This is a genomic window from Thalassobacillus sp. CUG 92003 (genome assembly GCF_013618635.1).
Classification (GTDB): Bacteria; Bacillota; Bacilli; order Bacillales; family Halobacillaceae; genus CUG-92003.
This window is the reverse complement of the sequence record NZ_JABLSJ010000001.1, coordinates 1-230,686: the sequence shown is the minus strand read 5'-3', so window position 1 is coordinate 230,686 and position 230,686 is coordinate 1. Positions and strand designations below refer to the sequence as shown.

The window sequence follows — 230,686 nt, the reverse complement described above, 5'->3', positions numbered from 1 at the left end:
CCCCCATGGGAAGTTACTTTTCTCTCGGCTCTAGTAACTTATATTAGTTCACAGTATATAGGGCTAGCCATGAACCTGTCAACTCCCCCCTCAAAAAGGGGCTCACTCTCGCAGTCTATAAACCGGCAATCTTTCATTTTCCCGTTGCATTCTATATAATGACCATAGAAATCCAACTAAATGAGGAGATAATCATGAGAGAAACCGTCATCCAGACCCTGGAACAAAACCCGGTCATTGCCGCCGTAAAAGACAACGATGGTTTGGAAGAAGCCATTCAAACCGAATGCACCATCATCTTCATCCTGAATAGCAACATCATCAACGTCGGCAAAATCGTCGACCGCATTAAAGCAGCCGGCAAATTCGCTTTCGTCCACGTCGACCTGCTGGAAGGAACCTCTAACCAGGAAATCGCCCTGGAATTCTTAAAAGAAAGCACCAACGCCGACGGCATCATCAGCACAAAAGCCCAAATGGTCCACGCCGCCCGGAACTACGGCTTCTACACCATCCACCGCTTTTTCGTCGTCGACTCCTTCTCCTTCCACAGCATCGACAAACAAATCGCCAACTCCAACCCCCACTTCATCGAAATCCTGCCCGGCGGCATGTCCAAAGCCATCGGCTGGGTCAAAGATAAAATCGACACCCCCATCATCGCAAGCGGCCTCGTCTGCGAAAAAGACGACGTCGTCACCGCCCTCCAGGCTGGTGCGGTCGCCATATCCTCCACGAACAACGAAGTCTGGTATATGTAAATGCTTGTTAAATCCCACCTCGGTGGGATTTTTCCTTTTGATGAGGGTTTGGTGGACTGTATTTGAGGCGGGAGGGATTATAAATGGTTTGGGTTGGCTCGTAACTAGGGTGGGGAATGTAAATGTGTTGATTTGGCCGGAAAAATTTAAGTAGTGGCGTGGTGAGGCTGTGCGGTGGCTCGGTGCTGAGCGGTTTCGGCATGAATGTTTCGTAGATTGGCATGTAAACAGGCTTGCTGGCTGCTGCTGGATTATATCTGCTCTGATTGGGCTTGTATTCAGGTGATGTTGGCTCGTATTCTCACCAGTTTCGCCTGTAATGCTTTAGTTCGAAGGCCAAGTGTCAGGTCCTGGCTTGATACACTCCCGGGTTGGCTTATATTTGGTACAGATTGGCTTGAAAGCGCATCGTTTTAGCCCGTAAATATGCTCAGGATTATTAACATCCGAATTTGGCATGAAAAATCCAGCTATTGGCGCGGTCATGCTGGAAAGTGGCTTGGTGATGCTCTCATTCGGCATGAATGTCTCCTAAACCGGCACATAACAGATGGCTCAACCTGCTGCTAGCTTAAACTCTCTCTGATTGGGCTTGTATTCAGGTGATGTTGGCTCGTATTCTCACCAGTTTCGCCTGTAATGCTCTAGTGCGAAAGCCAAGTGTGAGTGCCGGGATTGATCCGCTCCCGGGTTGGCTTGTATTTAATACAGATTGGCTTATAAAGCTCTATTTTGGGCTCGTAGTTATGGCGGGGCTCGGAGCATGTGTGGTTGTGGCAGGAACTTGCTAGTCGATCAACCAATAATAAACGGAAGAACCCCCGCCAAATAGTCAATACCAGAGAACAACGAGTGAAAGGGCAAACCAAATAGATCCCCAATACGTATTTTTCTTTTGAAATTGGATGAAATAAAAAAGTCCCCACCATATATAAGAAGTCATTATTGAGAAATCAATTCCGGCAAACGAAACTTGACTCATCGCATTTCCAAACCAGGCAAAAAAATTAAATACTGTCATAAGAATTAGAACGATTATGTTGAGAATATGAAACAACCTGCGTCTCATTCTTGTCCCCCAATGTATTTTAACTATGTTATTATCAAAACCATATTAAACCTTATCATACATTTATTTACATAACGAACCTTGAATTGGAGAACTTTAACGAAAGGGGATCTTTAAAAGTGAAAAGTCATTTTATAAGGGTTGTTCTCGCTCTGTCAGTCGTTAATATCATAATTGGATTACTGGTCGGTCAAATTCCATGGGTTGCCTTAGCAGGTAGCATAGTTGGATTTAGCATTGCGGAACTCATAAGAAACAGAAAAATAAACAAGGGCGAAACGGTGGATGTGTCGAATATGTAGCTGCAATAAGTATGCTAAACATAGATTATTTAATCATCTATGTGGTCGCGATTTTTTTTATTTTAATTACAGGGGGGACAATCGTGAAAAAAAGATAGGTTGTCCTCCTACCTTTCAGATATCGATAATGTGGCAGCCTAAATCCCCTGTTCATTCACTTCACACATAGGCAAGTGTCACAACCCTCCCTCTCCATCATAAGATGAATTGGTAATTCTTTTCATGAGATGGAGATGAATAGTTATGGTTAACTCATACATGAACGGTCCTGGCCCAGTTGCAGAGTACTTTTTTGATCTCAACACGAACCGATTGTTCACGCGGAACGCAGACAACTATATTAATCGACTGGGAAGGGACAATTTAAATACGCTCGGCAATACGTCATTGCTGGATATTTACTTAAGCCAGGGGCATGTGGTCGAACCCCATTACCATCAAAATGCTTCAGAGCTGGTGTACTGTATAAGCGGATCGGCTGTAGTTTCTTTTATTAATCCGTTCACCAACGAAGTAACCAATATCCCAATCACGCCCGGCGAAGTGGCGAACATTCCGCAGGGCTGGTGGCACTGGGAAGAAGCAAGCCAAAACAATACGCACTTGCTCGCCATTTTCGACGCCCCTTATCCTGAATACATCTTCGGTTCTGACCTGCTGACTAAAACGCCAGTCGAAGTGTTTGCTCATACGTATTGCATAAATCCTGAAAAATTCCAAGAAGCTATCGCCCCGTTGCATGATCAGACCATTATTATCGGTCCGACCGAGGAATGTGCCGCCTCCCAGACGATGGGCCAGCACATGAACATGCAGCATCCTAATGCTTCCCAAAGGTATTACCAGCATCAAAATCATGCTTACTATTACCCGTATTACTATCCTTATTGATAAAAGGCGCCGCTCAGGCGCCTTTTTCGTTGAGACACGTTGTTTGAATGTGCATAATTTCACCTCAAACTTTGAAGAATCTGCTCCCAACATGGGCGGTCGACGCCTGTTTGGGCGATTCTTACCCCAACTTGGGCGGTTTTTCCTCTACTTGGGCGATTGCATGCCACGCTTGGGCGGTTCTGCTCCCGACTTGGGCGATCGGCTCCGGCTTGGGCGATTTCACCTCTACCTTGGGCGATTCTCACCCCAGCTTGGGCGGTTTTTCCTCTACTTGGGCGATTGGACTAGATTTGGGCGATCCTGCTCCTCACCTATAGCTTAGACTCATCTTCAGAATCATCTATCTTCACTGCTTTACCTGTTTTAGCAGATTCATAGAACCCATTGATAATTTTTTGTATGACCACGCCTTGCTCAGGGGTGCTGATCGGTGCTTCACCAGTGAGACAGCCATTCACAAAGCTTTCTACCTCGAGCTCATGGTAGCCCTTCTTCGGTAAATAAGCAGGAGATACATCGATGAGGGCATCATGCTTTTCTTGATAGATTTTCAGTGGAAACACATCTGCTCCACCTTCATCTCCCATCAACGAAACGTTCATGACATCATCTTTTTCGACGTTCGCTGCAAAAGCTGTCTCCAGCATGATGGTGGCGCCATTTTTAAATCGAATCATGCCTCTGGCCATATCTTCGATTGAAAATGACTCCCAATCCCAATCTCCCATCAAGCCTACGCCTTTGCGGTTGCCAATTTTTTGATAGGTGGCACCGAAAACCGATTCTGGTTCGGGATAGTCCATCAGATAAAGGGCGGCATCGAGCATGTGAACGCCGATATCAATTAGTGGGCCGCCTCCTTGCAGATCTTTATTTGTGAAAACGCCCCAACCCGGTATTCCGCGTCTTCTGACTGCTCGAATGCTAGCTGCATAGATGCCACCCAGCTCACCAGCGTCGGTAAACCGTTTTAATGTTATCACTTCAGGGGCATACCGGAAATGGAAGCCATAGCTCAAGATTTTGTTGTGTTTTTTGGCTGCTTCGGCCATGGCGGTCGCTTCTGCTACATTCATGGCTGGCGGTTTCTCACAAAGAACATGGCAGCCTGCTTCCAATGCCGCAATAGCTGCATCGGCATGGAATTTATTCGGGGTGCAGACACTTACGGCGTCCAGGTCACAATCACGGAACATGGTTTTATAATCGGTGAAGGTATGTGGAACTGAAAACAGCTCCGCACATTCTTCCGCCGTTTTCTTAACAACGTCTGTTACGGCCACGATTTCAACTTTATCCTGATGTTTCACGTAATTCGGCAGATGGGCTCCTTGGGCGATACCGCCTCCCCCTATGATGCCTACTTTTAGTTTTTCAGTCATGTGTCCATTCCCCTTCCATCTGTTTCCTTGTGACTCTTTGTTCAGTTTCATGGGAGCGCTGGGCAGCCTCATTCATCCAGGTCAATTGCCGGGCGTCATTATAGTAAATGGATGAGTCCCCTCGCTTCAATATAGCGTCCACCCATTGTTCAAACGGCATGGGCTGTGCTTGTGGCAATTCTTCAGATAAAAGCCAACCTGCTTCGTCTACTTTTCTACTTTTCAACCTTACTTCATCATCTTCAATCATCAATGCTCCCTCAGTTCCATAGAGTTCCAATTGGAAAGGGCTGCTGGCTGAAGTAAAACCGGTTTCTATTACACCAAGTGCACCTGATTGATATTCAACAATCACGGCAGCTTGATCGTCTACGTCCCGGTCATAAAACGAGTTCAGTCTGGCCATGACAGCTTCCGGGGGTCCTGCAAGACGATTCAATAGATAAATAGGATGAGCGCCAAGGTCGATCAATGCACCCCCTCCAGTTTCATCCAAGTTGAAAAAATGACTAGGGAGCCACCCTTCAGGATGACTACTAGTAGGAACAGCTCCATTATGTGAAAGCCTGCATCTGATGGAGGTCAAATCTCCAAGCAAGCCTTTATCGATCACATCTTGAGCGTATAAGTAATAAGATTCTGTAAGCCTTGGCAAGGAGACCATCAATTCTACTTCTTGTTCTCGGACTGCATCCGCAATCCGGTCACACTCTCTGACAGAGAAGGCCAAGACTTTTTCGGTGAAAATATGTTTGCCGTTCTCCGCTGCTTGCAGCAGGATGTCCGTATGGTCACGGGTCGGCGTATCGACGATCACCCCGTCGATGGCGTCATCTTGCCAGATTGCTTCAAGGTCTTGTTCAAATGAGACGTTCAATTGTTCTGCCCACTGACGCCCCCGCTCTACATCCTCATCCCAGACGACCTTGATGGCCACTTCTGGATGATTTTCTGCCTGAGCGGCATAGTCGCCGGCATGGACATGCCATTTACTCAGCAATGCTACATTCAGCATGCCATCCCTCCTTTTTACTGTTGATGAATCCCAACTCCATTATAAGGGAGTTATCCGGCAAAATGGGTATTCAATCTCAAACACTGCATTGTTTGAGATGTTTTAGATCCTCTCTCAATTGAGCATACAGATAATGAAGAATAGATATTTTTATCTTGAAGCTTTGTTATCGGAATGTATACCTCTGTCGGCTGCATGTAAATCCACTATCCCGGCTCATAAATAACCTCAGGAATGTAAGTTCTTCGATTCAGCTTAAACACATCTAGTTTTGGCATGGTGATGAACTTAACTGGATCGGTGATGGTCTAATTTGGAAAGAATGTCTTCAATTTGGCATAAACCATAGCTAACAAGCGCGTCGGCATGAATATCGAGCTAACTGGATCGTAACCTGGTGAGTCCGACTCGGAAATCTAGCATAACGGAATGTAAATCAAAGAAAATGAGAATGATTTTTTATCTTGGCACGGTATTGTTGAAGCATGGCACGCATTTCGCTATTACTTGATCATAAATAGAAGGTTGCGGCATAATAGAAATTATTACCTAGAACTATATTGCTATTTATTTTCGTTTATTTTACAATTACTAGCAGGTGGTGAGGTTATTGTCATTTTGTCAACAGTTATTAATAGGAGTAATAGGGCTTTTAATATCCGTACTCATGGCTTATTTCATTTTTGATATCCTTCTCAAGTGAGGTTTTTATGTTTACGAATAAAAGAATTTTAATAGGAATAACGGTGGTCTTCGTATTAGCGTTTGCAACATACACTTATGGTCTAAAAAAGCAAAGCAACATCTATCACGAGTATATCGAAACGTATGTAGTTGAACATGCGTTCTTCACCTTCATCCGAGATTGGTCCCAATACAATCATGTTATTGATCAGGCCTTAGAAAAACAGCAGATCTCCCAAGAAGATTTAAAGATGCTGCATGCAACTTATTCAGAAACCTTAAATGACTTTATACAACTAAGTGATTTGGCTAATACGGTGATTAATGGGAATACAACAATGAACCTCGCGCTCCAGCACCTTAGTGATATCATGCTTACGTTTGAAAGTCTGGAAAAAGAGTTGGACGGGGCTGACAGCATGAATTTAGACCAAAAACAGGTGGAATTCCTCAAGAGTGTTAAAACGTTTAATACTGCATTAATCAATATTAATGACGAACACTCCGATGTAAGTGAGGAGGAATTATTGGACTTCGACGAGTCATATTGGATAGACTATCTTCAAAAATTAAATAATAAAACGCGTAAGCTTCGAATAATGAAAGCTTTATGATTAAAGAAACATACATAGCATAAAGGCGCCGTTCAGGAGTCTTTTATTATGTACAGTATAAAGGACCAGTTCACACGAAATACATGATGAAAAGACCCCTGACAAAAAAAACCTTACAGTCATATACTACTTGAATACATAACTTTTCCATCAATAATAGTTTTTGTAACCCCCATATCTTGATCCAAGATAACAAAATCCGCAAGAAAGCCGGGCTTTATTTTACCAATTTTGAGATCGGTCCCAGCAGCTTTAGCTGGTGTTTCTGTCGCCATAAAAACAGCCTCAGCCAGAGGAATATTACACTGAGAAATAGCATGTTTGACCCCTTCATTCAACGTAATGGCGCTGCCAGCTAATGAACCGTTTTTCAACCTGACTTCATTCCCTTTCCTCACCAATTCTTTGCCTCTTTCCAAGAACTCGCCGTCGGGAAATTGGTTATAGCCCGTGCAATCAGAAATGAGGGCGATGTTCTCTTTCCTTTTCATTTTGTACAATAGTTCAATCATTCGGGACTCTACATGCACACCATCTGTGATCAGTTCACATATCAGATTTTCAAAATATAAAGCAGCGGCGGCTGTTCCAGGTCTTCGATGATCCACAGGACTCATAGCATTAAAAGTGTGAGTCAGCTGGCTTAAACCATGTTCGATCGTCACTCTTATTTGTTCTATGCTTGCGTTAGTATGACCCGCTGACACCTGTATTCCCAGTGAAACGAGGTGTGGAATGATGGTAGGGTCTTTAACTTCTTCTGGGGCGATGGTCATTTTTGATATGATAGATTGATAGGGCTCAATTACGCTTATAACATCCGACCAGGTTAACGCACGTATAAGTTCCTTACGTTGGGCTCCGCTGTATTTTGGACTGAGCCAAGGGCCTTCTAGATGGACACCGAGAATTCTGGCACCTTCGGGATTTAAAGGGTTATACCTTGTAGCAGCTTGTAAAAATTCGTTGATATCAGGTAAGGAGGCAGTTCTGGAAGTAGCTAAACAGGAGGTGATTCCATATTTCGGCAGGTGGGTGGTAATATCCCGAAAAACACCTTTCCCCTCGTCCATAAAATCCATCCCATCTACTCCATGAAAATGTATATCAACGAATCCAGGGCAAATAAAACCATTTTTCACTTCTATCATAGGGGCTTCATGGTTCTGTCTCTTTACTCCGACTCCAGTTATTCTGCATCCATCGACTTCTATTATCTGGTCAGGCATCACTTTTCCATCCGTAATAATATTACCTTTTAAATAATACATGGATTCCCCCTTTCTATTCTTTTACTGCTAAATAACTTGCCCCAATCATGCTTGCATTATTGTTCAGCCTGGCACGTTGTACATCAATGGGTATAGAGGATTTATTTTTTAACGTATTTATAAATCCCTCCCACCACTGATCACCTGAATCTATGATCCCTCCGCCTATCACAATACGCTCTGGATCAAAGACATATTGAAGGTTTGTTATCCCCATCGATAAGTAATCTATAAAGTGATCGACTATTATTTTGCAGGAAGACTGATGCTTATATTGTTTAAATAACTCTTTAGGATGGTAGTGTTTTTCTGACAATAATTCATTTTCAGCTATTTTTCCTTCTAATGCCTTTCCGGAAGCATATGCCTCCCAACACCCTCTTCTCCCACAGCCACATAACAATCCATTTGGAATAATAGTCATATGACCGACTTCCCCACCATAACCATTTTTTCCTTGGACGAGTTCACCATTAAGAATGATTCCACTCCCAATCCCTGTTCCTAGCGTTACACAGATAAAGCTGTTCACCGATTGTGCAGCACCTATCTCCCCCTCAGCCCATGCTGCACAATTGGCATCGTTCCCGATAATTACCGGAACTTGAAAGGTTTCCTCTAAAATGGATTTAACTGGAACACCTTCTAAAACAGGCAGGTTAGCAGCTCGTTGGATCAAACCCTTTTCCATATCGACAATACCTGCAGAAGCTACCCCAATACCCTGAATATATTCCTTTTGCGCGACCTCTATTATTGCAGTGGTCAATTTTTTTATTACGTTTTCTTTAGGTGTTTCAATCGTTTTTTCTTTAACAAGATGTCCCCCTGATAGCAAACCTATCTTTATTTTTGTTCCTCCGATATCAACTCCAATTGTGAACATATCTTTCAACTCCTACTTGGCAGGTAATTTGGGCATCTATATTACCAAGTCCCCGATTTATCTTTACAGTTTTATTGTTTTTTTCTGCTCACTTGACTGATAAGCGGCTAAAGCCACCTCTAGAGATTTCAAGCCGTCATAACCCGTTATCGACGATTGCTTTTCTTTGACGCACTCGATGAAATCACGAATTAGACCAAAGTCCATATCATTTCCATAGAATTCATGGGTTAATGATTTCTCTCCACTAGTGAACAATCGAAGATGCTCTTTAAATGCATCGACTTTCACCGTTTGTTTCGTCCCGATCACCTCAATAGTGGCATCACCCCACACAGGATACTCAGTAAACCTGGACCAGCTGGAATCATGGGAGGCAATCACCCCTCCATCAAACACCAAGGTCATAATTCCAGCGTCATCGATGTCAATGTTATGAAAATATGAATCCACATACGCTTGTACAGAAGTTATTTCTTTCCCTAAATACCAGCGCATAATGTCAACCATATGTACGGTATGGTCCAACACTGCTCCGCCGCCAGACTGTACTGGATCAATAAACCAGCTACCAGGGTTCTGACCACGATTCGTTGTGCGGAAGGCGACAATTTCGCCCAATTCCCCATTGTCAATCAATTGTTTCAGTTGTTGAATTGGTGAACTGAAACGAACAGGAAATGCGATTTGTAATATAACATCGTTTTTATCACAAACGTGAATCATTTCTTTCGCGTCTTTTATGGTGGTGGCAATCGGCTTTTCACATAAGATGTGCTTTTGGGCTTCAGCTGCATTCAGCACCATCTCTTTATGACGTATGTTTTCACTGCAAACAATGACCGCATCCATTTCCTCTTTTAAAAAATCGGATTGTTCGGAAAAATGCTCTGTTTGATATTTCTTGGCAGCTTCTTTGCCCCGTACTTTATCGTCATCAAAGATGCCGACCAATTCGACATCCGACAATTTCATCAGCCCATCTGCGTAGCTATAAGCATGCATATGCGCGAAACTCATCATACCGATTTTCATGCCTCAGCACCTCCGTTTATGAGTTCCTTCAAAAATTCCAACTGAGCGGCCAACGCTGCATCCAGTTGATGTGAGCCAAACAAAATAGCATCGACGGAATAGGTAAGGGGCAACGAGGTGTGGTGTTTTGGGGTGATGGGTGTCATCTCTTCACTGTCGAACTCAATTATTCTCTTCATCCCGCTCCACTCCAGCTCTAAACGTTCCTGCCCAGAGAACGTATATTCCATGTGAGCCATTGTACCCTGCTTAAAAAGAATAGTAACAATCGTATGCTGCGGATTGACCTCTTTTTTAGAATGAATTACCTCGACATCTTCCGGTTTACCAAGAAGACTTGTCATGACAAACATATCTTCTATAATAATCGATTCCGTTTGATGTTGACCTACGTGCCTCCTAAAACGAAATACACCTTTGTTCTTACTTAAAAAGACTTCTTTTACTTTTTCGAAGAAAGGATAAAGCTCAAGATCGAAATACACGTGCACATTATCCTTCCCCCGATAATTTTCTGGAAGGCTCTCGTACGGGATATAAACGGTGGGAGTACCTGGTAGTTGATCGATTTTCTTGTTATCAGCAGATACTATGACTGTTTTATCCTTATCTTTATCTAATGCTTGTACATCGAGTACATTTAATAGTTCAACCTCACTAATAGTGGATTTAAAATCGATTTTCTCCAGATTGCTATAGATAACTTTCATCACACCACGCACCTCCTACATCAACAATCTCTGCAAACGATTTACCGCTTCTTCATTAGCTTCTTTGGCATCATCCATGCCTTCATATTCGATAGACAACCAGCCGTCATAGCCCTGTTTAATCAGGCCATTAACAATATAGAAAAGATCTACTTCGCCATCCCCGGGAATCGTCCCGTACAATTCCACTCCTTCTAACGACTTGAAACCATTAACCAATTCTTTCGATGTCTTCTTACGGAAATCTTTGAAATGAACGTGAATAATGTCTTGTTTCAACCGGTCAAAAGCTTCAGATGGTTTTTCATGAACCAATAAAAAATTCCCCGTATCGAATGTGGATTTTACAAAAGGACTGTTTACTTTCCGGATAATATCTTCCACTTGTTTACTTTTACCGGCAAGCAGGCCGTGGTTTTCAATGGCCAAATAGACTTTTTCTTGTTCAGCAAGAGTAGCACATTCCTTTAAACTTTCTACTATCCAACCTTGCCCCTCCTCATAGGTCAAATCACCGCTTAGATCGCCACAAAAAACACGGACAATATCAGTCCCTAACTGCTTGGCAACTCGGATACCATCTTTCACTTTTTCTACTTCTTCTGTTCTTTTTACACGGGAGTCCTTAACGAAATTATTGGTGACATCATAGGCAGATACTAGTAAATCATGCTTGTTTAAAGCTTCTTTGACTTGTGTTAGTTCAGCTTGCTTATTTTGTTTATCCTTCCAATAAATATCCAAGAGTTCAACTCCATCAAGTCCTATGCTGTCGGCATAAGCGATAAAATCAACAATATCCCACTTTTCTTCATTAATACTGGAAGCTAAGCTATACATGCTTACACTTATTTTCACCGGTATCCTCCTCAATTTTGATGTGCTTCATTATAAATGTCTCAATCAGTAAAATTCGTCGGGCCACTCCAGTTCAAAACCTGCTGCCCTCAGTTCACTTTGAAAATTTAACAATAACCTATCATCCTCCCGTACCACTTTCGGAGTTGTTTCATTTGCTAAACAAAAATACACCAGTTCTCCACACGCCTCTCCTACATTCCATTCTGTCGGATGCAGACGGTAACAGCCGTTGGTTATATGGGTAGTACCGATATTCTTGCAGCCAGCTAACACGTTTTCGATGTCTTTTGGGATCAGAGCACCTAATGGTATGTGAAATGGCAGTGCCTTGATATCCAAATAATTGCGCCCTGTCATACTGGGATGCAGATCAATACTGTAAGACCCAATTCCGACACGATCATGGTAGAGTTTCCCAGCATTTCCTTCATTAAAATCAGGGGAAACATCTTTTTCCGTGATACAATACTCTGCTTTAATACGCCGCGATTCTCTGATATAAGCACATTTGGCTAAACCATCCGCTGTATCGAATACATCATATCGCAGCTTCAACCCAGCATATCCCTTGCCTCCGTCAGACCGTGGGAGTTCTGTCTGCAGCCAATATAATAAGGAGAGACTCAACTGCTTTGCTCGATATACATGTTTTTCTTTTTCCTCTTCAGGTACCTCATAGATATTACCAAGAAAATAATCATTTTGCGGCCAATTCATTAACGTAATATCACCGGCTTGATGCGGAGTTTCATACAGCGCAGCATCAAACATCCGCCGGTATTCCCATAACGGGAATCTTTCTTTCTCGCGAAAGAGGGTATATGCCCGCTTTTCTTTAGTAATTGGATGGGGTGCATGCAAGCTCAGTAATTTATCTGGCCAAATATCCGGATGAAATTCCCGCCAGAAATCATACATTTCTGGCCTGTCTATCACATGGTTTTCTCCTTCTCGGTTTTCCATGGCCAAAACATAGGTAAACGCTTGGATATCGTCTGAATCAGCAACCTCCAACGCATGAGGTTCACCCGTGTCTGCTTGCGACTCTGCTCCTGTTACATATGCAATATCTGCAAGTGGTAATATATCACCTGTCTCTGTAGCATCAATGAAAAATGGTGCCTGAAGAACCTCTCCAGAATCCAAAACAATTTCTTGAACAGATTTTCCACTGCGCTTCACACGGTCAACACGTGTACAACGTTTAATAACGAGTTGGTTAGTCAAGGTAAAGGGCAGCAGCATTTCATTCAAAACGTGGAGCGTGACTCGAGGGTCGTGACAGATGTTGCTGACCAGACCACCTCCCGGGTTCAGCGGCTCGCTAGAATCATTCATCCGCATCGTCCGCTTATATATATCACGGACCTTATCCCGGTAATTCCTGTACCTTTTGGTCGAGCCAAACTCTTCTATCCATTGGTGTTCATCGGGTGGCACCCCCTGGGTAGTGACCTGCCCGCCCAACCATTCAGTTTCTTCCAGTAAAATGGCTCGAAGACCTTTAGAGCACGCAGAAAGAACTGCAGCACACCCGCCTAACCCACCGCCTATTACAACTATATCTGCATGTGTGGTACTCACCTACAAGTAAACCTCCTTCCCACTTTTTGCAGACTCATACACAGCATTTAACATTTTCATCAATTCGACTCCATCAGAGATAGGAGCAATATTCTCGGTGCCTTCTAAACAGCACTCCACGAAATGGTTGATTTCATTTTGAAAAGCTTGATAAAAATCAAATGTGAGGTTATCGATTTGGGGGGTCACATTTAAAATTGTGTTATTCTTCTCAGTCACTAAAGCAAGCTCAGGCTCGATTTCTGCTCCGCCCTTATCACCAAAGAGTTGCACGGACAATTCGTCCTTCAAAGCTTGCAATGTAAAACTTACATCGACTAATAAAGAGCTGCCATTTTCAAAGCGAATCAATGCATTCGTTAAGTCTTCAACATCATTGAGGGATGGATCATAATCGGCTGCTTGGTAGAATGATAGGTTTTTTATATGACTACGGTTTCCCAATTTGTTATAAGTATTACCGCTTACCGATACAGGACGCGGCCGATCCATCATATACCAACAGATATCAATCATATGGACGCCTAAGTCTATCAGTGGTCCGCCACCTGACTTGGATAGATCACTGAACCAGCCTCCAGGATTGCCAAGCCTCCGTAAACATGAGGCTTTCGCATAATAAATTTCCCCAAGCTCTCCTTGGTCTATGAAATCCTTTAATAATTTTGAATTATTTCCATGTCTTCTTACAAATCCAACCTGAACGGTCTTCCCCGATCGTTCTGCTGCTTCCTGTACAGTGAGCGCCTCCTCTACTGTAATACTAAGAGGCTTTTCCACTAAAACATGCTTACCGGCTTCAAGTGCTGCCACTGCAATTTCAGCGTGGGAATTGTTCCATGTACAAATGCTTACCGCATCGATCTCTCGGTTTTGCAAGAGATCGTGATAGTCCGTATATAACTGGCCAACCTGGTACTTTTCCCCTTTTTCTTTCAGTCGTTTTCCATCCAAATCACATAAGGCTGCCAATTCCACCTTGGCATTGGTCTGATAAGGTTCGATATGGAACTGGGCTATGGATCCTATTCCAATGACTCCAACTTTTAACATGATTAAATTAACTCCTTTCAAAGTTCAGCAATGCGTATATCTTTTTGAGTCTCCGAAGAGTCATAGATTCTTTACACCTTTATAGTATTCATACTCTAGTTCTTCCTCAGCTAATGGGTGTCACCCGAGTGTACGAGTATACACAGTCGATAAAATGCTGAAGTACTCTTATGGGAGTGGAGCTCTCCACATAATGGTCCATTAAAAGTTGATGATTTTGGTTAGTACAGTGGAATTTTTATCCTGTAATTCTTCATAAGCGGATGCCGCTTTTTCAAAATCTATTTCATTGTCTAAGAAAGGGAGGACGTTGATTCGTTTTTCACTTACCAACCGAAGATATTCTGCCACATTCCTTCCTTCTGTCCAGCGCACGAATCCATATGGGTAATCGGTGGCTTGTTTTTCGTAGATGTGGTCATATCGTCCAGCTCCCCCTGCTCTAGAAATGAGCACCTGAGCTTCTTTACGAAACATGGGGGCTCTTGGAAAATTCGGTTCAATGTCTCCGACGATGACTACCTTTCCTTTATCTCTAATCCAATGTAGGCTCTGATCGGTAAGCGGGGACTGGTTACCTCCTGCACAAAGCAAAACAGCGTCTGCCCCGTGTCCGCATGTGTTAGAGTGAATTTCTTTCTCTAAAGCTCCCCGCTCTGAAAAACTGCTAATATTGGTTTCCTTTTGGAGCATATCGACCCGCTGTTTATGGATATCATAGGCAATCACATTGTAAGCAGCAGCATCTGCGATTTTTGCAATCATTTGACCTAACAGGCCAAGCCCTGCTATGACAATGGTTTCTCCAAATTCAAGTTTCGCAACACGAAGCGCATGAATGGCGATTGCTCCGATACCAGCGAGTGCTGCTTCCTTAGGATTCACATTGTCGGGAACTTTGGAATACAACGTTTTTGGTACGAGTAGATATTCCGCGTGTTGGACATAAGGAGCACCATAACAGGCAACAAGGTCACCTTCCCCTACATCTTCGACATCATTCCCGCAGGCTTCAACCACTCCCATGGCACTGTATCCTAACGGTATTTTTTTATCCATGCTATTATCAATAATAGTCGCCTCTGTACCAGGAGAAATGATGGAATGCATGGTCTTGACAAGAACATACCCCGTTTTAATTTCAGGAACAGGCGTTTCCTCTATTGCAGCATGTTTATTGATTGCGAATACTTGTCTCATTACATCCTCACACTTTCTTGGTAGTTTTTAACCACTTATCCAAATTCGCTCGTACAAACTCATCATCATTTAAATGAGGATATTGCTCGTAGACACGATCGATTTCAGCAGATTGGGCAGGGCTCAATCGTTCTTTGTCATAAAGGCACCAATTCCCTTGCAAAATTCCCTGACGTGTAAGCACCTCGTTAATCCCTGCTATACAGCCTTGAAATTGATTGTTTGCATCGAAAAATGCTGCATTTGCGTCGGTAACATCTTGCCCAATAGTTAAAAGGTCACTCGGGATCGATTTTTGATCCTGAGCTTTCTTAACTTCTTTGAACTGTTCGACTGCTCGTCTGGTCCAGACCGACCAGTGACCTAGAAGCCCTCCTGCAAACTTCTTTTCTACAACTCCGCTTGCTGTCTGGATCTTAAATATTGTAAGCAGGTCATTGATAATATTGTCATCGTTACCTGTATACAGGGCAATTTCTTGGTTCCGTTGTGAAGAGGCAACTGCTCTTACTACATCAAGTGTAAGATAACGGTTGAAAGGAGCGATTTTGATAGCATGCACATTTAGAATTTCAGCAAACCTTTGCCAAAACTCATAGGATAGAACTCTCCCGCCCACTGACGGCTGTAAATAAAAACCGAAAACAGGTAGTATTTCTGCGACTTTCTCAGTGCGGTTGATAAGCTCATCTTCTGTTAAATCGTCAAGACCTCCCATACTCAATAGCCCAAGGTCATAACCGAGATCTTTGGCAAGTGTCGCTTCTTTAACCGCTTGCTGAACCGGACCGCAAACTCCAGCAATTTTAATGAAGGAACTTTCCTTACCAGCAGCTTTGATTTCTTCCATAGCTAATCGAAGTACTTGTTCAAACAAATTTATCTCTGGATCACGTATTTCAAATTGGGTTGTATGCACCCCCACCGCTACTCCTCCTGCTCCAGCCTCCATGTAATAACGGGTTAAAGCGCGCTGACCAGCTTCGTCAAGATTTTTTTCACTGGTTAAAGCTAATGGGTGTGCTGGAATAACGGTTCCCTGGTGCAACTTCTCTTTGATTACTGGATTCATCATTTAAAAAGCTCCTTCACGTTCTTGGAAGTGGGTGGGTTTGTTAAATGTCAAACCTTCGCTTTGTACCCAGACTGCGATCATGTTGATCATCTCCTGCACTGAGACTTTTGGGTAACCGAAAAAACGATGAGCTTTAGAAGCATTACTTAAAAGTGCCTTTGAATCTTCTTCGTTGATAAATAATGCTTTTTTGTTAAAACGTTTCGCAAATTCTTCCGCAACCCACCGGACCGATAATGTTTCAGGACCAGTAATATTTAGTATTTCCGGCGGGGAATCACAATGGAGCAAAGAACGCACAGCATATTCATTCGCATCACCTTGCCAGATGACGTTCACATTTCCCATCGTTAAGTCGATTGCTTCCCCTTCATTCACTTGTTTTGCTAATTCCAGTAATACGCCGTAGCGAAGATCAATAGCATAATTCAATCGGAACATGAGCATCGGGGTGTTGTTTTTGTGGGAAAAGTAAGTAAAGATACGCTCTCTTCCAAGACAAGATTGTGCATATTCACCGACAGGATTCACAGGCGTGTCTTCCGAGCAATTACTGCTGGAAATCCGCGTCAACGGATAAACATTTCCAGTGGAAAAAGAAACGATGCGAGAGTCCTTGAATTTTTCAGCAACTCTCCCTGGTAAATAAGTGTTCATGGCCCATGTAAAATGTTCGTTTCCTACGGTTCCGAACTTATTGCCCGCCATATAAATAACGTTTTTGACCTCTGGAAGAGAATGTAGTGCTTGATCATCAAGTAAATCAGCAGCAATCGTTTCCATTCCATATCCTTGCAGCTCTTTTTCCAAATTTCCTTTAGAGAATCGGGAAACGCCAATAACTCGTTTGTCGCTTCCTATTTCATCGAGTGCCCTCTTTATCATTCTCATCAACGTAGGGCCCATCTTCCCGCCAACACCTAAGACCATTATATCTCCATCCAGTTTTGCTAAATCTCGCTTCAACTCATTCGAGGGTCTTGTCATAAAATTTTCTAATTCTGATATCGTTTTCATTTCCTCACTCCTATTCATTGAAATTTTCCCTTCGGCTATTAATTTTTTTGAAATTTATAAAAATTGATTATCTATCATTCTAGAAACAGGGTTATTAAAAGACAAGTCTTAAAAGAGTCTTTATTACCGACTTCTGATTTCTTTTCGCAACCCTTTGTCAAGTGATAATATTTTGACAATTTAGAATTATCGGTATACTATTAACGAAGATATCATTTAGAGACATGTCTGGAATAAGTCTATTAATAGGAGATGATGAAATGAATTTCCCAAAAGTTGATAAAGGTACATCGGAAATCATAATCGGGGTCATTGGTCCAGATGCTTTAATCAATCAAATTAAGGAAACTCTAAAATCATTTCCAAACTTCACTCCAATTTTCTGTACGGTAACCCCCGCTACAGTGGTCACCGATGTTGCCAAGGAATTAATGGACGATGTAGATGTATTAATGTTCACGGAGTATCATTTATATTACTTGGCAAAGCAATTGTTAGATTTCTCCATTCCTGTCCACTATATTCCACTGATGGGTACAGGGCTCTACAGATCGTTATTTTTAATTAAGAATAACTATGAATGGAAGCAATTATCCATAGACACCATCGACGAAAAATATGTACAGCAGATCCTGTTTGAGCTAAATGAACAGTCTTACGATTACAATATATTCCATTCTGGTAATAGTCACGTCATGATAAGTGATATCATTGATTTTCACATGCAAAATCATACAGAAAATCAAGCCATTCCATTGACAGGTATCCAGGATGTTTCTAAAAAACTAATCGAAATGAACGTCCCTCATGAATGGGTGACACCAACTCACCAGGATATTACTGTTTCCTTAGAACGGGCCTTACTCGCCACTCGAACGCGACAAAATAAAGAATCCCAAATCGTCTTTGGTCTAATTGATATCGATCATTTTCAACAAGTTACTGAGAAATACCCTTCCGAACATGATGTCCAGCTGTTAAAGCTACAAATACAACAGATGCTGTTAGATTATATAAAACAGCTAGATGGTCACTTAATCAACCTCGGGGGTGAAGAATATTCCTTCATCACGACTCGCGGTATTTTCGAACGTGAAACAAGGGGTTATAAATTTATCCCGCTACTTCAGGATTCGAAAAGCAAAATAGGGATCACCTTAAGTATCGGTGTTGGGTTCGGCAGTTCTGCTGCAGAAGCTGGGAATCATGCTCGATTGGCACTTCGCCAGTCTAAAGGACTTGGAGGAAATGTCTGCTACATCGTCCGGGAAGACAGAAGTGTCCTCGGTCCTGTCGATATTACGACACACACCCAGTATGAGCGTTATGATTTATCCATCACCGATGCTCAGCTCTTGGATAAAGCAGGAAAAGCCGGTATGTCAGCAACTTATATGACCAAACTGATGGCTCGCGTTTCCCGCTATAAAAAATATGATTACACAGCTCAGGAACTTGCTTCTACACTTAAAATCACCGTTCGGAGCGCTCACCGCATATTGCTTAAATGGATGGATGCTGAATTGGTCGATATTATAGGTGAAGAAAAAGTAACACATAAAGGAAGACCCCGTCGGATCTATCGCCTTTCGTTCATCGTAGAAGAAGAGAAAGCAGAATAGGTGCTTACCGATGGAAAATGACATCACCCTTATTCCATTGTCTTCCTTTCTCAATGAGTATTTTGTTAAGGAAACGCATCCTATTTGAAATCAATCAGTAAAATCCTAGACATAATCCCGATGCTATTTTAAGCCGGACATTTGAATACCTTCTGTAAAATAGCGCTGGAAAAACAGGAATATGATAAACGTTGGAATAAAAGATATCGTCGATCCAGCCATTTCGATACCGAAATTACCTTCTTTACCAAGAAGGGAAGCGAGACCTACCGTAACCGGAAACATTTCTTCTTTCGTCATATAAATAAGAGGCTGGAATAAGTCATTCCAATTGGATATGAACGAAAATGTCCCGACAGTAGCAACTACTGGTACAGAAAGCGGTAAAATGACTCTAAAAAATACCTGGATATCATTGGCCCCATCCATACGCGCCGCTTCCTCCAGATCATTAGGAATGTTCTGCAAAAATTGCCGAACCAGGAAAACCCCCATGATGCCCCACAACTCTGGCACTATTAAGGACCAGTACGTGTTGATCCATCCGAAATCGGCAAACATTATATATTTTGGGATAATCAATAATTGTTGGGGAATCATGATGACTGCCATGAATATCCAGAAAATAATTTCTCTTCCTGGAAATTGCTTTTTTGCAAATATATAACCTAGTACTGCACATAGCAGCATTTGACTTCCGACAGGAACAATGGTGATGACTACGGAGTTGAATATCCACCGCAGGAACATTCCATCTTCAAAAATATTAATGTAGTTGACCAATGATGGTTCTTCCGGTATCCAAAATAACGGATCTACCTGGGCATACTGAACCTCTTTTAAAGAACCTAAAGCCATAATGATAAATGGCATTAAAAATACAAACGCTAGTAATGATAAAGCGATATACTTTAAAATTTTCTTTTGCACCAACATTCTCCCCTTTTCAGACACAATCAGACTTAATAAATAGCTGAGTCTTTACCTAAATATTTTCTCTGAATTAGTGAAATAGTCAGTATGATGAAAAACAATACATAGGATAGAACCGCAGCATAGCTTAAGTTTAGACTCGTAAACCCTTGCTCATATAGATAGTAGACAATTGTGGTGGTAGAATAATTTGGCCCCCCGCCTGTCAGCAAGAAGGTCGAGTCAAAAATTTGAAAAGAGCCGATTGTTGTGATGATCGCCACATAAAAATGAATTGGCTTCAATAAAGGGAAAGTAATCTGCCAGAATATCCTTATCTTGGAGGCCCCATCAATTCGAGCTGCTTCATATAACTGCTTCGGAATGGACTGCAAACCAGCAAAATAGTAAATCATCGTACTTCCACTCACTTTAAAGATACTTAACCCTGCAAGAACCATCAGTGCCTGGCCTGAATCAGCCAAAAACAGCTGTGTTTCTATTCCGAAAAATCCTAAGACGAAGTTGACCATACCTGCTTGCGTCCCATTGAACAACCATCCCCATAATCCTGCAATTATGACAAAAGATGTGACAACAGGAAGGAAAAATATCCCTTTAAATACATTTGAAAAGCGGACTCCGCTATTAATAATTAGAGCTAGTATTAAGCCCAAAGCCATTGTGGGAACGATATAGTAAATGGAAAATAACACCGTATTCCAAATAGCTTTCCAGGCAAGTTTATCGCTTAAAAATGCCGACCAATGCTTCAAACCGACAAATTCAGAAGTTCCAATAACATTCCAGTCCATAAATGTCAGGACAAAACTGAACCCAAAGGGAAAAATTTGAAATATAAGAAAGTGAATTAGCGCTGGAACCAAAAAAATGTAAACAATCGCATTTCGATTCCATTCCCTCTTCAAACGTTCCTTTACGGATAGATTACTTCTTTTTGTTATTCGCATCGTTAATTTCTCATCCAGTGTAATCACCTTATTTCGTAGGTAAATTAAGAACAGAGAACGCAGCTATCCCGTGAACACAGCCATCATTCTCTGTTTTTTTGTAGTATCAGTTATTGAGATCCGCTTCGATTGCTTCTGCAGCAGCATCAGCAGCTTCCTGAGGTGTTTTCTTTCCTTCCATCATCGTCTGGACTTCTGCCTGGATAGCAGGCATAATGTCGCGGCCGATAGGGTGTATAACACCGGGGAGCGCATACTGCGTATACTCGGCAAGCTGACCTATATATTCCTGATCATCGAAGATATCTTGTGCCGATTTCCGTGTCGGAATATATTGAGTCACTTTATTGAATTTACGCTGATTTTCTGTGTTCGTCATAGTCTTGACGAACTCCGCCGCTGCAGTCTTGTTATCACTATTGGAAGGGACAACGAACATTCCGGTAGTACCATAGGTTACTTTTTCCTCATTTTTGAGAGGTTCGCCAATAGCAAAATCAACGACATCCTTACTCAACAGATTCGATAATGTGATACCAGAACCAAGAGTCGCCATGATCTCTCCGTTATCCCAAAGAGCATTATGTTCCTTAGCAGTAATAGAATCCTCAGGAATTCGACCGTCTTCATACATGCTGTTAATAAATTCAAATGCCTTCACTGATTCTTGTGAGTTGATAAGCACTTCATCATCTTGGGTAATGATGTCACCGCCAGCCTGCCAAATCCATGGATAAATTGTACCGTTCATGGAACCTCCGCCAGGATAACTCATTGCATAGTAACCTTCATCTTTCGCTTTCTTAGACCACTCTTCAAACTCGTCCCAGGTCGTCGGCAAACTTTCTGGGTCTTCACCGATCGCCTTTACGATGTCCTTATTGTAAAAAAGTGTATATGCTTCTTGTAAGATAGGTAACCCATAAGTTTTATCCTGCCAAGTAGTAGAAACAAGAGATGTATCGACGAAGTCGTCCATATCCATATCTTCTAAGTATGGATCTAATTCAAGCAGCATTCCTTCATCCGCGTATTGCGGCATTTGATCAGGAATCGCATAAAAAACGTCGGGGCCGTTATTAGCAGCAAGTGCCGTCAAAATCTTCTGGTCCCTGTTGCTCCAAGGAATCTGCTCTAAATTGACATCTACTCCTTTCTCTTCTTCAAAAGATGTTACAACCTCATCCCACATGTCACTCTCTTCGTCGCTGCCATCCGTGAACGGATGCACCCATACGGTTATTTCACCAGAAACCTCACCATCTGCCGTTCCACCGGTTTCTTCGCCTGAGCTACATCCAACAATTACTAATAAGAACGCTAAGCCCAACAAATAATTAAACCTTTTCATCCATAAGAACCCCCTTTAAATTTTTTAAACCCTCCTAAAACCATTCCATTGACATCTGACTAACAGCTTGCCAACCACATGATGCATACCCATGTCCTATGTGTTGGAAGAGTGCTCTACTGCTGTCTATAGGGCGGATTGTTTTGGTCAGGCTTATATAGCCACCCCCACAAAAAATTCTAAATTATAGAAATTTTCTATAAGTTAATTCTTATGTTATTTGACTTCTCAACAATAGACAAGTCTCTTAAGTGTCTTTAAATAAGGTAATCACAAAGTCAAAATAAAGTAAGGGTTGCAAAAAGAAAGTGTTCTAACTTATAGTTTGATTTTAAGGGAGTGATTACGATGGAGGGCTGGGAGAAATTTAATAAAGCAGCATATTGGATGCTCAAAATTGCTTACATAAACCTACTATGGATTCTATTTACCTTCTTGGGGCTGGTAGTATTGGGTATCTTCCCTTCTACGATCGCCATGTTTACAATAATACGAGGATGGTTTAGGAAAGAAGAGGTTCCTATTTTTCATACATTCTGGAGAACATTCCGCCAAGAATTCTTAAAGGGAAATACCTTTGGATTGATCTTTATCCTAATTGGCTTTTTCTTATTTTATGACTACACGCTTCTTCATCTAAATGAAGGAAGCCTGCAGTATTTATATCCAGTGCTCATTTTCATTTCAATGGGCTATGTCATGACACTGTTATTCTTTTTTAGTGTGTATGTACATTTCAGACTTACATTCTTTCAATATATAAAGCAATCATTTCTGGTTGCTGCTGCTTCTCCAATTGAAACCATCTTTATTGCGGCTACTATAATACTGATGTATATTTTTGTGACTATTATTCCTGGCATCATTCCATTATTCACCGGAAGTGTTTTGGCAATTACTACGACCTGGCTCAGTAATCGCGCCTTCACAAAAATAGCAAGCAAACAATTAAATCACTATACAAAATGATGCTCGAAGAGGAGTTTAGCTGATTACGGCTAAACTCCTCTTTTTTATTACCTTCATGACTATTCCTGTGCCTATTTAACTATTAAATAAAGGTTATACCCTGTATAACTTATAGTCATTTTAAAGACCGACCTGGTTATATAACATGGCAGACAAGAGAAAACAATTTCAACTAGGGAGGTGAAGTCATGTAAGTATATTTACTAAATGTGCTGCACATTCCAACCAAAAATAGGAGGTAAACAATGTTAAAAAACAGATTATCAATGGCAAGTGGGTTCATTTTATTATGTCTGTTGTTAGTCATTCCGATGCTTTATTCACCTGATCTATCCAAGGCCCAGTCACCACCAGATTCACTTCCGGAATACTCTTCCCCTAAGGAAATTACTCAGCCATTAAACAGTTCACCTACCATTTATGACGGCGCAGCAGGAGTTGAAGATGGCAACGACGTTCTCTACACCACATCGAAAAGTGTGCCGGCTCAATTCAGCGTGATTGATTTAGAAACCAAAGAAGTGCTAAGAACATTACCTATGGAAGGCGCTAATGATTCTTGGCATCATGAAGTAGCTCCTGACGGCACAGTGTACGTAACAGGCGGCCGTTATCTTTGGGGCTATTCTCCCGATTCTAAAGAAATCAACCAACTGGCTCGTATCCCTGACAATTCATTATGGGCATTGACCGTTGACGAAAATAGCAACGCCTATATAGGTACCTACTCTACAGGTAGTGTCTTTAAATATGATAAGGAGACTGAGGATTTACATGATTATGGAAGGATGATTGGTGAATCCGACCAAGAATACGTTCGCTCTATCGGCTATAATGATGGCTTCATATACGCAGGTACCGCTCATGACAAAATTATGAGAGTTAATTTGGAAACAGGAGAAAAAAATGACATCGCCGGCGAATTGAATGAAACTGGAACGGTCTACGACCTGGATATTGTAGACGATCGTTATTTATTTGCCCGATACAAGGATTCGAAAGCCATGTATGTATACGACCTCCAAAAAAATGACTGGCTGGATGTTCAGCTAACCAATGTAGCCGGTCTTCATACCACCGATTCATTAAATGGAAACGTTTATTTTGTTGCAGATAATACCGTCAAATATTTGAATATGGAAACTTTAGAAATTACTGAGACCAGTATGGAATATTCCAGTGGTTTCAGAGGCGTTGACTGGGTAGAAATTGAAGGAGATGAGCAACTCCCCGGGAAAAGCTTGGTTACCGTTACCTTCAGTGGCAGTATCGTCTTTTTTAATATGGAAACGGAAGAAGTTGTAACCTATTCTTCAATTGTCCCACCGACACCAAATGTGACAAATGAAATATTCAGTTATTCGGAAGATAAAATGTACATCTCCGGCATGACAGGAGGGACGGGGGCCCTTTATAATCCGCAAACGGGTGATATGGAGTCTTTCAATATCGGCCAAGGAGATACGGTCCATGCTTTTGATAACAACGTCTATTTTGGGGTCTACCCTGCAGGCAAAGTACAAATGATTGACCCCGAAGCCAACCCTGCAGGTCCTGCAACTGATCTTTTCACCATAGGAAATGAACAGCAACGTCTCCATACTATGACAGACGGGGACGGTAAGCTATTTGTAGGAAGTATCCCGACCTATGGGAACCTGGGTGGAGCACTTACGGTTTATGATGGCGAAACACACGAAGTCTTCCGTAATGTAGTGGAAGATCAAAGCGTGAACGGCCTTGCATTCAAAGATGGCAAAGTTTATGGTTCCACTACTATTAATGGAGGTTTAGGAAGTACCCCGACTGCTGAAGAAGCAAAACTCTTCGTTTGGGACCCTGATACAGAACAAAAAACAAAAGAAGTCTCATTGAACATCGAGGGATTGAATAATCCGGAGCACATCGGTGATTTAACAAATGGGAAAAATGATGAGTACATCTGGGGCGGTTCTACTGGTTATATTTTTGCACTCGACCCTGAAACTCTCGAAGTGGTAAAGAGCGTTGAAGTGAATCCCGACCCGGCTATGAGTGCTTGGGATAATGTACATCTTGAGTGGTCAGATAATGGTTTTCTCTATGCGAATTCTGGTGGAAACTTATATGTCATAAATCCAGATACATTAGAATTTAAATACCTTACTAGAACCGTATCATTTGATATCGGTGAAGATGGTGATATTTACTTTTCTCCTTACAACAATCGTACCTTCTTATCCAAGATAGAAGTTATTGACTATGATTATACCTGGGAACCGCTGGATGTGGGCAATCCTAGCTTTGAAGAAGGATTTGAAGAATGGGTCTCGATGTTCGATACGGGTGAGGAATACAGATACGAAGTGACAACAGAAGAATCACACACCGGGAATCAAAGCCTGAAAGTTTACGACCAGACAAGAAACAATACAGTAGCTGTCCATAGTGATCCGATTCCAATTAAGCCTGGAAAAGAATATTTAAGTGAAGTTATGATGAATCTCACATCTGGGACTCCAAGTCTTCTCGTAAGAATTTATGATAAAGATGGCAATCAAGTGCAAAGTGAAGCAACGCAAGTGAAAACCGGATATGGCGAATGGCAGAAAGTTCAGCAAAAAATTCTTGCTCCTAGTGATGGCGATTACGCGCGTGTATTCGCGTTGAGTACGAATTACTCCTTAACCGAGGGCTACTTTGATGACTTTGCCCTTTATGAAAGAGTCCGAACATCAGAGCAGCTACAAGAGATCAGTTTGGATGTGGAAAACACAGAATTGACCCGGGGAGAATCTACGAACTACTCGGTAACCGGGACGCTAGGAAATGGTGAAGAAGTTCAGATTGATGAAGCTGACATCTTTTCTTCAGATGATGACGTTTTACTTGAATCAGACGGGAAACTTATCGCCAAGAATCCCGGTCAAGCGACAGTTCACGCGAAAGTAGAAGAGTATGGAAACACGTATGAATCATCTCCAATCGAAGTTCAGGTGGAGGTGACCCTTGAATCTCTTGAAAGTTATCTACAAACATCCTATGAAAAGGATAAAATACCGCACCCAATTTACAAAAAATCCTATAACCATTTGAAACAAGCCGTCCATCATTTAGAAAATGGCCGACCTGAACAATCTGACCACCAGCTTGAGGTAATGCAGCACCAGTTGAACAAATGGACTCCTGACAATGAGTTGGTTAAAGAAAACCTGTTGAATGATTTGGATTTCTATCTTTCCAAATAAAATTCTCACTTTCTAACCTAACAACCACAATATTGGCCCCTTTAGAGACAATGTCTCTAAAGGGGCCAATAAAGAGCTAAAAGAATAAGCAATTTCTATTAGAGAAGTAAATTGAAATGTGATGATTAGATGTTACTCATCTAGGAAAACGTGTATCTCATTTTCCTAACAAATTATGAAAGAAAGGACGGATCATTTGCGAAAAATCTATTACTTAATTCTATTGACCGTTTTGGTTACAGGTGTATCGGTGCTTTATGCTAATTCCTCCAAAGCAGATGAAAGTAATGTGAAAGAAATTGGAACAGCAATAAATGACGTATCCATACCTGGTGCTGCTTATGGGGAAGGCTCTAACGGTGAAGAGTGGGCTTATGCGGTGGCAGGAGGATCGCCAGCAGTATTCAATATTGTCAATGCCGAAACTGGTGAAAGTGTTGACAGTTTCGAATTAGAAGGAGCCGACAGTTCATGGGCGTTGACAGTAGATCCTGAAGGCAAGGTATATATTGGCAGCTATTCCAATGGCAACTTATATCGCTATACTCCTGGAGATGACAAAGTTGAAAACTTAGGAAAAGCTATATCTGGTGAATCGTACATTTGGAGAATAAGCTCCGATGAGCAGGGCCGAATCTATGGTGGAACCTACCCAAATGGAAAAGTGTTTCAATATGATCCTGAAACGGATGAGTTCCGAGATTATGGACAAATGTCAGATGGTCAGCAGTATGCAAGAAGTATTGATATATATAAAGACAAAGCATATGTAGGTATTGGAACTAATGGACCTAACTTAGTTGAACTGGACATTGAAACAGGTGAAAAAAGAGAGATTGAGCTACCAGAAAAATTTGATCACGAAACGAATGTGTACGATATGACGGTAGTCCGCGATAAATTATTTGCCCGGGTAACAGGCGTCAGTACTATTCTCGTATTTGATTTGAAGACAATGGAGATCATTGATGAAATTGAAAATGCAGATGGACTCGATGTCTCACCTGCAGGACCCAAAAACCTTGCGTTCCTCATTATAGACGGAGAACTACACTCCTATAATTTACAATCATTAGAGTTGACTCCGACAGGTTTTGATAACTTATTTTCAGCGCGTGGTTTAGGGTGGATCAACATTGGAGGCAAGGAATACCCAGGTAAAACATTGGTTGGTATAACGTGGAACGGGGACATCCGTCATTACAATCCCATTACTGGAAACCATAGGATTGTGCCAGGACAAATAGACGGGCAGCCTGTCGATATTCAGTCTCTGGCCCAAGGCCCAAACGGTAACATTTTTGTGGGCGGCTATTTTTCTGGAGGACTTGCAGAATATGATTACGAAAACGACCAACTGACAGAATATAAAGGAATGGGTCAGATTGAAGGAATGGCCACACATGGTGACACGTTATATATGGGGGTCTATACGGGTGCAGAACTATTTTCTTACGACCCGAATCAAGCCTATGAGTATGGCACAAACCCGGCTAAACATTTTGAGTTGAAAGATCAAGATCAAGACCGACCATTTGCACTAGTGTCAGCCGGAGATAAACTTGCAGTAGGAACCGTTCCTGATTACGGAAAGCTAGGCGGGGCTTTAACTATATTTGATCCTATGACAGAAGAATACGAGTTCCATAGAAATATAGTAGAAAACCAAAGCATTATCTCCCTGGAATATAAAGACGGCCTTGTTTATGGCGGTACTTCCGTATGGGGGGGATTAGGGATTCAGCCTTCGGAGGAAGAAGCCAAACTGTTTGTCTGGGACGTAGAAAATGGGCAAAAGGATTATGAAACGGTCCCCGTACCAGGAGAAAAAGCAATTTCTGCTTTAACTTTCGATGATGAAGGGTATTTGTGGGGACTGACGTCCGGTGTATTGTTTAAATATGACCCCGAACAAGGAGAGGTATTAGAAGAGAAAGAATTATATTCCCTTGATTGGGGCCAAGTCGGCCATCTGTGGCGTGGAGGTTTCTTGACTTATGATGAAGATGGCAACTTATATGGGCAAACACATGGGGAACTATTTAAAGTAGATCCGGATACATTAGAACACGAAACTCTAGTAGACGATGCATTATTATTTGCCGAAGATGGCGAAGGCAACTTTTATTTTGCACGAGACCACAAACTCTATAAATACGAAAGATAACTTGACGCCTAGTGATTTATTAATGTAGAAGTGAATTGAACTAAACGCAACGTAATCGGCAGCTCAGGAAGTATCAAATTCTTCGTAGCCTTTCCTTATTGCCAATTGGGTTTTGTATATTTATATGATAAGGAACCACAGTAAACTGCTCTTGTGGTTCCTTTTCTAGCGTTATTCCCCACAAAGCTCCATTCTTTTCCTGCATTTTTATATAATGCCGGCTGTACTCGGGCTAGCAGTATGGTTGGTGAAAATCCTTATGCTTCTTCGTCATTTTCTCCTTACTGGAATTAATAGTGCTATTCCTTCAACTTACTAAAACGTCACTGTTTAAGTTGGTCATCAAAATAAACCCATTCTTCATCTAATTCAAAGGTTCTGTTTTACTCCAACTGTGGTTTGGATAAATAAATGACAACACAGTCGCTCCAATAATACTTGGCAGTAAAATAAAGGCAAAGAAACGAAGTATGAAAATTCCGCTCACATCAAAATGTCCGTGACTAGCTCCTAAAATCTGTGTTGCAGTCATAATTGCAACATGGAATCCAATTGCAGCCCACACACTTCCCGAGATCGCCCTGAATACACCTAAAATTATTGCAAAACCAGGGATGAATTGCAGCTGTTCCGCAGAATACATGGCTCCTATAAAATAAGCAAATAAAGAGAACAATATAGCTTGTAAAATGATTGTTCCCCAATGAGGAAATAAGACATTTAAGTAACGATATATATACCCTCTAAAAATAAGCTCTTCGGGTAATGCTTCTATCAAAAATACAGTTATGAATAAAATCAAAATACTCAGTAATAAGTAATTTAAATCTGCCTGAACGTCTATTTCAACCCATCCAAGCATTAAACAAATAACTAAACCTATCGTTGCCGGCAGGGTCCAGAGAAAAAATCCGAGAATGAAAGAAACAAAATTTTTTCTTACAGTTGGTCGGCCGAGCTGGCTCCATGTAGTTTTATCGAATTTTAATGCCGCTTGTATAAGTATAAGAGTTAAAACAGTTGTAATGAGAGCCATTATGAAGTGATTAAGCTGGTCATATTCTTGCGCTATAAATGTATCACTAAGGTAAGCTATAAATTTCCAAATGATGACACCTAACATCAGCACTAAAATAATCCTTATCGCTATGGCTTTCAATGTAAAATTATTCTCGCTTTGCACGCTTTCTCTCCTCTTTTTCGAACATGTTATTTAAAACTCTCCTTTAAAATTATTATTCACTTCTAACATGACTTTCTTTTTAGGCTTATATTTGTTTCCTACTCTAATTATGAACGGTGTTCCTATGATTGTTGGTAACAACCAAAATAATAGTGCAGGCAGTTCATTCAACATAGGAATGTTCGGCACATTTACAACAATCGTTGCAGTGACGATCCCGATATAAGAGCCAAGCATCCCTCCTATATGAGTTCCTATCCAATTTTTCCACCTCTTTTTTGCAGCTAAGTAACCTAATAAAGCAAGCGCATAAGAAAAAATTCCAATATAAAAAAGATAAGCACTTTCTTCCCAATGGATAACTGACATAACAACCGCAGTTATAAACACTACAGCATAGAACCCATGATAGATTTCACCAGCCATTGTGTGTTTGCCTCGCTTTTTTCTAGAGGACATAGCGATTACACCGCTAACCAAGCAAATAAAGCCCGTTATGATATGCAAAATTAATAATAGATTAAACAAACAATCCCCCCATCCCATGTTAAACAGCCTACCCCATTATCATGCTGATTTCTTTAAATACGAGCCGCATTTAACTGTTAAGGCAGAGCTTGATAAAATGGCTTCACAAAGCATAATCCCTTCATCTCATTCAAATTATTTATAAACCTGACATGGATTCTGTGAATCAATTTAATGAAAGAACTGAAGTTTATAGAGTCGAACGTAGTTGTTGCATGACATTTAAATCGCTCATTTCGCACCACATTTCTGAGATCAATTCACCTTCAAACTTGACAATCATTATATCGGTTTCTTTGACGCGTTGGTCATTGGAGGGGACATCCTCCCATCCACCTTTGTACGTCATATAACCTTTGTAACGCACAGCTATCCTATTTCCGTCTTCTAAAAAATCGTTGATTGTCCATTCATCATTAATAAAAACGGTTCGGAACCAGTTCATGAAATCATTAATAAATTCGTCATGTCCATTAAAGTCACGACCGGGAACATGGCTGATAAAATCAGGCTTAGTAATGTTTTTTAATGTGGCCACGTCCCCTTTTGTGAATACGTCATTGAACCACTTTTCAACTACCGTTTTTTTATCCACGTGATCATCCTTTTTTGGTTTGTTACATCAATTACATTCAAGCTTTCGTTTTAAAATCAAATTTAATCTTATACTCCTCATCCAACGTCAAAGCCGTACTAAACGGTTTCTTGCCTTTAAATCCTTTCAAAACCCGCGTCCGCTTCTTCTCGCACAACGTTTTAATCATATTCTGCGTTAACGCCTTCCCTGCCAATCGTTTCGGAAAGGTCACGCTGCATCCTTTTTTGTATTCCGAACACGCGTAAAATTTATAGCGATCGATAATCGAGCCTGATGCACAGGCAGGACATTTTGCGATGGGTGTGTTCCACTTCGGTTTCTCTTCCGTGCTGAATGGACTCGGGGGTCTCTTGAAGCAGCTTTTCAATAAACTGGTTGGTCTGTTTGAGAAAAACCTGTTTAGAGCCTTCGCCATTGCCGATTTTCTTTAAATACGATTCCCATTTGGCTGTTAAGGACGGGCTTGATAACAGTGTGCCTTCAATGGCTTCGCACAGCATAATCCCTTTGTCTGTGACATAGACGTTATTCTTTTTCACTTCAATGTATTTCTGTGCCTTGATCGTTTCAATAATGCTGGAGCGGGTGGCTTCTGTTCCGAGGCCTTCGACTTCTTTTAAAATTTCCACGTCTTCTTCAGCGTCCATGAGCTTCCCGCACGTTTTCATCATGTTGATGAGCTGCCCTTCGGTGTAAGGCTTGGGCGGCTGCGTCATGCTCTCTTTAATATGCAGACGCGCGCCTACCTCTTCCCCCTTTTCAACATGGGGAAGAAAAGCGTCCTTCTCCTGGTTGGATGGGGCCTGTTGCGGAAACAGCTCCTTCCAGCCTTTTTTCACTTCTTTTCTGCCCGTGGATTTAAACGGGACGTCATGAACGTGGGTGAACATCACGGTCTCTTCATAGACGTAGCCGCCGTGGAACATGGCCAGCGTTGTCGCGACGACTTCATTGTAAATGTTGTATTCCTCACGGCTTAGGCCATTCAGCTTCTTCTCTGTCGGAACAGTTTTGGTCGGAATAATCGCATAGTGTTCCTGAACTTTACTTGCGTTGACGAACCGTTTATTTGGTTTTAATGACACCGGGGTGAACGAGACATTCAACACGTCCTGATAAGCCTTTACATTGTTCACGATATAAGTAAATTCACTTTCCGTTATAAAGTTGCAGTCAGTTCTGGGATAAGAGACGAGCCGCTTCTCGTAAAGCTTCTGCATCGTTTTCAGGACATGCGACGGCGTATATTTCCACCGCCGGTTCGCGACACTTTGCAAGGTGGAGAGGGAATGCAGTTTCGGTGACTTTTGGTATTTTGTCTTTTGGTCGACCTTTTGGACAATGCCGGTCATGTCTTCCTGTTCTTTCAGTCCATGCTTGTCCATCAGCTCCTGCACCTTCGCCTTATCCTTTTCCTTAATCTCAGCAAGGCCTTTATAAGCACCTGCTTCCGCTTGAAAAAGCCCTTCAATCTGATAGAAAGGCTCGGAGACGAAGTTTTCTATTTCTTTGTGCCGCTGATAAATCAAATAGACGGTTGGCGACTGCACGCGCCCAATTGATAGATAGCTAGAGAACCCTTTCTTCTGTAAAAGCAAGGTGAACAGTCGGCTGGCATTGATCCCAACCATCCAATCACTAATTTGCCGGGCTTTCGCCTCATCAAATAAACGCAAGTCCTTTTCGTTACTCTGCAAATGGTTAAACCCTTTGCGCACTTCATCCTTCTCAAGCGAATTAATCCACAGGCGCTGAATCGGCTTTCCTTTCACGCCGGTTAACCGGAGAATGCTATAAAAAATATTAGAGCCTTCCCGGTCCACGTCGGCGGCATTCACGATCACGTCCGCCTGCTGGAACAGCTTTTTGACCGCTTGAAACTGCTCCCATTTTCCTTTCGATACTTTTTCTAAGAATCGCTCAGGAACGATTGGCAGCTGATCCAACTTCCATCGCTTCCACTCCGGCTTATAATCATGCGGTTCTTTTAATTCGACGAGGTGGCCGACTCCCCATGTGATCGTTGCCCCATGCGGAAATGTCTCGTCGGGCTTTAATTGTATGTATGTTTTCGTTTTATTCTGGATTGTAAATGCCTCTGCATAAGCTTTTGCCTGAGAGGGTTTTTCGGCTAAGATGACTACGCGTGTCACGGTCTCTTCACTCCCTTCAATGAACTTTAAGATTACTATGGGAAGAAAAGGAAAGCAAGGGATATGTTACACTTGGATTACATTCGATCAACGTATAAAAATACTGAGAGGAGTGGCTGAGTATGTCAATGGAGCAAGGCGTATTTTCACTGTTAGTATGGGGGTTTTCAGCCTTTATGCTATGTGCCTTCATCACTGTGATTACGTTAAGGGTGAGGTATAAGCATAATAAAAGTGCTTACAACTTATTGATTGCGCATTTTGTTGTTTTTTCACTGGCAGGCATTGCGCTTTTAAATGCGATGACCGTTAATCCAACGACTTCAATGGCTTCAGAGGATGCTTCCATGCTGTTAAGTTCAGCAGGACTTTTGTGGGCTATTAGTATGGTTTGTTTATTGGCTGGCATGGTGAAATTTAATTCTGCAGAAAGATAATACTTAGCGTCAGCTCCCTATTGTACTAGTGAAAAGGCTAGTTTATTCTCCTTCAGCATTTTCAATCTGTGCTCTCAGCTTTAATATTTCCCGTTTAAATATCTGGTGCTCTTCATCATTTAAACCAAGCCCGCCATACCTCACCTTTTCATACAAATCGATCCGGTCGTGTTTTACCCCGATTCGGTGCAGCCATTCTCGAATGGATTCCCATGGATGTCTCCCCACACCTTTGCGAAAAGCCATCGTTTCTAACTGATATATTTGATATCGGACGTATTCGTCATTGCTATATTTTTTGTTAAAGAACCGCTTCGTCTGTTTGGGGGGTGGTGTTATGGCTTGAGCAGCGTCAACTTTGGCTGCTGCTTGTTCGACATGCCGCCCCGCTTGAATTTTTTTATTATGTAATATAACGGCTAGAACAGCCAGAGCCAAGACGATGCCTCCGATCCAGAACAATTCTGTGCTTATTCCAGCATTTTGGGTTGTGTCTGTGGCATTCTGTTCGGCGCTTTGATTCATCGGTTGAAAATGAACCGGAGGCATTTCAAGATCAACGTCTCGTTCTGCGTTCAGACTGATATCGTCTTCTGTTAGTCCAAAGGCAAATAAGATCGAACTCATCAACTGAATGACGATACGCCAAGCTCCTACCCACACAAACGAGATGACCTGATGGATATAAGGAAACAGGATCCATAGCAGCACGCTCACACTCAAGGTCCCGATTAAAAATTGGGTCCATACTTTTAAATCGATGACATAGAATCGTCGCGATTGTGCTATGAGCTGTTCTCCCCAATAGCTGGTTACATAGAATAAGATGCTGAGTATACCCATGGCGACTAGCGCTGCTTCATAGAAAAAATCAGGTCAAATAAAACGAGGGCCATCATGCTATTTAAAAAAGACAGTTCATGTTGATTGGGCTCCAAATCTTCCCCTTTAATCAATCGCCAATATGCAAATAATGAAAAGACGACAGCATAGGCCGTTGAAAATTCCAGCAGAACCATTGCTACAATGACAAGCGGGATATAAATCATCATAAGGATGTGGCTTTGAAAAACCAATCGTGCCGCTAGAAACAGAAGGAATGATACAGGCAGAAGGATCACATATTCTCAAAATAGCAGGGATTGCGTCAGAACCAGGAATGGTACGCTGGCAAAGTAAAAGAGAAATCCTTCATTGAAAAACTGAAACAGCCGTAACCGTTTATGCATCCGATCGCCCCCTCTCCTTAAAGGAAAGGCACAATGTACCCCATGTCCTCTCCCTCTTTCACGTGATACACACGTTGACGTTTGGAGATGTGTCTAAGATAGACGGCTGTCTGTTCATTGACTTCACCCATTACGATCATCGTATGATCACGCCTGCTTTGGCCGACATCATAAACAACCTTCGAAAAATCGAGAGGCAGACTTTTGCCATCCGTATAGGCGAATAACTCTAAGGCAGATTTCAGATCGACTTTCGCTTTGCCTGTACTTGCATGCCTCACATAAGGACCGCCGGCTTGTTGGATATTGATATGTACGTCAAACGGATAGCCTTGTTTGGCGGCATAATAGGATATATAGGTGGCTTGCGAGAAAATTCTTTCCAGCTTGTTTGAGACGTAGACATTACCTAGACGGCTCGTTTCACTTACATTAATCATAAACATAAGCTTGTTATTTTGCTGTTGTTCGTAGACTTTTGTTTGCAACGAATGGGTGCGCAACGACGCTTTCCAATGAATGTGGCGAACATCATCGGTCGGAAGATAGTCTCTGACGCCCTGAAGATTATAGACGTCTTTATGATAGGAATGCGGCGATCTTTCTTCCCCCGCTTCTCGTGTGAAGAATTTTTGTAACCCGCCTACTTCTAAAGGTTCCGGATAAATAATCACCTTCGTATGGTAGGTCCCTCTGTATTTTAAGAGCCTGTCCTGCATACCAAACACAGGGAAGGCATACCTCATTTCTCTGAAACGGGCCACTCCCCTCTCCTTCGCTACAAATGGAATAGTAATCGTCTGCTGACTGCGAGCGGGGAGCGGAACAGGTATGTGATAAAGATAGTGATCTTGACTTGTTTCAGTCTTTCCGTAGTGTTTTCCTTCTAATCGTTCGTGCATGGTAAACGAAAACCTTCCATTGACTAAAGGCAGAGAAGAAGGGTTCCTTAAGGTAAGTTGCAAATCGCTCTCCCCTCCTGTGAACAATCGAACAGTCCGAACAGGATTATCTAAATCAAACGTCGCCCCCATTTTATGGTCATAAAATCTCTTACTCACGAGAAAAACTAGCAATACAACCCCTAAGACAAAGAGGAGAGGACGATTCGTAATCAAACTCGCTGCGAAAATAAGGATGGTCAGCACCACAAGCAGTTCACCTTGACGCTCGAGCCAGATATTCCGTCTTGCCTCCCAATTCACTGGCCGTAACTCCCTAATTCCACAGGTACTTCCACATCTTGAATAATTTCAGCCGTTACGTCTTCATTCGTTTTGCGAATAGAACCTTCCATTGATAGAATCAAGCGATGCTCAAAAACATAATGAGCGAGTTCCTTAATGTCTTGAGGCGTTACATAAGAGCGCTCCTTCAATACGGCCGAAGCTTGCGCCGCCCTCATTAAGGCAAGAGCCGCTCTCGTGCTCACGCCTACTTCAACTTCCGGATGCTCTCGTGACGTGTGAGCTAAATCAATCAAGTAGTCTTTTAAAGGCTCTGCAACCGTGACATCCTTGACCTCCTCCTGCAAGGTTACGATTTCATATGAAGTAAGGAGGCTCGGCAAATCAAGCAGCGGATCGTGTGACTGGTAGGACGAGAGAATTTCTTTTTCATGACGTTTACCAGGATAGTCGAGTTTAATTTTAAAAAGGAATCGATCCAGTTGAGCCTCAGGCAAAGGGAAAGTTCCCTGATTATGTTCCACCGGATTTTGCGTGGCCATCACGATAAACGGGGCTGGAAGCGTTATCGTCTCACCATTAATCGTAATCTGGCGCTCTTCCATCACCTCAAGCAGACTCGATTGCGTCTTAGGCGTCGCACGATTTATTTCATCTGCCAGTAGAAAATTAGTCACCGCCGGCCCCATGCGCAATTCAAATTCCTGCCGTTTCGGATTGAAAAATTGAATGCCCGTAACATCACCAGGCAGTACATCAGGCGTAAACTGCACTCGGCTGAACTTGCCCGAGATCACATGAGCAAAGCTTTTGGCCAGTTTGGTTTTGCCTGAGCCTGGTACACTTTCAAACAAAACGTGGCCATTTGCTAAGAGAGCAATGAACAAGAGATGAATGACTTCGTCCTGGCCGATAATGACTTTTTTCAAGGCTTCTTGTGCGCGTTGAATGTTATGTAACATTGCTTGCATTAATATGCCACCTCTCACCTTGGCTTTCAGTTTAAACTTTTTTGAATCAAGCTTTAACCCTTCAAAATTACAGAGCAGAACGCGAATTTATACAAATTATGTAACTTTATATCCATATTTTACTATAAATGAAATATATTTTGTTGAAAAAACACTATTTTCTGATTTTTTAAAAATAAATAAGAGAATCTATTTTGCAGTTAAACCTCGAATGGAGTCACTGGGCAACTGCGCGACTCTATTGGGTAAAGGGGATCGTTTCTCACCTCTATCGAATGGGTTGGTGGGGAAGATGCGAGACTCCCGTGGGAGAAGGAGCCAGGCGAGATCCCACAGGGCTTTAGCCCGAGGAAGCTCGCCAGTCCCCCCACAGGAAAGCGAGTAGCTTCCCAACCAACCCAGACTCATCATACGGTAACGAACCCGAGTTATCTCGAAATCGAGTAGAATAAATACTTTACACAATAAAAAAGTGAAAACCCGAACAATAACCCAAATAAATAAAATAATGTTCACTTTTCACCTTGTCCCTCCCTCCACTTTTTGCTATAGTAGCAAGTATCCAATTACATATCGTACTCGTATATTCTCAATAATAAGGTTTGAGCGTCTCTACCTGGTTCCCAAAGAAAGAACTAGACTACGGGTTAAAGCTATACAGCTGGGCAAAGGTGCAGCTATTTTTAATGCTTTGACTTTTTGTAGTCTAAAAGGTAGACCATCTACTTTTTAGGCTTTTTTATTTCTCAAGAAACGCGGTACAGATACGTGATTGAAAACTACATCAAGGGAGCGCTACACATGAAACACATCTCCAGCATCGCATTCTTACTAATGATCACGTTATTCTTATCTTTCCTTACTGGATGTCAAAGTTCCTCAGAAAACGGAAAAGCCGCTGAAGACAATCAGCAGCAACCCATCATCATCCAAGGACCGATGCCCATTGAAGCTGAAAACTTCGCCTCTAAGCTTGAGGATGTCGAAGAAGAGAAGTCGGGCAACTTTGTATTTTATAAGGGTGACGTTAATGATTACCCGGTGATTGTGATGAAAACAGGAAAAGGGATGGAAAACACAGCAGCTGCTACGGCCCTCGCAATTGAAAAATTTGATCCTGAAGCCATCATCAACCAGGGGACCTCCGGCGGTCACGATCCGAACTTACATGTGTTTGATATTGTCCTGGGAAAAAGAACAGTCAACATCGGTTCCTTAAAAACCGGCGATAGAGATGACGGCGAAGGCATTGCCCCAACTGAATGGAAGCCCATGGACTTGATGGCATCGGAAGGAAGTGCCGGAGAGGACCCGGACGCGGAAAATATCCGCTACTTTAAAGGCGACCAGGATCTACTCGCTGCAGCTAACGCAGTCAAAGATACGCATGAAGAAGGAAAAGTCGTGGAAGGTACGATCGGCTCTGCCGATGTATGGAATAATGAAGTTGATCGCATCCAGTGGTTTCATGAGAACTACGGCACGTCCGTTGAAGAAATGGAAGGAGCTGCCGGCGCTCAAATTGCCAAAGCTTATGAGGTCCCTTATCTCGGCATTCGCACGCTTTCCAATAACAAAGTGAATGGTGGCGAGTATAATCCGGATACAGCAGCAGCGAATCAGGACTACGTCTATGAAGTCGTGAAACAGTATATTTCGACTCAAACACAATAAAGCGAACAAAGCGCAGCTCGTCAATGAGCTGCGCTTTTAATAAGGGGGTAGGTTAATCGAACTCTCTCCCTTCCCCATCAACCTTTACTATTCTACCTATTATTGCGCGATGCTAATAACTAAAGAAAATACTCACAAATAACATAACTGACGTTCTAGAAATTAAGCTATTTTTGACTTCGTTATAAAATTCCATCAAGTATTTCCAACAGTTAAAGAACGCTCATCGAAACTTCATTTTAGCTTCCATATTGTAAGGGTTTTAACCCTATTTATTTTCTATGATTTTCAAGTAACATACAACAGTTCGATTCAACCTTTATTCTCTCTACATTAGCAAAGCGTAAACTACTATCCACTTGAGAATACATCCATAAAATTATTAATTCTTTAGTATCAGATGCATTTACAAATCTGTGTGGAATTGAAGGTGGAATAAATGATGTGTCATATTCTCGAACAATCGTCCGTTCACCCTCAACATCACAATAAGCTTCTCCTTCTATAATAGTTACCGATTCTTCTACATTATGGACATGGCACGGGAGGCTTGCTCCTGGTTCAAAAGATGCTAAACCTACAACAAGAGTTTTTGTACCCATTTCCCTCAAAACCATATTGTAAAAAAATACTCCTTCATCCATCTGAAATGGTTCGGCTTCTTTATATTTGCTAATAAATGGCTCATACATCTTTCCTCACCCCCCCATATTTTCTAGAATTTATTTTTTAATAGTATTCACCCTTAGTAAGGTCATTCAAATGGTTGATTGCCTTTGTTAAAAATTCTTTGCTGCCGAAACTTCCTGACTTTAACACAATTAGCATTTCGTTCCCTATAGCCAACCCTGAAGGTAATCCGGTTTCAATTTCTTTCAAAACATAGTTTCCTTCTATTCCAAGTTTTCGACATATTGTTCCAGAAGTGTCTCCTCCAGCAATAACTAGCTTCCTTAATCCTGTCTGCTCTATGATTTGATAAGATGCCTCTGCTAACTTAGCAGAAACCAACTTGCTTATTGTTAAAGGATCAAGTCTATATTTCTCGACTCCTATATCCTTTGTTTGAGCTACTATGTCATCACTGCTGTCTGCCATTACGAGTAAATCATTTCCATTAAGTATGATGCTTTTCGCTTCTACCACTATTCTATCAATTTCCTTTTGAGCTTCTGTTTCGTTAAATACTTTTCTAGAATCAAAAATAATATTTGGCAGTTTATTCTCTATCAAAAATTTAGTTTGTTCTTTTGTTTGTGGCGTTAAACTTCCTGACACTACCAAAGTACCATTGCTGTCCTCAAAGTCTATTTTTCCTAAGATATTTTTCTCTTTTTTCTCCGGCCAAAATTTAGGTAGTTCTTCTGCAATTGCTGAACTCCCACAAATAACAGGAAAATCACTGATAGCCTCTGCTACGATGGACAAGTCCTCCTGATTTTCAGAGTCAATAATACAATAATTAAATCCATTTTTGGATTCGTTTATTGCTTTTTTTAAGGGTTCAACACCTTGCCGGACAACATCAATATTAATCAAAGATACCTTCCGCTCAGTTTGTTCCTGTAAAATATCTACCAAGTTTGATTTTTGCATGGGGTTTACAGGATCGCTAGAAAAACTGGAATTCTCCAGTAAATTTTTATATACATAATGGATTCCATCAATTGTTCGCCTCCCGTTTTTTGGAAACGCAAGGCTTATCACTGCAAATTCTTCCTCAAGAGCATCTAACATTGCATCAAATTCCTGACCTATATTTCCACGGAAAACGGAACAAGTTTTATTAAAATAGAGAGAACACCCCATTTCTTTAAGGTTCTTAGTAGCATTAAACACTTTCTCATAACTGAGTTCAGCGCGATCTAATCTACTATCAGTATCAATAATTAATACTTCTGAATCCATTGTCAGCAATGATTCTTCTTTGTAAGGCAATATTTTAACCGAGTATTCATTATTGCTAAACATAACGCCTATATCATTAGCTCCAGTTGTATCATCAGCAACTACACCTATCACTTACTTGCCCCCCTCAAAATAATAACTATTATTTTGATCGAAATTAATGTGCTAAATCAAATCTAAACCAGTTATTTCCTTTTGATCACTTTTCTCGGTTTATATAATGAATTTTCAAGAAAATCGTCTACTACATTATCAGAAATCTTTGTTAATTGAATCCCAGCCTTTTTCGATTCAACTATCATTTTGCAAGCCATTTCCAATGTTTCTAACCTCATCAATGCTTCAGTGATAGATTCATCAAATACCATCACTCCATGATTTTTCATCATTATCACATTGGCATTTAATGATTGTTCTGCTACAGCTTCACCAAGCTCTTGAGAACCCGGATGATAGTAATCAATATAAGCAACATCTTCTAAGTAATACATGGTCTCAACAAATAATTCAGACATAATGTTCAATTCATTACTGCAAGAAAAAAGGGTAGCATAAAAAGGGCTGGAGTGTAACACCGCTTTTACATCCTTACAATTTTTATATATACCGGAATGCATGGGGGTTTCCTTAGATGCTTTTCGATCTCCAAGTTTCTCGCCTGTATATACGTTAAATCGTACAAAATCATCTATTACCAAATTACTCAATTTCGTACCAGAAGCAGTAATAAGCATAAATTCATCGTTCTCTTTCACACTTATGTTTCCTGATGTACCCCAAGCTAATTGATTATCCGCTAAATATTTCCCGGTATTTACCAATTTTTTCCTTTTTAAATTTTCCATTGGTCGCCCCCCCTTTACACTCTGTTAGTTCATTAGTAAAATATTTCTTAGAAGTCTTAATCGGCTAAGTTCAGGTAAAAATATCTGAACCTGATAAGGCTAACGATAACTGCAAGCACTATTAGAAACATTCGAACTTTTTAAATTTCATTTACTTTCAGTCATTATTCACAGAAAACTCTTTTTCTCGAACCTTAACACCTAACATATCTTCATAGAAACAAATCATCGCTTGTTTATATTTATCACGGTGCCCATTCTGCATTGCTAGTTGATAAGTCTGCATTGTTCCACTTAGTGTTGGTAGTGGGATTTCATATTTCGTTAGTACTTCGTTCATACTTACCATATCTTTATATGCTTTATCTAACGAGAATCCATGCTCAAAATTTCCTTTTAACACTTTGGGAATTAATGTTTTGGATGCATTACTGGCACCAGTCGCCGTCATTAATATATCGCCTAATTTTTCTGGATCCAATCCGAGATTTACACCAACAGGCAATAACTCACTAAAACTTGCAACACAAATATTCAACGCACAGTTATTAATCATTTTCGTCAATTGGCCGCAACCTGATTCTCCCATATAAAGAACCTGTGTGCCCATCATATCTAACCAAGGTTTTACTACATTAAATACTTCCTCTTTACCACCGCACATGATGCTAAGAGTTCCATCCATACTCTTTTCATGTTGACCGGAAATGGGGCAATCAAGATAATTAACGCCTGCTTCTTCACAAATTCGAGCAATTTCTTGCGCGCCTAAGAAACTTATCGTGCTAAAGTCAACTATTGTTTGTCCTGGTTTTAAATTATGGAGCAAACCATTTTCACCAAAAAGGACACGTTTTACAACTTCAGTGTTTTGCAGGCAAAGAAAAATATAATCGCTATCCGTGGTATTTTGAATATCCGTTGTTGTTCTGAGGCCTTTTTCCTCGAACTGCTCTAGTGCGTCTGGATTTATATCACAAGCAAGGTATTCGAACTCCCCTTCTTGTTCACCTTTCGAAAGATTCAAAGCCATCCCCATTCCCATTACGCCTAAGCCAATATAACTTACCTTCATCATTTATTCCTCCCTAAAATTGGAATTGCTGAATTAAAACAAGAATTGAAAAAATCCAATTATCATATTCGATAATGTCATTATTCATCTAACTGTTTCTCCAATTAGCTTTGTCACTGCTTTTACTGCTTCTTTAGGACTTGTTAAAACTGGAATTCCTAGTTTTTCTGTTTCCTTTTCAGCAACAGATTGTGTAATCTGCGAAAGAACTAGCACCTCACACCCTCTGGCTTTTAATTCAGAGGCTGCAAGAAAGTTAAGATGATTATGTTTAGCTTCATCTCCTGCTTTTAATTCTGTCATTGCCTGTGGAATTATCTCTGTATCTACTTCAACTTCTTTACCAACATCTGTTGCAATGTTTTCTAGTTGAGCTTTTGTTAATGGGCCAGTTGGTGCGTTTGTTACCAAAACACCTATTTTTTCATAGTTATTTATTGCATTTTCTAACATAGGTTGATCGACCGCCATTATCGGGACAGTTATAAATGGTTTCACTACATCGACGATGGGTGTAAGCACTGTACATGCAACAATAATAGCATCAACTCCGGCATCTTGTGCGGTAAAAGTGATATTGGCGAAATCTCGATGTATTTTATCATCAATACCATCAATTTGATTCGCATAATATTGAAAATTTTCGTTAACAAAGTTTAAAACGGTTACATTTGGAGCTAATTCGTTAAACGCCGCATTCAGCGGCGGTACAGCATTGCATGTTGCATGAATAATTCCAATTTTCATTTTATTCCTCCTAAATATCTTATAACTCAGATGGTTTTTAAACTTTCGGACCAAGTCAATTTAGTCCACCATAGAAGTTTCAGCCAGTTCATACATTGCCAACTCACTATTTGCTTCCATATGGGATTTCATATACATTTCTGCACTGTAAGGATCTCTGTTCGCAATTGATTGAGAAATCATTTGATGGTAATGTACAGCTTTTTCAATCATCCCTGGTTTTTTCGTGTAGGCTCTCATCTGTGTTAACTCTTCTTGTAAGTTTTCATAAGCTTTTATAGAGTACTCATTGTGTGTTGCTTGAACAACTAGTTTATGAAAACGCATATCTTCACTATTCGTTACCTCGTTATTTGCGGCCATTTCAGTCATAATTTCAGCTGATTCTACTATTTTTTCAATCTCTTCCTTATACGCTTGCTTCGCTGCAATTGCTGCAAACGAAGGTTCAATGACGGCACGAAATTCTGTTAATTTTAGAAGTTTCATAAACGAGGATCTACTCACATTTGTAAATTGCATCGATTTATCATAACTTACAAATGTGCCTCTTCCTTGCTGAATTTTGACATACCCTTTATTTTCTAAAGTTCTGAAAACTTCACGGACTGTAGAATGACCTACGTTATACTGAGAAGCTAAATTTGTTATCGTTGGCAGTCTAGACCCCACTTCCCATTGTTCACTTTCAATCTTTTTAGTTATTTCATTAAACAGATTTTTGAATTGAATATTAGACATAATAACCTCCTGTAATTGTATCGATGAATTAACCATACATCATATGAATTTCACCGTCAATGGTACAGCTAATGTATGAGTTAAGACACCCTATCAACCAATTTATACACCCTACTATCTTGTAGCTACCAATATCCAAAACAAAAACTTAGGCTACTCATTTAGAGTCTTGCCTTAGCCTTTTATTGTACAACTGTATGAATTTGTCAAATAAAGGCGTTGATTGAAAAATTGAAATTAAAGCGATAAATAATAGTATCGCTGAAATAGGATTTTGAAGAAAAATCAGCCAACTTCCGTCTCCTATAAGTAACGATTGATGTAAGCTTGTATCTAACATCATTCCTAGAATCATCCCAACAACTAATGGTGCTACAGGAATATTTAATTTATCGATGAAGTATCCGACAATTCCAAACGCAAACATGATGAATACATCAACCATGCTATTATTTACTGCAAAAGTACCAATTACACATAACAGTACTATAATAGGTGCTAACACCTTGCCAGGTATCTTAGTCACACCTACTGCTAGCCTTGTGTAAAGAAGACCTAAAACAAACAAGAATATACTAGAAAATAAAACTGCCCAAAGTAAAGTATAAGTGACTTCAGCATGCTCAGTCATTAATGTTGGACCCGGCATAATTCCATGAATCATTAACCCGCCGAGTAACACAGCTGTTGTTGAACTCCCCGGAACACCTAAAGTAATAGTAGGAATCAGCGCACCGCCAACTACAGCATTGTTGGCTGCCTCCGGGGCTGCTAACCCTTCTGTATGCCCCGTACCAAACTTATTTTTTTGTTTGGAGAACCTCTTAGCTTCGTTATAGCTGAACCAACTTGCAGTATCCCCCCCAGTTCCAGGAATCAGTCCAGTAAAAACTCCAATCACACTTGATCTTGTCAGAGTCCCCTTTAATGCCTTTATTTCCTGCCAACTCGGCAGCATTTTGTCCTTGATTTTACTTGCTTTAATTACTTCTTTGTCTTTTTCCACTAATTTTAACGCTTGTGGTATCGAGAAAAGCCCGATCAGAGCAATAACGAAAGATATTCCGTCAAATAAATAAATACTTCCAAATGTAAACCGTGGAGTTCCAGTAATTGGGTCCATACCAATAAATGATATTAATAAACCCATCGAACCTGCCAACAGACCTTTTATTACAGAGCCAGCAGCTAGTGAAGCGATAATAGTCAGACCTAACACAGCAATGGCAAATAACTCAACCGCTCCTATAGAGAGTGCCAATTTCCCTAATAGTGGTGCCACCGTTAAAAGAACAATACCACTCACAATACCGCCGACAAGGGATGATATAAGGGAGATTCCCAAAGCTTTTCCGGCCTGCCCTCTTTCTGTCATCTTATACCCGTCCATTACAGTTGCGGCTGCTGCAGGAGTACCGGGGGTTCGTACTAAAATTGCTAGAATCGACCCTCCATACATAGCCCCCATGTACAAGGAAGTCAACATGGTTATCCCGGTCGCTGGATCCATTCCAAAAGTGAGGGGGAGTAAGATAGCGATGGCCATTGTGGCAGATAAACCAGGCATTGAGCCAACGAATAACCCTAATATCATTCCCACAGCTAAAGCAAGTAAATTCCAAATTGATAAAACGTTGATTAAGCCAGACATAATCTCATTCATATTCATTTCCTCCTCTCTATGCTAAAATTCCCATAGGGATAGGGATAGATAGGAATTCTACAAATAGCCCATAAATAAAAGCTGTGAATCCTATAGAAAGTAGAATTGCTATTCTTAGCTTTGTAGCTTTTAAATACATTAAGGTTAAGAAACTAAAAATAGGAGTAATAATCAAATAGCCGATTATATTTATTAGAAATATGTAAAGTGCAATTGCTGCCCCAAAAACCAATAATCGTATAACGTTTATTTTTTCTATATCTTCCCCTTCTGCCTCATTATTGGCTGTTTTTGTTTTATTACGTTTTATGAACGCCTCAACAAACATAGCAACTGCCAGGAATGCTATAACAATGATTATCACTTGAGGCAACCTTGCAGCTGTTTCTGGCAATTTTAGAGATTCAATATAGAACACAATGGCGAAAACTAAAACCAAGATGCTCGCCACGGAATGTTTTATCAAAGTTGACATTCCATAAACCTCCTCTTTAATAGATTGAGAGAAGAAGATCCACCTTCTCCTCCCCAACCTAATTTAGTTACGGATTTATTTATTCATATTCATGCTTGACTTCTTCCCAAATTTCTGAGGATACTTCTTCTTCTTGTTTTAAGTAGTCAGCATATTCTTCTCCGACTTTGACATCGAGAGGAAGTGCCACTTCTTTTAACTGTTCTTTAAATTCTTCATCTTCACTCAGTTTTTCAAATGCTTCGTATAATTTTTGTTTTGCTTCTTCCGGTATGCCTTTAGGCGCACTATACCCACGAGAAGATCCTGCTACCACATCGACACCTAATTCCTTTAAAGTCGGAACGTCCGGTAACATTTCATTTCTTTCTTCGCTCATTAAAGCTAGCGCTTTCAAATTACCTTCTTTAATTTGTGAAAAAACTACACCAAGGTTATTGAAACTAGCATCGACATCTCCTCCGGCAGCAGCCTGCCAGGATGGACCGTCCCCATCATAAGGAACCATTTCAACATCTAGATCAGTTTGTCTTTTCCACCTTAGCAGCGAGAAAAAATCATCACCACCCACACCAGAATGAGATACATTCAATCCTTTAGGGTTTTCTTCTAAATACTTTGCAAAATCTTCATAAGTATCAAATTCGCTATCGCTTGGCACCACTATCACAGCTGGGTCTGTTACTACATTTGCTATAGGGTCAAAATCATCAAGAGTATATTGAAGTTCAGAATTAATTAGATAGTTCGTGACAACCTGGGGGGATGGGGTGATAGTAATTGTATATCCATCATTTTCTGTTTGTTGAGCAATCGAAGTCCAAGCTATCCCTCCAGAAGCACCTGGTTTGTATTCATTAGCAAAAGAACCACCGAGGTAATCTTTAAGGTAGGGTTGTGTCAGCTGAGCCAACTGGTCACTACCTCCTCCAGGGTCAAATCCTATTAGAACTTCAATCGGTTTTGTTGGATACTCTCCACCACCGTCACTTGACTCTTCATTACTACCTTCAGCATTACTAGTCTCTTCGGTATTTCCACAGGCAGCTAAAACTAAAATAAGCGCTAAAAAAAATAAACCAACACTTTTTTTCAATAATCCAACTTTCAACATCTTCTTCCTCCTCTAGAATTTGAGATAAATAATGTTCCAATTCAGCACATCAATCACTTTTTTGTTTAAAATTTATCTACCGTATCACCCCTTTCAAAGTAAAGTGATTGTCCAAAGCTTCACAAACTTAATTAATGCGCCTTCAATTTTTGTACTTTATAGACTATTACTAAGCAAAATGCGTAAATTAAACTTTCTTGCCTTAATTGAAATCGCTTCCAACAAGGTGTAAAATTATCTTAATCTTTCATAACTAATGCAAGGTGGATATTCCGCATCGTTACGTAGTATCTTATTAACTTAATTGTGTTGATGTTTAGAATATACATCATATGTTTATGTTGGTCAATGACTTTTTTGTTTTTTTGAAATATTTTGTATTTTAATTGAATGCCGGATTTAATATTATTAGAGGCGAGTTCCTCGAGGCTTGAAACAGCATAATACCTTCTTTCAGCCGGAAGGGGCGAGCGACCATTCATGTAAAAATCCGGGCCAACGCCAAACGCTTGAAGCTCAGTTGGGTACACGACACGACCACTGTCAGGTATTCATGCTGATACGCAGTAAGAGTCCCTCATCCGGCTGTTCAAAAAAGAGATTTAACAAAGAGTTACTTACTGTTAAAATCGGCAGCCCGCCAAACGTGAAACCTTTCGATTTGCGAAATGTTTACAGCCATTGAAATAACCCAACCGTGCCATCTTATGACTCACCTCGGACAAGAAAATGATCCACTCGTGCCATAAGTGAGCCACTACCATAATTGGAAGTGGCTCTGGTTTTTACTGTTGTAATTCGTAACGTTCTCTCTAAATACCCGCCCATCGATTGATACGCTATCGAAAGCCGACGTGCCCTCCTCGCCACTGAACAACGGCGCAAACTTGAATCCCAAATCGTGTTCGGCATCGTCTCGATTGAAAACCTCTGGCAGCAAAAGCGCCTGCAATCAACGGAACAGTATATTCAACGCCTGCACCTTGAAAGAATCGCATTTAAAATGGACAATATAGTCGGCTAAAAACATACAAAATCGTCGCCTTAAATTTCAACAGCTTCATAATTAAATTGATTCCTTAAAGGGGGAGATTTAATTTATGAAGCTGGAGGGAGAGCGACGAAAGGTGAAAGAATGACTAGAACGTGGGATGTCTTATACGGACATTGCCCATCTCTTAGGTATGCATCGTCATACGGTTAAATCCTTAAGTCCCTGAAATTGAGTGGAACGAAAAGTTCTTGGACTTTGTGGATCATTACAGGTTTACCCCCAAGGTCCACCGACCTTATCGTCCTCAAACAAAATGAAAGGTAGAACGATTCATTGGCTACATGGATGGTTAGAGACATCTTCTGTCCAACCCTTACAGGATTTGAACCGGACACTCATGAGGTGGGTAGAAGATACCGCGAATCAACGTGTTCACTCTGCGACAGAACGGAAGCCTGTAGAGTTATGAATGAAAGAATCTCTCGATTCTCTCCCTTCCAAATATGAAGTAAGCTATCTCACCTATTCGGAAAATAGGAAGGAATGGTGTGCTAAACTTTCACGCTCGAAATATTCTTATGAGTCTACTTATGCAGGGCATGAAGTCATGATTAAGGAAACCCTGGATGGAAGGATTACCGTTTACCACCATGGCGAAGCCATTCTTACCTACACCACAGATGATAAGATCTTACCTCTGATAAGAAAAAAGCAGCGTTCAAAGGCTGGCACCTTTTACGCTGCATCAGATGTTGAGGTCGCTGTTCGCCCACTAAGCGTCTACGACCGATTTCTTCAAGAGGGAGAGCGATAAGCGATGAATCAGGTGATTGATACATACTGTGAATCCCTTAAACTATCCACCATCCAATTGGAATGGCGTAACCTCATTGAAGAAGCTTCTAAAGATAATATACCATATCACGTCTTCCTTGAGCGACTACTGGAAGTGGAAAACCAAGCTAGAATCGAGAGAAGCAGGGAAACTTTATTGAGGCTGTCCCGCTTACCTTTCAAGAAGACGTTGGATACGTTTTGACTTTGATCGTATTAGTGGGGTCAACCGAAGGGACATCGAAGAATATATTAGCCTCAGTTTCATTGAACAAAATCAGAATCTTGTTTTCCTTGGCCACCTTATGTTGGTAAACACACCTTGCGGTTTCGATCGCACTAGAAGCCATAAGCAAAGGGTTGAAAACGTATTTTATGACAGCGCAGGAACTCGTTACGTCCCTTGAGACAGCAGATGACCAAGGGAAATTGGATAAGAAAATGAGAGGAATCGCTAAGCCTTCTCTCTCATCGACGAAATGGGTTATTTGAATTTAACAGACCATGGGGGGCATTATTTATTTCAAATAATTAGCCGTAGGTATGAGAATAGCTCTATTATTCTAAGGTCGAACAAGACGTTCAGCCAGTGGGGAGAGGTTTTAGGGGGAGGGAATTATCGCTAAAGCAATATTAGATCGATTACTTCACCATTCAAGGGTGTTTTCTATTGATGGCCAAGTTTCCGAATGAAAAACAAAGCTGAAATAAGTTGGCAGCTTTGTAAAATTTTAACCCGACGATTTTGTTTAAAATAAACGTCCTTGACAGAAGGAGCGGCCGGCGCTTAAATCGCCAAATCCTATGAGGTCCTTTACCTCGGCATTCGCACGCTATCCAACAACAAGATAAATAGCGGCGATTATAATCCAGACACAGCAGCAGCAAACCAGGACTATGTCTACGAAGTCGTGAAAGAATATATTTCGGACAACACACAATAGCGAATAAAGCGCAGCTTGATAATGAGCTGCGCTTTTAATAAGAAGAGAGGACTCTTCCTTCTCCCTCAAACTTCACGATTCAAATCTTACTTTTTCCTCTGGTTATTAGTACCATATAACAAAAGTCTAAGAGTGGCCTAACGCTTACCCTAGACTAGTTGAAGCATTATTATTAAAGCTTTATATCATTAGGTGTCTGCGATGCTAGAGCCATCTCTACAGCTTGTCGTATAAACCCTTTCGCTTCACGGAGGTATTCTTGGGCTTTATGAGCGTCTAAGCCTGCTTTTATCATCACGATAGCAGGCTTCACTTCATAATTCGTGCGTTCTAATACGCTTTCCGCTTCTTCAGCAGATACCTCTGTAATATTGGAAACCATACTGATGGCGCGTTTTCTCAGTTTTTCGTTACTTGCATGCAGATCAACCATCAAATTTTCATACACTTTTCCGCTTTTCACCATAATGGTGGTCGTTAACATGTTCAGAACTAGTTTATGGGCTGTAGCTGCTTTCATACGCGTCGAACCTGTTAGTATCTCCGGTCCTGTATTCACATAAATACACACTTGGGCGTCCTTACTGATTTTCGCTTCCTGGTTGCTGGACAAACTAATTGTCCGTGCTCCTATTTTGCGAGCATATGCTAATGCGCCTTTCACGTATGGCGTTCTTCCGCTTGCAGCAACACCAACGACGACATCTTGTTTAGAAATGCCTCTATCGATCAGATCGTCTGCTCCTAGATCTTCATTGTCTTCTGCGCCTTCAACTGCTTTAAAGATGGCTGTTTCACCACCCGCAATAATGCCTTGGACCAGTTCAGGGGGTGTGCTAAAGGTGGGCGGACATTCCACGGCATCTAGTACACCGAGTCTCCCGCTTGTACCGGCACCGACATAAAATAAACGGCCACCTTGAGATATAGACTCAAATATAAGATCGACGGCTTGTTCGATTTCTGGAAGCGCTTCTTGTACGCACGTCGCTACAGTTTGGTCTTCATTATTTATGATTGTTAAAATCTCTCGTGTTGGTAATTTATCCATATTCAATGAATGTTTGTTTTGCATTTCGGTTGGTAATTCGTAAAGGTTCTCCATTCTATCACCCTAACTATAAAGTAAATATGGTGCTCTAACTTCATTGAACGTAGCGATTTGCGACTCGCAAGCAGCTAAAAAGTTATCAGTCGTGCTCGTCATGATTTGGTTTCTTAATGTTTTTGTCCCTGCTAAGAGGTCAAAGAAATATTGATCCTGTTCGTCCTTGTGGAATTGAACCTTATCGGGATAGAGCCGAGCTACCGTTTCGAGCAATTTGACCCCCGTTTTGAGAGATTGTATCGCTTCTTTGTTAACGACATGCAGCTGTATACCGCCGCAAATTTCATTTTCAAACTTTTGGGTGTTAGGAATAAATGACATTGGCCTAGCTTTCACGCCAGGTAGGTGTTGGTTGTTGAATTCTTCTGCCAGCTGATTTCCATCAATGAAGGGAGCACCTACAACCTCGAAAGGTTTGGTCGTTCCTCGTCCTTCTGATAAATTTGTTCCCTCCAACAGGCATGTCCCTGTGTAGAGCGTCATCATATCTGTGTGCGTCACATTCGGAGTGGGTGGAACCCAAAATAACGGAGTATCGTCAAAGTACATGTCTCTTTTCCATCCCTGCATGGGTATGACGGTTAAATCACACGCATAGCCAAACTCATGCTTGAACATTTTGGCTAACTCGGCCACTGTCATGCCGTGTCGATTGGCAATCGGCAGCATTCCTACGAACGACCTCAGCTCTTTTTCAACGATATTTCCTTCAGTCTTTGCGCCTGAGATGGGATTGGGTCTATCTAAAACAACAAGCTGCTTATTCCATTTTTCACATGCTTCCATGACATTAGCCATGGAATAAATGAATGTATAATAGCGGGACCCTATATCCTGAAGATCAAATACGATGACGTCTACCTCATCCATCATAGCCTCTGACGGGACTCTATTTTCTCCATACAAACTATAAATAGGCAGTTGAGTATAAGGATCCGTATATGAACTTACTTCTTCCCCTTCTTTTATATCCCCGCGAATGCCATGTTCCGGGCTGAAAAGGGCTGTCAAATGGATGCCGGGGTGTTTATCGAACAAATCAATGGCGGGGACTAAAGACTGATTCACTCCTGTTATATTCGTTAAGAGTCCAATCCGCTGGTTATTAAACCGTTTAAAATCGCTTTCCAAAAATAAGTCCAATCCGATTCTCACTGTATGCCTCCCTCCAGTCCTTTATTGAAATTGTGGTAGGTAATGTTTATTTTCTTCTAACACATCGTTCAAGATTGCTTTAGCTTTATCTACTGATGGGACGAGCGGATGTACATTCAAAGCCTGCAAAGCCGTATGATAATCACCATGCACAGCTGCTTCCACTGTAAGTTCCTCGAATGCTTTAACGATTTGGATCAGCCCTCGCATGTGCGGTTTAATCTCTGAATCGATCGCAATGGCGTGTGCGCCCTCTGCGTCAATGACACAATTGACTTCAATTGAGGCTTCATCTTCTAAAAAATCCATTGTGCCGTTATTTTGTATATTCACCGTTTGTATATCTTTTTTGTTGTTATGTATGGAAGATATGAGATTGACGGCAGCAAGAGAATAATAGGCGCCTCCTCTTTGTTCCAATTGTTCGGGTTTTTCAGTGACTTCAGTATCTTGATAGACTTTAAATAACGCATCCTCAATCGTTTTTACTACTTCTGCGCGGGTCCCCTGGTTATGGGCCGCTTCAATTTCATCGTTCAGCATCTTGTCTGTCATATAGTAGTAGCGAAGATAACCGCAGGGCAGGCCGCCTAATGAAGAGAGAAAGTCTTCATCCCAGGCAAAATCAGGGATATTTTTAACAGAGAAACTATTGTCACCCGCAGGATTTTTAAGAAATTCTTGCATGACGTCTTGTCCTCTCACTTTAAGCTTTGTTGTCCAATTCAAATGGTTGATCCCGACCCACTCAATATCTACATCTTCAGTATTTACCCCGGCATAACCCGACAGTTTCTTCTTTATTCCAATCGGTAAATTACAAAGGCCAATACTCTTCACATTCGAATACTTCGCAACAGCTTCAGTCACAATGCCTGCTGGATTCGTAAAGTTAATCAGGAATGCTTCAGGTGCTAACGCTTCTATTTCTTTACAAATATCCAGTATAACCGGTACGGTACGAAGCGCTTTGGAAAATCCTCCCGCTCCTGTCGTTTCTTGCCCGATACACTGATAGCGCAAGGGAATCCGTTCATCCCGAGCTCTTGCCTCCAAAAGCCCCACCCTTATTTGAGTCAGAATAAAATCAGCACCTGCAATCGCTTCTTTTCGGTCAAGCGTCAATTTTACATTAACGGAGAGATTTGCTTTTTTGAACATCCGCTTGACTAGAGCTCCGACAATCTGAAGTTTCTCTTCTCCCTCTTTTATATCAACTAAGTACAAGTCCTGAACGGGGAGCTCATGGTACCGATTGATCAGCCCTTCAATAAGTTCAGGTGTATACGAGGAGCCTCCGCCAATGACTGCAATTTTTAATGATTGACTACTCATTTTACCCCCTCCCATCGGTTAACAATAGACGCGTCACTCTCGATACCTAATTGATCGAAAGCAAGCATAACGGAACCGTACACAGGCGCTATATGTCTATTAATGATCCGACTGTCAAAATCAGCACGTTGTAAGGTGGTTGTTAAACTCTCCATTAAGTACTGGTTTTTGCCCTGCTGGAGAATGGAACCATTCAGAACAATAGGAACAGTCGCTCGTTTCAAATCTGGCAAATGATTGACCACTGCAATTCCGGCCCGGCCTAATTCTTTTCCTACCTGTTTCAGGATCGAGACAGCTTTTTCATCTCCTGAATCTGCCGCTTCATGCACGGTTAGAGTGACTCTTAAAGGAATGGAATACTTAGGGTTGTCTAAGGCAAAATCATACAACGCTTTCATATTTTGAAAACCAAGCCCGCTGGGAAGCGTTTTTTCAAGTATCGTCTTTTCCCCTCTGCCTTCCCAGGAGCGAACAGCCGCTCGAAATGCTTGCAACGCGATATAGGCGCCGCCGGCAGCATCACCGTATCTATAGCCAAATCCACCTATTTGGATCGTTTCGCCATTCTCGGTTCTCCCGGCTGCATTGGTACCAGCTCCGCAAATTAGGACAACTCCTGCATGGCCAGGATTGTCTATCCGAAGTCCTTGCAACGTATCACACTCCAAACTCCAATCAGGAAAGGGCAGGGAGCCGAGTAACGAGCGAAGATTGCGAAAGTCCTTCTCCCGATCAGCCCCGGCTAAGCCATACTGCGTAAAATCTATGTCCTGAATTTGGAGACGACCTTGATCTAGAGCTTCATATATAGCTTCTCTTAGATGATTTAAAAACGTGTCGTTCCCCACTGTTTGGTAATTGGTTCCCTCAGCTCTGCCTTCTCCCAACATTTCACCTTGTTCATTTACAATGACAGCATGCGTCTTACTGTTGCCTCCATCCACAGCCAGCACTTTTTTCAGATGCTTAACTTTTCACAGCTCCTTTCATAATTCCACCTATAAAGTATTTCTGGACAAACAGAAATAAAATGACGACAGGGGCCATCGAGATAACGGCTCCGGCAGAAATCAGCCTCCAATCAGATGTGAATGTACCTGAAAGCATATTAAGACCTAATGGAAGAGTAAACATATCCTGATCACTGATAATTATTAACGGCCATAAAAAATCGCCCCATGCTGTAATAAACGTGAAGATAGCTAACGTTGCGATAGAAGACTTCACCAACGGCATTAATATGCGAAATAAAATTTGCATGCTGTTTGCTCCATCCATTCGGGCGGATTCATCCATTTCAAAAGGAACTACGGTTATGGCTTGCCTCATTAAGAAAACCCCGAAAGCCGTCGTAATATTGGGGAGAATCATGCCAGCATACGTGTTTTGCAGACCTAGTTTCATAGAGATCAAGTAAACAGGGATCATTAACAGCTGGAAAGGAATCATCATCGTACAGAGAATTAAAAAGAAAATCGTCTTCTTAAACCTGAAATTCATTCGGGCCAATGGATAGGCAGCCATCGTGCAAAAAATGACCGTCAAAATCACTGTGAAGACTGTTACGATCACACTATTTAATAAGTATCGCGCAAACGGAAATGTTTTCATCACTTCGACATAGTTTCCGAAACTGACCTGCTCAGGTATTAGTTGAGGAGGGTAAGAAAAAACATTCTCTCCTCCCGATTTTAAGGAGGTGGAAAGGAGCCAGATAAAAGGTCCTACCATAATGATGGCCACCATGATGAGCAGGGCATAGACCACAATTTTCTTCAACACAGGCGCAAATTTCACTTTGTTTTGTTTCATACTCCTGAGCACTCCCTTCCCCTCATGTAATATTGCCGCTTTTTCCTGTGAATTTTAAGTTAATGGCTGTAAGTATGAGGGTGAAGATGAAAAGGACAACACCCGCTGCACTGGCATATCCCATATCCAGATTAGAAAAAGCTTCCGTGTAAATGTAAAATACAAGAGTTTCTGAACTATGTAATGGGCCGCCGCCTGTCATAATATAGATTTCTTCAAACACTTTCATAGCGGCAATGACTGACATAATGGACACAAGTGCTATAAACGGCATGAGCATAGGGATCGTGATTCTAGTCACCTGTTGCCACCAATTAGCACCGTCAATTTTAGCGGCTTCATACAAACTCTCTGGTATGGATTGCAACCCGGCCAGATAAATAACCATGTAATAACCGATCCCCTTCCAGACTGTCACCACCATCACCGCATATAATGCGGTGGATGGCGATGTCAGCCATTGGATAGGGTCATCGATCATTCCTGTCGTTTCTAAGAAGTAATTCAGTACGCCGTGCTCTTTGTAAATTAAATCCCATGCCAGCCCTGCAACAACGAGAGAAGTCACAACCGGTAGAAAGAACGCAGAGCGGAAGAAAACGGCTCCTTTTATTTCCTGATTAATTAATACAGCCACAAATATGGGGACGATTACTAAAGCAGGAACCACTCCAACTACATAAATGATGGTGTTAAGCAACACTTTCCAGAACAAATCGTCTTTGAATAATTCACTATAGTTAGCCAGACCCACAAAGCTTGCGTTTTGGATCATATTATAGTCGGTGAAGCTTAACCATAAGGCATGGAGCATAGGGAAAAATACAAACGTGCCTAGAATTAAACAGCCAGGAAGCAAAAATAAGAATGGTGTCATTTTGATTGGGCGCATGATTTCCCCCCCCTTAAGGCTTGCGATCAATAGATGCATCAATAGAAAAACACATGATCTACATGATTTACTCTTCTGAGGCGAGAATTTCGTTCCATTTCTTTTCCGCCTCATTCAATGCTTCTTGCGGCGTAGCCTCTTCTAGCATGGCCTTGGAAAAAGCATCATGAATAGCAGTTTGTAATTCGTTAAAATTGTTCATCGGCGGAACAAGCAATTCAGCCTTTGGAAGCTGCTTAGCCGTAATAATCCTTTCGTGATCCGCTACTTCTGGATCTTCTGGCAGCTCAGTAAAGTAAGGGTCTTCAAGCGTTTCCTTAGTGGAAGGAAGGATCGCTGTAAGTTTTGTAAAGGCTAATTGGTTTTCAGAATTCGTAACATATTGAGCGAATTTAATCGATTCTTCTTTATGCTCAGAACCAGAAGGAACGACAAGGTTTTGGACGTTCAAATTCTTCTTTCCTGAACTTCCTGTTAAGGCTTCATAAGGTTTCGCCACATCGTAAATTTCTGGGGCATTTTCCTTCACCTCTGTCATAAATACATTTTCACCAAAGGCAAGCTCACCAGATTGAAATTTACTCGTAATTTCTCTTTGCTCTCCTAACGATTCGGGAGGTATTAACCCATTTTTATAAAGGTCCGCAAAAAATTGGACGGCCTCGACACCTTTTTCAGTGTTAAAGGCTGCTTCAGTACGATCTTCATTTAATAAATCAACACCCATTTTCACTAAATACTGCATTGATAAAGTGCCTTCAAAAGAAGGAAAATAGCCATATTTCCCGGTTTCATCTTTAACCGTTTTAGCCAATTCTGCTGCTTCTTCATAAGTAGTAGGTGCATTCTCAGGGTCTACACCCGCTTCTTTAAAAATTTCAGTGTTAGCGAAGGCGATTTCTGTTCCTAAGTACCAGGGAAGCGCAAAAGTTTCACCATCAAGCTGATTAGCTTTCCAGGCGCCTTCTAGATAAACACTTTTCTCTTCATCGCTTAATTCTTCATCCAAGTTAACGAGCGCATCCATATCGGCAAGATTTGATCCAAAAGCAGGATTCAGATTGACGACATCTGGTTCATTCCCCGCACTGATATCTGAGAGCAATTTTTGCTCCAAATCGGAAGCAGGCACGTCCACCCAATTGATCTTCACATTCGGGTTTTCCTCTTCATACGTGCTGACCAAATCTTCTATATAGTCCGTAAAAGTCGGCTGCAATTGCATCGTCCAAAAGTCTAGCGTTACTTGATCCCCTTCTCCATCACTCGAGGACTCTTCACTATTGCAAGCTGCCAGTAAGGCGATTAGCATGCATAGCACAAATCCGAAAACTATTTTTTTCTTCATCATAATTGAAACCCCTTTCATAATTAAATATTAAAGAACGTCCGATCGCATTTATCCCCATTATTGTTCTGGGCATGGACCACCACCTTGCAGTTAATTGATTTATTATGAGAATCATTGATGCTTTCACTAAGAATACCCTGCTGTTATAATTCTGTGATAAAGATTGCGTCCAATTGAGCCCTCTGGCATAACATAAGGACCTTCGAATTCAAGTCTATCTTCCTCTAATTCTTCGATTCTCTCCAACTCTCCCGTGACCCATTGAGTGATGCGGTAGGCTGCTGTTTCTAAACGAGCAGATAGACCTCCATATCGAACTTCTAAACTTTCCCAGCCAAACGGCTTGTAAAGGGAAAACCATAAGGCTCGATGTTTCTTTCTTAATGAATCTGTCTTTTGTTGCAAGCATTCTAGCTTCTCTAACGGAGCTCTCATCGAGCTTCTATTATTCTCATCGTAATAGCGTTTAATTTCTATCCCTATTTCGGCTTTCTCCCCTAGTAATGCAGCAAGCTCTTTATAAAAATCAAAGAGGGCTAGCCAATTTGGGTTGTTTTCCTTGGCGGTATGAAGGGCTGCTGCTAGAGCAGTGTAATGATTATTTAGTGAGAGCCCTTCAATGTTCTTATCATATAAACCGATGAGAACGTCTTGCCATAATAAGAACTTAGATGGGTTCGACTCGTGTAGGTTGTTCTTTGACACTCCCGGCGTTTCATCTAATTTATTCAGAAGCATGGCGTCTCTCCAACTAACTCCAGTACTGAACTCAAATCGTTCTTCTAACCGTTTTTCTACTATCTCTCCCTGTTGATAGGCATGTTCAGCAAATAATTGCAGCATCGGAAGGGCTGTTAACATCGGGGTTTCTGTCCCGTTATCCCCCCACATGGTTATAAATACTTCTTTTATCCCTTCTGTTTTGCAGCTCTTAAGCGCTGCTTCCGTTGTGGCTCTTGCTTTCCCATAGTTAGGTGATATGCCATTCCACGTCCAGGCGCCCCCAGCAAAAATAGGATTCTTCACTAACGCTTGATGCTTCCTAATAAAGGTGCGATAAAACGCCTCATCAGTGTGATAATAATCCCAATAAACAAGCTGCGTATTGGGGATGGACTGTTTAACACTTTCTGGAACAATTGAGTCCGGATCATAGTAGCTTCCTTCTTTAGAACCTAAGCGGAAATACATATCACTCCATATCATCGGAGATAATCCTTCCTGTTCTGAAATATCAACTACTCGTCTTAAATGCTCGTTCATGATATTAAAACGTTCCTGATATCCGTATTTCTTTAAATAATTCCCTAAGCCCAATTGAAAAGCTTCGTCCATACCTAAGTGAATCCTGTTTGTTCGGAAAGGCTTTGATGCACTTCTTATCATTGCTTCAAGAAACGTATACGTTTTCTCTTCTCCTACCAAAACGATGTCATTCGTATCGCGTATGTCCTCGGCGTAGTTCCATTTGAGCGCTTCCGACAAATGACCAAGTGTTTGAATACAAGGGATCATTTCAATCCCGAGTTTATGAGCATAATCATCATTCAACTTAAGCTCTTGTTCCGAATAGCTTCCTCTCATATATCCAAAATACGGATAATCATCGACCTCATATGTATCTTCCATGTAAATCATTAAGACGTTCAAACCCATGACAGCCATTTTCCTTAACAACTCATGCATGCCCTCTTGTTGAAGAACGCCATTTCGTGAAACGTCTATTATGGCGCCTGTTGTTTCAAATTGTGGCTGTTCCACGTATTCGAATGGTTCACCATTCCGTACATATTGCAACCAGAGCGTTAACGCTCTAAAAAAGTGGATCTTATGTTCGAAGTAGATCTCTCCATAGTCACGTGTATGTTTAATAAAAATAGGACCTTATCGTTGGTATACATGAATGGGGTATCCCTGGTTACTTCTTTGAATGTTCAAGTCATCTGAAATCAGTGTCATGCCTTCTTCAACCTCGGAAATGTGACCAATAAACTTTAAATCCACACCATCCCTCCCTAATGAAAAACTTGGAATTACTGAAATTTTATGTAATGACTATAACATAGGGTGAAAGCAAATTGAAATAAAAATTCAAAAAATTATTTATTTTTCGTTCTTTTATTTTAATTAAACATGGGAGATTTTGCTTATATTGAGGAATGATTTAGAACCCTAATTCAGTAACCTTTTGGTGAAAAGCCCGGGTTATTAAATTCTCAATAAATGCAATAAAAAGAACCAGGCAATTAAGCAAGGTTCAAAGTGGACGCATAGCCCCCGTTATTACACAGTTTTACCACTCCAAATTCCAACGACACCCTATAAAAGCGTGTCTTACGAGCTTAACTGCCTAATTGTTTAATTTGATCGATTGTATCCGTAATATCGCTTAAGGCTTTGAACACCTCAGTGTTTTCAATCACCTTGGAATCCAGTTTTCCGTTTTCCATATTGTTTAAATACGCATCTATGCCTTCAAGCGCTTGCTTGTTTTGATCCACTACTTGCTGATGGAGATCAGCCCCAACAGACGGTTCTTCCAGTTCATTAAATTCGTTTATATGCTGTTTCATGTCCTCAAGGCGTGTTTCCAATTCCTTTCTGGTCTGCTCATCCGTGGTCGCTTGTTCTGCGAGCGAAGGGACTTCGTTAACAAAGGTGCTGACTTCATTGGCATAATCTGTGGCTTCATCGGCGTAATTTAGTGTGTTATTGACGCCTTCAAGCAGCGAGCAACCGCTGAGCATGACCGTGATAAACATCAAACATGTGATAGCTGTAGTTTTCAATGACACCCCTCCCCTTCATTCTTATGCGCACGCGCTTCATTATAGCATGAACAAACAGTTAAATCCTGTACTAACATGCTGTCATTTAAATACACATTCAGCGCTGTACCTGAGCGCACATTAAATGAGCCTGAATTACGTGTAGCACTTGGAAGGCTATTTAATTTAAGCGGTAATATTGAAGATATGGATCAAGCCCTGCAGCTCCAAATTTCAGCAGGCATCGGCTTTGGTTTTTCGGCGAATGAAGCCGGTACTCATGCCCGCATCGCCCTGAACCAGTCGCTCGATTTCGGCGGAGCACAGTGCTTCATCGTCAAAGAAGACCGCAGCGTCATCGGCCCGGTGGAAAAAGAAGCACCGCTGACCTATCCGCTGACCATCATCGATTCAAACCTTACTGGAGAAAGCCAGCGACACCGGAATTTCTCCAGCGTACTTGGAAAAAATCATCGACATCTTGCAGCGGAAAAAAAACCAAACCTTTACCGCGCAAGATCCGCGCAAGATCTTGCCTCATCACTCGGTGTCACTACCCGCAGCGCCCATCGGATTCTATTAAAATGGCTGGACGCCCACATTGTCGAAATCGCCTGCATGGAAAAAGTCCAATCACGCGAACGTCCGCGCCAAGTCTATCAACACGTACAATAAGGAGAGATTACAAATGAGTCTCAAGCTTGGATTGATCGGCCTCGACACTTCTCACGTCGAGATATTCACAAACCTATTAAATGACCCCTCTGCCCCCTATCACGACCCGGGCGGCAAGGTGGTAATCGGTTGCCCGTATCCATCCCCAAATATGCCCTTAAGCGCTGAGCGCGTCGTAGGCTATACCACTCTGTTACGGGACACCTACCACGTCGCCATCACCGACTCGCCAACCGAAACAGCCAAGCAAGCAGACGCCATCCTCATTACCTCAGTCGATGGCAACAAGCACCTCGAGTTAATGGAAATGCGTCATCTCGTATGGAAAACCACTTTTCGTCGATAAGCCCATGACTATGACCACGGACGAAGCAAGAGGCAGATGTTCCAGATAAGCGAGACCCACAACACACCGATTATGAGTTCCTCATCCTTGCGCTATGCCGATTCCTGGTCAGCACCCTGAAGACACAAAAGGACAGCCAACCGGCGTTTATCTCTCCGGTCCGCTGCCCTTTATAGCCGCCATGCCCTATTACCACTGGTACGGGATCCACATGATTGTAATGCTAATCACCATACTCGGTCCCAATTACGAGAATATCACTTTCCAATGCGACCCCTCCTATGATGTCATCACCACCGAATGGCAAGACGACCGCTTCGGTATCATCCGTGGCGACCATCACTGGCACAGCCAGTTTGAAGCCAACCTGTATTATCCAAACAAGACTATCCATCTTCCTAATCTATCAGGACGACAAGCCATACCACGCCTCATTGTTGGAGGATGTGGTTGTGTTTATCAAAAGGAAAGAGAGTCCGATTCCGGAAGAAGAAACTCTCGCTGTCATGCAGTTTATTGAACAAGCTAATGCCAGAAGATGAAATCATTTGGCAAAACCTGCCTGATATACTATTCTAATATTATGCCTATTTCAAAAACGACCATTAAAAAAACCATTTTAATTACGTTGCTAAGCTTTCTCTTTCTCTTCACATCTGTCTTTATAACTTTTGCCATACTAGGGCCGGACTTCTTGGTCATTGAAGACGATGAGCTCGAGAAATCAGATGCCATTATTGTGTTGAGCGGGAATGAAGAACGACTTGAACATGCTGCCGAGCTTTATCATGAAGGGTATGCTGATAAAGTAATATTATCGAATTCAACCGCACCTTCTGTAAATGTTAAAAACGCTGAATCACTAGGAATTCCACATGCTGTTATTATAGAAGAGACTGAAGCCACGAGTACATTCGAAAATGCCCTATTTTCAAAAGAATTAATGAAAAGTAATAACCTTGATTCAGCTATTATCGTCACCAGTAATTACCATACACGCAGAACAAAGTTAACTTTTGATACTATTTTTGACCCCAATAAATATAAGTTAATTTACTCCACTACAATTTCTGAATTTAGAGATAACAAAAGAGAAATTAAGACTACCTTTAATGAATACTTAAAACTATCGGTATACTGGTTAAGGCTAATTTTTTACTAAGAGGGTTCATTTAATTTATGCATTTTTTTATCGTTTTTATCACTTTATCTTGTTGCTCATTTGTCATATTTGACCCTGAAGGTAAACATAAACCATATTTATATAGTTCATCAGAAAAACTATACCCTTTTTCTATAGGATAATATGTATTATTTGTAAACAGAGGTTGTAAATGAAGAGGCTTCCATATCGGTCGAGCATCTATATACTCTTCAGCTAGAGCCTCAATAATATCAAGGTGTGAAACGCCAACTTTTTCAGGGTCTACAGTTAAAGCCGTCAACCATCTATTAGACTTAGTTCCTTCCATTTCTGGCATAAAGGCGAATCCGATCTGCTCTTTAAATGCATCATAATAACGCTTAAATACCTCGCGACGTTGTTTAACCCTTTCATCTAACACTTCCAACTGAGCTCGACCAATTCCAGCTACAATATTACTCATACGGTAATTATATCCGACTGTGGAATGTTGATAGTGAAGAGCCTTATCTCGAGCTTGTGTAGCTAGGAACCGTGATTTCCCCAAAGCCTCTAAATCATTGGAAACTAATGCACCGCCACCTGATGTAGTAATAATCTTATTACCATTAAATGAATAGACTCCAAATGTTCCAAATGTTCCACTCTTCTGACCTTTAAATTCGCTACCTAGTGACTCAGCTGCATCCTCTATAACAGGAACACCATATTGATCACATATTTCTAATATTTCATCCATTTTGGCACTTTGTCCATATAGATTAACAACAATGACTGCCTTAGGCAATTCTCCGTTTGCTTCAGCATCATTGAAGGCTCTTTGTAAAGCAAAAGGTGACATATTCCATGTTTCTGGTTCTGAATCAATGAAAACGGGTTCTGCTCCTTGATACAAAATTGGATTAGCTGTTGCAACAAAAGTCAACGAAGAACAAAAAACCTTATCTGCACTTGTTACTTCTGTTAATCTAAGGGCAAGATGTATAGCTGCCGTTCCGGATGTTAAAACAGAGGCTCCAGCTATTGTATTATAGTTCGCTAATTCATACTCAAACTGATCAACGTTATTGCCAAGAGGAGCAATCCAATTTAAATCAAAGGCCTCCTCTATATATTTCTGCTCTCTTCCACTCATGTGTGGTGAAGAAAGAAAAATTTTCGTTTGTAGCAAATAATCTCCTCCATCAACCTTCATGTTCGTCCATAATTCTAATATCATCATACTTCATCATAATATAACCGTTATCGTACCTATAGCCATTATAATTATCGTTAATTTCGCCACACAAGTTACGAACTAAATATTGAATGAAATTACATCCCAATTCATGCGCGTGAGGGTAGCCCCCTCCAAACCTCGGATTAATCTCTGAAATATAATATTCACCCTTATGTTCGAAACAATCGATATCTATTGGACCTGAAAAGTTTGTTTTCGATACAAACTCCATTACTAATTCTTCAATGTAAGAATTATGTATTGAGACTGATTTATCTGTTTCACCAGACCTCATTTTTAATTTTTCTTTTATGAATAAATCTATTAATTCCCCACTTATCATATCAATATATACATCTATCCCATACTCTCTATCTTTATAATAAGGTTGGATAATAAGATTATCTGCTTTTAAATAACTACCTTTTAGTTCTGCTTGATTATTAACAATTTCTAAACCCACACTGGCGCTTCCCTTTCCAGGTTTGACAATTAAGGGATAAGTAATTTCATTATTTTTTAACATGGATTCAACTTCTCTCAAGATACTGTATGTTGGTATTGTAGGAACCCCTATTTCGGATAAATAATTGTAGGTCTCTTGTTTATCAAAACTATATTCAATCATCCCCAAAGGTGAAAGGACTAGTTCAACGCCAAGCTGATTAAATTTTTCCCTATGTTTAGCTAAAATTTCTAGTTCTGGGTCAATTAATGATATAATCCCTTTTATGTTATGCTTCTTACAAACAGAAATTATTGATGACAAGTAATCCTTACTGTCAACCCTCGGAATAATTTCCCAATTATCTCCAAAATGAAGTGCGGGAGCATTATAATCACAATCAACCGCAGTGACATTACCGACCTTATTTATTGTTCTCTTTATATATTGAACTAACTTGACTCTCCTACCCGCACTAGTCACTAATATGTTCATGCTTAATAGTACTTCCTTTCAATTTCATTATAATGATTAAAAATTAATGGTGTTCCCCCCGTATGTAAAAACATGATATTTTTATTTTTAATGTTTTTTTTCCAAAGAGTATCCAGCATTCCATAAAAAGCCTTGCCCGTATATACAGGATCTAAAATAATTCCTGATTTTTTCGCAACGTTCTTAATTGTCTGTGTAACTTCATGATATATATCACCATAACCCTTACCTATATAAGAATCATCAAATATTAAATCATCCTTCTTTATACTTAAATTTAATTCTTGTGAACTGCAATAATCAGAAATACTGTTAAATATGACATCCTTTCCTCTTTCATTATTTCTTGCTACGCTTATTCCTACTATATTTGTTTCAGCTTGGACTATATTCTTGCCAACTTCTAAACCTGCCTGGGTGGTTCCAGTACCTGAAGCAAGAAAAATATAATCAAAATTAATATTACTCTGATCTTCAATAATTTCATCATATGCAACTTTATAAGCATGGGTACCCAGCTCTCCATGACCGCCACCTTGAATAAAGTAAGGGCTATAACCTCTGTTTTTTAATTCTGCTAAAGTCGAATCTATTGCTAGCGGCACATCATTAATGTCAGTCCAAACTATTTCTGAATCAAATAAGGAATATAGAAAATAATTACCACCAGTAGAAAAATTTTCAGTTTTAGAAAGCACTAAAACTACTTTCAAACCATATTTACTGGCTGCCGCAGCTGTCAGCCTACAATGATTAGATTGAGTTCCACCATATGTAACTATACAATCATGATTATTATATAAGGCTTCATATATAAAATACTCAAGTTTCCGGACTTTGTTTCCTCCTAAAGCAAAATCTGTTAAATCATCCCTTTTGATGTATATATTGTTTGAAAAATAATTTTCATAGAAATTAATAGGAGTGGGCAGATTTACCAAGTTAATTTTATTCATTAAGAAAGTCCTTTCTATAAATACCATAGTAATATCTATTAACTTTCCTTCCCATATAAATTAAGTCTTCATACATTAGACCCTCCTGTGTAAATCCTACTTTCTCAAATAATTTTTGAGCTGGTAAATTATCTACTTCTGTATATAAATAAATCTTATTTAAATTATACTTTAAAAAAGAATGTTTCAAGAATAATTCAGTTGCTTCAAATGCTAGCCCTTTCCCCCAAAATTCTTTTTCACCATTCACTATATAAAACTCAGCTTTTTTATTTTTTCTATCAATGTTCAACAATCCTATTAAACCTACAGGATAATACCCTGTCTCTGTACTAACTTCATAAACATAATCTTCCCTGGAATCATTTGACATAATTTTATTAAACCAATTTAAAGTTCTGTCAGGGCATAAGGGTAAATCATAATGCAAATAGGTATTAACTTCTTCGTCGTTAATCCATTTAACCTTTAAGTCAATATCAGATTTATTAAAAAGCCTAAGATTAATAGAATTACTTCCCGCTTTCACGATAAATATTCTCCTTTCGTATTATAGATTTTATAGTTTTTAATAAAATTTTAATATCTAAAAATAAAGAAATATTTTCAACATATATAACATCATACTCTATTCGTTTGTCCCACGTTAAAGTATTTCTACCGTATGCTTGTGCCATACCAGTAACTCCTGGTTTTACAGAAAAACGCAATTTTTGTATCTTGTTGTAATTCTCATACTTATAGGGATGATAAGGAACTGGAGGTCTGGGTCCTATAAAACTCATATCTCCTTTAAAAACATTTATTACTTGCGGCAATTCGTCTAAACTAGTTTTTCTCAATATATTTCCTATCTTCGTAATCCTAGGATCTTCATCCTTTGTAAATATACCTGTGCCTAACTTCTCTGCATTTTGAACCATTGTTCTAAATTTAAATACTTCAAATTGGTTTCCGTATTTACCTAGTCGTTTTTGTTTAAAAAACACACTTCCTTTTGAATCCAACTTTATTAATAAACCAATAATAGTGCCAATTGGAAGTAAGGGGATCATTAGAAATATCAATAGAACCAGATCTAATAATCGTTTTACGAATTTTTGATACATACTACTTTCTCCCTTAACATAAATTTTTGTCAATAGTTTTTGAAATTTTCTCAAGCACTTAGAAAATTACTCACTGAATAGGTTTGTTTAGAGGAAGATCATCTCCCCCTTCTCACTTTCCCATAACGGTATTTAAACAATATCTTCAAGGCTAAGGTCACCATGCCTTTCTGGTAAATCGTGAAACCCTTTCCGCAAGCTACTGTTCTCGGAGTTTGATAAAGAGAGAATACTTCTGTATGAAAGACATTTGTCTAAATTCGCGAAGGAACTGAAAATCCTGCCTCCATCCTTTGTATTCGCTACATGGTTGCCGTTCTTCTATATTTTCAAATCAAGATGTTCGATTTCAGAGAAGTTTTTCAGCTCTTTGATGATAGTTCCCAGTTTTTTTATAACAAATCCGCACCATTTGGTCCAATTGATTTTCTAGATTTCTACTCATTATACTATTAGCTATAAGCAGGGCTTCTTCTCTTGAATTAACTTTTTGTTAAATCATGAGGATACCCTTTCTCTTTTTTCCTAAAGTTTTTCACACATACTATAGTACACTATCCCTCAATTTGTCTTTATTAAAAAAACTTAAATACCTTAATTTTAAATTTTCTAGATACCAGTATGTACCCAATAGCGTTTGTTACTATTATAGTTATCATGCTAGCGAATGCTGCACCACTAATTCCATACTTAGGTATTAATAATAAGTTTAGAACAATGTTAATAGTAAGAGCACCAAAATTAGAATACATCTGAAAATGCGGTGCACCTGTCATTGAAAGCATTATCCATACGCCTCCGACAGAAATATTAATAAACTGTCCGATGCTACGAAAAATTAAAGCATTATCGCCTTCTATAAATTCTGTTCCAAAAACATTTAAGAAGAATGCATTTCCTAAAATTAAAGTTAGAGTAATTAAAAAAGACACGATAGCCAATAATCTTGTAGTTTTAATGTATAGTTGTTTCATATCTTCATGCCTTTGTTCATGATAAAGAGTTGATATTTGAGGTGCGAAAACTGTATTAAAAACAACCAGTAATATAGCAACTGAATTGGATAACTGCAGAATTATTTGATAAATACCCACATCACGGTTTGTTAACATATTCCCTATCATTAGTATATCAGTCTTGCCTATCAAAGTTCCAAGTATCCCGGAGAATAATAAAGGAAATGAATATTTCAAAAAATCCTTATCTAAGACTATTCTTTTAAAATTACTTTTGTTTTGAAAGAAATACACAGTGATTGAAAATATAAAAGAAATATATACTGCAATTGCGATACTAAAGGGGTTTTTCCCAGTAAGGAAATAGAACACTAATACTAAAAAGATCCTTAACAGCATTGCTAAAAAGCCATTCACAAAAAAATACTTTTTAATTTCACCTTTAGATCGATAAATACCAAAAAATAGCTGTTCTATAGATAAACACCAAATTAAAGGTAGCATTATCTTAACAAAGTAATCATTCGTAAATAATAAACCTGTACATATAAGTACTATAGACATTAAGAGGTTTACTAAGAACCCCATACTAATGTGTTTATTCTTATTTCTTGGAATAGAATAAACGAATCCTGTGTCCATCCCAAATTTGGCAACCACCATTAGGAGACTAACTAGTGTAAATGCATAAGAATACTTTCCAAATATTTCAGCTCCATATAATCTTGTTGTAACTATAGAAAAAATCAATGTAAAAACAATATACGAACCTTTACCAAAAAAAGCTTCTATTAACCTAGTTAAAAATAAATTAGATGTTATTCTTTTGGGCATAAAATTCTTCACTAGTTTACACTCCAACATTCATTAAGAAATTCAAAATTTCATCCATTTTTGTTTGAACTTTCTTATATCTTCTCCAGAGTAAAAGTGGTTCATAAATTTCGAATTGTAGAGTTTATTCACATAATTTTCAGAAGGTACAAAGGTTTCTTTAAAATAAGAATAAGCTTCAGCATACCACTTTTGTGACCCATCATTAACTCTTACAAAATTAAAATCATCAATTTCTAAAAAACTTGCTATTTCTTCTTTAAGATCTCCCATTTTTTCCATTTGTAAAAGGAGTATTTCTAATTTATCTGTATTTATTATTGTATAACCTTTTTCTTGATCAAAAGGATATTGATATACATCAACAGAAAAAACTTTCTTGAATTCGTAATCAAACCAATTTATTCCATATTCATGATTGAAATGGTTCAAAAACATTCTTTTTAACATATCTTTGCTAGTGTTATTATTAAAACGATTATTATACATTCTGTTCATATCATATATCGGAAAATGGAGACCTTGAAAAAATATCGAAATATTACGTGAAATAGGTTCCCTGACTAATGATATTATTTTTAGTTTATTATTCATTTTTAATAGCATTTGTTTTGAGTATAAATTAGTTATCATTTTGTATTTTAATCTTTTATGTAAAGGGAAAAATCCTCTAACAGACTTTAACCCTTTAAACTGATCATACATTATTGGATTTCTAAAACTATGGGAGTGAAATACATTATATTCGTTTTGGTTCAAATATGTTTCAATACTAGTGGAGCCAACTTTGCCCATTTGATAAATTAATACAGAATTTTTAAATTCTTTTGGTAATCTCATTATCTAGACCTCTCAATATATGAAAATTTGGCTAGTGTTTGTTCCCACAACATGAATAGCGCGTTCCTTCCGTATTTGAGTATAGGAGGTATAGGGAAGGGCCCCCTGGAGCATGCTTCAGGAACACCGATAATCAGGGAAACGTCTTCAAAATGATCAATTTCAGGGTGCTCAGCTCTTTTTGAATATGACCCGTTACGAATCCAGCGGAGTAACTGATTTTTGAGTGTACCTTGTTCTTTACTTGTACTCAAATAAGGATAATACAAGTCTTTGTTGATTTCATTGTTAACTCCAAGTGTGCCTAATTTGTTTTTACGTTTCAGTTCTGAAGAAATTTCACTACGAGTTTACTATATAAATTTATATATTATCAAACTGTCAATTGTGAATATAGTTTGGTTAGTTGTTTCCAAATTTCATTTGAATTAAAATCATGTAAAGCTCTTTTCCTCGCTTCTTTTCCCATCATTATCCTTTTATCTTTATTATTTAATAAGAAGAGAGTTTGTTCTATAATATCTATTTTACTATCAACAGGTACTATGTAGCCTGTTCTCTGATGAACTACTGTATCTTTTGCCCCAGTTGCATTTGTAGTAATTACAGGGGTCCCTGCAGCTTGAGCTTGAATACTAACATTTCCAAAGCCCTCTCTATGTGTGGGGAATAACAAGACATCCATTATTAAAAAATATGGTACTGGATTTTGAACATATCCTTGATAAATTATGTTTACATTATTAATGATTTCATGTTTAATTTCCTTACTTATTGAATCTCCTTCCTCAAACTTACCTAAGACAATTAATTTAACATTTGAAAATCTTTTGTTTATTTCAGTAAATGCTTTAATTAACACTTCCACACCTTTATCTTTAACAATTCTACCAACAAAACCAATAATGAAATCATTTTGATTGATATTTAATTCGTGTCTTATTTTTACTAATTTATCGTCATATTGTGTTAGATCCCTATAAACGTCTAAGTTGATTCCATTACTGCTCCCCTTATTTAACACAGTAATCTTTGATAATTCAGATATATTTAATTCTGCCACTTCTTTTTTTAAGCTAGGTGATATACAGATAATCTGTGTCGATAATGTACACGCAATTTTTTCCGTCATCCATAGTACTTTTCTTTTTATTCCCTTAGTAGTCTCCAATCTTAGTCCTCGTATTGTATAAATTCTAGCAGGGACTTTTGTTATAAATGCTGCTATACTGCCTAATAATCCAGCTTTAGGTGTGCTTGAATTAACTAAGTCAGGTTGTTCCTTGAATAAAATTTTCACAATCTTAAAAAGAGAAATAATATCATTTAATAGACTTATTTCTCGTTTCATAGGTACGGAATACTTTGTAAATCTTTTTACTTTTTCCAGATCATCTCCAGGGGATGAAATAATGCAGACGTCAAAGCCATTGTCTTTCAAATATTCCAATTGCCCTTCCATTAATCTGAGACTAGTTGAAGAAGTAACAATATGAATAATTTTCTTAGGCATAATACAAATCCTTTCAATTTTAGATACGCCACTGATCCAAATTTTTTTCTATTAAAATTTCTAAAGAATCAATATCCTCATTAAATTTCTTATATAAAAAGTCCCTAGTTTCTACTTTCATTGGTGGAGCCGGTTTAAGGTTACTCTTTTTAAATGTATACCATAACTTTTTCCTAAATTTTTTAGGTAATACACCTTTTAAAACTTTCTTAGCTATAGAATTCTTGTTAACTACTTTGTTTATAGAAGTAAACTTAGGTTGACCACTTTTATTATATATATCTGCTTTAATAAAATTTAGTCTCTCTATTCCTAAAAACTGAAAGATATCATTGCATATTATTAAAGGATCCTTCTTAAACTCTTCAAAAATGCAAACTTTGACATTACTCCCTCCAAATATATCCATGTATCTTTTTACTTGCTGATAGTAAAATCCGCTCTGTACATAATGAAACCCGAACATTCGTCCCTCATCAATGCGCTGAGATTCATTTTCTAGTGCCTCTTCGAAACTAAGACTTTCAAAACTATCTCTGACTTGGTGCCAGTAAAGTGAATAGGCTCGATCCACAGGATTTCTTAACATTATAATAATTTTTGCGTTTGGTTGATATTTTTTTATCTCTTTAGCTGCCTTTGTAGAATATAAGTAAGAAGTAGATGCTTCACCAACCTTAGTCTTCATAGAAGCACCCTTAAATAGTGAATGGTAATCTTTTAAATTATCTATATACGCTCCTGAAGCCTTGTACTCACCAAAATAATGAGGTTCTTTATGGTCAGGCATATATATATCTGGATGCTGAGTTAAATATTCATATAACGAAGTTGTCCCTGCTTTCGCTGCACCGACAATAAAAAAATCCGGTTTTCTAGTCATAAGTTTCATCCTTAATAAAATTATTATTCTGGGGTTTATTTTTTAATTTCAATTGTACAATATATAAGGGAGCTACAAACATCAGATAAATCATCAAAAAATTGTAATTATAGAATGGGTTGCCTGTTACACTATAAAATAGAAATAAAGATTGCATGTATGTAGAAACCTGCAAAACTTCAATGATTTCACTAGAATTTCCATTATTTTGAAAGTTCAAATAAATAGTGTAGATTAAAGTACTGATTAACACAAAAGTAATTATAAAAGCGCCGAATATACCCATTTCAGTTAAAAGTTGTAAATATACATTATGGACATCTATACCTCGTCCAGCAAAAACATTATCAAAGGAAAGTTCTGCAAAAGAATTTATTCCCCATCCTAAAAATGGTTTTTGAGTGAATAACTCCCATGCATATAAGTAAAGTTCAAATCGACCACTAGCAAAATTATTAGCATTTAACTCAAAAAAATTAATTATATCTTCGGAGTAAATAATTATGAGAATAATCATCATTATTGTAAAGAAGGTAGATAGCATAGTTTTTTTTAGAAATGAATGATTAGTATAAAAAAACCAATATACAATTATCAAAGATGCCAAATTTGCTATAATAAAGATTCTTTTTCCACTTAACATGAGAGCAAAAATAAAACAAAGTATTATTATCCAATTCACTAAATTTTTTCTTTTTATCATCAATATCCCGAGTCCTGTTGAAATTAGAAACGCGTTAGTGCCAGATTGACCACTAACTCCAGAAGAAAGACCAATCTGATTAAAGTAGGTAGTTTGTCGTTGGGCCCCTTCAGTCAAAAATGGAAGAACTATTTGGCTAAATACGTCAAAACTAATATAGGAGAAAAAGGTCATAAAAACGATAAAACATGAAAATATTAAATGTAATTTGGTGAAGTTATAATAATAATCTTCTCTAAAGGAGAGAAGTGCGAATATCATTATTATAAGAATATAAGTAGCTGCGAATTCAATAGAATTTACCATTGAATAAGTATACATCAAACTAAAAGTAATTGGGATAGTTGTAAAAAACCATAACAAGTGATTAATTGAGAATTTCCTTTTTTCTATATAGTTATCTGCCATATTCAGAAATAAAACTACAATAAAAAAAAGTGGAAAGATTAGCACCTTTGCAAACTGAAGTTGTTCCACTGTTACTAGATACAAAGTAGCTAAGAAGAGGAATAAACTTATAATCAATAAATTTGTGGTTTTTATTTGTTTATTTATTTTAATCACACCTCTATATTAACGATTAACATCATCCTATAATTTGGTTGAAAATTCTTTTATACTCTTGTGCAATAACTTTCCAACTAAATTTATTAACATTTTTAATGCAATCTTTCGAAATTTTGTCATAGGATCCAATTATTTTTATTATCTTATTAGCAACATCTTTATGATCTAATGGATTAATACTAAAACCTACTTTTCCGTCTGTGAAATTTTCATCAAACCCCTCACCTTTTGTATATATTACTGGAGTACCTTGGCTCATTGCTTCAGCATACACTAACCCAAAAGATTCTTTTAAAGAAGGCATTACAAAAACATCGCAACTTCTATAAAATTCCTTTAGCTTCTCTTTGGAACTGATAAATGGTACTAAATTAATAAACTCATATTTGTTGATTAAGTAACTAGTTTTTTCATCTCCCGCTTTTCCAATAACTGTAAATTTTACATTATAACCTTTTTTAATTAATTCTTGACATGCTTTTATGGTTGTTAATATATTTTTGTTTTCATTTACCTTTCCAACGTAAAGAATATCTAGTGATTTCAAAGAATCTAATTTCTTTGGAACATATATGTTTTCTATCCAATATCGATCAATGCCAAATGGAATTACTTCGGACTTTTTTTCAATAAGTGTTTTCTCACTTTCATTAACATATTTATTTATTACATGCCTTTTATATGTTGGTGAAAGGAAAATTATTTTCGAGGAGTTTCTTAATATCTTTCTTCCGATTCTTCTTAATAAAAATATTTTATTAAAATAGAAGTTAACGTCCGTATTTTGAACAATAATTACATACGGTATTCTGTATCTTTTATAAAGTTTATAGGCGAGAAAACCATTTGAGAATAGTGAATAAGCTAGTGAAATATTAAAACTATTGATGTTGTATAGCTTTGATAAATTACACATCATTTTTTTATTCCTATGAAAAAATAAATACTTATCATATTTACTCAAACACTGCGACACATCGACAAATTCGCTAAATTTCTTTGTTTTTGATGTCTTTAAATAAATGGGATAAAACACTCTACTATTCACTTTAAGGTTAATTAAACTACTCACCATTTTTGGATAAATTGTAGATTGTTCATAATTTGAATTTATATGCAGAACTTTCATACTTTCATCCTTTTTTAAGGTATAATAAATATTATTAGGTTAGTTATTATAAACTCCAATAATAATACCCCTTTGATTGTAATTCTTTTTTATCCAACCTTGATTTGATATCTACCAATACTTTTTGGTTACTAAAAAGTTTATCTAAATAATCTATTTCATAATAGTTAAGAAATACGTTATGGGGCTCTGCTAAAACTATAGCACTAAGTCCAACTAAATCCTCTCTCGATACTAAATTTATATTATATTGATTCTCAACTTCTTCATTGTTGGCTAGAGGATCGTGTACTAGCACATTTACGCCGTATTCTTTTAGTTCGTTGATTATATCTATAACTTTTGAATTTCTTACATCAGGAACATTTTCCTTAAATGTCATCCCAAATATAGCAACTTTTGCATTTTTTACCTTTTGATCAGAACGTATTATTTGCTTAATAACATTAGAAGCAACATATTTACCCATTTCGTCATTTATTTTTCTACCTGCTAAAATTATTTGAGAGTAGTACCCTAGCTGCTCAGCTTTATAAGTGAAATAATAAGGGTCCACACCTATACAATGACCGCCTACTAGTCCCGGATGAAATTTCAAAAAATTCCATTTAGTTGAGGAAGCTTCTATTACTGATTTAGTGTCCACTCCCATTTTATTAAATACTATAGATAATTCATTCATAAAAGCTATATTAATATCTCTCTGGGCATTTTCAATTACTTTAGATGCTTCAGCAACCTTTATGGATTCAGCTTTGTAAACTCCAGCATCAATTATGGATTCATACACATTAGAAATAATGTCCAATACTTTATTATCAGAGCCAGACACCACTTTCATTATTTTAGTAATTGTATTTATTTTATCTCCTGGATTTATTCTCTCTGGTGAATAGCCTACGTAAAAATCAACACCAAACTTTAATCCAGATTCTGCTTCTAAGATTGGGATGCAAATCTCCTCAGTTGTCCCCGGATACACTGTTGATTCATAAACTATTATTGAGCCTTTTGATAAATTGCGTCCGACTATTTTACTTGCTTCAATTACTGGGTTAAGATTAGGTGTTTTATCATTATTTATAGGGGTAGGGACCGCAATAACATGGAATTTACACTCACTTAACTCATTTTCTTTGCTTGTAAATAAACAACTAGTGCTTTTTAATACCTCATTGCCAACTTCTCCTGTTGAATCAATCCCATCCTTATAATTTTCAATTTTGTCTGCATCAATATCGAATCCTACTGTATTAAATACTTTTGCAAACTCCATCGCAATAGGTAATCCAACGTATCCTAATCCAATTATAGATAATTTTTCTTTTTTTTCTATTAAATCCATGTACATGAAAATACTCCTCTTTCTATTATATATATAATACAAATCCCCAGATTTAAATAACCTATATAGACTAGTACATATTACTAATAGGTGACTCTTTTTCTTCAATGATCCCAAAAATCTTCTTTTTTATCTCATTATCGGAGAACTGTTCAATGTTAGTATTTAAAAAACCAAATAAACTCTCTTGCGGAATGTTTTTGTTTAATCCTACCCGTATCTTTGGGTAGATTTGTTTATCATGAACTTCATTCTCCCCGAGTAATTCCTCATACATTTTTTCACCAGGTCTTATTCCATTAAATTTAATCGGAATTTCATCCTCACTAAAACCAGATAATGAAATTAAATTCTGCGCTAATTCCACAATCTTTACCGGCTCACCCATGTCTAACACAAAGATTTCACCGCCTTTTGCAAGCGCTCCAGCTTGAATAACGAGTCTGGATGCCTCTGGGATCGTCATGAAATAACGAGTCATTTCAGGGTGTGTTACCGTAACGGGTTCACCATTTGCGATTTGCTTTTTAAATAAGGGGATAACACTGCCTCGACTTCCTAATACATTGCCAAACCTTACAGAGACAAACTTTGTCCTGCTATAACTGCTTAAGCTTTGGATCACCATCTCCGCCATTCTTTTCGTGGCACCCATTACATTCGTTGGGTTAACGGCTTTGTCGGAAGAAATCAGGACAAAGTTTTTAACACCTGCCTGATCGGCCGCTTCGGCCACATTCTTCGTCCCGAGCACATTGTTTTTGAGCGCTTCCTTCGGGTTTGCTTCCATCAACGGCACGTGCTTATGGGCCGCAGCGTGATAAATATAATAAGGTTGATGTAGCTCTATGATTTCAAATATACGTTCTCGGTCCTGGACGTCCGCTATAATCGGATAAAGTTCCGCATCAACGCCCCATTCCTTCAGTTCCATGTGAATGGTATAAATGCTATTTTCTCCGTGACCTAATAAGATTAACTTCCTTGGTTGGAACTTCAGCAGTTGCCGACATATTTCCGATCCAATTGACCCACCTGCACCTGTTACTAACACGGTTCGTCCTTGGACTTCGTTCGAAATAGACTGAATATCCAATTCAACCGGCTCACGACCTAGTAAATCTTCGATCGACACATCGCGAATTTGATTGACGGACACGTTCCCTAAAGCGAGATCCTCTAGCATCGGAAGAGTTTGGACGTTTTTCACGGCTTTTTGTGATTCGGTAATAATTTCTTTTACCCGTGAACGCTCAACAGATGGCATGGCAATGACGATATGATTAACAGCGTACTTTTTTGCAATGCGAGTAATGTCATCTGAATTGCCTAATACAGGTAAGTTCGCCACGGTTAGATGGTGCAGTGTGAAGTTGTCATCGATAAAACCAACGAGCTCCACCTCTTGTTCGTGCCCTTTCATCTGTCGGGCTAACATCTGTCCGGCAGCCCCTGCGCCTATGATCAACGTGCGCTTCCGCTCCATATTGTTAGTGGTGGCTGCACTACGTCTTGGTGCCAGTTTAATTCCATATGTATTGTAGTAACGCCACGCAAATCGTACGCCGCCTAACAATATGATATGAAGCATCCAGGTGACGGTAAGCGCACGTTCATAAACGGATCCGAAGAAAGATAATTGGATAAATGCCGTAATAAGAATCGATGCTGATACAACTACGAGAATGCCGAGCAACTCTTCTAAACTAGCATACCGCCATACTTTTCGATATAAATCCAAAAAATGAGAGAACAGATGATGCGTCAGCAGTAATACAATGGCGGAAACAATCATCATGACATCAATGACTTTCACGTAGGGATTGAGGAAAAAGTGCGACATAAAGATAGAAAACGTGACAATCATGGAGTCAATCAATATAAGTAGAGCTAATCGTTTGCTGTAGGTCATGTTTCACACTCCTTTCTCTACTGAAATTAGATCATCACCTGAATAAGCCTAATAACCCGCGCTTTCGCTTGATCGGCTGCGGGGAGTCAGCTGCCAGCATCTCGCCTTCTACTACAAATTTCGCATTCTCATGAAAAAAATAGGAGACAGCGGCACCGTATTCTGTCTCGATAGACTGGTAGGCTTCGCTTAGACAGAAGCCTCTCGAGGTTGTGTTATGTGCATCCGTCGCAATCACATGAGCGAGGTTCGCTTCAATCAATTGTTGGGAGAATTTCTTAACGTTCTTCCCGAAATGCCCGCACACACTCGCTGCAGTCACTTGCGTGAAGGCTCCATTTTGCACGAATTCATAGAGAAGATGTGGTTCTTTGACGAGTTTTGCATTTCGTTCGGGATGAACGATGATCGGCATATAACCTTGGCGCAGAATATTGAATAACAGCTGCTTGGTATAACGGGGAACTTGATCTGATGGCAATTCAACAAATACATAGGTGTTCGTATTATTAATCGAAAGGATATCATCGTCTTCGAGAGCTTGGGTCATATCACCGTGAATCCGTGTTTCTTGACCTGGAAGGATAGTAAGCGGGAGATTAGCCTGATTCAAAGCATTGTTCAATTCATAGAGGCGCTTCATGATGTCGCGTTTATAATTATTGTATTGACCGTTGCAATGATGGGGGGTGGCGACGATGGTATCGATTCCATCCTCGATGGCACTCTTGGCCATGGCAAGACTATCGTCAATTGTCGCTGCCCCATCGTCCACACCAGGTAGAATGTGACTATGTATATCAATCATAGCTGTTCGCTTCCCTTCCTGAATGACTTAGTTGAACTATAACCCTCTGCATGAGAATGAAACATAAAAAGCATATTCGGTGTCAAACACATCATATGCTTTTTATGTTCGCATGTTTAAGATTGATAGTTTTTTATCATGTCATGAACCTTCTGCACTTCCTGATTCGGAATTTGCAGATAGTAAATATCATCAATATAGGTGGAGTCACCAGTCATCTGATAAGTTTCCATATTCTTGCGGGCACTTCGATAGTTAGTCGCAAGGTTGCGCATGTCTTCAAACTGCATGTTTGTCTTCATGTTTTGTCCAAGCACATCCATGTACTTACCGATGTTACTCACAGCGTTCATGTTGGCCCCTTTATCGAGGACGCCTTGAATAACCTCCCGCTGTCTTTCATTACGCCCAATGTCGCCTTGCGGATCATCTTTGCGGTTACGAGCATAAGCTAGTGCTTCTTTGCCATTAAGCTCAATTTCACCTTTTTTAAACTGGATACCGTTTTGTGTAAAGGCCAAATCGTTGTTAACCGTGATACCGCCGACTTGGTCGACCATTTGTTCCAAACCTTCCATGTTCATACGCATATAGTAGTCCAACTCGATATCCAGGAAATTCTCCACCGTGTTCACAGACATTTCGCTGCCACCAAACGCATAGGCGTGATTAATTTTATCCTGGTACCCTTCTCCAACAATTTTAGTCCGAGTATCGCGTGGAATGCTGACCATTTGCATGCGATTATTGGCTGGGTCAAGAGTCATGACAATTATTGTGTCCGAACGACCGACATCATAACTGCGTTCGTCCACCCCGAGGAGAAGGATATTAATTGGTTTTTCCTCTTTCACTTTTTTCTTGGTTACGTCACTATCAATGCCTGAGACCGGTTCGTGGAGCTTTTCATCAACGGTGCTTTTCACATCACTGAAGATGGAGTAAGCATAAGCACCGCCTCCAGCTATGACGAGCACCAGGGTCAGCAATGTAATCCAGAGCCATTTTCTTCTTTTTTTTGGTTTGTGTTTATCCGTTCGTGCTACCATTGTACACACCTCACCGTTCCTAACTTTTGCCTATTATAAGGGATTAAAGAGGACATGATAATATCAGACTGGCGAAATACAACTAAAATAAGTCGAAAGTTTGGCGGATTCGACAAACACCGACGTTATTCCGCCATAGTATTAGATCCCCTAACTCAATCCCCTGCAGCGAAAAACACTACAGGGGAAGGATTAATTATGTTCCATAATAATAATAATAATTTTTATTCTTACGCTCTACGTCATTCAATACTGTGCCAAGCAGTTTACCATTTGACTGCTCAAGCAATTCTTTCGCACGTCTTGCTCCTTCAATTTCCGTTTCTTTACTGCGCACAACAAGCAATGCGCCGTCGCTTAAGTTCGCCATGATTTGCGCGTCGGTAACTGCTAGTACAGGCGGTGTGTCAAAAATGACAACATCGTATCTCGTGTAAGCTTCATCCAGCATGCGCTGCATAGAACTTGACCCGAGCAGCTCCGACGGGTTGGGCGGAATCGGCCCACACGTGATGGCATCGAGGTTATCAACAGAGGTCGGATTTATTACCTCATCAAAATGTTTATCCCCAATCAAGTAGTTGCTCAGTCCAGCAGTATTTTGGACCCGGAATGTATAATGGATCGTCGGTTTACGCAAGTCCGCATCAACGAGGAGCACATTTTTCCCTTGCTGGGCAAATACAATCGCCAGGTTGGCTGTCGTCAAGGATTTCCCTTCCGCAGGACCGGCCGAGGTGACCATCATGCTGCGCAAGTCACTATCGACAGAAGCAAATTGTAAGTTCGTTCGTATCGTCCGATATTGCTCTGAGATCGGTGAACGCGGGTTGATCTGGGCAATGAGCGTCCGGACATTCGCTTTAGACAGTTTTCTTTTCTTGCGCATAGGAGTTCCTCCCTCTTCGTTGCTGCGGCATCGCGGGTGCATCCTGATGCTGCTGACCGCTTTTAATATCTTCATCAACCATATGAGTCACGATCCCCATAACGGGAAGACCAAGCTGCTTCTCAACGTCCTCCTCTTCTTTGATCGTGTTATCGAGGTATTCGAGTAAGAATGCCAGACCCACACCCACCATCAGGCCAACAACAAGCGCAATTGCCATGTTCAAAAATGGCTTCGGGCTTACCTGGGACGGGTCCGCTTGTACTTCGGCTGGAGATAGAATGTTCACGTTGTCGACGTTCATTAGTTGTGGAATTTCTGCCTTGAATACTTCGACAATCGAGTTTGCCATCATAGCTGCCCGTTCTTGGTTCGTATCGGTGATCGTCAACGTGACCACTTGCGAATCCTGTTCGCTTGCGACTTGCATTTTTTCGCGCAATTCGCCCGTGCTCATCGATGTATCCATGTTCGAAATGGCCGATTCTAAAATCGTCGGACTTTTAATGATAACGTTATATGTATTGATAAGTTTAACGTTGGTTTGAATGTCACTCTGCGTAAATTCATTTTGATTGTTTTGATTGGTTTGCGCATTGACGAGGATCTGCGACGATGCTTCGTACGTTGGTGTCAAAATAAAATAGCTGGCAATGGCCGCAATGAGCAACGCACTGAACGCGATACTGACAATCATCAGCCACCGCTTTTTCAGCACCTGCCCGATCTCTTTCAATGATATGGTTTCCTCCATTACATGTGTCCCTCCAAAAGTACTGTAATTTTCCAGAAAATGAATAGCCTCATTATAACATAGCAAGCCGTTTTGTTTGACTCTTTTTGTCGAATAATGCAAAGGACCCACATCAACCCACAAATTTTAGCAAATTGTTAAAACGTATCGACGTCACCCTGGAGTAACCGCCAATTATTTGCATTAAAGAAAACCGCATCCAGGTGGCCGAGGTGATGGACAACTACAGGCATCGGCTCATCTTTTCGCCTTACACCAATTTTCGTCAGCAATTGATGGCTGGCTGAATCACCCTTCATCGCCCATGATTGCAATACGTCACAATGCTTGACGTGTTCGCGAATCGTCCGTGCTAACTGCTTGCGCACATCCGGGTCATCAAGCGCCAGCCAATCGACAATATTGGCAACGGAATAGACACCCTTGCGATGCGCGACCTCTTCGATGGAAAAGACGACATAGCCGAGCACTTTGTCCGCTTCCCATAATGCAATCATCCGGTAAGGCTTGTCAGGACGATCGAAATACCGCCAATTAAGAAAGTCAGCTGTCCGCTGCACCATAATCGGTTTTGCCTGGGCTGCCGATTCGGCCAATTCATCGAACCGTTCATCACAATGGAGCACCTCTTCGATGACGCGTCCTTCCGACACAGGTGCAGCGGGTGCGCGGAATAAGGCTTTGCGATACCCTTTGCCGACTGTGTTGAATGACTTTAAGGCAGGGTGAAAGTTAGCCGCAAGCGCACCTGGGTTCAACGTGGAGCGATAGCGCGTGATGCTGGCCAGGTGAATGCCTTCCGTATGGCGGAGTAAATGGTACTTTGCTTCTTCTGTCGGAAAACCGTATAAATAGTCCAAGCCTTCCGCCCGGGCCCGTTGAATCATTTCTTTATTCAACTCGGTATAAATGCCTTGTAATTGTGCCTCCGGGTCCACCATCGCATCGAGGCTCAACCCCAAAAGCGCCGGTTCTCCTTGAATCCAGGCATCCATGACCCATAATCCAATATGCCCCAGCAGTTCCCCATCTTCTTCATAGACGAGGATCCACGGATTATCTGAGCGCGGCGGCCCTTCATATTTCCAGCGCCATTCTTCCATCGATTGCTCTCTTTCATAGACCTTCGTAAACAAAGTCTGAATTCTGTCTTCATCTCCTGGTTGATATGGACGAATCGGCATAACGATCTCCCTTTCTAGGCTCGCTTATCCTCTTATCGGAACGCGCACCGCATAAGTTTATAAGTTGGCTACAATTTCAAAAAATTACAAGTCGCTCAGGGAGAGTTACATCAGTTTGACGTTCACTCACCCTTACAGGTCTCATTCTATATCAAATTTCCTTTAGTTCTTTATCACAGAGCATGGACAACTCCTTACAAATCATAAGCCCCACCCTCTAGTTAAGACAAGATTTATCCGATAATCTTTTCGTTTTGTAATAAAAAAAATCAAGGTTCAATGTGCGGCAGTTAACCAATTTCATATACCCACGTGTCGATTTCGCAAAACCCTTGAAACGTAATTGTTATACAACTGTAAAATCATGACGAATCATGGTGTGGTAGGCTAGTTAATAGATTAAGAGACAGTTACATACATAACTAGGGGGAAGTTTTACGTGAAAAAATTAGGATTATTGTTAGTCGCTTGTTCAGTCGTGTTTCTAGCTTTTGCACCACAAAAAACCGCCGCCAAAAGCACCGCAAGCCAAGTCATCGACATCGCCAAACGCTATTCAGACTCGCCGTACCGCTACGGCGGAACCAGCCCGCATTCAGGTTTTGACTGCTCCGGCTTCACACAATTCGTTTTCAATAAAGCCGGTATCGATCTGAACCGTACGTCCGGGTCACAATATTCACAAGGTGATTACGTCAGCCGCTCTAACCTGCAAAAAGGCGACCTCGTCTTCTTCGGCAGCCCGGTCTGGCACGTTGGTATCTACATAGGCAACAATAAAATGATCTCAGCCGAGAACGCGTCAACCGGCATTCAAGTCACCTCGCTTACGGACTATTGGGACCGCAACTACACTGGAGCGAAACGCGTCATTGAAGAGCAAGCGAAAGACTCGCAATCAGCTGAAAGCAAGCCGCTTCCTGTCGGTCAATATCACGATGTTCCCAATGGACACTGGGCAGCTGATAAGATTGAGAAGTTGAGCAAACAAGGCATTATCGAAGGTTACAACGAACGTTTCAACCCAGATGATAAAGTCACACGCGCAGAAGCCGCTAAAATGCTGAGTGTCGCATTGGATCTGCCGAAGTCGCCAGGGAATGATTACACCGACGTCAATTCACCGCACTGGGCATCAGAATACATCAACTCAGCTACAAACAAAGGCTACTTCGATGGCTATGACAACGGTCGCAAATTCAAGCCCGAACAACCAATTACACGCGCCGAAATCGCTGCTCTATTCAAAGAAGCATTTAATTTAAATGGCTCCGGCAAGAGTTTCGCTGATACAAAAGGCCACTGGGGCGAGGAAGACATCCAAGCTCTAACAGCACATTCAATTGCTAAAGGTTACAGCGCCAACGCATTCAAACCTGATGCAGCAACTAAACGCAGCGAATTTGCCGTCTTCTTAACAAGAGCATTAAACTAATCATGAATGAAGGGATTCCCGAGTTACGGGAATCCCTTTTTTACTGGCCATACTTTGAGCGAGCAGAGGGTTATGCGGCATTTTCGCCATTTATGCGGGAAAATGCCCACTTTACGCGTGAAAAGCAGGATTTATGAGCAACTTTCAAGGTTTATGCGGCAAAACCGATGATTTATGCGGAAAAGCCTCATTCAGCAAAGATCCCCCCTTTAAAGCAGAGGCCGCTAGACAGTTCAAATAAAAGCGGAGGCGGCTGGTCAGCGGCGTATGGACTGGAAAGGAAACACGAAGAACGACGTGATTCGATGTTGACTTATCGTACAGAAGCGAGGGGAGTCTCACTAGTCGCTAGACGCCGGAGCTGGACAATTCTACAAACCAAGCTCGCATTCGTATAGCCCCAGGGGATCTATGAAACATCAACACTAGAAGTCAATCAAAAAAAAGCCTGAGGTCCGCATGACGCGGCCTCAGGCTTTTCAGACTCTATTCTTCTCTTAAACGCTCATCTTCTGCACGAGCGACAAACATAGCGAATTCCGCACGCAACGTGTTATTTTTCGGTTTGAATGTACCGTCTGGATAACCGTTGGTAATGTGGTTCGCTTTCAAGGTGTTGACGTAATCAACAGCCCAGTAGCCATTCGAAACGTCCTTGAAGCGATCGGTGGTGCTTCCTTCCAGTCCGTATGCTTCAACAACGATCTTGGCCATTTGGCCACGTGTCAACTTACCTTCTGGAGCAAACTCGCCTCCAGGCATACCTTGCATAATGCCACTTTCAGCAATCGCTGCGATTTCCTTGTATCCTTTGTCTCCAGGGCTCACATCGGAGTAGCCTGGATTCTCAACGTCTGAGGTATCAAGATCAAGGGAACGCACGATCATTTGAGCGGCTTGTACGCGTGTGATGTCATCATTCACACCGAAGTTGCCGTTAGGGTAACCATTGATGACGCCTGCAACATTGAGTTTGTCAATGGCTTCTTTACCCCAGAACCCATTTGGCACATCATCAAATTTTTGCGGTCCTTCATCAGATTGATAGATGGTCACTTGCTTCGTCACGGTGTTGCCAGCAAGGTCTTCCACTTCAACTTCGAAGGTGTTCTTACCTTCGTCTAGGTTCACGGTGTGTTCGTACGTTTTATCAGAGCTTCTCATTTCGTAAGGCTCTGTAAAGATTTGCTTGTACACTTCACTGCCGTCAACTCTGAGACGAAGTTCATCGTAATTGTCCTTCATGTTCAGACCTAGATCAACTTGATTCTGGTCTGTGATATGCGGACCATCAATGGATAACTCTGGTTTCGAAGAGTCGAGAATGACGCGACGCTTGAAGGAGATATCGTTTCCGCTATCATCAGAGGCATGGAAGTCGATCGTTTTCACACCGTCTGATTTAAAGGTAATGGTTTCGTTAAAGTTGTAACGTTGATTTGCGCTATCCCAGGACAATTCGGCTTGTTTACCGTTGATCGTAAGCTCAGTTACTTCCGAATCATCTTCGACATAGCCTGCGACTTGAACGTCTTTATTATCGGTTACGGATAACGCTTCAGGTGTTATCGCGCGAAGGGATGGAACAGTTTCATCGGATCCATCAGTCACACTGCCTGTCTCGCTATTGCCAGCATAGTCATGGGCAATGACTCTTACGTTGCTGGCATCTTCCGTATTTTCAAGTGTATAAGAGTCCGTACCCGCAGAGAGAGGCTCTTCTAGGACACTATCCCCATTCACGACTACATCAAAATGGGAAAGTCCTGCGCCGTCATCAAATGCATCCCAGCTTACTTCGCCATTGCTAGAATCATAGGATACATCCAATTCTGGATCTTCAGTGTCGACTTTGACCGGAATCGTCTTCGATTGCCAGTCGGCATCAGGGTAGTCGACGACTGACTTGATTTCATAATAGTATTGACCATCTTCCACGACGTCGCCTTTGACTTTACCATCCCAGGCGCTCTGCGCATAAATATCGAAAGCTGGAGCAGCGCCGCCATCAAAGTAGTGCTTGCGGACTTCATCTTGTGTCCGGATGGTGCGTAGTTTTTCTTTGTCTTCATTCAAGATGTTGAATTCCACATCTTTGGCATTTCGCAAGAATGATAGGACGGGAACGGCTTTCTCACGTGAACCATCGCCATCTGGTGAGAACCCGACGTTATACGCATTACCGGTCAACGTTTCATCTTCACCGAGTAATGGGTCAACACCAAGATAGTTGTAGACAGGTCCGCTTGGTGTCACCAGTCCTGTTTGGCCGTAGAACGGCTCGCCGTTTTCATCATAGATGGAGTCATCCACGATAGGCGCTTCGTCCCATTCGCCGTTAAATCCGACGTATGGTACGGATAATTCAGGATTGGAATCGTTCGGATCTTCAAACGTGACAAAACCTTCGACGAAGTTGCCATTTTCGAATGTTTCTTCAAGGCCACGCTCGTCAAACCATGTGACAGCATCGCTCAAGTCGATGGAGACATCCACCTCGATTGAAGAATTGGCTGGTACAACAACCTGGTAGCCATTTTCGACTTCACTGCCATTTGAAGACGAAACTTCGATCGGGAATTCACCGGCATAAGGCTCTTCCTCACTGATGGTTCCGGCTTTGTAAACCCCTTGTGTTTCACCAAGGTTTTCGTTTCCAGAAACCAAGTCCGTTTGCACAGTCCCAGCGACGTTGTAAATCGCGCTTTCGTCACTGACATTGTCAAGTTCCAGTGTAAAGGACTTTTGCGTGTCCATTTCTTTCAGAGACACTTTTCCAAGTCCGGATTCTTTCTCGGTCGCCACAACAGGCGTGCTCATCGCAGCATGCAGGTCCATTAACCCGGCGCCTTGCAGACGAGGGGAGTATGGAAGACCTGTTTGATAAGCATCGTTGTAAAGACCTTTATCTTCTTCTGCAACAGACGTATTCATGAGAATGTTTTTACTCATTTCCACGCGGCTTCTGCCTTCGAGCGAGAATTCTTCGTCAACGCGCTGCATCATGAGCGCAGAGCCACCCGACACGTGCGGAGCAGCCATAGACGTTCCGCTCATCATGCCGTATTCATCGTCTTGAAGCGTGGATAGAATGTTACTTCCTGGTGCTGTGATTTCAGGTTTGAAATCCAGGTTCGGCGTCGTTCCCCAAGAGGAGAAACCAGCCATTTTGCCAGCATCAGGGTTCTTGGATTTGACTTCTTCACCTTGGAAGGAAATCTCCACGGTGTTACCCGCCTGAATCTCATCTCTTAACTTAGCTCCCGGTTCGTTCAGCGTGGACAACTGTGGAATGTCGATTTCTCCACTGGAAGCCATGCTGATATAACCTGAGACGTTGTTGAAAATGATGACCCCGATAGCTCCTTCTTCCTGAGCATTCAGCGTCTTGCTGACAAACGTTGATTCGCCCCGTTGAATCAAGGCGATCTTACCTTCGACATCAACACCTTCAAAGTCGTTCGCTTCCGGATTCGCATCAGAATCGCCTGGTTTTCTTCCTAACCCGGCATATTCGACTTCATGGTAACCTTCACCGAGTGACTCGGGTGACACGTCACTTGCCGAAAGAAAGGCGACGGGATCTGATGCTTCTCCATCAATTTGCGTGTTGAAGGCATCGAGCATCAAGTACTCATTTTCAAATGCTGCGACTTGCAAGGAATCAGCAGACAGGCCAGGTGCACCGACAACGCCGGTATCTGGGTTCGAAGCAAATGTATTTCCGAATCCTTCACCTAGTTTAGCGGAGTTCCCGGCGGAAATGGACATCATGACGCCATTGTCAACCGCACGCTCGACCGCTTTCTGTTCTGGATCCTCTGGTTTCACAAAGCTGGCTGTTGATCCTAAGCTCATGTTAATAACATCTGCGCCTAAGATGATCGCATCGTCGATTGCTTTGACGTAAATGTCACTGTACGTCGATGGCATTTCCGGGTCGTTACCGAACACTTTCAAGCCAAGAATTTGCGCTTCAGGTGCCACCCCTTTAATACCACCGTTATCTTCGTCACCGTTAGCTCCGACCGTACCCGAGACGTGCATCCCGTGCATGCTGGCTTCCGGACCTAAATCTTTGACGGTATCATTTTCGTCCGCATAGTTGTAGCCGTAAGGAACTTTCTCGGTGAAGTATTTACCGGGAAGCTCGCCTTCTGCTTTCAAATCAGCTACATCTTGCTCGCCAATTTCTGTTTCTGTTTCCTCACTGAGAATCATGTCTTGGTGACCAGGGTCGATTCCTGTATCGATAACCCCGACGGTCATCCCTTCCCCTTTATAGCCGTAGTCTTGCCACGTTTGCTGCGCTTTGACAAGCTCTTTACTATACAGCATTTCCGGTTCTTCTGTCGGACGCTCGTATTCGTGTGTGATATGTACTTTGCCGACATTCGGAAGGCTTTCGAGCACTTCGATCGACTTGTACTTCACGGTTCCACTGAAACCGTTCACAACAGTAGTGAAACTTTCCTTATAATCCATCGGAATCGATTGTTGTGAAATTTTGTTTTTCACTTGCTGTTGCGCGTCTAGCGCTTCTGTCCGTAATTTCTTTTGATTAGATTCAGACAGCTCACTGTAATTCTTTCCCATACTTTGAGCTGAATACAGGGCAGGTTCATCTTGTAATTCGACAATAACTCTGACATCGTCTGACGGTGCATACTGCTTTTCATTGTCTTCGGCCTTGAGCACATTCTTCGTTTGCGGTTTCTGAGCATTCGATTTTCCTAGATTCTTATTCGGAATCCCAGATGCTGCAAAAGCCGAATTCGAAAAAGCTAACAAGAAGATAAAGAACAAAATTAGACTTTTCTTCACGTTCAAAAAGACATCCCCCTTATAATTTTTCCGAAAGTATGAACCCTACCCTCCCTTCTCTATTTGCATATATTAATTATATTCGAAGTTTTCTAACAAATCAATTTACAAAAAAAGCAATAATTAGACAAAATGTAAGAATATGTGACTCATATTTTACTAAACTGTTTCCTCTTCCAAATCTTGTAGATTTGACTAAGCTTGACATGATAGAATAGTAGAGAGGAACCACACTGCCAAGGAGTGTCGACAAAATATGATCGAAACAGTAAAAAAAATTTTTCCAGAAAAATCGGAACGTCAATTAAAAAAGTACTATAAAACCATCGAAACGATTAATCAATTCGAGCCAGATATGGAAGCCTTATCCGATGAAGCCCTTCAGGCTAAAACAGCAGAGTTCCAGTCGTTATTAGCAGAAGGCAGCACGATTTATGAGATACGCAACGAAGCTTTCGCGGTCGTACGGGAAGCCGCGAAGCGCGTGCTCGGCCTGCGGCACTTCGACGTCCAGCTGATCGGGGGAATCGTGTTGACGGATGGGGACATTTCCGAAATGGCCACCGGCGAAGGCAAAACGTTGGTCGCCACACTGCCAAGCTACCTAGTGGCGTTAGAAGGCAAAGGCGTGCATGTGATTACGGTCAATGATTATCTCGCCAGGCGTGACTATGACATGATGGGGCCGCTCCACGAATTCCTCGGCCTGTCGGTCGGCTTGAATGTGCCGCAAATCTCCCAGACAGAAAAAAAGCAAGCTTATGAAGCTGACATTACATATGGCATTGGGACCGAGTTCGGGTTCGACTTTTTACGGGATAATATGGCGAAAAATATCAACCAGAAAGTTCAGCGACCCTATCATTATGCGATCATCGATGAAATCGACAGCGTGCTGATTGATGAAGCGAAAACGCCGTTGATCATCGCCGGCAAAATGGAAGCCAGCGCTAACTTACATAGAGTCGGTGCGACGCTGGCCCGCTCCTTCACCCGTGATGAAGACTATCATTTCGACAACGAAACGAAAGCCGTCAGTTTGAGCGACCAGGGCATTACAAAAATTGAGCGTTCCTTCGGCATCGACAATCTATTCGACCTCGAGCATCAAACGCTCTATCATTATATGATTCAAGCAGTACGAGCCCATGTGTTATTTGAACGGGACGTCGATTATGTCGTCGATAACAATGAGATCAAGCTGATTGATATGTTCACAGGACGGCTGATGGAAGGCCGCACTATGTCCGACGGGCTGCATCAAGCGATGGAAGCAAAAGAAGGCCTCGACATCACGGAAGAAAATAAATCACAAGCCTCGATCACAATTCAAAACTATTTCCGCATGTATCCGAAATTGGCCGGCATGACCGGCACCGCCAAGACGGAAGAAAAAGAATTCCAGAATGTGTACGGCATGGACGTGATCCAGGTGCCGACAAACAAACCGGTGATCCGGGAAGACCGCCCCGATAAAATTTACGTGACGAAAGAGCAGAAATACGACGAGATGGTCCGGGAAGTCAGCGCCATTCATGCCACCGGCCAGCCGATTTTGCTCGGGACGACCTCGATCCTCCAATCAGATCGCATTGCTGCTTATTTGGATGAAGCCGGCCTTGGCTATGAATTATTGAACGCGAAAAGTGTAGAACAAGAAGTGCGTCTCATTTCCCTGGCTGGACAACAAGGCAACATCACCATAGCCACCAACATGGCCGGCCGCGGCACCGATATCGTGCTCGGCGAGGGCGTGGCCGAATTGGGCGGCCTTCACGTCATCGGCACCGAACGTCACGAAGCACGGCGCATCGATAATCAGCTGAAAGGCCGCTCAGGACGGCAAGGCGACCCCGGTTCCACCCAGTTCATCATTTCACTCGAAGATGACATGATCGAACGCTTCGCCCAGACGGAACGCGAGCGTAAAATGAAGTCGATCAAAACCGACGACACCTGCCGCATTTTGAATAAGGATATCCACGATTTCATCGACACGGCTCAGAAAATCAGTGAAGGCAGCAATTACAATATCCGTGAGTTCACATTGAAGTTGGATGATGTCGTCAATGATCAGCGCAAAGTCGTTTATGAGCTACGTGATAGGCTGCTCAAACAGGATGATGTCATCAGCCTCATCTCGCCGATGGTTCCGGATCACTTTGAGCATCTCATTGCCAAGCATTGTCCGGACACCATCGTGCCAGACGATTGGCCGCTTCAGCATCTGGAAGTCGAATTCCAGCGGGCTGCCCCGACCGTCGATGTCAACATCGCTCACCTTCATTACGAAGAACTAGATGAGTTGAAAGCTCATGCTCATGAAATTGCTTCGCGCTATCACACCCTGATTGCCGACTGGGCGAATCATGAAGCTGTTCAACACCGCATCAGGCAAGCCGCACTGCTCACGCTCGATAAGCTGTGGATTCGCCATTTGGAAATGATGAACCGTTTGAAAGAAGGCGTCGGCATTCGTCAGTATCAACAGGAAGATCCGCTGCGCCTTTATCAGAAAGACGGGTTCGATATTTTCCAGCATACGTTTGCTGACATGAACAAAGAAATGGTGCTAGTCATGGCGCAGCTGCTCAAACCTTTATTGAAACGCCAGCAAAACGAGGCGTCCGAGGAAGGAGACTCGCATGTTTAAGTTTTTAAAGAAAAAGAACCAAACAGAAGATGAGACATCCTATGACCCGAGTGCCGTCAATGCCGCTGAGTTGACTGACGTGGAGGACACCGACGCAGAAGAAACGGCGGTCTACCCTGAGCTCTCATTTCATCCGGACTGGCAGTTAGCTGAAGAGGAAACCTACGTGTACCGCTTTTGGAACAACGATCTGCCGCCGCTCAAGCCAAATCAAATCAGCATCCAGGGCGTCGATATCAAAAAAGAAAACGATACATTCATCGTTGATGCCTTTGTGCGGAATGCGCTGCCGAAAAGCATTCAACTTAAGGAAACCGGCATCCTGCTCCTTGATAAACAAGGCAACCGGGTCGCACGGAAAACGTTCGAACTGGGAGCCCTCGGGGAACTGCCCGGCCATTCAAGCCGACCCTGGACGTTCACGTTCGACAAACAAGCGATGACCACGCCCGATGACAGTGTGCCTGTCAGCGGCTGGCAGCTCGCTTTTGAATTGAAAAAGGCGTCCCAGAAGCATGCACTTGAGTTAGAGCAAAGCTGGCAGCAATCGCTGGCTACAGAAGACGTGGAGAAATTGAAGACGTATGTAGAGCAAATGAAGCCGCCTCGTTCAGGCGAAGTGAACTTTCTCGGTCTTCAAGCCAAACAGGCGGACAACGGCAACCTGCATGTCACCATGTTAATCCGCAACGGCAGTGAAAAAGGTGTCACCTTGCAAAAACTGCCGCTGAAAGTAGAAGACGCCACGGGATCGGTCATTGCAGAAGGCGGGTTTAAGCTTGATGATTTAGAAGTGAAAGCGAACACGAGCAAGCCATGGACCTTCATTTTTCCGGAGTCCATGATCAAGTCTGATGCCATCGACTTGTCGAAATGGAAGGCATATCCTGTGCAGAATTGACCTTTTTAGCTAGAGTGAAAAAACTCTAAGGCAGATAGCTTGAAACTTAGTATTTATTGAAAAGAATAGAATTGTTAACAAAAGACCTTCAATATATCACCCATCTAGGATGAATATTGAAGGTCTTTTTATTTATGGTGTTTGTTAAACCAACGATGTGGTAGACGCCCCTTTCTGAGGAAATGGTTCGTTTCTCCCCACTATCGAATGGGGTGGTTGGGAAGTTGCGAGACTCCCACCTGAAAGCAGAGGCGTCTTGGTCAGCGGCGTATGGACTGACTCATAATATGGCAACGAAACCCGGTTATCTCGAAAATCGAGTAAATAAGCTTACAGAATGACGGACTGAGATGTTAGACTACACCTTCAATAATACTTTCCCCTCATATTGACGGCTTTCGATTAAAGCATGGGCTTGGGAGGCTTCCTCTAAATTGAATACCTGGGCAATCGGCAAGGTCACGTGCTCGGAGGCAAATAACGCCAGCACTTTTTCAGCCACGGGAGCTAGACGAGATGGGTCATGTTGCCGGGTTGTGCCCAGGCTGAACCCTTTCACATTCCGGCAGCTGCTATGAACGTCACTCGTTTTGAACGTCCCTGCCTTGCCACTGCTGTTACCGAATTGTACGAGTGTGCCATATAAAGCTAAACAATCCAGACTGCTTCGCGTCACGTCGCCGGCCACCGAGTCAAAAATGACATCTGCACCTGCCTGTTGTGTTTCGTTTAAAACAGCATCTTTAAACGTTTCATAGGTATAGACAGCATCCGCTCCTAAGTTCTTCACATATGCTGCTTTGTTCATGTTTCCGACCGTTCCGATGATGTGTTTCACCCCGTGTACGTGCGCTAACTGGACCAACATGGAGCCCACCCCGCCAGCTGCGCTATGGATCACAATGGTGTCGGTAGTTTTCACGTGGGCGATCTCATGTAAAAGGATATAAGATAAAATCGACACAGTCGGCATCGTCGCCGCCACATCTAACGAGAGCTCATCAGGAATCTTAAAGACGAGCTGGTCATGTGCTTTCACATATTCCGCGTAAGAACCCCCGCTCGGAAAAGCGATCACGCGATCTCCTACTGAAAACTTGCCATTGTAAGTAACGTCTTCTATTGTGCCGGCCACATCTAATCCTAGTGTGAAAGGGAATGACCCAGACGCTTTATTACCATTGCGTTTCTTAATATCTGCATAGTTCACACTCGTATAGGCTGTTTTGATCAACACTTCATTTTCGCCAATGTCCGGTTTAGCTTGGTCTGTACAAGACAGTACATCAGCCTCACCATATTCATGTTGGATGATGGCTTTCACATCAACCTCCTCCATTCATTCAATGTTGTACTTTTTCATCAGCTCACGGGCTTGTTCGATACCTTTTTCCGTGATGAAAATAGATTTCGCACGCTTACTTCCTGTTATGTAATGCTCTTCATTTAATGCATCCAGGGTTCCAAACGGGTAACCTTTCCAACTTCTTTGTTCCTTACCCAACCCAACGTCTTCTGTGAAAGACGTTAAATACAAGAGTAGGAGGGTCAATTCATCGACTTGGTCCTTCATTCTATCAACTCCTCAATGTTTTACTGCTCATTATAGCTGAAGAAAACATGGCTTTCGATTGGACCTTCCTACTAAAATCGTTCACAAAAGGGTTGTTTGTCCGCCTTTTGTGAACGAGTAAATGATTTAGCTATTTTGATATTGTGTTTCTAAGTTCGCTTTGATTAATTCATAAAAATTATGCTGCGCGGAAGAGGAGCTTTCCGAGTAGTTTAATTGATGAAGAAAAAATTGAGTGGAAAAGGAAATGAAGGCACTTTTGCTGATGCCTAACTCTTTCGCTCGCTGCTCGACCTCGTCATTGAGGGTATCTTCTATTCTGACGCTGACTTGTTTTTTCATATAAATTCCTCCTTACACACGGAAAACGTATAGTAAAAATCAATGCTGTCCTATTAATAGATTACCACATACAGGAAAGTCCTACCATCTTAAATTTCGTCAAAGTACACCCAGTCAAGTTGACAGAACCATTTAAAAAGAGCCTGATCAGCCTAACTGCTGACCAGGCTCTTAACATTAAGATCGTGATTTATTCATCAGATGTATCAACAATCCGATCTTCAGTTTCAGGGGTCACTTCTCCAAGTTCTGCGACATAGTCACGGAAGATTTCCCAGTCGGTTTGACCAAGATCTGTCACGCGGCCTGCGTCATAAGCGTTGGCAAAGACGTCAAAGCCGTCCCCGCCTTTTGCTGTAAAGGCATTGGTGGCAACAGTATAGTCAGCTGATTCATCAAGCTCCACCCAGGAACCGTCCTGTTCCAGGGTTACCTCCTGAACACGATTGCCTGCTTCCATTGAACTGTCATACGTAAAGTTCAACCCGGAAACTTGCAGGAAGCCGCCGCTTTCCAATGGAGCCTGGCTCACACTATGTTCCAGCGCCGTCATGATCTCTTCGCCGGACAATTCCATTGTAGCAAGCGTATTGCCAAACGGCATCACTTCGAGAATTTCACCGATCGTAATCGGGCCTTCATCGATCGAGGTCCGAATGCCGCCACTATTTTGGAATGCAGCGACTGTATCTTCGTTGTATTCTTTCGCTTTATTAAGCATACCGTCTGTAATCAAGTTACCTAGCGCCGTTTCACTATTTCGTACGCTGACCTCGCCGCCGTCACCGGTACGCGGATTCGGGAACGCGTCGGTCGCAACGCCGCCGCTTTCTTCATTCATGACCTCTTCGACTTGAGACGAATACTCTTCCAGCTTTTGAGCTGCTTCAGGGTCCGCTTCTTGTTCGGAAATCTCAATGAGTTCACTGGCATAGCCGACAACTTTGCCTTCCTCATCAAATTCCACATCAAGCGTGCCTAAATTACCGCCATATTGGCCAGCCTGAACGATGAGAGTCGGATCTTTCGCTTCCCCGTTCTCATCTTCCGTCACTTCCACCGCTTCATCTAACCCGGTGTGGCTGTGACCGCCGACGATGACGTCAATGCCATCCACTTGTTCAGCAAGCAGCTGATCATTGTCATATTCCGGGTTATCATTGAAACCAAGGTGACTTACAGCAATGATTTTATCGACACCAAGCGCTTCAAGTACCTCGACACGGTCTTCTGCCGTTTCAATGTAATTGTCGAACGTGATATCTACTGGACTTGAAATATCGGCTGTTTCTTCCGTCGTCAAGCCGAAGAAGCCGACCTCTTCACCGTTTACTTCCTTGATCATACTATTGTAAATTTCCCCGTCGTGCGGACGTTTGCTGACATAGATATGATATAAGCCGCTCATATGCTCATCATTGGAGAAATTTACGTTAGAGCTGACAAATGGGAACTCAGCCCCCTGGACGAATTCCGATAACGCCTGGTGACCTTCTTCACTTGCCCCAAGGTCGAACTCGTGGTTGCCGAATGTCATCATGTCATAGTCCATCATGTTCATGAATTCAAGATCGGCCTGACCCTGGAATTCGTTAAAGTACAATGTACCTGAAAAGACATCGCCCGCATCAAGTAGTAATGCTTCAGGATTTTCCTCACGTTCCTCTTCCACTGCCGTCACGCGCTTCGCCACATTATCCAAATGGGCATGCGTGTCATTCGTATGCATAATGGAAAGCTCATAAGGATCGTCTTCAGGTTTTGGCAGCTTGTCCCCGAACATGTAATCCGTATTTGCGAGCAGCCATGAGAAATCGCCGCGTTTCACGTCATCTTCCGGGCCGAATTCAATTTCGGTGAGCCCATTGATCAACCCATGCGCATACAAGGTCTCAATGTCTGAGATATACCAGGCACCTTTCTTCAAGTCTTGGAAAGGCAGATCTGCTTCTTTCTCTTCAATCCCGTATGCTTCAACGACGAGATGCGCGAATTCAGCACGCGACATTTCGCGGTGAGGCTGAAACTCCTCGTTCCCTACCCCTTCAATGTATCCCGCTTCATACAAAGCATTGACAGAGTCCGCATACCAGGCATCTCCATCAACATCCGAAAATGGAGCTGCGTCAGCATCCATATCCAGTTCGAGAATGTGAGCGAGCATCTTAGACGCTTCAGCGCGTGTGACCGACTCCCCCATTTGGAATGTACCGTCTTGGTACCCATTTACGACACCTGCATCCGCTAAATCATGAATGACATCATGATACAAATGGTCCGTCGGTACATCCGGGAACACGTCATTTGCTGAAACCGTCATTGCTGGTGCTGCCACTGAAGCTACTAAAGCTGCGCTGACTGATGAAACAATGAATCGCTTATTCTGGTAAACTTTCATATTATTCATTTCCTCCCCCTAGTAATCAATGAACTCCCTATGTAGACGCCACTTATACATCTGATTGACCCCCAGTAAAAGTCACCCCCTCAATTATTTTTGTGAAAATTCAAAATAGATTCTATCTATAATTTTACAATACTTTTCCTCTTATTCCTACAAACTATTACGTCATTTTACAAAGATTACATATAAACGGATGTCCCGAACTTACATCCGGGACACCTCTTTAAACTCTATCATTCGTTTCGTAACATGTAGACGACTTTAGCCGCCTGAGCACGTTCGGCACTTTCTTTCGGTTGGAATTCGTTCCCTGGCAAGCCGACCATGATTTCAAGTTCATGAGCCGCGCTCACATTGTCTAAGAATTCATCGCGAATCTGATCTTGATCGTTATAAATGTGGTCTTCCGTTGCTTCATAGTCACCGTTTTCATACTCGTAAGCACGCATAATCATTGCCGCCATTTGCTCTCTCGTAATCGGCTCGTTAGGATGAAACTCTGTGTCACTCACCCCATTCACAATGCCATTTTCATAAGCAGCGGTGACTTCATCCTGATATCTGGCGCGCACATCTTCAAATGGGCTGTTCCCTTCCGGTGATAACCCAAGTTCTCGCGTAATCAAAAGGGTAAATTGCACGCGTGATATGGTGTCCTCAGGGCCGAAGTTACCATTTGGATAGCCTTTAATCACGCCATTCTCAGCTAAACTATAAATATAATCCGCAGCCCAGTCATCCTCGGGTACATCGGGGAAGGTAATACCGCCGTCATCTTCAGCTAAGTCAATCGCATACGTAGCATAACCATCATCACGCTTCTCGACGAAGGAGATTTCTTCCTCATTATCCGCGTACTTCTGCCCTTCAGGAGAAGAACGGAACGTCAATTGAGGATCTCCATCAATCGGCGCGAATGACCAATTCCCGTCTGCCTTCGGATTGATCGTTGCATTATCACGGATGTAGTTGACGAGGACTTGACGGTTTTCATCCGGTGATTTGATAACGATGTTGTCCCCCTCAGGATTGGCGAATTTCGACGCCGCGCGGTAGTTGTTCGTGGCAACCAAAAATTCTTTATCCATATCAAGCGCTTCACCTTTATACTTCACGTTCTTGATCCGCTCGCCATCACTGATTTTTTCACCATCACCATTGTAACGAGCCGGTTCGGTTACATCGATTTCATACGTTAAGCCATCGATAACGTCAAAGTTGTAGCTGCGGAATTCATTGTTCACTAACTCCTGCTGCTTGTCAGCATCGGCATCAATTTGATTAAATTGTCCGGCGCTCCATTCCAGCCACTCGACAACTTGTTCGCCGGTAATTTTAGAAACCTGCAGCGTGTTCGGATACTTGTACAATGATGTTGTATCTCTGATTGCCAATTCTCCTGCCGAAATATCGGTATAGTCACTGACACCGTCTCGGCCCGCTTTAAATGGCGCCGCGGCAGATAGAACAGGCAAGTCGCCATACTCTGTACCTTGGATATACTTTTCCACGTAATTTTTCTGGGCGTCATTGACGATTTGCACGGTCGGATCATCGAGCACCTGGGCGAAATAGCTATAGAGCGGAACTTCCGTTTCACCCACTGGGGTCGCGACATATTCTTGCGTGCCTTCATGATCTTCTTTCACTTCATCAATGATATCCTGATCGGGTTCCACTAAAGGCTCGCCAGATTCAGAATCGTAAATCGGCCGCGCTTCCGCTTTGCCGTTCGTCACATTCCACTCACCATCGGTATACTCAAGCTGCAGGTCGATAAGCCCAAGATCCGAGCCCCAGAAACCTGCCTGCGTTGTCGGTACGCCATTAATCGTTCCCTTGTCCAAATCGATATTATGCTTGCCATCCAGGGCTGCATAATCCTCATTCGGGAACGTCTGGTGGGAGTGACCGAATAACAAGGCGTCAAAGCCTTCTACAGTCGAAAGCTGATACGTCTGGTTTTCCGCACCTTTATTGTAGTCGTCTTTGGAACCGAGTCCCGAGTGCGCAATCCCGACGATGACGTCAGCGCCTTCGTCTTTCATTTGAGGAATGAATTTCTGCGCGGTTTTTTTCAAGTCACGCGTCGTCACTTTGCCCTCAAGGTTATCTTTATCCCACGTCATAATCTGAGGCGGCGTAAACCCAATCACGCCTACCTTGATCGTATGCGTATCGCCGTCTTGATCCGTCACTTCCTGGTCAATCATAACGTAAGGATCGAAATAGTTTTCATCATTGCTCGGGTCATCGTCCCCATCATCTTTATAAACGTTCGCGTTCACATAAGGAAAGTCAGAACCCGAAACAGCCTGCTTTAAGAAATCGAGACCATAATTGAATTCGTGATTCCCATAGTTTCCCGCATCATAATCCAACATATTCATAGCTTGATAGACTGGGTGCTTATGTCCTTCTTCATCCAACACATCTTGATCAACAATGTAATCCGCCATTGGATTCCCCTGAATCAAGTCACCATTGTCAAACAGCATGGAGTTCTCCACATTACCGCGGGCTTCGTTGATCAGCGTCGCTGTATTCACCAGCCCCACCGTGTCATCCTGCTCTCCGGAGAAATAGTCATAGTTCATGACATGACTGTGCAAATCAGTTGTTTCCATCAACCGTAAGTCGACAACATCTCCATCACTTGTCTCGGCGTTGACATTAGTCGAAAACGTCGACGTTGCCAATAACCCGACGGCTAATGCAAATCGGACCAACCATTTTGTCTGATATTTCTTCACGTTCGCACCGTCCCTTTCATTTGAAATTTATGTAGAATCTTGCAATTACATCTATATTTTAACATTTTTCAATGAGATGTGTAGGCGTTTACAAAACATTTACGAGATTTTACAAGCTGACTGTTAGGCGGTGGGCTGGGGCAGGGTGGGCTCAAAAAGTGGCGATTTACACGAGTTGCTTGCAAATCGGGGGAAGTTGCTTATAAATGGCGTGAAGTCGATTGGAATGGGAGCGGATGCGACAATATTGAACGACAAGTAGTCAATAAATCGAGGGAACTTGAACATGGGACGTGGCTCTTCTATTATATATAGACTCTATTAAAAGTTGAGGGCGGATCAAAAAGTGGCAGTTTACTCTAGTTGCATGCAATTCGGGGGAAGTTGCTTATAAATGGCGTGAAGTCGATTGCAATATGAGCGAATGCGCGAAGATTGAGCGACAAGTAGTCAATAAATCGAGGGAACTTGAACCAGGGGACGTGGTTCCTCTATTATATATAGACTCTATTAAAAGTTGAGGGCGGATCAAAAAGTGGCAGTTTACTCTAGTTGCATGCAATTCGGGGGAAGTTGCTTATAAATGGTATGCAGTCGATTGGAATCCGAGCAAACGCGACAATATCGGACGCCAACTAGTAAACAAATCGCTCAACCTCGATAAGTGTAACGTGTTTCTTCTATTATATAGATGCGCTATTAACGTTTCATGCGGCTATAAAATAGAAAAAGCTGAGCAGAATCTGCTCAGCTTCTCATTATTAGATTATTATCTTGCGCGATCGAGGAAAACAGTGAACTCAGCACGGGTTGCGTCGTTCTTTGGTCGGAACGTTTGGTCATCATACCCATTGGTGATGGAATGATCGGCCAACCCTTCGATATGTTTGTAAGCCCAATCGTTTTTATTTACATCTTTAAAAGTAGATCCGTTTGAGCTGCTCATATTGTATGCTCTAGATAGGATGGCCGCAATCTCTTCTCTGGAGATATCCTGATCAGGGTTAAACTGGCCATGTCCTTTCCCTTTGATATATCCTCTGGCGGCGGCTGCATTGATAAACCCTTCAGCCCAGTGGCCAGATACATCTCCAAAGGAATGCTTTGTTGATTTTTTGATGTTTTTAGCTTCGATTAACATTTTTGCAGCTTCGGCTCTCGTAATGCTTGCCTTCGGTTTGAACGTATTGTTTTCATAACCTGACACAATATCAGCTTTGCTCATCGATTTAATTTCATCGTAAGCCCAATAGTCAGTGGACAAATCGTTGTAGAGGCCGCTTCCATTAGAAGAAGAGTGATCTTCTACAACTCGTTTGGCTCCCACATATCGTGGTCCCCAGTAATAAGGGTCGTTAATGGATACTTCGTCAACGCCTCTACTTCGTGTAGCAGATATGTAATTCCCGTTACTCGTATAGATCCCCACGTGTGAAATGGATGAAGAGCCAGGCTCGCTGCTGAAGAAGACAAGATCCCCAGCTTGCAAATCTGATTTCGACACGTATTTTCCAGCGCTATACTGATCGGAAGAAGAACGCGGTACATCGATATCAAATTTGTTTAACACATATGTAGTAAAACCAGAACAATCAAAACCTCCAGGCGATTCGCCACTCCATTCATAAGGTGTTCCTTCATACTGTCTTGCAACGTCCACAATCTGCTTTCCAGTTGATGATGCCATAGCTTGAGGGGTAAAAACTGCCAAACTCAAAATACTGACCAACACAAAAAGTAACGACTTTCTAAACATTATGTATGTACCTCCACGTTTAATTTTGCTAGATTCAGGGTATCATATAATGCTAGAATTTTATTTTACGGTTGTATTACAATTCGCTAATATCTGTAACAAAAGTTTAAGATTCGACATGATTTCACGTGTATATAATATGCTCCTATATTAAATAAAGTCGAATCTTCTCTCGTCCGCCTTGCAAAAGTTTTACCGCCCAAATGACAGGCTCCTCTAAAAAATTACTTAATTTTTTATTTTTTTTAGCAATTCATCCGCTGTAAACGACCCCTTAGCTGTAATGCGTTTTAATTCAAACAGGGAATGATTTTGATCGGTATTGATCCCATATTTTGAATTGAGCGCCATTTGGTAGCCCGCTTCCTTCAATAGACGTATAGTGTCAGCACTGTAGCTGCCGTAAGGGTATGTAAAAGCCACAACTTCCTCGCCAAGCTTGTCTTCTAGTATTTTTTTCGACTTTTCTACATCCTGCAGGACGCGTTGTTCGTACTCTGTTTGGGTTTCCAACTTGTTTCCTATGAGCATTCTGCCTGAGACCATACCTCGTTGCTCTCCATCTAGCGATTGGCTTTTAAAATGGGAATCGTACGTATGGCTTTGAAATGTGATCAGGCCTGAATCTTGCATCTCCCGCATCTGTGGCCATGTTATTTTGGGGATCTCACCTGCAAAACTGTACGGATCATCTTCGCTGATGCGACTCACAATGGGATAAATCGTCGCTTTCATCCCTCGTTTTTTTAATATCGGATAAGCCATCGTATAGTTGCTGAGATAACCATCATCGAACGTGATTAATAGGGAGGCCTCAGGCAAAGGCGCATCATCTTGGAAGTAATGGAGGAGTTCATCCTCTGTAATGGTCTGATAGCCTTCACGCTGCAAAGCTTCCATATGAGCTTCAAAACGTTGCGGGTCGATAACGGAACTGCTCTTCTCGCCCTCAGCTAAGTGATGATACATTAAAATCGGTATGCGAGATTCACGGGGTTGCTCGCTCTGTGTTTCAGATAAATTCAATGGAAATTTGAAAAACCGGGATAACACATTTCCCGACAAGAAGGTATTTCTGGCTGGTCTATCATTGAAAACACTAGTTCCGGCTAATCTATCCAATAGATTTTCGATATGTACTACATTCGATTCAAACACATTACTTGGGTTGATTTCTGCATTAGCTTCAGCCTTTGCGCTATGGGGAGCTATACCTATCAGTAAGCTTATTATGCTTATGTACAAAATCCGCTTCAACAATCGACTTCTTACCACGTCTTAATTCTCCTTTTCGTTCCACTTTTTGCGATTAAATGTGTCTAACTTAGTTAATATCGACTACTCTTTTACATTATTTAGCTTTTTGGTGAATGTTAGTTCTTATATGCAAGCAAAAAAATAAGCTTCGCAGTCATGCTGCTGAAGCTTACATTTACCTGAGTCGATTGAGTGGCTAGGAAAGCACCCTTTTCTCTCTTTTATTTATATAGAATTAAACGCATAATGGTGTTATTGATACTTATTGAAATTTACGGCTAGGAGTTCTGAAATGACTCAAAAAAACTTCTTTGATGAAATCCCATTTGTAAGAGCAATTGCCTGCTTGTTAGTTGTCATGATCCATACGACCGCTCGTGCTTATATGCCAGAAAAATCTCATTTCTTCAACGAAATCTCCCTTTATCTCAATCAAGTTTCTCGTTTGGGCACCCCAATATTCGCCGTGATCAGTGCGTTTTTGCTCACGAGTTCCGTGATCAACCGCGGATTCTATTTGAAAAAATTTATGACATCATGATTTGTTAAGATCGTTTCACCTTATATCATCTGGTCGCTTGTCTATTTAATGTTTGTAAAATATATTCAGGGGGGTCAGATTTTCAGACACCTTAAACAAACGTTTGATTACATAGCTCTGGGAAATGCTAAAACCCATTTACATTTCATTGTAACGGTCATCCATTTTTATATTTTGTTTCCGTTTTTACAATTGGTGAGGAATCGAATCGTATTGCTGATTTTATTCATCATTAGTTTACCCATCAATTATATGTGGCTCACAAACTCATTTCCTGAGTTCATCACTGTTTTCGGTAAGTTTAAGCATGTCGTGACAGACGTTTCCTTCCTATTTAACTGGATATCTTATTTTATGTTTGGAGCCGTGGTTGCCTATTATTGGACTGAAACACTAGCATTCGTGAAGAAATTCAGTTGGCTTATCTATCTTTCTACTGTGGTCTTGTTTTATTTTATATTCAACGAGATTCAACCCGATGTTGTGCTAGGCTCCGCCAGAAAAGAAAACCTGATTTACATCCCTGTCTTTTTCATTTTTCTAATCGCTATCGCTCGGATTGTCATGAATTATGAGAAGGTGTACCAGCCATTTCGCATCATCGGTGATTATTCGATGGGAATCTATCTCGTCCACCCTTTAATCTTATACTTTATCGAAGATTTCTTCCCATTCTTATTTAAAACACCTTATGCGCTCATCGTCGCTTATATCCTTACACTTGTCCTAAGTTCCATTCTTATGAAAATCATTTCGCTTTTCCCTAAGTCAACCTTTATCGTACCCATTCCAAAACCAAATCGATAACTTACGAATTGGATGGGATGGGAACAACCTTTCAACGTCACTCCCCCTTTTTACATTAAGAGGAATTCATGGTCAGTTTGTTACAAACCTTTTAAGACGAGCACCTCGTCCCCGCCCCTTTTAATAGAATTATAAGCGCAATAGTGGTATGATACTCATTGTAATTTTACAGCTAGGAGAACTGACATGACCCAAAAAACCTTCTTTGATGAAATACCTTTTGTAAGAGCAATTGCCTGTTTATTAGTTGTCATGATCCATACGACCGCGCGTGCCTACACGCCAGAAGAATCTCTTTTCTTCAATGATGTGTCTCTGTATCTCAATCAAATTTCTCGTTTGGGCACGCCGATATTCGCTGTCATCAGTGCTTTTTTGCTCACGAGTTCCGTGATCAACCGCGGGTTCTATTTGAAAAAGTTTATTACCTCCCGCTTTGTTAAGATCGTTTCACCATATATCATTTGGACGTTTGTCTATTTAATGTTTGTCAAATACATTCAGGATGGACAGATTTTCAGACACCTCAAACAAACCTTTGATTATTTTGCGCTGGGGCAAGCGAAGACTCATTTATATTTCATTGTGACGGTGATTCATTTTTATATCTTGTTTCCATTTCTCCAATTGGTGAGGAATCGAATCGTCTTGCTGATTTTGCTGATTGTCAGTCTGCCAATCAACTACCTTTGGGTGACGAACACATTCCCTGAGTTTATTAACATTTTCGGCAAATTTAAGCACGTTGTGACAGACCGCTCCTTCATATTAAACTGGATATCCTTTTTTATGTTCGGGTCTGTATTAGCCTACTATTGGACTGAAACGCTAGCATTCGTAAAGAAATTTAGCTGGCTAATCTATCTTTCTACTGTTGTTTTGTTTTACTTCATTTTCAAAGAGGTTCAACCTGATGTTCTGTTAAGTTCTTCCCGAAAAGAAAATCTTGTTTACATCCCTGTGTTTGTGATATTTCTAATCGCGATCGCTCGGATCGTCGTGAATTATGAGAAGGTATACCGGCCATTCCGCGTCATCGGTGATTATTCGATGGGAATCTATCTCGTCCACCCTTTAATCTTGTATTTTATTGAAGATTTCTTCCCATTCTTATTTAAGACGCCTTATTTACTTCTGGTTGCGTATGTCCTAACGCTTATCATCAGTTCCATTCTCATGAAGATCATTTCGCTTTTCCCTAAGTCAACATTTATCGTGCCCATTCCAAAACAAAGAAAGTAGTTTCAATCGAGTAGGAGGAGGTGACTAACCTCTGTCCCCTCACACCACCGTACGTACGGTTCCGTATACGTCGGTTTCTCTAAGATTGATGTAAAAATTGATATATCGTACAGAGACCACCCAGCCCTAAACGGCTCCAAAAGGAGTTGTTTAGGGTTCTTTGTAGTATCGGACTACCTGAAATTCTCCAGCTTTCTAAGAGTTTGCCTGATAGGGACTTATGCCTCCGATTTGAAATGAAGCTGAACCCCAAGCACTTTCTCCTCCAGGGCAGTCCGCGGCGATTTCTACCGATTTACTTTAAGGTTTAGAATCCTTCACTTTGGAACCAGCTTTCTTCGATGATACATAGATGTGAACATCATCTGCGTCCAGCTCATTCAACACAAAGTTACATATAAATTGAATGGAGTCGCTTGTATTGTGAGTAAATGCGTAGATATTCACCCCGAAGTAGATAATAAATCAAGGGTACTTACCTGGAAAGCGTAACGTGTTTCTACTATATATAGAAAAAACTGAGCAGGTGGTTCTGCTCAACTTCTTGTGGATCTGACATTACATTTACGAGGGTTCAAATAGTGTGATACTACTCTAGTTGCTTACAAATTTGATAAAGTTGCTTATAAGTGGAGTGGAGTCGCTTGCATTGGGATGAAACGCGTAGATATTCAGCGCAAGTAGCTAACAAATAGAGGTATCTCGCATGAAAATCGGCGACGTGTTCCTTCCATTATATATAAGAAAAAGCAGAGATCCCACAAAAATGGAAGCTCTGCTGGATTTAATTATTCGCTTGAACTTTAAAGTCAACCTGACCTTTTATTTTATATTCTTTTTTATTCTTCTCGGAACCTTCAATATAAAAATAAGCAAACCCATTAACGACATAGGAACCTTTTGGAAATCCATCCTCCTCAAGAAAGCGTTTCATAAATTTCACATAATCCGATTCTTCTTGAGAACCATATCCACCGCTTTTTATATACTTTTGACGTAGTGGCTCACCCTTTTTAAGGGTTGTCGATATTAACGGTTCATTCATAGGATAAGCTAACTCATAATTTCTGGTTTTCTCGACCATGGGGAAGTAAAACGGAGAAGCAGCATGATAAATGACAACTTCGTCGCTATTGCCAATATACTCTAACTCAGCATATAGGTTTACGGAGTCACTTTCTCGGTACTCTGCCTTTTCAGTGACAAGGCGATAGATGAAATCACCTTCTTTTTTCTCACTCTCGGTATTTGAGACATCGTCATTATTCGATTTTGACGCGCTATTGTCGATAGGATCCCGGTCTGAGGCACAGCTGGACAAAATAAAAACCACCAGAGCAAATAATAATACAATCAATTTTCTCAAAACAATCACCTCATTTATTAAGACGTACCAAGAGAAATTAAGTTACAAAATCATGGAATGCTTTCGTAAAAACACAAACGTTCCGAACCATTTCAGCGAAATATCCGGAACGTTTGTGTTTTGTTCAGTTTTGACTCCTCTTCTGTAATGAGCACAGAAACAGTAGGGTACGGATAAATCATGACCTTAAGACAGAATTATTTCACCGATCCGCTTACTAGACCTTCCACAAGATGTTTCTGCAAAAGAACGAAGATGATGATGACCGGGAGCACCGAAATGGTTGCAAATGCCATCAGGTTGTTCCATTCGATGCCGTAACGCCCGACGGCATTGAAGATCCCCGCCGTAAGCGGCCACAAATCCTGGTTACGGTTGAAGGTAATGCTGAAAATCAAATCTCCCCAAGCGAAGAAGAACGAAATCGCGCCGCACACGAGTACACTTGGCAGGGAAATCGGCAGAATCACCTGCAGAAAGGTACGCACCTTTCCACATCCGTCGATACTAGCAGCTTCTTCGAGTTCTTTCGGGATCCCCTTAAAGAATGTACGTAAGAGCAGGACCGAAAAGGGAACTCCAAGCGTGGCGGTAGCAAGGATCGGTGCCACATAAGTATTTAACAAGCCCGCGTTGTTGAATACAACGAACAATGGCGTAAGTACGACTGTGGCCGGAAGCATCTGTGTCACGAGGAACACGAGCATCATTAAAGCCACGCCTCTGATTTTAAACCGCGCAAGCCCATAAGCAGAAGGGACAGATAACAGGAGAACGATAATGGTCGCACACCCTGCGATGATTACACTATTCAGAAAATACTGTCCGACACCACCCGAGATTACGGTCAGGAAGCTGTCGAGCCGAAAGTTTTCGGGAAAGAAGGTCGGCGGCGTCCGAAATACTTCATTCTGTGTTTTGAACGCTGTAATGATCATCCAGTAAACCGGGAATAGAAACAGTGCTACGATGACCATCCCCGTCATGCTTAATATCCAATTTTTTCGCTTACTCATCTCATATCGCCTCATCTTTCTTGATCATTCTCAGATAGATTAAACTGATGACAAACAGAATCAAGAACAGGACGTTTGCGACGGCCGCTCCCAGACTGAACTCAAAATCAGAGAACGAATATCGGAATGCAAGTGTGGACAGTACTTCTGTTGAATTAATCGGTCCACCGCCGGTCATAACATAGACGACATCGAACACTTTGAATGTATAAATAAAGCCGAGCATCAGTACGACGAGAATCACAGGTTTCAACATCGGCAACGTGATGTGAATCAGCTTCTGCCACCAATTTGCGCCGTCCAGGCTGGCGCTTTCATAGACGTCCTTCGGCAAACTTGACAGTCCGGTCGACAACAACAGCATGTTGAACGGAATCCCAACCCAGATGTTGGCGATGATGACGCTCCACAGTGCCATATCGGGACTCGACAGCCAGCCGATGGGTTCACTGATCAGGTTAGCGTTCAATAGCATTTGATTGAAAATCCCTTCTTTTGACCCCATCATGAACTTGAAAAGCAGTGCTGTGACAGTGAGCGGAATGAGCCAGCTGATCATCATGAGCCCTCTTAAGAAGCCTGCCAATTTAAACTTCATACTGAAAAAAGAAGCGAGTAAAAATCCGATGACAACTTGGAACATTACGCTGGCCACTGTATAGACGAGTGTATTAACGACTGATATACCGAATACGCTTTCTTCTGCGATGGTTTTGTAATTTTCCCATCCTACAAACTGTTTATCTTGTGTTGCCACATTACTCAGGTCCACGTTTTGGAAGCTGAGCACAATATTGTAGATCAGCGGATAACCGATCAGAATCAGCATGAATATGACAGCCGGAAGTACGAATACGTATCCCTTCCATTGAGTGCGGATTTCTTTCCACATGGGAAGCACCCCATTCCTTTCCTTTTGTCTGACGCGTTGGTTTTTAAGCCTGTTTTCTGTTACTCCTTGATTGGCAATGATGCATCCCCCCTCAAGAATAACGGAATCGTTTCAAGCGATGCCGGACAATCGATATACTGTCCCCCTTCAAACGATTCGCCAGTATGGGCGTTCGTCCACGCTTCCCCTTCCGGTAAATACACCGTGCGATTTCTCTGGTCTTCGTGAAGAACGGGCGCTACGAGAAGCTTCGGGCCGAACATATAGGCATCCTCGATGTTCCATGCTTCTTTGTCCGCGGCGAAATCATAGAATAAAGGCCTCATGACCGGTGTACCTTTTTCATGCGCTTCTTTCATCAAGTCCCTTATGTACGGACGCAGGCGTTCACGCATATGCATATATTTTCTGAAAATATGATACGCTTCTTCGCCATAGCTCCATACTTCATTTGCCGCTCCACTCGGACACAGGCCACCTCCGATTTCTCCGAGCGGTTCCTGATGGGGTTCACGGTCTCCGTGCAGGCGGAAGACCGGGCAGAAGGCGCCGTATTGGAACCAGCGGATGATGCATTCTCGAAAATCAGGATCATCGGTCCAGGCTCCCTGGAACCCTCCAATATCCGTCGTCCACCACGGGATGCCGGCAATACCCATGTTCAGACCGGTGTTGAATTGGTTTCTTAAGGAAGCGAAACTCGAATCTATATCCCCGGACCAGACAAGAGCCCCATAGCGCTGGCTTCCTGCCCAGGCGCATCGGACGAGGTTTACGATTTCCTTCTGCCCTTCCTGTTTCATCCCGTCATAAAAAGCTCTCGAGAACATAAGCGGGTATATATTTCCGACCTGGGCGTTCGAGCCGATGTGATAACGGTAGTTTTCAAAATCATACACATTGTACTCCGGCTCCGCTTCGTCCAGCCAGAAAATAGTGATACCTTTGTCATAATAGTTTTGTTTCGCTTTCTTCCAGATGAACGCTCTGGCACCGGGATGGGTGGGGTCGAAATAGACAGTGTTCCCGAGAAAGTCATGGGTAATGCGGATTCCTTTCTCCGCTCGAGTCAGATAGCCCTTCTGCAGCATTTCCTGATAGTTCTCACTCTTTTTGTCCACGGTGGGCCAAACGGACACCATCAACTCGATCCCCATCTCTTTCAGTTCTTTCACCATGCCTTCTGGATCCGGCCAGTAATCCGTATCGAACCGCCAGTCTCCCTGCGTTGGCCAATGAAAATAGTCGACGACGATCACGTCGATCGGCAACTCCCGTTTCTTATATTCTCTGGCCACTTCAAGCAGTTCTTCCTGGGTTTGGTAGCGTAATTTGCATTGCCAGAATCCGAGTCCGTACTCTGGCATCATCGGTACAGTTCCCGTCGCACGGGCGTAAGCCTCTTCGATTTCAGCAGGTGAATCCCCCGCTGTAATCCAGTAATCCAACTGCTTCGTTGAGACGGCCGTCCATTCGGTGATATTCTTGCCGAACGTCACCTGACCGATCGCCGGGTTGTTCCATAGGAAGCCGTAGCCAAGGCTGGAGAGTGCGAATGGCACACTTGCCTGGGAATTACGCTGAGCGAGTTCGAGCGTACAATTTTTCAAATCGAGAAACGGCTGCTGGTACTGTCCCATGCCAAACAGTTTTTCTTCCGGGTCTGATTCAAAACGCTGTGTCAGCCGAAAATCACCACCGAGATTAGCCTTGAACTCGCGAGCATCAATTTTCAAAGCACTCGTAAATTCTTTTAAATTCTTGCGGTTTCGAACATATTCCTGAAGAAGAATGTCGCCTTTTTGATTGTAGAAGATGGTTTTCCCGGCTGCTTCTGAAGATACAACTGCTTTGATCTTTCCGTTTACAATTGTCGCTTTGTCTTCGTCAATCGCGATTTCAGCTTTATTGTCATGTTGCGGAAGCAATGCCCAATCTTCTTCCTCTATGGTGGTAAGTTCTGTAGATCGCACGCGCAGACTGTCCTTTCCCCAAGGTTCAATCCACATTTTTTCTCCGTCATATTCTCTGATGAGACGATTCCCATCTACCGTAAACATACTATCCATGTCCTTCGCTCCCCGTATCAGGGCAGCACCCCGGCTGCCCTGCCTGTTTTATTCTTCCGATTCTATTTCTTCTATCTTCGTTGCCGCTTCCTCCAATGCTTCATCTGTCGGCTTCGCGTCTGTCAGCACTTCCTGAATGGCAATCTGGACCGCTTCCGATATATTTGGCCAATCAGGAGACGGCCCTCTTGGCACAGCATCCTCCATGATAGGGATGAAATCTTTCACATGCTCGGTATTCTTCCAGTAGTCCGCTTCATTCAATACATCCGATCTCGTCGGATAATAACCGGTCTCTTTTGCGAAACGTTCATTTTGCTCTGGTTCGAACAACCATGTTAGGAAATCCCAGCCAGCTTCGACATCCGCATTTTTAGTAATGGAAATATTATCTCCGCCGGTAACAGAAACGTATTGTTCATCTTTTGGAATCTTTGCTATGCCGATTTCAAAATCCACATTTTCTTCGATCCGTTCAATCATCCACGGCCCGTTGATCATCATCGCAAGATTACCTTCTACGAATTTTCTCGTCAGGTCATCTTGGGTGGCATTCAGCACATCCTGACTCATATATCCTTCATCCAGCAAACCTTTTACATAGTTAAACGTCTCCGCTGCCTCCGAAGAACCGAGTTCCTGGTACGTGGCACCTGAAGAGTAGATTAAAGGATAAAATTGAAAAGTTGACTCTTCCGATCTTGTCGCTGATAAACCGAACCCTTTCACATCTTCAGTGGTCAGGGCAGCCGCTGCCTCCTCAAGTTCTTCCCATGTCTTCGGTGGTTCTTCGATACCCGCTTCATCCAGCTTGTCTTTATTATAGAAGAGCCCCAGGGAGTTAGTGGTTAGAGGTAGACCATAGTAGCTATCTTTATATTTTGCAGAATTGAGAGGGCCTTCCAGCAATTGATCGCTCTTTCCCCATTCCTCGATTTTCGAGGAGAGGTCTGTCAGGATCCCCATCGAGGCCATCGAAGCGTTGTTGACCGTATCCGACACGACGATATCCGGCAATGTATCTCCGGCAGTACCGACAGACAGCTGTCTGTTCATTTCATCAAACGGTACATACTCTGCGACCACTTCAACTTCATCCTGAGATGAGTTGTAGTCGTCGAGCATCTTATTCAGTGCTTCTTCCGAGCTTGTGTAGTAATGCCATAATAAAAGCTCTTTTTTTCCGTCACTGCCTTCTGTCTCTGTACTTCCCTCATTGTTTCCACACGCTGCCATGACGACCAGCATTAACATGGACACCACCAGTACCAGTTTTTGTCTCATTCTCTCCACTCCTTTTTTCGGATTTTCACAGCAAAATGATGAACGTTCATCATTTTTCAAAAAAATAATTTGGCAACAGAACAGGTAGAGCCTGTTCTGTCCCGAAAACGTCAATTCAAATAGTACTTCGCATTGCCTTTCGTAACGATTTCGAGCTTCACAACATTATCTTCTTTCTCAGGAAGCTTATCCAGCATCAGATAATTGAAAGCAAGACGAACCGCAAGACTTCCCTGATAATGAGGATCCTGACAAATCGTCGCTGTTACAATGTCCTCCTGCAATTGGTGATAGACAGCATCATTCAGGTCATGACCGATCAGTACGGGCTTGTTCGATTCCATCTGCTTCACCTGTTCGGCTACCTCAGCGAGAGCCCCGCATGCCACATAAACGCTATCCACGTCTGCGATATTCTGTCTGACTTTCTCCAAGGAAGCTGACATCGACTGGTTGTCAAGGCGGAGGAGTTTAACGAAATCGACGTCGCCATTCTCGAGCGTGAATGCTTCGAACCCTTTTCGTTTCTGTTTCATCTGATACGTGTCCGCTTCATCAATAATGATCGCAAATCGCTTTGATTCGCCAGTGAACTTAGAAGCAAGGTCGCCGGCCAGCTTCCCAGCGTCATAATAATTAGCTCCGACATACGAGATTCTGCCACTTTCGGGCGAATCGTTGTTGAAAGTGAAAATTGGAAAATCATTGTTTACGGCTGATTCGATAATGTTCGTCAGCGAAACGCCGTCTTTGGGACAGATGACCATCCCATCATACTCCCCGGAATTGATAATGGTATGGACGGTTTCGAGTTGATGCTCGATTGTGTGTGACGTCTTTTTAATATCGACGTGGAAACCGTAGTCCGTGATGTCCTCGAGAGCGTTGTCTATGCCCCTCTCAATTTCCTTCCAAAAATACTCCGGATACTCCGGCAGCACGAAAGCGACTTTCACCAATTTCTTCTTAGCGAGGAAACTAGCTGATTTGTTCGGCGTGTAGTTGAGTTCCTCTGCTTTCGCGAGCACTTTGTTTACTGTCTTCGGTTTCACCCCTCCTCTATTATGTAATACACGGTCCACGGTAGCCGGGGACATATTCAATTGTTTTGCGATCGTTTTCGCTGTCACTCTCATCGTTTCTCCCCACAATCCTTAGCACATAGATTCCAAAATGATGAACGTTCATCATTTTACTCCAAAAAATGAAATCGCTTTCAGTTAAAGTTTGACCTTAGTTTAACGACTGGATAAAGTTTTGTCAATGCTTTGTGTCGAAATTTTCTAACTTTTCAAGCTGGCAATTCTTAACGATTAAAGTCATGGAAACTGGAAGACGGTACATTTAGGTTACAATAAAAAACAGCTGGTAAAAGCCAGTTGATTTAGTAGGTGTACAAAAAGTGGCCACACGAAGTTCGCGTAGCCACTCTTATCAACTTATTCCCTTTTATCTCTTTTTAACGCGTCACTTGGAAGTGAAAAGAAATCTTTACTCTCACTAAACACATTCGCCAGCCGCCCAAGGGGTCGTAATTTTTCTAAATTGACTTTATACGCCTCCGTATAATAATCATCGCGAATATGGTACATCACCATCTCCCCGATAATGAGGTGATCCGTACCGAGCTTAATGATCTGGTTCAATTTGCACTCCATCTGAATGGGGGCTTCCCTGACCCGCATAGGCTTGATCTGGTCACTCGCAACTGCATGAAGGTCGGCTTCAGCGAATTCATCCACATCACGCGGCAGATGTTCTGACGTTTTCTGTAGTTCATTTCCTAGCGGAGTGCTCGAAATATTGATGACGAATTCTTCATTCGATTGGATGTTCACTAATGTATCCTTTGTTGTGCCTTCCCGCTCTCCGACGCCTGGTCCTACTGAGATGCACAACATGGGCGGGTTCCGGGATGCTACCGTGAAAAAGCTAAAGGGGGCTAAATTTAGTACACCTTCGTCTGAGATGGTGGAGACCCAGGCGATGGGGCGCGGGACCACTGAGCCTGATAAAAGTTTATAGACATGCTGATTTTCTAATTCTGATGGGCGAAATTTCATCGTTTTCATTCCTTTCGATCGTTACGACGCTTTCGTCATCTTGTTTAACCGGCTTATGATGATCATGACAACCGTCATTATGATTGAAATCATCAGCCAGGCGAATGTGTAGGTGTTGCTTTGATCGATGATGGTGCCGAATAGAGGCGGAAGCAGGATGACACCAGCGGAGCCTAAGGTAATACTGAAGCCGCTTGATAAGCCTGCTTGCTCTTTTGGTACGAGCTCAGACGCCAGGTTCATCCATATTCCGTTGAATCCGGAGACGGAGAAGCCAAATAGGAAAAACAGCGGCACTAATAGGCCGTAGGGTGTACCAGCGGGAATAAACGCGACCACTGCGCTTAAGCATAGCGTGATGATCACAATGATCATCATCACTTTCAAGCGTTCGCCACCGAACATTCGATCACTGATAACGCCCCAGCCGATTCTCCCGAGAGATCCTCCGACTTCAGACACAACGAGTAATAACCCCGCTAATACGAGATTGATGCCGATCTGTTCATATGTAAAGAGTACCAGGTACGTGTTCAAACACATTTGTGAGCCGTTAATCCCCATAGCGCTCAGGCTGATCAGTAACAACGGTTTATTTTTGGCCATCGCCGCTAATGACGAGAAGGTTGAAGCTGGAGAGGCTTTTTTGCGCTGTTTATCTTCCTCCACTTTTGGGTCACGATAAAATAAAAACGCAAGCGCCCCTGCAGCCATTAAACCCAGGCAGGCGATCAGCACCACGATTCTCCATCCATACGTTTCAGCAAGCGGTAATAAGAGAATAGCAGATAGCGCGGACCCAAAGGTGATGCCCATTTGTTTAATCCCCATCGCAGTTCCCCTTTGTTTCTGGGTAAACCAATAGACAATGCCGCGGTTCGTCGTAGGATGCATGCCGCCATACCCAATCCCGCCGATCATGATAAGCAGCAAAACAAGCACGAAGTTGGTTTGAAAGGTCATCAATAAGAAACTTGTCCCGATACAACTCGAGAGAATCAACAACAAAGGCTTGGAACCAAACCGGTCCACAACAAAGCCACTCGGAATGGAAGCGAGCGCCTGACCTAGAAACAAAGCAGATGGTAACAAGCCTACTTGCGCTTTTGTTAACCCTAAATCGTCCTCAATGAGAACACCGAGCGGACCAAGACTCCGCCCGATGAACGCGACCATAATCTGGGCTGCCAACAGCCATAACAGCATGCGCCATGGGCTGTACATAGGCGTGATCTGTTGATTTGTGGCATTGTTTCTCATAACTGTCATCTCTTTTCTAGAACATTACATCCCAATGACTTGTTTGGCTTCCTCCTCTTCTACAACGGAAGCTGTCATAATATAGCTGCCCGATACACAAATACCGCAATTTAGGAGCAGTCCCCATAAGCCGCTGGCAAAACCGAGGAGTGAAAGGTCGAAAATCGACATGAGTGATGCGACTAATGTTCCGGCAACCATCCCAGCGAAAACAGCTTTGGAATGCAGACGGTTCCAATACAGGCCAATAATCAGTCCGGGAGCAATCTGAATCAGTAATTCAAATTTTAACACGAAAATCTGATAAAGTGTCGCTGGTGGAAACCAGGCGATGAGTATCAGGATCGCTACAGCTAATACGCCGACAAGTTTCCCGACTAAAAGTTTTTTATATTGAGAGGCGTCGGGATTGATATAACTCCCGTACAAATCATTTGAAATGATTGAAGAAAAGGTGAGCAATACGGAATCCGCAGTGGATACAATGGCCGCAATCACGCCTCCGAACAAAAGCACCATGGCCCAGTAGAAAATAGCGTTTTGACTCGCCACACTGCTGGCCATCATCCCGACTAACTGTTCTGAATCTCCTTCAGACAGGCCAGGGAAGGCGTTAATGCCAATGATCCCGATCAGGAAGACAACACCAGCAGTCACAAAGGGCATCCAGGCCATGCGACTAAAGGAGCGCTTCAACGTCAGTTCACTTTTGGCTGAAAAAATCCGTTGAATAGCGTGAGGATAAACCGCTGCTCCAATGCCAATCAACACGAGCAGGCTGAACCAGTTCACCACACCTGGGCCATCAGGAATGCCGAGTTTCTCTGGAGAATAGGCTTGCATGTAATCTGCAGATGTCGGTAAACCACCAAAGTAAATAATGGAGCCCAACAATAGCATGAATACGCCGAATAACAGAGCAATCCCTTGCATGGTATCGGTGTAAGCGACCGATCTCATGCCTCCGAGCCATCCGTAGATCAGCATGATGACGACAAAGAAAATTACGCCAACTTGGTAAGGGATGGTCCCCCCGGTCAAGCCGGAGACACCTTGTCCAATCGCAACGAATTGTTCAAGCAAATAGTTCCCCAGCCCATAAAGCATCAGTAACGAGGCGAGAATCGTCACCGGTTTTGATTTGAATCGCTTTTCAAACCACTGAGCAGGTGTGATCAAACTATACTTCTTACCGAGCGTATATAATCGCGGTGCGAACAAGAGATACGCCATGATGATCATAATGAAAAAGGGCACTGAGACTAAATACTCGAAGCCTTGACGATAGGCAGAAGGCGGGTAGCCAATGACGGTATTCCCGCTATACTGGGTCGCAAAAAATGTGAAAAACAAAACCATGACCCCGAGCCCTCGACCACCAAGATAATATTCCTCTAGACTTTGGTGGATGTTCCGATTTTTTAAGTACGTAATGAGTCCGACACTCAGCATGATTAAACCATACATCAATAAAATCAGAATACCGGACCAACCTGAAAATGCTAAATCCATATATTATTTCGCTCCTTTCGATTCTGCTTCTTCTTGTTCTTCCTCCATGTGCCAATGAAACTTGATCACATAGGATAGAAATGCTGACAATAATAGGGATGCTGCAATGATAATGATGGCCCAAAGTGGGATGCCATAAATTAAGATATCACCGAAACTTGACGGGAAATACCACGGGGTGATCAACGCAAGTAATACACCAAAAACAATCCACAGTTTTCCGTTTTTAATCGGTTCCTTCCTTGTCTGACTCATACAGGGTTCCTCCTTTTTCTTAATTTTCAGATATATAGTGGTAAAAAAATAACCTGACAGTGTTCGAAAATGCTAGTCCTCTATGAACGAGCTTCATGCAAATCTGTGATTTTACCCGCTTTGATGATTTGACCAGGCACCTCATGTTTTACGACCTCTTTTTCCATATGCTTGGAGATCGCAATAAGCTGATCAAGATCTGCCTTCATGTCATACCCCATAAAGGCAAGCATATGGACAAGGTCTTCCGTGCAGATATTTCCGGTTGCGCCAGGAGCAAATGGGCAGCCGCCTAATCCGCCGAGGGAAGCATCAAATCGGGTGACGCCGGCCCTTATGCCTTCAACGACATTCGCTAACCCCATACCGCGTGTGTTATGGAAATGCAGTGTGAGCGGCAAGTCCGGCCATTTGTCCAGCACCTTACCGCAGAGACGGAAGACTTGATTAGGTGTGGCCATGCCGGTCGTATCTGCAAGCGTGATGCCTCCCGCTCCCAACTCTAGATACTGATCGATTAACGTCATGACTCTGTCCTCCGAGATGCTCCCTTCAAAAGGGCAGCCGAATGTCGTAGCCAGGGTGCCGTTTATGTCTATCCCGGAGCCTGATAGAAAGCTTGCAATATCCTTGAAATTCGCAAAAGAGTCGTCTACCTTCTGTCGAACATTTTTCAGATTATGCGTTTCACTTACCGAGGCGACCAGGTTCACCTCATCCGCTTCACATGCGAGCGCACGCTCCGCCCCTTTGACGTTAGGAATGAGAGCGGTATACGTTACACCTTCCTTCCGTTCAATGTGTTGCATCACCTCTTCAGCGTCCTTCAGATTAGGAACAGCTTTCGGTGACACGAAGGACGTTACTTCAATTTTATCGACCCCTGCAGCTCCTAACCGATTGACCAGATCAACTTTCTGATCGGTCGGCACAAACTGCTCCTCTATTTGCAGACCATCCCGCGTCGCCACCTCTTGAATCGATATTTTGTTCACGTTACCTCACCTCCTCGTTAAATAATGCCCTGGTCTCGCATGTTTTGAATTTCCTCATCATCGTAAGTCAGCAACTTTTTCATCACCTCATCCGTGTGCTCGCCCAGTTCGGGCCCAAGCCACTTCGTCTCGCCAGGCGTTTCACTCATCTTCGGCACAATTCCCGGTATTCTGAGCGATTCTTCCTCATTCAATTGGAACTGCTGAATCATTTCTCTGCTTAAGTAATGAGGATCTCTAACGATGTCTTCAATGCTGTAAATCGGTCCGGCCGGAACTTTTGCTTCATCCAAAACATTTAAAGCGGTTTCAAAATCAACCGTCTTCGTCCACGATTCAATCGCTTCATCAAGGTAATCGGCATGAGCAGCACGACCGCTGTTGCTTTGGAAACGTTCGTCCTCCCCTAAGTCAGGGCGCCCAATTGCTTCGGCCAATCGTTTGAAAATGGCATCTCCATTGCCGCCGATCACAATATACTTCCCATCTTTACATTGATACGTATTCGACGGCGCGATGCCCGGCAAGGAGGAACCCGTTCTCTCACGAATCGCCCCCATCTTATCGAATTCAGGAAGCGCCCCCTCCAGCAGACTGAAAACCGCCTCATATAGCGCAACATCAACAACCTGACCTTTCCCAGTTCCTTTGGTATCGCGATGGTAAAGCGCCATCATCGCTCCGATGACCGAATACATAGCAGCCAAGGAATCACCCAAACTGACGCCCACGCGTGTAGGAGGCAGATCAGGATGACCCGTAAGATTACGAAGCCCGCCAATCGATTCTCCAACACTGCCGAACCCGGGCTTGTCCCGGTAAGGGCCCGTCTGACCGTAACCGGAAACTCGGACCATGACAAGCCCGGGATTAATCGCTGACAGCTCCTCATACCCAAGATTCCATTTCTCCAACGTCCCGGGCCGGAAATTTTCAATCAGCACATCACACTCTTTGACCAGCGATTTGATAATCTCCTGACCTTCTTCACTTTTCAAATTGACGGTGATTGACTTCTTATTCCTGGACTGCAGCCTCCACCACAAGGAGGTCCCTTCATAGACATGGCGCCAATCACGAAGCGGGTCCCCTTTCTCCGGCGGCTCCACTTTGATGACATCTGCGCCAAATTCCGCCATCAACCTGCCCGCAAACGGACCGGCAATGAGACTCCCTAATTCTAAAACTTTGACCCCTTCTAAACTTTGACTCATGTTAACACTCCTTCTCCGTGTTCCAGTTATAAGCGAATCACCATGATAGCGCTTTCTTTATTGAGGTTAAAAAAAGATGTTTCCTTCTTCTGTATGTAGGTAAAGCTTTCAAAATCTTGTGTCTAATATAACAGTTTGTATACAAAAACTCAATAACTTATCCAAAAAATCCGATTTAACTTTAATTTATGCCTGTTTTGTATACAAACAACCATTTGATGTTTACCCTATGTTTATATAAAATGAGTAAAAGAGGTGAAAACATGAGTGCCTATAAATATATCAAACATGCCATCTTACATGGTGAGTTCGCTCCCAAAATGCGCCTTACCGAAGAATACTTAGCAAACAAACTCCAGATCAGCAGAACCCCGATAAGGGAAGCCTTGAAACAGTTGGAAGCTGAAGGTCTCATCGTTTCAATGAAACGAGGCGTTCGTGTCCGCCACTTTACCAAAAAGGACATTCACGAAATATACGATCTGCGCACACTTTTGGAAGGGTACGCTGCTGCTCAAGCAGCCATGAATCGAACGGAATTTGACTTGCAGGAGATGAACGTATCCAACGATAAGTATGAAGCCGCCATCGTTGATTATTTCGATACAGGGAAGACAACCATCGAAGAAATACTCGATTTAAACCACCGTTTCCACGATGCTGTCATAAGAGCATCACAAAACCAACACGTTCATTCCCATATCTCTAAAGTGGTTGTAGTGCCTTTAATTTTCCGCTCGTTTTATTGGTTTGATGAAGAACAACTGCGGCATTCTCTCGAGGTTCATAAGACGATACTCAAAGCTATTGAGGAGCAGGACTTGGAACGTGCGCGTGTAGCGATGCATGAACACATCTATCACGGCCGGGATCAAGTCTTTAAACATATTGTGGATATTGATCGACAGTATTCTGGGACTGAAGAAGTTCAATGAGCAATGGAAGTATTTCCAGCACACTAAATCAGTTAGATAATTGCATAGGAAATAAAATGAGTGATCTTTTCTCACATTGCAAAATTTATCTACTATTAATGTTTAAAAAAATATTAGAATATTAAAAAGGCTTAGCCATCCGTTGGCTAAGCATCGGTTTTATTCTTTGATTTTTATTTTGAAAGTTATATAAGGTATACAATGCGTCTTTTAAAGCATTATGTTTTACATTCTTTTCAGCGTATATAGTATGACACGATAATCGCCGGTATTATATCTGAAGTCATAAAACCGGTCGTTATCTCTAATTAAGTCCTTCCGTTCTATTTCGTGAGTCTATTGTCAACGATGTTGTATTATCAATTATTATCTTCTCGAATATACGCTCCTAATCTCCATTGATTCCATGCATTATTTTTTTCTGCGCTTCCCGGTACTACACAGTAATCAGTAACAACCGTTTTCATTCCTTCATAGGTAAGGGGCAAACTGTTTTTATTTTGTAGCACATATTCTGCAATCCATCTTCGAGCTTCTTGTATTCCTCCAAGGTTGTCATTTACTATGACTTTATTACTTTCAATTACTCTATGAACTGTGTAAGGTTTTACCTTTCTGCTTCCTGTGATAATAAAATGCATCTCCTTTTCTTTTTTTCGCGCGCTAATAATTTCTTTAGGCATACCAGAAGCATTGCGTTTTGACTTAAAATTTACTGTTACCTTTAAATACTCCTCTATTAAAAAGGTAATCAATTGATTATCAGTTTTCAGTTTATCCAGCGCCCTTACCACTTGAGACCACTGTAAACGTATAATATTGCACTCATTATTAAAGATCTTTTTGTGTGCTGCAATTTGTGCTTCGTCGAGTGTACCTCTGATTTTAAATTCAAACAATAAGTTGAAATTTCTGCCACATACCCACGCATCTGGTATAGAACCCCTGTTATCTTCATAAGAGCTTTTTTCCATTATTCCACGTTTATATGGCGCAATTCCAATTACAAATTGATACTCTTTGTTGCCTTGGGGACATCCTCTTTTCCTTGTTTTAACTAGCAGGTTGTCAAAGACTAAGTACTTACTTTGTTTTGGTAACAAAGCTTTTAGAAAATCTTCAAGAATCTCGTCTTTGTGCAAATCTAAAATAGACATAAGTACATGAGTATAATGATCTTCTTCTTGCCCTTGATATTTAAAGATATTGAACTCTTTTCATCCTTTCCTATTATTAATTATTCACTAAATATTAAAGCCAAATACATACCATCATTCAGACCATGCGATATTACCACCCCATCTATAATTTCTTTATAAATATTTTAACAGAAGATTCTAATAATTATTGGAAAAAATTTTTTGTATCTCATCATTATAGAAGGATGATTCTGGCATGGTTGAACCTCCCTTGTAATTCAGTTGATTAATGGCATCTTTCAAATCATCTTGCAGAACGTGCATATAAACAGATGTTGTTTTTACACTCGCATGTTCAAGCAATTGTTAAATTACAGCAATGTGCGTATCTTGTTTCACTAAGTAGCTTGCGAAAGAGTGGCGAGGAATGTGACTGGTCACATGTTTCTCGATCACTGCTTTTTCTGCAGCTACTTTCAACTCTCTATTAAATACTGATTACCTACACTTCCCGTCTTTTTCAAAACAAAGAAGTAGAGCGAATCGGTTTGAGGACATATCTGTTCAAGACAAGTTGAAGGTCTTAAAATCCAAAGAGGTTCAGAATTTTCTACAGTCCTTCGACATTCATTCTTTCTTAACGTTTACCTTGTCAAAACTTTATGTAGAAAGAGTGAATGGTACGTTAAGAAGGGCAGTTCTATAACAATTTCCATGTTTTTCTTTGTTTCGCTATCAACCTACAAAATCAGACTAACGTCGATAGATACGAACCTTATGTTTAGTCCTATTTAATTTTTGATGCTGAGAGGATTTTTGTTCAAAGTTTAGATAGTCACTCTTGCGTTGAATGACTAAATTCTATCCACTTCGGTAATTTAAATAAAAAAGAAGCCACGTACAAGAGTTTCCCCTCATACGAGACTTCCTTTTAAACTCAGGTCCTTAACCTCACTAACGTAGTGTGGGGGGCCCGAAGTTCAATTAAACCAATAATTATTCAACATCCACATTGATAGATCTAACCGCTTTAGCGTTAGTGTCACCTTCAGCAGTAAGTCTAACTACAACTGTACCTTCATCATCTACCGCAAAGTCAGTAATTGTAGCACTATCATAATCTTTAGCTAATTCAATATCGTCACCGTTTGGTGCAAATTGTGCAGTGTCGAAGTCGTTGGATAGAACATCAATTGTACCAAGATTAACATCATCAGCTTCAACATAGGCATCATCTTCGTTAACGTCGATATAAGCTACGACATCCCCGCTAGATACTTCATAAGCTACTGTACCTTCTCCAGAAAGACCCACATTATCTAAAATGTCTTCTTCAAGATTTAGAGTGCCTGCAGAAGTAATCTCAATTCCTTCTTGGAAAGAAGCACTTGAAACTGAAGGAGTAGTGTCTTCTACATTTACTTCTACTTCATGTCGTACAACAGACCCCTCTTTAACCAGTACTTTAGCAGTACCTTCTGAAACTGCAGTCACATCTAGGAGACCATTAGCTTCATCATTATCTCCTACAGTAATTACATCATCATCAGAAGACTCATAAGTATAGTCACCAGCCGCGAAATCATAACCCCCGATTTTGAGCCCAGATTCATTGTACTCATTAAGTACCAAAGAAACTTCGTTATCTGAGTCTAGTGGATTCAAGTCTAGTGTTTTATCATCAGAATCTGAATCTAACTCTAGTTTACGCTCAGCGACTTCTGTATCGGCATCAACTGTTACATCGATACTTCCAAGCACATCACCATCAGCGTTTTCCACATCAAGCGTACCAGTACCCTCATTTGCTGCATCAGCTTTAACCGTTACGGTAGTTTTACCTTCTGTATCCGTGTTACCTGCATCTGTTACAGCAAGGATGTCCTCTTCATCTTTGTTTTGAACGTCAGCAATTTGGGCATCGAACCCTTTAACCGCGTCGCCAAATTGGTCTTTAACTGTTAATTCAAATGTGTCTTCAACAGAGCTAACTAGTCCAATCATTTCTTTACTGAGGTCGGCAGAAGAGGCTGTACGCTCTTCACCAGAAACCGTTACGGTTACTGTTTTTTCAACGTCACCGGCTTCAATTGTAAATGTTACTCCCCCAGACGAAACAGGAGTAATGTTACCATTGTCATCGATCAGAGCAACACTTTCGTCAGAAGAAGAAAAGTCTACTTGTGAGTTATCTCCCTTGATTTCTGCTTCATCACCATTCTTGTAAGTAACATCAAAGTTATCTAAAGAGACGCTTGAGTCTGTTACTGAAATAACTCCGCTTTCGTTCACTACATCATTATTAAATAACAAATCAAAATCAGATACACTAGTTACGCTTGAAGCATAGCTTTCAATGTTAACTTCTGTAAGATCCGACTCAACTGTTACATCATCTTTTGTTAATACAACTTTGTATTCGAAGGACTCACCAGCTGTTAGTTCAGCTTCGTCCAGTTCACCTGTTGAGGCATCTTCCAATACGTCAGTATTTGTTGATTGAAACTCTACTTCGTATCCAGAGTCAACTAAAGTTTCCACATCAATGTTATTGTTTGACCCGTTAATGCCCACTCCTAGGAACTGCTCATCAGTATCTTCATCTACTGCTAGTGTAGAAGCAGAGACTGAGTTAACTTCTAGCCCAACAGTAAAGTCAACAGTTTCTTCAACTGTCTCTTCCCCTTGGTGAGCTACTACAGTTGCAGTATAGTCGCCAGGCTCAAGGCTATCTGTGGTGAATGTGAAGTTACCCTCTTCATCCAAATCCGCTTCAACATGGTTTTCTCCATCAAGGCTAACTGTAACTTTATCCGCACTGTTCACTGAACCACTGATAGTAGCAGTTAAGTCATTATTGTTAATCGCACTTACACTTTCAACCTCTGGTACAGCAGATTCAACAACAACATCCACTGTGGCTGTTTTATCAGTGCCTTCGATAGAACCTTCAAGCGTGTATGTGCCTGCCGTGTCTGTATCTAGATCAACTGTATTCCATTCAACAGGAACATTAGCTGTATGATCATTAGAGTACGTTACTTCGACAGTCTCAGGAAGTGTAACTTCCCCGCCTTCCATCACTGTAATATCTTCTAGTGAGCTTACTTCTTTAACTGGGCCAAGCTCAGCGCGATAGACCATAGTCGCGAATTCAGCGCGTGTTACGTTGTCTTTTGGAGCGAACTGATTGTTGCCTTCACCTTTAATAATGCCGTTGTGGTAAGCCACTGCGATCACGTCGTTCGCCCATGTGTCTACGTCTGTGAATGGGTGGTCATCACCGCCCTCTAAATCGTAGGCACGCACTAGGATAGCAGCTGCTTCTTGACGAGAAAGGTTATCAAATGGTTTGAATTCGCCGTCCGCGTCTCCTTCGAAGATTTCAGGAGATGTAGATACGACAGCTTCATAGAACCAATCGTCAGGATCTACATCAGGAAAGTCCTCAGAACCGTCAGCATCTAGTCCTTGTGCTTTCATAAGCGTTTGCGCTGCCGCATTGCGCTCAATGTTGTCATTCGGATAGAAGCTTCCATCTCCAGGTCCTTCTAGTACGCCTTCGTTTGCTAGATAGTTAACTGCTTCATAATAGTAATCGTCTTGATGAACATCATCGAAATTTGAATCCGCTGAAACAACTGCAGGTGCTACTGCTGAAGCCACCATTGCTGTTGTTAAAGCAGAAGCGTAAAACTTGCGATTTGATTTCGGTTGGTAACCCATAAAATTAATTTCCTCCTAATAGATATTTCAACCAATCTTGTAAATTTAAGCGACTCAATAAATAGCCTGGCTATAATAGCAAGATTAGTAGATTCCATAAGCAATTCAACCCGAACATGACATAGATGTTGCGTATCTATGTTGTTTTACTAGTCTTAAAACCCAATAAATTGGATAAATATATGTATGTTGGATTAAAATTCCTTTCATTTCTATGATACAGAATTACAATAATATTTCAACAGGTTTTGACAGAAAAATTTCCTACGCCATTATTCCCTCCTTATATTCCCCTCATAAATGACTTATCGGAAAATATTAGTATATTGTTAAGTTAATTCCGATTAAATTTATGCCTAATTTTGTAATTAATTTGTGTTTTATTGCTATTTAAAGGACTAAAGGACCTCAAACTTACATGTACATGCTGATTTTACTAGAATTATTCCATATGCAAGGGGACATAAAAAAACACCGCTCATCGCTTAATGAACGGTGTTTTTTTCATCTTATTGATTTGATTTCGCTAAGCCCTTAGCTAATACTCCGGAAAGTTCAGCTCGTAAAATATCCTGATTAGGTTCAAATAATCCACTAGGGTAACCATTAATGACACCAGCTCCAGCCAAGGTAGTCACGGCGTCATAATAATACCTTCCTTTGTTCACATCAGAAAACGTCTTTTTCGTATCAGGATTGAAATCGAAGGCACGGTGTATGATGACGGCAACGTCCTGCCGTTTAATTTTTTGTTTAGGACCGAATGAGCCATCCGGGTGTCCTTCGATGATTCCTGCTTCAACGGCTGAAGTAATATAGCCGGAGCTGAAGGCATCCTCATCTACATCTGGAAATGGCGTGTCTCGCTTTTCTCCGTCTAATCCAAGCGCGCGGCCGATCATGGTGACGACCTGTTCGCGGGTTATGTCACCGAGGGGCTTGTATGTACCATTTGCAAATCCGTTTACTATATCCTGGTTATACAAGTCCCGTACATGCGGATAATACCACGCTTTAGGTTTAATATCACTGAAAGGATGCTTGGGTGCCTGAACGAGTCCATGGCCATAGTCAAAGTCCTTCCCATCTTCGCCTAAATCGATCGTATGGTTAATCATGCGATTTTCTAATTTCTTCGCACTATCGTGAGGATAAGCCTGTTTCAGCAAAGCGAATACACCGCTCACGTAAGGGGCAGCCATTGATGTGCCGTTCATCGATTTGTAACCGTCAGGGTGGTCCTCGGTTGTAATATACGTGCTGTATATTTGGGTGCCCGGAGCTGTGAAATCAAGCGAATCTCCTCCGTAGGAAAATACGGCGCGGCTTTGATCTCGATCCACCGCTCCGACGCTTGCGACATTGGAATAACGGGCGGGATACATGACATCGTCTAAGTATTCACCGTCGCACAATATGCCGTTGCCCGATGCTGCGACCACTGTAATGCCTTCTTCTTCTGCACGATCAAGAACCGTCTTCATGCCTGTCGATGATTGACAGGATGTGAGACTAAGGTTGATGATATCCATCTCTTCTTCGATCGCCCAATCAACTGCGGCAATGATCTCGCCTTCCCAGCCGTCTCCTTCTTCGTCCAACGCTTTGGCAGCATAAAGGTTGGCTTTTGGAGCGACGCCTAACGTGCCGATATTATTGTGTTGCGCACCAATCACACCTGCGACATGTGTGCCATGACCGTTGTCATCATCCCAGGAATCCCCTTTCTCGACGAGGTTGATGCCGCCTTCCACCTTTAAATCAGGGTGGTCCGCGTCAATTCCTGTATCGATGATGGCTATATCTGTGCCTTCGCCCGTTAAATCCCATTCCGTTGATTGACTGACATCTAAGGTGTTATAGCCCCAGCCGATTTTTTGCTTGCTCGTTTGTACTTTTTGGTCATTCTCAGCCCATGCAACGTTCGAGTTAGAGCGCAGCTGATCCGCTTGACTGTTCGTTAGGGTGACTGAGACCGCATTTAGTTCTTCATATGTATGATGACGCTTGATATCCATATCCTCTAACAATGCCTCATCCACAGAATCTTCAAAACCGATAATCATCCGTTTCCCCGCGGTTTGATTATCCTCTGCCGACACATGTGGTGCCCCCAGCAAACAAAGCACTGACAGGATTCCCACCCAAATCATACCCAACCTTTTCACATCAATCTCCCCTTAAAAAATTCGACATGTAATAAAAGAAGCGAACACGCATGTTCGCTTCTATTTATAACCTATTCTTTCCAATTGTAATAATCGACGATCCCAAGCGCAATGGCTTTGCCAGCTTTTTCACGATATTTTTGTGTTTTAAGCTTTGCTGCGTCGCCGTTATTCGTTACAAAGCCAATCTCTGTTAAGACAGCTGGTAACGAATTCGCTTTGATGACGCGGAACCCGGAATTTTTGACGCCGCGATTTGACATATTCATTTCTTTGTACAAGCGCTCGTTAATAAATTCTGCCAGCTTAAGGCTGCTGTACTCACGATTGGTTAACCCAGCAGCGTAATAATAGGTTTCCACACCATTTGCACTTTCCATGAATGCATTAGCATGGATGCTGACAAATGTGTCAGAGTTGTTTTGTTTAGCAATATCGACACGACGGTCGAGCGAGTGGAAACGGTCGGTATCACGTGTCATGCGCACTTTAATGCCAGCATTTTTTAGGTATTTCCTGGCTTTCAACCCTACGTCCAGGACAACGTTCTTCTCTACCAAGCCATGGCCGCGTGCTCCTGGATCATGTCCGCCATGCCCGGGGTCAAGTGTCACAATTTTAGATGTATTCGGTTTGTCTATTAAATAATACATCGAGACATAGCCTTTTGTATTGCCGTAAGCAATATAAGCCCAATTGCCTTCTTTCTTGTAAATATCAACCGATTCGCCCGTCTTCAAACTTCCGATAATGCCGTGGTTCGTCCCCGGACCAGACCGGACGTTCAAAGACGTAGCGGAAACGACTTTGCGATCGATGACTTCCGGACCTTTTTTATCGACCAAATAGGCTGTATGGACGTAGCCTTTTACATTTCCGTTGGTGATGTAAGCCCAGTTCCCTTCTCTCTTATAAATATCAACCGATTCGCCGTCTTTCAGTTTTCCGACGATTTGATAACCCGTACTCGGGCCAGATCGTACATTCAGTATATCGGCATTTACGACCTTTTCATCGATGACTTCCAAATTTTCGTCATCATCCTGGGACACTTTGAAATCTGAATTCATACTGCGGGCAACAAACAAAGCTAGCTGGGTGCGTGTAATTTTATTCTTCGGCTTGAAGTAACCCCCAGGCATGCCCTCTGCGATGCCCGCCGTTGTCAATTTATTCACTGAGGCAAAATAGTTTTTCGATTGAGTGACGTCATTATACGAGACATTGCTCGTTTCTTTAAGATCAAAAGCCTTCGAAATTAAGTAGGCCATTTCACTTCTTGTCATGACCTTATTAGGTTTATATGTACCATCCGGAAAGCCTGTAATCACGCCGTTATTGACAGCAGACTGGATGAACCCGGAAGCATATGAACTGCGGTCAACATCGGGAAACTTGGTATTTTGTTTGGCGCCGTTCAAATCAATTGCACGCCCTACCATCACAGCCGCTTGTTCACGTGTGACCCCTTTACCGCCGTGGAAGAGTCCATCTGGATAGCCCTCTACAATATTCCGGTCCACTAAATAACTGATTTCTGCCTCATATTCTGCCGGCATCTGAACTTGCGCTGCCGACGCTGTTTCACTAAACTGGGGCAGTGAAAGGGTTAAAACAAAAAGGGCAGCCAGCAGTAGACTCGTCATTTTCTTAAGCATCATTCTCGTGCTCCTTTTTTCTTATTACCTTAAGCGACCTACATTTATCATACGACTTCTTACATCATTTCTCGCTCTATCCCTTCTTTCTTTGGCGAAATTTGTAAGTACCACCATCATATAGTTTCTTATTATATCGTCAAGCCTAAGAAAATTTTTATCCTACTAACCTACTATTTTCCAATCGATAAAATATACAAATCTAGTTTGATTATTGATCGAACAGGGAATAATATTGCCTTTTTCCCCTGAAAATTGCCATCAAATTAAGACATTCTTTTCAATTATTCAACAAAGACTGAAGAATTGCTGCTATTCAGACGATATAATTTTTGTTAGATTAATAGTGACGAATAAAATTTACAGGGGAGGAAAGTTTTTACATGAAAAAATTAATCATATTATGTTTGGGGCTATTGCTATCAATCTCGTACGCGATTCCCTCGGCCCATGCTAAGGACGATATTTCGGGTTCACCTTTTGAGGAAGACATGCGGGCATTGATTGAAGCCGACATAATGGAGGGCTTCAATGACGGGACGTTCAGGCCAGAAAATAATGTCACGCGTGCCCAATTCACAACGTTCGTAGTACGTGCTCTGGATCTTCAGTTATCGGAGGAAAGTGTTGGGGAGATCGCCTCATCTGAAGACAACCAGTATTCAGACGTTTCGCCTGAAAGGTGGTACTACCCTTATGTTGTTGCTGCGAGTGAAGAAGGCGTCATTGACGGTTACCCGGATGGAACGTTCCAGCCAGAGGGCAAAATAGAACGTCAGGATATGGCGATGATCATGATGAATGCAGCTGAGCTCAAAGGTGTCGTCAGCAGTAAAGACAGTACATATCAGTTCGAAGACCGGAACAAAATCGGATCCTATGCAGTTGAAGCTGTTAAACGATTGACCTCGCTTGAAGTCATTAACGGGAAGAAGATCGATGGCAAATTGTATTTTGCACCTAAGGATAATACCACTCGCGGAGAAACAGCAGCGGTTATCAACAGACTTCTGACTGTACTTGATCCTCCAGAGGAAGATCATCCTTACAGTGTGGCTTCGATTTCCGAAGAGAAAGACCCTGTTATCCACGGAAGATATGACACTTATGATAAAGCAGTCCAAAACGCTTCAGGCGAGCAGGTCGTGCTGAAGGGGAATAACATTGTGTGGATCAACAACGGAAAAGGCGTGTCTAATGCCTTCACGAACCTCTATAACACCAAGAATTTCAGTACAGCCCCGACATACATGACGTCAGGTGTTGAATTAAAGTTACTCGATATCGGAGAAGATTGGGCTCAAGTCCGCCTTAACGATACGGAAGGTTACGTTAGACTAAGCAAAGTCAACCTTGTGCCGGATCATATGGAAAAAGATCGCTCACACTACTATGTCGATAATGGCGATCTCTACCATCGCATTTACAACCCAATCACTGAATCAGCGGCCGTTTATCAGTACGGGAAAGCGCCGTCGTTCTTAAAATCAGATCGAAAGTATTACAGCGAAAACGGCCATACGTTCTTTAATAACAATGGGAACAAAGCGGGCGAAGCCTATCAGTACTTTAACCAAATGCCCCTTTACACCGAAACCTCTTACACTGGGGATCAGCTAGATGAATTCATTCAAAGTGAACAACCGAACAGCCCGTTAGTAGGTACTGGTGATGACTTCAAGAAAGCAGAACAACAACACGGCACCAACGCCCTTTACTTGCTGGCTCATGCGATCCATGAAAGTAATTGGGGTAAAAGTAAAATTGCTCAAGATAAGAACAATCTGTTTGGCATCGGTGCCAATGATGGCAACCCTTACGAAGATGCCTGGGAATATGAAAGCTTTGAAGAAGGCATCTTAGCTGCCGCCGAGCAGTTTATCGTACCAGGATATTTTGAAAACACCTGGAAATCCTATGGCGCTCATCTCGGTAACAAGAGTACCGGCATGAATGTAAAATACGCTTCAGATGTGTACTGGGGGCAAAAAATTGCCGGCCATATGTATCGTGCTGACGAATACTTAAGCGATCAGTACGGTTCTACCCCAGAACTCGGACAATACGACTTGGCAAAAACACTCAAGTCAAACACGAATGTGCGCGCATCTGCAACAGCCACTGCTTCCAACAAACTTTACTCGTTGGACAGGACAGGGTCGAATGTGCAGATTCTCGATACCATTGAAACGGACAGTGAAGGTACCTGGTACGAAGTGGCACCGAAAAATATCAATGTTTACCAAGATCAAAATGATGAGTGGGTCGTTGACGTAATCGACCTTGGAAAAGCTCACGTGTACAGTCACGGCGACTCTTACTATGGAACCAACATGGATAAGCTGTCGATCGCAAAATAATAGTAACTTGCTTAGAGGAGGCGCCCTATACGGTGCCTCCTCTATTTTGATCGTTTTTTTCCTTATCCCGTATGCTCTTCTATATGGCTGCTTTGGCTTTATGTTATATTAGGATGAGTAAATCTACCATAACTTAACGCATTGAAGGGATTCTGAATGAGCCATTCCACCTTAATCAAAAGTACATTCATCCTAACCCTGGCAACGCTGGTTTCCAAATTGCTGGGCAGCTTGTTCCGCATCCCATTGCAAAATATCGCAGGAGATGAAGTACTCGGTATTTTCTCCCTAGTGTATCCCGTTTATATGGTGACCCTAATATTATCGGTCGCCGGAATTCCCATCGCCATTTCGAAATTGATTTCCGAAGCGCGCGTAGCAAGAGACACCACCCGAATCCGGCACATTTACATAACGGCGAGTTGGCTAGGCTTATTGTTCGGCGTACTCAGTTTCTCTCTGATCTCCCTGTTTTCGAAACCGATCAGCAGTTTGCTAGGCGGGGAGGAAACCCTTCCGGCGCTCTTAATCGTGGCAACGAGCTTATTGGTGGCGCCTTACATGGCTGTTTACCGGGGGTATTTCCAAGGTTTCGAGGATATGCGCCCGACCGCTTTATCCCAGGTGATCGAACAATTCGTTCGGGCTGGACTCATTATCGTACTCGCGTATGTGCTGACATCTTATCAATTTTCAAATGACATGGTAGCAGGCGGCGTAATGGTCGGCTCTGTTGCAGGCGTGCTTGCCTCCCTTGTTTATTTGCGGATTAAATACATACGGTCGCCCCATCACATCCAGGCCACGGAACGCTATTCACTCCAGCATTTCAAAACGTGGAGCCGACTGATTTTACGCATTTCGATTCCGATTGCAGTCGGCACCATCACAATGGCCTTGTTAAACCTTGTCGATTCGCTCACCATCCCGCTGAGTTTAAGCCAGCTTGGTGCTGATCCAACGGTCTCGACTGCTTACCAATACGGTATATACGGACGAGGGTTATCCCTTGTGCAAATTGCTACCGTCTTCGCGACGTCCATCATTCTGCCGCTCGTCCCCTTATTGACGGCAAAAAAGCAGGAACATGACCGAACTGAGATGGTCGCGATTATCGAGCAGACACAACGGCTTACCCATTTGATTTCCTGGCCAGCCGCCGCGGGGCTGTTCGCGCTAGCCATCCCGTTAAACGTGGCTTTATTCACGAATGCGGAGGGCAGCCTCGTTATCGCCATCCTGGGAGCAAGCTCGGTCTTTACATCCCTTACGATTGTGAGCACAGGGGTTCTGCAAGGGATAGACTTCGCTAAGCAGGCCGCCTGGATTATTCTAGGCGGAGTTGTGATCAAAGCAGGGTTGAATCTGTGGCTAGTGGTTGAGATGGGAATCGCAGGAGCCGGCCTGGCCACGCTGCTCGTTTATATGCTGTTAGCGGCAGGGAATGGGGTCTACCTGCTGCGCCAGATTCGGTTTCGTATCATTGAATCAGCGCATCTCAAAACCATCGCCTCCTCGCTCATCATGGGAGCCGTTGTTGGCCTGCCTACCCTTTATTTTTCCATGGCGCATTGGAGTCGAGGCGCGTCCTTTCTTTATGTGGCCGGGGCAATGATAGTCGGAGCAATCCTATACAGCGGCTCCCTCTATATCATGAAAGCTATTGACCGCCAAACGTTACAGCAATTACCCATCTTCGGAAAATACATCCGATAAACGCCAGTACATTTACAAAGGAAGTGAAATGCGTGCACGTCATTTTGTCAGGATATTTTGGCTTTCAAAATACAGGAGACGAAGCCATCCTCTCCGCCATGATTCATCAATTAAGAGCCCGCGAGCCCCATATCCGTATCACAGTGTTATCCCACGACATGATCCATACCACACAAACGCATGATGTGGCGTCCGTCAACCGCTGGGATTTGAAGGCAGTCATGCGCGTCATGAAAGAAGCAGATGGATTAATCAGCGGGGGCGGAAGTTTGTTGCAGGATGCCACTGGTCGGAAATCTATTGTTTACTACACAGGACTCATGACCCTCGCCCGTTGGATGAAGCTCCCGGTGTTTGTCTTTGCGCAAGGGATCGGTCCGCTCCATTATCGCCTTTCCAAGCATTTGGTGAAGCATGCGTTAAAGCGAACCACCCACATCAGCGTCCGTGATGGTGAATCAAAAGATCTCTTACATCGCTTAGGAACTGCCCGACCGGTTTCAGTCGTGCCTGACCCTGTCATGGGCGTTTACCCACCGGAGGCTTCCAGTCTGTCGTCAAACTTTAAGTCGCCTATAATCGCCGTGAGTGTACGCGAGTGGCAAGACGAGACACGGTTTCACCACCACCTTGCCAAAAGCCTGGACGCCCTTGTCAGGCAGGGATACACGATCGTCTTCGTCCCGATGCACGGGAAACATGATCAGAACGCTTCGGCGGCCGTAGCATCTCTTATGGATGAAACCAGCCAGACCCTCCCCCCTTCAACGGAACCCGAGGAAAAAATGGCCGTCATCCAGGGGGCAAAACTCATGATCGGCATGCGCCTTCATGCCTTGATTTTCGCAGCGATCAGCACGGTACCATTTGTCGCCTTGTCGTATGACCCGAAAATCGACTCCTTCGCGGCCTTGTGCAAGCAAGTCGTGGCTGGTCATGTAGCGCGAGATGATTGGAACAGTGACACATTGACCGCCACCATTGAGCATATGCTGCGTAACCGCTCGCACCACGCATATGGGCAACTGGTTCAAGCCTACAGGCATCAAGCTCATCAAGCTATGGACAATTTGATACGTGAGCTGAGAAGCAAAACTGACACGAATGGATAACTATCTGTTCGTGTCAGTTTTTGCGTCGATGCGCTAGACTAAGTTCTTTCTATGGCAAGCGTTTCACTTGGCAAGAGAGCCTGGACCTGATGATGATCATACGAGCCGGGTGAAGAGGTTATAAGCCGAACCTGTGTAAATACAAGCCACGCTTCCCCCCTTATAATCCAAGTCACTCCCTGTAATAAAAAAATACCTCCCCGCAGTGATTTTACGATTCTAACGGAGCCAGATATAAGCTGAAATGTGTGCGATACGTGCCGACTCGGCCAACATTTAAGCCACACGCGAGTGCGCACGGAGGATATGAGCCGGATCAGGGAGGCTTCATGCCGTATTGGCTCAGCACCGTGCCAGTTGGGAGAAAAACCATGCCGTGTGCTGAATTTTCATGCCAAATCAAACAGGTTATAAGCCTGGGCATATTTACGATCCGGAGGGGGAACTTTATACGCTAATTCCACGCAGATACAAGCCTCGCTGCTCTCTTTACATTCCAAGCCACTCTCTGATATGAACACCCCTCGCCGCGGTGGGAGTTTACGAGCCTAACGAAGCCACTTATAAGCTGACATGTGAGCGATACGTGCCGACCTGACCAGCATTCAAGTCACATGTGAGCGCGCAGGGAGGATATGAGCCGAAGCGGGGAGGATTCATGCCGTATTCGCTCAGCACCGGGCTCGTGCCAGGTGCTGAATTTTTCATGCCGAATCGAACAGGTTATAAGCCTGGGCAAATTTACGATCCGTCGGGAGAGCTTTATAAGCTAATTCCAGCCACATACAAGCCACTACTCCCCCTTCTAATGAAGCTAGTTTCATTGCAGGCACGAGTGGATAAAGGGAGGTAGGGAGAATCCCAATAGAAGAAAACAGGTAGAACGATTATAAAACTTACGCTACATACCCATAATAAGTAGGGTACAGGGGGGCAAAAACAAACGTGTTCAATCGAATGATGTAGAGAGACACATGAATCTACTTAGCCTAATCTTATCCTACTTTCGAAAGTTGGTAATATCATGACTAACCTTAATCAGAATGTCTCAGTCGTCATTCCTGCATATAATCCGGATCACAATCTTGAAACATTAATCAGTGATTTGGCACCTTATCATTTCCATGAATTGATTGTCGTCAATGATGGGAGTGATGAGGCGTATAATCCGTTATTCAGACGTTTGACGGAACAGGCCAAGTGTGTCGTGCTTCACCATTCCGAAAATTTCGGGAAGGGACGCGCCTTAAAAACCGCCTTCTCGTATTATTATCGCAACTTTCCTGAAGGGACCGGGGTTGTGACGGCAGATGCTGATGGGCAGCATAGCCCGAAGGATATTCAGGCTGTCGCAGAAGCGCTTATTAAGCAGCCGTATAAACTGGTGCTTGGGGTGCGGGATTTTTCCGGAGAAGACATTCCCTACCGAAGCCGATTCGGCAACAACTTAACGAAAAAAGTTCTGCGGTTTACATCTGGGATGAATGTCACGGACACTCAGACCGGACTGCGCGGTGTTCCGACGTCGTTTACTCAGGAGCTGCTTGAGGTCGAGGGCGATCGGTATGAATTTGAGATGCGCATGATTTTAGCCTGCAAAACGTACAACCGATCTATAGAGGAAGTGAAGATCGATACGATTTACATTGATGAAAATAAATCTTCTCACTTCAACCCGGTCGTGGATTCCATCAAAATCTATTATGTCTTTTTTCGTTTTATATTATCGTCAGGAGCGTCCTTTATACTGGATGTCGGCTTGTTTTCCTTATTCTCGGCACTGTTAAAGACAGTTGCTCCCGGCGCCTTTATTGTGATTGCAACCATTCTAGCTAGAATTTTGTCGTCCTTATTCAACTATTTCGTCAATCGGAATGTTGTCTTTAAATCAAAAAAGTTCACGAGACGCACGCTCGTCCGTTACTATACGCTCGCAACCTTGATTTTGGTCGCTTCATCGGCTGGCGTTCACTACGTTTATCAGATGATTGGCAGCCACGAAGTGATCATTAAAATAATCGTAGACTCACTTTTATTCTTGTTCAGTTTCTACCTGCAGCGCTCTTGGGTGTTTGACCAAAGTTCGGTAAAAGAGGTGCAGTATGAATAACGTTATCTTCATATTTATCTTGGTATTTTTGTCCTTTGCCGGTTATGGATTTTTCATTCGATGCACGTATAAAGTTCAAACGGCCCTCATTCCGATTCTGCTCTTTTCAACGACAGCTGTTCTGCTCTTTATCGGAGGGCTGTTGAATATATTGCCCCATATCGCTTTTGTCATTTTTGCAGGTGGGTTGGCTGCCTTCGTCTACTCACTATGGAAATGGGGAAGACGGGTGGATACATGGGTGAGCTTCTGTACACCTGCTACCCTGTTTTTCTTAGCGGGGAGTATTTTTTTTGCTTTCTTTTTCAAAGATAGTTTTTTAATGCATTATGATAACTTCACCCATTGGGGACTGATTGTTAAAGAAATGGTCGGTGCGAACGCGTTACCCGACGATTCAACCATCGTTTCGTTTCGGAATTACCCTCCGGGCACCGCTTTGTTCATCTATTATATGGTGACGCTGGTCGGTTTTTCTGAAACAATGGCAATCATCGCTCAAGCCATTCTAATCACCGGCACTTTAACGACCTTGTTCGTATTCGCGACGTGGAAACGCCCAAGTACAGTGATCGCGTCGTTCGCTGTTGTGCTTGCCCTTCTATGGATGAATGGAGACACGATCCATTCGTTGATGGTTGACTCTGTACTCGGATACATCGCAGTAGCCGCCTTGTTAGTGGGTTATGCGACCCGGCACAATCTCATGATGATGATGGCTGTTACCACACCTGTCCTCAGCCTTCTTGTGCTGACAAAAGACAGCGGAAAATTATTTTTTGCCATTGTCATCATTGCACTCATCTTCATGGTGATCAAACGCAACGCCCCTGTTTCTTTCAAACATGCTGCTGTATCGGCAGCTGGTTTGATTGGCTTGCCCCTGCTCGTGAACTTTCTGTGGGGACGCTACACTCAACAAGCGTATGAGGCAAGCTATGAATCAAATCGTTTTGCTGTCACCGGTGATACTTTCGGTGCCCCGGACAGGCCTGATGCATTCATCAAAACATTGACCCGAGACTTACTAAGCGCAGCCTTTGATGTGAGTTCTCATATGGTACAGACCATGCTTATAACTGTTGCGATTGCTGTAGTCGCTAGTGTTTTCATGTTATGGGTGAACAAACGCCGGGCGAAAGGGATAATAATAGCACTCATTAGCGTCCTTGCGTTCTACTTGATTTACATTGTTATGCTGTACATTCTTTATCTGTATTTAATGCCGCAAAACGAAGCAGCTTATTTGGCAGGCATGCCCCGTTATCAGTCGTCGGCTGCTATCTTTTTCGTGGGTGCGCTTATGTTTTATGTCATAAAAGAATGGGACAACATCTTGAATAAGCAGGAGCGTGCATTTCGTTATATAATTGTCACGAGCTTAGCAGGCATTCTATTAATTTTTCCGTTAACCGGGCAAGCTCAGGACTTTTTTGATACCTCCCATTATAAAAAAGAAGTACGCAGTACCGTTGCGGATTTATATACCGAACTGAGAAGAGAAAGCAATGTCGAAGAAGAGGATCGTCTTACGGTCATTCAAGATCTCGGAGAATCAGACCGCCATTATTTGAAGCACCTTATCGAATATGAACGCTTAGCCGAAAACCAAGCCGTTTATACGTACTGCGAGACTAATAAAACCCAATCCAGAATCGCTGAAGACTTGAACAAATCAGCTTATCTCATGGTGATCGGGGAAACAAGCAGTATGGAGTCATGCCTGCCCGGGAGTCTGGAAACCCAGCATCTTGAGCAAGGCATCTATAAACTCGACGAAGGACAGATTAGTTCTCAGATCAATTCAGATTGAATTCACCATGTAAATGGCAAGCCATTATGTTAAACTTAATAAGCCAATCATGTGAAAGTTTTATGTGCCCCCTTTCAAGTGCCCATTTTTAGCAGAGTTACAGCTCAGCCGATCACACTTGAATGGGGGTTTCTATATGCGATAAAATTTTACAAATTTAAACAAAACCTGCATAATCGTATAAGAGTTAACGAGTTATAGAAAAACATTCCATCATTAGTAGATTCATTACTATTGGTTCGGTGATTTTTATGATATATTATTAAGTGCATGAACGTGTAAATCAAAGGAGTTTCACCATAACATGAAACAGGTTGAAATCTTAGGCATACCTATTACGAATATTGATCATAATACCTTAGTTGAACGCATGAAATTACATATTGATAATGGTGAAAAATCGTTTGTCATAACTGCCAATCCTGAAATCGTGATGCGAGCTAAAGAGGATCCGTATTACCGGGAATGTATCCGGTCTGCCAGCTACATAACAGCGGACGGCATCGGAATCGTCAAAGCTTCACGCTTGATGAAAAATCCACTTCCGGAACGTGTTACAGGATACGACCTTATGATCGATTTCTTACAAATTTCGCACGACCGGAACTATAAAATCTTTCTGTTAGGCGCTCATGATGACGTGCTCGCTAAAACAGTGGCGAATATCCAAGACTACTACACGAACATTCAAGTCGTGGGCTCTCACCATGGTTTTTTCGACTGGGATGATCATGAAACTGCGGAAGTGATTGCCCAGAAGATTGAAGCGGCGCAGCCAGACCTGGTGTTCGTTGCACTTGGGGCACCGAAGCAAGAACAATGGATCGCAGAAAATTGGGATCGCTTTGATAAGGGTGTTTTTTTGTGTGTCGGTGGAAGCTTTGATGTGTTATCCGGGACCGTTAAGCGTGCTCCGTTAAAATGGCAGGAGAATAATATTGAATGGCTTTATCGTTTGTTTCAAAAGCCGAGTCGCTGGCGTCGGATGTCTTCGCTCCCCCGCTTTGCTTACCATGTGATACGGGAAAAGTTAAATCGTCGTTCTAGCTAACGATGAAAACCGCCGGATTCCTCGATGAGGAGTCCGGCGGTTTTTTTGATTTTACTGCTGTGAGATTTGTTTGGGTCCTTTATGGTATAGAGCTTGGGTTGGCTGGGAAACAACTCGCTTTCCTGCGGGGAACCGCCGAGCCTCCTCGTTCGCTACGCTCTCTGTGGGGTCTCGTCGAGCTCCTTTTCCCGCGGGAGTCTCGCCGTTTCCCATCCAATCCATCTTTATTTTAGTGAAAAGGACCCTTCTATAAGAGAAAATATATCTGACTAAAACCACTCTGAGCTGCGTTGCTCTAAGTCTCTCCTCAACCATACATAAAGGTCTTCCTTTGTTGGTTTCAGTATTTTAAATTGGCAAGGAAGAGTCACTCCCCCAACCCCAAACATTCCATTGCACCTCGAAACCCTCTATTTCATAATTTTTTGGAGTCCTCTATTATTCCTGGGATATCAGTGATTTTCCGGAAGGGACGTTTTTCAGAAATGGAGTGGGTTCGCCGACACTATACAGGTGCAAGTCGTGCATCGCTCGCGTACAAGCGGTGTAAAACAACCGACGCAGATTCTCCTCTCCATATATGTGCTTTGAGGCATCATAAATAATCACTGCATCAAATTCAATCCCTTTTGCCAGGTAAGCAGGAATGACGATCACCCCTTGTTCGTACTCACTAGTACCCTTCTTCACATGTTTCAGATTATTTATATTCTGAAGAGCTCGATAAGCAAACGAACTTTCGGCAGCTGATTTACAAATGATGGCGATCGTGTGATGGCCTTGTTTCTGCATGTCCTCGACTTTAGATTCAATGGCACTGTGCAGGTCAGTATGGTTCGTTAACCGGGTCAGTACAGGTTTCTCACCGTGCCGGTCAAACGCCTTGATGTCTTCACCTTCCGGAATAAGTTCACGTGTAAACTCAATGATCTGCTTAGTCGATCGGTAACTGCGATCCAGCGTAATGCTTTCCGTTTCCTGATCTCCATATAAACTGGTAAGAGAATGAAAATCTACCACATTGTCGGCATGAGCAAAAACGGCCTGGTTAAAGTCACCTAGCACGGTCATTTTGGCATTAGGAAACAACCGCTTCAAAAACTCGAATTGAAAGACCGAATAATCTTGTGCTTCGTCGACCAGCACATGTTTAATCGACGTATTTGATTGGAAACCTTGAATGAGTTCCTTCAGTAGCAAATAAGGGGTGGCGTCTTCCTGAAACATATGACCGTCATCCAGCATTTTTCTTGTCGCGTCGCAAATAGCTCCCCATTCTTCAGGCATCTCTATTTCATCCCATAACGTGGACTTCATGGAATTATCAAATAGCTGCTTGTATAATCCTTTTATATTGATAAATTGCAGCTCTGCTACTTTTTTACGCAGTGACTTCATCTTCCGGCGAACGATCATGCGCGCAAGTACCTCATTCTCTTTCTCGTAAAACTCAAATGAATCTTCATTGAATTCATCTGTTTCCTCTAGTTGCGTAAACACTTTCTGAAGTTCATCTTTGCTAAGCAGCTCGATCTCTTCCTGGACCCAAGGCTTACCTACCTCTTTTTCCTCCGTTTTATCGAGCTCCTTGAGTAGATGTTCTTTCAATTTTTCTATCCGATTATGAAAACGCAGTGATGTATCATTGCTATAGAAAAACGCTTTGATGTGTTGAGACGGGACAATCGATTGACCGCGGAACCTTACCCCTTTGAATAACATGCCCGTGGACTCTAATCTCTCTCGATACCGTTTGAGGCCTTCAAAAAAGTGCGATGATGCCTTAAATTGGATACTCGCTTTTCGCATGCGATAAGCTGTGTCATCCTCGGCTACGAGCAGATATTCCAGTTGTTCATAAGGATCTTCTATATTAAAATCGTCGCCCAACCGGTATTCCAAATAATTTTGAAACGTCACCTGCTGCATGTTTTCTTCTCCTAATTCGGGCAGCACATGGGATACATAGTTGCTGAACATCTTATTAGGAGAAAATAGAATGATTTGATCTGCCGTCAACGTGTCCCGATACTTGTATAGAATATAAGCGATTCGCTGGAGGGCAGCAGAAGTTTTGCCGCTCCCCGCAGCTCCTTGGACCATCAGAAGGCTCCCGCGGGTATGCCGAATGATTTTATTTTGTTCTCTCTGAATGGTAGCGACGATACTGTGCATATGTTTATTGGACCCTTTGCCGAGCACGTCCTGCAAAATCTCGTCACCAATCGTGAGACTCGTATCGAACATGGATTCAATCTCACCGTGTCTGATGTTGTACTGCCACTTCTTCTCAAGTTCCCCGCGAATGACACCGCCTGGCGTCGAGTATTCGGCAGGGCCAGGTGGAAAATCGTAATAGATACTCGATATCGGCGCACGCCAATCGTAAATAAGGATGGTTTCATCTGATTCGTCCGTCAACGTCGAAACGCCGATATGAACGTGCTCCGACACATCCGTTCCTTCTTCAGCGAAATTAATCCCTCCGAAATAAGGGACATTCTCTAATCGTTTAAGCCTCGAGAGCCTATGAGAAGCATGTCGATGGGTACTCTGACTGACTGATAAATCCTGCGTCTGCTGCCTCATCGCGATAATCGTCTCAAGATAATCATCGAACGTATCCATATTAACTTTCAGATCATCCCAGAAGTGCTTGCGGATCGTGACAACATCTTCTTTACGCTTGGCCGTATCTGCTTCCACTTCGTTTATTTGTTTCGTAATGGTTTCCATCACTTTATCCAAATAGGCTTGTTCTTTTTTAATGTCGTTGTCCAGATTAACCACTCCTTAAGAAAGTGAGAATTTGGTATTGACTTCATTTAAATTGTGTATTATAATTTAATTAAGGATATTTCTATAGATTAACAATTTAATAGAAGCCAATAACTAAATTTAACACACTTTCATTTATTAAGCAATTGTTAATTCTTCAGAAATGAATAACATATCATATAAATACGATGTCTTATCAACCAGCTGAGCGTAGTGCTCAGCTGGTTTTTTATTTGCGTTATATCGGTGGGTGGACCGATATATGGAGCATCCTGGCTGATATATCGCTGAGCAGACCGATATCTGGTGCATGCCGACCGATAAGGCAGGCTGGTTGACCGATATTGAGGCGAGGAGGCCCCTCGACTCAATAAACTATCGTATGGTGTAGTGCTTGTTTTTCAACCTCCCTAATACGTGCCTAGGACAAACCTCCTCTCTATCACAAATAGTATAGTAATAAAGCGTAAAGGAGGGATAATGATGGGACGTTGTAATAGATCTCGAAATAGCAACCGACAGAACGCGGTCTCACCTTGTTAAACGTCACCTGCTCAGGAGAAAACGATTGTAAGCCCTACTGAGCGAGTGGTAAAAACTAGGACAACGCGCCGTGTTGTCAGGAATATTCATCCCACTGAAGTAATAAACGTAAATCGAGAGATTATTAGAAATGAAAACTACTATCCTGTAACGAATACTGAAGTCAACGAAACGATAGTTGAAGACTACGATTGTGGCAGTGACGTCAATTCTCCAAATTGTCGGCGTGTTAGTCCTGCAAACACGAATAATAGCGGAAATAGCAATAGTGGCCGTAACCGTAAACGTCGTAATGGTTGGAGCTGGTTTTAATTAGAGGAGCACTCCCAAAAAGGGGGGTGCTTTATTTCAACTTACATAGATTATAACAACTTTAGCGCTATCATAATGGATCAAAAAACCACGAAGAACATTCATTTCTTCGTGGTTTTTGATAATTATAAACGCATTAACATGCCTTTTTTCAGTTCAATAATCCTCCAAATATATATGGCACAAAGAAGTAAACAATAATGACTGAAAAAACTATACTGCAAATATTTAACCAAATTCCAGTCATCGCCATTTTACCCATTCTTATATAGCCAGTTGCGAATACGATAGCGTTGGGCGGGGCAGCGACAGGGAACATAAATGCAAAAGTAGCCCCCATACAAGCAGCCACCATAAGGATAATTGGATCAGTTCCTAATGCAGCTGCACCTGCTGCAACAATTGGGTAGACCATGGTGGAAGTAGCTGTGTTCGAAGTAAATTCTGTTAATAAGGTTATTACAGCGATGATTAGTCCAACCATGATAAAAAAGGGCACGTCTGTGAAATTCACGAGCTGGTTACCAATCCATTTATCTAGTCCGGAACTCACGATACCTGCAGCGAGAGCTAGTCCCCCTCCAAACAGCCACAATATCCCCCAGGGAAGTTTTAATACAGTGTCCCAGTCTAAGATGCTGCCTCTTTTGTTTTTAGAAGGAATAATAAACAAAAGTAATGCTCCAAACAATGCAATAATTGTATCGTCAATCCCTGGGATAAATTTTTCAAGCAGCACACTTCTGGTAATCCAAGCTATGGCCGTGAATGAAAATACAGATAACACAACTTTTTCTTCGTAACTCATTTTACCAAGTTCTTTTAGCTCTTGCTTTATTATGATACGTCCTCCTGGAATGTTTTTCACATTCATTGGATAAGCGATTTTAACTAAGTAAAACCATACAAGCGGAATAAGTAAGACAACCATAGGGATCCCAAACAACATCCATCTTGCAAATGAAATCTCTATCCCGTACAGATTATTTACAGTTGCAGCTAAGATGGTGTTTGCCGGTGCTCCAATTAAAGTACCGAACCCCCCGATGGTTGCTGCGTAAGCTGTCCCTAACATAATGGCGGTACCAAATGGAAAATTTCCTGGTGAGACATCCGTTTCTGAACTGTTCTTTAATGAATCTGCCACATGTTTCGTAACAGCTAAGCTAATGGGCACCATCATCATCGTGCTAGCCGTGTTAGAAATCCACATAGATAAAAATCCAGTTGCCACCATAAACCCTAAGATAATCATATTAGGACTACTTCCTATAAAGGCAATAATGGATAGTGCAATTCGCCTGTGAAGGTTCCATTTCTCCATTGTTAGAGCAATCATAAAACTACCGGCAAATAGAAAAACAAGAGGATCTCCATAAGATACGGAAACTTCCCCCGTTTCCATAACTCCAGTTATTGGAAACAAGAGTAACGGAAGCAAAGATGTTATGGGTATAGGCAATGCTTCGGTCACCCACCAAGTGGCGATCCAGCTAATAAGACCAAGCATTTGTACAGCCTCTTCACTCATTCCCTCTGGGCTAACAAGTAAAGTAATGGAAAAATACAGTAAAGGGCCGAGAAACAATCCTAATTTTTGAGAAGTTGAATAGTCCCCTGGTTGAGGAGGTTTGTCCTCTACTTCTTCTTGAGAATAATCAACTTCTTCCTCGACAGCCGCATTGGCTGAAACCTTAGAAAATAAAAAAGATGCAGCTTTCCTTATGTCTTGTCTCAGGTTATGATCCCACCGCCACATTTGCTCCCATACTGAATGAAAGTGCATTCGTTTAATCCATCCTTTCTTTATTTTGATAACGTTTTCATGTTTGAATCATACTTTACGTATACATTAAAGTCAATGTAATTTTCTGAATTATATAAAAACCCGGTTTTCGAATGTTTACTTGACTTTTATGTATACATTAATTAATATTTAGAATAGTTAATCAAATTTGAATTTCTAGGAGGAATTATGTAATGGAAGGCAAAAAGCATTTTCGACTTGCAGTAATCCCTGGGGATGGGATTGGTGAAGAAGTAATAAATGAAGGGCTGCGGGTTATTGACCATCTGTCAAAAACATCTAACACATTCACTTTTGAAAGCGATTACTTCCCCTGGGGTTGTGAATATTATCTGGAAAATGGAAAAATGATGGACGAAGATGGATTAGATAAAATCAAAAATCATGACGCCATATACTTTGGAGCTGTTGGATACCCCTCTGTTCCTGATCACATTAGTCTTTGGGGACTTAGACTCGCTATTTGTCAAGGGTTAGACCAATGGGCAAACATTAGACCAGTTGAATTTCTTCCAGGAATAGAAGGAAAACTAAACCACCCCAACAAAGAAGAATTAAATTGGATATTAGTTAGAGAAAATACTGAAGGTGAATACTCAGGTATTGGAGGACGGAACTTTACAGGTAGAGGCCCTGGCAAAGAAGTCGCCGTTCAATCATCCGTTTTTACAGAAGAAGGTTGCGAGAGAGTTATTAGACACGCCTTTAATTTAGCAATGGAAAGAAAAAGGAAAAAAGTAACTAGTGTGACGAAAAGTAACGCTCAACAATACGGAATGGTTTTATGGGATGAAGTGTTTGAAAAAGTAAGCAAAGACTATCCAGAAGTGGAAACTGATAAATGGCTAGTAGATGCTATGGCAGCACGATTTGTGTCACACCCCGAGGAGTTAGAAGTAGTAGTCGCTTCTAACCTACACGCGGATATTTTATCTGATCTAGGAAGTGCTCTAGCAGGTAGTCTTGGAATTGCCCCAAGCGCAAATCTTCACCTTGATGGACGCTTCCCTAGTATGTTTGAGTCTGTCCATGGTTCCGCACCTGATATCGCTGGAAAAGGAATAGCCAACCCAATAGGGACCATTGGAAGCGCTGCTTTAATGTTAGATCATTTGGGACTAACTGAAGAAGCGCAACTAATCAATGATGCCATTCGAGCTACGACAAGAAATGGAATCTTAACAGCAGATATTGGAGGCAATAATACTTCTAAGGAAGTAACCGATTCAATTATATCCCACGTTTCGAAAAGGTACTCGACGGTCTGATCGTTTTCAAAATAAAAAGAGGACTGCCCTCTTTTTATTTTTTTCTTCTTGTTATAATTGTTAGAAAGACAAAAGGGTGAAGTGGTGAATTATGAAGAATGAACATACAAAGGTGACAGAATCATCGATCGACATCCAAAAGGTTCAGCAAGATTTAGAACCTATAATAAATAATGTCACGGAAAGGAAACTTCCTCTGCGGGCTTACCAAATTCTTCGGTTAGCTATTAGAAACCTAAAATTATTGCCAGGAAAGACGATTCTGGAAAGAGAAATCGCAGAGGTTCTCGGAATGAGCCGTACTCCTGTCAGGGAAGCATTAATCCGTCTGCAGACAGAGGGAGTAGTGAAGCTTATCCCTAGGAAAGGATTTGAAATAGAACCGATTGAAGCCAAAGATTTGCGTGAAATTTATGAAGTCGTAGAAATGCTTGAAGGTTTAGCCGCTAAGCTTTCTACTAACACCCTAAGCGAAGAAGAGCTATTTGAATTAGAAACGCTAATTGAACAACAAGAAATAGCTACCAATGAAAATAACTTAGAAGAATGGGCCAGGCTTGATAATTTATTTCATTTTAAAATCATTAACGCTGCTGAAAATGAAAGACTGTCAAATGTTATAGACGTTCATGCTGATCAGCTATATAGAGCCCGTCTCATTACTATTAATAAACGACCGTTACCTTTTCAATCTATAGTCGAACACCGCGCGATTGTAGCCTGTATGAGGGCTAAAGATGGTGATGGTGCCCAGGTTTCTATGCAATCACATAGAAAAAGAGCAAGAAACGAAATTCTTAAGGCATTATAAACAAATTTTAAGATTAGTAATAGATTGTTAGGGATGAAGGTGTTTAGAAAGGAAAGGACAAAAAAATGAAATGTGTACTGGCTCCTGACTCTTATAAAGGAAGTTTGTCTGCTTTTGAAGTGTCAAAAAGTATGGAAAGAGGCGTTAAGCGCGTGTTTCCTCATAGTGAAATTAAGTCTCTCCCTTTGGCTGACGGCGGTGAAGGGACAGTCGATTCACTCATAACGATTACAAGAGGGACAACGTTTTACGAGGAAGTCACGGGTCCCCTAGGGGAAAAAGTAAAAGCAAAATGGGGCATATTAGGAGATGGAAAAACCGCTGTCATTGAAATGGCAGAAGCATCGGGTATTACTTTAATACCTGAAGCTGATCTTAATCCTTTACTTACAACTACTTTTGGGACCGGGGAACTTATTAAAAGTGCTCTTGACCATGGTTGCAGTAAGATCATATTAGGTATAGGAGGTAGTGCTACAAATGACGGCGGTGCTGGCATGGCCACTGCTTTAGGGGCTGAGTTTTTTGATGAGCAAGAAAACCGTATACCTCAAGGCGGCCAAGCATTACAGAAACTAAATAAAATTAGCACTGACAATCTAGATCCAAGATTATTTTCCATTGAAATAGTAGCCGCTTGCGACGTTGAAAATCCTTTATGCGGACCTAATGGAGCATCTGCCATCTTCGGTCCTCAAAAAGGAGCTACTCAAGAAATGGTGATGGAGCTCGACCAAAGTTTAAATAATTTTGGGCTTAAAGTACAGGAGTATCTAAATACAGATATCATGAACGAAAAAGGCGCTGGAGCAGCTGGCGGTCTAGGGGGAGGGCTAATGGCTTTCCTAAACGCTGCCTTAGTACCAGGAATAGACCTCATTCTAGATACTATTAATTTTGAGGAAGAATTAAAGGATGCTGACTTAATACTAGTGGGAGAAGGAAAAACGGATAAACAAACAGCTTACGGGAAGGCTCCTATGGGGGTCGGGATGAGAGCTAGACAGTATGAAATTCCTGTCGTTTGTATATCTGGAAGTTTAAGCGAAGGCCATCATATTTTAGTAGATAAAGGAATCCACGCATTTTTCAGTATAGCGAATTCCCCTTCAACATTGAAAAATTTAAGTGAAAACGCAAGCCAACTCGTTGAAGAAACAGTCAAAAACGTAATGGAAGTCTATAAAAGCGGCTACGAACTTAAAGGTCGCGTATGTCCTCCCCTTTCTCACTAGTAATATTTTTTAAGGACCTTTCTCCATGGATACTCTCCTTAAAAAAATTCTTATTTTCAATCGTTTCACGTTAGCTTCTGATTACATGCATCTTAAAGAGATAATTCGTTAACAAAAATAAAATATTATTACAGAGGCCATTCTTATTTACTAAGGAATGGCCTCTCTATAATCCTTATTCTTTTCCAAACTCATTCTTTAACGATTCTCGAATGTCGTTGACTGATTTTCCTACACTTGCTTCGACAGCAGCCAAGTAAGCACCTTCTACGATAGGTGCATCCGAAAGATGAACATGTTCCAGTTCCAGCATTTCAATTGCCATTTCGGCATTCATCTGGGCGCTCCCTAAATCATAGAACACCAAGGCGCCGGCTTCCCCGACATTTTTCATCGCATTCTGAATTTTATCAAGGCTGGTGCCGATCTGCCCTTCTTCATTGCCGCCCGCTGTTTGAACGGAGACATCACCGACCACTTCTTCTAGCAGTGATTGGATGCCCTCGGTCAATTTTTCACTATGCGAGACGAGGATTATTCCGACTTGAGCCATTGCACCTCACCCTTTCTCCAGTGTTTCTGATAATGCTTCGAACACATAATAAGACGACACTGAGCCTGGGTCCAGATGCCCTTTTGAGCGTTCCTTCAAATAAGCGGCCCGCCCTTTTGTGGCGACCATATCTTTGGTCGATTCCATTGAGGAATGGGCGATTTCTCTGATTTTCTCACCATCGAATTCGGACGTTTCTTTCAAAGCATCATGCAACGGTGACCAAACGTCGATCATCGTCTTTTCGCCTTCTTCACTTTTGCCACGTTGTTTGAGACCTTCTACAGCCGCTTCGACCATGTTGCTAAATGTTTCAGAATCGACTTCGGTGCCTTTACTTGTCATGGCCATTTTTTGAAAGGCTGTGCCATACAGAGGTCCAGCTGCGCCGCCGACTTTGGACATAATCGTCGTTGCGGTTTTTTTCAATACATCTGAGACCTCAGCAAACTCTTCGTTCGAAAGGGTATCTTCGACTGCCTGAAAACCGCGCGCCATATTGATGCCGTGGTCGCCATCGCCAATGTCACGGTCAAGCTGGCTTAAATAGTCGCTCTGTTTTTGAATTTTTTCGTTTGTTTTGATCATCCAGTTTACAGCTTGCGTTGCATTGAGTTTCATAGAATCCTCCTATTTGCGGAACGCTGGCGCTTTGGATGGTGCGTCCAGCAGTTCTTTTAATTCGTCGTCCAATTTCAAGACGGTAAGCGAGCATCCGGCCATTTCGAGCGATGTCATATATTCACCGACGATCGTTTCATGCACCTTAATGCCTTTGTCAGCTAAAATAGTCTGAACTTTGCGGTTGAACACGTATAACTCCATCTCAGGGGTAGCTCCCATGCCGTTCACCATAACAGCTACTTCGTCTGAAGCATTCAACTCGAGTTCGGGTAATACGTTTTCTGTCAGTTCTTCAGCGATATCATCTGCAGAGGTGAGCTTTTTCGTTTCAATACCGGGTTCACCATGAATGCCTACGCCCATTTCGACTTCATCCTCTGCAAGCTCAAATCCCGGCTCGCCAGTAGTAGGCATGATACAAGGGCTTAGGGCGACACCCATCGAGCGGACGTTAGCGATCACGTTGTCAGCCACACCTTTTACCTCAGCTAACGAACCGCCTGCCTCAGCTTTTGCGCCGGCCAATTTATGGACAAAGACCGTACCTGCTACGCCTCGTCTACCGGTTGTAAAGGAGCTGTCTTCCACTGCCACATCATCATTTACGACAACTTGTTCCACGTTAATCCCTTCTGATTCCGCTAGTTCCGCCGCCATTTCATAATTCATCACATCGCCTGTGTAGTTTTTAATGACCAGTAAGACACCTGAACCGTCGTCAGTCGCTTTGATGCCCTCCAAAACCTGATCAGGGGTGGGCGACGTAAAAACTTCTCCAGCAACTGCCGCATCCAGCATGCCTTTTCCTACAAAGCCTGCATGGGCAGGCTCATGTCCGCTGCCTCCTCCGCTGACGACAGCCACTTTATTTTTCACGGGTGCATCTTTGCGCACAATACAGGTCGTCCCTTCCACCTGTCTCATGGAGTCAGGGTAAGCCGAGACGATGCCTTCAAGCATTTCTGAAATAATGTCATTCGAATCATTGATGAGTTTTTTCATTCATGAGCCTCACTTTCTTCTAAGTATTTTTAAATAAGCCTCTACCCAGGTGAAACAACTCGCTTTCCCGCGGGTCTAGTATGACATGTTGTTCTTAAGTGTGATTTGGTTATTCACAACGTTGATGAAATGATCGAATTCTTGTTCAGTAGCTATGACCATGTTAAAAACATACCTTTCTTTCTCATACATAAACGACCCTTTAAAATCAGCGGAAAACAGTTTCCTTACATACTTGAACAATCCACGCGGTTTGTAAGGGTGGATCGGGGTCACATGTTCATAAGGGAAAATTCGTTTAGTCTCCCCTCTTGTTTTCGTGTTGCCAACGAACAACAGACCCTTATGTGTGGCCACCAATTTCCCGGGACCAAAAATAAAATGGTATGTTTCTAAATGACACGTTAACGCTGATAATTTCGTTTCGTCTTTATCTGACATTTGAAATTGAATCACCTGCTTTATTCTTAAAAGATAAGGTGTTGAATTTTACTGTTCCCCCATTTACATTCTTCCACACTTCCAATTCTTTGGTAACGAGACCGTCAAGTTTCTTTAATAATTCGCTTTAAAGGGGAGTTGTGTCCTAGAAGAAAACCCAGCCGAGTCCTTGTACAGGATGTCGGCTGGGTTACGTTAGTTTTTCGTTTTATCGGCTGGCGACAAACCACGGGTTCAGTAAGTCAGGTTTGTTGTACAGTAACGGGGTTTCTTCCTCCGCCACATTGACGATGCCGCCTGAACATTCCACAATCGCTTGGCCTGCGCCAGTATCCCATTCCATGGTGGGCGCGTAACGCGGATAATAATCGGCGACGCCTTCAGCAATCAAGCACAATTTCAATGAACTTCCTGCCGAGACTGTTTCGACACGGTCATACTGGTCTTCCAGTTCGGAAATAAAGGCTTCGGTCTCGTCTGACATGTGAGAGCGGCTCGCCACCACTCTGATGGTTTGTGTATCCTGACGTGAAAGTGGCAAGGGCTCCAGGGCTCGCTCTTCGGACTCGCCGAGCACGGATTGCACTTTATAAGCGCCTTTCCCTTCTTCCCCTACATAAAGCGTATCAAGCGCCGGTGCATAGATGACGCCGCTCACCGGTTTGCCATTACGGACGAGTGCAATATTAACGGTGAACTCGCCATTTTTCTTAATAAACTCTTTTGTCCCGTCAATCGGATCGACGAGCCAGAATTCCTTCCACTCTTTGCGCTCTTCGTACGGCAAGTGTTGGCCTTCTTCACTCAAAATCGGGATCTCCGGCGTATGTTGCTGTAACCTCGCCTTAATGACGTCGTGTGATCTCTGATCAGCAATGGTCAGGGGAGATTCATCTTCCTTGTATTCCACATCAAAATCCGTGTCGTAAATCTTCATAATTTCCTGGCCTGCTTCAAGTGCAGCCTGAATGACATGTTTCATGTGCCATAACCTCCTTTTATTGTTTCGTAAGCATGCACAAAACCGCCAGAGCTAGGCTGCTGACGATTTTCATGGCTTAAATATACTTTTTTTCCTGCAAGTATGCGATGACTTGGCGGACAGAGTCTTCCAATGAGAGTTTATCGGTTTCGATGGTCAACTCTGCATTCTCCGGTTCCTCATAAGGGGCGTCGATTCCGGTAAATCCTTTGATTTCGCCGGAACGGGCTTTTTTATACAAGCCTTTCGGGTCACGTTTTTCCGCTTCATCCAAGGAGCATTTCGTATAGATTTCAATGAACTCCCCGTCTTCAAAACGGTCGCGCGCTGAATTACGGTCGTTGCGATATGGCGAAATAAACGCGGTCAGTGTCAAGATGCCAGCATCGTTCATCAGCTTGGCCACTTCGCTGACCCGGCGAATATTCTCGGTGCGGTCCTCAGGGCTGAATCCGAGGTTATTATTCAAGCCATGGCGGACGTTATCGCCGTCCAGACGATAAGAATGGATGTTCAATTCAAAGAGCGCTTTTTCCACTTCGACAGAAAGAGTTGACTTACCGGAACCGGATAAGCCTGTGAACCAAAGCACGGGACTCTTATGTTTTTTCTGATTCTGGCGATCTTCTTTCGTGACTTTCGAATCGTGCCACGTGATGTTTGATGATTTCATTCTTGTTCCTCCTAAATGAGCTGAAAATAGACGATCGTGATGGTCAACAGCATCGTCGTCAAGGTGAGCGGCATGCCCACTTTCATGTAATCTTTAAAATGATAACCGCCGGGGCCATAGACAATCAGGTTCGTCTGGTAGCCAATCGGCGACAGGAAACTAGCGGAAGCAGCGATTGCAACTAAGATGGCCACTGCTGTCGGGTCGATATTAGCGCCTTGAGCCACTTCATAAGCAATCGGAAACATGATCACCGCGGCTGCGTTGTTGGTAATCAGTTCGGTAAACAGGTTGGTCATGACATAAATCGCAATCAGAATCGCGATGATACCAAACGGCTCCAGACCGGAAACGAGTTGACGCGCCAGCCATTCAGCCGTGCCTGTTTGAATGATCACATTCCCGATGCCAAGCGCGCTGGCAATCAGCAAGAGCACCTGGAATTGTACAGAATCCTTTGCCTGATTAGGCGTAATCAGCTTGAGCACCATCATCAGGCCGACAGTGATCACCATCGCCTTGAAGATACTCAACACTTGAAACGTCACGAGTGTGATCATGAGCGCCAGCAATGCCAGGGAAATCCACCCGCTTTTTTCATTCTTATAGAAGTTTCGTTTTTCATCAACGGGCGATGTGACATAAAAATCTTTTTGCTCTGCCGTTTTGCGTCCGAATTCATCCCCTGTGACGAGCAAGAGCAAGTCACCAGCTTTCGGGACGATATCCCCGATCTTACCTTCTACGCGTTCGTCGTTTCGGTGAACAGCCATGACCGCTGCGTCATACCGGTCTCTGAACCGGCTTTGTTTAATCGTTTGGCCGAGCAGTGGAGACTGATACGAGATGACGACCTCCTGGAGTTGGTTTTCGCCATTCTTCAAGTCATTCAAGGACAAGTCTGTGCCGGTATCGAGCTCCAGCCCTTTACGATTTTGCAGTTCGGCAATCGTGGACATCATGCCCGTAAAAATCAGGCGGTCCCCTGATTGGATCTTCATATCAGGTTTGACGGGACTCAAGACCTCGTCTCCGCGAATGATTTCAATCAAATAGAGCCCTTTCAAATTCCTGAGGGACGCTTCTTCGATCGTTCGATTCAGGTAGGGAAACTCGGGTCGGACAATCAGCTCGCTCAAGTAGTCTTTCGTGTTTTCGCTCACCTTTTCAATCAAGCTCTGATGATCAGGTAAGACATTGGGCGCAAAACCGACTAGATAAACCATGCCGACTAATGTGACCGGAATCCCGACAATGGCCAACTGAAAAAATGAAAAGCCGTTCAAGCCTGCATCGAGCATGAGCCCATGCACAACGAGATTGGTGGAGGTCCCCATTAAGGTGATCGTTCCGCCGAGAATAGAGGCGTACGAAATCGGAATCAAGAATTTCGAAGGTGAAATTTGATGGTCCGAAGCCCATTTTCTAATAATCGGCGTGAGCGTTGCGACAATCGGGGTATTATTCAAAAATGCTGAAAAGCCCGATATCGGGATGAGCAGCCGGAATAAGGCACCTCGATTGGTTTTAGCATTCTTTAAAAAAGACGAAATGAACCGTTCAACCAGTCCACTCCGCTCAAATACACCGGCTATGATGAACAAAAGGGCAATGGTGAGCATACCCTGGTTCGAAAAACCGACGAGGGCTTCTTCAGCCGAGACGAACCCTAACATCATGAATAAAAACAATGTAGAAAAAACAAGCAGGTCGGGTCGTGCAATTTCAAGAAACAACCCGACCAGCATAAGGATGATCGCAATGATCACAATCGACATTTCAAGTGTCATGTTAGGAACCTTCCCTTAGTTCTGTTTCAATCCTTTGATCAAGACATCAGCAACTTCCGGACGGGAAAATTCTTTCGGCGGACGTTCGCCATTACGAAGCAGCTCACGTACTTTCGTGCCGCTAAGGTGGACATGGTGTTCTTTGTCGTGTGGACACGTTTTCGCTGATGCCATGTTTTCACACACTTCACAATAGAACGCATGCTCGAATTTGAAGATGCCGATTTCCAGTTCTGCTTCGTATTGGCTGATTAAATTCTGCGCTTCATACGTGCCATAGTAGTCACCTACACCAGCGTGGTCACGGCCGACAATGAAGTGCGTGCAACCATAGTTCTTGCGGACGATCGCGTGCAGGATCGCTTCTCTCGGGCCGGCATAACGCATAGCCGCTGGATAAATAACGAGGCGGACTCGCTCGTCCACGTAATAGTTTTTCAAAATGGTTTCATAGCTTTCCATCCGGACATCTGCTGGGATATCGTCGGACTTCGTTTCTCCGACTAGCGGATTCAATAGCAGGCCATCGACCGCTTCTAGCGCCGTTTTTTGAATATGCTCGTGGGCACGGTGTACGGGGTTCCGTGTTTGGAAACCGACGACTGTATTCCAGCCCAGATCCGCAAACAATTGACGCGTCTCAGCTGGATCTAAGTAATACTCCTCGAATTTACCGTGACTCGGACGGTGGGTCAGGGTAATCGGGCCGCCGAGATAGACGTTGCCTTTCTCATACACTTTCTTCACACCAGGATGAGCTTCTTCAGTCGTGCCATACACGTTCTGAGCTTCCTTTTCCTTATTATAAGTGAACTTCTCATCAACTTTTATATAACCGTATGTGACGCCGTCTTCTCCAATCAAAGCTACTTCTTCCCCGATATCGAATTTCTCTGCTTCTGCTTCCGTAACAGGAAGTGTAATCGGCACACTCCAAATCGTGCCATCAGTCAAGCGGAGATCATCGACCACTTTCGTATAGTCTTCTTCGCCCATAAAGCCGGTCAGCGGGCTGAAACCGCCAATCGCGATCAGTTCCAAGTCAGAAATCGTCCAATTGGTAACGGGTAATTTCTGAAGGCTGTCAGCTTTTTTCTGCTGTTCAGCTGAATCGTCAACGCGGTTGACTAACGTACCGCCATGAGGATTAATGGATTTGTGGTGCAATTTAGTCATAATCTTTCCCTCCATAAATTAGTGCTTTTGCGTTCGTGTTGCTTATGATTCACCTCTTACAGTTTACCATAGTCATGTGCAAATCAAACCGTCAGTTCCTGCCAGTGGAATCACAGGTTGTCGATATACGATTCGATCATATCAATCATTTTCTGTTTCCCGGATTCAAACTGTTTCGGTTCAAAGGTCTTTGCCTCTTCCACCGCTTTTTCCAAACTTTGGCCTTCTCCCCAGCTGATGATATAGCCTTGTTTCAAAAATACTTCGACAAGTTCCAGCTGGTGGTCATCGTTATGTTCGCCGTATTTCTTCAACCGCGCCACAGCAATCACCTTTTTACATTTTTTCAAGGCGGTTGTGACGGACCCGGTCCCGGCATGGGTGATAATCAAACTGGCCTGATCGAATAGACGATCCATCTCTTCATAGCTGACGAACGGACGGAACGTCATCACATCACTCTCATACGGGGTGTTGCCGTTTTGCACAATAATCTCCTCGTCGATGACACCGGATTGCTTCAATGATTCGACTTCATCTAACAGCCGGGTGAACGGCAATTCATGTGTTCCTAATACGACAAATATCAATAGATCGACCCCCCATATACAGCTTTAGGGTAAACCTTTTGCATCGATTCCCATTGCACGATAAATAAGTCAGCGATCGGGTAGATCATCTTCCCTGCCATGGTCGGCGTCGATGTTTTCGCAAAGCTTTCAATATAAATGACCTTCTTCCGGAACAGCTTGGCGATATAACACATCGGCACGGCCGTATGGACGCCAGTCGTCACCACAACATCGGGTTTTTCTCGCAAAAAGAGATAGAACGACTTCATAACGTTATAAGAAAATTTGAACACGTATCGGATAGGATAATTTCTGGCTCCATAAAGCAAGAAGGAGACAGGGTAGTCCTTTTTCATTTCTTTCGTGATGTCCGATTTCTCCGTTACGAGATGATAATCGTATTGGCTGAATAACGGTTTTAGTTGTAGGAGTTGTGTTAAATGACCCCCAATGGAGGAAATCAACAATAGTTTTTTCTGCTTTTTCATTCATTTCTCTCCGATCTATTCGTCAATCACAAGTCGTTCTAACTCAATTAACCGAGGTGATTCCAAAATTGATACGCCAAGCTATTCCTCATTGGCGTGCTTATAAGGCGTGGAATACAAAAAGTATCCTAACATACTGAAGTAAAACAGCGTAAATACGTCCAATTCCCAAACGTTATATACTAACGCACCTGCGTAGGCTCCGAGCAAAATGCTGATCATGAGAGATGCAAAATGCGGGGAAGCTTTTCGTTGTTTCACTATGAGGTATAGCATATTTAACAGGAAGATGGCAAATAAGACGACGCCAACGGTTCCCGATTGGACGATAATCTGGATGTATTGATTATCAGAATAGAATTCACGATTGATATTATAATCATCATAAATCGGCGATCCGTAACTTAACGTAGCGGAGTCTCCAAATGTACCGAAACCCGTTCCGATTACAGGATGGTCTGGATAGATAGAAAAGCCTTTCATCGTAATCCACAACCGACCTGAACGTTGACTGGATTCAATCGTATCACTATTGAACGTTCCGCTCATCCGATCTGAAAAGCTGCTTTCATTGTCTTGGTTTTGATTGGCATTTCTTTCCTTGCCAAAGTTCGTATCTTCCAAGTAATTGGTGATCATATTAGCGGGCAGGCCAATCAGCAAAATGCCGATTGCTAACGGAATGAGCCAATGGGCTAAAGTACGCCAATTTCTTGTCAAAGCGATATAAATGAGGAACGCGATTGAAAAGGCGATAAACGTTCCGCGTGAATACGTTAAGAACCATACTCCCATCAAAAGGACGAGCGAGATATTCATTAAGCGCACGGCCTTGCGATTCTCTTTTAGTTGCTCCTTCAGGTATAGAAAGACGATAAACGCAAAGGAAAGGAACGCTGCAAGCATATTAGGATTGCCGATCAAACCATATATCCGGATTCTGTTATTAGCGGACAACGATTTATTCGCCCACGATTCAGGTAATAACAGGCCACGAAGAGACAGTTTTTCAATTAACCCATGCACACAAATAATGATGGTGATAATGAATACCGTCCAAGCCACTTTCTTGATATCCTCTTTGTTTATTTCTAATCGTTTCACTATGTAATAGAGAAGATAGAACAGCAAAAATGCCCTCAATTGGAAAATGATGGCCGTTGGTGCAACCCCTGTTAAAAAGGCTGAGACAGCTCCTACAATCAAGAACCCGAAATAACCCCATTCGAACCAATGAAAGTGGAACAGTGATTTCAAATTTTTCCGTTGCATGTAAGCGATCTTCAACACAATGAAGATAATGATGATGTCGCCTATCCCTTTTAAACTAGGGTTGAATTCCAGTAAGAACGGGCGAATTGGGAAATAAAAAAACAGTAAAGCTAAGGCACTTTTTGGATTCCATAACGCAAACAGGCCAAAACCTATTGTGACAACTAATCCCACTACACTATTATCAAATATACACCCAATCAGGAAGGCCAGAATAGCGACAGGAATAAAAATTAATTGTTTAAAATTAAATGGCATGTTGTTCACCTTCCTTGATGTGTTAATTCTTTTGGATTAATCAGCTTTCTTACGTCAAGCATTATCATATGTCCTCCATTTTCATTACTCACGCGTATTACATGATAGTCTTTCCCGGTAAATTCTTTTTTTCTGAGGGTAATTCTTGTAAATAGCCCACAAGAGCGTAACTGTTCGGTTTGCTTGTTTGAACCATTCATGAAACGGTTCCTGTTCGTTTTGTAATTGTGTGGATTGCGTCACAAATTCATCAGATGACAGCTCAATAAATCCTTCCACTGCCCGCAGCTGCTGGTTGGGAACAAGGTTTGTCTTCAATCTGTTCAATTCTATAAACCCATCGAAGGCAATGACTTGGGAATTAAACTGGGCAATCGCTTCTAGCTTTTGATCAAACGTATCCGATATATCTATGATACAGTTGATTTCATCAGGCGGGATCGGACAATTAATCTCATACAGCCTTACAATCGGCTGAAAAACATTTGTCTTACGCAATACATCCGCAAGCAAATGCGTCGATGCCACGTGGTCCGGATGTGCATCCACAAACGGGGTGCAATAAATGACATCAGGTGAGATTGATTCTAAAATGGAACTTAATGCTTTCTGCGAGTCAGCGTCGGACTGCACATTACCATCCGGCAAATCCATATAATAGATGTTTGTCATGTTTAAAATCTCGTTCACGCGTGCCATTTCTTCTTTTCTCATCTGACTCAGCTGTTCACGGGAGTAACCACTCTCACTTCCCGCTCCATCTGTCGTGAAGATGCAGTAAACCTCATCTCCCCGTGCAACATGCTTGAGAATCGTACCGCCTGCCCCAATGGTTTCATCGTCCATATGGGGAGCTACGACCACAACTTTATGAACATCTCCTAATTCGGAGAGGGCTTTTGAATTCTGATAGTGCCTCTTCAATACAGCTTTCGTAACCGGTGTCACAACCGGCTTTGCAAGTGTCATCAACCGTTGTTTCATCATGCGGGTCAGCCTCTTTTCTGAACGAAACAATTTAATTAGATCAGTTTGGTGCTCGCTTTCACTATCTTACTAATTAAGCATAGGCAGTCGCTCTTATGATCATAAACAATTCCACGCTATCAACACGGGACGATGCCGCTGAAGTTTTGCCGATTTTCATTTTATCATACTCTGTTTCGACGTTTTTCAAGTTTCTGTCCTTACAAGGCCTTTTTTGCTGATAAGTACACTTTATATCGTTAACCATACTGAACAATGCCTGCGGAAATTGTACCAAAAGTCTGGCATCATTCACATATCTGATTTAACTTTCACCAAAAGAAGCAGGGCTTACCCTTGGTTTGAATAACGTCACCGAGGCACTCCTGCCTTCTCACCATTCCAAGCTCAGCTTCCTTAAAGCATAGAATGCATGCTTAATACGTATCAAAAACAAAAAATAACGGCCGTCCCTCCAGCAATTGTTTCCTATTCCGGGGCCAGCGTGATAAAGGTGCGCGATCGAACTAGGAGAAACATTGCTTTATTAGACGAGCCACTATATATATGAAGGAATTTGTAATAGTCCTTTATAATAGCGGCTTTAAAGTGTTTGCAGACCGCTGAAGCACACTTCGCATATTATAACATTACTCGAGCTGTTCGTTTACAGGAACCAATTCTCTTAATTTTGAACGGGTACTTAAGTCGATTTTTTTACTCTATCGAACGCTCATATCCGTAACGCGCCATTCGATCCGAGCAGATGGATTCGATCTTTCCCAGGTTCTTCTTCCCGAAAAACTCACGTTTGTTCACTTTCCGATTCCCGGCCGGCTGATATTGAATATCCACCTTGGAGGAGATGTCGTGCACGGATTCCAGACCTAGTTTTCCGGCCAGCTGCTTGATCTGCCCCTGTTTATCTTTTACAAAATCTTCATAGCGGATGAGGATCATCTTGTCCGCATGCTGCTCATAAATATCAATCGCCTTGTTCCAACGGTATGCCATCCGTTCGATGTAATCGTCACCTTCAATGCCCATCCAACGGCTGTCTATCACACGCTCCCAGGCCTTAGGTACTTGATTCAATTTCTTTCTGCTTTCCTTGTCATCGATATGATCCAGATGGCCAGGCAGATCCACACGGTTCAAAATGCTTCTAATGTTGTCTCTTGGGTCCCGGACAATGAAGACGAATTTGGAATCAGGGTAATGCTGAACCAGTTCATCCACTAGGAATGTGAGGGATGGTTCTTTTATGATCTCTTTTGAAAAATCATATTTATTGGCCTGGATAAAATCATGAAGCGAGATCTCGCCCTGGTGAATCTTCACCTGCGTCGGTTCACGAAGGGCAGGGAGATCGATCGCCACGGATTGTCCGGTGTGATCGGCCAACAACGCGCCAATCGCGGAGGTCCCGCTCTTCTGATTGCCGATGACAAACACCGGATTATCATTCAATGTCGAGATACGATTCAATCTGCTTCGTTTTATGTTTCGCGGAAGGTGATACACCTTCCGTAATATGTTTTTTATCATACGTCACCTCTTTCACTTACGATGGGTAGCCTAATTTGTTTAACAGTTCCTGGCAGTGATATTGGACGGAAGCTCGCTGCTCAGCACTCAATTCATTGCGCCATTTTCCGATTGAATTTTCATTGATCGGGACATGCAAGTTCGTATGGTGGGAGAGGTACGTATCGCCTAAGTCCTGGACCCCTTTCGTATTATCTAACATCTCGGGCGTGTAGTCGATGTTAAGAAAGGTGCAAATCGCTTTGATTTCACGTTCCGGTTCCCGGACCAAATCTTCATAATACACTTCATGGTAGCGATCAGGACCGACTTTCTCCCCGAATTCTCTCGCAATATGAATGCTGCGGTTCCAACGTTCAGCAGCTCCTTGAACGTCCTCGTACAAGCCTGCTTTCACGTAAGAGTTCACCACGTCGCGCCCGTCGCGGATGATGTGCACGAACTGGCTGTCCTTAAAGACGTTATTGATCAACTTCAATGAGAACGTATTAATGGGGGTCTTATCGCCCCACCTTGTCGCTTCGGGCTTCTTCTGACTGCCATAAAATGAGTAGAAGGCATGCACCAAATATTCCAAATTACGATGCTTGGGCTCAAACTGGATGGCTTCTTTATAAAATTCCCGCAAGTCAATGCCCCACCTCGGAAATCCGTGATGGCGCTCAAACACTGCGCAGAAGACACCGCACAAATCCGGCCATTCCATGTGGCGGTACATTTTGAACTTACGAATCGCTTCGCCCAGAACAAAGCTTTCCGGCGGGATGACAATATCATCCTTTTTCGTCAGCATCGTTCGCAGCAACGTGTTGCCTGAGCGGCCGGAACCCACGATGAAGAACGGGTTATACGCCTGGGCGTCATTGGTTTTGTGGGAAAACGTGACCGTGTTTTTCACAACATGGCCCCAGTCATTGAGGTAATGGATCAGCGGGTGTTTGCCAGAATGCTTCTCTGCCCACCCCTTTATATTGTTTAACATAACGCAGTTCGACCCCTTTTGCCTTAGTGTTGACTTTTCTGATAGATGTAATGGGCTGCACATGACCGTGCAAGGTGCAGGCGCTGAGTGCAGCTTGAACGGCTTTCATCTGACCGTGAATGGGGATGTTCAGCCTGTTTCTATTATCGTGTCACAACGAATTTATATTATATCATAGGTAATGGATGTTTTTGTTTAATTTTCGCATGATTTGACGCATGATGCCATATGCTGGCTAAATACACACGCCTCCCTCTTTTATACATTCGTTGTCCTCTCCCGGTTTCTGACGCTGGAGAGAAGCTTGCTGGTTTGGAACGGCGCATCTATGATTTAACATAACGCTTCCATACCCAGCCGAGGGCAAACATAACACCTCTGATAAGCAGGTACAAACCAAAAAACGCTAAGAACCCATAGATGCTGACGGCAGCATCCGTAAAATCCATATTGCCATTGTTGGTAATCCCCTGCTGGATCTCAACCGCAAACACAAACAAAATGACGAGCGTCAATGAAAAAATAAAAGCAATGGCCGTAATACTGATGCGAGCGATCGCATGAAACACCATGTTCACACATAAAAAACCAACGATACCCATCACGCCAATAACGAGAAAATGCAACGCCTTATCGTTGAGACCGAGCCCCAATTGGTCAGACAAAGCAATAAATTTATCATGAAACAGATTCATCACATCAACCAAAAACCAAATAAACTCCCTCATCATAACTCCCCCTCTCGCGCGGCACGCCCGGCTCTTTTCAAAAACCCCATTTCGTACCAGGTACGCACTCAAATCCACGCATTCAAACAGAGGGGGTGTCCCCTTTTTTGGGACACCCCCGTTCTTTGGATTGGTTTATGTGGTTTGTAGTTGGTGGATCAGTTGATTGATAACATCTTCTGACGTTTCGAATTCTTCTTGTTCATTTTGTGAAATAATCGATTGCAGCAACTCGGTCAATTTTTCTTGGTTGTCCATAGATTAATAACTCCTTTTAAAAAACGTTATGATCGTTTAGTCATTACATTTACTTACAGGTTCGAGTTCAAACGTGAAATTTTGACTGTTTCTTCTATTGTTTCTATTTATTTGACGTCTGATGGGGTTTAGAAGTTTCATATTTTGCTATATTTTTTATAACGCAGCCAGAGGAAAATGCCACCCAGCGCGATCAGGCCTCCGACTGCATCAAGCAGCACATCCCCTCCGTTGGGTGTTCGGTTTGGCGTCAAACTCTGATGCCATTCATCAAATATTGCGTAGAAAACCGTCGTGAGCCAGGCCGCCAGCATGACGTAGCGCCGCTTCATCCGAAATGACAGACTGATGGCGCGATAAAGGCTCAAGGTTAACAATAGAAAGATGGTCACATGGGCGGCTTTCCGAATGAAAAATTCGACAAAGCCGGCTATCCCCAGGGCTTCGACACTGACTTCAGCGTGATGATAGGTGAAGGACACGTCGGCAAACAGCGGCGCTAACCCGTCCAACACGCCTGTATCTGATAACATCGGGCGCATGTCTTGTTCTTGATAGGGCTGTGATGACGAATAAAAAATGATCCCCATCACGACTGCGCTCAACAGCCAATATACCCAGGCACGGTTCATACAGTATCCTTCCTTTTCAGCACACAAAATACGAGCCGACACTGAGGTTCAGCACCGGCTCGCCGCTATTTATCTTGATTTAATTTCCATTTATTAAATTCGAGATAATCACGAAATTGCTCTTTGGAAACTCCGGAATTCATAGCCTCTCGTACTAACTCAGTCCAATCGCCGTCTAAGCCTGCGATTTCTTCATCCTGAGCTCCGTGTAATAAGTAGTTGATCGATACACCTAGTTCAGCTGATATTTTTTCGAGGAATTGTACTGATGGATTTGATTGTAGGTTTCGTTCAATCGAGCTTAAATATGACTTTGCCACACCTGCTCGATCCGCTAGTTCAGATAGCGATAGATTTTTATCTTTTCTAATTTGTTTTATCCGATCACCGATCATACTCACTCACCTTCTTTCATATTCGAGTATAGCATATTTCCAGTGACCGTTCTATATTAAGTACCATTTCTCTTAAAATTGTACCTTTTGCACCTTCAAACTGTAAATTATTTATTTTTTTCCTGCAAAAAATCCTTTATTTCATCCATTGTCATGCCAATTTCCTTCGCTTCTTTAATTAATGCAGCCCATTCTTGATCAATTACGACTACTTGTTTGTTAGAACGCACGCTCATAATTAGACCCTCCATATTAATTTTCCAGGCGAACCAGCCACCATAACGAACAACACCATTTAGATATATGTAGAAACCATCCGTTTTAGGCCTGTGATTTTGCGTCTCCATTTTTCAATAGATTTGCCTCATCTGGAGAATCACGTTTCAGTATAAGTAAAAGCCTACCATTTAAAATGTGCATATTTTGTTAAAATTTGTGAATGAAATCGAATTTTTTAAACCATTTACTGTCGAATAGAAAACATGCTCTAACACGAGTCAGAGCATGCTTGAAAATAGACCGTTCCTCCCGGAGGAACTTGGGCCACTTTATTCAGGTCTTTAGTCATGATAGTCCCGAGCGTCGTATAGCCACCTGTCGTCTGGGCATCCGCCCTCAATATCATCGGCTGGCCGCTTGAGGTGACTTGGATCGTTCCATACGTAACAGGCTCCGATATAATATCAGCCCCATCACGATGCTGCAAGGCTGTACCGCCTTGCAATTGGAGACCCATGCGATCGCCTCGCTTCACCGCATAAGGTTGCTGATGAAACGTGGTGATGCTTTCTTCGGTAAAACGCGATTGATGACTGCTCGGGATGTAGTTGAGCGTGAAAGTTTTCGTATAGACAGGCCGTTCGCTGGCGATAAGTCCCCGACGCACCATTTTTCTGGCCGACTGCTTGGCGTAGAGCACGTCACCTTTAGCAAGCGATTGGCCAAAGCCACCCCGTTCATAAGTGGAGGCACTTCCTAGAAAGACCGGCGCATGAAAACCCGATTGCACAGCTAAGTAGGTGCGCACGCCTTCCTTAGGGCCTTTGAAATTTAGCGTCTGCCCTTTCTTGATAAATAAAGCCTCCCAGCGCGGAATTGAGTCACCATCTAGTTGCGCATCCAAATCTCCGCCTGTTACCGCGACCCAGTGATCCGTGAGCGCTTCAAGTTTTGTCCCGGTCAGCGTAATTTCCAGCGTCGGGACATGAGCGGGGTTGCCTAAAATATAATTGGCTAACCGATGAGCTTTGGCATCCATCGCTCCCGAAACCGGAACCCCATATTTTTGATAGTCAAAACGGCCCAAGTCTTGAAAGGATGCATAGATGCCAGGTTTGATCGTTTTAAATATAGCCACTTCACTCATATTTTTCCTCCTGCCGGGCTGATAGAAATGCCTTTTTTTCCAAGGATACGCCGTATATAGCGTACATTTTCAAAAGCTTCAGCGCCATCACCATGAAAACAAATCGTGTCAGGCTTCAGTGCGATGGTGTGCCCGCTCGAGGTTGTCACCTGGCCATGTTCAACCATTTTCAGGACTTGCTGTTCCATGTGCCGCTGATCTTCCAACACAGCATTGGGTTCGCTGCGCGGTGTAAGCTGGCCTTCTTCGGTATACGTGCGGTCGGCGAAAGCTTCTTCTAAAACAGGGAGACCGACGTCATGGCCTGCTTCGACTAAGGCGCTGTTGCATAAGCCGACAAGTTTAAGCTGGGGATCGAAATCGCGTACTGCGCGGGCTACAGCATCCGCCAGCTGACGATCTTTCGCTGCCATATTATATAAGGCCCCATGCGGCTTGACGTGATGAAGCCTTGTACCATGGAGCTTCGTGAAGGCTGCCAATGCACCAAGCTGATAGGTTACTAAATGATGTGCTTCCTCTGCCGAGATATCCATACGCCTGCGGCCAAATCCAAAGATGTCAGGCAGCCCAGGGTGTGCGCCTATCGCCACATCATGCTGCTTTGCCAGGTCGACTGTGGTGTTCATAACGTTGAAATCTCCTGCATGAAAGCCACAGGCAATGTTGGCGGAGGTGATCACTTGCATTAACCGTTCATCGTCTCCGACACGAAAATTACCGTAGCTTTCACCTAAATCACCATTAATGTCTATGGTCGTCATCCCTCTACTCCTTTCTCACCTCTAACGCATAATCATCTTGTAGGCGAATCGCTTCGAACTCCTCGGTGCTGATCGGTTCAAAACGTATATATTGGCCCATTTCAATGGGAAACGGTTGTTTTTTGGATGGATCAAACAAGTTAATCGGTGTACGCGCGATCAAATTCCACCCGCCCGGCGATTCAATCGGATAGATTCCCGTTTGTTCCCCGGCGATCCCAATCGATCCAGGTGGCACCTTATCACGCGGCGTCGCTTTTCGCGGGGTGGCCAACCTAGCGTCCATGCCCCCCAAATAAGGAAAGCCAGGCAGGAAGCCCATCATATAGATGAGATATTCACTGCTGCTATGGCGGTCAATCACATCCTGTTCACTCACGTTCAGATAAGCAGCCAGTTCGTTCAGGTCCGGCGCCGCATCCCCTCCATAACAAGCGGGAATGGTAACAATTTCCCTAGACTGGCTGCTGCTTTCTTTTGGGCGACTTTGGTAAATCGCAGTGATTTCCTCGGATAGTTTGTCCTTTGCGATAGACGTTGTGTCGTAATAAACAGCTAACGTTGTATACGCTGGGACAAGTTCTTCAATGTATAAGTCTTTTCGTTTTAATAATTGCTCGTAAACATACTTCACTCGCTGATGGAACTCGGGTGCGATTCTGTTGCCAATTCTCACCAGCAACCCTTGATCCCCTATCCATTCGAACGTCAATTCATTCATAGCGTCATCACCTTTCACAAAACCCCTCCACTCTTCCCCTATCATAACATCCAAAGCAGCCTTAAAGCAGCGTACCTGGTACAAAACCACCAAAATGAAAAGAGCCGGGTGTGCGATTAATTTGATTATAGCATGATTGATGGAACACCCGGCTATTTCGAAAAACCCGGTTTTGTACCAGGTACGCAGATGATAGAGCTCGCTTTGGTATGTTTTCTATAAAGATGAGGTAAAATGAGTAGTAGCACGTATTCGTTTGTATTTTGATAAAAAGTGGGTGGCGTCATGGGAGAAGACCGCTATGGGACTGATATGGTGGAACGTTTTGAACTTGCCTTTAATCAGATCCACCATCATCTCAAAATATTGAATAATTATCCTAAAAACGATAACTTTATGGAACTCATGCAGCAATCAAAAGCTAAGCATAGTGTGATCCGCCAGCACTTCGAACAGTTGAAGCAGCTTGCGAAACTTCGGAATGCTATTGTGCATGAGCGGATTCGCGATGATTACTACATCGCCTATCCCCATTTAGAGGTTGTGGAGACCATTGAAAAAATTAAACAAACGCTTGATCAACCTCCCAAAACCCTTGAGTGGGCTACTACACCTGTGCTTTATTATCGTTCGTATTCCCCTTTATCCAATATTTTAGACGCTTTCACCCAACACCGGGTCTCCCAATTTCCAGTTTACGATAAGGAGCATCAATTCCTTGGTCTCCTCACTAATGATGGATTGGTGAACTGGCTAGCTCATAATCAATCGAACGGCTCGATCTCTACGGAAGATGTTCAGGCGTCCCACGTCCTGGAATTTGAACAAGCGCATAACGTTCACTTTCTCGATAGTGCAAGTACGATATTTGATTTAGAAGAGGCGTTTGAGCGTAATGGCGAAGCCAAAAGCAAGCTGAAAGCCGTTATCATCACAGATGGCGGCAACCCGAACAAAGAGCCCGTTGGCATCGTCACTGCCTGGGATCTCATTAAAATCGACCACCCCCTATAACCATTCACGACACACCCGGCTCTTTTCATTTTTCGGATTTTGTACCAGGTACGCTGGTACCAGGTACGGATTCAATGGTACACTGCGGAACGCCCGGCTCATTTGAAAACACCGTTTTTGTACCAGGTACGCAAAAGAGGTACGTAAAAAGCTGCAGCCCCCATCAAAAGAGGCTGCAGCTTTTGGTTAGTCTGATTTTTTTCGGAAGAGGCCGGTTACTTTTTGGGTGATGTCGTCAAAATATGTGTAGACGACAGGGATAAGCAGCAGGGTGAAGAAACTTGAAACCGTCAGTCCGAATATGATGGTGACGGCCAGCGGCTGTTGAGCTTCGGCCCCTCTTCCAATTCCGAGCGCCAATGGAACCATCCCGAGAACGGTTGTCAGCGTCGTCATGAGAATTGGGCGCAGCCGGTTCGGTCCAGCTTCCAGAATCGCTTCAAAGCGATCGGCACCTTTTCGCCTCAGAATATTGATGTAGTCCACTAACACAATCGCGTTATTGACCACGATACCCGCCAACATAATGATGCCGACAAACGCCGGCAAACTGAACGGCAGTCCTGTCACAACCATACCGAGTACCACACCGATAATCGTGGCCGGCAGTGAAAACATGATGATGAATGGGAATAAGAAGTTTTCAAATTGTACAGCCATCACAGCATAAACGAGGAATACCGAGAACACCAATGCCAGTGATAAATCCCCAAATGAGTCCTGCATATCTTGAGACTGTCCCCCGATTTCATACGAGTATTCTTCAGGGATATTCAACGTTTCCATACGATCGCGAATATCCTCTGTTACACTGCCGAGATCACGATCAACCACTTCACTCTCCACATTCACTTGCCGCTGCTGGTTTTCTCGCAGCAACGTTTCCGGGCCTTGTATTTGTTCGAGAGATGCAATCGAAGCGAGAGGCACCATCGAACCCTGCGGTGTTTGCAAGGCCATATTTTCCAAATCCGCGATCGATCGCCGCTCTTTTTCCGGAAGAATCAACCGGACATTAATTTCATCGCCATCATCCCGATAACGCGTCGCAATTTGTCCATTAAAACCTAGCTGGACTTGGCCAATCACTTGCTGATAACTCATCCCGTATTGAGCGGCTTTATCCCGATCAACGTTGATCCTCATTTCCGGACGCGCCTCATCGGTCGAGGATTCAGGATTATTGATGCCCTCGATGTCTTCAATCGTATAAACCGTTTGCTGAGCAAGCTCATCTAACACTTCATAATTGGGCCCATTCAATTGGATTTCAATCGGCGGACCTGTGCCAAGACCTGCGCTCAGTTCCGTTACGTTAATCTCGGCTCCGGGCACGTCACTCACCGCTTCATCGATGTCACGCATGACTTCCAGCGTAGACCGCTCCCGTTTCCCGGGTTCTACCAATTGGATCGTAAACGTCGCTTGGTTGGAAGAAGATGAAAAGCTTTCAAACCCTCCACCGCCGATCGTGAGATAGTTGGTAGCGATAACGTCCTGAAAAGGCTCGAGACGCTCATTCACGTTCGTTGTGATCTCTTCTGTGGATGTGAGCGATGTTCCGGCCGGTGCGTTCACATCCACTTCGATTTGACCTTGATCAGAAGGTGGGATGAACTCTGTACCGATCAAAGGGATCAGAGCGGCGCTGCCGGCGATTAATGCGACGGTTACCGCGACAACCGTTTTCCGGAATTTCAACACCCATCTGAGCATTGCACGATACCCGTTGTTCACTTTGTCCAAAAAGCGATCGAACCAATATCGGCGGCCGTGTTGCTGCAAGGATTTGGTCAACAGTTTGGATGATAGCATCGGAATCAAGGTGACTGAAACGGCCAGAGAGGCAATCAACGCAAACGAAATCGTCAAAGCTAGCGGCGTAAAGAGTTCAGACGCAATGCCTTCCACAAAAATGATCGGCAAAAAGACGACCAATGTCGTGGTGGCCGAGGCAATGACGGCCGGAGCAAGTTCAGACGCACCTTCCTTAGCCGCTTCGCGTATCGTAAAGCCACGCTGCCGGTAGCTTACAATATTTTCTAAAATGACGATCGAACTATCGACCATCATCCCAATACCGAGCGCGAGTCCGCCCATGGTCAGCACGTTCAACGTTTCCCCTGTAAAATACATCAGGATAAACGTCGAAATGATCGCTATGGGAATTGAAAGGCCGATGACCAGCGTAGCCCGTATACTTTTAAGGAAAAGCAAGAGAACGGAAATGGAGAAAATACCACCTAAGATGATGTTCAGCACGACCGAATTGATCGATGTTTTAATAAAGTCTGACGTGTCGAGCACCGTCTCCAATTGGACATTCTCAGGCAAATCGGCACTGATTTCATCCATCGCAGCGCTCACATTATTGGCGGTTTCAACCGTATTACCGTCCGTTTTTTTCAAAACAGACAATACGACCGAGTCCTCGTCATTCACTTTAGAGACTGTAGAAGCTTCACGGAACGTATCCTCAACCTCTGCCAGCTGGCCCAGTTCGACTTTTGCGCCGCTTTCTGATTGAATGATTGTTTCTTCAATATCTTTGACGGACTCAAATTCCCCTTGCAGTCGAATTTGCAAATCCTGTTTACCTTTATCTATAGAGCCGGCCGAGGCCGACTGATTAGAGGCGTTCAACGTCTGAACAATCGTTTCAGACGTTATCCCGTACTGCGACATTTGGGCACGATCGACGAGGACTTGCACCTCGCGTGTTTGACTGCCTTCGATGCTGACTGAAGCAACACCTCCCTGACGCTCAAAAAACGGAACGAGCTGGTCTTCTGCGATCTCCTGAAGGCGTTGGGGAGAGTCGCCGGATAATCCGACCCACATGACAGGAATCTGCTGAGGGTCGAACCTGAGGACGCTTGGCTCCCCAGCCCCTTCAGGCAAAGCTCCGGTAACTTGATCCACTTGTTCCCGGACTTCGAGAAGGGTGCTGTCGAGGTCTACCCCTGTATTAAACTGCATAAAAACAACCGAGGATCCTTTTTGGGACTGCGATTGCACGGTTTCCAGACCTTCAATCGAACTGACAACCGACTCGACTGGCCGGCTGACCAACTTTTCAACTTCCTGCGGAGCAGCATCAGTATATTCCGTAGACACAACGGCGACAGGTAAATCGATTTCAGGGTATAAATCAATCGTAAGTCCGCGCAGCGACACAAAGCCCAACGCCAGAATCGCTGCCACGATCATTATGACACCAACGGGCCGCTTAATGGACGTATCGACCAGTTTCACGTTAAGCGTCCTCCTCTATGACCGTGATTTTGCCACCGTCATTCAAGGTCAGCTGTCCGGTCGTCACAATTTCAGCGCCTTCCGGAAGGTCAGCCTCAATAGCTGAGCGATCAGACTGGGAAGAAAGAACCTCAATATCTACGCGTTTCACCGCATCCTCTTCAACTTGAAAAAGGTAGGATTGATTGTCTTCCTGCACGATCGCTTCAGTCGGCACGATCAACGTGTTCTCGACGACTTTTTCCGGCAGTAAGAACGTAGCCATCATGCCGGGTTTGATTGTTTCGTCGCTGTTATCAACCGTTGCTTCGACCGGGTAAAGGCCTGTGTCGTTCGGGACAGAGGAGACATATTGCACCGTCGCTGTCGGGTTCTCCTCACGTGCCTCCACCTTGACTTCTAAGTCCTGTCCTTTTTCAAATAAGTTCAACTGCTCGCCTGTTAACGTGGCGGTAATGGTCATCGGGTTGAGCGACACAACTGTGGCGATGGGCTGTTGATTCGACACCATATCCCCCGTACCCGCTTCCACATTGGCCACCTCTCCAGCCGTCGGGGCCGTTAAGGTATTATTAGCGGCCTGGCTTTGCGCTTGTTCCAATTGCACACGAGTTTGCTCGAGCTGCAATTCAGCCTGCTCGACACCGTTTTCTGCTTGATTGAGCTGCTCTTCGGCTGAAGCGACTTGAGCTTCTGCCTGTTGAACGGGTGATTCGGTGGAGGCTCCTTGCCCTTTGGCTTGCTGGTATTGAGCTTGGGCTTGATCAGCTCGGGACTGTGCCTGATTATAAAGAATTTCAGGAATGTCACCGGCCTCGTAAAGTTTTTTCGCCTCATCTGCCAGTTCCTGAGCTTCTTCGTATTGCGCTTTAGCAGCTTGCTGAGCCTGCTCAGATTGGGATTGTTGAGCTTCCTGCGCTTGCTTTGCCGCTTCCACTTGATCTTGCGCGTTTTTCAAACCTTTTTCGGCTTGTTGCCGCGTGGTTCTAGCATTTTCAAGTTGACTTTGCGCCTGTCTGACGGCAATTTCCTGCAGTTCGACTTGGTCTTCTCCTCTGCTGCCCGGATTGACTTCCGCAATGGGATCGCCTTTCTGTACACGGTCCCCTTGCTCAACACTCAGGGCAACTAATTCCCCTGGGGTTTCCGGTATAACGGGCGATGTATCCCCAGCCTCAGCACGACCAATGATCTCTCGGTCCACCTGGAAATCCCCTTTTGCGATAAGGGCTGTTTCCACCGGCGTCGTGCGAGCTGTCGTGTCTTCTTCATCAGATTGCTCCGAACAAGCCGAAAGCCATGCTATCAATAAGATCATCACACTGAGTGATGCAAACTTTTTCATCGTAAGGTCTTCCTCTCTCGTTGAAAATCAATAAATATGTATGTATGTGACACCTGAAACCGGGTATTCTCTCTCAGTATCCCCAAGCCTCAACCTTTTCATCATCAAATAGGGAGCCATTGTTCGTCCTATTTCGTCCAAAGGCGACATGACCACCCAGTCATTCTTATTTATCGTACTAAACCCACACTTGATTTGCAACCAGAAAAAACCAGCCTCCACCGTCTCTTACAACGGTAGAGGCTGGCTACATAGAGGCCACAATTTATTGCATGTTATGGCCGAGCTGTCCGACAATCAAATCTATTTTTTTCACGTTGGATAAGCCATTATTCAAGAAGCGCTCATCAAAATGGTTAAGGACCGGCCGGATCGCTTCATCTTCCAATAACTCCTGGTACGTCGTAAACGTATGCATGTATTGTTCAATGTAGCGTTTCATCTTTTTGTCAAAACCGGATAGATGGTACGTCGAGGAGAAATCGAATGCTTTCGCCACATCACTGTCATAAGTCGGGAATTTCGCATTCAGTGTATGTAGCATGCTGGCCGCTAGCGGAAACTGCATCGTCGGATTGCCTTTGTGATTTTTCACTTCATACAAATCGCGTACAATATGCATGATATTCGGCTTTTCTTCCGTATGAAGCTCGTCCATGATCTCAAAATATCTTTGTTCAAATTCGTTCGTCAAACTCGGATTATCCAGCTTGTAAAAGTAGCGAAAGACGAATTGGAACATCGGGTCGTGCGAAGCTCGCGTGTTCTGGAAGCGATGGTGCAGAAACATATAAACATCAATTTTTTCGGCATCGATCTGGTTAACAACTGTTTCATGGTCTTCCAACAATAATTTTTTAATCTCCTGAGCCGTCCTGTATTTCATACTCCTATCACCTCTCCTGTAGATATTCCCCACCAACCCACCCTAAAAACACAATTTTGGAGTACCTGGTACAAAAAGTGATTTTTGAAATGAGCCGGGTGTTTCTTTTTTGGCGTGGTATAATGGTTGTGTTATGTCTATTCTATCGAAGGAGGTGATACTTTGCCAACGGTTAAACGAAGATGGTATCCTGGCGTTTATTACCATGTGGTGACGCGCGGGAATAATCGACAGCCGATTTATCACGATCAGGCCGACTATGAGCATTTTTTTGCTTTGTTGATGCGGGCTTACACACGTTACCCATTCCAATTGGCTGCCTACTGTTTGATGGGCAACCACTATCATTTACTCATGAAAGGCACGTCGACCCCGAACCTTTCCCACACCATGCATCTCCTCAATTTAAACTACTCGAAATACTACCATAAGAAGTATGATACAACCGGGCATTTGTTCGAAAAGCGTTATTTCGCTGATATGGTGCCGGATTTAGGCGGCATGTTGGAGGTCAGCTTCTACATCCACGCCAACCCGCTGCGGGCCGAGGTGAGCCGGACGTTTGAAGACTACCCCTGAAGCAGCTTTTTTTATATCGACAAGTGGGAGCGCCCGCCCTTTCCATTCCTTCACTACACGGATCTCTTCACCTTTTTTCGTGGTCACACCGCCTTGAAAGTTGAGCGTTATAAAAAGTGGTGTCAGCATCAATGGCGCTTTAGACAAGCTGCTGATGCGCCCCATTTCTTTCCGATTGACTCTGTTCATTCTCAGATCTGATTTTAGCGTTTAACTGATTCCCTATTAAATAGTGGACGTTATGCGCCGATAAATGAAGTGAAAGGATGTGATGAAATGGATATCGCAGCTACATCGATTGCGATGAGTAACATGAAATTAAAGCAGGACACGAGTGTCGCTTTAATGGACAAGTCCATCGATCAAGCTAAGACCCATGGTAATCAGCTAGTGGAAATGCTCGACAAATCCACTTCAGCCCCTCAACATCCGAGTTTAGGCAACCATCTGGATCTTAAAGGCTAACGGATGGACCGATTGATTTACATTGAATATGCTATGTAAATTAGTGCGAAAGCGGGGGTGCTCGTGAAGACCTTAAAACTAGCGAACCGTCTGGCTATCACGGGCATCGTTTGCTTTTGTGCCGGGATCGGCATAATGATTATTGACACTTTCGATTTTCTAACGTTTTTGGTGCCCTTCTTGACTATCGGAGGCGTGTGCGTCCTCATTATTTCAACGTTTATTCGCCAGGGGCCGCCCTCGAAATGATAAAAATACCAATAAAAAAGTCACGTCTAAGCGTGACTTTTTTGATTATTCTTCGTCGTTATTCTCCATTGTATCTTCGTTACCTTCTTGCTCTTCTTTCTTATCTTCTTCCATGCTGCCGTCGTCTTCACCGTTTTTATCGTTCATACCGTCTTCTTCACCATCTAATCCTTCGTCTTCACCATTCATGCCATCTTCCTCATTGGTGCCGTTTTCAGTGCCCTCGCCACCATTTTCCTCAGTACCTTCATTACCAGACGGCGTTTCTTCATCAGTCGCACAAGCACCAAGCAACATCACAGCCAACATCGCTGTAGCAATTTTCAACATCCACTTACTCATTACAAAAACCTCCTTAAAAGTTAATCTAGATTACGCAAACTAGTATGCCCCACCATAAATGTTTTATTAAAATCTGCTTTATCTAAAATTGCGTACCTGGTACAAATGAGCTCAATTAAAAAGAGCCGGGTGTTTTCTGATTTTGTGTGTTGAAAATCAGGAAACACCCGGCTCTTTTGAAAAACACCGGTTTGTACCAGGTACGCATAATTCAGTTTATTTCAGTGCGAACATGATTTCGGCTTCGCAGGCGGTTTCGCCGTCGACGCTGGCGGTTGCTTTACCTTTGCCCATCGGACCTTTGGCGCGGACAATTTCGACTTCGAGTTTGAGACGATCGCCCGGTTTGACTTGGCGCTTAAAGCGACAGTTATCAATGCCGGTAAAGAAAGCAAGTTTCCCTTGATTCTCTTCCTTCTTCAGCATCGCGACCGCTCCCATCTGCGCTAACGCTTCAGTGATTAGAACCCCCGGCATCACCGGATAATCAGGAAAATGGCCTTGAAAGAACGGCTCGTTGGCTGTGACATTTTTATAGCCCACCGCTCGTTTTCCTTCTTCAATCTCCTCGACCTGGTCAATCAACAAAAAGGGATAGCGATGCGGAATGATTTCTTTGATTTGTTGGATGTCTAACATAATTTCGGCTCCTTTCGTACAAACTATCCTTATTATAAAGGGGATCAGTCGTTAGGACAAAATTATTCTGAGGCGTTTGATCGCACCACGGCTTTTCCCCACTATAAGTAAGGAGGGATACACCATGCTTTGGACCATTTTTATTATATTGCTCGTTCTGTGGCTGATCGGCTTCATAGCCGGCGGAATCGGGAACATCATTCACATTCTGCTTGTGATTGCACTTATCATTTTCATCGTCCGTCTGGTGCAGGGACGAGGGCGACCTTAGCACGATAGCAAGCTCAATTCCTCTCGGGGATTTGAGCTTGTTTTTGTGCCGGATCCTGCACTGCTCGCGGTCTCGATTTATTCTAGAGCAAGACGCGGTTAGGTCCACGTTCTCCAGCTAGGATATAGGCATTTCAGTAGTGTTTGCCCAACAAATAAGACGCCGGATGAATTATCCAGCGTCTGTCTTGGTTACGATATCCCATATGTGCTGCCAAGTCGACCATTTTAGGGCGTCAAGCGGTGCGCCGTCCCCGATCACGCCATATCCAAACACAAGCCCAATCAAAAGAGCAATGATGCTGAGCACGATAATGATAATCAAGCGGAGCCATATAGGCAGCAAACGCCGACGCGGTTTTCTTTCGCGTCTTTTTTGTGATTGTTTTGCCGTATTGTTTGCTTTATTGCCTTTAGCGGCTTTTTTCTCTTCTTTTACCGCTTGCCGGGTAGACGGGCGGTTCCGTTTAGAATCTGTAGCCATGACTAATGAACTCCTTAAATTTATGATCTGAGTTGGTTAACAAGTCCCATCATTTGATCACTGGTCGAAATTGATCGCGCATTAAATTGATACGATCGCTGTACGTTGAGCATGTCGGTCATCTGCTTGGCTTGATCAACGTTGGATTGTTCCAGTGTCCCGCTTTGGAAGACTTGCTCGTCTACCGGGATGTCAGCTATGATTTCATCCGGATCGAATCCAAGCGCTTCAGGGTCTTGTAATCTAAAGGTGTTGTTACCAGCGGATTCGAGCATTCTCGGGCGTACCGCTTCCACTGTCTCAAGACGCCCTTCGACATTTCGTTCTCCATTTCGAGTGACTACTATATCACCATTTTCAGAAATAGACAAGTCGTCCATATTCCCATCGAGTATGATCGGGCCATCCTCGCCTAGGATAGGATACCCATCTCCATTGGTAATCATAAGTTCATTATCATTCACGGTATTCAGATAAAAATTGCCTGCCCGTGTGTAACGTGTCTCGGTGCCATTTTCCGTGGGCATTTGGACTTGAAACATGTGGTTATCTTCCGGCAAGGCTATATCGAGTTCGCGATCCGTTTGTTGGAAGGAACCCTGGGACAAATCAATGTTTGTATGAGCAAGCCGTGCTCCACTGCCGATGCGAATCCCTTCTGGCGTCTGTCTGCCAACTTGTTCGGTTTCGTCACTCATGTGATCGATCTGTTGAAATAACAGGGATGAAAAGTCGGTCTGTCGGGACTTATAGCCAGGCGTATTGACGTTTGATAGATTATTGCCGATCGAGTTCAATTTTTGCTGAAGTTGCCCCATCGTGACCGCGGATTGAATCATCACTCTAGACATGTCATGTATCCCCCTTACCTACCTTAAGCGTCCGATTTGTGATACAGCTTGCTGCATGTTTTGATCATACATTTTTAAAACACGCTGATTCATTTCAAATGAACGATATGTACGGTTCATGTCTGCCATTGTCCGCGCTGCATCAACATTCGATCTTTCTAAGAAACTTTGTCTCACGTTAAATGTGACACCGGCTTCTGTTCGGGCATTCAATAAAGGGGCTCCGTCTTCACTTAACTGGAATAGGCCGCTGCCTTCTTTCACCAAATCGTTCGCGTTTGAGCTGTACGAAAGGCCAAGCGGGATCTCCTGATCATCCACCTGAAGGATACCATCATTTGTTACGTTGAAGTCCATGCCGCCTGTCTGAATCGGATCACCTGCCTGGTTCAGCACGTAATGCCCTTGATTGGTCGTCAAAAATCCTTCTCCATCGACGGTGAAATTGCCATTCCGTGTGTAACGCTCGCCATCTTCCGTTTGCACGGTGAAAAACAATGACCCCTCTTCGTCGGGCAGGTTTCCCTGTACTAGGGCCATGTCCGTCTCGTTACCTGTTTCCCTGACGTCACCTTGCTCAAATGAAGGGATGGCTTCCTGCATATAAACGCCCGTGTTCAAAGAGCCGACTTCCTGGTTAACCGGCAGATTCAAACCACGCGAGGTGGGGATGTCGTTACTTTCCATACGTTGAATCAATAATTCTGGAAAAGCGCGCATCGAGCCGTCGTCCGCTTTATACCCAGGCGTATTGGCATTTGCTATGTTATTGGACAACGTTTCCTGCCTGCGTTGCTGGGCAATCATGCCAGATGCGGCGGTGTAAAAACCTCTCAGCACAGCTATCGCTCCTTTTTAACTCATTTATTGCGCGTTAATTTATCAATATTCTCTAACATGATACCTGTACCTTTGGCGACACAGTCCATCGGGTCCTCTGCCTTGAATACAGGCACTTTCAATTCTTCAGCCATCAGTTGGTCGATGCCATGTAACAGCGCCCCACCTCCGGTCATGATGACGCCACGGTCGATGATGTCAGCAGACAGCTCAGGCGGCGTCTGTTCCAGCACTTGTTTAGCCGTCTGAACAATGACATAGACTGATTCCCGTAAAGACTTCTCGATTTCATCAGAATTGACACTGATCGTTCTCGGCAGACCATTCACCATGTCGCGGCCGCGGATTTCCATCTCTTCGGATCGCGAGCCTTTAAAGACGGTCGCCACAGTCATTTTGATATCTTCTGCAGTCCGTTCACCGATCAATAACTTGTACTCTTTTTTAATGTATTGCAATATTTCATGGTCGAACTTGTCCCCCGCCATTTTTATGGTGGAAGCTGTTACGATGTCGCCCATGGAAATAACCGCGACGTCAGTGGTGCCGCCGCCAATGTCGATGACCATGTTACCGCTCGGCTGGAAAATTTCCATACCTGCTCCGATGGCTGCTACTTTCGGCTCTTCCTCCAGATATATGCGCTTGCCGCCTGATTTTTCAGCCGCTTCCCTGATCGCTTTTTGTTCAACTTTCGTTATGTTTGTCGGGCAGCAAATGAGCATACGCGGTTTTGAAAGAAATCCGCGGACATTCGTTTTTTGTATAAAGTGCTTCAGCATAGCTTCAGTCACGTCAAAATCAGCGATGACCCCGTCTTTTAGTGGACGTATCGCTTCAATGTTTCCCGGTGTACGCCCCACCATTTTACGCGCTGCATCGCCGACTTCTAGTACCTTACCGCTGTTGCGATCCATGGCAACAACGGACGGTTCGTTCAATACGATCCCTTTTCCTTTTACATGTATCAATACGTTAGCTGTACCAAGGTCTATTCCTATATCTCGTGCAAACATGTTCTATAGATCCTCCCTGTTCATTTCCAGTCTTCTAAGACATCCGTCCGAAAACAAAGTTCATCTAATATTATATTCTATCACAAAATTACGAAAATCGTCGCATCCCATAATAAAATTTTTTCTACGAATCGAGGAAATGTGACAAAGGGAGGATCTCGCCATTAATGTATAGGATGAGCTGGCTCCTCAGGCTGTAGTTTCATCTGGTACTTTCGTTTTGTCGCCTCACCGCCGCGGAGGTGGCGGATTTCTTTGTGATAATCGAGGATTTTTTTAACCTTTTGGGACAATTCAGGATTCAGTTCCGGCAGTCGTTCTGTCAAATCTTTGTGCACGGTGCTTTTGGAGACACCGAATTCTTTTGCTATGACTCTGACCGTTTTTTTTGATTCGACAATATATTCCCCTATCCTGATGGTCCGTTCTTTGATGTAGTCATGCACATCACTCGCCTCCTATGGTTGACTATCCAAGGGGGATATTGAGACAAGCTTACAGTCATGATCATAGGTGTGTAATGAGCGTATTCAGTTCAGTCATGTTGTAAGATCCTTGGATGTTACCGAATGCTCGGTTATCATCATTTTATTATTAGGATTTTGTGATTATGCCTGAACGTTCTTCAGTTATTACCCTATCAGGGCATTTTATGCTGATAAATGGGCATGACTATGTACGAGGCTGGCTTGAGGCGAAGGGATATGTAACAGCAACACATCGATGATAGCAAGTCTGGAAAATTTGTTTTTGGGCAAAAAAAATGGAGGCTGTAGCCTCCATTTTAAGTTTGTGTTGTGGAAATGGATGATTCAGAATCTTCGTTAATAGGATCCTCATTCTCATTAGAGGGTGTCTCCTCTGTGCCTTCCTCTATTTCTTCACCTTCAGAAGGGTCAACAACATCGGAGTCAGATCCAGATTCGGAACCTTCTTCAGAATCAGATTCACTTCCAGGCTCACTTGGCGCTGGTTGTTCTTCTTCATCTGACGCTCCTTCTTCCAAATCAGGTGTTTCAAGATCGGCTAGCGGTTTTCCAAAGAATGATTCTGGATTCAATGCTTCGCCTTCTTTACGCACTTCAAAATGAACATGAACGCCGCTTGCTTGTCCGAAATAATTTTGTCCGGCTGTTCCAAGCAAGTCACCTTGAACGACTTCTGTTCCTGCTTCGACATCTACTTGATCAAGACTGGCATAAACCGTTGTAACATCCTGATCGTGGCTAAGCGTGATAACCTGTCCATACATTGGATCTTCCTTAACTTCTGTTACGGTACCAGACGCTGCAGCGGTGACATCAAATGACTGGTCGTCCCCTTTGGTGATATCTACACCTTTGCTTTGATAGTACTTATTGTTATAGAGAACCAGTGCATTTTCTTGATCTTCACTTGAGCCTTCATAATCATAGAACTTTGTCACAATTGTGGCTTCCTCATCATCTGCTAAAGGCATCTGCAACTCTTCTTCTGATTCCATAACAGGGACGGCTTCTTCGTCACGCTGAGAGTCATCCAAAACAAATTCATCTTCTACTTCTGATTCTGGTTTCTCAGCAAGATCTTCTGCTACTTGATTTGTGCTTTGCTGATACCAGAGCACACCTGCCAAAACAATAACGGCTACCGACAAATAAATAGCTGGATACATCCACTTCTTACGTAACAAGCGTCTAAATTTTAATTTTGTGACGCCCTTTTTTTCTTCCTCTCTCATATCTTCATCACCTCAGCAACATTGTGAGCAAAAAAATCAGAAGATATACATCAAGAGGAAAAAAATGTTTCAACTCACCGTTTCGGCGTACCTGGTACAAAACGGTGTTTTCTAAAAGAGCCGGGCGTTCCATGTAATAGAGATTGCTAGTTTCTCCGTATTATTGCAGCGAATAATTGATTTTGCTTTGGTGGTACCAGGTACGGAGCTCGAGGTACGTGCCTCTGTGCGTACCTGGTACGAAACAGGGAATTTCAAATGAGCCGGGTGTGTCGGGTATTTTATTGGGCTGCGAATTCTGAGATGGAGGCTGTTAATTTGTTGAATGGTGTGATTTTTGTTCCTTTATAGTAGTGGTGGATGATGTCTTCGTATGTGCTTCCGTCTTTGGCCATGCCGTTTGCGCCGTATTGACTCATGCCTATGCCATGACCATAGCCTTTCGTCGTAAAGATGATGTGCTCGCCATTTTGCTTGATGGTAAAGTCGCTGGACTGGAGTTTCAGTTTTTCTCGTATGTCACGGCCAGTGAACGTTTGACCAGCAACCGTCACTTCTTCAACCCTTTCCCCTTCTGTCCGTGTCATGTTCATTTGGGGCAGTGTGGCTGGTAAATCGACTCCTAACGCGCTTTCTAATTCAGCTACCGTCAGGACTTTTTGATCCATATACTTGGGCGACTCTTCATCCCATGGGCTTTCTACACTTTTCAGGTAAGGCACTTCCTGCTCCCAGTAGTCTTCGGAGTTCTCAGTTTTTCCGTTGCTTGTCGAAAAGAAGGCAGCTTCAATGGGCTCGTTTTGATATGTGATAATTTTTCCTGCTGTAGCGGCAACCGCCTGATTAATCTTTGTCATATTCTGGATGTAGTCACCTTGCCATTGTTTTCGGAGTTCTTGTTCATTTTTGTACACTTGATGCTGAACCGTGTCCGTCACATCCGCTTGCTCTGAAACGGCAGATTCATTGATCAAATGCTTAGTAATGTATGTGCGGGCTGCTAACGCCTGAGCTTTTAATGCTTCTGAATTAAATTCCACCGGCATCTCAGACGCAACGACGCGTGACACATACTCTTCGATCGGAACGGATTCCACTTTTTCAGTGGCTGTGCGCAGCACTCTCACATCGAAAGGTGAAAGGTCTTTGTCTAATGCTTCTAACGTTTCTTCAGCTGTTGTTTCAGTGACTTGCTGCTCATCTCCCTTTCCAATAAATGGGACGACAATTAAAGTTGGCACGATCAAAATCATCATTAATATCGCGATGGCTGCCATGATTCCTGTTTTTTTATTTCTAAACATACTCCGCCCTCCTGCTTCAAATGATAGAACTCCTCTAGTAAAAATTTTATACAGAAAGGGCAGATAGTAGAACTAAAAAAAGCTTGCTCACTCCAATTTGGAGTGAGCAAGCCTGTCAATCACACATATTATAATGTCGAAACAGATTCAGATGCTTCGGATTCTTCGTATGAGTCTTCATCAATGCGTTCGATATTTGCTCCTAAAGAAGCGAGTTTCTCTGTAAAGTTTAAATAACCGCGATCCAAATGTTTAAGGTCTGTCACACGCGTATAACCATCTGCTACAAGTCCTGCGAGGATCAAAGCAGCTCCTGCCCGTAAATCGGTGGCTGCTACTTCAGCTCCTTGCAGTTTAGATGGACCTTCGACAATGACACTGCGACCTTCAATTTTCAAATTGGCATTCATACGACGGAATTCTTCCACATGCATGAAGCGGTTCTCAAAAACCGTTTCAGTTATGACACTCGTGCCATGGGCATTGAGCATCAGGGCCATCATTTGCGACTGCATATCTGTTGGAAAACCTGGGTGAGGCATCGTTTTCAAATCCGTCGCTTTCATGATTTCAGGTCCCTTAACTCGGAGACCTTCCCCTTCTTCCTCAATAATGACGCCCATTTCTTCCATTTTGGATACTAAGGAACGTAAATGTTCATGCATGGCACCTTTGACTAACACGTTCCCACCTGTAATAGCAGCGGCCACCATCAATGTACCGGCTTCTATACGATCAGGTATGATGGTATGCGTCACGCCGTGAAGCTTATCGACACCTTTGATCCGAATGGTTTCGGTTCCAGCTCCAACAACATTCGCTCCCATTTTATTCAGGAAGTTAGCCAAATCCACGATTTCTGGTTCTTTTGCACAATTTTCAATAATGGTTTTACCTTCCGCAAGTGCCGCTGCCATCATAATATTTTCAGTAGCACCTACGCTCGGAACATCAAGATAAATTTTAGCGCCTTTCAGCCGACCTTTAACATTCGCCTCAATATAGCCGTTGCCAACGGTCACTTCCGCTCCCATTGCTTCAAAACCTTTTAAATGCTGATCAATGGGACGTGATCCAATTGCACAACCGCCAGGCAGGGCAACCTTTGCGTGTCCGTAACGAGCCAACAGTGGGCCCAGCACAAGGACAGATGCACGCATCTTTCTCACATATTCAATCGGGGCTTCTGTTTCCAAATCGTTTGAAGCGTCCACGGTGACTGTATTCTCTGTAAAATCAACATCAGCGTTCATATATCGAATAACTTCATTGATCGTAAAAACATCAGCTAAAGCGGGCACTTCATGTAATACACTTTTTCCTTCACTAGCGATTATACTTGCTGCGATGACAGGCAGTACGGCATTCTTGGCACCTTCTGCTTTCACAGTGCCATTCAGCTGCCTCCCACCACGGACGATGATTTTTTCCAAGGTTCATTCTCCTCCGCGTCCTTATTCATTAATATTAATATTCAGTGGTAATAATGGGTGTGCCAATTGTAACGGTTGTATCCGCGCCCAAAGTCTTCCTTGCCGCGAATTGAATGTTCATTGGATGGTTGTCCGATAGTGGAATGACATCTTCCCATTTTGGCGTGTAACCCGAAATGCTCTTCCAGGTTCCTTCGTCTACTTTTTCAACTGTTGTTATATCAAAAGCTTCTTTGAATTTTTCGTACACTAAAACATCATTCATAATATCATTAATTTGCACTCGAATACAAGAAAAATATATGACATTTTTCGATAAAACCTGATTTTGTATATGCTCGAATTGAGTACTTTGCTTAAATGTGTGAATAGATGTCTGATTGGTCCCCGTAACTTTATACATTAAGTCTATTTTATCGGTTTGGTTTGCTGGAATAATTGCGATAAACTCTTCGGTCATGGACGTGTCAGATTGTCGGTTTTTGACTTGAACACGCTTATGAGAAGCCGTATTGGTGATACGCATAACCTGATCCGGAAACACATCGCCGAGCTCAGTCATTATCTCCGCTTCTCGCTTACCACTCACCGTGTCTTTTAGAAGAACTTCCCATTTCTCCAACTGCCAGTCCTCGGCGCGGGCGTAATCTGCCAACTCTTGAAGAGGGGCTGTTTCACCCGTTTCGAGAGCGGCTTCCCCAGGTTGAAAAAATGATGCAGTAATACTGATGATGGCAAACGATACTAGAATAATGTGTTTCACGATTAGGATCCTCCCCTGACGATTTCTGTTAGAAACAGTTTCGCCTATGGGAGTGGGATCCATACTCAGCAAATCGTGTCATGAAACGACACTAAAATAAATAAATGAGCTGCCCTGACCATTCAATGAAATCAAGGAAAAAACGACTGACGGTTGTCCCGATAGCAATGGTTAAAAAGATCATCAGTACACGAATTTCAAACGTACGACCTTTTACGAATAATGCATCCAACTTTACAATCTGCAAAACATACCATGTAATGACGATGAACGTAAGATGTGAGAGCATTCCAATCAGTGCTTGTTGGCCCATATCCTGACCTACAGATTCAAGCATATCCATTACACCCTTCCCAATTTGTTTTCAAGAGATAAATCCTCAACCCAACATGCCACCTGAGGTTGGCGATTGTCAATGAAAACGGAGGGGTTATGGAGTAAATACCATAAAAATCTCGATACTAAACATTCCATTTGCAAAAGTTTCCACTATCTTTCATTCCCCTCTTTCTTAATATCCACTAAAACATAAAAAATAGCCACTCTAAATGATTAAAAGTGGCTAATTTTTTATGAGCTAATTGAGGGTGAACATGTCATTGAACCAAAAGTACTCCTGTAAAAATTGCAGGGCCGCTCCAGGAAATATACCGAGCAGCAAGGTGCCTGCCACGCATAAAGCGATGGTCAGTGTGGCCCCTATTGGCCAGGTGATTTTCGTGTAACGCTTTGGCGGCCGCATGTACATGTGCAGCATTATGCTGAAATAGTAGATGTACGACACCACTGTCGTCACGAGCATGACGCTGACCAGAACGTAACGGGAGGGATCCGCAAACAATGCCCCGATAAAAATGTGCAATTTACCCATGAACCCTGCCGTTCCGGGAATGCCTGCTAACGATAATAGGAAGATTGTCATACATACCGTTAAAACCGGTGACCGCTGATAAAGTCCGGCGAAACCGGAAATATGCGCTGATTGATTTTCGGATATGATAATGTGTAAAACAGCTAATGCCCCGAGATTCATGAACACATAGGCAAGCAAGTAAAACCATGTACTCTCGAACATCATTTGAGAAAAGGCCACGAACGGAACGAGCAAGTAGCCTGCATGCGCAATACTAGAATAGGCGAACAAACGTTTTATATTATTTTGTCGTAAAGCTAATATATTGCCGATGATCATCGTGAGGCCCGCCGCAATACTGACAAAAATCATCACAGACTGGTAGAGACTTTCATCCGGCTGGAAGCCTTGAACGGTCGGAAATATACTAAGCATCACACGGAACAAAATAATGAAACCTGCTGTTTTAGACACAACACTTAAAAAAGCCATGACGGGCAAGGGCGAACCCTGATAGATATCGGGGGCCCACATATGAAAAGGAACGGTAGCTAATTTGAACGATAAACCGACAAACGTGATAATAAAGGCGGCAACTGTCAAAGCATGTCCGTGGTCTGCAGAAAGAGCGGAAATTTCCCGGGAAATATCGCCAAGATTCGTACTGCCTGACAAACCATACAAGTAACTGAAGCCAAATAAGGTCACAGCCGTTGCAATTCCGCCATTAATCGCGTATTTCATGGCGGCTTCGTTAGATTCTGCCGACTTTTTCCGTATGCCAGTGAGAATGTAGGAGGCAATGGCCAACAATTCCAAGCCGACAAATAACGTAATGAGATCCGCACTGCTAGCCATCATCATCGCTCCGAGCAAAGCGGCGAGGAATAAATAATACCATTCACCTTGTTCCTCGACATCAGAACGGGCTAAATATGAGGTGCTGATCAATAACACCAATAACGTTCCGAACAAAAGGAGCGCTTTGAAGCTGATCGAAAAGGAATCAAGTCGGTATGTGTTATGGAGGATCTGAGCTGGCTCACTTCCTGCCTGCGTCAGTAGGCTGATTAAGGCTGCTAATACTGCAGCGGCGCTGATCCATCCGAATATTCTCCGGTTTACGCGGCTTGGGAGAAAAAGATCAGTGAGCGACAATCCTGTTGCTGCAATTAATATGATGAATTCCGGCATCATGATTTCCCACGGATAACTGAGCAATGTCCCTATATCCAAACCATCACCCCCCTATTCCTATTGAAATAGTCTGCACCGTCAGATTCAGCGTGGAGGTTAACAGGGACGGCCACACACCAATTGCAATAATCAACAGTACAAGCACGAACACTGGAGCCATTTCAGAATGTGTTAAATCACGCAGTTCAGTCGGTGGTTTCAGTGTATGCTTGCCATGCGTCATGCTCAAGATGATTCGCATCACATAGACCGTTGTCAAAATGAGGCCGACCATTCCAACCCCTGCTAGAATCGGTTCTGTTTCAAACAACCCGAGAAATGCCAGCAGCTCTGATATGAAACCACTCGTACCCGGAAGGCCGAGTGTGGCCATACCTGCTACAAGCCAGCATCCTGAAGCGATCGGCATGGCTTTGGCCAATCCAGTTAAATCCTTTAACTGGGTCGATTGCGTGCGGCTGTGAACAATGCCGACTATAAGGAATAGGAGGGCTGCAATAACGCCATGTGAAAGGGTTTGAAAGATAGCACCGTGGTAACCTGGCTGATTCAAGGCAGCTACACCGAGCAAAACAATCCCCATATGTGAAACGCTGGAATATGCTAATACATGTTTCAGTTCCGTTTGTCCGAGGGCAAGCAAGGCCCCATACAAAATGTTAATCACGCCGAGGATTGCAATGAAAGTTGAGATCTGGGCAAATTGTTCTGGAAATATTCCGGCCCCAAAAGTAATGATACCGTAGGCGCCAATTTTCAGCAGGACGCCAGCATGAATGATCACTAAAACCGGCGGGGCATGTACATGGACTCGAACCATCCATGTGTGCAAGGGAACGATTGGCATTTTAATGCCGAAAGCGATTAACATCGCCCACAGGATGCCATTTCGAAATGTCTCACTAATGGCAGCACTTCCCTGGACTTCATTTGCCATGATTTCCTGCAGTAAAGCAATATTGGTCGTGCCTGTTCGAGCAAACAACGCGCTGATCGCCAATAACAATACGGCTGACCCCAGGCCGTTATAAATCAGAAAGCGGTAAGCGGTGCGTTCGCGTTCCCGGTCGCCCCACCGCCCGATGAGGAAAAACATCGGCACAAGCGTCATTTCGAAAAATAAGAAGAACAGCACAAGGTTTTCTGATGAAAAGACCCCGAGCATGCCGACCTCCATGATCAGCAGCCAGAGAAAGAAAGGTTTTAAATTTTTCTTAATTTGAAATGTCGCCACAAAAGCTGCCAATAGCGTAAGAACTGACGTCAACAGAAGCAACAGCACCGAAAAGCCCTGAACACCGAGTTCGTAATTCAAGAGGAAAACGATGTTGTCGTGGCCGAAATTGATCCATTGGTATGACACTGCATGGGAAATTCCTTGATGAAATAAGACGAATACCAGGACCGCTATAACCATTGACAAGGCTGTAGCCGATACTGCAATAGCCTTAATCAGAGATTCATTTTTGCGATGAACTGTCGCAAGTAACAGCATGCCAAGAATCGGGGAGAAAATGAGTAAACTTAACCAATCCATTAAAAGTAACCTCCTGTCCAAAACAGGATAAACACCAGAATGGATAAACCGACAAAACCGACGGCTCCATATGTTTGCACTTGACCGGACTGCAACCGGGCACCATATTTCCCAACCCATTTTACGAAGCTTGAGCTGCTTTCCATCACGGTTTCCACTACGAATTTTTCGATATAGACGGTCGTCGTACTCATAAACTGAAGCGGTTGTTTAATCGTGTAATGATATAATTCATCCATATAAAAGCCGCGTAATGTAAACGCATGAAGGTAAGGTAGTTCACGGAGCGGTACCCGCAATTTTTGATACATCACCCAGGCAAGCATAATACCAGCAAGCGAGCACATAATGGCTGAAGGCATCATCCACCAGGGGACCTCATGGCCTGGGTCAATTTGCGCGGTTTGCCATTGGGTGATCCAGTTGCCAAAAGCCGAAAACCACGGCGTATACAGAAAGCCAGCTCCGATGGCGGGCACACTGAGCGCCGCGATCGGTAAGCGCAGGGCCATACTAAGCGCCTTCTTCGGTCCTGACGTCGGCTTTCCTTGCCCCATAAACACAATGAAGAACAGACGGAACATGTAAAACGCTGTTAAGAATGTGGTAAGTAAAGCCAAACTAAAGAGCAGGTATCGTTCATCATGCCAGACAGCTGACAAAACAGCTTCCTTACTGAAAAATCCTGAGAACAACGGGAAGCCACTAATCGCCAGCGTGCCGATCAAAAACGTCATGCCAGTAAAGCGCAGTTCAGAAAAAGCATGACCCATTTGATGAATGTTGCGCGTTTTAAAATGATGAATGACCACGCCGGCCGTTAAAAACAATAAGGCTTTAAAAAATGCATGAGTCATCAAATGAAAAACCCCTGCTGCCAACGCGGCGGATCCCAAAGCCAGCATCATGTAACCGAGTTGCGAAATAGTCGAATACGCTAAAATACGCTTGATATCCGTTTGCGCAATGGCAATCACAGCAGCTACAGTGGCGGTCACGCCCCCTGTTACAGCTACCACCGTAAGTGCAGTGTCGCTCGCCATAAACAACGGATGTAAGACGGCGACCAAATAAACACCTGCGGCGACCATTGTCGCTGCGTGGATCAGTGCTGATACCGGCGTAGGACCTTCCATCGCATCAGGCAGCCATGTGTGAAGCGGCAGTTGCCCAGATTTCCCTACCGCTCCCGCGAAAATCAGCAGACTGATCAACGTGACATGAAAGGCTTCAAGTTCTCCACTGCTTATCACGGTATATATGTCAGTGAACTGCAGGGATCCCGTTTGCCAGTAGAGGAGAATCAATCCAGCCAATAAGCCTATGTCGCCAATTCGTGTCATAATAAAGGCTTTCTTGGCTGCTGCTTTTGCCTTATCTTCTTCAAAATGAAAGCCGATCAGTAAAAACGAACCGAGTCCCACCAGCTCCCAACACATATAAAATTGCAGCAGATTGGGTGACAGACACAGCCCTAACATAGCGGCTGTGAATAACCCGAGCCAGGCAAAGTAGGTAGAGCGCCTTCTTTCATCTTTCATATACGTGTGGGAATAGATATGTACACACACGCTGATAAAAGCAACAATGTTCAACATCACTAGGTTTAACGGCGTGATCCAGGTCCCCATCTGCAGTTCCACAGATTCGAAAGCTAGCCAAACCCCCGTATGCTGAACACTTTGGACTGACCATCCAGTCACCCAAACAACGATGGCTGCGACTAAAGAAAGACCGGTTAATGCACTGCCGATATAACTGCTGTAGGCTTGTAGTCGATGCCGAAATGCCAGCAACATAATAAACGATACGAAGGGAAACACGGGAATCAACCATGCATAGGGCAGCAATTTGTCACACATCCCTTCCTGTCAAATGGAGTCAGTGCTTCATTCCATCCATTTCATCAATTTGGACCGTCGAGCGGTTCCGGAATAACGCCATCAAGATGGCCAGCGCCACTGCCGCTTCAGCTGCTGCGACGGTAATCGTGAACAACGTGAACACTTGCCCTGTTATGCTGGGATGCATCCCGAGCTTACTGAATGCAACCAAATTAATATTGACTGCATTCAGCATTAATTCGATGGAAATTAAAACAATGACGGTGTTCCGTTTCGTCAACGCACCAAAAAGTCCGATGCAAAAAAGAATCAAAGCGAGCATCAAGTACGCATTAAGGGGCACAGACGTCATTCCTGCTTCACCTCCTCTTCTTCCTCTCGCTTAGCCAGTACGATGGCCCCGATTAATGCGACCAGGAGAAGGACCGACGTTAATTCAAACGGAATCACATATTTGGCATAGAGCGCCATACCGATTTGTTTCGTATTTTCAATATGAAGCTCAGACGCTTGCTCAACGCTGACAAAACGTGTGATCGCTTCATACATGGTATAGAAGAATACAAGAATCCCAATCAGGACTACCCACGTGCGCACCCGATTTTTCTGGACGCGTTGTTCATCTTGATGACGGGTCAGCATGATGCCGAATATCATCATGATGGTGACTGCTCCCGAATAAATCAGCACTTGCACAACAGCCACAAATTCAGCAGACAGCATGATAAACAAGCCGGCAATCGAAAGAAACGTAAGCACAAGCGACAACAGCATATGCACGACTTTTTTCAGGTTCAGCATAAGCAAGCCGCCGATAACCGCTAAGGATGCCAATATGAGAAAGACGAGAACTTCACCATTCATGCTAATTCTCCTCTCTCACGTTCGTCTCATTCTCGTCAAGCCACTCCAGATTCTTAAATAAATCATCTCGCGAATACGAGGCAAGCTCAAAGTTATTGGTCATGACAATCGCCTCGGTCGGGCACACTTCCGTACACAAATCACATAAAATACATATCTCAAAATTGATATCATACGTGTCAATAATCTTCCGTTTTTGGTCAGGATCGGGGTGCTTTTTCCCCGTCAGACTAATGCAGTCGGTCGGACAGACGTTCACGCATTGGTTGCAGACGATGCACTTCTCCGGGTAGAACTTTTGAATACCACGAAAACGCTCAGGCATTGGAACCGGTTCTTCCGGGTAATTATAAGTGATCTTTTCTTGCTTCATGTTTTTTAACGTGTAGGCAAGTCCCTTCAGCAATCCACGCATTTTCTCCCACCTCCCATCAAGCGTTTAAAAGAAGAATTCCTTTATCACGGCACTTACAAAAATATTAGCCAACGCTACAGGCAAAAGAACTTTCCAGCCAAACTCCATTAACTGGTCCGCTCGCAACCTCGGAAAGCTCACCCTCACCCATATAAACAAAAAGACAACGCCGATAAATTTAAGACTGAACCATATGGCACCTAATCCCGGCCCATCAAGTTCTAGATAGGGAATCGGATCGTGCCATCCGCCCAGAAATAATATAGTAATTAAGGCCGAAATGGCGAATAAATACACATATTCACTTAACATAAAGAATGCGAAACGAAATCCCGAATATTCAACGTGATACCCCGCAACAAGCTCAGATTCCGCTTCCGGCAAATCAAATGGTGTGCGGTTAAGTTCTGCGGTTCCGGCAATAAAGAAGATGAGAAATGCAATCGGCTGTAGGAAAATGAAGGCAAGGGACTCTTGAGCATTGACGATATCAATCAAATTCAAGCTGCCGGTAAATAGGATAATCCCCACGACGGACATGACGAGCGGAATTTCATACGAGATCATTTGAGCTGCTGCTCTCATGCCCCCCATCAAGGCGTATTTATTATTCGACGCCCAGCCCGCCGTCACTATGCCGATTGTTGACAGCCCGGAAATGGCAATGTAGTACAGCAGGCCAATACCAATGTCGGCAAAGTGGAAAGCTTCAGTAAAAGGCAATACTGCAATGACCAGAAAAGCCGGTACATACGTCAGAATCGGTGCAATGATGAACAATGCGCGATCAGCATGAGCAGGTCGTATATCTTCCTTCAATAGGAGTTTCAAGATATCAGCGACGGTCTGCAAGAGGCCAAACCGTCCCCCTACTTGATTCGGACCGTGGCGAAGCTGCATGGCTCCCATGATTTTTCGTTCAGCTAGGATGGCATAGGTGACGAAGCCTAACGTGATTGTCAGCATCATCGATCCAAGCGCCATGAACGTCAGGAAGTTGGACCAGCCCGGTGGCGATTGCAGCAATTGGTCGATCCATGACATTACCCATCCACCTCCCCGAGCACAATGTCGACCCCGCCTAATATGGTAATCAAGTTTGCCATGTTTTCCCCCTCAAGCAGTTTCGGGAGTATTTGCAAATTGTAAAATGACGGGCGGCGGAATTTCATTCGATACGGTTCTTTCTTTCCGTCACTGTTGATATAACACCCAATTTCCCCCCGCGGCGATTCGATCCTGACATAGGCTTCTCCCGGCGGCGCTTTAATCATCCGCGGTACTTTGGCCATGGTTTTACCTTCTGCTGGCATTTGATCAAACGTTTGTTCAATTATCTTTAACGACTCTTCAATCTCCCCCATTCGGCATTTAAAACGGTCCCAAGCATCGCCTGTTTCCCCTGTGATCACCTTAAAATCAAACCGCTCATACAACGAGTAAGGTTCATGCTTGCGCAAATCCCAATCCACACCCGTGCAACGCAGATTGGCTCCGCTCAACGAATATTGCAGGGCCGTTTCCTGGGAGTACACGCCCACCCCCTTAACGCGACTCAGAAAAATTTCATTTCCGCCTACCAAATCGTGATACCCAGCGAGCTGCTCACGCATATAAGGAACAAATTCCTGAACCCTGTCGAACCAGCCTCCAGGAGCATCCCATTTGACGCCCCCTACCCTCATGTAATTGAAGGTCAATCGGCCACCGGACAGTTCATTCAATAAATTAATGATGCGCTCCCGTTCCCTGAAGGCATATAAAAACGGACTGACGGCGCCAATATCCAGTAAATAAGTACCAAACCAGACAAGGTGACTGGCAATGCGGCCCAGCTCCATAGCCAATACCCGTAAATACTCCGCATAGTCCGGCAGTTCAACGCCCATCATCGTTTCTACAGCATGACACAGAACATAATTATTCGTCATCGCAGCTAAGTAATCCATCCGGTCCGTGTAAGGGATGATCTGAGTATACGTTAAATCTTCCGCCAGCTTTTCAGTGCCCCGGTGCAGATAACCAATGACGGGTGTCGCTTCTTTGATGATCTCCCCATCTATTTTGATCACAAGACGAAACACACCGTGCGTACTCGGGTGTTGAGGTCCAACATTCAATAACATTTCCTCTGTTCTCAGCACAGGCTAGACCTCCTCATCGTAAGCTTCATAGTCTTTGCGAAGCGGGTACCCTTCCCACTCTTCTCCGAGAAAAATGCGTTTCAAATTGGGATGATTGATGAAATGGATACCGAGAAGGTCGTAAGCCTCACACTCAGGCCAATTTGCGCCCTCCCATAATGACGTAACCGTCTCGAGCTCTGGATTGTCACGCTCGATTTTTACCTTCAGGGCCAGCGAATGATGGTGCTCGAAGGAATGTAAATGAAGATACACTTCCATATGAGTTTTTAAATCAGTGCCATGGAGTTCGGATAAATAATTGAATGAGAGTGCGGGATGGTAACGCAATAACTTCGCAACTTGGAAGTACGTATGATCATGAGCCACAAGGGTCGGAACATGTTTAGAAAGACGATTAATATAAGCTGCTTCTAAAGCCATACTCCCTAAATCTTTCTCAATGATCGATAGATACTGATCAAGCAAAGGTTGGTTATAAGAAGGTTCTTCTTCGGTTTTCTCAGGTGCGGATTTTGAAGACGGTGACGATTTTCGTTTTGGTTTGTCATCAGGTGGGCTTTTTTCACTTGATACTGGTTTCTCTGTCGCTTTTTTTGGATTCGTTTCTTCGGTAGGGTGAGGGGTCTGAGGTTTGTTGGGATTCTCTGAATCAGTTGCTGCATTTTCGTTCTGTGAATCCTGTTTATCAGGAGGACCTGAGGATGGTTTGTCCGCCTCATGATCGCGTTGTTGGCGTTCAGATTCTGAGTGATCGCCCCCGTCTTTATGGACAGAGTCGGTTTCCTGTGACTTGTCTTTATCTGTCAACGTAAAAACACCCGCTCCCCCGTTCTGGCTTCATATCTGATTTTTTCCTGCAACTTGTGAATACCGTAAATCAGGGCTGCGGGATTAGGCGGACAACCGGGTATGTAAACGTCAACCGGAACAATCTGATCCACCCCATTTACGACAGCATAAGATTTGATATACGGACCGCCAGCGGTCGCACAGGAGCCCATGGCAATTACATACTTGGGTTCCGGCATTTGATCATAAAGTCTGCGCAGAACAGGTGCCATCTTTTTTGTCACCGTGCCTGAGACAATCATGACATCCGATTGACGCGGCGACGTCCGAAAAAACGAACCGAACCGATCCACGTCATAATGAGAGGATCCGACCCCCATCATTTCAATCGCACAACAGGCCAGTCCAAACGTCATCGGCCATAACGAATTACTCCGTGCCCAGCCTTTCAAATTTTCAAGCGTCGCTAAAAAAACATTCCGCTGCAAGACTTCCCTTTCTTCAGCCGACACACTATTCAAATTCATGTCCATGTAAGCACCTTCTTTTTCCAGGCATAGATCAAGCCAATCAACAGCATGACCACAAAAATGAGCATTTCCACCAACGCAAAAAGACCGAGTTCATCATAGGCGACAGCCCACGGATAAAGAAACACGGTTTCCACATCAAATATGACAAACAACAAGGCGAACATATAGTAGCGGACATTGAACTGAACCCTGGCATCATGAAAAGGTTCAATTCCACTCTCATATGTCGTGGATTTAAGCGGATCAGGATGATGAGGACGCAGCCACCTGCCCACCGTCAAGGCCGTTATCGGTAACAGTAACCCAAGTAACAGAAAAGCAGCAACGAACACATAACTGTTCTGATAAACAAAGAAATCCATACGCTTTTCACCACCTGATGTTTTTTGAAAATTTTTACTTTAAGCGCTTTCATTATAACAAACTGCCTAATGTCTGTCGATGTGTCTATTTTATATAGAGAATGATGTTCTCTATAAATGGTATAGCCATGTCCACAAAAATATGAGTGGGATATCTATTAAAATGGCAGAAAAGTTGTGTTGAGGATGGGGATGTGGAGGGGAAGCGCACATGTCCTTATATTCTGTGCAATCGTCCAAAGATGGATCAAATCGCCCATGCGCATGGAATAATTGCCCAAGCAAGGCGCATTCGCCCAAATATCGGAATAATCGCCCATGTTGGAAGCATAATCGCCCCAATTTCGATGCTAAACGCCCAAGTAAGGCGCACAATCGCCCATGCGACTGCCATAATCGCCCAAGTAAGGCGCATTCGCCCAAATATCGCGATAACCGCCCATGTGAGGGCATAATCGCCCCAATTCCGGTGCTAACCGCCCATGTTCGACCTACAATCGCCCATGCGACTGTGATAATCGCCCAAACGCAGCCGACACCACCTAAATCCAGTCAAAAAAATAAACTGCTTTCAAAATGAAAGCAGTTAGAAATTATTTTCGTATACGGATACACGATTAATAGCACGTTGAAGCGCCATTTCAGCCCGTTTGAAGTCGATATCATCTTGCTTATTCTGCAAACGGCGTTCGGCGCGTTCCTTTGCCTTACGGGCACGTTCAATATCAATGTCAGAAGGCTTTTCCGCGGATTGAGCGAGTATGGTGACCTTATCTGGTCTGACTTCCAGAAAGCCGCCACTGACTGCCATGCGATCGGAATTGCCTTCCTTTTTGAGACGTACAGCGCTGATGCTCAAAGGAGCCACCATCGGGATGTGACCAGGGAGCACCCCTAGTTCCCCGCTTTCCGCCTTACAGCTTACCATTTCAAATGCATCTTCCAAAGCCGGGCCATCAGGAGTGACAACACTCACCGTTAGTGTTTTCATAGTTATTCCTCCTTGGCAGTTGATAAGGCTGAAGCCCGGGTCTTCCCGGGTCGGTCAGCCTGTTCATCACTATTGTTGCATTTGTTTCGCGTTTTCAACGACATCCTCAATGCGGCCGACTAGGCGGAAGGCATCTTCCGGAACATCATCATGTTTGCCATCAAGGATTTCTTTGAATCCTTTCACCGTTTCAGATACCGGCACGTAAGAACCTTTTTGGCCAGTGAACTGTTCGGCAACGTGGAAGTTCTGCGACAAGAAGAACTGAATACGGCGTGCGCGGGATACCGTCAGTTTATCTTCGTCAGACAGTTCATCCATACCTAGGATGGCGATGATATCCTGAAGTTCTTTATAGCGCTGCAGGGTCCGCTGAACTTCGCGGGCTACATCGTAATGCTCCTCGCCTACGATGTCGGCATCAAGTGCACGTGATGTCGACGCGAGCGGATCCACTGCTGGATAGATACCTTGCTCAGAAAGTTTACGTTCCAAGTTGGTTGTCGCATCCAAGTGCGCGAATGTTGTCGCTGGAGCGGGGTCTGTATAGTCATCGGCAGGGACGTAGATCGCCTGGATGGATGTGACTGAGCCTTTATCCGTTGAGGTGATACGTTCCTGCAATTGACCCATTTCAGTTGCAAGTGTTGGCTGATAACCAACGGCTGATGGCATACGACCGAGCAAGGCTGATACTTCTAGACCGCCCTGCGTGAAACGGAAGATATTGTCGATAAAGAACAAGACATCCTGTCCTTCTTCGTCACGGAAATATTCTGCCATCGTCAATCCGCTTAAAGCGACACGCATACGGGCTCCTGGTGGTTCGTTCATTTGCCCGAAGACCATCGCTGTTTTGGAGATAACGCCGGAATCTTTCATTTCATAATAAAGGTCGTTACCTTCACGTGTCCGTTCACCAACACCCGCAAACACTGAAATACCACCGTGTTCTTGGGCGATGTTGTTGATCAGTTCCTGGATCAGAACTGTTTTCCCTACACCGGCACCTCCGAAGAGACCGATTTTTCCACCTTTTACATAAGGGGCGAGCAGGTCAACAACCTTGATGCCTGTTTCTAGAATTTCAGTGTCTGTCGCTAAGTTTTCAAACTGTGGCGCCTGCCTGTGAATAGGGTCACGGCGGACATCGTCACCTAACGGCTCATCAAGATCAATGTTTTCTCCCAATACGTTGAAGACACGTGATAACGTGACTTCTCCGACAGGAACATTGATGGCACGGCCTTTATCGACAACATCCATACCACGTTTGACACCCTCAGTCGAAGACATAGCTACCGTACGAACTGAGTTGTCTCCCAGGTGCAGGGCGACTTCCAACGTAAGGTCGACGTTAACTTCATTTTCGTTTTGCGTTTCGAGTGAAACGTGCAAAGCGTTATAGATTTCAGGGAGCTGACCGTCGTCAAACTTAACGTCAACTACGGGCCCCATTACTTGGGTTACGCGTCCATTACTCATCGATTTCCCTCCTATCTTACGATTCAACTTCCAGAAAAACGTTTATTCGAGGGCGGCAGCACCGCCGACAATCTCGGTGATTTCCTGGGTTATAGCAGCCTGGCGTGCTCGGTTATAGGACAATGTCAAATCATCAATCAATTCGTCTGCGTTGTCCGTAGCACTCTTCATGGCTGTCATGCGAGCTGCGTGCTCACTGGCTTTTCCATCAAGCAAAGCGCCAAAGATTAGGCTTTCGGCGTACTGAGGTAAAAGTGTGGCGAGAATTTCTTCCTGGTTCGGTTCGTATTCATAAGAGCTAGTGGCGGCTTTGGTTTCGCCGTCGTTTAAATTAGTCAGCGGCAGTGCTTTTTTCTCGGTGACTTCCTGAGAGATGGCACTGACATAACGATTATAAAACAGGTATAGCTCGTCAATTTCCTCATCAGTAAACAATTGTACTGACTCTGCAGCAAGATCTTTTATATCTGCGAAATTTGGCTGGTCTGCGACACCGACGATCTCTTTGTCGACTGGCATGTTCCGTTTCTCGAAGAAATCTCGGCCGATGCGTCCCATCACAATCAGCTTATATTCATCAGCTGAAGTATGCTGCTGCCTAATCCGCTGATAGACCGTGCGCAAAACACTTGAATTATAGGCCCCGGCAAGTCCACGATCAGACGTAATGACCAAATAGCCGCTCCGCTTGACTTCACGGGACTCCAGCATCGGGTGTTGTGCGCGCCCACTGCTAGAAGCAATGCTCGTTACAACGTCTTGGATTTTTTCGCTGTAAGGAACAAAATTCTTCGTGTTTTGCTCGGCTTTATTCAATTTTGAAGCTGATACCATCTGCATCGCTTTGGTTATCTGCTTCGTTTTCTTTGTCGAGTTAATCCGTCCTTTGATATCTCTAAGAGATGCCATGCTGTTTCACCACCCTTTCGTTCAAAGGTTGCGATCAATTATTCAGAAACGACGAACGTTTTCTTGAATGCTTCAACCGCTTCTTTCATGTCGTCTTCTTCAGCAAGTTTTCCTGTTTCACGAATTTGTTTAAGAAGATCTTTACGGTTGCTGCTGAACCATGTATGGAACTCATCTTCAAAACGGGTAATATCTTCAACTGGAATGTCATCCAGATAGCCTTTCGTCAAAGCGAAAATGATCATAACCTGCTTTTCGACAGCCAATGGTTTATGAAGACCTTGCTTAAGTACTTCAACGGTGCGGGCACCACGATTCAGCTTAGCCTGTGTTGCTTTATCCAGGTCAGAACCGAACTGCGCAAATGCTTCCAGCTCGCGGTAGGATGCCAAGTCAAGACGCAGGGTACCTGCTACCTTCTTCATGGCTTTGATTTGGGCAGAGCCCCCTACACGTGATACGGAAAGTCCTGCGTTGATGGCTGGTCTGACACCTGAGAAAAACAGGTCAGACTGCAAGAAGATCTGTCCGTCCGTAATTGAGATGACGTTCGTCGGTATATAAGCCGAGATATCCCCAGCCTGCGTTTCTACGAAAGGAAGAGCAGTTAGAGATCCGCCGCCTTTAGCGTCACTTAATTTAGCCGCGCGTTCCAACAAACGGGAGTGTAGATAGAAGACATCCCCAGGGAAGGCTTCACGGCCTGGAGGACGGCGCAACAGCAAGGAAAGCTCACGATAAGCTGCGGCCTGTTTGGATAAGTCATCATAAACAACCAATACGTGCTTGCCATTGTTCATGAATTCTTCACCCATGGAAACACCAGCATAAGGTGCAAGATATAACAATGGTGCTGGTTGTGAGGCACTGGCAGTCACGACAATGGTATAGTCGAGTGCTCCGTGGCGACGAAGCGTTTCAACCGTCCCTCTTACAGTGGATTCCTTTTGACCGATCGCGACATAAATACAGATCATGTCCTGGTCATGTTGGTTCAAGATGGTGTCAAGTGCAACGGATGTCTTCCCTGTTTGACGGTCGCCGATGATCAATTCACGCTGACCGCGGCCAATTGGTACGAGCGCGTCAATCGCTTTAATACCGGTTTGCAGTGGCTCATCAACTGATTTACGATCCATCACGCCAGGCGCCGGCGATTCGATCGGACGGGTTTTGCTCGTTTCCACTGCCCCTTTCCCATCGACAGGCTGTCCAAGTGGGTTAACCACGCGGCCCAGCAATTCATCACCTACTGGAACCTGCATGATACGTCCGGTACGACGCACTTCATCGCCTTCTTTAATTTCCGTATACGGCCCAAGAATGACAAGACCGACGTTACTTTCTTCAAGGTTTTGTGCTAATCCCATTACGCCGTTTGCGAATTCAACCAGCTCACCGGCCATAATATCATCAAGGCCATGTGCGCGAGCGATCCCGTCACCGACTTCGATAACGGTTCCGACATCGTTGACTTCGATATCAGATTCATAATTTTCTATTTGCTGTTTAATCAAGGAACTGATTTCTTCAGCTTTTATGCTCATGCCATTTCACCCCTATCATCGTTAGTATGCAGATACTAATTTCCGTTCAATACGTTCGAGCTTACCACTGACGGAACCATCGTAAATCCGATTGCCGACTCGCAACTTAATTCCTCCCAGGAGGGAAGGATCAACGATATTGTTAAGCAGCAACGTTTTTTTGCCCAATTTTTGAGCGAAAACGGTTGAAACCTGCTTTTTTTCCTCTTCGCCCAGCTCTCGAACGGAATAGACATCCGCTTCAGCTATTCCTTTTGCATCGTTCATCCGAGCAATAAACTGTTCGGCAAGTTCTGGAAAAATCTCTTCCCGATGTCGGTCGATCAACAGCTTCAAGGTGTTTATGATTACAGGTGAAAAGCTTTGGAAGGCTTCCGAAATCAGCTGTTTCTTCTTATCGACAGAAATACGGGGATGCTTCAGGAATGTTACAAATTTTTTATTATCTTGGAGAACGGCGCGCAGTGTGCGCAATTCTGTTTCAAATTGATCCAGTTGAGAGTGTTCATCTCCGAGTTGAAAAAGAGCATCCGCATAGCGTTTAGCAACGATTGTTTCACTCATCGCTCTTCTCCTGCCTCTTTAATGTATTCATTGATCAGGGCTTCCTGATCTTCTTCAGATAATTCTTTCTCGATCACTTTGCTTGCAATCATGACCGACAAGGATGCCACTTGATCCTGTAAGGCCTGAACAGCTTTTTCTTTCTCTTGCTCAATTTCTTCGCGAGCGGATTCTTTAATACGTTCTGCTTCTGTGCGTGCTGTTTCAAGAATATCGCGTTCCTGTTGAGTAGCAGATTTTTTCGCGTCTTCTATGAGGCTTTGTGCTTCCTGACGTGTCTTTTTCAACTCTTCTGCCGCTTCATGCTGCAGTTGTTGTGCTTCTTCACGGCTCTTTTCAGCTGTGTCGATCTCATTGGATATATATTCTTCACGCTCTTGCATCATTTTCATCAAAGGTCCCCAGGCAAATTTGCGCAGCAACGCCAAAAGAACTAAGAAGAAGAAGAGCTGGACCGCCATATCAAGCACGTGGAAACCCCCGGCTGTAGCGCCCAATACCAGATTCGTTGTAAATCCTTGCACAGTGTTCACTCCTTTCCACACATTACCGTATAGGCTAAACATGAGAAAAATTCGGCTTAAGAACTTATCAAAAGTCGAAATTTTCGATTAATCTTACTTTAGAATAATATTTCCAAAGCGTATAAGGAATGGCGAAGTTAACTAATGAACTTCGCCATTCTTGTTAACCGGAAGCTTGTCCGTATTTATTGTCCCATTACGATAAATGCGATAACAACACCGATGATCGGAATGGCCTCAACCAACGCAACACCAATGAACATTGTCGTTTGCAAAGTTCCGCGTAGCTCAGGTTGACGCGCGATACCTTCTACTGTTCTCCCCACGATTAAACCGTTACCAATACCAGCACCTACAGCTGCTAGTCCTACTGCAATTGCCGCTGCAACTAGACCCATAATTTACTCCTCCTTAAATATTATAAAAGTTTTTTCTTAATTATATTAATGGTCTGAACTCACCTTGTGAGAAATGTAAACCATTGTCAACATTGTGAAAATAAATGCTTGGATAAAACCTATAAAAGTACTGAATCCCTGCCAAGCAAGCATGGGAATGGCTGCACCGAAGAATCCTCCAACACTTGAAACGGCTAATCCAGCCAATAGTGTCAGCAAGATTTCTCCTGCAAAAATATTTCCATATAGACGAAGACCAAGCGTTAATGTATTAGCGAATTCCTCGAGGATTTTAAATGGAAATAAGAAAGGGAGTGGACGGAAAAAATCTTTTCCGTATTCTTTTGCTCCTTTCAGCTTAATGCCATAATAGTGACTTAAAATGACAACCAGGATCGCTAATGTCAGTGTAATACCCGGATCTGCAGTCGGTGATTTCCACCACAGATTATGACCGACAGCGCCCATTGTGATGACACCCAGCATATTGGCAACAAATATATATACAAAGAGTGTCAACCCAAGTGGCAGGAACAATCGTCCTGTGCGCCAATTCATATTTGAGCCGATAATTCCTTTGATGAAATCAATCACCCATTCAATGAAATTCTGGTAGCCCCGGGGTTTCCGTTGCATATTCCTTGTAGCAGCCACAGCTAAAAAGAATACAATGACTGATGCCACAAACATCATCAGCACATTGGCCAAATTAACGCTCAACCACGAAATGCCAAAGACATTTTCAATTATCGGTGCTTCGTGATCCAATCTGTTCACCTCTCTTCCCTATTGCTAAACTTTACCCTTTATAGACAAGGTAATCTATCATAATGACAAAATAAACTGTCATTAAGCCCAAAACGACTGCGATCAAATGGAAATGGTCTTCAAATTGAAGGGCGATGACTACGGCTAATGCGCCGGAAGCCAGTCGCGAAAACGTGCCGAGCCCTTTAACGGATTTGCTCTCCCCTGATGCTTCACCGAGCTTTCTAATCTTGCGCTGCATCAGCCAGAGATTGTAAAAACTTAAGGCGCTTCCTAGGAGGAGTCCTAAGAAGACCGACTTGTACGGGGTAAGGCCCCACCCAAGTACAAGTAATGCAAGAAGATAGAACATCCATTTTCGTTGACGGGTGATCATGTGCTGAAATGTATCCAAGTTTAATCGTCTCCCGTATAATCTCGTACTAAATGAATCGTTCCATATGTACCGGCTCCCAACCCGAGGAAAATTCCTATAATCAGGAAAAGGGGTGTTGTGGAAAGCAGTCCGTCTACCCATTTGCCTAAAAAAACCCCCACAAGCGGTCCACCCACTAGTTGGGATATTATGGCACTTGTCAGACCAATGGCCTTAAATGGGTTCGAGTTATCATTCATAGTCTTCCCCCTTCCATATAGCAAAAGGGGAGTGGCTTTTTTGACACTCACCTGTGAAAACCTTATCATTCCACACTATGTTAGAATACAATAGGGGTTAAGGGTTGTCAATGCGTTTGAGGTTAAAAGTCCATTTAATTGACAAGATTCTACAGGCAGTCTACTGCATACATTCTCTCACGAAAATCCCCCTCTTTCCAATAAAAAAACCCCCGTTTACGAGGGTCATGATTAACACCGTTATGATCTTCTTTATTCTACGAATCAGGCTGACTGTCTTCGTTCATTCCCTCACCAAGCAAAATCGGAAAAGGGTAACTGAAATGTCCGGATTCTGTTCTCACTGTGATCACTGCCAGCCACTCTTTCACCGCTGTTGTCTGCTGGTTTTTCAATTCTCCCGTAATCGTTCCTGGTTCCAGATCCTGCAACGAAAGCAGGCGTTTACGAAAAATGAACGTGCTCGGGTCATAAAGATCGACTTGTAAGCTTTCGGCTCGTTCCGCTAAATAAAAGCGATAGTGGGCATTGTCTTTTGAATGCCAAGTCGGGACAAGTTCAAATCCCATGACCCTCGGATAATCGCTCGTTTCCACCATATACGAATATGGAATGCGGTAGTCGCGCTCGTCCGTTTTCATGGTCACGTAGCCTTGCTGGAACCCGCCTTCGGTCATATGAGCATCAACCCGCAAACGAATGATATAGGTTGCTTTTTCCCCCGGCTGCAACGTTGTGCTTTTAGGCATATCCCACCTCAAACCAGGCTGATGTTGAGGGCGTTCAAATGCCACGTTTCTCTTAGCATCGGACTGGTTTTCCAAGGTGATTTCGGCCGTTGTTTCGGTAAACGTTTCATTTAATTTGCCAAAATTTAACGGCCCCGAACTGATCAGGAAATCCGGGTCCAGCGCCTCTTGGATACGCACTTTGCCAAATCCTTGCACCATCGGCGGGTATAAGCCTGATGATTCATCCGTAAGAGGTTCAGCCCCGGATAATAGCGCAGCTTTAATCTCTGCAGGGCTCCAGTGAGGATGTGCTTGTTTGACAAGAGCTGCAACGCCGGTGATATGGGGAGCGGCCATACTTGTTCCTTGCAATTCTGCATAGCCGCCGCCCGGAACGGTACTGTCAATTGCTACACCCGGAGCGACAATGTCTGGTTTGATGGCCCAATTGACGGTGACGGGGCCTCGCGAGCTAAACGGGGCCATTTGATCTGTCATGCTTTGAAATTGCGTCTCCATCCATTCATCTTGATTGGCCACATGTTCAAGCAGCCATTCCCCGTTAGCCTGAGAGATGCTGACTATGGGAATGTTGATGGCACCCTCTTCAGTTAACGCGCCTTGCAGCTCGCCTTCTTCATTATTATAGATGATCAAGGCTTCGGCTCCAGCTTCCTCGGCTTGTTCTGCCTTTTCGGTAAACGGTGTGCCGCCTCGTTCCATTAACAAAATATGACCTTTTGCCTCCGGGATGACCCCTTTGGCTTGCGGGGCCGATTTTATGGGATACCGTTTATCCAGCTCCCAGGGTACAGATCCCACAAGTGGCTCCATCGCAATTTTCTTTCGATGAAAGGCATGATATAAGTACGGTTTTTGCAAAGGCGGATTTGAGGCACCTACGGCGATGACTTCAGGGGCGGTGGCAGGCGAACCGACCGACCATGTCTCCGGTCCGGCGTTTCCTGCCGCCACCACAACCGTCACCCCCAATTTCGTTGCCTTGCTTACCGCCATACTTGTCGGCCAATCGGGTCCATTGACGTCATTTCCGAGAGATAAGTTGATGACATCCATGCCGTCCTTTACCGCTTCCTCAATCGCTGCGATCACTTGAACGGACGTGCCCATGCCATGCGGGCCTAACGCTCTGTATCCATACAACTCCGCATCGGGCGCGATCCCTTTCATCTTACCGTCAGCCGCAATGATGCCGGCAACATGCGTACCGTGTATGGTCGCCCCTTCATCAATCGTTTCCATCGGATCATCATCAAAATCGACGACATCAAACCCGCCCTGGAAATTGGCCTTCAAATCGGGGTGCGTGTAATCCACACCTGTATCGATAACCCCAACCTTGACCCCTTCGCCCGTAAAGGTGCTTTTAGACGTGTCTTGCTTGTCTTCTGTCAAAAAAGGGACGGATTGATTGGTCAAAGCTCGATAGGTTTGAACGGGATGGGTATTGATGACGGCATCGAGCCGGCTAAGTTTGTCTAATTCTTCGGCGTCGCCTTTTACCGCGATGCCATTAAATACCTTTTCATAGGTGGCCACGACCTCAAGCCGTGGTATGCGGCGCTCCAGCTGCTCCATAAATTCAGCTGAGGGTTGGTCCAATTCCAGGATAACGGTCTCCTCTTGGTCGATATCGAATCCCGAGGTGACGAATATAATTAAACAACCTAATATGAAACCACAATATCGACGCATAGGAGAAGTGCTCCTTTTCCTTGGTTTTATTTAATTTCGTTATTGATTTTTCATACAAGCCCCATATTGCCCTTTACGGTATTAGGGTTTGGGTTGGGTGGGAAACAACTCGCTTTCCTGCGGGGGAACCGGCGAGCCTCCTCGGTCGCTTAGCTCCCTGTGGGGTCTCGCCGAGCCCTTCTCCCGCGGGAGTCTCGTCGTTTCCCACCCAACCCCTCTTCATTTTGGTGAAAGGGCCTTTCTTTAAAAGTAAGTGTAGTCAGCTGTATTTCTTGAAATGCTGCAATCATTAGCGGCCAGGAGTGGCGTTGCTACGTTATTCCTTACCATAAAACAGGTGTCAGATAAGATAAGTCGTAATGAATTACCCTTATTGCAACTCCCCGGATAAAACGCTCTTTACATGTCTAAACCTGGCATGAATAACGCTTATATGGTCAATCAAAAATAACGATCAATAGAGCCTTTTCTCCTTATTGTTCTTATATAGGCTTCAGGCTATACAAAAAACGGAGCGGATTCCTGTCATTAGGAAACCGCTCCGTGAATTACATTTTAAACAAGCAGTGTAAACTCGTTAGGCTGAACCAGAGAGTGATTGAAATAGTACCGTATGGCTTCTGCTATCCGAGCAGAAGCGTGGCCGTCCCCATAAGGGTTGGACGCTTTCGCCATAGCTTGATAGGCCGCATCATCAGATAACAGCTCATGAGCTAAGTCGAAAATATGGTCCTGCTGGGTGCCAGCCAATTTTAACGTGCCCGCTAAAATGCCTTCCGGTCGCTCCGTCGTGTCGCGCAATACTAAAACGGGCACACCTAAGGAGGGTGCTTCCTCTTGCACCCCGCCTGAATCCGTTAAAATCAGATGGGCACGCGAAGCAAAATTGTGAAAATCAATGACGTCCAACGGTTCAATCAATTGAATCCGCTCGTCGTTTCCTAAAATGCTTTCTGCCGTTTCCTGAACAACGGGGTTGAGATGAACCGGATACACCACATGGATATCCTCATGCGTTTCGACCATCCGTTTGATCGCTCGAAACATCTGTTCCATGTTGTTCCCGAGGTTTTCACGACGATGGGCGGTCATTAAAACGAGACGTTTGTCGCCGGCATGTTGCAGGACATCACTGGTATACCTGGTGTCGACAGTCGTTTTCAGGGCATCGATCGCTGTGTTCCCGGTGACGAAAATGTGATCTGCGGACTTATTTTCAGCTAATAAATTATCACGGGATTTATTGGTCGGTGCAAAATGAAGATCTGCCATGACACCGGCCAGCTGGCGGTTCATTTCTTCCGGGAAAGGTGAATATTTACTCCACGTGCGGAGTCCCGCTTCCACATGGCCGACAGGAACCTGATTGTAATAAGCAGCCAGTGAGGCAGCAAATGTTGTGGTCGTATCGCCATGAACGAGCACAATATCAGGACCTGTTTCCTTGATGATGTCATCCAAGCCTTCCAGTGCCCGCGTCGTGATTTGCGCAAGCGTTTGCCGATCCCTCATGATGTTCAAATCATAGTCCGGTTCAATTCCAAACACGTCCAGGACTTGATCAAGCAGTTCTCTATGCTGTGCTGTAACGGCAACAATTGATTCGAATTGTTTTTCGCGTTTTTCCAATTCCAGTACAAGGGGCGCCATTTTGATGGCTTCCGGCCTCGTACCGAAAATGGTCAATACTTTTATGCGATCAGACACAGCTTTCACTCCAAACCTGGTTGATTATTTCGTACCAAACAAGCGATCTCCTGCGTCTCCAAGTCCTGGGACGATATATCCTTTCTCATTGAGTTTCTCATCTAATGCAGCAAGGTAAATATCGACATCAGGGTGCTCTTTTTGCACTTCTTCTACACCCTCTGGAGCGGCAACCAGACACATCAAACGTATTTGACGGGCTCCGCGTGTTTTCAGCGACTGAATAGCAGCATTAGCTGAACCACCTGTGGCTAGCATGGGATCGATAACGATCAATTCACGCTCTTCAATATCACTTGGAAGTTTGACGTAATATTCTACCGGCTGCAAGGTTTCCGGGTCACGGTACAAGCCGACGTGGCCGACTTTCGCTGCTGGGATCAATTGAATAATCCCATCAATCATGCCAAGTCCGGCACGGAGGATCGGTACGAGACCGATTTTCTTTCCTGTCAGCACCTTAGCCTGGGCGTCCTCAACGACCGGCGTATTAATGTTTATATCTTCTAAAGGAAGATCTCGGGTGATTTCAAAAGCCATCAGAGCAGATACTTCATCGACTAATTCACGGAACTCCTTCGTTCCTGTTTCCTGCTTCCTTATGTACGTTAGCTTATGCTGGATTAACGGATGATCCAGAACGAATACCTTTCCCATTACCGATCACTCCTTAAATAATTTGCATCCTTAAAATTGTACTTAAAAATACGACTGTCTGCAAGGCGCGATAAACATGAAGCCCCTGAGAAAAAATCCCAAGGGCCGTCAGCCATTATGCTTTAGCGAGTTGTTGGTACAAAGGGAAACGTGAGGTCAGCTGCTGCACACGATCAGCCGCTTCTTTCAATTTCGCTTCATCTTCATGGTTCTTCAACGTAAAGGCCATGATATCTGCAATTTCCTCCATATCAGCCTCTTTAAAGCCACGTGTTGTGACAGCGGCCGTGCCGATACGAATGCCGCTGGTTACAAACGGACTCTCCGGATCAAAAGGAATCGTGTTTTTGTTCGTCGTGATGCCTACTTCATCCAGCGCTTTTTCCGCGACCTTACCGGTTAACCCGAGGTTACGCACATCAAGTAGCAGCAAATGATTATCCGTGCCGCCGGAAACAACCCGGACTCCCTGCTTTTCCAGTGATTCACCCAACTGCTTGGCATTGGCAATGATCTGGCGGGAGTAGGTGATAAATTCAGGCTGCAGCGCTTCTAAAAATGAGACAGCTTTCGCCGCGATGACATGCATGAGGGGGCCTCCCTGCATGGCCGGGAAAACAGCTTTATTGATTTGCTTAGCAAATTCTTTTTCACACAAAATCATGCCGCCGCGTGGTCCACGCAATGTTTTATGTGTGGTTGTCGTAACAAATTGGGCATGCGGTACGGGATTGGGATGAAGGCCAGCCGCCACCAAACCTGCAACGTGGGCCATATCCACTAATAAATACGCCCCGACTTCATCCGCAATTTCGCGGAAACGGGCAAAATCGATTTCACGCGGGTAGGCACTAGCTCCAGCGACAATCAGTTTCGGCTGTACTTCTTTTGCTTTAGCTAAAACCGCGTCATAATCAATTTTTTCGGTATCCTGATCGACACCATAATCTTCGAATTGGTAAAGGGTGCCACTGAAATTGACTGGGCTGCCATGTGTCAAATGACCGCCATGGTTCAGGTTCATCCCCAGAACTTTATCGCCTGGGTTAAGCACGCTGAAATAAACCGCCATATTCGCTTGGGCACCTGAATGCGGCTGAACGTTCGCATGCTCTGCCCCAAACAACTCCTTAGCCCTATTTCGCGCCAGGTTTTCAACGACATCGACGTGTTCACAGCCACCGTAGTAACGACGTCCAGGGTATCCTTCTGCGTATTTGTTCGTTAAAACTGAACCCGTTGCTTCCATAACCGCTTCTGAAACAAAATTTTCCGAAGCGATGAGTTCAATTTTATCGTGCTGCCTTGAGCGTTCATCGTCCATTGCTTGAAATACATCCTGGTCAAAGTTTTTTAAGTTTTCCATTCGTGATTTCCCCTTTCTGAACGTTACCTGTTGATATGATCAATCACACGCGACATCTTGGGACGGTTTTTCATACGAGGCGCGTTCGCCTCCAATCAGACGCGGACGGGTCCTCGCTATATTAACATGGGCTGATCCGATATGACGCTGCGATATACGCACGGGTACAGCCACTTGTTTTAAATGCATGCCTATCAGTGTATCGCCGATATCAATGCCAGCATCCCCTTTTACGGACTCAACGAGCACGGGGTCCTGTAATTGCTTATAAGCATAAGACGCCATGGATCCACCGGCTTTAGGAACGGGCACGGCCGAAACTTCTTCGTACCCCTGCTGTTTCATCATATGGCGTTCCATTAAAAGAGCACGATTCAAGTGTTCGCAACACTGAAAAATGGGTTCAATGCCGGTATCTTCCTTCAGCTTGTTTAATACAGCATACATCACTTTGGCGATTTCTTCACTTCCAGAAGTTCCGATGCGACTTCCGGCCACTTCACTGGTCGAGCAGCCAACTACAAATAAGTCGCCTTCTTTCAAAAAACTAGCTTTTTTTATTTCGTCCAGCAGATGAAGGGCTTCGTCTTCGAGTGTGCGGACATCCACCATACTTTCCCATCCCTTCTGGAACTAGATTTGAAAAAAGAGGAAGCGTGTCGGTGTTGGCTCCCCCCTGTTCTATTAACTATTCTATTATTTATTTTCGTAATCGGCAATCTTTTGAACACGACGCGCGTGGCGACCGCCCTCAAATTCTGTAAAGAACCACGTCTTGACGATCTCCAATGCAAGACCTGTTCCGATCACACGTTCTCCCATACACAGGATATTGGAATCATTATGCTCTCGTGTAACCTTCGCTGTAAAGACATCATGAACGAGTGCTGCTCGGATGCCTTTGACTTTATTCGCAGAGATAGACATACCGATGCCGGTCCCGCAAATGAAAATGCCTTTATCAAACTCACCATTGGCCACCCTTTCAGCGGCCGGCAAACTGTAATCGGAATAATCGACGGATCCTTCGCAATCACAGCCGCTATCCGTAACATTGACATCCATTTCTTCTAGCAGACGGGCCACCTCTTTTCGTAAATGGGTGCCGCCATGGTCTGAAGCAAGAATTACATTCATACCGTGATCACTCCTTCCCTATCTATCATGCCCGCTTATTGACAGCCTGTCAATTGGAAATGGTAATCTACGGCTTTCGATTCATTACGAGGCTATATCGGTGGTCTTGTGAGAAAAGTATGCCTCAATCTCAGAAGAATATGTCATACAAAAACAGGAGCCTACCGTTAGGCGACTCCTGTCTATCTTTCCTATGAGCCATTTTCATGGTTATCGATTTTTTCCACTAGCAGTTTGATATGTTGCTCTATTTCGTCACGGCTGTCACGATAAACGACGATGTCCCTGCCGAATGGATCGGATATATTCAAATTCGGCAGTTTATTTTCTAGTTTTTGGATGCGTTCTATGGGGTCTTGTAGTTCTTTTCTTAGATGCTGCTCCAGTTTATCTTCATCCATGGCGTCCTTCTGATCACGGATAATCATGGCGCGTCTGTCTTCAAAATCAGCATACAATCCTTTTAACGTTTCCCAATCGTCATCGTTGGTCAACACGTATTCCTTTAACGTGAATAACTTATCTTCATTAATAGTGAATTGTAAGGCCAGCGTTTGTTTGTGGTGTTCGGTCATCGTCAAAATTAAGTCGGCCCAGTCAAGCAAATCCCTGGAAATTGGTGTGGAACGGGCTTCAGTACCCAAGCCCTTTTCATTTAACACTTCGATTGTTTCCTCTACTAACGGCTCCCCTTTGCCCGCGAAAATGCCGGCAGATTTCACCTCAACATGCGGCGCTTGTTTCTTTAATAGTGCCTCAGCCATGGGGCTTCGGCATGTGTTCCCCGTGCATACAAACAAAATGTTCATGAGACAACGCCTCCGTAGTTCAAGTCTATCTCTAATATACCATAAGGCGTCCTGCCACCGAAATGACTAAAATATTGTGTGCAGTCCCATGGAACATAGAATACTTCCGCCTAAAATACCACTGTACACGCCGAGAAATCCGTGCGCTTTTCTACCTAATAAGAAACCTCCCCATGTCATCATCGTGCTGACAATCCCGAACATGATGATGGTGACTACCACAGCATAACCGGCTATCCCTAAGCTCAATCCTGCAGAGAAACTATCAATACTTACACTGAAGGCAAATAGCCAAACCCCTGCTCCAACGGGCGTATACGTCGGGAGGGACTTGTCCACTAACGAGGAAAAAATGGCATGACTTCCAAGTGCTATCAACAACAGGCCGCCGATCAACGAAGCCATCGTATCGAGGTTTACGGAGAGGAGTTGACCGATGACGATCCCGACGGCCGGCATGACCATATGAAAAATCCCGACCATCAGCCCGGAGGTGAAGATGTGACGTAAGCGGATCGGACGCATCCCCATGCCTAATGCAACTGAAAAACTATCCATCCCCAGTGCAAATGCTAATAATAATAATGAAAATGCCCCTTCAGACCAAATCTCCGCCATACATAAACCTCCCCGGATATGCTATCTTCATGATATGCGTCCGGGGAGGCTTGTATGATGTTAAAATTGATTCACTTTTTTAGCTGCTGCTTTCTTCAATCGGTTCATAATCGCGGCTCCAATGCCTGTTTCCGGAAAGGCTTCACACACGATGATATCTACATCCGATTTTTTAAACTGTCTGAGGACACGGTATAATGTCTCGCCTATTTCGGCCAAATGTTCACGTGAGCCACAAACCGCAATCGGCCGATCCCCTAACGTTTCCGCCAACTCGCGGCTCGCAATGACACCGACACGTTGATTGTCACGCTCAAGTTGAGCGATTTGCTCGGCAAAAAAGTCATCCTCTCCATCAATCAGCCAGAGCGGCGCTTCTGGCGCATAATGGGTATATTTCATACCAGGTGATTTCGGCGCTTCCTGCGCGGATTTAACTAAAGCAGGATCCATGATGACGTCCGGGTCAATCTGCTTCAACATTTCATATGGAACACCGCCAGGTCTCAATATCACCGGGAGGTCACTGGTACAATCCAACACCGTCGATTCCAACCCAACACCGGTCGCTCCGCCATCAATGACACCGGAGATCCGGCCGTTCAAATCTTGCATCACGTGTTCAGCCGCTGTGGGACTTGGGCGGCCGGAATAATTAGCACTTGGCGCAGCGACAGGAAGGTCCGCTGCCTTTAACAATGCAAGAGCTACCGGATGAGCCGGCATACGAATGGCGACAGTGGATAACCCTGCCGTCACATTTTCCGCCGCTGTTCCATTACTGTTTAGAATGAGCGTAAGTGGTCCTGGCCAGCATTGGTCCATAAAATGATTCGCTTTATCTGGAATGTGTGTCACGAGATGACCGACTTGCTCACGGCTATGCACATGGACAATCAACGGGTTATCCACGGGCCTGCCTTTGGCTGAAAATATTTTACCCACTGCCCGTTCATTCGTGGCATCCGCCCCTAGGCCGTACACGGTTTCCGTCGGGAATGCAACAACGTTCTTATCCCGAAGTTCACGGGCTGCTTCTTTTATATCATCATGAAACTGATCGACATCCTTGGGAACCTCCCACAGTTTCGTTTCTAAGCTCATAAGCAGAGAACTCCTTTATTAATGATCTCGATTATCATTATGGAGGGGAACAAACAAGAGCGCAACTGGAAACTACAGCTCTCATCTGACATTATCCACAAATGATCCACAAGCACAAAAAAAAGCGTGTATAAGTTTGATGACTTATACACACTTTTTGATAGTTTATCCCCAGTTCTGTTGATAACTTGTGGATATGCGGTAAGGTTATCCACAATACCTACTGTTACCTTGTGGTTAACCGGTATATATCCACATTTTTTCGAGCGATGCCTCCTTGTTATCTGCCGTTTCATTTGGTGAAAACTGTTGATAACGAAGCAGCTCATCTAGCTGCTCGGAATGACTTCGCACCACCAACGTGCTCCATTGGCTTTTGCGGAATGTATCTTGTATGGCTTCAAAAATGACCAGCACATGCCCCGGGGTGATGCTCTGTTCCATTACGAGACGTTTCAATTGAACCTCGCCGTTGCCAAGCGGAGTCAGGAGGAACGAGCCGATTGTTTCTCCTTTTTCGATAATCCTGTATCCTGAATCAAATAATTGCTGACGCTCTTCCTCAGCTATGAATAAGTCCTTAACATCATCATGCAATGTAATTTTAGCTATTTCCATCTTGCCCCACGCTCCTTTGCTTTCTTCTATTATTACTCTATGAAATGGGGGCTAAGATATGCTAACCAAATATGTTATTCCAGATACGCACGAGAAAAAATTCCACTTCGACGTCTTCATCCTTTTCCTCTGCTTCTACGGTTTGCTCAGACGCTGCTTCATCCACCGTTGCCCCATTCGAGAAATCCAAAAAGCATAAAGGCGGGAACAGCACGCACCACCAATTATCACCTTTACCTTCACCGAGCGTAATTAAAATTGCTTCATAATCCCCTGCAGGGTAGATGAACGACCCATATAGTTTGGTCGGAAAGGAAACGGCGTCATCATAATCAACTTGATACGTGTTCCCAGCACCTTCACTCGCTAATGTGTCTGCGACAATAGCATCGACTTCATCAATACGATCTTGAATAAGCTCGCGGGCCGCCTCGATCGATGTAAGTTCTTCAACCCACTGCGTGATTTCTGCGTTGACCTTGTCACGGATAGTCCGTTTCACATCCTGGTCCATTTTCGCATTACTATTTGCTAATATACGTAACCGGATCGCTTCGTCCGGAATCACTTGAAAGTTTTGTTCAGATACGCCGGCCGCTGCGTTCGGCGTTCCCGAAATACCTGTTAAGAGCAGCCCGATAAGGAGTGAAACCAACGTTATCTTCTGCATATGAAAACCCCCTTTGCTTTCTTGTCCTCATTATGGGCAAAGGGGAATTTGCTTAAACTCTTAAACTATTAATTTTTTCAACTCTGTTCTATTCGGAAGTTCAACTCCGTTATACCACTCGCTTTCAGTATAAGTGTTTCCTAAACGACTCAGGGGAAAAGGTATCATCTGCTTTTACCGCAAAAATAAAGCGAGGATGTCCGTTCATATCTTTCCGTATCTCCGTTTGATAATGCGGCACTTCCTTCAGCATTAACTCTGCTAAACGATCGCCTTGTAAATGCCCCATTTCAAACGCAATTAAAGCAGGCTGCTTTTCCCGAGGATAAGCGGCAAGCTGACGTACCATGACATGGTAAGCCGCCAGCCCGTCATGATCTGCGAATAACGCAAGGGCCGGATCAAATTCTCGGACGGTATCAGACAGCGATGCTTCTTCGGCGTAGGAAATGTAAGGCGGATTCGACACAAGGATATCAACGCCTTGTAAGTTAAGTGCATCAAGAAAATGTCCTTCCTTGAAAGTCACCTCAGCTTGATAGGAAGCTGCATTCTGCTTTGCTACCGCTAACGCCTGAGGGGAAATATCGGTTGCCTTCACGGTTACGCCTTGAAGTTCTAGAGCCAGGGTGATCGCAATGACACCTGCACCCGTTCCGATATCAGCGATGGTAACGTCGTTCCACGAACGGGAGCGGGCAAATGCTAAGACCCCTTCCACCAATTCCTCCGTTTCTGGACGCGGAATCAGCACATCCGGTGTTACGGTAAACGTACGCCCAAAAAAATGCCCGGTACCGGTCATATGTTGAATCGGGATGCCGGTGACTGCGTGGTGTTTTATGTCATGAATAAAAGCGGCTTGCTTCTCTTCTGGCATGGCATCACGTAAACAGGCTAGTAATTGCGCATAGGAAAGCTGCAAATGATAATCCAGCAGTAAATCTGCTATTTTGGCTTCACGATCGTGCTGCTGCAAAAAAAGAGAAGCCCACTGTCGGGCTTCCTGGATGGTTTTAAAGGAGTGGGTCATGTCTATTCACCAATCTGCTCTAATTTTTGAGATTGTTCTTCGATCAATAACGCATCGATGATGGCATCCAATTTACCTTCTAAGACTTGATCCAGCTTTTGCAGCGTTAGACCAATCCGATGATCCGTCACACGCGTCTGCGGGAAGTTATACGTCCGAATACGTTCCGAGCGATCGCCGGAGCCTACTGCAGATTTACGTGTTTCATCATATTCTGCCTGCGCTTCTTTTTGATACATATCGTAGATGCGGGCACGTAAGACTTTCATCGCTTTTTCTTTGTTTTTGATCTGTGATTTCTCATCCTGACATGAAACGACGACGCCCGTAGGTACATGCGTCAGTCTGACAGCAGACATGGTCGTGTTGACACTCTGACCGCCAGGACCGCTGGAAGCGAACGTATCAACCCGGATATCCTTATCATGAATCTCCACTTCGACCTCTTCTGCTTCCGGCAAAACCGCTACCGTCGCCGTAGACGTATGAATCCGGCCGCCTGATTCGGTTTCCGGCACACGTTGAACACGATGCGCTCCGTTTTCATATTTCATCTTAGAATAAGCACGTTCACCGTTCACCATAAAAATGATTTCGCGGAAACCGCCTAATTCGTTAGGATGCGATTCAATCACTTCGATCTTCCAACCGTATGATTCCGCATAGCGCGTATACATCCGGTAAAGATCCGCAGCAAATAAACATGCTTCATCGCCTCCGGCAGCCCCTCTGATTTCCATAATGACATTTTTATCATCATTAGGATCTTTCGGAAGCATCATCACCTTAAGCTCTTCAGCCAATTCATCCTGCTTCGCATTCAATTCGCTTATTTCATCTTTAACCATCTCATGCATATCATCATCAAGGTTGTCATCAAGCATTGCCCTGGCATCCTCAAGTTGCGAGGTGACATTGTTATATTCGCGGTACTTCTGAACGGTCCCCTCAAGATCGGATTGTTCTTTGGAATAATCACGTAATTTTTTATGATCATTGATAACTTCAGGATCACTCAGTAATTCATTTAATTTTTCATAACGATCTTCAAGCGTCTGTAATCGTTCAATCACTGGTCAACACCTCTTTCTCCATAACATTCTAATTATATTATAGAGAAAGCGGAGTTACAACCTGCATCAGACGATAGATGCTTGCCAGAGGCGCTCGGCTTTATTTCACCTTAACGTGGTAATCGTACCGGGGAACAGCACGTTCAGCCGCAAGCCGGACTTCTCTTTCCTTGCTGTCTCGTTCTTTCCCTGTCATTTTATCATCGACTTTAACTGTGACTCTAACATAAGCAGCCTCTAAAATAATGCGCTGTACGTCCACACCCTCCACGCTTTCCGCAGCAGCTTTGATCTTATCACGATCCACTTTCAAGCCCCACGTATTGCCAACATTCCCGATTTGTCTCGGGTTCTGCATCGGTTCATCTGTATCATCGACTTGGCCCATTTGTTTAATGTCATCTCGATTCGTACTTCCTTGATAATTGTCATCCGAACCAAGACAGCCAGTCATGACTAACATAACAGCCATTCCCATTAAGACGAGTCGCACCATTCTTCTTTTCCTCCTAGCATTTTTGCTTAGTATGGTCTGAAGGTGGTGTGTTTATCAAAAAAATTAGCTAAGTAAAATTTTAAGGAGGCGTTCCATAACCGCTCCGTCAAAACACTTCGCTTTCCACGGGCACGGCCTCAGCTTCCTCGAAAAGCAAAGAACGCTTTTCTGCGGGATCTTCGGCTCGCGCTGTTCACGCATGCGTCTACGCGTTTTGACTACGCTCATGACAGCGTTGACCCTCTGCTTCACTTAAGTAAAGCCTCATACATGTGAATAATAATTGGATAGCGATTTATTCCATTTTAAATTCAATTCATTTTTATGATAGTGAAGGGATCTCTCTTAAACTAATCATACAAAATGCCGAACAATTTCAACTAAATCGTTCGGCATTTGTGTTTTTATTCAGTTTTATTACAGCCTTTTGTGCCATTTTCTCGCGTCAAACTAAAACCTCGTGAAGTTCGGATTATGCGTGATGGTCTACGTGTGCTTTCAATTTCGCTTGCCTGGGTCTATTTGGTACTTCATGGTGGTGACGACACCTTGGTTCATAGGATTCTGACGCACCTACGAGGATGACAGGATCATCATAGGAGGCTGGTTCGCCATCGATTAAACGCTGCGTCCGGCTTGCGGGAGAACCGCAAACGGGGCAAATCGCGTTCAGCTTGGTTACGGATTCGCTGAGTGCCATCAGGTTTGGAACCGCTCCAAATGGTTCGCCGCGGAAATCAGTATCCAGACCAGCTGTAATGACTCGAATACCACGATCGGCCAGTGTTTCAGCTACATCGATAATGGTTTCATCAAAGAATTGAATTTCATCAATGCCGACGATATCAATGGAATCATCGACATGCTCAAGAATATCCAGTGAGTGTTCAACCGGACGCGCCAACACAGAGGTTCCGTTATGCGACACGATAGAATCCTCTTTGTACCGGTTATCAATCACTGGTTTATAAACACGGACAGATAAATTCCCATATGTAGCTCGTCTTACCCGACGAATGAGCTCTTCTGACTTTCCACTGAACATGCTGCCACAAATCATTTCGATCCAACCGCTTTGTTTCATCACATACACGTGTGATCGCTCCCTTCACGTAGCTACTCTCATTATTCCTGAAACAGTACTTTTACATACAAAAAGAGCCTCCCTGAAATGCGTCTGCCAGGCCACGGTATCTTCCCGGCAACCTCATTGCTTTAACAAAGGGAAGGCTCAATTTGCGAAGAATTGGTACAAAAAAACAGGCAAAGGATAAATCGATTTGCCTGTTTTCTTAAGCGTTGTTTTAAAATATCCTTATAGGATGTCCTAGTTAAGGTTATATTTTTTCTTGAATCGATCGACACGGCCGCCAGCTTTATCAGCTTTCTGCTTGCCTGTGTAGAACGGATGAGAAGCTGAACTAATTTCGACACGGATCAGCGGGTATGAATTTCCATCTTCCCACTCAATCGTTTCGTCGGAATCTTGTGTAGATCCGGTTAGAAACTTGAAATTAGAGCTTGTGTCAAGGAATACGACTTTGCGGTATCCTGGATGAATATCATTTTTCATGTTCTTCCACTCCTTTTTGCCCTGAATCCTTTGGAAACAGAGTTATTGTAAGAGCCGTCAGAGGCATCGCATATGCTCTTACCCGAAACTCACATAGAATGATTATAACAGGGGAAAATCACCATTGCAAGAAGTTTCAATGGCTTATTCTGCTCGTGATTTCCGCGCAGGGCTCTTACCTTTCATATCCTGATCCATCAATTCGAAAAAGTCATCGTTATTTTTGGATGATTTGAGACGTCGGACGAATCGGTCCACAAAATCGGGCGAATCAGACATCGTTTTTCGGATCGCCCAAATTTTATCCAAGTACGACTTGGAGATGAGCAATTCTTCTTTCCTGGTACCGGAACGCAATATATCGATAGCCGGGAAGATACGCCGTTCTGCCAAGCTGCGGTCAAGGTGAAGTTCCATGTTCCCCGTGCCTTTAAATTCTTCATAAATGACATCGTCCATCCGGGACCCGGTCTCCACTAACGCTGTGGCAAGTATGGTCATGCTGCCGCCTTCTTCAATATTACGGGCTGCGCCGAAAAATCGTTTCGGCCGGTGAAACGCAGCAGGGTCAATCCCGCCTGATAATGTCCGGCCGCTTGGCGGTATGACGAGGTTGTAGGCTCTCGCTAAACGCGTGATGCTATCCATCAAAATAATGACATCACGCTTATGTTCTACCAAGCGCATGGCACGTTCTAAAACTAATTCAGATACTTTGATGTGATTCTCAGGTACTTCATCAAACGTAGAACTTACGACATCAACATCGGGCGCAACAGACCGTTCGATATCCGTCACTTCTTCGGGACGCTCGTCCACGAGTAAAATGATCAGTTTAGAATCAGGATGGTTCATGGAAACGCTATTAGCAATCTGCTTTAACAGCATGGTTTTCCCAGCTTTTGGCGGCGCGACAATCAATCCGCGCTGCCCGTAACCGACAGGAGACATGACATCCATGATGCGCGTCGCCACTTGCTTGCTTCCTGTTTCCAATTTAATTTGGCGATCCGGATACAGTGGCGTCAGCGCAGGAAAGTGAACCCGTTCCTTAGCTGTTTCAGGGTCCTCCCCATTTACGGCATCCACATGAAGCAACCCGTAGTAGCGTTCATTTTCCTTAGGGGGTCTGACCTTCCCTGAGACTTTGTCACCGTTTCGCAAATCGAAACGGCGAATCTGAGAAGCTGAAATATAAATATCTTCTGCGCTTGGCGAGTAATTGATGGGGCGAAGGAAGCCGAATCCCTCTGATGGGATGATTTCCAGAATGCCATCCATGAATAAATAACCGCCTTTTTCAGCCTGCGCTTTTAAAATAGCAAATATGAGTTCTCGTTTTGTCAATTTGGCATAATACGAGACTTTATATTGACGGGCTAACGAATACAAATCTTTTAAAGTCAACGTTTCTAAATGAGAAATCGTCAGTTCTGCCAAAAATAATCACCACACTTATGAAATTTATAATACGACATCTTTATTTAAGCTTCAAAGACTGCCACATGGATTATATGGGAGCATCTCTTCTCCGTGATGCTCTTTACTCAATTGAAGTATAAGGAGACTTGAAAGGAGCGCGTAAGTTGAAGCTTACAGAGGTCGATTAACATGCATCATTTTACAACTATTTGATTAGTAGATTCAATTAAAAATTTATGGATTTTTATGAGAAGAGAGAAGTGAAGAAAGAAAAGGAAAAGAGGGAACCGGTGTTAGAGGTTCCCTTTTTCTATTATGGTTTAATAACAAGATTCGGTTTTTTCTTCAGACTATGATCACCGTCGATGAAGCGCACGGTACCTGATTTTGCTCGCATGACGACGGTTTGGGTCGTTGCTTTAGTCCCTTTGAATTGCACACCTTGCAACAATTCACCGTCGGTCACGCCTGTAGCGGCAAATATAGCATCGTCGCCGCCGCAGAAATCTTCCATATGCAGCGTTTTATTAATATCTTCTATACCCATTTCCCTGCAGCGATTCAATTCTTCGTCATCTCCAGGGATCAGCTTACCTTGAATTTCACCGCCCAGACATTTCAAAGCCACAGCAGCCAGTACCCCTTCTGGTGCTCCGCCTGAACCAAACAGTATGTCGACCCCTGTGTGGTCAAAAGCGGTGTTAATGGCAGCTGCAACGTCTCCATCCGGAATCAACTTGATCCGTGCGCCTGCTTCCCGGATTTCCTCGATAACCTGCTGGTGCCGCTTACGGTTCAAGACAATCGCGACAACGTCTTCAACCTCTTTCTGTTTTGCATCCGCCACAGCTTGCAGATTGTCTTTAATCGAAGCGTTGATGTCAACTTTTCCGACAGCCTCGGGACCAACGGCAATTTTGTCCATGTACATATCAGGTGCGTGCAGCAACTGCTTATCGTCTGCAATCGCTATAACCGCCAATGCGTTCCACGTTCCCTGAGCGACGATATTCGTACCTTCCAAAGGATCGACAGCGACATCGACTCTTGCTCCATAACCATTACCCAGTTTTTCTCCGATGTAGAGCATCGGAGCCTCATCCATCTCGCCTTCGCCGATGACGACCGTCCCCTTCATCGGAATGGTATCGAAAACATCTCGCATAGCCGACGTTGCAGCATCATCTGCTTCGTCTTTCTTTCCTCTACCCATCCACCGGGCTGATGATAATGCCGCAGCCTCAGTGACGCGTACTAACTCCATTGATAAACTTCTTTCCATGGTTATCCCTCTCCATTTCGCATATATATTTTTCCTCATCTCCATGGAAATCTTTTAAACCCTTACGAATTTTGAAATTGCTCGATTTCCTCCTCAGACATTTCCTCATGCCAAACCCGAGCACCTAGGTCCAAAAGCTTCTGGGTCAAGTTTTCATAACCTCTTTCAATGTGTTCAATACCGGTTACTTCCGTAATGCCATCTGCCATCAAGCCTGCAATTACAAGCGCTGCTCCGGCACGTAAATCACTGGCCGTCACTTTAGCCCCTTCAAGGGAAGAGGTGCCTGTCACGATGGCCGATCCGCCTTCAACCTTGATATTGGCATTCATCCGTCTCAATTCGTCGATATGCTTGAAGCGCGCCTGATAAATGGTATCCGTGACAATCCCCGTTCCTTCTGCACGCGTTAAAAGCGTTGTAAAGGGCTGTTGCAGGTCTGTCGGGAAGCCAGGGTAGACGAGCGTTTTGATATCCACACTGCTGATCTTCTTTCCGGGGCGGATATATAACTGTTCGTCGCTCTCTTCTACCGTGATGCCCATTTCCCTCAGCTTGGCAAGCAGTGATTCCAAGTGTTGCGGAATGACATTATCAATCATGACTTCTTCACCTTGGGCTGCGGCCATAATCGTGTATGTTCCCGCTTCAATGCGGTCAGGAATGATGGTGTGCAGACACCCTTTCAAGGTTTCAGCGCCTTCGATTCGAATTACATCCGTGCCTGCCCCTTTGATTTTTGCCCCCATGCTCGTCAGCAAGGTAGCTACATCAATGATTTCAGGTTCTTTTGCAGCGTTCTCGATCACTGTTTTACCTTTGGCCCGAACGGCAGCCAGCATAATATTAATCGTGGCACCGACGCTGACCACATCCAGGTAAATTCTGGCGCCTCTTAATTCGTTGGCACGCAAATAAATGGCGCCTTGCTCATTGGTAACTTCTGCACCTAAGGCTTCGAATCCTTTAATATGCTGGTCAATCGGGCGGGGGCCTAAGTTACAGCCTCCCGGAAGCCCGATCACCGCTTTTTTGAAACGACCGAGCATGGCGCCCATGAAATAATAGGAAGCGCGCAGCTTTTTCACTTTACCATTTGGTAAAGGCATCGCTGTCATGTGGGTCGGATCGATGTAAACAGTTGTACCGTCCTTGGAAACTGTCCCGCCAATTTCTTCTAACAAATCAGATAAAATCCCAATGTCTGATATGGTAGGCAGCCCTTCGATGGTAACAGGTGAATCAGCGAGAATAGCGGCCGGGAGCAATGCGACGGCACTATTTTTAGCGCCTCCGATTCGCACCCTCCCTCTCAGAGGTTTCCCGCCTTCTACAAGTAGTTTTTTCATGTGATACGCCTCACTTTATTTTCGGGGTCAGCATTTCTCGCTCTTATTCTGCACAATTTTACCAATGTCATCCGTTATTGGTTATTCCAATCATTCAAAAACTTTTCGATTCCTTGATCTGTAAGAGGATGCTGAACGAGTTGATCAATAAGTTTGTAAGGGATGGTGGCGATATGTGCACCATTTAATGCAGCTTCGGTAACATGAATGGGGTGACGGATGGATGCTGCGATGATTTTTGAATCGATGCCGTGGCGGTTGAAGACTTCAGAAATTTGAGCGATCAGATCCATGCCATTTTGACCGATGTCATCTAAGCGGCCAAGGAATGGAGAAACATACGTTGCGCCAGACCGTGCTGCAAGCAATGCCTGATTGGCCGAGAAAATCAACGTGACGTTTGTTTTAATATTCAAGTCGCTCAATGCTTTGACAGCTTTCAGCCCTTCTAGGGTCATGGGAACTTTCACCGTAATATTCGGAGCAATAGCTGCAAGTTCCTTTGCTTCTTTCAACATACCATCGACATCTTCTGAAATAACTTCGGCACTGACAGAACCGTCAACTTCAGATGTGATTTCTCGCAGGCGATCGTGGAAAGAAACCCCTTCCTTCGCAACGAGACTCGGGTTTGTCGTTACTCCCGATAAAATTCCAAGAGCATTGGCTTCGCGGACATGATCAATATTAGCTGTATCAATAAAAAATTCCATGTTGTATTTTCCTCTCCTTTTGATGTGGTGGCGTTTTCAAGAATGATGAAAAGAAAACCGTTAAAAATTAACGGCTTCCTTTATTTTCCCCTAAACGTGTTTATGCTTTCTGTGAAGAACCGAACTCCTGCATCTTACTTTTAACGGTGTCTTTGATTGCGTCACGACCTGGTCCCAAGTATTTACGCGGATCATAGAGTTCCGGCTTTTCAGCTAGTACTTCACGCACTTTTTTCGCCTGGGCGAATTGGTTTTCAGTATTCACGTTGATCTTGGCCGTTCCGAACGAAATCGCCTTTTTAACGTCTTCAACAGGAATACCTGTGCCGCCGTGCAGTACTAACGGTTTATCCACAATTCCCATGATTTCTTCCATCCGATCAAAACCTAGATTCGGCTCGCCTTTATACGGGCCATGCACCGAACCTAAAGCTGGAGCAAAAACATCGACGTTGGTTGCATCAACCAGTTGTTTGCATTCAGACGGTATCGCATACGCTGCTTCTGCATCTTCAACGATGACATCGTCCTCCTGACCGCCGATCCGACCAAGTTCTGCTTCGACTGAAACGCCATGGATATGAGCCAATTCGACAACTTTACTGGTAAGAGCAATGTTCTCTTCCAACGGATAATGGGAACCATCAATCATGACTGATGTGAACCCAGCATGGATGGCTTCTGCGCACTTTTCAAAGCTGGAGCCGTGGTCAAGATGGATAGCGACAGGTACGGTTGTCTCGTAAGCCTCCATAAGCGACTCAATGATAGAAACAACGACTTTGAAACCACCCGCGTAGCGTCCTGCACCTTCAGAAACACCAATAATCACTGGAGACTGCTCTTCCTCAGCTGCTTGCAGGATAGCTTGAGCATATTCCAGGTTATTAAAATTGAATTGACCGACGCCGTAGCGTTCTTCCTTCGCTGTTTCAAGCATTTCTTTCATCGAAACTAACGGCATGAAAGATCCTCCTTTAACCAAACATAAGATATTTACAAGCATTGTTCACTACGTTCTCAAACATGCTATGTAATTTAAGTCACAATAATAGAATACCAATACCCTATGAATGGTGCAACATCCGCCTCCGTTAGTTACCGCTTACATAGAAAAAAACTTATTTCCATCCGAACTATCCAAGACTTTTTACCACGATTTCCCTTATGTCCTCAATGTTAAACGGCTTCGCCACTATTTCCTTCACGAAAGGCAGGTGCGCCGATTCCCCGACTTCTTCTTCGGTCATTCCGGTCATGATGATGACCGGTTTGTCATAGTGTTGGTCTTGTAGAATTTCCAATAGTTCACTCCCGTTCATAACAGGCAAATTAAAATCGACCAGGGTCAAATCCGGGTCGTGAGTATGAATTGAATCAAGTGCTTCCTTCCCTGTTTCGGCGCTCAAGGTTTCAAAGCCCTCTGTTCTCATAATTTCCTCTAGAAGCAGACGGATTCCAGGCTGGTCGTCTACAATCAGGATTTTTTCGGCCATCATCTATCACTACCTTTCCTGATTACTGAAAATTGTTGATTTTTTGTCATCTCTTTATATCTTTCGATGAAAAAGTACAAATTCCTGCCTGTACCCAGTTAATTGGAAGGAAAATTCCGTCCTATAAGGTAAATATGCTACGCTAGTTTATGAAAAGTAAGAAGGAGGATTGGACATGCATAAGATGCTAACTACTCAATTGACAGGTCAATTCCAACAAATTGCCGAGCAAGAAGACTTGGCAATCGAAGAAGGAGCCCGTGCACTAGCACAGGCCTTAGCGGGGGAAGGTCATATTTATGTCAAAGGGTTTGGTGAAATGATAGCGTTAGAAGCCGAGATCAACCACGGCGCAGAGGCACTGCCCCGCACTTATGTTTACACAGACGATGTTTCGTTGACTGACATTGACCGGGTGCTCATCGCATCTCGCTTTGCAGATCATGAGGAGGCTCTCGACCTTACTAAACACGCTCAGGAAAAAGGCGTTGCGGTGACGAGTCTATCTGCCGTTACAAAAGGTGATAACCCGCTTCAATCCCAAGCCGACTTCCATATCGATACGAAGCTGACTGAGCCGTTGTTACCGATGGACACGGGGCGCATCGGCTTTCCTTCAGTGATGACGATGTTCTATACATTTTTCGTTCTTAAACTGACCATCCAGGAGATGATGGAAGATTACGAATAGACATTGGCTAGTTTCGGGGTTCGTTGCGGTATTATGAGTCAGGGGTGGTTGGGAAAAACGCTCCCCTTACGGAACTCGAGTAATTCCCCGGATCTCCAAACGCTATCAAACACGACGGAAACAGCCCGAATACCTCGAACAAACATCATAAATAAAAAGACCTTATACATGGATGATGTATTGAAGGTCTTTTTAACTGCAAAAAATATTTGGTGAAGGGCTCTTCTATTAGAAAAAAAGATAAGATCCTAGTCCAAACCACTCAGAAAGAACGCCGTAGTAAATATTCTCGACTCACATACATGGTAGTCTACAACATAGTCCATTGGTCCCTCATAGGGTCGGCTGCCTGAATAACTCTTGTTATCACGCTTCTCTTATTTCAATGCATCACGGATATATGCATAGATGGCGTTATCTCCTACACCCTGCCCCATCTTTCCGTCTTCATGGAATGCTTCTGAGGCTCTTTGCATGTCGGGGGCGTCCACAGTGAAATGGTTGGCGAGTTTCCGCCAGCGATGCGCTAAGGCCTGGACAGATTCGTCTGTTGCAGGTATCCCGTTTTGCAGACAGGATTGAAGCTCGGCAGATACAGCCTTAAATTCCTGTTCGGCGTGCCTGATGATTTCGGCGTCTGCATTCAACTGGTCTCTCCACTCTAGCATCTGTTCTTTCGCGAAAAACTTGTCCTGATCCACTCGATCACTCCCAATCTGTTCATTCAGCTCATATCGGGTAAGCGAGGATGTCTTTTGTCATGCCTGTCCAAGTCCCACCCGCAGCCTTATGTTTATAGTGTGAACAATTGGAAGTGCTCCCATCCCTAGAGCCTCGAAAAAGATAGGCAAAAAACAAAACGTCCGAACGATTTTCGAGAAATCGTTCGGACGTTTTGTTTAAGTATGGTGTTCGATGACCGCTCCGTCAAAACACTTCGCTTTCCTGCGGGATCTTCGGCTCGCGCTGTTCCCATAGGAGTCTACGTGTTTTGACTACGCTCATGATCATAGCAGATCTTATAAACGTTTCCAGCCTTCGCTTTTTCAACCTATACTGTATTTATCAGCAAAGGAGATGCAATGAAACCTGCTAGGCCCGTTGATACGCCATGGCTGCTCCGATGAAACCTTGGAATAATTCCTGAGGCCGCGTCGGGCGGGATTTGAATTCAGGGTGAAATTGGCTGGCAACAAACCATGGATGGTCCTCTACTTCGATCACTTCGACGAGACGTCCATCCGGGCTTGTCCCTGAAAATAGAAAACCTTGAGCTTCCATTTCCTCACGATAATGGTTGTTGAATTCAAACCGATGGCGATGACGTTCATAAATGACTTCATCATCATAGACGGCTCGGGCTTTCGTGTCTGGCTTCAAACGGCAAGGGTAAATGCCTAATCTCAACGTTCCACCGAGATCAGAAACCTCTTTTTGCTCAGGAAGCAGATCAATGATGGGGTCCGGCGTACCAGGAGAAATCTCGGCAGAATGGGCATTGGTATAACCGAGCATATGCCGGGCAAATTCAACGGTCGCCAACTGCATGCCCAAACAGATGCCAAGGAACGGCACTTTCTGTTCACGCGCATAACGGATCGCTTCAATTTTCCCTTCAATGCCTCGATCTCCAAACCCTCCGGGGACGAGCACACCGTCAACGCCTTCAAGTTGCTCCGCAACGTTTTCAGCTGTTACGTCTTCAGCGTTGACCCATCGCACGTCAATATCAGCGTCATGAAAGTATCCTGCATGCTTCAAAGCTTCAACGACCGAGATATAAGCATCGGGCAATTCAACGTACTTTCCGACTAGGCCAATCGTCGATTGCTTCGATAAACTCTTGACCTGATCAACCAGCTTATTCCATTCAGTCATATCCGCATCCTGACATTCCAACCCGAAATGACGGCACGTAATCTCGTCCAGTTTTTGATCCTGAAGCATCAGCGGCACGTGGTATAACGTTCCTGCGTCCCGTGCTTCAATGACTGAATGTTTATCGATATCACAAAACAAGGCAATCTTTTCTTTCATCTCTTGAGAGATTTCCATCTCTGTACGCAAGACGATAACGTCAGGCTGAATACCGAGCGACCTCAGTTCCTTGACACTATGCTGAGTCGGCTTCGTCTTCATTTCTCCGGCCGCCTTGATGTAAGGAACCAGGGTACAATGCAAGTACATGACATGTTCGCGTCCGATATCACTTTTAATTTGGCGAATCGCTTCAAGGAAAGGGAGTGACTCAATGTCCCCGACTGTGCCGCCGATTTCTGTGATCACGATGTCTGCATTCGTTTCGTGTCCTGCCCTGAAGACACGGTCTTTGATCTCATTCGTAATATGTGGGATGACTTGAACAGTCCCACCCAGATAATCGCCACGCCGTTCCTTTTTGATCACATTGGAGTACACTTTCCCTGTCGTGACGTTGGAATACTTATTCAAATTGATATCGATGAACCGTTCGTAATGACCAAGATCCAAATCCGTCTCAGCGCCGTCGTCTGTGACGAAAACTTCGCCATGCTGGTAAGGACTCATGGTCCCTGGATCAACATTAATGTAAGGGTCAAACTTTTGGATGGTCACTTTTAGACCACGGTTTTTGAGAAGCCTGCCCAGTGATGCAGCAGTAATGCCTTTTCCGAGAGAAGAAACCACTCCGCCTGTCACAAATATATACTTCGTTGCCATGCTCATCCCTCTTTCTATTCCACATTGATTATATATTATGTTCTAACCGAGCTATTAAAATGAAGCACCGGTTATGATATTTAAAGGAGCTAGGTGCTGAGGAGAACGGTTCACCTCCGAAGCGGCCGCCGTGCCTCTGTCCTCTTTCCCTATTTGGTTACCGCAATCACATAGGGAAGACGAGGAACTATGTTAGAGGATCCTATGTTGTACTGCATGTTCTCTAGCCCATAGAAGGACTAAACTTACTATAATAGGCCCCTGTGAGAGCGTATCTCACCAGCTGTTTGTCTTTACACTTATAGAAGGGTCCTTCACTAATGAAAAAACTGGGGTGGCTGGGAAATGACGAGACTCCCGCGGGAGAAGGAACTCGGCGAGACCCCACAGGGAGCAAAGCGACCAAGGGGGCTCGACGGTTCCCTGCAGAAAAGCGAGTTATTTCCCAGCCACCCCAAGCTCTTATAACATAAAGGGCCTAATCTTTCTTGAGTACGAGACCTTCTAGAATAAGGAGCTAACATTGCTTGCCCAACTCTCCCATTTAAATAAAAAACGCTCCCCATCTCATATGGGGAGCGTTTTTCTAAACGTTCAGGTGATTTTTACGAGCCCAAATTGAATTGTACTCACTCGCACCTTGAAAGTCAAGCAGGCTTATAAATCGTCATCGCTTTCCTCTTCATCTTCATCTCCAACAAAGCTGACATCTTCTTCAATGACTTCTTCTTCCTCTTCATCCAAGTCATCTTCTTCATAGTCACCTTCGTAATCTTCTTCATCGTCAAGATCCAGATCATCATCTGTTAATTCAGAAGACTCGTCAAGACTCGATTTCGACTCCTCGTCGTCATAACCGGATGCGCCCACTTCATCTTCAAGCAGCTGAGATGGTTTCTTTTTCTTCTTCTTTTTCTTTTTCCGCTTCTTAGGAAGATTCGCAATTTCCTCTTCCATTTGCTCAACGGGGTACCAGCGTTTTAAGCCCCATTGGTTGGTTCCGATGGTCATAAACCGGCCATCAATATTCATATCTGTATAGAACTGCGCAATAGCATCCTTCGTCTGCTCTTTTGAGAGACCTTTCAATGACGCAATCCGTTTAAATAGCTCGTTAAAATCGATTGCTTGATTTTCTTCTTCGAGGATCGTTGTGGCAAGTTCCAGCATTGAAATTTCACTGATTTGCTCTTTGTTTAACTCCTTCAAGCTCAAGATCCAGCACTCCTTTTATTGGAAATTAAGTGTAGCATTGCATATATAACACACGTACGCATCACATTGAACCATACATTTCATTATATTGTCAGCCATTTTAAAAATCAATAAGATGAATTTAAGTTTTCTCCGATCACACGATATTTGGCTTAAGTATTCATTTTATCGTAAAATAACGGTAGTTTCTACATGACAGGATACCGACTATCTAAAGGAGCGAACTTGAATGCGTATTTTCAATTGGGTTATATCGTTGTTAGCTATCTTAATCATTGGGGTCTGGTTGTATTCAAACTTCGGAAAAATTCAATCAAAACATTTAACGGATGCTGAAATTACATCCAAAAGCCACGAAGAAGAAAAATACTACATCCATGTGAACGATCAGAAAATCCACGTTAAAGACACCAACATGTGGATGGTACTGAAAGAAGGAAGGTCCTACGATCTTACTTATGAATGGTATGGTACAAAAACGCCCTACATAAAAGAAATCAACCAGACGGGTGACGAAGATCAGATTGGCGGCGGACACTAGCGCCTGTTCATCTCGGTTCTCCCTTACAAAAAGGTTGGGAACAAAACTGAATAAGACACAAAAATGCTGAACGATTTGCTGAAATGTTCGGCATTTTTGTGTCTTAAAGAAGGCGTTCCATGACCGCTCAGTCAAAACACTTCGCTTTCCACGGGCACGGCCTCAGCTTCCTCGGAAAGCAAAAACCGCTTTCCTGCAGGATCATCTTCGGGCTCGCGCTGTTCCCGTAGGAGTCTACCTCTTTTGACTACGCTCATGATCAGCTTTGAATTTATATACGTTTCCAATGTTCGCTTTTTACACCTTTGATTTACTTGTTATCGGTTTTATTCAGTTTCAACCGGCTGTTTCTGCTTATCCAGATGATTATTGATTTTATTCTCGCTATCCGATGCGACGTTATCGAGCATGCCTTTTAAATCGACTCCTGATACGTCACGTAACGTTTCGGGTAAATGACTCATCAAATCCGTCACGTAGTTGCTCATCCGGGTTGCTCCGTCTCCTTCGCCATTACCGCTGTCGACCACTGTCACTTTATCGATCGAGCTGATCGGCTCGGCGATTTTGCCTGCAAATTCAGGAAGCATCTTAATGATCATCTCGAGGATGGCAGCTTCTCCATATTTCTCCATGGCTTCAGCCAATTTTTCTTTTGCCTCGGCCTCTGCCAGTCCTTTTTGGCGAATCGCGTCTGCCTCAGCTTCCCCGTCCAGACGAATTTGTTCTGCTTCCGCTTCCGCTTGTTTGACACTTGTAAGTTTATCAGCTTCAGCTTTTTGTTCAGCAGCGTACCGTTCAGCATCAGCCTTTTTCGAAATATCTGCATCGTACTGACGTTCTTTACGACTGACTTCGCGTTCTTCAAGTTCAATCAACTTATTTTTTTCGACTAGATCTACTTGCATTTCCTCTTCTTTTATTTGCTGTTGGGACTTGGCTTCTTGCAACTTGTAGGCCATGTCTGCTTCAGCTTTGGACGTATCCTGCTCTCGTTTATAAGTCGCAACCTTCAGTTCTTTATCTTTCGTTGACTCGGCAATTTGCGTTTCGCTCTGCAGTTCTGCACTTTGGCTTTCACGCTCAGCACTTGCCTGTTGGATACGCGCATCCCGCATGGCGTTCGCTTCTGCGATTTGAGCGTCTCGTTTCACCTCTGCAATGCGAGGCTTCCCTAGTGCTTCTAAGTAACCATTTTCATCCTGGACATCTTTAATGGTGAACGAAACAATTTGTAAGCCCATTTTTTTCAAGTCCACTGCCGCTTGCGTTTGCACTTCTTGAGCAAAACGTTCTCGATTTTTATAGATCTCTTCGACCGTCATAGTTCCTAAAATAGCCCGCAGATGTCCTTCCAACACTTCTTGTGCTTCTTTGCGCAGCTCAGAATCTTCTTTACCTAGAAACTGTTCTCCGGCCGTGGCAATACCTTCTGTGGTGCTTTGAACCTTGATGATCGCGGTTCCATCGGCCATTACAGGAACACCATTTTCAGTATAAACATTCGGCGTGGAGATCTCTAAATTATGTGACCTTAAACTTATGTATTCAGCTTGTTGAAAGACAGGAAGAACAAATGCTCCACCACCACGAACAATTTTAATGCCGCTTCCGTCATCAGCCTTATGTACATTTTTACTTCCTAAAAAGCTCCCGGTAATGATCATCGCATCATCGGCGCCTACTGTTTTATAGCGAGCAGCAAATAATATGCCGAATGCTAATATGACACCGACAACAACACCAATTACAATCAGAAAATCCATGTTACTCCCCCCAGTTTAATTCATCTTCAAATTTAGACACGAGTACCATTTGTTCCGCGACCTGAACGACGACAATACGACTGCCTTGTTTAATCTCTTCACTCTCAAAACTCTTAGCGGTTTCATTGCGGCTGCCATTGGGCGACTCAATGAAAACTTCACCAAGCCCTTCAGCAGGTATGGTTGTAATGACTTCACCCATTTTCCCTTCTAAGTCCTGCATGGAAATGGAGGTAGAGGCTTCCGCATTCGACAAAGGAATGATAAGAAAATAATAGATAATCACATAAGCTAATGCGCCTGCCAATGCGCTCATCAGCAGAACCGCACCCATGTTCAGACCAGTATATTTCGTCAATAAAACGCCTGCTCCGCCCACGACGGATAATGTGCCGAATAGCAGTAATGGATTGAAAAACTCATCTAAACCACCAAATAAACTTTCGATAAGATCGCCTATGAAAATGGATATGACAGCAGCCGCCAAACTTCCCCACAGCATCCACCAGTATACATCGAGCAGCAATTCGATCCTCTCCACCTCCTCTAACCTGTTAAATCTCACACTCATTAGTACGGTGTAATTGCCCCTTACGTTTCAGCGTTTGGAAATTCTTTAACGGTTTTTCCCTGTTAAGCTAGTGGCACAGTGTTACCAATGAAGTACGAGGAAGCACATGGCAAGATCATTGGCATAATTTCTCGCCTGTTCATTTAAGCATGGATATAATTCGTCATCATTTCGATGTTTGACTCATAGACTAATATTCGACTTGATGTCAGCAAAATAAAGAGAAAATTTTGTCATGATGTAGTTCCTTTTCGGTGGAGAACTTACGAAAGGGCTACAATTGAACAGACCACATCGCAAAGATGTAGTCTGTTTTTTTCTTATTGGCTTTGTTAAAGTTTGTTGTTGATATTTGAAGTGGATAGTTATCTCGAAACGGAGTCTTTCGCTAAAAGGCAGAATTCTGTAAGACTCGATTGCGAGATGTTTGTGGGCGTGTAGGGCCGTTGGGGAAGGATTCGCTTTCCTGCGGGGGAACTGGCAAGCCTCCTCAGGCTTCGCCTTCCGGGGTCTTGCCTTGCCCCTTCTCCCGCGGGAGTCTCACCCTTCCCCAACGGCCCTTGCCATATAGGCTTCT

The 230,686-nt window shown here is 43.4% G+C and carries 207 protein-coding genes, 3 pseudogenes and 2 riboswitches; of the genes and pseudogenes, 38 read left to right on the top strand and 172 right to left on the bottom strand.

What is annotated here, in order from left to right:
- Window positions 1–194: 194 nt before the first annotated feature.
- Window positions 195–761, top strand: a complete 567-nt coding sequence (locus tag HOP45_RS01050) for a glycerol-3-phosphate responsive antiterminator (RefSeq protein WP_181346977.1) — start codon at window positions 195–197, stop codon at window positions 759–761.
- 1,614 nt (window positions 762–2,375) lie between these two features.
- Window positions 2,376–3,023, top strand: coding sequence for a cupin domain-containing protein (locus HOP45_RS01045; RefSeq protein WP_181346976.1), 648 nt, complete (start codon window positions 2,376–2,378; stop codon window positions 3,021–3,023).
- A gap of 314 nt (window positions 3,024–3,337) precedes the next feature.
- Here HOP45_RS01045 and HOP45_RS01040 read toward each other — a convergent pair whose 3' ends face one another.
- Window positions 3,338–4,408: a Gfo/Idh/MocA family protein gene (locus HOP45_RS01040; RefSeq protein ID WP_181346974.1), complete on the bottom strand. Its 1,071-nt coding sequence runs from the start codon at window positions 4,406–4,408 to the stop codon at window positions 3,338–3,340.
- Window positions 4,401–5,423 carry a Gfo/Idh/MocA family protein gene (locus HOP45_RS01035; protein ID WP_181346973.1) on the bottom strand — a complete coding sequence of 341 codons (1,023 nt, stop codon included), beginning with the start codon at window positions 5,421–5,423 and terminating at the stop codon, window positions 4,401–4,403. The genes HOP45_RS01040 and HOP45_RS01035 overlap by 8 nt, the downstream gene beginning before the upstream one ends.
- A 710-nt stretch (window positions 5,424–6,133) precedes the next feature.
- Between HOP45_RS01035 and HOP45_RS01030 the strand changes: the two genes are divergently transcribed.
- Entirely contained in the window at window positions 6,134–6,721 is a 588-nt protein-coding gene (locus HOP45_RS01030) for a hypothetical protein (RefSeq protein WP_181346971.1), read from the top strand.
- Window positions 6,722–6,840: 119 nt separating this feature from the next.
- On the opposite strand, the gene nagA is transcribed toward HOP45_RS01030, so the two are convergent.
- The 10 genes from nagA to HOP45_RS00980 all read right to left on the bottom strand — a co-directional run bounded on the left by nagA (window position 6,841) and on the right by HOP45_RS00980 (window position 17,413).
- On the bottom strand, window positions 6,841–7,992 hold the full coding sequence (nagA, locus tag HOP45_RS01025; protein ID WP_181346969.1) for an N-acetylglucosamine-6-phosphate deacetylase: 1,152 nt from the start codon (window positions 7,990–7,992) through the stop codon (window positions 6,841–6,843).
- Between the two features lie 13 nt (window positions 7,993–8,005).
- The gene (locus tag HOP45_RS01020) at window positions 8,006–8,878 is read right to left on the bottom strand and encodes an ROK family protein (protein ID WP_181346968.1); all 873 of its coding nucleotides are present in this window, start codon (window positions 8,876–8,878) and stop codon (window positions 8,006–8,008) included.
- 63 nt (window positions 8,879–8,941) lie between these two features.
- Window positions 8,942–9,913, bottom strand: a complete 972-nt coding sequence (locus HOP45_RS01015) for a Gfo/Idh/MocA family protein (protein ID WP_181346966.1) — start codon at window positions 9,911–9,913, stop codon at window positions 8,942–8,944.
- Window positions 9,910–10,626 (bottom strand): hypothetical protein, encoded by a 717-nt coding sequence (locus tag HOP45_RS01010; protein WP_181346965.1) that lies wholly within the window; start codon window positions 10,624–10,626, stop codon window positions 9,910–9,912. Before HOP45_RS01010 ends, HOP45_RS01015 begins: the two co-directional genes overlap by 4 nt.
- A gap of 12 nt (window positions 10,627–10,638) precedes the next feature.
- Window positions 10,639–11,481 carry a sugar phosphate isomerase/epimerase family protein gene (locus HOP45_RS01005; protein ID WP_181346963.1) on the bottom strand — a complete coding sequence of 281 codons (843 nt, stop codon included), beginning with the start codon at window positions 11,479–11,481 and terminating at the stop codon, window positions 10,639–10,641.
- A gap of 45 nt (window positions 11,482–11,526) precedes the next feature.
- Window positions 11,527–13,068, bottom strand: a complete 1,542-nt coding sequence (locus HOP45_RS01000) for an FAD-dependent oxidoreductase (RefSeq protein WP_181346961.1) — start codon at window positions 13,066–13,068, stop codon at window positions 11,527–11,529.
- Window positions 13,069–14,121 (bottom strand): Gfo/Idh/MocA family protein, encoded by a 1,053-nt coding sequence (locus HOP45_RS00995; RefSeq protein ID WP_181346960.1) that lies wholly within the window; start codon window positions 14,119–14,121, stop codon window positions 13,069–13,071.
- Window positions 14,122–14,322: 201 nt separating this feature from the next.
- On the bottom strand, window positions 14,323–15,321 hold the full coding sequence (locus HOP45_RS00990) for a zinc-dependent alcohol dehydrogenase (protein WP_181346958.1): 999 nt from the start codon (window positions 15,319–15,321) through the stop codon (window positions 14,323–14,325).
- 7 nt (window positions 15,322–15,328) lie between these two features.
- On the bottom strand, window positions 15,329–16,396 hold the full coding sequence (locus HOP45_RS00985) for a dihydrodipicolinate synthase family protein (RefSeq protein WP_181346956.1): 1,068 nt from the start codon (window positions 16,394–16,396) through the stop codon (window positions 15,329–15,331).
- The gene (locus HOP45_RS00980) at window positions 16,397–17,413 is read right to left on the bottom strand and encodes an NAD-dependent epimerase/dehydratase family protein (protein ID WP_181346955.1); all 1,017 of its coding nucleotides are present in this window, start codon (window positions 17,411–17,413) and stop codon (window positions 16,397–16,399) included.
- 260 nt (window positions 17,414–17,673) lie between these two features.
- Between HOP45_RS00980 and HOP45_RS00975 the strand changes: the two genes are divergently transcribed.
- Window positions 17,674–19,035 carry a GGDEF domain-containing protein gene (locus HOP45_RS00975; RefSeq protein ID WP_181346953.1) on the top strand — a complete coding sequence of 454 codons (1,362 nt, stop codon included), beginning with the start codon at window positions 17,674–17,676 and terminating at the stop codon, window positions 19,033–19,035.
- A gap of 123 nt (window positions 19,036–19,158) precedes the next feature.
- Here the strand turns inward: HOP45_RS00975 and HOP45_RS00970 are convergent, their stop codons facing one another.
- The 3 genes from HOP45_RS00970 to HOP45_RS00960 all read right to left on the bottom strand — a co-directional run bounded on the left by HOP45_RS00970 (window position 19,159) and on the right by HOP45_RS00960 (window position 22,269).
- Window positions 19,159–19,971: a carbohydrate ABC transporter permease gene (locus HOP45_RS00970; RefSeq protein WP_181346951.1), complete on the bottom strand. Its 813-nt coding sequence runs from the start codon at window positions 19,969–19,971 to the stop codon at window positions 19,159–19,161.
- Between the two features lie 26 nt (window positions 19,972–19,997).
- Window positions 19,998–20,918, bottom strand: a complete 921-nt coding sequence (locus HOP45_RS00965) for a carbohydrate ABC transporter permease (protein WP_181346949.1) — start codon at window positions 20,916–20,918, stop codon at window positions 19,998–20,000.
- A gap of 106 nt (window positions 20,919–21,024) precedes the next feature.
- Window positions 21,025–22,269 (bottom strand): sugar ABC transporter substrate-binding protein, encoded by a 1,245-nt coding sequence (locus HOP45_RS00960; RefSeq protein ID WP_181346948.1) that lies wholly within the window; start codon window positions 22,267–22,269, stop codon window positions 21,025–21,027.
- A 348-nt stretch (window positions 22,270–22,617) separates the two neighbouring features.
- Between HOP45_RS00960 and HOP45_RS00955 the strand changes: the two genes are divergently transcribed.
- The 3 genes from HOP45_RS00955 (at window position 22,618) to HOP45_RS00945 (ending at window position 28,632) form a co-directional block, all read left to right on the top strand.
- Entirely contained in the window at window positions 22,618–23,238 is a 621-nt protein-coding gene (locus HOP45_RS00955; protein WP_181346947.1) for a YesL family protein, read from the top strand.
- Window positions 23,239–23,483: 245 nt separating this feature from the next.
- The gene (locus tag HOP45_RS00950; RefSeq protein ID WP_255437431.1) at window positions 23,484–26,465 is read left to right on the top strand and encodes a carbohydrate binding domain-containing protein; all 2,982 of its coding nucleotides are present in this window, start codon (window positions 23,484–23,486) and stop codon (window positions 26,463–26,465) included.
- Between the two features lie 196 nt (window positions 26,466–26,661).
- Window positions 26,662–28,632 carry a ligand-binding sensor domain-containing protein gene (locus tag HOP45_RS00945; RefSeq protein ID WP_181346946.1) on the top strand — a complete coding sequence of 657 codons (1,971 nt, stop codon included), beginning with the start codon at window positions 26,662–26,664 and terminating at the stop codon, window positions 28,630–28,632.
- 364 nt (window positions 28,633–28,996) lie between these two features.
- Here HOP45_RS00945 and HOP45_RS20935 read toward each other — a convergent pair whose 3' ends face one another.
- The 5 genes from HOP45_RS20935 to topB all read right to left on the bottom strand — a co-directional run bounded on the left by HOP45_RS20935 (window position 28,997) and on the right by topB (window position 33,094).
- The gene (locus HOP45_RS20935; RefSeq protein ID WP_181346945.1) at window positions 28,997–29,815 is read right to left on the bottom strand and encodes a CPBP family intramembrane glutamic endopeptidase; all 819 of its coding nucleotides are present in this window, start codon (window positions 29,813–29,815) and stop codon (window positions 28,997–28,999) included.
- A gap of 30 nt (window positions 29,816–29,845) precedes the next feature.
- Entirely contained in the window at window positions 29,846–30,343 is a 498-nt protein-coding gene (locus tag HOP45_RS00935; protein WP_255437430.1) for a DUF2306 domain-containing protein, read from the bottom strand.
- Window positions 30,344–30,533: 190 nt separating this feature from the next.
- Complete coding sequence (locus HOP45_RS00930; protein ID WP_181346943.1) at window positions 30,534–30,938, bottom strand: ester cyclase; 405 nt, start codon at window positions 30,936–30,938, stop codon at window positions 30,534–30,536.
- A 37-nt stretch (window positions 30,939–30,975) separates the two neighbouring features.
- Complete coding sequence (locus HOP45_RS20580; RefSeq protein ID WP_370457922.1) at window positions 30,976–31,152, bottom strand: topoisomerase C-terminal repeat-containing protein; 177 nt, start codon at window positions 31,150–31,152, stop codon at window positions 30,976–30,978.
- Between the two features lie 37 nt (window positions 31,153–31,189).
- A complete protein-coding gene (gene topB / locus HOP45_RS00925) occupies window positions 31,190–33,094 on the bottom strand; it encodes a DNA topoisomerase III (protein ID WP_370457921.1) in 1,905 nt (634 codons plus the stop codon).
- Between the two features lie 122 nt (window positions 33,095–33,216).
- Here topB and HOP45_RS00920 point away from each other — a divergent pair, with 122 nt between their 5' ends.
- Window positions 33,217–33,531, top strand: coding sequence for a hypothetical protein (locus HOP45_RS00920; protein WP_181346942.1), 315 nt, complete (start codon window positions 33,217–33,219; stop codon window positions 33,529–33,531).
- Window positions 33,532–33,573: 42 nt separating this feature from the next.
- Here HOP45_RS00920 and HOP45_RS00915 read toward each other — a convergent pair whose 3' ends face one another.
- The 4 genes from HOP45_RS00915 to HOP45_RS00900 all read right to left on the bottom strand — a co-directional run bounded on the left by HOP45_RS00915 (window position 33,574) and on the right by HOP45_RS00900 (window position 36,918).
- The gene (locus tag HOP45_RS00915) at window positions 33,574–34,374 is read right to left on the bottom strand and encodes a DUF4129 domain-containing protein (protein ID WP_181346941.1); all 801 of its coding nucleotides are present in this window, start codon (window positions 34,372–34,374) and stop codon (window positions 33,574–33,576) included.
- Between the two features lie 5 nt (window positions 34,375–34,379).
- Window positions 34,380–34,583 carry a hypothetical protein gene (locus tag HOP45_RS00910; RefSeq protein WP_181346939.1) on the bottom strand — a complete coding sequence of 68 codons (204 nt, stop codon included), beginning with the start codon at window positions 34,581–34,583 and terminating at the stop codon, window positions 34,380–34,382.
- A 194-nt stretch (window positions 34,584–34,777) separates the two neighbouring features.
- A complete protein-coding gene (locus HOP45_RS20930; protein ID WP_181346938.1) occupies window positions 34,778–35,965 on the bottom strand; it encodes a DUF58 domain-containing protein in 1,188 nt (395 codons plus the stop codon).
- Window positions 35,962–36,918 carry an AAA family ATPase gene (locus HOP45_RS00900; RefSeq protein ID WP_181346937.1) on the bottom strand — a complete coding sequence of 319 codons (957 nt, stop codon included), beginning with the start codon at window positions 36,916–36,918 and terminating at the stop codon, window positions 35,962–35,964. The genes HOP45_RS20930 and HOP45_RS00900 overlap by 4 nt, the downstream gene beginning before the upstream one ends.
- A gap of 559 nt (window positions 36,919–37,477) precedes the next feature.
- A riboswitch (purine riboswitch) is annotated at window positions 37,478–37,581 on the top strand.
- 138 nt (window positions 37,582–37,719) lie between these two features.
- On the opposite strand from HOP45_RS00900, the gene HOP45_RS00895 reads away from it, so the two are divergent.
- Entirely contained in the window at window positions 37,720–38,592 is an 873-nt protein-coding gene (locus tag HOP45_RS00895; RefSeq protein WP_181346936.1) for a 5'-methylthioadenosine/S-adenosylhomocysteine nucleosidase, read from the top strand.
- 272 nt (window positions 38,593–38,864) lie between these two features.
- On the opposite strand, the gene HOP45_RS00890 is transcribed toward HOP45_RS00895, so the two are convergent.
- The 9 genes from HOP45_RS00890 to HOP45_RS00850 all read right to left on the bottom strand — a co-directional run bounded on the left by HOP45_RS00890 (window position 38,865) and on the right by HOP45_RS00850 (window position 47,160).
- Window positions 38,865–39,284, bottom strand: coding sequence for a cupin domain-containing protein (locus HOP45_RS00890; protein ID WP_181346935.1), 420 nt, complete (start codon window positions 39,282–39,284; stop codon window positions 38,865–38,867).
- Window positions 39,285–39,321: 37 nt separating this feature from the next.
- Window positions 39,322–40,614 carry a four-carbon acid sugar kinase family protein gene (locus HOP45_RS20925; protein ID WP_181346934.1) on the bottom strand — a complete coding sequence of 431 codons (1,293 nt, stop codon included), beginning with the start codon at window positions 40,612–40,614 and terminating at the stop codon, window positions 39,322–39,324.
- Between the two features lie 71 nt (window positions 40,615–40,685).
- Window positions 40,686–41,345 carry a class II aldolase/adducin family protein gene (locus tag HOP45_RS00880; protein ID WP_181346933.1) on the bottom strand — a complete coding sequence of 220 codons (660 nt, stop codon included), beginning with the start codon at window positions 41,343–41,345 and terminating at the stop codon, window positions 40,686–40,688.
- 157 nt (window positions 41,346–41,502) lie between these two features.
- Entirely contained in the window at window positions 41,503–42,420 is a 918-nt protein-coding gene (locus HOP45_RS00875; protein WP_181346932.1) for an NAD(P)-dependent oxidoreductase, read from the bottom strand.
- Between the two features lie 84 nt (window positions 42,421–42,504).
- Window positions 42,505–43,167, bottom strand: coding sequence for an aspartate/glutamate racemase family protein (locus tag HOP45_RS00870; RefSeq protein ID WP_181346931.1), 663 nt, complete (start codon window positions 43,165–43,167; stop codon window positions 42,505–42,507).
- Between the two features lie 60 nt (window positions 43,168–43,227).
- On the bottom strand, window positions 43,228–43,908 hold the full coding sequence (locus HOP45_RS00865) for a FadR/GntR family transcriptional regulator (protein ID WP_181346929.1): 681 nt from the start codon (window positions 43,906–43,908) through the stop codon (window positions 43,228–43,230).
- 157 nt (window positions 43,909–44,065) lie between these two features.
- A complete protein-coding gene (locus HOP45_RS00860; RefSeq protein ID WP_219914431.1) occupies window positions 44,066–45,571 on the bottom strand; it encodes a tripartite tricarboxylate transporter permease in 1,506 nt (501 codons plus the stop codon).
- Window positions 45,572–45,587: 16 nt separating this feature from the next.
- Window positions 45,588–46,046, bottom strand: coding sequence for a tripartite tricarboxylate transporter TctB family protein (locus HOP45_RS00855; protein ID WP_181346927.1), 459 nt, complete (start codon window positions 46,044–46,046; stop codon window positions 45,588–45,590).
- Window positions 46,047–46,125: 79 nt separating this feature from the next.
- Window positions 46,126–47,160: a tripartite tricarboxylate transporter substrate binding protein gene (locus tag HOP45_RS00850; protein ID WP_181346926.1), complete on the bottom strand. Its 1,035-nt coding sequence runs from the start codon at window positions 47,158–47,160 to the stop codon at window positions 46,126–46,128.
- A 1,463-nt stretch (window positions 47,161–48,623) separates the two neighbouring features.
- Between HOP45_RS00850 and HOP45_RS00845 the strand changes: the two genes are divergently transcribed.
- From HOP45_RS00845 to HOP45_RS00825, 4 genes and pseudogenes are all read left to right on the top strand, one after another.
- Window positions 48,624–48,968, top strand: a complete 345-nt coding sequence (locus HOP45_RS00845; RefSeq protein WP_181346925.1) for a hypothetical protein — start codon at window positions 48,624–48,626, stop codon at window positions 48,966–48,968.
- Between the two features lie 3 nt (window positions 48,969–48,971).
- The gene (locus HOP45_RS00840; protein WP_181346924.1) at window positions 48,972–49,193 is read left to right on the top strand and encodes an ATP-binding protein; all 222 of its coding nucleotides are present in this window, start codon (window positions 48,972–48,974) and stop codon (window positions 49,191–49,193) included.
- A gap of 170 nt (window positions 49,194–49,363) precedes the next feature.
- Window positions 49,364–49,614, top strand: a pseudogene (locus HOP45_RS20915) (ATP-binding protein).
- Window positions 49,615–49,779: 165 nt separating this feature from the next.
- Window positions 49,780–49,932, top strand: a pseudogene (locus tag HOP45_RS00825) (5'-methylthioadenosine nucleosidase); the annotation flags it as partial.
- 172 nt (window positions 49,933–50,104) lie between these two features.
- On the opposite strand, the gene murQ reads toward HOP45_RS00825, so the two are convergent.
- The 9 genes from murQ to HOP45_RS00780 all read right to left on the bottom strand — a co-directional run bounded on the left by murQ (window position 50,105) and on the right by HOP45_RS00780 (window position 60,377).
- Entirely contained in the window at window positions 50,105–51,037 is a 933-nt protein-coding gene (murQ, locus tag HOP45_RS00820; protein WP_181346922.1) for an N-acetylmuramic acid 6-phosphate etherase, read from the bottom strand.
- Window positions 51,038–51,046: 9 nt separating this feature from the next.
- Window positions 51,047–52,195, bottom strand: coding sequence for an exo-beta-N-acetylmuramidase NamZ family protein (locus HOP45_RS00815; protein ID WP_181346920.1), 1,149 nt, complete (start codon window positions 52,193–52,195; stop codon window positions 51,047–51,049).
- Between the two features lie 21 nt (window positions 52,196–52,216).
- On the bottom strand, window positions 52,217–53,530 hold the full coding sequence (locus tag HOP45_RS00810; RefSeq protein ID WP_181346918.1) for a 6-phospho-beta-glucosidase: 1,314 nt from the start codon (window positions 53,528–53,530) through the stop codon (window positions 52,217–52,219).
- Window positions 53,527–54,477: an N-acetylglucosamine kinase gene (locus tag HOP45_RS00805; RefSeq protein ID WP_181346917.1), complete on the bottom strand. Its 951-nt coding sequence runs from the start codon at window positions 54,475–54,477 to the stop codon at window positions 53,527–53,529. The genes HOP45_RS00810 and HOP45_RS00805 overlap by 4 nt, the downstream gene beginning before the upstream one ends.
- A gap of 22 nt (window positions 54,478–54,499) precedes the next feature.
- Window positions 54,500–55,345: a carbohydrate ABC transporter permease gene (locus HOP45_RS00800; protein WP_181346915.1), complete on the bottom strand. Its 846-nt coding sequence runs from the start codon at window positions 55,343–55,345 to the stop codon at window positions 54,500–54,502.
- 22 nt (window positions 55,346–55,367) lie between these two features.
- A complete protein-coding gene (locus HOP45_RS00795; protein WP_181346913.1) occupies window positions 55,368–56,237 on the bottom strand; it encodes a carbohydrate ABC transporter permease in 870 nt (289 codons plus the stop codon).
- A gap of 67 nt (window positions 56,238–56,304) precedes the next feature.
- Window positions 56,305–57,588 (bottom strand): ABC transporter substrate-binding protein, encoded by a 1,284-nt coding sequence (locus HOP45_RS00790; RefSeq protein WP_255437429.1) that lies wholly within the window; start codon window positions 57,586–57,588, stop codon window positions 56,305–56,307.
- Between the two features lie 126 nt (window positions 57,589–57,714).
- On the bottom strand, window positions 57,715–59,349 hold the full coding sequence (locus tag HOP45_RS00785) for a beta-N-acetylhexosaminidase (RefSeq protein ID WP_370457919.1): 1,635 nt from the start codon (window positions 59,347–59,349) through the stop codon (window positions 57,715–57,717).
- Window positions 59,350–59,930: 581 nt separating this feature from the next.
- Window positions 59,931–60,377 carry a DUF6376 family protein gene (locus tag HOP45_RS00780; RefSeq protein WP_255437427.1) on the bottom strand — a complete coding sequence of 149 codons (447 nt, stop codon included), beginning with the start codon at window positions 60,375–60,377 and terminating at the stop codon, window positions 59,931–59,933.
- A gap of 75 nt (window positions 60,378–60,452) precedes the next feature.
- On the opposite strand from HOP45_RS00780, the gene HOP45_RS00775 reads away from it, so the two are divergent.
- The gene (locus HOP45_RS00775; RefSeq protein WP_181346911.1) at window positions 60,453–61,031 is read left to right on the top strand and encodes a hypothetical protein; all 579 of its coding nucleotides are present in this window, start codon (window positions 60,453–60,455) and stop codon (window positions 61,029–61,031) included.
- Between the two features lie 13 nt (window positions 61,032–61,044).
- A complete protein-coding gene (locus HOP45_RS00770) occupies window positions 61,045–61,377 on the top strand; it encodes a hypothetical protein (protein WP_181346909.1) in 333 nt (110 codons plus the stop codon).
- Window positions 61,378–61,600: 223 nt separating this feature from the next.
- Here the strand turns inward: HOP45_RS00770 and HOP45_RS00765 are convergent, their stop codons facing one another.
- Window positions 61,601–61,771, bottom strand: a complete 171-nt coding sequence (locus tag HOP45_RS00765; RefSeq protein ID WP_181346907.1) for a hypothetical protein — start codon at window positions 61,769–61,771, stop codon at window positions 61,601–61,603.
- Between the two features lie 300 nt (window positions 61,772–62,071).
- On the opposite strand from HOP45_RS00765, the gene HOP45_RS00760 reads away from it, so the two are divergent.
- Complete coding sequence (locus HOP45_RS00760) at window positions 62,072–62,539, top strand: YdcF family protein (protein WP_181346905.1); 468 nt, start codon at window positions 62,072–62,074, stop codon at window positions 62,537–62,539.
- A 10-nt stretch (window positions 62,540–62,549) separates the two neighbouring features.
- On the opposite strand, the gene HOP45_RS00755 is transcribed toward HOP45_RS00760, so the two are convergent.
- The 18 genes from HOP45_RS00755 to HOP45_RS00670 all read right to left on the bottom strand — a co-directional run bounded on the left by HOP45_RS00755 (window position 62,550) and on the right by HOP45_RS00670 (window position 82,111).
- Entirely contained in the window at window positions 62,550–63,692 is a 1,143-nt protein-coding gene (locus HOP45_RS00755; RefSeq protein WP_304650454.1) for an aminotransferase class I/II-fold pyridoxal phosphate-dependent enzyme, read from the bottom strand.
- Window positions 63,693–63,705: 13 nt separating this feature from the next.
- Window positions 63,706–64,680 (bottom strand): ATP-grasp domain-containing protein, encoded by a 975-nt coding sequence (locus tag HOP45_RS00750; RefSeq protein ID WP_181346904.1) that lies wholly within the window; start codon window positions 64,678–64,680, stop codon window positions 63,706–63,708.
- A 2-nt stretch (window positions 64,681–64,682) separates the two neighbouring features.
- Entirely contained in the window at window positions 64,683–65,636 is a 954-nt protein-coding gene (locus HOP45_RS00745) for a 1-aminocyclopropane-1-carboxylate deaminase/D-cysteine desulfhydrase (protein WP_181346902.1), read from the bottom strand.
- Complete coding sequence (locus HOP45_RS00740) at window positions 65,629–66,165, bottom strand: GNAT family N-acetyltransferase (RefSeq protein WP_181346901.1); 537 nt, start codon at window positions 66,163–66,165, stop codon at window positions 65,629–65,631. The genes HOP45_RS00745 and HOP45_RS00740 overlap by 8 nt, the downstream gene beginning before the upstream one ends.
- Complete coding sequence (locus HOP45_RS00735) at window positions 66,149–66,745, bottom strand: sugar transferase (RefSeq protein WP_181346899.1); 597 nt, start codon at window positions 66,743–66,745, stop codon at window positions 66,149–66,151. Before HOP45_RS00735 ends, HOP45_RS00740 begins: the two co-directional genes overlap by 17 nt.
- Before the next feature lie 575 nt (window positions 66,746–67,320).
- The gene (locus tag HOP45_RS00730) at window positions 67,321–68,547 is read right to left on the bottom strand and encodes a flippase (RefSeq protein ID WP_181346897.1); all 1,227 of its coding nucleotides are present in this window, start codon (window positions 68,545–68,547) and stop codon (window positions 67,321–67,323) included.
- A gap of 30 nt (window positions 68,548–68,577) precedes the next feature.
- The gene (locus tag HOP45_RS00725) at window positions 68,578–69,375 is read right to left on the bottom strand and encodes a putative capsular polysaccharide synthesis family protein (RefSeq protein ID WP_181346896.1); all 798 of its coding nucleotides are present in this window, start codon (window positions 69,373–69,375) and stop codon (window positions 68,578–68,580) included.
- A gap of 373 nt (window positions 69,376–69,748) precedes the next feature.
- The gene (locus tag HOP45_RS00720) at window positions 69,749–70,888 is read right to left on the bottom strand and encodes a glycosyltransferase family 4 protein (RefSeq protein ID WP_181346895.1); all 1,140 of its coding nucleotides are present in this window, start codon (window positions 70,886–70,888) and stop codon (window positions 69,749–69,751) included.
- 19 nt (window positions 70,889–70,907) lie between these two features.
- On the bottom strand, window positions 70,908–71,771 hold the full coding sequence (locus tag HOP45_RS00715; protein ID WP_181346894.1) for a sulfotransferase family protein: 864 nt from the start codon (window positions 71,769–71,771) through the stop codon (window positions 70,908–70,910).
- On the bottom strand, window positions 71,764–73,038 hold the full coding sequence (locus HOP45_RS20910; protein WP_181346893.1) for an O-antigen ligase family protein: 1,275 nt from the start codon (window positions 73,036–73,038) through the stop codon (window positions 71,764–71,766). The genes HOP45_RS00715 and HOP45_RS20910 overlap by 8 nt, the downstream gene beginning before the upstream one ends.
- A gap of 22 nt (window positions 73,039–73,060) precedes the next feature.
- The gene (locus HOP45_RS00705) at window positions 73,061–74,170 is read right to left on the bottom strand and encodes a glycosyltransferase family 4 protein (protein ID WP_181346892.1); all 1,110 of its coding nucleotides are present in this window, start codon (window positions 74,168–74,170) and stop codon (window positions 73,061–73,063) included.
- A 46-nt stretch (window positions 74,171–74,216) separates the two neighbouring features.
- The gene (locus tag HOP45_RS00700) at window positions 74,217–75,527 is read right to left on the bottom strand and encodes a nucleotide sugar dehydrogenase (protein WP_370457934.1); all 1,311 of its coding nucleotides are present in this window, start codon (window positions 75,525–75,527) and stop codon (window positions 74,217–74,219) included.
- A 58-nt stretch (window positions 75,528–75,585) separates the two neighbouring features.
- Window positions 75,586–77,427, bottom strand: coding sequence for a polysaccharide biosynthesis protein (locus HOP45_RS00695; protein WP_181346889.1), 1,842 nt, complete (start codon window positions 77,425–77,427; stop codon window positions 75,586–75,588).
- 34 nt (window positions 77,428–77,461) lie between these two features.
- Window positions 77,462–78,235, bottom strand: a complete 774-nt coding sequence (locus HOP45_RS00690; protein WP_181346888.1) for a tyrosine-protein phosphatase — start codon at window positions 78,233–78,235, stop codon at window positions 77,462–77,464.
- Window positions 78,236–78,351: 116 nt separating this feature from the next.
- A complete protein-coding gene (locus tag HOP45_RS00685) occupies window positions 78,352–79,284 on the bottom strand; it encodes an LCP family glycopolymer transferase (RefSeq protein WP_181346886.1) in 933 nt (310 codons plus the stop codon).
- 196 nt (window positions 79,285–79,480) lie between these two features.
- On the bottom strand, window positions 79,481–80,173 hold the full coding sequence (locus HOP45_RS00680) for a CpsD/CapB family tyrosine-protein kinase (protein ID WP_181346885.1): 693 nt from the start codon (window positions 80,171–80,173) through the stop codon (window positions 79,481–79,483).
- On the bottom strand, window positions 80,148–80,927 hold the full coding sequence (locus HOP45_RS00675) for a YveK family protein (protein ID WP_181346884.1): 780 nt from the start codon (window positions 80,925–80,927) through the stop codon (window positions 80,148–80,150). Before HOP45_RS00675 ends, HOP45_RS00680 begins: the two co-directional genes overlap by 26 nt.
- 137 nt (window positions 80,928–81,064) lie before the next feature.
- Window positions 81,065–82,111, bottom strand: coding sequence for a GNAT family N-acetyltransferase (locus HOP45_RS00670; protein WP_181346883.1), 1,047 nt, complete (start codon window positions 82,109–82,111; stop codon window positions 81,065–81,067).
- 439 nt (window positions 82,112–82,550) lie between these two features.
- Here HOP45_RS00670 and HOP45_RS00665 point away from each other — a divergent pair, with 439 nt between their 5' ends.
- The gene (locus HOP45_RS00665) at window positions 82,551–83,546 is read left to right on the top strand and encodes a C40 family peptidase (RefSeq protein WP_181346882.1); all 996 of its coding nucleotides are present in this window, start codon (window positions 82,551–82,553) and stop codon (window positions 83,544–83,546) included.
- Window positions 83,547–84,032: 486 nt separating this feature from the next.
- On the opposite strand, the gene HOP45_RS00660 is transcribed toward HOP45_RS00665, so the two are convergent.
- Entirely contained in the window at window positions 84,033–88,370 is a 4,338-nt protein-coding gene (locus HOP45_RS00660; protein ID WP_370457933.1) for a S8 family serine peptidase, read from the bottom strand.
- A gap of 256 nt (window positions 88,371–88,626) precedes the next feature.
- Here HOP45_RS00660 and secA2 point away from each other — a divergent pair, with 256 nt between their 5' ends.
- A complete protein-coding gene (secA2, locus tag HOP45_RS00655; RefSeq protein ID WP_181346880.1) occupies window positions 88,627–91,023 on the top strand; it encodes an accessory Sec system translocase SecA2 in 2,397 nt (798 codons plus the stop codon).
- Window positions 91,016–91,924 (top strand): accessory Sec system S-layer assembly protein, encoded by a 909-nt coding sequence (locus HOP45_RS00650; protein ID WP_181346879.1) that lies wholly within the window; start codon window positions 91,016–91,018, stop codon window positions 91,922–91,924. The genes secA2 and HOP45_RS00650 overlap by 8 nt, the downstream gene beginning before the upstream one ends.
- 358 nt (window positions 91,925–92,282) lie before the next feature.
- On the opposite strand, the gene HOP45_RS00645 is transcribed toward HOP45_RS00650, so the two are convergent.
- From HOP45_RS00645 to HOP45_RS20905, 7 genes are all read right to left on the bottom strand, one after another.
- Window positions 92,283–93,248 (bottom strand): quinone oxidoreductase family protein, encoded by a 966-nt coding sequence (locus HOP45_RS00645; RefSeq protein ID WP_181346877.1) that lies wholly within the window; start codon window positions 93,246–93,248, stop codon window positions 92,283–92,285.
- Between the two features lie 15 nt (window positions 93,249–93,263).
- The gene (locus tag HOP45_RS00640) at window positions 93,264–93,497 is read right to left on the bottom strand and encodes a DUF6429 family protein (protein ID WP_181346875.1); all 234 of its coding nucleotides are present in this window, start codon (window positions 93,495–93,497) and stop codon (window positions 93,264–93,266) included.
- Window positions 93,498–93,623: 126 nt separating this feature from the next.
- Window positions 93,624–93,839 (bottom strand): ribbon-helix-helix domain-containing protein, encoded by a 216-nt coding sequence (locus HOP45_RS00635; protein WP_181346874.1) that lies wholly within the window; start codon window positions 93,837–93,839, stop codon window positions 93,624–93,626.
- 190 nt (window positions 93,840–94,029) lie between these two features.
- A complete protein-coding gene (locus tag HOP45_RS00630; RefSeq protein ID WP_181346872.1) occupies window positions 94,030–96,246 on the bottom strand; it encodes a 5'-nucleotidase C-terminal domain-containing protein in 2,217 nt (738 codons plus the stop codon).
- 230 nt (window positions 96,247–96,476) lie between these two features.
- Window positions 96,477–98,996 (bottom strand): bifunctional 2',3'-cyclic-nucleotide 2'-phosphodiesterase/3'-nucleotidase, encoded by a 2,520-nt coding sequence (locus HOP45_RS00625; RefSeq protein ID WP_181346870.1) that lies wholly within the window; start codon window positions 98,994–98,996, stop codon window positions 96,477–96,479.
- 769 nt (window positions 98,997–99,765) lie between these two features.
- Window positions 99,766–100,752 carry a C40 family peptidase gene (locus HOP45_RS00620; protein WP_181346868.1) on the bottom strand — a complete coding sequence of 329 codons (987 nt, stop codon included), beginning with the start codon at window positions 100,750–100,752 and terminating at the stop codon, window positions 99,766–99,768.
- A gap of 228 nt (window positions 100,753–100,980) precedes the next feature.
- On the bottom strand, window positions 100,981–102,027 hold the full coding sequence (locus HOP45_RS20905) for a polysaccharide deacetylase family protein (RefSeq protein WP_181346866.1): 1,047 nt from the start codon (window positions 102,025–102,027) through the stop codon (window positions 100,981–100,983).
- A 274-nt stretch (window positions 102,028–102,301) separates the two neighbouring features.
- Here HOP45_RS20905 and HOP45_RS00605 point away from each other — a divergent pair.
- Window positions 102,302–103,357, top strand: a pseudogene (locus tag HOP45_RS00605) (acyltransferase).
- A gap of 186 nt (window positions 103,358–103,543) precedes the next feature.
- A complete protein-coding gene (locus HOP45_RS00600) occupies window positions 103,544–104,599 on the top strand; it encodes an acyltransferase (RefSeq protein WP_181346863.1) in 1,056 nt (351 codons plus the stop codon).
- 784 nt (window positions 104,600–105,383) lie between these two features.
- Here HOP45_RS00600 and HOP45_RS00595 read toward each other — a convergent pair.
- The 12 genes from HOP45_RS00595 to HOP45_RS00540 form a co-directional block, all read right to left on the bottom strand.
- Entirely contained in the window at window positions 105,384–105,965 is a 582-nt protein-coding gene (locus HOP45_RS00595; RefSeq protein ID WP_181346861.1) for a hypothetical protein, read from the bottom strand.
- A gap of 197 nt (window positions 105,966–106,162) precedes the next feature.
- Entirely contained in the window at window positions 106,163–106,981 is an 819-nt protein-coding gene (locus HOP45_RS00590) for a carbohydrate ABC transporter permease (protein WP_181346859.1), read from the bottom strand.
- A 1-nt stretch (window position 106,982) separates the two neighbouring features.
- On the bottom strand, window positions 106,983–107,873 hold the full coding sequence (locus HOP45_RS00585) for a carbohydrate ABC transporter permease (protein WP_181346857.1): 891 nt from the start codon (window positions 107,871–107,873) through the stop codon (window positions 106,983–106,985).
- 59 nt (window positions 107,874–107,932) lie between these two features.
- Window positions 107,933–109,942 (bottom strand): glycoside hydrolase family 31 protein, encoded by a 2,010-nt coding sequence (locus HOP45_RS00580; RefSeq protein WP_181346856.1) that lies wholly within the window; start codon window positions 109,940–109,942, stop codon window positions 107,933–107,935.
- A 48-nt stretch (window positions 109,943–109,990) separates the two neighbouring features.
- Complete coding sequence (locus HOP45_RS00575; protein WP_181346854.1) at window positions 109,991–111,226, bottom strand: ABC transporter substrate-binding protein; 1,236 nt, start codon at window positions 111,224–111,226, stop codon at window positions 109,991–109,993.
- A 110-nt stretch (window positions 111,227–111,336) separates the two neighbouring features.
- Window positions 111,337–112,362, bottom strand: coding sequence for a LacI family DNA-binding transcriptional regulator (locus HOP45_RS00570; RefSeq protein ID WP_181346853.1), 1,026 nt, complete (start codon window positions 112,360–112,362; stop codon window positions 111,337–111,339).
- A 303-nt stretch (window positions 112,363–112,665) separates the two neighbouring features.
- Entirely contained in the window at window positions 112,666–113,289 is a 624-nt protein-coding gene (locus HOP45_RS00565) for a flavin reductase family protein (protein ID WP_181346851.1), read from the bottom strand.
- Between the two features lie 21 nt (window positions 113,290–113,310).
- Complete coding sequence (locus HOP45_RS00560) at window positions 113,311–114,549, bottom strand: MFS transporter (RefSeq protein ID WP_255437426.1); 1,239 nt, start codon at window positions 114,547–114,549, stop codon at window positions 113,311–113,313.
- 24 nt (window positions 114,550–114,573) lie between these two features.
- Window positions 114,574–116,061: a sodium:solute symporter family protein gene (locus tag HOP45_RS00555; protein WP_181346849.1), complete on the bottom strand. Its 1,488-nt coding sequence runs from the start codon at window positions 116,059–116,061 to the stop codon at window positions 114,574–114,576.
- 3 nt (window positions 116,062–116,064) lie between these two features.
- On the bottom strand, window positions 116,065–116,316 hold the full coding sequence (locus tag HOP45_RS00550; RefSeq protein WP_181346848.1) for a hypothetical protein: 252 nt from the start codon (window positions 116,314–116,316) through the stop codon (window positions 116,065–116,067).
- Between the two features lie 80 nt (window positions 116,317–116,396).
- The gene (locus tag HOP45_RS00545; protein ID WP_181346847.1) at window positions 116,397–117,311 is read right to left on the bottom strand and encodes a hydroxymethylglutaryl-CoA lyase; all 915 of its coding nucleotides are present in this window, start codon (window positions 117,309–117,311) and stop codon (window positions 116,397–116,399) included.
- Window positions 117,312–117,328: 17 nt separating this feature from the next.
- Window positions 117,329–118,525, bottom strand: coding sequence for a CaiB/BaiF CoA transferase family protein (locus HOP45_RS00540; protein WP_181346846.1), 1,197 nt, complete (start codon window positions 118,523–118,525; stop codon window positions 117,329–117,331).
- A 263-nt stretch (window positions 118,526–118,788) separates the two neighbouring features.
- On the opposite strand from HOP45_RS00540, the gene HOP45_RS00535 reads away from it, so the two are divergent.
- On the top strand, window positions 118,789–119,460 hold the full coding sequence (locus HOP45_RS00535; protein ID WP_181346845.1) for a GntR family transcriptional regulator: 672 nt from the start codon (window positions 118,789–118,791) through the stop codon (window positions 119,458–119,460).
- 359 nt (window positions 119,461–119,819) lie between these two features.
- Here HOP45_RS00535 and HOP45_RS00530 read toward each other — a convergent pair whose 3' ends face one another.
- The 4 genes from HOP45_RS00530 to HOP45_RS00515 form a co-directional block, all read right to left on the bottom strand.
- The gene (locus HOP45_RS00530) at window positions 119,820–120,617 is read right to left on the bottom strand and encodes a hypothetical protein (RefSeq protein ID WP_181346844.1); all 798 of its coding nucleotides are present in this window, start codon (window positions 120,615–120,617) and stop codon (window positions 119,820–119,822) included.
- A 978-nt stretch (window positions 120,618–121,595) separates the two neighbouring features.
- Window positions 121,596–124,325, bottom strand: a complete 2,730-nt coding sequence (locus HOP45_RS00525) for an S-layer homology domain-containing protein (protein WP_181346843.1) — start codon at window positions 124,323–124,325, stop codon at window positions 121,596–121,598.
- 509 nt (window positions 124,326–124,834) lie between these two features.
- Window positions 124,835–126,493 carry a S8 family peptidase gene (locus HOP45_RS00520; RefSeq protein WP_181346842.1) on the bottom strand — a complete coding sequence of 553 codons (1,659 nt, stop codon included), beginning with the start codon at window positions 126,491–126,493 and terminating at the stop codon, window positions 124,835–124,837.
- A gap of 71 nt (window positions 126,494–126,564) precedes the next feature.
- Entirely contained in the window at window positions 126,565–128,151 is a 1,587-nt protein-coding gene (locus HOP45_RS00515) for an N-acetylmuramoyl-L-alanine amidase (protein ID WP_181346841.1), read from the bottom strand.
- Window positions 128,152–128,534: 383 nt separating this feature from the next.
- Between HOP45_RS00515 and HOP45_RS00510 the strand changes: the two genes are divergently transcribed.
- From HOP45_RS00510 to HOP45_RS00485, 6 genes are all read left to right on the top strand, one after another.
- Window positions 128,535–130,511: an S-layer homology domain-containing protein gene (locus HOP45_RS00510; RefSeq protein ID WP_181346840.1), complete on the top strand. Its 1,977-nt coding sequence runs from the start codon at window positions 128,535–128,537 to the stop codon at window positions 130,509–130,511.
- A 156-nt stretch (window positions 130,512–130,667) separates the two neighbouring features.
- Entirely contained in the window at window positions 130,668–132,227 is a 1,560-nt protein-coding gene (locus tag HOP45_RS00505) for a putative polysaccharide biosynthesis protein (RefSeq protein ID WP_181346839.1), read from the top strand.
- Between the two features lie 32 nt (window positions 132,228–132,259).
- Window positions 132,260–133,339: a polysaccharide pyruvyl transferase CsaB gene (gene csaB / locus HOP45_RS00500; protein WP_181346838.1), complete on the top strand. Its 1,080-nt coding sequence runs from the start codon at window positions 132,260–132,262 to the stop codon at window positions 133,337–133,339.
- A 1,024-nt stretch (window positions 133,340–134,363) separates the two neighbouring features.
- Window positions 134,364–135,449, top strand: coding sequence for a bifunctional glycosyltransferase family 2/GtrA family protein (locus HOP45_RS00495; RefSeq protein WP_181346837.1), 1,086 nt, complete (start codon window positions 134,364–134,366; stop codon window positions 135,447–135,449).
- Window positions 135,442–137,262: a hypothetical protein gene (locus HOP45_RS00490; protein WP_181346836.1), complete on the top strand. Its 1,821-nt coding sequence runs from the start codon at window positions 135,442–135,444 to the stop codon at window positions 137,260–137,262. The genes HOP45_RS00495 and HOP45_RS00490 overlap by 8 nt, the downstream gene beginning before the upstream one ends.
- Window positions 137,263–137,566: 304 nt before the next feature.
- Entirely contained in the window at window positions 137,567–138,313 is a 747-nt protein-coding gene (locus HOP45_RS00485) for a WecB/TagA/CpsF family glycosyltransferase (protein WP_181346835.1), read from the top strand.
- Window positions 138,314–138,751: 438 nt separating this feature from the next.
- On the opposite strand, the gene helD is transcribed toward HOP45_RS00485, so the two are convergent.
- Window positions 138,752–141,094 (bottom strand): RNA polymerase recycling motor HelD, encoded by a 2,343-nt coding sequence (helD, locus tag HOP45_RS00480; protein WP_181347335.1) that lies wholly within the window; start codon window positions 141,092–141,094, stop codon window positions 138,752–138,754.
- 564 nt (window positions 141,095–141,658) lie between these two features.
- On the opposite strand from helD, the gene HOP45_RS00475 reads away from it, so the two are divergent.
- Window positions 141,659–141,946, top strand: coding sequence for a CotD family spore coat protein (locus HOP45_RS00475; protein WP_181347334.1), 288 nt, complete (start codon window positions 141,659–141,661; stop codon window positions 141,944–141,946).
- Between the two features lie 151 nt (window positions 141,947–142,097).
- Here HOP45_RS00475 and HOP45_RS00470 read toward each other — a convergent pair whose 3' ends face one another.
- The gene (locus HOP45_RS00470) at window positions 142,098–143,732 is read right to left on the bottom strand and encodes an SLC13 family permease (RefSeq protein WP_181346834.1); all 1,635 of its coding nucleotides are present in this window, start codon (window positions 143,730–143,732) and stop codon (window positions 142,098–142,100) included.
- Window positions 143,733–143,926: 194 nt separating this feature from the next.
- On the opposite strand from HOP45_RS00470, the gene HOP45_RS00465 reads away from it, so the two are divergent.
- From HOP45_RS00465 to HOP45_RS00455, 3 genes are all read left to right on the top strand, one after another.
- Complete coding sequence (locus HOP45_RS00465) at window positions 143,927–145,021, top strand: tartrate dehydrogenase (RefSeq protein ID WP_181346833.1); 1,095 nt, start codon at window positions 143,927–143,929, stop codon at window positions 145,019–145,021.
- Between the two features lie 91 nt (window positions 145,022–145,112).
- On the top strand, window positions 145,113–145,832 hold the full coding sequence (locus HOP45_RS00460) for a GntR family transcriptional regulator (protein ID WP_181346832.1): 720 nt from the start codon (window positions 145,113–145,115) through the stop codon (window positions 145,830–145,832).
- A gap of 65 nt (window positions 145,833–145,897) precedes the next feature.
- Complete coding sequence (locus HOP45_RS00455; RefSeq protein WP_181346831.1) at window positions 145,898–147,067, top strand: glycerate kinase; 1,170 nt, start codon at window positions 145,898–145,900, stop codon at window positions 147,065–147,067.
- A gap of 175 nt (window positions 147,068–147,242) precedes the next feature.
- Here HOP45_RS00455 and dhaM read toward each other — a convergent pair whose 3' ends face one another.
- The 22 genes from dhaM to pxpB form a co-directional block, all read right to left on the bottom strand.
- Window positions 147,243–147,620: a dihydroxyacetone kinase phosphoryl donor subunit DhaM gene (gene dhaM, locus HOP45_RS00450; protein WP_181346830.1), complete on the bottom strand. Its 378-nt coding sequence runs from the start codon at window positions 147,618–147,620 to the stop codon at window positions 147,243–147,245.
- A gap of 6 nt (window positions 147,621–147,626) precedes the next feature.
- Window positions 147,627–148,241, bottom strand: coding sequence for a dihydroxyacetone kinase subunit DhaL (gene dhaL / locus HOP45_RS00445; RefSeq protein WP_181346829.1), 615 nt, complete (start codon window positions 148,239–148,241; stop codon window positions 147,627–147,629).
- A 9-nt stretch (window positions 148,242–148,250) separates the two neighbouring features.
- Window positions 148,251–149,246, bottom strand: a complete 996-nt coding sequence (gene dhaK, locus HOP45_RS00440; RefSeq protein ID WP_181346828.1) for a dihydroxyacetone kinase subunit DhaK — start codon at window positions 149,244–149,246, stop codon at window positions 148,251–148,253.
- Between the two features lie 75 nt (window positions 149,247–149,321).
- Entirely contained in the window at window positions 149,322–149,687 is a 366-nt protein-coding gene (locus HOP45_RS00435) for a hypothetical protein (protein ID WP_181346827.1), read from the bottom strand.
- Between the two features lie 208 nt (window positions 149,688–149,895).
- Complete coding sequence (cysQ, locus tag HOP45_RS00430; RefSeq protein ID WP_181346826.1) at window positions 149,896–150,669, bottom strand: 3'(2'),5'-bisphosphate nucleotidase CysQ; 774 nt, start codon at window positions 150,667–150,669, stop codon at window positions 149,896–149,898.
- Between the two features lie 76 nt (window positions 150,670–150,745).
- Window positions 150,746–151,342: an adenylyl-sulfate kinase gene (gene cysC, locus HOP45_RS00425; RefSeq protein WP_181346825.1), complete on the bottom strand. Its 597-nt coding sequence runs from the start codon at window positions 151,340–151,342 to the stop codon at window positions 150,746–150,748.
- A gap of 11 nt (window positions 151,343–151,353) precedes the next feature.
- Entirely contained in the window at window positions 151,354–153,132 is a 1,779-nt protein-coding gene (locus HOP45_RS00420) for an SLC13 family permease (RefSeq protein WP_181346824.1), read from the bottom strand.
- Window positions 153,133–153,147: 15 nt separating this feature from the next.
- Complete coding sequence (gene sat, locus HOP45_RS00415; RefSeq protein ID WP_181346823.1) at window positions 153,148–154,308, bottom strand: sulfate adenylyltransferase; 1,161 nt, start codon at window positions 154,306–154,308, stop codon at window positions 153,148–153,150.
- Window positions 154,309–154,418: 110 nt separating this feature from the next.
- The gene (gene pssE, locus HOP45_RS00410; protein WP_181346822.1) at window positions 154,419–154,898 is read right to left on the bottom strand and encodes a PssE/Cps14G family polysaccharide biosynthesis glycosyltransferase; all 480 of its coding nucleotides are present in this window, start codon (window positions 154,896–154,898) and stop codon (window positions 154,419–154,421) included.
- Window positions 154,895–155,368: a PssD/Cps14F family polysaccharide biosynthesis glycosyltransferase gene (pssD, locus tag HOP45_RS00405; RefSeq protein ID WP_181346821.1), complete on the bottom strand. Its 474-nt coding sequence runs from the start codon at window positions 155,366–155,368 to the stop codon at window positions 154,895–154,897. Before pssD ends, pssE begins: the two co-directional genes overlap by 4 nt.
- A gap of 81 nt (window positions 155,369–155,449) precedes the next feature.
- The gene (locus HOP45_RS00400; RefSeq protein WP_181346820.1) at window positions 155,450–156,898 is read right to left on the bottom strand and encodes an O-antigen ligase family protein; all 1,449 of its coding nucleotides are present in this window, start codon (window positions 156,896–156,898) and stop codon (window positions 155,450–155,452) included.
- A gap of 84 nt (window positions 156,899–156,982) precedes the next feature.
- Window positions 156,983–157,885 (bottom strand): PIG-L deacetylase family protein, encoded by a 903-nt coding sequence (locus HOP45_RS00395; protein WP_181346819.1) that lies wholly within the window; start codon window positions 157,883–157,885, stop codon window positions 156,983–156,985.
- Between the two features lie 696 nt (window positions 157,886–158,581).
- Window positions 158,582–159,412 (bottom strand): sulfotransferase family protein, encoded by an 831-nt coding sequence (locus HOP45_RS00390; protein WP_181346818.1) that lies wholly within the window; start codon window positions 159,410–159,412, stop codon window positions 158,582–158,584.
- 16 nt (window positions 159,413–159,428) lie between these two features.
- Window positions 159,429–160,394: a sulfotransferase gene (locus HOP45_RS00385; RefSeq protein ID WP_181346817.1), complete on the bottom strand. Its 966-nt coding sequence runs from the start codon at window positions 160,392–160,394 to the stop codon at window positions 159,429–159,431.
- Window positions 160,395–160,720: 326 nt separating this feature from the next.
- Window positions 160,721–161,122, bottom strand: a complete 402-nt coding sequence (locus HOP45_RS00380; RefSeq protein WP_181346816.1) for a hypothetical protein — start codon at window positions 161,120–161,122, stop codon at window positions 160,721–160,723.
- A 135-nt stretch (window positions 161,123–161,257) separates the two neighbouring features.
- Window positions 161,258–161,380: a hypothetical protein gene (locus tag HOP45_RS20550; protein WP_255437425.1), complete on the bottom strand. Its 123-nt coding sequence runs from the start codon at window positions 161,378–161,380 to the stop codon at window positions 161,258–161,260.
- 137 nt (window positions 161,381–161,517) lie between these two features.
- Window positions 161,518–162,012 carry a VanZ family protein gene (locus tag HOP45_RS00375; RefSeq protein WP_181346815.1) on the bottom strand — a complete coding sequence of 165 codons (495 nt, stop codon included), beginning with the start codon at window positions 162,010–162,012 and terminating at the stop codon, window positions 161,518–161,520.
- Window positions 162,013–162,077: 65 nt separating this feature from the next.
- Window positions 162,078–162,407, bottom strand: coding sequence for a helix-turn-helix domain-containing protein (locus HOP45_RS00370; RefSeq protein ID WP_181346814.1), 330 nt, complete (start codon window positions 162,405–162,407; stop codon window positions 162,078–162,080).
- A gap of 107 nt (window positions 162,408–162,514) precedes the next feature.
- Window positions 162,515–162,643 carry an anti-repressor SinI family protein gene (locus HOP45_RS00365; RefSeq protein ID WP_181346813.1) on the bottom strand — a complete coding sequence of 43 codons (129 nt, stop codon included), beginning with the start codon at window positions 162,641–162,643 and terminating at the stop codon, window positions 162,515–162,517.
- Window positions 162,644–162,667: 24 nt separating this feature from the next.
- Window positions 162,668–162,781: riboswitch (cyclic di-GMP riboswitch) on the bottom strand.
- A gap of 113 nt (window positions 162,782–162,894) precedes the next feature.
- Window positions 162,895–163,773: a 5-oxoprolinase subunit C family protein gene (locus tag HOP45_RS00360; protein WP_181346812.1), complete on the bottom strand. Its 879-nt coding sequence runs from the start codon at window positions 163,771–163,773 to the stop codon at window positions 162,895–162,897.
- The gene (locus HOP45_RS00355) at window positions 163,770–164,537 is read right to left on the bottom strand and encodes a LamB/YcsF family protein (RefSeq protein WP_181346811.1); all 768 of its coding nucleotides are present in this window, start codon (window positions 164,535–164,537) and stop codon (window positions 163,770–163,772) included. The genes HOP45_RS00360 and HOP45_RS00355 overlap by 4 nt, the downstream gene beginning before the upstream one ends.
- Window positions 164,538–164,541: 4 nt before the next feature.
- Window positions 164,542–165,276 carry a 5-oxoprolinase subunit PxpB gene (pxpB, locus tag HOP45_RS00350; RefSeq protein ID WP_181346810.1) on the bottom strand — a complete coding sequence of 245 codons (735 nt, stop codon included), beginning with the start codon at window positions 165,274–165,276 and terminating at the stop codon, window positions 164,542–164,544.
- Between the two features lie 267 nt (window positions 165,277–165,543).
- Between pxpB and HOP45_RS00345 the strand changes: the two genes are divergently transcribed.
- Window positions 165,544–166,272: a CBS domain-containing protein gene (locus HOP45_RS00345; protein ID WP_181346809.1), complete on the top strand. Its 729-nt coding sequence runs from the start codon at window positions 165,544–165,546 to the stop codon at window positions 166,270–166,272.
- A 186-nt stretch (window positions 166,273–166,458) separates the two neighbouring features.
- On the opposite strand, the gene HOP45_RS00340 is transcribed toward HOP45_RS00345, so the two are convergent.
- The 3 genes from HOP45_RS00340 to HOP45_RS00330 all read right to left on the bottom strand — a co-directional run bounded on the left by HOP45_RS00340 (window position 166,459) and on the right by HOP45_RS00330 (window position 171,758).
- A complete protein-coding gene (locus HOP45_RS00340; protein WP_181346808.1) occupies window positions 166,459–169,527 on the bottom strand; it encodes an efflux RND transporter permease subunit in 3,069 nt (1,022 codons plus the stop codon).
- A gap of 1 nt (window position 169,528) precedes the next feature.
- The gene (locus HOP45_RS00335) at window positions 169,529–170,872 is read right to left on the bottom strand and encodes an efflux RND transporter periplasmic adaptor subunit (protein ID WP_181346807.1); all 1,344 of its coding nucleotides are present in this window, start codon (window positions 170,870–170,872) and stop codon (window positions 169,529–169,531) included.
- A gap of 265 nt (window positions 170,873–171,137) precedes the next feature.
- On the bottom strand, window positions 171,138–171,758 hold the full coding sequence (locus tag HOP45_RS00330) for a hypothetical protein (RefSeq protein WP_181346806.1): 621 nt from the start codon (window positions 171,756–171,758) through the stop codon (window positions 171,138–171,140).
- Window positions 171,759–171,920: 162 nt separating this feature from the next.
- Here HOP45_RS00330 and HOP45_RS00325 point away from each other — a divergent pair, with 162 nt between their 5' ends.
- Both HOP45_RS00325 and HOP45_RS00320 read left to right on the top strand, forming a co-directional pair.
- Window positions 171,921–172,337 carry a transposase gene (locus tag HOP45_RS00325; protein WP_181346805.1) on the top strand — a complete coding sequence of 139 codons (417 nt, stop codon included), beginning with the start codon at window positions 171,921–171,923 and terminating at the stop codon, window positions 172,335–172,337.
- Window positions 172,338–172,613: 276 nt separating this feature from the next.
- Complete coding sequence (locus HOP45_RS00320) at window positions 172,614–172,802, top strand: YjfB family protein (protein ID WP_181346804.1); 189 nt, start codon at window positions 172,614–172,616, stop codon at window positions 172,800–172,802.
- A gap of 294 nt (window positions 172,803–173,096) precedes the next feature.
- On the opposite strand, the gene HOP45_RS00315 is transcribed toward HOP45_RS00320, so the two are convergent.
- Both HOP45_RS00315 and fabZ read right to left on the bottom strand, forming a co-directional pair.
- Window positions 173,097–173,393: a hypothetical protein gene (locus tag HOP45_RS00315; RefSeq protein ID WP_181346803.1), complete on the bottom strand. Its 297-nt coding sequence runs from the start codon at window positions 173,391–173,393 to the stop codon at window positions 173,097–173,099.
- A 216-nt stretch (window positions 173,394–173,609) separates the two neighbouring features.
- Window positions 173,610–174,032 (bottom strand): 3-hydroxyacyl-ACP dehydratase FabZ, encoded by a 423-nt coding sequence (gene fabZ / locus HOP45_RS00310; protein ID WP_181346802.1) that lies wholly within the window; start codon window positions 174,030–174,032, stop codon window positions 173,610–173,612.
- A 124-nt stretch (window positions 174,033–174,156) separates the two neighbouring features.
- Between fabZ and HOP45_RS00305 the strand changes: the two genes are divergently transcribed.
- Window positions 174,157–174,303 (top strand): lmo0937 family membrane protein, encoded by a 147-nt coding sequence (locus HOP45_RS00305; protein ID WP_181346801.1) that lies wholly within the window; start codon window positions 174,157–174,159, stop codon window positions 174,301–174,303.
- Window positions 174,304–174,474: 171 nt separating this feature from the next.
- On the opposite strand, the gene HOP45_RS00300 is transcribed toward HOP45_RS00305, so the two are convergent.
- The 53 genes from HOP45_RS00300 to HOP45_RS00040 form a co-directional block, all read right to left on the bottom strand.
- On the bottom strand, window positions 174,475–174,786 hold the full coding sequence (locus tag HOP45_RS00300; protein WP_181346800.1) for a DNA-directed RNA polymerase subunit beta: 312 nt from the start codon (window positions 174,784–174,786) through the stop codon (window positions 174,475–174,477).
- A 20-nt stretch (window positions 174,787–174,806) separates the two neighbouring features.
- Window positions 174,807–175,637 carry a flagellar hook-basal body protein gene (locus HOP45_RS00295; protein ID WP_181346799.1) on the bottom strand — a complete coding sequence of 277 codons (831 nt, stop codon included), beginning with the start codon at window positions 175,635–175,637 and terminating at the stop codon, window positions 174,807–174,809.
- Between the two features lie 18 nt (window positions 175,638–175,655).
- The gene (locus HOP45_RS00290; RefSeq protein ID WP_181346798.1) at window positions 175,656–176,477 is read right to left on the bottom strand and encodes a flagellar hook-basal body protein; all 822 of its coding nucleotides are present in this window, start codon (window positions 176,475–176,477) and stop codon (window positions 175,656–175,658) included.
- 20 nt (window positions 176,478–176,497) lie between these two features.
- Window positions 176,498–177,493, bottom strand: a complete 996-nt coding sequence (gene mreB / locus HOP45_RS00285; RefSeq protein WP_181346797.1) for a rod shape-determining protein — start codon at window positions 177,491–177,493, stop codon at window positions 176,498–176,500.
- Between the two features lie 164 nt (window positions 177,494–177,657).
- On the bottom strand, window positions 177,658–177,939 hold the full coding sequence (spoIIID, locus tag HOP45_RS00280) for a sporulation transcriptional regulator SpoIIID (RefSeq protein WP_181346796.1): 282 nt from the start codon (window positions 177,937–177,939) through the stop codon (window positions 177,658–177,660).
- Between the two features lie 338 nt (window positions 177,940–178,277).
- Window positions 178,278–179,213, bottom strand: coding sequence for a stage II sporulation protein SpoIIQ (spoIIQ, locus tag HOP45_RS00275; RefSeq protein ID WP_181346795.1), 936 nt, complete (start codon window positions 179,211–179,213; stop codon window positions 178,278–178,280).
- A gap of 281 nt (window positions 179,214–179,494) precedes the next feature.
- On the bottom strand, window positions 179,495–180,517 hold the full coding sequence (gene spoIID, locus HOP45_RS00270; RefSeq protein WP_181346794.1) for a stage II sporulation protein D: 1,023 nt from the start codon (window positions 180,515–180,517) through the stop codon (window positions 179,495–179,497).
- A gap of 128 nt (window positions 180,518–180,645) precedes the next feature.
- Entirely contained in the window at window positions 180,646–181,950 is a 1,305-nt protein-coding gene (murA, locus tag HOP45_RS00265) for a UDP-N-acetylglucosamine 1-carboxyvinyltransferase (protein WP_181346793.1), read from the bottom strand.
- A 34-nt stretch (window positions 181,951–181,984) separates the two neighbouring features.
- Window positions 181,985–182,713 carry a YwmB family TATA-box binding protein gene (locus tag HOP45_RS00260; RefSeq protein ID WP_181346792.1) on the bottom strand — a complete coding sequence of 243 codons (729 nt, stop codon included), beginning with the start codon at window positions 182,711–182,713 and terminating at the stop codon, window positions 181,985–181,987.
- 91 nt (window positions 182,714–182,804) lie between these two features.
- Window positions 182,805–183,050: a DUF1146 family protein gene (locus HOP45_RS00255; RefSeq protein WP_181346791.1), complete on the bottom strand. Its 246-nt coding sequence runs from the start codon at window positions 183,048–183,050 to the stop codon at window positions 182,805–182,807.
- Window positions 183,051–183,290: 240 nt separating this feature from the next.
- Window positions 183,291–184,802, bottom strand: a complete 1,512-nt coding sequence (nuoN, locus tag HOP45_RS00250) for an NADH-quinone oxidoreductase subunit NuoN (RefSeq protein WP_181346790.1) — start codon at window positions 184,800–184,802, stop codon at window positions 183,291–183,293.
- Between the two features lie 4 nt (window positions 184,803–184,806).
- Entirely contained in the window at window positions 184,807–186,300 is a 1,494-nt protein-coding gene (locus HOP45_RS00245) for a complex I subunit 4 family protein (protein ID WP_181346789.1), read from the bottom strand.
- Window positions 186,300–188,150, bottom strand: coding sequence for an NADH-quinone oxidoreductase subunit L (gene nuoL / locus HOP45_RS00240; protein ID WP_181346788.1), 1,851 nt, complete (start codon window positions 188,148–188,150; stop codon window positions 186,300–186,302). The genes HOP45_RS00245 and nuoL overlap by 1 nt, the downstream gene beginning before the upstream one ends.
- Before the next feature lie 31 nt (window positions 188,151–188,181).
- Window positions 188,182–188,496, bottom strand: coding sequence for an NADH-quinone oxidoreductase subunit NuoK (gene nuoK, locus HOP45_RS00235; protein ID WP_181346787.1), 315 nt, complete (start codon window positions 188,494–188,496; stop codon window positions 188,182–188,184).
- Window positions 188,493–189,008 (bottom strand): NADH-quinone oxidoreductase subunit J, encoded by a 516-nt coding sequence (locus tag HOP45_RS00230; RefSeq protein ID WP_181346786.1) that lies wholly within the window; start codon window positions 189,006–189,008, stop codon window positions 188,493–188,495. Before HOP45_RS00230 ends, nuoK begins: the two co-directional genes overlap by 4 nt.
- 1 nt (window position 189,009) lies before the next feature.
- Window positions 189,010–189,423 (bottom strand): NADH-quinone oxidoreductase subunit NuoI, encoded by a 414-nt coding sequence (nuoI, locus tag HOP45_RS00225; protein WP_181346785.1) that lies wholly within the window; start codon window positions 189,421–189,423, stop codon window positions 189,010–189,012.
- 24 nt (window positions 189,424–189,447) lie between these two features.
- Window positions 189,448–190,458 (bottom strand): NADH-quinone oxidoreductase subunit NuoH, encoded by a 1,011-nt coding sequence (gene nuoH / locus HOP45_RS00220; RefSeq protein WP_370457932.1) that lies wholly within the window; start codon window positions 190,456–190,458, stop codon window positions 189,448–189,450.
- An 8-nt stretch (window positions 190,459–190,466) separates the two neighbouring features.
- Window positions 190,467–191,567 (bottom strand): NADH-quinone oxidoreductase subunit D, encoded by a 1,101-nt coding sequence (locus tag HOP45_RS00215; RefSeq protein WP_181346783.1) that lies wholly within the window; start codon window positions 191,565–191,567, stop codon window positions 190,467–190,469.
- A gap of 3 nt (window positions 191,568–191,570) precedes the next feature.
- Window positions 191,571–192,377, bottom strand: coding sequence for an NADH-quinone oxidoreductase subunit C (locus HOP45_RS00210; protein WP_181346782.1), 807 nt, complete (start codon window positions 192,375–192,377; stop codon window positions 191,571–191,573).
- The gene (locus HOP45_RS00205) at window positions 192,374–192,892 is read right to left on the bottom strand and encodes a NuoB/complex I 20 kDa subunit family protein (RefSeq protein ID WP_181346781.1); all 519 of its coding nucleotides are present in this window, start codon (window positions 192,890–192,892) and stop codon (window positions 192,374–192,376) included. The genes HOP45_RS00210 and HOP45_RS00205 overlap by 4 nt, the downstream gene beginning before the upstream one ends.
- A complete protein-coding gene (locus tag HOP45_RS00200; RefSeq protein WP_181346780.1) occupies window positions 192,883–193,254 on the bottom strand; it encodes an NADH-quinone oxidoreductase subunit A in 372 nt (123 codons plus the stop codon). The genes HOP45_RS00205 and HOP45_RS00200 overlap by 10 nt, the downstream gene beginning before the upstream one ends.
- 586 nt (window positions 193,255–193,840) lie before the next feature.
- Window positions 193,841–194,245 carry a F0F1 ATP synthase subunit epsilon gene (locus tag HOP45_RS00195; protein ID WP_181346779.1) on the bottom strand — a complete coding sequence of 135 codons (405 nt, stop codon included), beginning with the start codon at window positions 194,243–194,245 and terminating at the stop codon, window positions 193,841–193,843.
- A gap of 69 nt (window positions 194,246–194,314) precedes the next feature.
- Window positions 194,315–195,730 carry a F0F1 ATP synthase subunit beta gene (gene atpD, locus HOP45_RS00190; protein ID WP_181346778.1) on the bottom strand — a complete coding sequence of 472 codons (1,416 nt, stop codon included), beginning with the start codon at window positions 195,728–195,730 and terminating at the stop codon, window positions 194,315–194,317.
- A 42-nt stretch (window positions 195,731–195,772) separates the two neighbouring features.
- Entirely contained in the window at window positions 195,773–196,639 is an 867-nt protein-coding gene (gene atpG, locus HOP45_RS00185; RefSeq protein ID WP_181346777.1) for an ATP synthase F1 subunit gamma, read from the bottom strand.
- A 38-nt stretch (window positions 196,640–196,677) separates the two neighbouring features.
- On the bottom strand, window positions 196,678–198,186 hold the full coding sequence (gene atpA / locus HOP45_RS00180; protein ID WP_181346776.1) for a F0F1 ATP synthase subunit alpha: 1,509 nt from the start codon (window positions 198,184–198,186) through the stop codon (window positions 196,678–196,680).
- Between the two features lie 21 nt (window positions 198,187–198,207).
- Window positions 198,208–198,750, bottom strand: coding sequence for a F0F1 ATP synthase subunit delta (locus tag HOP45_RS00175; RefSeq protein ID WP_181346775.1), 543 nt, complete (start codon window positions 198,748–198,750; stop codon window positions 198,208–198,210).
- Entirely contained in the window at window positions 198,747–199,274 is a 528-nt protein-coding gene (locus tag HOP45_RS00170) for a F0F1 ATP synthase subunit B (protein WP_370457916.1), read from the bottom strand. Before HOP45_RS00170 ends, HOP45_RS00175 begins: the two co-directional genes overlap by 4 nt.
- 185 nt (window positions 199,275–199,459) lie before the next feature.
- Window positions 199,460–199,672, bottom strand: coding sequence for a F0F1 ATP synthase subunit C (gene atpE / locus HOP45_RS00165; RefSeq protein ID WP_181346773.1), 213 nt, complete (start codon window positions 199,670–199,672; stop codon window positions 199,460–199,462).
- Between the two features lie 45 nt (window positions 199,673–199,717).
- Entirely contained in the window at window positions 199,718–200,440 is a 723-nt protein-coding gene (gene atpB / locus HOP45_RS00160) for a F0F1 ATP synthase subunit A (protein WP_181346772.1), read from the bottom strand.
- Window positions 200,441–200,471: 31 nt separating this feature from the next.
- Window positions 200,472–200,834, bottom strand: coding sequence for an ATP synthase subunit I (locus tag HOP45_RS00155; protein WP_181346771.1), 363 nt, complete (start codon window positions 200,832–200,834; stop codon window positions 200,472–200,474).
- Window positions 200,835–200,836: 2 nt separating this feature from the next.
- Entirely contained in the window at window positions 200,837–201,055 is a 219-nt protein-coding gene (locus HOP45_RS00150) for an AtpZ/AtpI family protein (RefSeq protein WP_181346770.1), read from the bottom strand.
- Between the two features lie 257 nt (window positions 201,056–201,312).
- A complete protein-coding gene (locus HOP45_RS00145; RefSeq protein ID WP_181346769.1) occupies window positions 201,313–203,502 on the bottom strand; it encodes a S8 family serine peptidase in 2,190 nt (729 codons plus the stop codon).
- Window positions 203,503–204,057: 555 nt separating this feature from the next.
- Window positions 204,058–205,209, bottom strand: a complete 1,152-nt coding sequence (gene wecB, locus HOP45_RS00140) for a non-hydrolyzing UDP-N-acetylglucosamine 2-epimerase (protein WP_181346768.1) — start codon at window positions 205,207–205,209, stop codon at window positions 204,058–204,060.
- Window positions 205,210–205,233: 24 nt separating this feature from the next.
- On the bottom strand, window positions 205,234–205,866 hold the full coding sequence (upp, locus tag HOP45_RS00135) for a uracil phosphoribosyltransferase (RefSeq protein ID WP_181346767.1): 633 nt from the start codon (window positions 205,864–205,866) through the stop codon (window positions 205,234–205,236).
- Window positions 205,867–205,981: 115 nt separating this feature from the next.
- On the bottom strand, window positions 205,982–207,232 hold the full coding sequence (locus tag HOP45_RS00130) for a serine hydroxymethyltransferase (RefSeq protein ID WP_181346766.1): 1,251 nt from the start codon (window positions 207,230–207,232) through the stop codon (window positions 205,982–205,984).
- Window positions 207,233–207,271: 39 nt separating this feature from the next.
- Complete coding sequence (locus tag HOP45_RS00125) at window positions 207,272–207,844, bottom strand: TIGR01440 family protein (RefSeq protein ID WP_181346765.1); 573 nt, start codon at window positions 207,842–207,844, stop codon at window positions 207,272–207,274.
- 84 nt (window positions 207,845–207,928) lie between these two features.
- On the bottom strand, window positions 207,929–208,369 hold the full coding sequence (gene rpiB, locus HOP45_RS00120) for a ribose 5-phosphate isomerase B (RefSeq protein WP_181346764.1): 441 nt from the start codon (window positions 208,367–208,369) through the stop codon (window positions 207,929–207,931).
- Window positions 208,370–208,560: 191 nt separating this feature from the next.
- The gene (locus HOP45_RS00115; protein ID WP_181346763.1) at window positions 208,561–209,178 is read right to left on the bottom strand and encodes a low molecular weight protein arginine phosphatase; all 618 of its coding nucleotides are present in this window, start codon (window positions 209,176–209,178) and stop codon (window positions 208,561–208,563) included.
- A 66-nt stretch (window positions 209,179–209,244) separates the two neighbouring features.
- Window positions 209,245–209,796: a manganese efflux pump MntP gene (locus tag HOP45_RS00110; RefSeq protein WP_181346762.1), complete on the bottom strand. Its 552-nt coding sequence runs from the start codon at window positions 209,794–209,796 to the stop codon at window positions 209,245–209,247.
- A gap of 60 nt (window positions 209,797–209,856) precedes the next feature.
- Entirely contained in the window at window positions 209,857–210,900 is a 1,044-nt protein-coding gene (locus HOP45_RS00105) for an L-threonylcarbamoyladenylate synthase (protein WP_181346761.1), read from the bottom strand.
- Between the two features lie 237 nt (window positions 210,901–211,137).
- Complete coding sequence (locus HOP45_RS00100; RefSeq protein WP_181346760.1) at window positions 211,138–211,518, bottom strand: hypothetical protein; 381 nt, start codon at window positions 211,516–211,518, stop codon at window positions 211,138–211,140.
- Between the two features lie 61 nt (window positions 211,519–211,579).
- Window positions 211,580–212,188, bottom strand: a complete 609-nt coding sequence (gene spoIIR / locus HOP45_RS00095; RefSeq protein WP_181346759.1) for a stage II sporulation protein R — start codon at window positions 212,186–212,188, stop codon at window positions 211,580–211,582.
- A gap of 124 nt (window positions 212,189–212,312) precedes the next feature.
- Window positions 212,313–213,221: a peptide chain release factor N(5)-glutamine methyltransferase gene (prmC, locus tag HOP45_RS00090; protein ID WP_181346758.1), complete on the bottom strand. Its 909-nt coding sequence runs from the start codon at window positions 213,219–213,221 to the stop codon at window positions 212,313–212,315.
- Between the two features lie 2 nt (window positions 213,222–213,223).
- Complete coding sequence (prfA, locus tag HOP45_RS00085) at window positions 213,224–214,294, bottom strand: peptide chain release factor 1 (protein WP_181346757.1); 1,071 nt, start codon at window positions 214,292–214,294, stop codon at window positions 213,224–213,226.
- Window positions 214,295–214,394: 100 nt separating this feature from the next.
- Window positions 214,395–214,790, bottom strand: coding sequence for a hypothetical protein (locus HOP45_RS00080; RefSeq protein ID WP_181346756.1), 396 nt, complete (start codon window positions 214,788–214,790; stop codon window positions 214,395–214,397).
- Between the two features lie 472 nt (window positions 214,791–215,262).
- Window positions 215,263–215,883, bottom strand: a complete 621-nt coding sequence (locus HOP45_RS00075) for a thymidine kinase (protein ID WP_181346755.1) — start codon at window positions 215,881–215,883, stop codon at window positions 215,263–215,265.
- A 234-nt stretch (window positions 215,884–216,117) separates the two neighbouring features.
- Window positions 216,118–216,363: a type B 50S ribosomal protein L31 gene (locus HOP45_RS00070; RefSeq protein WP_181346754.1), complete on the bottom strand. Its 246-nt coding sequence runs from the start codon at window positions 216,361–216,363 to the stop codon at window positions 216,118–216,120.
- 144 nt (window positions 216,364–216,507) lie between these two features.
- A complete protein-coding gene (gene rho / locus HOP45_RS00065) occupies window positions 216,508–217,803 on the bottom strand; it encodes a transcription termination factor Rho (RefSeq protein WP_181346753.1) in 1,296 nt (431 codons plus the stop codon).
- A gap of 295 nt (window positions 217,804–218,098) precedes the next feature.
- Window positions 218,099–219,067 (bottom strand): class II fructose-bisphosphatase, encoded by a 969-nt coding sequence (glpX, locus tag HOP45_RS00060; protein ID WP_181346752.1) that lies wholly within the window; start codon window positions 219,065–219,067, stop codon window positions 218,099–218,101.
- A gap of 62 nt (window positions 219,068–219,129) precedes the next feature.
- The gene (locus HOP45_RS00055; RefSeq protein ID WP_181346751.1) at window positions 219,130–220,416 is read right to left on the bottom strand and encodes a UDP-N-acetylglucosamine 1-carboxyvinyltransferase; all 1,287 of its coding nucleotides are present in this window, start codon (window positions 220,414–220,416) and stop codon (window positions 219,130–219,132) included.
- Window positions 220,417–220,490: 74 nt separating this feature from the next.
- Entirely contained in the window at window positions 220,491–221,129 is a 639-nt protein-coding gene (fsa, locus tag HOP45_RS00050; protein WP_181346750.1) for a fructose-6-phosphate aldolase, read from the bottom strand.
- 100 nt (window positions 221,130–221,229) lie between these two features.
- Window positions 221,230–222,093: a class II fructose-1,6-bisphosphate aldolase gene (gene fba / locus HOP45_RS00045; RefSeq protein ID WP_181346749.1), complete on the bottom strand. Its 864-nt coding sequence runs from the start codon at window positions 222,091–222,093 to the stop codon at window positions 221,230–221,232.
- 172 nt (window positions 222,094–222,265) lie between these two features.
- On the bottom strand, window positions 222,266–222,625 hold the full coding sequence (locus tag HOP45_RS00040; protein WP_181346748.1) for a response regulator: 360 nt from the start codon (window positions 222,623–222,625) through the stop codon (window positions 222,266–222,268).
- A 175-nt stretch (window positions 222,626–222,800) separates the two neighbouring features.
- Between HOP45_RS00040 and HOP45_RS00035 the strand changes: the two genes are divergently transcribed.
- A complete protein-coding gene (locus HOP45_RS00035; RefSeq protein ID WP_181346747.1) occupies window positions 222,801–223,316 on the top strand; it encodes a DUF2529 family protein in 516 nt (171 codons plus the stop codon).
- A 377-nt stretch (window positions 223,317–223,693) separates the two neighbouring features.
- Here the strand turns inward: HOP45_RS00035 and HOP45_RS00030 are convergent, their stop codons facing one another.
- The 3 genes from HOP45_RS00030 to rpoE form a co-directional block, all read right to left on the bottom strand.
- On the bottom strand, window positions 223,694–224,017 hold the full coding sequence (locus HOP45_RS00030; protein WP_181346746.1) for a TipAS antibiotic-recognition domain-containing protein: 324 nt from the start codon (window positions 224,015–224,017) through the stop codon (window positions 223,694–223,696).
- A 391-nt stretch (window positions 224,018–224,408) separates the two neighbouring features.
- Window positions 224,409–226,016, bottom strand: a complete 1,608-nt coding sequence (locus HOP45_RS00025; RefSeq protein WP_181346745.1) for a CTP synthase — start codon at window positions 226,014–226,016, stop codon at window positions 224,409–224,411.
- Between the two features lie 657 nt (window positions 226,017–226,673).
- Complete coding sequence (rpoE, locus tag HOP45_RS00020) at window positions 226,674–227,231, bottom strand: DNA-directed RNA polymerase subunit delta (protein ID WP_181346744.1); 558 nt, start codon at window positions 227,229–227,231, stop codon at window positions 226,674–226,676.
- A 229-nt stretch (window positions 227,232–227,460) separates the two neighbouring features.
- Between rpoE and HOP45_RS00015 the strand changes: the two genes are divergently transcribed.
- The gene (locus tag HOP45_RS00015; RefSeq protein WP_181346743.1) at window positions 227,461–227,772 is read left to right on the top strand and encodes a hypothetical protein; all 312 of its coding nucleotides are present in this window, start codon (window positions 227,461–227,463) and stop codon (window positions 227,770–227,772) included.
- Window positions 227,773–228,098: 326 nt separating this feature from the next.
- On the opposite strand, the gene HOP45_RS00010 is transcribed toward HOP45_RS00015, so the two are convergent.
- Entirely contained in the window at window positions 228,099–229,538 is a 1,440-nt protein-coding gene (locus tag HOP45_RS00010) for a flotillin lipid rafts scaffold protein FloT (protein WP_181346742.1), read from the bottom strand.
- Window position 229,539: 1 nt separating this feature from the next.
- Window positions 229,540–230,064 (bottom strand): NfeD family membrane protein, encoded by a 525-nt coding sequence (locus HOP45_RS00005; RefSeq protein WP_181346741.1) that lies wholly within the window; start codon window positions 230,062–230,064, stop codon window positions 229,540–229,542.
- Window positions 230,065–230,686 lie beyond the last annotated feature (622 nt).

What these genes read in the sequence shown, in the direction of transcription:
- HOP45_RS00200 (WP_181346780.1), bottom strand. Translation starts at nt 193,254, where the DNA reads ATGGATTTCTTTGTTTATCAGAACAGTTATGTGTTCGTTGCTGCTTTT.
- HOP45_RS00590 (WP_181346859.1), bottom strand. Translation starts at nt 106,981, where the DNA reads ATGAGTAAGCGAAAAAATTGGATATTAAGCATGACGGGGATGGTCATC.
- HOP45_RS00530 (WP_181346844.1), bottom strand. Translation starts at nt 120,617, where the DNA reads ATGTCTATTTTAGATTTGCACAAAGACGAGATTCTTGAAGATTTTCTA.
- HOP45_RS00330 (WP_181346806.1), bottom strand. Translation starts at nt 171,758, where the DNA reads ATGAAATACAGGACGGCTCAGGAGATTAAAAAATTATTGTTGGAAGAC.
- HOP45_RS00070 (WP_181346754.1), bottom strand. Translation starts at nt 216,363, where the DNA reads ATGAAAAATGATATTCATCCAGGATACCGCAAAGTCGTATTCCTTGAC.
- HOP45_RS00510 (WP_181346840.1), top strand. Translation starts at nt 128,535, where the DNA reads ATGAAAAAATTAATCATATTATGTTTGGGGCTATTGCTATCAATCTCG.
- HOP45_RS00295 (WP_181346799.1), bottom strand. Translation starts at nt 175,637, where the DNA reads ATGTCTAGAGTGATGATTCAATCCGCGGTCACGATGGGGCAACTTCAG.
- HOP45_RS00980 (WP_181346955.1), bottom strand. Translation starts at nt 17,413, where the DNA reads ATGAAAACGATATCAGAATTAGAAAATTTTATGACAAGACCCTCGAAT.
- HOP45_RS00920 (WP_181346942.1), top strand. Translation starts at nt 33,217, where the DNA reads ATGTCAATGGAGCAAGGCGTATTTTCACTGTTAGTATGGGGGTTTTCA.
- HOP45_RS20550 (WP_255437425.1), bottom strand. Translation starts at nt 161,380, where the DNA reads ATGGACAACCAAGAAAAATTGACCGAGTTGCTGCAATCGATTATTTCA.
- spoIIQ (WP_181346795.1), bottom strand. Translation starts at nt 179,213, where the DNA reads ATGAGAGAGGAAGAAAAAAAGGGCGTCACAAAATTAAAATTTAGACGC.
- HOP45_RS00370 (WP_181346814.1), bottom strand. Translation starts at nt 162,407, where the DNA reads ATGATCGGTGATCGGATAAAACAAATTAGAAAAGATAAAAATCTATCG.
- HOP45_RS00130 (WP_181346766.1), bottom strand. Translation starts at nt 207,232, where the DNA reads ATGGAAAACTTAAAAAACTTTGACCAGGATGTATTTCAAGCAATGGAC.
- HOP45_RS00525 (WP_181346843.1), bottom strand. Translation starts at nt 124,325, where the DNA reads ATGGGTTACCAACCGAAATCAAATCGCAAGTTTTACGCTTCTGCTTTA.
- HOP45_RS00150 (WP_181346770.1), bottom strand. Translation starts at nt 201,055, where the DNA reads ATGAATGATAACTCGAACCCATTTAAGGCCATTGGTCTGACAAGTGCC.
- HOP45_RS00720 (WP_181346895.1), bottom strand. Translation starts at nt 70,888, where the DNA reads ATGCCTAAGAAAATTATTCATATTGTTACTTCTTCAACTAGTCTCAGA.
- atpD (WP_181346778.1), bottom strand. Translation starts at nt 195,730, where the DNA reads ATGAGTAATGGACGCGTAACCCAAGTAATGGGGCCCGTAGTTGACGTT.
- dhaK (WP_181346828.1), bottom strand. Translation starts at nt 149,246, where the DNA reads ATGAAAAAACTCATCAATGATTCGAATGACATTATTTCAGAAATGCTT.
- upp (WP_181346767.1), bottom strand. Translation starts at nt 205,866, where the DNA reads ATGGGAAAGGTATTCGTTCTGGATCATCCGTTAATCCAGCATAAGCTA.
- pssD (WP_181346821.1), bottom strand. Translation starts at nt 155,368, where the DNA reads ATGAAAAAGCAGAAAAAACTATTGTTGATTTCCTCCATTGGGGGTCAT.
- HOP45_RS00795 (WP_181346913.1), bottom strand. Translation starts at nt 56,237, where the DNA reads ATGCGCCCAATCAAAATGACACCATTCTTATTTTTGCTTCCTGGCTGT.
- HOP45_RS00960 (WP_181346948.1), bottom strand. Translation starts at nt 22,269, where the DNA reads ATGAAAAGGTTTAATTATTTGTTGGGCTTAGCGTTCTTATTAGTAATT.
- HOP45_RS00770 (WP_181346909.1), top strand. Translation starts at nt 61,045, where the DNA reads ATGAGTCTCAAGCTTGGATTGATCGGCCTCGACACTTCTCACGTCGAG.
- HOP45_RS00680 (WP_181346885.1), bottom strand. Translation starts at nt 80,173, where the DNA reads ATGCGCAAGAAAAGAAAACTGTCTAAAGCGAATGTCCGGACGCTCATT.
- rpiB (WP_181346764.1), bottom strand. Translation starts at nt 208,369, where the DNA reads ATGAATGTAATTCTTGCTTCAGACCATGGCGGCACCCATTTACGAAAA.
- HOP45_RS00365 (WP_181346813.1), bottom strand. Translation starts at nt 162,643, where the DNA reads ATGAGCGTGCGTTCTAACAAACAAGTAGTCGTAATTGATCAAGAATGG.
- HOP45_RS00845 (WP_181346925.1), top strand. Translation starts at nt 48,624, where the DNA reads ATGAAAGAATCTCTCGATTCTCTCCCTTCCAAATATGAAGTAAGCTAT.
- HOP45_RS00015 (WP_181346743.1), top strand. Translation starts at nt 227,461, where the DNA reads ATGCGTATTTTCAATTGGGTTATATCGTTGTTAGCTATCTTAATCATT.
- atpA (WP_181346776.1), bottom strand. Translation starts at nt 198,186, where the DNA reads ATGAGCATAAAAGCTGAAGAAATCAGTTCCTTGATTAAACAGCAAATA.
- HOP45_RS00540 (WP_181346846.1), bottom strand. Translation starts at nt 118,525, where the DNA reads ATGAGTCAAAGTTTAGAAGGGGTCAAAGTTTTAGAATTAGGGAGTCTC.
- cysC (WP_181346825.1), bottom strand. Translation starts at nt 151,342, where the DNA reads ATGAAATCATCAAACATCACGTGGCACGATTCGAAAGTCACGAAAGAA.
- fsa (WP_181346750.1), bottom strand. Translation starts at nt 221,129, where the DNA reads ATGGAATTTTTTATTGATACAGCTAATATTGATCATGTCCGCGAAGCC.
- HOP45_RS00575 (WP_181346854.1), bottom strand. Translation starts at nt 111,226, where the DNA reads ATGAGACAAAAACTGGTACTGGTGGTGTCCATGTTAATGCTGGTCGTC.
- HOP45_RS00810 (WP_181346918.1), bottom strand. Translation starts at nt 53,530, where the DNA reads ATGAGTAGTCAATCATTAAAAATTGCAGTCATTGGCGGAGGCTCCTCG.
- HOP45_RS00900 (WP_181346937.1), bottom strand. Translation starts at nt 36,918, where the DNA reads ATGCAAGCAATGTTACATAACATTCAACGCGCACAAGAAGCCTTGAAA.
- HOP45_RS00840 (WP_181346924.1), top strand. Translation starts at nt 48,972, where the DNA reads ATGAATCAGGTGATTGATACATACTGTGAATCCCTTAAACTATCCACC.
- HOP45_RS00990 (WP_181346958.1), bottom strand. Translation starts at nt 15,321, where the DNA reads ATGAGACAAGTATTCGCAATCAATAAACATGCTGCAATAGAGGAAACG.
- HOP45_RS01015 (WP_181346966.1), bottom strand. Translation starts at nt 9,913, where the DNA reads ATGAAAATCGGTATGATGAGTTTCGCGCATATGCATGCTTATAGCTAC.
- HOP45_RS00205 (WP_181346781.1), bottom strand. Translation starts at nt 192,892, where the DNA reads ATGGACATGAATTTGAATAGTGTGTCGGCTGAAGAAAGGGAAGTCTTG.
- HOP45_RS00620 (WP_181346868.1), bottom strand. Translation starts at nt 100,752, where the DNA reads ATGTTTAGAAAGTCGTTACTTTTTGTGTTGGTCAGTATTTTGAGTTTG.
- HOP45_RS00315 (WP_181346803.1), bottom strand. Translation starts at nt 173,393, where the DNA reads ATGAGTAAGTGGATGTTGAAAATTGCTACAGCGATGTTGGCTGTGATG.
- HOP45_RS00375 (WP_181346815.1), bottom strand. Translation starts at nt 162,012, where the DNA reads ATGAACCGTGCCTGGGTATATTGGCTGTTGAGCGCAGTCGTGATGGGG.
- spoIID (WP_181346794.1), bottom strand. Translation starts at nt 180,517, where the DNA reads ATGTTTAGAAATAAAAAAACAGGAATCATGGCAGCCATCGCGATATTA.
- HOP45_RS00035 (WP_181346747.1), top strand. Translation starts at nt 222,801, where the DNA reads ATGCATAAGATGCTAACTACTCAATTGACAGGTCAATTCCAACAAATT.
- HOP45_RS00555 (WP_181346849.1), bottom strand. Translation starts at nt 116,061, where the DNA reads ATGGATTTAGCATTTTCAGGTTGGTCCGGTATTCTGATTTTATTGATG.
- fabZ (WP_181346802.1), bottom strand. Translation starts at nt 174,032, where the DNA reads ATGTTAGACATCCAACAAATCAAAGAAATCATTCCGCATCGCTATCCC.
- HOP45_RS00600 (WP_181346863.1), top strand. Translation starts at nt 103,544, where the DNA reads ATGACCCAAAAAACCTTCTTTGATGAAATACCTTTTGTAAGAGCAATT.
- HOP45_RS00025 (WP_181346745.1), bottom strand. Translation starts at nt 226,016, where the DNA reads ATGGCAACGAAGTATATATTTGTGACAGGCGGAGTGGTTTCTTCTCTC.
- HOP45_RS00460 (WP_181346832.1), top strand. Translation starts at nt 145,113, where the DNA reads ATGAAGAATGAACATACAAAGGTGACAGAATCATCGATCGACATCCAA.
- HOP45_RS00395 (WP_181346819.1), bottom strand. Translation starts at nt 157,885, where the DNA reads ATGATGAAACAACGGTTGATGACACTTGCAAAGCCGGTTGTGACACCG.
- dhaM (WP_181346830.1), bottom strand. Translation starts at nt 147,620, where the DNA reads ATGGCTCAAGTCGGAATAATCCTCGTCTCGCATAGTGAAAAATTGACC.
- atpG (WP_181346777.1), bottom strand. Translation starts at nt 196,639, where the DNA reads ATGGCATCTCTTAGAGATATCAAAGGACGGATTAACTCGACAAAGAAA.
- spoIIR (WP_181346759.1), bottom strand. Translation starts at nt 212,188, where the DNA reads ATGCAGAAGATAACGTTGGTTTCACTCCTTATCGGGCTGCTCTTAACA.
- HOP45_RS00125 (WP_181346765.1), bottom strand. Translation starts at nt 207,844, where the DNA reads ATGGTGGATGTCCGCACACTCGAAGACGAAGCCCTTCATCTGCTGGAC.
- mreB (WP_181346797.1), bottom strand. Translation starts at nt 177,493, where the DNA reads ATGTTTGCACGAGATATAGGAATAGACCTTGGTACAGCTAACGTATTG.
- HOP45_RS00880 (WP_181346933.1), bottom strand. Translation starts at nt 41,345, where the DNA reads ATGGAAAATTTAAAAAGGAAAAAATTGGTAAATACCGGGAAATATTTA.
- HOP45_RS00975 (WP_181346953.1), top strand. Translation starts at nt 17,674, where the DNA reads ATGAATTTCCCAAAAGTTGATAAAGGTACATCGGAAATCATAATCGGG.
- HOP45_RS00850 (WP_181346926.1), bottom strand. Translation starts at nt 47,160, where the DNA reads ATGTTGAAAGTTGGATTATTGAAAAAAAGTGTTGGTTTATTTTTTTTA.
- nuoK (WP_181346787.1), bottom strand. Translation starts at nt 188,496, where the DNA reads ATGACGTCTGTGCCCCTTAATGCGTACTTGATGCTCGCTTTGATTCTT.
- HOP45_RS01050 (WP_181346977.1), top strand. Translation starts at nt 195, where the DNA reads ATGAGAGAAACCGTCATCCAGACCCTGGAACAAAACCCGGTCATTGCC.
- HOP45_RS00360 (WP_181346812.1), bottom strand. Translation starts at nt 163,773, where the DNA reads ATGAGTGAAGTGGCTATATTTAAAACGATCAAACCTGGCATCTATGCA.
- HOP45_RS00550 (WP_181346848.1), bottom strand. Translation starts at nt 116,316, where the DNA reads ATGAGTCAGACAAGGAAGGAACCGATTAAAAACGGAAAACTGTGGATT.
- HOP45_RS00705 (WP_181346892.1), bottom strand. Translation starts at nt 74,170, where the DNA reads ATGAAAGTTCTGCATATAAATTCAAATTATGAACAATCTACAATTTAT.
- HOP45_RS00685 (WP_181346886.1), bottom strand. Translation starts at nt 79,284, where the DNA reads ATGGTAGCACGAACGGATAAACACAAACCAAAAAAAAGAAGAAAATGG.
- HOP45_RS00725 (WP_181346896.1), bottom strand. Translation starts at nt 69,375, where the DNA reads ATGAGATTACCAAAAGAATTTAAAAATTCTGTATTAATTTATCAAATG.
- HOP45_RS00245 (WP_181346789.1), bottom strand. Translation starts at nt 186,300, where the DNA reads ATGGATTGGTTAAGTTTACTCATTTTCTCCCCGATTCTTGGCATGCTG.
- HOP45_RS00255 (WP_181346791.1), bottom strand. Translation starts at nt 183,050, where the DNA reads ATGCTTGAATCTGTAGGTCAGGATATGGGCCAACAAGCACTGATTGGA.
- HOP45_RS01035 (WP_181346973.1), bottom strand. Translation starts at nt 5,423, where the DNA reads ATGCTGAATGTAGCATTGCTGAGTAAATGGCATGTCCATGCCGGCGAC.
- HOP45_RS00110 (WP_181346762.1), bottom strand. Translation starts at nt 209,796, where the DNA reads ATGGCGGAGATTTGGTCTGAAGGGGCATTTTCATTATTATTATTAGCA.
- HOP45_RS00355 (WP_181346811.1), bottom strand. Translation starts at nt 164,537, where the DNA reads ATGACGACCATAGACATTAATGGTGATTTAGGTGAAAGCTACGGTAAT.
- HOP45_RS00580 (WP_181346856.1), bottom strand. Translation starts at nt 109,942, where the DNA reads ATGGATAGTATGTTTACGGTAGATGGGAATCGTCTCATCAGAGAATAT.
- HOP45_RS00750 (WP_181346904.1), bottom strand. Translation starts at nt 64,680, where the DNA reads ATGAACATATTAGTGACTAGTGCGGGTAGGAGAGTCAAGTTAGTTCAA.
- HOP45_RS00195 (WP_181346779.1), bottom strand. Translation starts at nt 194,245, where the DNA reads ATGAAAACACTAACGGTGAGTGTTGTCACTCCTGATGGCCCGGCTTTG.
- HOP45_RS00535 (WP_181346845.1), top strand. Translation starts at nt 118,789, where the DNA reads ATGAGTGCCTATAAATATATCAAACATGCCATCTTACATGGTGAGTTC.
- HOP45_RS00695 (WP_181346889.1), bottom strand. Translation starts at nt 77,427, where the DNA reads ATGACCTACAGCAAACGATTAGCTCTACTTATATTGATTGACTCCATG.
- HOP45_RS00435 (WP_181346827.1), bottom strand. Translation starts at nt 149,687, where the DNA reads ATGTCAGATAAAGACGAAACGAAATTATCAGCGTTAACGTGTCATTTA.
- HOP45_RS00630 (WP_181346872.1), bottom strand. Translation starts at nt 96,246, where the DNA reads ATGAATAATATGAAAGTTTACCAGAATAAGCGATTCATTGTTTCATCA.
- glpX (WP_181346752.1), bottom strand. Translation starts at nt 219,067, where the DNA reads ATGGAAAGAAGTTTATCAATGGAGTTAGTACGCGTCACTGAGGCTGCG.
- HOP45_RS00420 (WP_181346824.1), bottom strand. Translation starts at nt 153,132, where the DNA reads ATGACACTTGAAATGTCGATTGTGATCATTGCGATCATCCTTATGCTG.
- HOP45_RS00515 (WP_181346841.1), bottom strand. Translation starts at nt 128,151, where the DNA reads ATGCTTAAGAAAATGACGAGTCTACTGCTGGCTGCCCTTTTTGTTTTA.
- HOP45_RS00505 (WP_181346839.1), top strand. Translation starts at nt 130,668, where the DNA reads ATGAGCCATTCCACCTTAATCAAAAGTACATTCATCCTAACCCTGGCA.
- HOP45_RS00305 (WP_181346801.1), top strand. Translation starts at nt 174,157, where the DNA reads ATGCTTTGGACCATTTTTATTATATTGCTCGTTCTGTGGCTGATCGGC.
- HOP45_RS00495 (WP_181346837.1), top strand. Translation starts at nt 134,364, where the DNA reads ATGACTAACCTTAATCAGAATGTCTCAGTCGTCATTCCTGCATATAAT.
- HOP45_RS00790 (WP_255437429.1), bottom strand. Translation starts at nt 57,588, where the DNA reads ATGATGAAGAAAAAAATAGTTTTCGGATTTGTGCTATGCATGCTAATC.
- HOP45_RS00985 (WP_181346956.1), bottom strand. Translation starts at nt 16,396, where the DNA reads ATGATGAATCCAGTAATCAAAGAGAAGTTGCACCAGGGAACCGTTATT.
- HOP45_RS00995 (WP_181346960.1), bottom strand. Translation starts at nt 14,121, where the DNA reads ATGTTAAAAGTTGGAGTCATTGGAATAGGATCCATAGCCCAGTTCCAT.
- HOP45_RS00860 (WP_219914431.1), bottom strand. Translation starts at nt 45,571, where the DNA reads ATGAATGAGATTATGTCTGGCTTAATCAACGTTTTATCAATTTGGAAT.
- HOP45_RS00230 (WP_181346786.1), bottom strand. Translation starts at nt 189,008, where the DNA reads ATGAATGGTGAAGTTCTCGTCTTTCTCATATTGGCATCCTTAGCGGTT.
- HOP45_RS00955 (WP_181346947.1), top strand. Translation starts at nt 22,618, where the DNA reads ATGGAGGGCTGGGAGAAATTTAATAAAGCAGCATATTGGATGCTCAAA.
- HOP45_RS00455 (WP_181346831.1), top strand. Translation starts at nt 145,898, where the DNA reads ATGAAATGTGTACTGGCTCCTGACTCTTATAAAGGAAGTTTGTCTGCT.
- cysQ (WP_181346826.1), bottom strand. Translation starts at nt 150,669, where the DNA reads ATGAAACATGTCATTCAGGCTGCACTTGAAGCAGGCCAGGAAATTATG.
- HOP45_RS00775 (WP_181346911.1), top strand. Translation starts at nt 60,453, where the DNA reads ATGCTGTCATTTAAATACACATTCAGCGCTGTACCTGAGCGCACATTA.
- HOP45_RS00970 (WP_181346951.1), bottom strand. Translation starts at nt 19,971, where the DNA reads ATGTTGGTGCAAAAGAAAATTTTAAAGTATATCGCTTTATCATTACTA.
- HOP45_RS00040 (WP_181346748.1), bottom strand. Translation starts at nt 222,625, where the DNA reads ATGGCCGAAAAAATCCTGATTGTAGACGACCAGCCTGGAATCCGTCTG.
- murQ (WP_181346922.1), bottom strand. Translation starts at nt 51,037, where the DNA reads ATGGAGAACCTTTACGAATTACCAACCGAAATGCAAAACAAACATTCA.
- HOP45_RS00335 (WP_181346807.1), bottom strand. Translation starts at nt 170,872, where the DNA reads ATGAAAAAGTTTGCATCACTCAGTGTGATGATCTTATTGATAGCATGG.
- HOP45_RS00765 (WP_181346907.1), bottom strand. Translation starts at nt 61,771, where the DNA reads ATGGATAGTCTTGTTTGGATAATACAGGTTGGCTTCAAACTGGCTGTG.
- HOP45_RS00115 (WP_181346763.1), bottom strand. Translation starts at nt 209,178, where the DNA reads ATGAACATTTTGTTTGTATGCACGGGGAACACATGCCGAAGCCCCATG.
- HOP45_RS00010 (WP_181346742.1), bottom strand. Translation starts at nt 229,538, where the DNA reads ATGGATTTTCTGATTGTAATTGGTGTTGTTGTCGGTGTCATATTAGCA.
- HOP45_RS00635 (WP_181346874.1), bottom strand. Translation starts at nt 93,839, where the DNA reads ATGAAAAAACAAGTCAGCGTCAGAATAGAAGATACCCTCAATGACGAG.
- HOP45_RS00870 (WP_181346931.1), bottom strand. Translation starts at nt 43,167, where the DNA reads ATGAAAATTGGAATTATTCATGCAACATGCAATGCTGTACCGCCGCTG.
- HOP45_RS00890 (WP_181346935.1), bottom strand. Translation starts at nt 39,284, where the DNA reads ATGTATGAGCCATTTATTAGCAAATATAAAGAAGCCGAACCATTTCAG.
- HOP45_RS00915 (WP_181346941.1), bottom strand. Translation starts at nt 34,374, where the DNA reads ATGGGTATACTCAGCATCTTATTCTATGTAACCAGCTATTGGGGAGAA.
- HOP45_RS00465 (WP_181346833.1), top strand. Translation starts at nt 143,927, where the DNA reads ATGGAAGGCAAAAAGCATTTTCGACTTGCAGTAATCCCTGGGGATGGG.
- HOP45_RS00300 (WP_181346800.1), bottom strand. Translation starts at nt 174,786, where the DNA reads ATGGCTACAGATTCTAAACGGAACCGCCCGTCTACCCGGCAAGCGGTA.
- HOP45_RS00055 (WP_181346751.1), bottom strand. Translation starts at nt 220,416, where the DNA reads ATGAAAAAACTACTTGTAGAAGGCGGGAAACCTCTGAGAGGGAGGGTG.
- HOP45_RS00145 (WP_181346769.1), bottom strand. Translation starts at nt 203,502, where the DNA reads ATGCGTCGATATTGTGGTTTCATATTAGGTTGTTTAATTATATTCGTC.
- atpE (WP_181346773.1), bottom strand. Translation starts at nt 199,672, where the DNA reads ATGGGTCTAGTTGCAGCGGCAATTGCAGTAGGACTAGCAGCTGTAGGT.
- HOP45_RS00400 (WP_181346820.1), bottom strand. Translation starts at nt 156,898, where the DNA reads ATGCCATTTAATTTTAAACAATTAATTTTTATTCCTGTCGCTATTCTG.
- HOP45_RS00485 (WP_181346835.1), top strand. Translation starts at nt 137,567, where the DNA reads ATGAAACAGGTTGAAATCTTAGGCATACCTATTACGAATATTGATCAT.
- HOP45_RS00675 (WP_181346884.1), bottom strand. Translation starts at nt 80,927, where the DNA reads ATGGAGGAAACCATATCATTGAAAGAGATCGGGCAGGTGCTGAAAAAG.
- HOP45_RS01020 (WP_181346968.1), bottom strand. Translation starts at nt 8,878, where the DNA reads ATGTTCACAATTGGAGTTGATATCGGAGGAACAAAAATAAAGATAGGT.
- HOP45_RS00690 (WP_181346888.1), bottom strand. Translation starts at nt 78,235, where the DNA reads ATGATTGATATACATAGTCACATTCTACCTGGTGTGGACGATGGGGCA.
- HOP45_RS00735 (WP_181346899.1), bottom strand. Translation starts at nt 66,745, where the DNA reads ATGTATCAAAAATTCGTAAAACGATTATTAGATCTGGTTCTATTGATA.
- HOP45_RS00650 (WP_181346879.1), top strand. Translation starts at nt 91,016, where the DNA reads ATGTTTAAGTTTTTAAAGAAAAAGAACCAAACAGAAGATGAGACATCC.
- HOP45_RS00080 (WP_181346756.1), bottom strand. Translation starts at nt 214,790, where the DNA reads ATGGTGCGACTCGTCTTAATGGGAATGGCTGTTATGTTAGTCATGACT.
- HOP45_RS00390 (WP_181346818.1), bottom strand. Translation starts at nt 159,412, where the DNA reads ATGATAAAAAACATATTACGGAAGGTGTATCACCTTCCGCGAAACATA.
- HOP45_RS01045 (WP_181346976.1), top strand. Translation starts at nt 2,376, where the DNA reads ATGGTTAACTCATACATGAACGGTCCTGGCCCAGTTGCAGAGTACTTT.
- fba (WP_181346749.1), bottom strand. Translation starts at nt 222,093, where the DNA reads ATGCCGTTAGTTTCGATGAAAGAAATGCTTGAAACAGCGAAGGAAGAA.
- HOP45_RS00175 (WP_181346775.1), bottom strand. Translation starts at nt 198,750, where the DNA reads ATGAGTGAAACAATCGTTGCTAAACGCTATGCGGATGCTCTTTTTCAA.
- HOP45_RS00640 (WP_181346875.1), bottom strand. Translation starts at nt 93,497, where the DNA reads ATGAAGGACCAAGTCGATGAATTGACCCTCCTACTCTTGTATTTAACG.
- HOP45_RS00865 (WP_181346929.1), bottom strand. Translation starts at nt 43,908, where the DNA reads ATGTCTAATATTCAATTCAAAAATCTGTTTAATGAAATAACTAAAAAG.
- HOP45_RS00855 (WP_181346927.1), bottom strand. Translation starts at nt 46,046, where the DNA reads ATGTCAACTTTGATAAAACATTCCGTGGCGAGCATCTTGGTTTTAGTT.
- HOP45_RS00585 (WP_181346857.1), bottom strand. Translation starts at nt 107,873, where the DNA reads ATGTGGAAAGAAATCCGCACTCAATGGAAGGGATACGTATTCGTACTT.
- HOP45_RS00965 (WP_181346949.1), bottom strand. Translation starts at nt 20,918, where the DNA reads ATGCGAATAACAAAAAGAAGTAATCTATCCGTAAAGGAACGTTTGAAG.
- HOP45_RS00560 (WP_255437426.1), bottom strand. Translation starts at nt 114,549, where the DNA reads ATGAGAAACAATGCCACAAATCAACAGATCACGCCTATGTACAGCCCA.
- nuoI (WP_181346785.1), bottom strand. Translation starts at nt 189,423, where the DNA reads ATGCGTGGATTGCTGAAGGGACTTGCCTACACGTTAAAAAACATGAAG.
- HOP45_RS00105 (WP_181346761.1), bottom strand. Translation starts at nt 210,900, where the DNA reads ATGAGCTTAGAAACGAAACTGTGGGAGGTTCCCAAGGATGTCGATCAG.
- HOP45_RS00910 (WP_181346939.1), bottom strand. Translation starts at nt 34,583, where the DNA reads ATGATGATTTATATCCCGCTTGTCATTGTAGCAATGGTTCTGCTGGAA.
- sat (WP_181346823.1), bottom strand. Translation starts at nt 154,308, where the DNA reads ATGACTAAATTGCACCACAAATCCATTAATCCTCATGGCGGTACGTTA.
- prmC (WP_181346758.1), bottom strand. Translation starts at nt 213,221, where the DNA reads ATGACCCACTCCTTTAAAACCATCCAGGAAGCCCGACAGTGGGCTTCT.
- HOP45_RS00470 (WP_181346834.1), bottom strand. Translation starts at nt 143,732, where the DNA reads ATGCACTTTCATTCAGTATGGGAGCAAATGTGGCGGTGGGATCATAAC.
- HOP45_RS00800 (WP_181346915.1), bottom strand. Translation starts at nt 55,345, where the DNA reads ATGAAACAAAACAAAGTGAAATTTGCGCCTGTGTTGAAGAAAATTGTG.
- HOP45_RS00320 (WP_181346804.1), top strand. Translation starts at nt 172,614, where the DNA reads ATGGATATCGCAGCTACATCGATTGCGATGAGTAACATGAAATTAAAG.
- HOP45_RS00565 (WP_181346851.1), bottom strand. Translation starts at nt 113,289, where the DNA reads ATGAAATTTCGCCCATCAGAATTAGAAAATCAGCATGTCTATAAACTT.
- HOP45_RS00895 (WP_181346936.1), top strand. Translation starts at nt 37,720, where the DNA reads ATGAAACACATCTCCAGCATCGCATTCTTACTAATGATCACGTTATTC.
- HOP45_RS01030 (WP_181346971.1), top strand. Translation starts at nt 6,134, where the DNA reads ATGTTTACGAATAAAAGAATTTTAATAGGAATAACGGTGGTCTTCGTA.
- dhaL (WP_181346829.1), bottom strand. Translation starts at nt 148,241, where the DNA reads ATGAAACTCAATGCAACGCAAGCTGTAAACTGGATGATCAAAACAAAC.
- HOP45_RS00385 (WP_181346817.1), bottom strand. Translation starts at nt 160,394, where the DNA reads ATGTTAAACAATATAAAGGGGTGGGCAGAGAAGCATTCTGGCAAACAC.
- HOP45_RS00670 (WP_181346883.1), bottom strand. Translation starts at nt 82,111, where the DNA reads ATGCCGATTCGTCCATATCAACCAGGAGATGAAGACAGAATTCAGACT.
- HOP45_RS00100 (WP_181346760.1), bottom strand. Translation starts at nt 211,518, where the DNA reads ATGGAAATAGCTAAAATTACATTGCATGATGATGTTAAGGACTTATTC.
- HOP45_RS00950 (WP_255437431.1), top strand. Translation starts at nt 23,484, where the DNA reads ATGTTAAAAAACAGATTATCAATGGCAAGTGGGTTCATTTTATTATGT.
- HOP45_RS01040 (WP_181346974.1), bottom strand. Translation starts at nt 4,408, where the DNA reads ATGACTGAAAAACTAAAAGTAGGCATCATAGGGGGAGGCGGTATCGCC.
- secA2 (WP_181346880.1), top strand. Translation starts at nt 88,627, where the DNA reads ATGATCGAAACAGTAAAAAAAATTTTTCCAGAAAAATCGGAACGTCAA.
- HOP45_RS00345 (WP_181346809.1), top strand. Translation starts at nt 165,544, where the DNA reads ATGGGAGAAGACCGCTATGGGACTGATATGGTGGAACGTTTTGAACTT.
- HOP45_RS00490 (WP_181346836.1), top strand. Translation starts at nt 135,442, where the DNA reads ATGAATAACGTTATCTTCATATTTATCTTGGTATTTTTGTCCTTTGCC.
- HOP45_RS00745 (WP_181346902.1), bottom strand. Translation starts at nt 65,636, where the DNA reads ATGAATAAAATTAACTTGGTAAATCTGCCCACTCCTATTAATTTCTAT.
- HOP45_RS00715 (WP_181346894.1), bottom strand. Translation starts at nt 71,771, where the DNA reads ATGACTAGAAAACCGGATTTTTTTATTGTCGGTGCAGCGAAAGCAGGG.
- HOP45_RS00380 (WP_181346816.1), bottom strand. Translation starts at nt 161,122, where the DNA reads ATGAGGGAGTTTATTTGGTTTTTGGTTGATGTGATGAATCTGTTTCAT.
- HOP45_RS00570 (WP_181346853.1), bottom strand. Translation starts at nt 112,362, where the DNA reads ATGAGAGTGACAGCGAAAACGATCGCAAAACAATTGAATATGTCCCCG.
- HOP45_RS00875 (WP_181346932.1), bottom strand. Translation starts at nt 42,420, where the DNA reads ATGAAGGTAAGTTATATTGGCTTAGGCGTAATGGGAATGGGGATGGCT.
- nagA (WP_181346969.1), bottom strand. Translation starts at nt 7,992, where the DNA reads ATGTATTATTTAAAAGGTAATATTATTACGGATGGAAAAGTGATGCCT.